Source organism: Leclercia sp. UBA5958 (assembly GCF_002430365.1).
Classification (GTDB): domain Bacteria; phylum Pseudomonadota; class Gammaproteobacteria; order Enterobacterales; family Enterobacteriaceae; genus Enterobacter; species Enterobacter pneumoniae.
The window spans coordinates 397689-620773 of sequence record NZ_DJCE01000012.1 but is presented as its reverse complement, the minus strand read 5'-3'; the positions used below and the strand labels follow the sequence as shown (position 1 = coordinate 620773).

The 223085-nt window shown below is 54.9% G+C and carries 197 protein-coding genes, 1 pseudogene, 1 riboswitch and 1 other annotated feature (1 of these 200 only partly in view); of the genes and pseudogenes, 78 read left to right on the top strand and 120 right to left on the bottom strand.

The features are described 5' to 3' along the window. Nucleotides 1–92 precede the first annotated feature (92 nt). Entirely contained in the window at nucleotides 93–653 is a 561-nt protein-coding gene (gene gmhB, locus B2Q93_RS21215; RefSeq protein ID WP_040077065.1) for a D-glycero-beta-D-manno-heptose 1,7-bisphosphate 7-phosphatase, read from the bottom strand. A gap of 188 nt (nucleotides 654–841) precedes the next feature. Between gmhB and metN the strand changes: the two genes are divergently transcribed. The 6 genes from metN (at nucleotide 842) to proS (ending at nucleotide 6420) form a co-directional block, all read left to right on the top strand. After that, a complete protein-coding gene (gene metN, locus B2Q93_RS21210) occupies nucleotides 842–1873 on the top strand; it encodes a methionine ABC transporter ATP-binding protein MetN (protein ID WP_286934419.1) in 1032 nt (343 codons plus the stop codon). Beyond that, nucleotides 1866–2519: a methionine ABC transporter permease MetI gene (locus tag B2Q93_RS21205; protein ID WP_040077067.1), complete on the top strand. Its 654-nt coding sequence runs from the start codon at nucleotides 1866–1868 to the stop codon at nucleotides 2517–2519. Before metN ends, B2Q93_RS21205 begins: the two co-directional genes overlap by 8 nt. A gap of 38 nt (nucleotides 2520–2557) precedes the next feature. Next, entirely contained in the window at nucleotides 2558–3373 is an 816-nt protein-coding gene (gene metQ, locus B2Q93_RS21200) for a methionine ABC transporter substrate-binding lipoprotein MetQ (RefSeq protein ID WP_040077068.1), read from the top strand. A 107-nt stretch (nucleotides 3374–3480) separates the two neighbouring features. After that, nucleotides 3481–3885 (top strand): Rcs stress response system protein RcsF, encoded by a 405-nt coding sequence (gene rcsF, locus B2Q93_RS21195; protein ID WP_040077069.1) that lies wholly within the window; start codon nucleotides 3481–3483, stop codon nucleotides 3883–3885. Continuing rightward, on the top strand, nucleotides 3882–4589 hold the full coding sequence (gene tsaA, locus B2Q93_RS21190) for a tRNA (N6-threonylcarbamoyladenosine(37)-N6)-methyltransferase TrmO (protein ID WP_286934418.1): 708 nt from the start codon (nucleotides 3882–3884) through the stop codon (nucleotides 4587–4589). Before rcsF ends, tsaA begins: the two co-directional genes overlap by 4 nt. 112 nt (nucleotides 4590–4701) lie before the next feature. Next, the gene (gene proS / locus B2Q93_RS21185; RefSeq protein ID WP_207293034.1) at nucleotides 4702–6420 is read left to right on the top strand and encodes a proline--tRNA ligase; all 1719 of its coding nucleotides are present in this window, start codon (nucleotides 4702–4704) and stop codon (nucleotides 6418–6420) included. A gap of 37 nt (nucleotides 6421–6457) precedes the next feature. Here the strand turns inward: proS and nlpE are convergent, their stop codons facing one another. Genes nlpE through B2Q93_RS21170 form a run of 3 tightly spaced genes read right to left on the bottom strand, consistent with a single transcriptional unit; the run spans nucleotide 6458 to nucleotide 8154 of the window. Beyond that, the gene (gene nlpE, locus B2Q93_RS21180) at nucleotides 6458–7156 is read right to left on the bottom strand and encodes an envelope stress response activation lipoprotein NlpE (protein ID WP_286934417.1); all 699 of its coding nucleotides are present in this window, start codon (nucleotides 7154–7156) and stop codon (nucleotides 6458–6460) included. A gap of 33 nt (nucleotides 7157–7189) precedes the next feature. Continuing rightward, complete coding sequence (gene arfB / locus B2Q93_RS21175) at nucleotides 7190–7612, bottom strand: alternative ribosome rescue aminoacyl-tRNA hydrolase ArfB (protein WP_040077073.1); 423 nt, start codon at nucleotides 7610–7612, stop codon at nucleotides 7190–7192. After that, complete coding sequence (locus B2Q93_RS21170) at nucleotides 7609–8154, bottom strand: YaeQ family protein (protein ID WP_040077074.1); 546 nt, start codon at nucleotides 8152–8154, stop codon at nucleotides 7609–7611. Before B2Q93_RS21170 ends, arfB begins: the two co-directional genes overlap by 4 nt. Nucleotides 8155–8352: 198 nt before the next feature. Between B2Q93_RS21170 and B2Q93_RS21165 the strand changes: the two genes are divergently transcribed. Together B2Q93_RS21165 and rof are read left to right on the top strand one after the other, a co-directional pair. Continuing rightward, nucleotides 8353–8553 carry a YaeP family protein gene (locus tag B2Q93_RS21165; protein ID WP_040077076.1) on the top strand — a complete coding sequence of 67 codons (201 nt, stop codon included), beginning with the start codon at nucleotides 8353–8355 and terminating at the stop codon, nucleotides 8551–8553. Beyond that, nucleotides 8540–8800, top strand: coding sequence for a Rho-binding antiterminator (rof, locus tag B2Q93_RS21160; protein WP_040077077.1), 261 nt, complete (start codon nucleotides 8540–8542; stop codon nucleotides 8798–8800). The genes B2Q93_RS21165 and rof overlap by 14 nt, the downstream gene beginning before the upstream one ends. 28 nt (nucleotides 8801–8828) lie before the next feature. Here rof and tilS read toward each other — a convergent pair whose 3' ends face one another. The 20 genes from tilS to rpsB form a co-directional block, all read right to left on the bottom strand. Further along, nucleotides 8829–10121: a tRNA lysidine(34) synthetase TilS gene (tilS, locus tag B2Q93_RS21155; protein WP_286934416.1), complete on the bottom strand. Its 1293-nt coding sequence runs from the start codon at nucleotides 10119–10121 to the stop codon at nucleotides 8829–8831. Between the two features lie 62 nt (nucleotides 10122–10183). Continuing rightward, nucleotides 10184–10573 carry a VOC family protein gene (locus B2Q93_RS21150; protein WP_040077080.1) on the bottom strand — a complete coding sequence of 130 codons (390 nt, stop codon included), beginning with the start codon at nucleotides 10571–10573 and terminating at the stop codon, nucleotides 10184–10186. A 59-nt stretch (nucleotides 10574–10632) separates the two neighbouring features. After that, nucleotides 10633–12771: a lysine decarboxylase LdcC gene (locus B2Q93_RS21145; protein WP_040077081.1), complete on the bottom strand. Its 2139-nt coding sequence runs from the start codon at nucleotides 12769–12771 to the stop codon at nucleotides 10633–10635. Between the two features lie 102 nt (nucleotides 12772–12873). After that, nucleotides 12874–13833, bottom strand: coding sequence for an acetyl-CoA carboxylase carboxyl transferase subunit alpha (accA, locus tag B2Q93_RS21140; RefSeq protein WP_040077082.1), 960 nt, complete (start codon nucleotides 13831–13833; stop codon nucleotides 12874–12876). 12 nt (nucleotides 13834–13845) lie between these two features. Continuing rightward, nucleotides 13846–17328 carry a DNA polymerase III subunit alpha gene (dnaE, locus tag B2Q93_RS21135; RefSeq protein ID WP_040077083.1) on the bottom strand — a complete coding sequence of 1161 codons (3483 nt, stop codon included), beginning with the start codon at nucleotides 17326–17328 and terminating at the stop codon, nucleotides 13846–13848. A gap of 38 nt (nucleotides 17329–17366) precedes the next feature. Then, nucleotides 17367–17963: a ribonuclease HII gene (rnhB, locus tag B2Q93_RS21130; RefSeq protein WP_286934415.1), complete on the bottom strand. Its 597-nt coding sequence runs from the start codon at nucleotides 17961–17963 to the stop codon at nucleotides 17367–17369. Beyond that, a complete protein-coding gene (gene lpxB, locus B2Q93_RS21125; RefSeq protein ID WP_046884951.1) occupies nucleotides 17960–19108 on the bottom strand; it encodes a lipid-A-disaccharide synthase in 1149 nt (382 codons plus the stop codon). Before lpxB ends, rnhB begins: the two co-directional genes overlap by 4 nt. Next, a complete protein-coding gene (gene lpxA, locus B2Q93_RS21120) occupies nucleotides 19108–19896 on the bottom strand; it encodes an acyl-ACP--UDP-N-acetylglucosamine O-acyltransferase (RefSeq protein ID WP_286934414.1) in 789 nt (262 codons plus the stop codon). Before lpxA ends, lpxB begins: the two co-directional genes overlap by 1 nt. A 3-nt stretch (nucleotides 19897–19899) precedes the next feature. Next, nucleotides 19900–20355: a 3-hydroxyacyl-ACP dehydratase FabZ gene (gene fabZ, locus B2Q93_RS21115; protein ID WP_007373234.1), complete on the bottom strand. Its 456-nt coding sequence runs from the start codon at nucleotides 20353–20355 to the stop codon at nucleotides 19900–19902. A 103-nt stretch (nucleotides 20356–20458) separates the two neighbouring features. Further along, entirely contained in the window at nucleotides 20459–21484 is a 1026-nt protein-coding gene (gene lpxD, locus B2Q93_RS21110; protein ID WP_286934411.1) for a UDP-3-O-(3-hydroxymyristoyl)glucosamine N-acyltransferase, read from the bottom strand. 3 nt (nucleotides 21485–21487) lie between these two features. Then, nucleotides 21488–21982 carry a molecular chaperone Skp gene (gene skp / locus B2Q93_RS21105; protein WP_040077088.1) on the bottom strand — a complete coding sequence of 165 codons (495 nt, stop codon included), beginning with the start codon at nucleotides 21980–21982 and terminating at the stop codon, nucleotides 21488–21490. Nucleotides 21983–22100: 118 nt separating this feature from the next. Then, complete coding sequence (gene bamA / locus B2Q93_RS21100) at nucleotides 22101–24518, bottom strand: outer membrane protein assembly factor BamA (RefSeq protein WP_040077089.1); 2418 nt, start codon at nucleotides 24516–24518, stop codon at nucleotides 22101–22103. 31 nt (nucleotides 24519–24549) lie between these two features. Then, the gene (rseP, locus tag B2Q93_RS21095) at nucleotides 24550–25902 is read right to left on the bottom strand and encodes a sigma E protease regulator RseP (RefSeq protein ID WP_212477337.1); all 1353 of its coding nucleotides are present in this window, start codon (nucleotides 25900–25902) and stop codon (nucleotides 24550–24552) included. Nucleotides 25903–25913: 11 nt separating this feature from the next. After that, nucleotides 25914–26771, bottom strand: coding sequence for a phosphatidate cytidylyltransferase (gene cdsA, locus B2Q93_RS21090; RefSeq protein WP_040077091.1), 858 nt, complete (start codon nucleotides 26769–26771; stop codon nucleotides 25914–25916). 12 nt (nucleotides 26772–26783) lie between these two features. Next, complete coding sequence (gene ispU / locus B2Q93_RS21085) at nucleotides 26784–27542, bottom strand: (2E,6E)-farnesyl-diphosphate-specific ditrans,polycis-undecaprenyl-diphosphate synthase (RefSeq protein WP_040077092.1); 759 nt, start codon at nucleotides 27540–27542, stop codon at nucleotides 26784–26786. Nucleotides 27543–27727: 185 nt separating this feature from the next. Next, on the bottom strand, nucleotides 27728–28927 hold the full coding sequence (gene ispC, locus B2Q93_RS21080; protein ID WP_286934407.1) for a 1-deoxy-D-xylulose-5-phosphate reductoisomerase: 1200 nt from the start codon (nucleotides 28925–28927) through the stop codon (nucleotides 27728–27730). A gap of 95 nt (nucleotides 28928–29022) precedes the next feature. Next, entirely contained in the window at nucleotides 29023–29580 is a 558-nt protein-coding gene (frr, locus tag B2Q93_RS21075; RefSeq protein WP_040077093.1) for a ribosome recycling factor, read from the bottom strand. A gap of 168 nt (nucleotides 29581–29748) precedes the next feature. Further along, on the bottom strand, nucleotides 29749–30474 hold the full coding sequence (gene pyrH, locus B2Q93_RS21070) for a UMP kinase (protein ID WP_004098747.1): 726 nt from the start codon (nucleotides 30472–30474) through the stop codon (nucleotides 29749–29751). Between the two features lie 150 nt (nucleotides 30475–30624). Then, nucleotides 30625–31476, bottom strand: coding sequence for a translation elongation factor Ts (gene tsf / locus B2Q93_RS21065; RefSeq protein WP_028015579.1), 852 nt, complete (start codon nucleotides 31474–31476; stop codon nucleotides 30625–30627). A 117-nt stretch (nucleotides 31477–31593) separates the two neighbouring features. Next, nucleotides 31594–32319 (bottom strand): 30S ribosomal protein S2, encoded by a 726-nt coding sequence (gene rpsB, locus B2Q93_RS21060; protein ID WP_040077096.1) that lies wholly within the window; start codon nucleotides 32317–32319, stop codon nucleotides 31594–31596. Nucleotides 32320–32640: 321 nt separating this feature from the next. Between rpsB and map the strand changes: the two genes are divergently transcribed. From map to B2Q93_RS21040, 4 genes are all read left to right on the top strand, one after another. Continuing rightward, nucleotides 32641–33435: a type I methionyl aminopeptidase gene (gene map / locus B2Q93_RS21055; protein ID WP_040077097.1), complete on the top strand. Its 795-nt coding sequence runs from the start codon at nucleotides 32641–32643 to the stop codon at nucleotides 33433–33435. Nucleotides 33436–33497: 62 nt separating this feature from the next. Then, nucleotides 33498–36173: a bifunctional uridylyltransferase/uridylyl-removing protein GlnD gene (gene glnD / locus B2Q93_RS21050; RefSeq protein ID WP_207293027.1), complete on the top strand. Its 2676-nt coding sequence runs from the start codon at nucleotides 33498–33500 to the stop codon at nucleotides 36171–36173. Between the two features lie 32 nt (nucleotides 36174–36205). Next, a complete protein-coding gene (dapD, locus tag B2Q93_RS21045; protein ID WP_008501915.1) occupies nucleotides 36206–37030 on the top strand; it encodes a 2,3,4,5-tetrahydropyridine-2,6-dicarboxylate N-succinyltransferase in 825 nt (274 codons plus the stop codon). Between the two features lie 111 nt (nucleotides 37031–37141). Then, on the top strand, nucleotides 37142–37531 hold the full coding sequence (locus tag B2Q93_RS21040) for a DUF3461 family protein (protein ID WP_008501916.1): 390 nt from the start codon (nucleotides 37142–37144) through the stop codon (nucleotides 37529–37531). Nucleotides 37532–37586: 55 nt separating this feature from the next. On the opposite strand, the gene cdaR is transcribed toward B2Q93_RS21040, so the two are convergent. The 3 genes from cdaR to dgt form a co-directional block, all read right to left on the bottom strand. Next, nucleotides 37587–38744, bottom strand: a complete 1158-nt coding sequence (cdaR, locus tag B2Q93_RS21035; RefSeq protein ID WP_040077098.1) for a DNA-binding transcriptional regulator CdaR — start codon at nucleotides 38742–38744, stop codon at nucleotides 37587–37589. A 154-nt stretch (nucleotides 38745–38898) separates the two neighbouring features. Continuing rightward, nucleotides 38899–40326 (bottom strand): serine endoprotease DegP, encoded by a 1428-nt coding sequence (degP, locus tag B2Q93_RS21030; RefSeq protein WP_040077099.1) that lies wholly within the window; start codon nucleotides 40324–40326, stop codon nucleotides 38899–38901. Between the two features lie 131 nt (nucleotides 40327–40457). Continuing rightward, a complete protein-coding gene (dgt, locus tag B2Q93_RS21025; RefSeq protein WP_286934402.1) occupies nucleotides 40458–41972 on the bottom strand; it encodes a dGTPase in 1515 nt (504 codons plus the stop codon). A gap of 83 nt (nucleotides 41973–42055) precedes the next feature. On the opposite strand from dgt, the gene mtnN reads away from it, so the two are divergent. From mtnN to B2Q93_RS21010, 3 genes are read left to right on the top strand one after another with little or no spacing between them, the layout of a single operon-like run. Beyond that, nucleotides 42056–42754: a 5'-methylthioadenosine/S-adenosylhomocysteine nucleosidase gene (gene mtnN / locus B2Q93_RS21020; RefSeq protein WP_286808558.1), complete on the top strand. Its 699-nt coding sequence runs from the start codon at nucleotides 42056–42058 to the stop codon at nucleotides 42752–42754. Then, nucleotides 42747–43547: a vitamin B12 ABC transporter substrate-binding protein BtuF gene (gene btuF / locus B2Q93_RS21015; RefSeq protein ID WP_286934401.1), complete on the top strand. Its 801-nt coding sequence runs from the start codon at nucleotides 42747–42749 to the stop codon at nucleotides 43545–43547. Before mtnN ends, btuF begins: the two co-directional genes overlap by 8 nt. 20 nt (nucleotides 43548–43567) lie before the next feature. Further along, nucleotides 43568–44191: a TRIC cation channel family protein gene (locus B2Q93_RS21010; protein WP_040077103.1), complete on the top strand. Its 624-nt coding sequence runs from the start codon at nucleotides 43568–43570 to the stop codon at nucleotides 44189–44191. A 54-nt stretch (nucleotides 44192–44245) separates the two neighbouring features. On the opposite strand, the gene erpA is transcribed toward B2Q93_RS21010, so the two are convergent. Further along, the gene (gene erpA, locus B2Q93_RS21005) at nucleotides 44246–44590 is read right to left on the bottom strand and encodes an iron-sulfur cluster insertion protein ErpA (RefSeq protein ID WP_040077104.1); all 345 of its coding nucleotides are present in this window, start codon (nucleotides 44588–44590) and stop codon (nucleotides 44246–44248) included. Between the two features lie 80 nt (nucleotides 44591–44670). Continuing rightward, nucleotides 44671–46059, bottom strand: a complete 1389-nt coding sequence (gene clcA / locus B2Q93_RS21000; protein ID WP_046884956.1) for a H(+)/Cl(-) exchange transporter ClcA — start codon at nucleotides 46057–46059, stop codon at nucleotides 44671–44673. 265 nt (nucleotides 46060–46324) lie between these two features. Between clcA and hemL the strand changes: the two genes are divergently transcribed. After that, on the top strand, nucleotides 46325–47605 hold the full coding sequence (gene hemL / locus B2Q93_RS20995; protein ID WP_040077106.1) for a glutamate-1-semialdehyde 2,1-aminomutase: 1281 nt from the start codon (nucleotides 46325–46327) through the stop codon (nucleotides 47603–47605). A gap of 278 nt (nucleotides 47606–47883) precedes the next feature. Here the strand turns inward: hemL and fhuB are convergent, their stop codons facing one another. The 6 genes from fhuB to hrpB all read right to left on the bottom strand — a co-directional run bounded on the left by fhuB (nucleotide 47884) and on the right by hrpB (nucleotide 59057). Further along, nucleotides 47884–49866, bottom strand: coding sequence for a Fe(3+)-hydroxamate ABC transporter permease FhuB (gene fhuB / locus B2Q93_RS20990; protein ID WP_286934400.1), 1983 nt, complete (start codon nucleotides 49864–49866; stop codon nucleotides 47884–47886). Then, nucleotides 49863–50753 (bottom strand): Fe(3+)-hydroxamate ABC transporter substrate-binding protein FhuD, encoded by an 891-nt coding sequence (gene fhuD / locus B2Q93_RS20985; RefSeq protein WP_412098725.1) that lies wholly within the window; start codon nucleotides 50751–50753, stop codon nucleotides 49863–49865. The genes fhuB and fhuD overlap by 4 nt, the downstream gene beginning before the upstream one ends. After that, the gene (gene fhuC, locus B2Q93_RS20980) at nucleotides 50753–51550 is read right to left on the bottom strand and encodes a Fe3+-hydroxamate ABC transporter ATP-binding protein FhuC (RefSeq protein WP_040077109.1); all 798 of its coding nucleotides are present in this window, start codon (nucleotides 51548–51550) and stop codon (nucleotides 50753–50755) included. The genes fhuD and fhuC overlap by 1 nt, the downstream gene beginning before the upstream one ends. A 48-nt stretch (nucleotides 51551–51598) precedes the next feature. Next, entirely contained in the window at nucleotides 51599–53779 is a 2181-nt protein-coding gene (gene fhuA, locus B2Q93_RS20975; protein WP_212477178.1) for a ferrichrome porin FhuA, read from the bottom strand. Nucleotides 53780–54013: 234 nt separating this feature from the next. Then, a complete protein-coding gene (gene mrcB / locus B2Q93_RS20970) occupies nucleotides 54014–56539 on the bottom strand; it encodes a bifunctional glycosyl transferase/transpeptidase (RefSeq protein WP_046884959.1) in 2526 nt (841 codons plus the stop codon). 88 nt (nucleotides 56540–56627) lie between these two features. After that, on the bottom strand, nucleotides 56628–59057 hold the full coding sequence (gene hrpB / locus B2Q93_RS20965; RefSeq protein WP_286934398.1) for an ATP-dependent helicase HrpB: 2430 nt from the start codon (nucleotides 59055–59057) through the stop codon (nucleotides 56628–56630). Nucleotides 59058–59130: 73 nt separating this feature from the next. On the opposite strand from hrpB, the gene thpR reads away from it, so the two are divergent. The 9 genes from thpR to panD all read left to right on the top strand — a co-directional run bounded on the left by thpR (nucleotide 59131) and on the right by panD (nucleotide 66146). After that, nucleotides 59131–59661, top strand: coding sequence for an RNA 2',3'-cyclic phosphodiesterase (gene thpR / locus B2Q93_RS20960; protein ID WP_040077114.1), 531 nt, complete (start codon nucleotides 59131–59133; stop codon nucleotides 59659–59661). Between the two features lie 12 nt (nucleotides 59662–59673). Continuing rightward, complete coding sequence (gene sfsA / locus B2Q93_RS20955; protein WP_286808548.1) at nucleotides 59674–60378, top strand: DNA/RNA nuclease SfsA; 705 nt, start codon at nucleotides 59674–59676, stop codon at nucleotides 60376–60378. A 175-nt stretch (nucleotides 60379–60553) separates the two neighbouring features. Then, nucleotides 60554–61009, top strand: coding sequence for an RNA polymerase-binding protein DksA (gene dksA / locus B2Q93_RS20950; RefSeq protein WP_012016093.1), 456 nt, complete (start codon nucleotides 60554–60556; stop codon nucleotides 61007–61009). 71 nt (nucleotides 61010–61080) lie between these two features. Continuing rightward, nucleotides 61081–61971: a tRNA glutamyl-Q(34) synthetase GluQRS gene (gene gluQRS / locus B2Q93_RS20945; RefSeq protein WP_286934395.1), complete on the top strand. Its 891-nt coding sequence runs from the start codon at nucleotides 61081–61083 to the stop codon at nucleotides 61969–61971. Nucleotides 61972–62025: 54 nt separating this feature from the next. Continuing rightward, nucleotides 62026–63423: a polynucleotide adenylyltransferase PcnB gene (pcnB, locus tag B2Q93_RS20940; RefSeq protein ID WP_207293808.1), complete on the top strand. Its 1398-nt coding sequence runs from the start codon at nucleotides 62026–62028 to the stop codon at nucleotides 63421–63423. Then, complete coding sequence (gene folK, locus B2Q93_RS20935) at nucleotides 63420–63899, top strand: 2-amino-4-hydroxy-6-hydroxymethyldihydropteridine diphosphokinase (RefSeq protein WP_046884963.1); 480 nt, start codon at nucleotides 63420–63422, stop codon at nucleotides 63897–63899. The genes pcnB and folK overlap by 4 nt, the downstream gene beginning before the upstream one ends. Before the next feature lie 122 nt (nucleotides 63900–64021). Further along, nucleotides 64022–64813: a 3-methyl-2-oxobutanoate hydroxymethyltransferase gene (gene panB, locus B2Q93_RS20930; RefSeq protein WP_040077119.1), complete on the top strand. Its 792-nt coding sequence runs from the start codon at nucleotides 64022–64024 to the stop codon at nucleotides 64811–64813. Nucleotides 64814–64824: 11 nt separating this feature from the next. Next, complete coding sequence (gene panC / locus B2Q93_RS20925; RefSeq protein ID WP_040077120.1) at nucleotides 64825–65679, top strand: pantoate--beta-alanine ligase; 855 nt, start codon at nucleotides 64825–64827, stop codon at nucleotides 65677–65679. An 86-nt stretch (nucleotides 65680–65765) separates the two neighbouring features. Then, nucleotides 65766–66146 carry an aspartate 1-decarboxylase gene (gene panD / locus B2Q93_RS20920; RefSeq protein WP_039030334.1) on the top strand — a complete coding sequence of 127 codons (381 nt, stop codon included), beginning with the start codon at nucleotides 65766–65768 and terminating at the stop codon, nucleotides 66144–66146. Between the two features lie 3 nt (nucleotides 66147–66149). Here panD and B2Q93_RS20915 read toward each other — a convergent pair whose 3' ends face one another. The 4 genes from B2Q93_RS20915 to B2Q93_RS20900 form a co-directional block, all read right to left on the bottom strand. Continuing rightward, nucleotides 66150–67397: a polysaccharide deacetylase family protein gene (locus B2Q93_RS20915; RefSeq protein ID WP_286934392.1), complete on the bottom strand. Its 1248-nt coding sequence runs from the start codon at nucleotides 67395–67397 to the stop codon at nucleotides 66150–66152. A gap of 63 nt (nucleotides 67398–67460) precedes the next feature. Continuing rightward, the gene (locus B2Q93_RS20910; RefSeq protein WP_207293012.1) at nucleotides 67461–67901 is read right to left on the bottom strand and encodes a PTS sugar transporter subunit IIA; all 441 of its coding nucleotides are present in this window, start codon (nucleotides 67899–67901) and stop codon (nucleotides 67461–67463) included. Nucleotides 67902–68014: 113 nt separating this feature from the next. Next, a complete protein-coding gene (locus B2Q93_RS20905) occupies nucleotides 68015–68785 on the bottom strand; it encodes an ABC transporter permease (protein ID WP_040077124.1) in 771 nt (256 codons plus the stop codon). After that, nucleotides 68782–69708: an ABC transporter ATP-binding protein gene (locus B2Q93_RS20900; RefSeq protein ID WP_040077125.1), complete on the bottom strand. Its 927-nt coding sequence runs from the start codon at nucleotides 69706–69708 to the stop codon at nucleotides 68782–68784. The genes B2Q93_RS20905 and B2Q93_RS20900 overlap by 4 nt, the downstream gene beginning before the upstream one ends. A 107-nt stretch (nucleotides 69709–69815) precedes the next feature. Here B2Q93_RS20900 and can point away from each other — a divergent pair, with 107 nt between their 5' ends. Continuing rightward, a complete protein-coding gene (gene can, locus B2Q93_RS20895) occupies nucleotides 69816–70478 on the top strand; it encodes a carbonate dehydratase (RefSeq protein WP_040077126.1) in 663 nt (220 codons plus the stop codon). Between the two features lie 66 nt (nucleotides 70479–70544). Here can and hpt read toward each other — a convergent pair whose 3' ends face one another. After that, nucleotides 70545–71081: a hypoxanthine phosphoribosyltransferase gene (hpt, locus tag B2Q93_RS20890; RefSeq protein WP_046884965.1), complete on the bottom strand. Its 537-nt coding sequence runs from the start codon at nucleotides 71079–71081 to the stop codon at nucleotides 70545–70547. Between the two features lie 207 nt (nucleotides 71082–71288). On the opposite strand from hpt, the gene B2Q93_RS20885 reads away from it, so the two are divergent. Continuing rightward, nucleotides 71289–73679 (top strand): glucose/quinate/shikimate family membrane-bound PQQ-dependent dehydrogenase, encoded by a 2391-nt coding sequence (locus B2Q93_RS20885; RefSeq protein ID WP_286934387.1) that lies wholly within the window; start codon nucleotides 71289–71291, stop codon nucleotides 73677–73679. 279 nt (nucleotides 73680–73958) lie between these two features. Here B2Q93_RS20885 and cueO read toward each other — a convergent pair whose 3' ends face one another. Further along, nucleotides 73959–75518 carry a multicopper oxidase CueO gene (cueO, locus tag B2Q93_RS20880; RefSeq protein ID WP_286934384.1) on the bottom strand — a complete coding sequence of 520 codons (1560 nt, stop codon included), beginning with the start codon at nucleotides 75516–75518 and terminating at the stop codon, nucleotides 73959–73961. Nucleotides 75519–75663: 145 nt separating this feature from the next. Between cueO and B2Q93_RS20875 the strand changes: the two genes are divergently transcribed. From B2Q93_RS20875 to speD, 3 genes are all read left to right on the top strand, one after another. Beyond that, nucleotides 75664–76011: a YacC family pilotin-like protein gene (locus B2Q93_RS20875; RefSeq protein WP_040078596.1), complete on the top strand. Its 348-nt coding sequence runs from the start codon at nucleotides 75664–75666 to the stop codon at nucleotides 76009–76011. Between the two features lie 106 nt (nucleotides 76012–76117). After that, nucleotides 76118–76987 carry a polyamine aminopropyltransferase gene (gene speE, locus B2Q93_RS20870; RefSeq protein ID WP_286934382.1) on the top strand — a complete coding sequence of 290 codons (870 nt, stop codon included), beginning with the start codon at nucleotides 76118–76120 and terminating at the stop codon, nucleotides 76985–76987. 1 nt (nucleotide 76988) lies between these two features. Continuing rightward, nucleotides 76989–77783 (top strand): adenosylmethionine decarboxylase, encoded by a 795-nt coding sequence (gene speD / locus B2Q93_RS20865; RefSeq protein WP_040077131.1) that lies wholly within the window; start codon nucleotides 76989–76991, stop codon nucleotides 77781–77783. Nucleotides 77784–77814: 31 nt separating this feature from the next. On the opposite strand, the gene yacL is transcribed toward speD, so the two are convergent. After that, nucleotides 77815–78177: a protein YacL gene (gene yacL, locus B2Q93_RS20860; protein WP_040077132.1), complete on the bottom strand. Its 363-nt coding sequence runs from the start codon at nucleotides 78175–78177 to the stop codon at nucleotides 77815–77817. A 190-nt stretch (nucleotides 78178–78367) separates the two neighbouring features. Continuing rightward, nucleotides 78368–80965 carry a bifunctional aconitate hydratase 2/2-methylisocitrate dehydratase gene (gene acnB, locus B2Q93_RS20855; protein WP_286783704.1) on the bottom strand — a complete coding sequence of 866 codons (2598 nt, stop codon included), beginning with the start codon at nucleotides 80963–80965 and terminating at the stop codon, nucleotides 78368–78370. A gap of 525 nt (nucleotides 80966–81490) precedes the next feature. Here acnB and B2Q93_RS20850 point away from each other — a divergent pair. Both B2Q93_RS20850 and B2Q93_RS20845 read left to right on the top strand, forming a co-directional pair. Continuing rightward, nucleotides 81491–82966, top strand: a complete 1476-nt coding sequence (locus B2Q93_RS20850) for a DUF3300 domain-containing protein (protein ID WP_286934378.1) — start codon at nucleotides 81491–81493, stop codon at nucleotides 82964–82966. Nucleotides 82967–82976: 10 nt separating this feature from the next. Then, the gene (locus B2Q93_RS20845; protein WP_286934376.1) at nucleotides 82977–83768 is read left to right on the top strand and encodes a DUF2950 family protein; all 792 of its coding nucleotides are present in this window, start codon (nucleotides 82977–82979) and stop codon (nucleotides 83766–83768) included. 49 nt (nucleotides 83769–83817) lie between these two features. Here the strand turns inward: B2Q93_RS20845 and traT are convergent, their stop codons facing one another. From traT to pdhR, 5 genes are all read right to left on the bottom strand, one after another. Further along, complete coding sequence (gene traT, locus B2Q93_RS20840; protein ID WP_046884972.1) at nucleotides 83818–84549, bottom strand: conjugal transfer complement resistance protein TraT; 732 nt, start codon at nucleotides 84547–84549, stop codon at nucleotides 83818–83820. A gap of 193 nt (nucleotides 84550–84742) precedes the next feature. Further along, nucleotides 84743–86167 (bottom strand): dihydrolipoyl dehydrogenase, encoded by a 1425-nt coding sequence (lpdA, locus tag B2Q93_RS20835; RefSeq protein ID WP_046884973.1) that lies wholly within the window; start codon nucleotides 86165–86167, stop codon nucleotides 84743–84745. 174 nt (nucleotides 86168–86341) lie between these two features. Further along, nucleotides 86342–88240 carry a pyruvate dehydrogenase complex dihydrolipoyllysine-residue acetyltransferase gene (gene aceF / locus B2Q93_RS20830; RefSeq protein WP_046884974.1) on the bottom strand — a complete coding sequence of 633 codons (1899 nt, stop codon included), beginning with the start codon at nucleotides 88238–88240 and terminating at the stop codon, nucleotides 86342–86344. 14 nt (nucleotides 88241–88254) lie between these two features. After that, a complete protein-coding gene (gene aceE / locus B2Q93_RS20825; RefSeq protein ID WP_040077140.1) occupies nucleotides 88255–90918 on the bottom strand; it encodes a pyruvate dehydrogenase (acetyl-transferring), homodimeric type in 2664 nt (887 codons plus the stop codon). 121 nt (nucleotides 90919–91039) lie between these two features. Further along, on the bottom strand, nucleotides 91040–91804 hold the full coding sequence (gene pdhR / locus B2Q93_RS20820; protein WP_040077141.1) for a pyruvate dehydrogenase complex transcriptional repressor PdhR: 765 nt from the start codon (nucleotides 91802–91804) through the stop codon (nucleotides 91040–91042). 533 nt (nucleotides 91805–92337) lie between these two features. Between pdhR and aroP the strand changes: the two genes are divergently transcribed. The 3 genes from aroP to B2Q93_RS20805 all read left to right on the top strand — a co-directional run bounded on the left by aroP (nucleotide 92338) and on the right by B2Q93_RS20805 (nucleotide 96232). Beyond that, a complete protein-coding gene (gene aroP, locus B2Q93_RS20815) occupies nucleotides 92338–93711 on the top strand; it encodes an aromatic amino acid transporter AroP (protein WP_154298787.1) in 1374 nt (457 codons plus the stop codon). Between the two features lie 162 nt (nucleotides 93712–93873). Next, on the top strand, nucleotides 93874–95271 hold the full coding sequence (locus tag B2Q93_RS20810; protein ID WP_046884975.1) for a glycoside-pentoside-hexuronide (GPH):cation symporter: 1398 nt from the start codon (nucleotides 93874–93876) through the stop codon (nucleotides 95269–95271). Nucleotides 95272–95281: 10 nt separating this feature from the next. Continuing rightward, nucleotides 95282–96232 (top strand): family 43 glycosylhydrolase, encoded by a 951-nt coding sequence (locus B2Q93_RS20805; RefSeq protein WP_286808533.1) that lies wholly within the window; start codon nucleotides 95282–95284, stop codon nucleotides 96230–96232. An 18-nt stretch (nucleotides 96233–96250) separates the two neighbouring features. Here B2Q93_RS20805 and ampE read toward each other — a convergent pair whose 3' ends face one another. Together ampE and ampD are read right to left on the bottom strand one after the other, a co-directional pair. Then, nucleotides 96251–97105 (bottom strand): beta-lactamase regulator AmpE, encoded by an 855-nt coding sequence (ampE, locus tag B2Q93_RS20800; protein ID WP_040077145.1) that lies wholly within the window; start codon nucleotides 97103–97105, stop codon nucleotides 96251–96253. Next, nucleotides 97102–97665, bottom strand: a complete 564-nt coding sequence (gene ampD / locus B2Q93_RS20795; protein WP_040077146.1) for a 1,6-anhydro-N-acetylmuramyl-L-alanine amidase AmpD — start codon at nucleotides 97663–97665, stop codon at nucleotides 97102–97104. Before ampD ends, ampE begins: the two co-directional genes overlap by 4 nt. 87 nt (nucleotides 97666–97752) lie before the next feature. Here ampD and nadC point away from each other — a divergent pair, with 87 nt between their 5' ends. From nadC to hofC, 4 genes are all read left to right on the top strand, one after another. Continuing rightward, entirely contained in the window at nucleotides 97753–98646 is an 894-nt protein-coding gene (gene nadC, locus B2Q93_RS20790) for a carboxylating nicotinate-nucleotide diphosphorylase (protein WP_046884976.1), read from the top strand. A 192-nt stretch (nucleotides 98647–98838) separates the two neighbouring features. Then, nucleotides 98839–99297 (top strand): prepilin peptidase-dependent pilin, encoded by a 459-nt coding sequence (gene ppdD / locus B2Q93_RS20785; RefSeq protein WP_286934368.1) that lies wholly within the window; start codon nucleotides 98839–98841, stop codon nucleotides 99295–99297. Further along, nucleotides 99287–100672, top strand: a complete 1386-nt coding sequence (gene gspE, locus B2Q93_RS20780; RefSeq protein ID WP_286808531.1) for a type II secretion system protein GspE — start codon at nucleotides 99287–99289, stop codon at nucleotides 100670–100672. Before ppdD ends, gspE begins: the two co-directional genes overlap by 11 nt. Further along, on the top strand, nucleotides 100662–101861 hold the full coding sequence (gene hofC, locus B2Q93_RS20775) for a protein transport protein HofC (protein WP_286934367.1): 1200 nt from the start codon (nucleotides 100662–100664) through the stop codon (nucleotides 101859–101861). Before gspE ends, hofC begins: the two co-directional genes overlap by 11 nt. Nucleotides 101862–101892: 31 nt before the next feature. Here the strand turns inward: hofC and B2Q93_RS20770 are convergent, their stop codons facing one another. Beyond that, complete coding sequence (locus tag B2Q93_RS20770; protein WP_040077152.1) at nucleotides 101893–102936, bottom strand: GMP reductase; 1044 nt, start codon at nucleotides 102934–102936, stop codon at nucleotides 101893–101895. 227 nt (nucleotides 102937–103163) lie between these two features. Here B2Q93_RS20770 and coaE point away from each other — a divergent pair, with 227 nt between their 5' ends. Genes coaE through yacG form a run of 3 tightly spaced genes read left to right on the top strand, consistent with a single transcriptional unit; the run spans nucleotide 103164 to nucleotide 104731 of the window. After that, nucleotides 103164–103784 carry a dephospho-CoA kinase gene (gene coaE / locus B2Q93_RS20765; protein ID WP_040077154.1) on the top strand — a complete coding sequence of 207 codons (621 nt, stop codon included), beginning with the start codon at nucleotides 103164–103166 and terminating at the stop codon, nucleotides 103782–103784. Next, on the top strand, nucleotides 103784–104527 hold the full coding sequence (zapD, locus tag B2Q93_RS20760; protein WP_040077155.1) for a cell division protein ZapD: 744 nt from the start codon (nucleotides 103784–103786) through the stop codon (nucleotides 104525–104527). Before coaE ends, zapD begins: the two co-directional genes overlap by 1 nt. A 9-nt stretch (nucleotides 104528–104536) precedes the next feature. After that, the gene (yacG, locus tag B2Q93_RS20755; protein WP_040077156.1) at nucleotides 104537–104731 is read left to right on the top strand and encodes a DNA gyrase inhibitor YacG; all 195 of its coding nucleotides are present in this window, start codon (nucleotides 104537–104539) and stop codon (nucleotides 104729–104731) included. A gap of 34 nt (nucleotides 104732–104765) precedes the next feature. Here the strand turns inward: yacG and mutT are convergent, their stop codons facing one another. The 23 genes from mutT to leuO form a co-directional block, all read right to left on the bottom strand. Then, on the bottom strand, nucleotides 104766–105158 hold the full coding sequence (gene mutT / locus B2Q93_RS20750) for an 8-oxo-dGTP diphosphatase MutT (protein ID WP_286934362.1): 393 nt from the start codon (nucleotides 105156–105158) through the stop codon (nucleotides 104766–104768). 57 nt (nucleotides 105159–105215) lie between these two features. Beyond that, nucleotides 105216–107921, bottom strand: coding sequence for a preprotein translocase subunit SecA (secA, locus tag B2Q93_RS20745; RefSeq protein WP_040077158.1), 2706 nt, complete (start codon nucleotides 107919–107921; stop codon nucleotides 105216–105218). A gap of 60 nt (nucleotides 107922–107981) precedes the next feature. Continuing rightward, nucleotides 107982–108482 carry a secA translation cis-regulator SecM gene (secM, locus tag B2Q93_RS20740; RefSeq protein WP_046884981.1) on the bottom strand — a complete coding sequence of 167 codons (501 nt, stop codon included), beginning with the start codon at nucleotides 108480–108482 and terminating at the stop codon, nucleotides 107982–107984. A 250-nt stretch (nucleotides 108483–108732) separates the two neighbouring features. Beyond that, nucleotides 108733–109650: a UDP-3-O-acyl-N-acetylglucosamine deacetylase gene (gene lpxC / locus B2Q93_RS20735; protein ID WP_040077161.1), complete on the bottom strand. Its 918-nt coding sequence runs from the start codon at nucleotides 109648–109650 to the stop codon at nucleotides 108733–108735. Nucleotides 109651–109751: 101 nt separating this feature from the next. Further along, nucleotides 109752–110903: a cell division protein FtsZ gene (gene ftsZ, locus B2Q93_RS20730; RefSeq protein WP_040077163.1), complete on the bottom strand. Its 1152-nt coding sequence runs from the start codon at nucleotides 110901–110903 to the stop codon at nucleotides 109752–109754. 63 nt (nucleotides 110904–110966) lie between these two features. Continuing rightward, nucleotides 110967–112223 carry a cell division protein FtsA gene (ftsA, locus tag B2Q93_RS20725; RefSeq protein ID WP_046884982.1) on the bottom strand — a complete coding sequence of 419 codons (1257 nt, stop codon included), beginning with the start codon at nucleotides 112221–112223 and terminating at the stop codon, nucleotides 110967–110969. After that, on the bottom strand, nucleotides 112220–113059 hold the full coding sequence (ftsQ, locus tag B2Q93_RS20720; RefSeq protein WP_046884983.1) for a cell division protein FtsQ: 840 nt from the start codon (nucleotides 113057–113059) through the stop codon (nucleotides 112220–112222). Before ftsQ ends, ftsA begins: the two co-directional genes overlap by 4 nt. Nucleotide 113060: 1 nt before the next feature. Then, nucleotides 113061–113981 carry a D-alanine--D-alanine ligase gene (locus B2Q93_RS20715; RefSeq protein WP_046884984.1) on the bottom strand — a complete coding sequence of 307 codons (921 nt, stop codon included), beginning with the start codon at nucleotides 113979–113981 and terminating at the stop codon, nucleotides 113061–113063. After that, nucleotides 113974–115449 carry a UDP-N-acetylmuramate--L-alanine ligase gene (murC, locus tag B2Q93_RS20710; protein ID WP_286934357.1) on the bottom strand — a complete coding sequence of 492 codons (1476 nt, stop codon included), beginning with the start codon at nucleotides 115447–115449 and terminating at the stop codon, nucleotides 113974–113976. Before murC ends, B2Q93_RS20715 begins: the two co-directional genes overlap by 8 nt. 56 nt (nucleotides 115450–115505) lie before the next feature. Next, a complete protein-coding gene (gene murG / locus B2Q93_RS20705) occupies nucleotides 115506–116570 on the bottom strand; it encodes an undecaprenyldiphospho-muramoylpentapeptide beta-N-acetylglucosaminyltransferase (protein ID WP_286934354.1) in 1065 nt (354 codons plus the stop codon). Further along, on the bottom strand, nucleotides 116567–117811 hold the full coding sequence (gene ftsW / locus B2Q93_RS20700; RefSeq protein WP_286934352.1) for a cell division protein FtsW: 1245 nt from the start codon (nucleotides 117809–117811) through the stop codon (nucleotides 116567–116569). Before ftsW ends, murG begins: the two co-directional genes overlap by 4 nt. Further along, nucleotides 117811–119127 carry a UDP-N-acetylmuramoyl-L-alanine--D-glutamate ligase gene (gene murD, locus B2Q93_RS20695; RefSeq protein WP_286808524.1) on the bottom strand — a complete coding sequence of 439 codons (1317 nt, stop codon included), beginning with the start codon at nucleotides 119125–119127 and terminating at the stop codon, nucleotides 117811–117813. Before murD ends, ftsW begins: the two co-directional genes overlap by 1 nt. Before the next feature lie 2 nt (nucleotides 119128–119129). Further along, nucleotides 119130–120212: a phospho-N-acetylmuramoyl-pentapeptide-transferase gene (gene mraY, locus B2Q93_RS20690; protein ID WP_040077172.1), complete on the bottom strand. Its 1083-nt coding sequence runs from the start codon at nucleotides 120210–120212 to the stop codon at nucleotides 119130–119132. Further along, nucleotides 120206–121564 (bottom strand): UDP-N-acetylmuramoyl-tripeptide--D-alanyl-D-alanine ligase, encoded by a 1359-nt coding sequence (gene murF, locus B2Q93_RS20685; RefSeq protein WP_286934349.1) that lies wholly within the window; start codon nucleotides 121562–121564, stop codon nucleotides 120206–120208. Before murF ends, mraY begins: the two co-directional genes overlap by 7 nt. Continuing rightward, the gene (gene murE / locus B2Q93_RS20680) at nucleotides 121561–123048 is read right to left on the bottom strand and encodes a UDP-N-acetylmuramoyl-L-alanyl-D-glutamate--2,6-diaminopimelate ligase (RefSeq protein ID WP_212477220.1); all 1488 of its coding nucleotides are present in this window, start codon (nucleotides 123046–123048) and stop codon (nucleotides 121561–121563) included. The genes murF and murE overlap by 4 nt, the downstream gene beginning before the upstream one ends. After that, the gene (locus tag B2Q93_RS20675; RefSeq protein ID WP_040077175.1) at nucleotides 123035–124801 is read right to left on the bottom strand and encodes a peptidoglycan glycosyltransferase FtsI; all 1767 of its coding nucleotides are present in this window, start codon (nucleotides 124799–124801) and stop codon (nucleotides 123035–123037) included. Before B2Q93_RS20675 ends, murE begins: the two co-directional genes overlap by 14 nt. 15 nt (nucleotides 124802–124816) lie before the next feature. Continuing rightward, nucleotides 124817–125182 carry a cell division protein FtsL gene (ftsL, locus tag B2Q93_RS20670; RefSeq protein WP_040077176.1) on the bottom strand — a complete coding sequence of 122 codons (366 nt, stop codon included), beginning with the start codon at nucleotides 125180–125182 and terminating at the stop codon, nucleotides 124817–124819. Further along, nucleotides 125179–126120: a 16S rRNA (cytosine(1402)-N(4))-methyltransferase RsmH gene (gene rsmH / locus B2Q93_RS20665; protein WP_040077177.1), complete on the bottom strand. Its 942-nt coding sequence runs from the start codon at nucleotides 126118–126120 to the stop codon at nucleotides 125179–125181. The genes ftsL and rsmH overlap by 4 nt, the downstream gene beginning before the upstream one ends. Nucleotides 126121–126122: 2 nt before the next feature. Next, on the bottom strand, nucleotides 126123–126581 hold the full coding sequence (mraZ, locus tag B2Q93_RS20660) for a division/cell wall cluster transcriptional repressor MraZ (protein ID WP_040077178.1): 459 nt from the start codon (nucleotides 126579–126581) through the stop codon (nucleotides 126123–126125). A gap of 598 nt (nucleotides 126582–127179) precedes the next feature. Continuing rightward, nucleotides 127180–128184 (bottom strand): catabolite repressor/activator, encoded by a 1005-nt coding sequence (cra, locus tag B2Q93_RS20655; RefSeq protein WP_040077179.1) that lies wholly within the window; start codon nucleotides 128182–128184, stop codon nucleotides 127180–127182. A gap of 179 nt (nucleotides 128185–128363) precedes the next feature. Beyond that, complete coding sequence (gene ilvN, locus B2Q93_RS20650) at nucleotides 128364–128855, bottom strand: acetolactate synthase small subunit (protein ID WP_040077180.1); 492 nt, start codon at nucleotides 128853–128855, stop codon at nucleotides 128364–128366. Between the two features lies 1 nt (nucleotide 128856). Next, entirely contained in the window at nucleotides 128857–130581 is a 1725-nt protein-coding gene (ilvI, locus tag B2Q93_RS20645; protein ID WP_286934343.1) for an acetolactate synthase 3 large subunit, read from the bottom strand. 382 nt (nucleotides 130582–130963) lie between these two features. Further along, on the bottom strand, nucleotides 130964–131926 hold the full coding sequence (gene leuO, locus B2Q93_RS20640) for a transcriptional regulator LeuO (protein WP_046884991.1): 963 nt from the start codon (nucleotides 131924–131926) through the stop codon (nucleotides 130964–130966). 561 nt (nucleotides 131927–132487) lie between these two features. Here leuO and leuL point away from each other — a divergent pair. The 6 genes from leuL (at nucleotide 132488) to B2Q93_RS20615 (ending at nucleotide 138025) form a co-directional block, all read left to right on the top strand. Next, nucleotides 132488–132628 (top strand): leu operon leader peptide, encoded by a 141-nt coding sequence (leuL, locus tag B2Q93_RS21300; RefSeq protein WP_207292991.1) that lies wholly within the window; start codon nucleotides 132488–132490, stop codon nucleotides 132626–132628. Nucleotides 132629–132718: 90 nt separating this feature from the next. After that, the gene (gene leuA, locus B2Q93_RS20635) at nucleotides 132719–134290 is read left to right on the top strand and encodes a 2-isopropylmalate synthase (RefSeq protein WP_040077183.1); all 1572 of its coding nucleotides are present in this window, start codon (nucleotides 132719–132721) and stop codon (nucleotides 134288–134290) included. After that, a complete protein-coding gene (gene leuB, locus B2Q93_RS20630; RefSeq protein ID WP_207292990.1) occupies nucleotides 134290–135381 on the top strand; it encodes a 3-isopropylmalate dehydrogenase in 1092 nt (363 codons plus the stop codon). The genes leuA and leuB overlap by 1 nt, the downstream gene beginning before the upstream one ends. A gap of 2 nt (nucleotides 135382–135383) precedes the next feature. Further along, complete coding sequence (leuC, locus tag B2Q93_RS20625) at nucleotides 135384–136784, top strand: 3-isopropylmalate dehydratase large subunit (protein ID WP_207292989.1); 1401 nt, start codon at nucleotides 135384–135386, stop codon at nucleotides 136782–136784. Between the two features lie 11 nt (nucleotides 136785–136795). Further along, complete coding sequence (gene leuD / locus B2Q93_RS20620; protein ID WP_046884994.1) at nucleotides 136796–137401, top strand: 3-isopropylmalate dehydratase small subunit; 606 nt, start codon at nucleotides 136796–136798, stop codon at nucleotides 137399–137401. A 351-nt stretch (nucleotides 137402–137752) separates the two neighbouring features. After that, entirely contained in the window at nucleotides 137753–138025 is a 273-nt protein-coding gene (locus B2Q93_RS20615; RefSeq protein ID WP_349679672.1) for a hypothetical protein, read from the top strand. A gap of 187 nt (nucleotides 138026–138212) precedes the next feature. On the opposite strand, the gene B2Q93_RS20610 is transcribed toward B2Q93_RS20615, so the two are convergent. Together B2Q93_RS20610 and sgrT are read right to left on the bottom strand one after the other, a co-directional pair. Beyond that, nucleotides 138213–139391: a sugar efflux transporter gene (locus B2Q93_RS20610; protein WP_040077189.1), complete on the bottom strand. Its 1179-nt coding sequence runs from the start codon at nucleotides 139389–139391 to the stop codon at nucleotides 138213–138215. A gap of 101 nt (nucleotides 139392–139492) precedes the next feature. After that, on the bottom strand, nucleotides 139493–139645 hold the full coding sequence (sgrT, locus tag B2Q93_RS20605) for a glucose uptake inhibitor SgrT (protein ID WP_046884995.1): 153 nt from the start codon (nucleotides 139643–139645) through the stop codon (nucleotides 139493–139495). An 87-nt stretch (nucleotides 139646–139732) separates the two neighbouring features. Between sgrT and sgrR the strand changes: the two genes are divergently transcribed. The 4 genes from sgrR to thiQ all read left to right on the top strand — a co-directional run bounded on the left by sgrR (nucleotide 139733) and on the right by thiQ (nucleotide 144810). After that, nucleotides 139733–141388, top strand: a complete 1656-nt coding sequence (sgrR, locus tag B2Q93_RS20600; protein WP_286783725.1) for an HTH-type transcriptional regulator SgrR — start codon at nucleotides 139733–139735, stop codon at nucleotides 141386–141388. 36 nt (nucleotides 141389–141424) lie between these two features. Beyond that, nucleotides 141425–141524: riboswitch (TPP riboswitch) on the top strand. Between the two features lie 31 nt (nucleotides 141525–141555). Continuing rightward, complete coding sequence (gene thiB, locus B2Q93_RS20595) at nucleotides 141556–142539, top strand: thiamine ABC transporter substrate binding subunit (RefSeq protein ID WP_046884997.1); 984 nt, start codon at nucleotides 141556–141558, stop codon at nucleotides 142537–142539. After that, nucleotides 142515–144125, top strand: a complete 1611-nt coding sequence (thiP, locus tag B2Q93_RS20590) for a thiamine/thiamine pyrophosphate ABC transporter permease ThiP (protein WP_046884998.1) — start codon at nucleotides 142515–142517, stop codon at nucleotides 144123–144125. Before thiB ends, thiP begins: the two co-directional genes overlap by 25 nt. Further along, the gene (thiQ, locus tag B2Q93_RS20585; RefSeq protein ID WP_046884999.1) at nucleotides 144109–144810 is read left to right on the top strand and encodes a thiamine ABC transporter ATP-binding protein ThiQ; all 702 of its coding nucleotides are present in this window, start codon (nucleotides 144109–144111) and stop codon (nucleotides 144808–144810) included. Before thiP ends, thiQ begins: the two co-directional genes overlap by 17 nt. Here the strand turns inward: thiQ and B2Q93_RS20580 are convergent. Then, nucleotides 144807–145574 (bottom strand): DedA family protein, encoded by a 768-nt coding sequence (locus B2Q93_RS20580; RefSeq protein ID WP_046885000.1) that lies wholly within the window; start codon nucleotides 145572–145574, stop codon nucleotides 144807–144809. The genes thiQ and B2Q93_RS20580 overlap by 4 nt on opposite strands. A 129-nt stretch (nucleotides 145575–145703) precedes the next feature. Then, on the bottom strand, nucleotides 145704–146549 hold the full coding sequence (gene araC, locus B2Q93_RS20575) for an arabinose operon transcriptional regulator AraC (RefSeq protein WP_046885001.1): 846 nt from the start codon (nucleotides 146547–146549) through the stop codon (nucleotides 145704–145706). Nucleotides 146550–146884: 335 nt separating this feature from the next. On the opposite strand from araC, the gene araB reads away from it, so the two are divergent. From araB to rluA, 6 genes are all read left to right on the top strand, one after another. Beyond that, nucleotides 146885–148594 (top strand): ribulokinase, encoded by a 1710-nt coding sequence (araB, locus tag B2Q93_RS20570; RefSeq protein ID WP_212477239.1) that lies wholly within the window; start codon nucleotides 146885–146887, stop codon nucleotides 148592–148594. A gap of 10 nt (nucleotides 148595–148604) precedes the next feature. Continuing rightward, nucleotides 148605–150107: an L-arabinose isomerase gene (gene araA / locus B2Q93_RS20565; protein WP_046885003.1), complete on the top strand. Its 1503-nt coding sequence runs from the start codon at nucleotides 148605–148607 to the stop codon at nucleotides 150105–150107. A gap of 53 nt (nucleotides 150108–150160) precedes the next feature. Next, the gene (gene araD / locus B2Q93_RS20560; RefSeq protein ID WP_046885004.1) at nucleotides 150161–150856 is read left to right on the top strand and encodes an L-ribulose-5-phosphate 4-epimerase; all 696 of its coding nucleotides are present in this window, start codon (nucleotides 150161–150163) and stop codon (nucleotides 150854–150856) included. A gap of 131 nt (nucleotides 150857–150987) precedes the next feature. Beyond that, entirely contained in the window at nucleotides 150988–153345 is a 2358-nt protein-coding gene (gene polB / locus B2Q93_RS20555; protein ID WP_286934333.1) for a DNA polymerase II, read from the top strand. Nucleotides 153346–153475: 130 nt separating this feature from the next. Then, entirely contained in the window at nucleotides 153476–156382 is a 2907-nt protein-coding gene (gene rapA / locus B2Q93_RS20550; protein ID WP_040077203.1) for an RNA polymerase-associated protein RapA, read from the top strand. 12 nt (nucleotides 156383–156394) lie between these two features. Further along, a complete protein-coding gene (gene rluA, locus B2Q93_RS20545) occupies nucleotides 156395–157054 on the top strand; it encodes a bifunctional tRNA pseudouridine(32) synthase/23S rRNA pseudouridine(746) synthase RluA (protein WP_040077204.1) in 660 nt (219 codons plus the stop codon). A 28-nt stretch (nucleotides 157055–157082) separates the two neighbouring features. Here rluA and djlA read toward each other — a convergent pair whose 3' ends face one another. Beyond that, nucleotides 157083–157901, bottom strand: coding sequence for a co-chaperone DjlA (gene djlA / locus B2Q93_RS20540; RefSeq protein WP_040077205.1), 819 nt, complete (start codon nucleotides 157899–157901; stop codon nucleotides 157083–157085). A 240-nt stretch (nucleotides 157902–158141) separates the two neighbouring features. Between djlA and lptD the strand changes: the two genes are divergently transcribed. Genes lptD through apaH form a run of 6 tightly spaced genes read left to right on the top strand, consistent with a single transcriptional unit; the run spans nucleotide 158142 to nucleotide 164868 of the window. Next, nucleotides 158142–160490 carry an LPS assembly protein LptD gene (gene lptD, locus B2Q93_RS20535; protein ID WP_286934331.1) on the top strand — a complete coding sequence of 783 codons (2349 nt, stop codon included), beginning with the start codon at nucleotides 158142–158144 and terminating at the stop codon, nucleotides 160488–160490. 54 nt (nucleotides 160491–160544) lie between these two features. After that, the gene (gene surA, locus B2Q93_RS20530; protein WP_040077208.1) at nucleotides 160545–161831 is read left to right on the top strand and encodes a peptidylprolyl isomerase SurA; all 1287 of its coding nucleotides are present in this window, start codon (nucleotides 160545–160547) and stop codon (nucleotides 161829–161831) included. Next, nucleotides 161831–162817: a 4-hydroxythreonine-4-phosphate dehydrogenase PdxA gene (pdxA, locus tag B2Q93_RS20525; RefSeq protein ID WP_286934328.1), complete on the top strand. Its 987-nt coding sequence runs from the start codon at nucleotides 161831–161833 to the stop codon at nucleotides 162815–162817. The genes surA and pdxA overlap by 1 nt, the downstream gene beginning before the upstream one ends. After that, nucleotides 162814–163635 (top strand): 16S rRNA (adenine(1518)-N(6)/adenine(1519)-N(6))-dimethyltransferase RsmA, encoded by an 822-nt coding sequence (gene rsmA, locus B2Q93_RS20520; protein ID WP_286934326.1) that lies wholly within the window; start codon nucleotides 162814–162816, stop codon nucleotides 163633–163635. The genes pdxA and rsmA overlap by 4 nt, the downstream gene beginning before the upstream one ends. 3 nt (nucleotides 163636–163638) lie before the next feature. After that, nucleotides 163639–164016, top strand: coding sequence for a Co2+/Mg2+ efflux protein ApaG (apaG, locus tag B2Q93_RS20515; protein WP_040077213.1), 378 nt, complete (start codon nucleotides 163639–163641; stop codon nucleotides 164014–164016). A 3-nt stretch (nucleotides 164017–164019) separates the two neighbouring features. Then, nucleotides 164020–164868 (top strand): bis(5'-nucleosyl)-tetraphosphatase (symmetrical) ApaH, encoded by an 849-nt coding sequence (gene apaH / locus B2Q93_RS20510; RefSeq protein WP_046885010.1) that lies wholly within the window; start codon nucleotides 164020–164022, stop codon nucleotides 164866–164868. Between the two features lie 42 nt (nucleotides 164869–164910). On the opposite strand, the gene folA is transcribed toward apaH, so the two are convergent. The 14 genes and pseudogenes from folA to B2Q93_RS20440 all read right to left on the bottom strand — a co-directional run bounded on the left by folA (nucleotide 164911) and on the right by B2Q93_RS20440 (nucleotide 180711). Then, a complete protein-coding gene (gene folA, locus B2Q93_RS20505; protein ID WP_006173915.1) occupies nucleotides 164911–165390 on the bottom strand; it encodes a type 3 dihydrofolate reductase in 480 nt (159 codons plus the stop codon). 114 nt (nucleotides 165391–165504) lie between these two features. Continuing rightward, entirely contained in the window at nucleotides 165505–167370 is a 1866-nt protein-coding gene (gene kefC, locus B2Q93_RS20500; RefSeq protein ID WP_207292977.1) for a glutathione-regulated potassium-efflux system protein KefC, read from the bottom strand. Further along, the gene (gene kefF / locus B2Q93_RS20495; RefSeq protein WP_207292976.1) at nucleotides 167363–167893 is read right to left on the bottom strand and encodes a glutathione-regulated potassium-efflux system oxidoreductase KefF; all 531 of its coding nucleotides are present in this window, start codon (nucleotides 167891–167893) and stop codon (nucleotides 167363–167365) included. Before kefF ends, kefC begins: the two co-directional genes overlap by 8 nt. 105 nt (nucleotides 167894–167998) lie before the next feature. Beyond that, entirely contained in the window at nucleotides 167999–168232 is a 234-nt protein-coding gene (locus B2Q93_RS20490; protein ID WP_046885013.1) for a YgdI/YgdR family lipoprotein, read from the bottom strand. An 88-nt stretch (nucleotides 168233–168320) separates the two neighbouring features. Next, nucleotides 168321–168809, bottom strand: coding sequence for a toxin-antitoxin system YwqK family antitoxin (locus tag B2Q93_RS20485; protein WP_233801930.1), 489 nt, complete (start codon nucleotides 168807–168809; stop codon nucleotides 168321–168323). A gap of 124 nt (nucleotides 168810–168933) precedes the next feature. Beyond that, nucleotides 168934–172158 carry a carbamoyl-phosphate synthase large subunit gene (gene carB / locus B2Q93_RS20480; protein WP_040077219.1) on the bottom strand — a complete coding sequence of 1075 codons (3225 nt, stop codon included), beginning with the start codon at nucleotides 172156–172158 and terminating at the stop codon, nucleotides 168934–168936. Nucleotides 172159–172176: 18 nt separating this feature from the next. Next, nucleotides 172177–173325 (bottom strand): glutamine-hydrolyzing carbamoyl-phosphate synthase small subunit, encoded by a 1149-nt coding sequence (gene carA, locus B2Q93_RS20475; protein WP_040077221.1) that lies wholly within the window; start codon nucleotides 173323–173325, stop codon nucleotides 172177–172179. 454 nt (nucleotides 173326–173779) lie between these two features. Next, nucleotides 173780–174601, bottom strand: a complete 822-nt coding sequence (gene dapB / locus B2Q93_RS20470) for a 4-hydroxy-tetrahydrodipicolinate reductase (protein WP_286934321.1) — start codon at nucleotides 174599–174601, stop codon at nucleotides 173780–173782. A gap of 189 nt (nucleotides 174602–174790) precedes the next feature. Next, a complete protein-coding gene (gene ispH / locus B2Q93_RS20465) occupies nucleotides 174791–175741 on the bottom strand; it encodes a 4-hydroxy-3-methylbut-2-enyl diphosphate reductase (RefSeq protein ID WP_286934318.1) in 951 nt (316 codons plus the stop codon). A 1-nt stretch (nucleotide 175742) separates the two neighbouring features. Then, complete coding sequence (gene fkpB, locus B2Q93_RS20460; protein ID WP_040077225.1) at nucleotides 175743–176192, bottom strand: FKBP-type peptidyl-prolyl cis-trans isomerase; 450 nt, start codon at nucleotides 176190–176192, stop codon at nucleotides 175743–175745. Between the two features lie 52 nt (nucleotides 176193–176244). Continuing rightward, nucleotides 176245–176745: a signal peptidase II gene (gene lspA / locus B2Q93_RS20455; RefSeq protein ID WP_046885016.1), complete on the bottom strand. Its 501-nt coding sequence runs from the start codon at nucleotides 176743–176745 to the stop codon at nucleotides 176245–176247. Further along, nucleotides 176745–179561, bottom strand: a complete 2817-nt coding sequence (ileS, locus tag B2Q93_RS20450; protein ID WP_212477258.1) for an isoleucine--tRNA ligase — start codon at nucleotides 179559–179561, stop codon at nucleotides 176745–176747. Before ileS ends, lspA begins: the two co-directional genes overlap by 1 nt. A 33-nt stretch (nucleotides 179562–179594) precedes the next feature. After that, nucleotides 179595–180533 (bottom strand): bifunctional riboflavin kinase/FAD synthetase, encoded by a 939-nt coding sequence (ribF, locus tag B2Q93_RS20445; RefSeq protein WP_046885018.1) that lies wholly within the window; start codon nucleotides 180531–180533, stop codon nucleotides 179595–179597. A gap of 7 nt (nucleotides 180534–180540) precedes the next feature. Beyond that, nucleotides 180541–180711: pseudogene (locus B2Q93_RS20440) on the bottom strand (DUF2575 domain-containing protein). A gap of 150 nt (nucleotides 180712–180861) precedes the next feature. Here B2Q93_RS20440 and rpsT point away from each other — a divergent pair. After that, nucleotides 180862–181125 carry a 30S ribosomal protein S20 gene (gene rpsT / locus B2Q93_RS20435; RefSeq protein WP_001518655.1) on the top strand — a complete coding sequence of 88 codons (264 nt, stop codon included), beginning with the start codon at nucleotides 180862–180864 and terminating at the stop codon, nucleotides 181123–181125. Nucleotides 181126–181184: 59 nt separating this feature from the next. On the opposite strand, the gene nhaR is transcribed toward rpsT, so the two are convergent. From nhaR to dnaK, 4 genes are all read right to left on the bottom strand, one after another. Next, the gene (gene nhaR / locus B2Q93_RS20430; protein ID WP_040077230.1) at nucleotides 181185–182084 is read right to left on the bottom strand and encodes a transcriptional activator NhaR; all 900 of its coding nucleotides are present in this window, start codon (nucleotides 182082–182084) and stop codon (nucleotides 181185–181187) included. Nucleotides 182085–182144: 60 nt separating this feature from the next. Continuing rightward, nucleotides 182145–183320, bottom strand: coding sequence for a Na+/H+ antiporter NhaA (gene nhaA, locus B2Q93_RS20425; RefSeq protein ID WP_046885020.1), 1176 nt, complete (start codon nucleotides 183318–183320; stop codon nucleotides 182145–182147). A 170-nt stretch (nucleotides 183321–183490) separates the two neighbouring features. Continuing rightward, nucleotides 183491–184630, bottom strand: a complete 1140-nt coding sequence (gene dnaJ, locus B2Q93_RS20420) for a molecular chaperone DnaJ (RefSeq protein WP_046885021.1) — start codon at nucleotides 184628–184630, stop codon at nucleotides 183491–183493. 87 nt (nucleotides 184631–184717) lie between these two features. Beyond that, nucleotides 184718–186637, bottom strand: coding sequence for a molecular chaperone DnaK (gene dnaK, locus B2Q93_RS20415; protein WP_040077235.1), 1920 nt, complete (start codon nucleotides 186635–186637; stop codon nucleotides 184718–184720). 296 nt (nucleotides 186638–186933) lie between these two features. Between dnaK and satP the strand changes: the two genes are divergently transcribed. The 4 genes from satP (at nucleotide 186934) to B2Q93_RS20395 (ending at nucleotide 190727) form a co-directional block, all read left to right on the top strand. After that, nucleotides 186934–187500, top strand: coding sequence for an acetate uptake transporter (gene satP / locus B2Q93_RS20410; RefSeq protein ID WP_046885022.1), 567 nt, complete (start codon nucleotides 186934–186936; stop codon nucleotides 187498–187500). A gap of 230 nt (nucleotides 187501–187730) precedes the next feature. Further along, nucleotides 187731–188804, top strand: coding sequence for a FecCD family ABC transporter permease (locus tag B2Q93_RS20405; protein WP_286934309.1), 1074 nt, complete (start codon nucleotides 187731–187733; stop codon nucleotides 188802–188804). Beyond that, on the top strand, nucleotides 188801–189577 hold the full coding sequence (locus B2Q93_RS20400) for an ABC transporter ATP-binding protein (RefSeq protein WP_414671880.1): 777 nt from the start codon (nucleotides 188801–188803) through the stop codon (nucleotides 189575–189577). Before B2Q93_RS20405 ends, B2Q93_RS20400 begins: the two co-directional genes overlap by 4 nt. A 25-nt stretch (nucleotides 189578–189602) precedes the next feature. Further along, nucleotides 189603–190727 (top strand): ABC transporter substrate-binding protein, encoded by a 1125-nt coding sequence (locus B2Q93_RS20395; protein WP_286934307.1) that lies wholly within the window; start codon nucleotides 189603–189605, stop codon nucleotides 190725–190727. Here B2Q93_RS20395 and B2Q93_RS20390 read toward each other — a convergent pair. The 3 genes from B2Q93_RS20390 to tal form a co-directional block, all read right to left on the bottom strand. Next, complete coding sequence (locus B2Q93_RS20390) at nucleotides 190702–192015, bottom strand: MFS transporter (RefSeq protein WP_286934305.1); 1314 nt, start codon at nucleotides 192013–192015, stop codon at nucleotides 190702–190704. The two genes, B2Q93_RS20395 and B2Q93_RS20390, sit on opposite strands and share 26 nt — an antisense overlap. A 122-nt stretch (nucleotides 192016–192137) precedes the next feature. Next, nucleotides 192138–192725, bottom strand: a complete 588-nt coding sequence (gene mog / locus B2Q93_RS20385; RefSeq protein ID WP_040077241.1) for a molybdopterin adenylyltransferase — start codon at nucleotides 192723–192725, stop codon at nucleotides 192138–192140. A gap of 110 nt (nucleotides 192726–192835) precedes the next feature. Continuing rightward, nucleotides 192836–193789, bottom strand: a complete 954-nt coding sequence (tal, locus tag B2Q93_RS20380) for a transaldolase (RefSeq protein WP_040077242.1) — start codon at nucleotides 193787–193789, stop codon at nucleotides 192836–192838. Nucleotides 193790–194049: 260 nt separating this feature from the next. On the opposite strand from tal, the gene B2Q93_RS20375 reads away from it, so the two are divergent. Both B2Q93_RS20375 and yaaA read left to right on the top strand, forming a co-directional pair. Then, entirely contained in the window at nucleotides 194050–195480 is a 1431-nt protein-coding gene (locus B2Q93_RS20375) for an alanine/glycine:cation symporter family protein (protein ID WP_286934303.1), read from the top strand. A gap of 66 nt (nucleotides 195481–195546) precedes the next feature. Next, nucleotides 195547–196320: a peroxide stress protein YaaA gene (yaaA, locus tag B2Q93_RS20370; RefSeq protein ID WP_046885061.1), complete on the top strand. Its 774-nt coding sequence runs from the start codon at nucleotides 195547–195549 to the stop codon at nucleotides 196318–196320. A gap of 31 nt (nucleotides 196321–196351) precedes the next feature. On the opposite strand, the gene B2Q93_RS20365 is transcribed toward yaaA, so the two are convergent. The 7 genes from B2Q93_RS20365 to yjjY form a co-directional block, all read right to left on the bottom strand. After that, complete coding sequence (locus tag B2Q93_RS20365; RefSeq protein ID WP_286934300.1) at nucleotides 196352–196651, bottom strand: DUF2502 domain-containing protein; 300 nt, start codon at nucleotides 196649–196651, stop codon at nucleotides 196352–196354. A 215-nt stretch (nucleotides 196652–196866) separates the two neighbouring features. After that, complete coding sequence (gene thrC / locus B2Q93_RS20360) at nucleotides 196867–198153, bottom strand: threonine synthase (RefSeq protein WP_040077245.1); 1287 nt, start codon at nucleotides 198151–198153, stop codon at nucleotides 196867–196869. A 3-nt stretch (nucleotides 198154–198156) separates the two neighbouring features. Beyond that, nucleotides 198157–199086, bottom strand: coding sequence for a homoserine kinase (gene thrB, locus B2Q93_RS20355; RefSeq protein ID WP_046885028.1), 930 nt, complete (start codon nucleotides 199084–199086; stop codon nucleotides 198157–198159). 1 nt (nucleotide 199087) lies between these two features. Continuing rightward, a complete protein-coding gene (gene thrA, locus B2Q93_RS20350; RefSeq protein ID WP_286934297.1) occupies nucleotides 199088–201550 on the bottom strand; it encodes a bifunctional aspartate kinase/homoserine dehydrogenase I in 2463 nt (820 codons plus the stop codon). Between the two features lie 24 nt (nucleotides 201551–201574). Then, nucleotides 201575–201692, bottom strand: a sequence feature (Thr leader region). Then, nucleotides 201631–201699: a thr operon leader peptide gene (thrL, locus tag B2Q93_RS20345; RefSeq protein ID WP_072039575.1), complete on the bottom strand. Its 69-nt coding sequence runs from the start codon at nucleotides 201697–201699 to the stop codon at nucleotides 201631–201633. Its footprint overlaps the feature before it by 62 nt. A 212-nt stretch (nucleotides 201700–201911) precedes the next feature. Then, the gene (locus B2Q93_RS20340; RefSeq protein ID WP_207292965.1) at nucleotides 201912–202598 is read right to left on the bottom strand and encodes a tRNA/rRNA methyltransferase; all 687 of its coding nucleotides are present in this window, start codon (nucleotides 202596–202598) and stop codon (nucleotides 201912–201914) included. A 398-nt stretch (nucleotides 202599–202996) separates the two neighbouring features. Next, nucleotides 202997–203137: a protein YjjY gene (gene yjjY / locus B2Q93_RS20335; RefSeq protein ID WP_085938930.1), complete on the bottom strand. Its 141-nt coding sequence runs from the start codon at nucleotides 203135–203137 to the stop codon at nucleotides 202997–202999. Nucleotides 203138–203232: 95 nt separating this feature from the next. Between yjjY and arcA the strand changes: the two genes are divergently transcribed. Continuing rightward, nucleotides 203233–203949: a two-component system response regulator ArcA gene (arcA, locus tag B2Q93_RS20330; protein ID WP_040077250.1), complete on the top strand. Its 717-nt coding sequence runs from the start codon at nucleotides 203233–203235 to the stop codon at nucleotides 203947–203949. A gap of 43 nt (nucleotides 203950–203992) precedes the next feature. Here the strand turns inward: arcA and creD are convergent, their stop codons facing one another. The 4 genes from creD to creA are packed head-to-tail and all read right to left on the bottom strand — an operon-like array spanning nucleotide 203993 to nucleotide 207989. Beyond that, nucleotides 203993–205333 carry a cell envelope integrity protein CreD gene (creD, locus tag B2Q93_RS20325; protein WP_286934294.1) on the bottom strand — a complete coding sequence of 447 codons (1341 nt, stop codon included), beginning with the start codon at nucleotides 205331–205333 and terminating at the stop codon, nucleotides 203993–203995. A 57-nt stretch (nucleotides 205334–205390) separates the two neighbouring features. After that, entirely contained in the window at nucleotides 205391–206815 is a 1425-nt protein-coding gene (gene creC, locus B2Q93_RS20320) for a two-component system sensor histidine kinase CreC (protein WP_286934292.1), read from the bottom strand. Then, the gene (gene creB / locus B2Q93_RS20315; protein ID WP_046885033.1) at nucleotides 206815–207504 is read right to left on the bottom strand and encodes a two-component system response regulator CreB; all 690 of its coding nucleotides are present in this window, start codon (nucleotides 207502–207504) and stop codon (nucleotides 206815–206817) included. Before creB ends, creC begins: the two co-directional genes overlap by 1 nt. Nucleotides 207505–207518: 14 nt before the next feature. Beyond that, nucleotides 207519–207989: a protein CreA gene (gene creA, locus B2Q93_RS20310; RefSeq protein WP_046885034.1), complete on the bottom strand. Its 471-nt coding sequence runs from the start codon at nucleotides 207987–207989 to the stop codon at nucleotides 207519–207521. A 213-nt stretch (nucleotides 207990–208202) separates the two neighbouring features. Between creA and robA the strand changes: the two genes are divergently transcribed. After that, nucleotides 208203–209072 (top strand): MDR efflux pump AcrAB transcriptional activator RobA, encoded by an 870-nt coding sequence (robA, locus tag B2Q93_RS20305; RefSeq protein WP_040077258.1) that lies wholly within the window; start codon nucleotides 208203–208205, stop codon nucleotides 209070–209072. On the opposite strand, the gene gpmB is transcribed toward robA, so the two are convergent. Next, the gene (gpmB, locus tag B2Q93_RS20300) at nucleotides 209069–209716 is read right to left on the bottom strand and encodes a 2,3-diphosphoglycerate-dependent phosphoglycerate mutase GpmB (protein WP_207292961.1); all 648 of its coding nucleotides are present in this window, start codon (nucleotides 209714–209716) and stop codon (nucleotides 209069–209071) included. The two genes, robA and gpmB, sit on opposite strands and share 4 nt — an antisense overlap. Before the next feature lie 49 nt (nucleotides 209717–209765). Between gpmB and yjjX the strand changes: the two genes are divergently transcribed. Next, a complete protein-coding gene (gene yjjX / locus B2Q93_RS20295; protein ID WP_046885036.1) occupies nucleotides 209766–210281 on the top strand; it encodes an inosine/xanthosine triphosphatase in 516 nt (171 codons plus the stop codon). Here yjjX and trpR read toward each other — a convergent pair. Together trpR and sltY are read right to left on the bottom strand one after the other, a co-directional pair. Further along, a complete protein-coding gene (gene trpR / locus B2Q93_RS20290) occupies nucleotides 210272–210601 on the bottom strand; it encodes a trp operon repressor (RefSeq protein ID WP_040077262.1) in 330 nt (109 codons plus the stop codon). The two genes, yjjX and trpR, sit on opposite strands and share 10 nt — an antisense overlap. A gap of 56 nt (nucleotides 210602–210657) precedes the next feature. Further along, a complete protein-coding gene (gene sltY / locus B2Q93_RS20285) occupies nucleotides 210658–212595 on the bottom strand; it encodes a murein transglycosylase (RefSeq protein WP_286934287.1) in 1938 nt (645 codons plus the stop codon). Nucleotides 212596–212814: 219 nt separating this feature from the next. On the opposite strand from sltY, the gene ettA reads away from it, so the two are divergent. Beyond that, nucleotides 212815–214482 carry an energy-dependent translational throttle protein EttA gene (gene ettA, locus B2Q93_RS20280; protein WP_040077264.1) on the top strand — a complete coding sequence of 556 codons (1668 nt, stop codon included), beginning with the start codon at nucleotides 212815–212817 and terminating at the stop codon, nucleotides 214480–214482. A gap of 76 nt (nucleotides 214483–214558) precedes the next feature. Here ettA and B2Q93_RS20275 read toward each other — a convergent pair whose 3' ends face one another. Continuing rightward, a complete protein-coding gene (locus B2Q93_RS20275; protein ID WP_040077265.1) occupies nucleotides 214559–215458 on the bottom strand; it encodes a LysR family transcriptional regulator in 900 nt (299 codons plus the stop codon). A 108-nt stretch (nucleotides 215459–215566) separates the two neighbouring features. Between B2Q93_RS20275 and B2Q93_RS20270 the strand changes: the two genes are divergently transcribed. Next, nucleotides 215567–216568: a zinc-binding alcohol dehydrogenase family protein gene (locus B2Q93_RS20270; RefSeq protein WP_286934284.1), complete on the top strand. Its 1002-nt coding sequence runs from the start codon at nucleotides 215567–215569 to the stop codon at nucleotides 216566–216568. A 90-nt stretch (nucleotides 216569–216658) separates the two neighbouring features. On the opposite strand, the gene nadR is transcribed toward B2Q93_RS20270, so the two are convergent. Genes nadR through serB form a run of 3 tightly spaced genes read right to left on the bottom strand, consistent with a single transcriptional unit; the run spans nucleotide 216659 to nucleotide 220289 of the window. Continuing rightward, nucleotides 216659–217891, bottom strand: coding sequence for a multifunctional transcriptional regulator/nicotinamide-nucleotide adenylyltransferase/ribosylnicotinamide kinase NadR (gene nadR / locus B2Q93_RS20265; RefSeq protein WP_286934282.1), 1233 nt, complete (start codon nucleotides 217889–217891; stop codon nucleotides 216659–216661). 35 nt (nucleotides 217892–217926) lie between these two features. Then, nucleotides 217927–219309, bottom strand: coding sequence for a DNA repair protein RadA (radA, locus tag B2Q93_RS20260; protein ID WP_040077268.1), 1383 nt, complete (start codon nucleotides 219307–219309; stop codon nucleotides 217927–217929). Nucleotides 219310–219320: 11 nt separating this feature from the next. Next, nucleotides 219321–220289, bottom strand: coding sequence for a phosphoserine phosphatase (gene serB / locus B2Q93_RS20255; protein WP_207292957.1), 969 nt, complete (start codon nucleotides 220287–220289; stop codon nucleotides 219321–219323). Between the two features lie 118 nt (nucleotides 220290–220407). Here serB and B2Q93_RS20250 point away from each other — a divergent pair, with 118 nt between their 5' ends. Continuing rightward, nucleotides 220408–221052, top strand: a complete 645-nt coding sequence (locus tag B2Q93_RS20250; protein WP_040077271.1) for a YtjB family periplasmic protein — start codon at nucleotides 220408–220410, stop codon at nucleotides 221050–221052. 38 nt (nucleotides 221053–221090) lie between these two features. After that, nucleotides 221091–222107 carry a lipoate--protein ligase LplA gene (gene lplA, locus B2Q93_RS20245; protein WP_040077273.1) on the top strand — a complete coding sequence of 339 codons (1017 nt, stop codon included), beginning with the start codon at nucleotides 221091–221093 and terminating at the stop codon, nucleotides 222105–222107. A gap of 59 nt (nucleotides 222108–222166) precedes the next feature. On the opposite strand, the gene deoD is transcribed toward lplA, so the two are convergent. Together deoD and deoB are read right to left on the bottom strand one after the other, a co-directional pair. Next, the gene (deoD, locus tag B2Q93_RS20240; RefSeq protein WP_040077274.1) at nucleotides 222167–222886 is read right to left on the bottom strand and encodes a purine-nucleoside phosphorylase; all 720 of its coding nucleotides are present in this window, start codon (nucleotides 222884–222886) and stop codon (nucleotides 222167–222169) included. 130 nt (nucleotides 222887–223016) lie between these two features. Further along, on the bottom strand, nucleotides 223017–223085 hold the end of the coding sequence (gene deoB / locus B2Q93_RS20235; RefSeq protein ID WP_040077275.1) for a phosphopentomutase. Its footprint extends 1155 nt past the window's final position; the window shows 69 of its 1224 coding nt (coding positions 1156–1224); its start codon lies off the right edge, out of view; it ends in the stop codon at nucleotides 223017–223019.

The following is a 223085-nucleotide window of genomic DNA, read 5'->3' as shown; positions in this document are numbered from 1 at the left end:
TGGAGGCGCATTATAGGGAGCTCCCGAGGAATGACAAGCGGAAAAATACAATTTTATTTCGACCGCTCACCTTTTCACCAAAACGACCGTTTTTAGCGCTTTTTGATGGCCTGAGGCAGCTCCGCAAGGCTATTAATCACCCAGTCTGCGGCATTCTCAGCTTCTGGCGTCACAGGTTTACCGGTACGTACCAGCACTTTATTACCTACACCCGCCGCTGCAGCTGCCTGCATATCTTCCAGTTTATCGCCCACCATATAAGAAGAAGCCATATCGATGTTCAGGAACTCTTGCGCTGAAAGCAGCATTCCCGGATGCGGCTTACGGCAGTCACAAGTCTGACGAAACTCTTCAACGGTACCTTGAGGGTGGTGAGGACAGAAATAGATACCGTCCAGATCAACACCGCGATCGGCCAGAGACCAGTCCATCCACTCAGTTAATGTTTCAAACTGCGCCTCGGTAAATTTGCCACGCGCGATCCCAGACTGGTTGGTCACGACCACCAGCGCATAACCCATCTCTTTAAGTTCGCGCATGGCATCAATGACGCCTTCGATAAATTCGAATTCATCGATCTCATGTACGTAACCGTGATCGACATTAATAGTGCCGTCACGATCGAGAAAAATTGCTGGTACTGATTTTGCCACCGCTTTGCTCCTGAAAAAGGCATGTTCGCTTAGTATCTCATGAATCCGGAGACAAGAAAGTGCTCATCGAACAGAGTTACATTGATTTAGACGTCTGGATGCCTTAACATCCATTTCGTTGACGGTTAACGCCCGTATCAGGCAGAAGAAAATGCCACGGCAAACTCACATATGATTAAAAAAGTCTAATGATCAAACTTTCAAACATTACTAAAGTGTTCCAGCAAGGAACCCGAACGATTCAGGCGCTGAACAACGTTAGCCTGCACGTTCCGGCTGGACAGATTTATGGCGTTATTGGCGCCTCTGGCGCAGGTAAAAGTACGCTGATTCGTTGCGTCAACCTGCTTGAGCGTCCAACCGAAGGCAGCGTCCAGGTTGGCGGTCAGGAGTTGACCAAACTCTCTGAATCAGAATTAACCAAAGCACGCCGTCAGATTGGCATGATCTTCCAGCATTTTAACTTGCTGGCTTCCCGCACCGTTTTTGGAAACGTTGCGCTGCCTTTAGAACTGGATAACACGTCTAAAGATGAGATCAAACGTCGCGTTATTGAACTGCTAGACCTTGTCGGTTTGGGTGATAAGCATGATAGCTATCCCGCCAACCTGTCCGGCGGTCAAAAGCAGCGTGTCGCGATTGCCCGAGCGCTGGCAAGCAACCCAAAGGTGCTGTTATGCGATGAAGCCACCAGTGCGCTCGACCCGGCAACAACACGCTCTATCCTGGAATTACTGAAAGATATTAACCGTCGCCTGGGACTGACCATTCTTCTTATTACTCACGAGATGGATGTCGTTAAACGTATCTGCGACTGTGTCGCCGTTATCAGTAATGGTGAACTGATCGAGCAGGACACCGTCAGTGAAGTCTTCTCGCATCCGAAAACACCGTTAGCACAGCAGTTTATTCAGTCCACGCTGCATCTGGATATTCCGGAAGATTATCTTGAACGTTTAAAAGCGCAGCCTGAAGCCAGTAGTGTGCCGATGCTGCGTATGGAATTTACCGGCCAGTCCGTCGATGCACCGCTGCTGTCGGAAACGGCGCGTCGTTTCAATGTGAATAACAACATTATTAGCGCGCAGATGGATTATGCCGGCGGCGTGAAGTTCGGCATTATGTTGACCGAGATGCACGGCACGCAAGAAGAGACGCAAGCGGCCATTGCCTGGCTGCAAGAACACCATGTAAAAGTAGAGGTACTGGGTTATGTCTGAACCGATGATGTGGCTGCTGGTTCGCGGCGTATGGGAAACGCTGGCAATGACCTTTGTATCCGGCTTTTTCGGCTTTGTGATTGGTCTGCCGGTTGGCGTGCTGCTGTACGTTACGCGCCCGGGCCAAATTGTTGAGAACGCAAAGCTCTACCGCGCTCTTTCCGCCGTGGTGAATATCTTCCGTTCCATTCCTTTTATTATCCTGCTGGTGTGGATGATTCCCTTTACTCGCGTCATCGTCGGGACGTCTATCGGCTTACAGGCCGCTATTGTTCCGCTGACCGTAGGGGCTGCCCCCTTTATTGCCCGTATGGTGGAAAACGCCCTGCTGGAAATCCCGACCGGTTTGATTGAAGCCTCCCGCGCAATGGGCGCCACGCCGATGCAGATCGTACGCAAAGTGCTGCTGCCTGAAGCGCTGCCCGGACTGGTGAATGCCGCAACCATCACCCTGATTACCCTGGTCGGTTATTCCGCGATGGGCGGTGCCGTCGGCGCTGGCGGTCTGGGTCAGATTGGTTACCAGTACGGTTATATTGGTTATAACGCTACCGTAATGAACACCGTTCTGGTATTGCTGGTAGTACTGGTCTATCTCATTCAGTTCTCGGGCGATCGCATCGTTCGTACTGTGACGCACAAATAACGTTAAACATTATAAACACGACGAATTAAGGAAATATCATGACGTTTAAATTTAAGACCTTTGCAGCGGTAGGCGCGCTGATCGGCTCTCTGGCACTGGTGGGTTGCGGTCAGGACGAGAAAGACCCGAACCACATCAAAGTGGGCGTTATCGTAGGTGCAGAACAGCAGGTTGCTGAAACAGCAGTGAAAGTCGCTAAAGAGAAGTATGGCCTGGACGTCGAGCTGGTTACATTCAATGATTACGTACTGCCTAACGAAGCGCTGAGCAAAGGCGATATCGATGCCAACGCCTTCCAGCACAAACCGTATCTGGATCAGCAGATCAAAGATCGCGGTTATAAACTGGTTCCAGCGGGTAACACCTTCGTTTATCCGATTGCCGGTTACTCTAAGAAAATTAAATCTCTGGACGAACTGCAGGATGGCTCTCAGGTCGCGGTACCAAATGACCCAACCAACCTGGGCCGCTCTTTACTGCTGCTGCAGAAACAGGGTTTGATCAAACTGAAAGACGGTGTTGGCCTGCTGCCGACCGTTCTGGACGTGACCGAAAATCCAAAAAATCTGAAAATTGTTGAGCTGGAAGCGCCACAGCTGCCACGCTCTCTGGACGATGCACAGATCGCGCTGGCCGTTATCAATACCACCTATGCTAGCCAGATCGGCCTGACGCCGGCGAAAGACGGTATTTTCGTAGAAGATAAAGATTCCCCTTATGTGAACCTGATCGTGACTCGTGAAGACAACAAAGACGCAGAGAACGTGAAGAAGTTCGTTCAGGCTTACCAGTCTGATGAAGTTTACGAAGAGGCGAACAAAGTCTTTAACGGTGGTGCAGTTAAAGGCTGGTAATCTTCTCTTTGTGTAATATCATTCAGGACGGGCGAAAGCCCGTCTTGTCATTTATGCGGGCAACTGATTCAATAACTGACGTTTTGATTATTCATTGAGGAAAGAATATGCGTGCTTTACCGATCTGTCTCTTAGCATTGATGCTGAGCGGATGTTCTATGCTAAGCAGATCTCCTGTTGAACCTGTTCAAAGCACTGCAACCCCGCCAAAAGCGGAGCCAGCAAAACCGAAAGCGCCACGCGCTGCGCCGGTACGCATTTACACCAACGCGGAAGCTCTGATTGGCAAACCGTTCCGCGATCTGGGTGAAGTTTCAGGCGACTCCTGTCAGGCAACAAATCAGGACTCCCCACCAAACATCCCAACGGCGCGTAAGCGTATGCAGATCAACGCCTCCAAAATGAAAGCGAACGCCGTGCTGCTGCACAGCTGCGAAGTAACCAGCGGTACGCCGGGTTGTTATCGTCAGGCTGTGTGCGTAGGTTCTGCCCTTAACGTTTCGGCGAAATGAGTACATTCCAGTTCGAGCAGATAGGTCTTATCCGCTCACCCTATAAAGAGAAGTTTGCCGTACCTCGTCAGCCTGGGCTGGTGAAAAGCGGTGGCGGCGAACTTCACTTAATCGCTCCGTATAACCAGGCTGATGCTGTGCGCGGACTGGAAGCTTTTAGCCATCTCTGGGTGCTGTTTATCTTCCATCAAACGATGGAAGGCGGCTGGCGCCCAACGGTACGCCCTCCCCGGCTTGGCGGCAACGCCAGAATGGGGGTGTTTGCCACGCGTTCTACCTTCCGCCCTAACCCGGTGGGGATGTCGCTCGTCGAACTAAAAGGCATTCGCTGCCAGAAGGATCAGGTCATCCTGGAGCTCGGCGGGCTGGACCTGGTGGATGGCACCCCCGTCGTCGATATCAAACCTTATCTGCCGTTTGCCGAAGCCCTGCCCGATGCCCGCGCCAGCTATGCCCAACAGGCGCCGCAGGCCGATATGCCGGTTTACTTTACCGACGCGCTAGCTGCCGAACTGGTTCACCTTGAAAAACGCTACCCACGTCTGCGTGAGTTTATCGTCGATGTGCTGGCGCAGGATCCTCGCCCCGCCTATCGTAAAGAGGAAGACGCCGGGAAAGCGTATGCCGTCTGGTTGCTTGATTTTAACGTCCGCTGGCGCGTAACGGACTCAGGCTTCGAAGTGTTTGCGCTTGAGCCGCAGTAATTTTATTGTCCTCTCTTTTGGCATCTTTGCCACACTGGTAAACTAAACCACTTTTTTTGTGTCAGGCTGGCGTTTCAGCCTGTTCCAATAGTCGAAATGGAACCGTAACAACATGCGTACTAGCCAATATCTGCTCTCCACTCTGAAGGAGACACCTGCCGACGCCGAAGTGATCAGCCACCAGCTGATGCTGCGCGCCGGGATGATCCGCAAGCTGGCCTCCGGGTTATATACCTGGCTGCCGACCGGCGTGCGCGTCCTGAAAAAAGTCGAAAACATCGTGCGTGAAGAGATGAACAACGCCGGTGCAATCGAGGTGTTAATGCCTGTGGTTCAGCCCTCTGAACTGTGGCAGGAGAGTGGTCGCTGGGAGCAGTACGGTCCTGAACTGCTGCGTATTGCCGATCGCGGCGATCGTCCGTTTGTTCTTGGTCCAACGCATGAAGAGGTTATTACAGATCTGATCCGCAACGAACTGAGCTCTTACAAGCAGCTGCCGCTGAACTTCTTCCAGATCCAGACCAAGTTCCGTGACGAAGTGCGTCCACGTTTTGGCGTTATGCGTTCCCGCGAATTCCTGATGAAAGATGCTTACTCTTTCCATACCTCTCAGGAGTCTCTGCAGGAGACCTACGACAAAATGTATGAGGCTTACAGCAAAATCTTCTCCCGCATGGGTCTGGATTTCCGTGCTGTACAGGCTGATACCGGTTCAATCGGCGGTAGCGCATCCCACGAGTTCCAGGTTCTGGCGCAGAGCGGCGAAGACGATGTAATCTTCTCTGACTCCTCTGATTACGCCGCTAACATCGAGTTTGCAGAAGCCCTGGCACCAAAAGCGCCACGCGCCGCCGCAACCGAAGAGATGACCCTGGTTGATACCCCGAACGCAAAAACCATCGCCGAACTGGTTGAGCAATACAACCTGCCCATCGAGAAGACGGTAAAAACTCTGCTGGTCAAAGCGGTAGAAGACAGTGCCTACCCGCTGGTCGCTCTGCTGGTGCGTGGCGATCACGAACTGAATGAAGTGAAGGCAGAAAAGCTGCCGCAGGTTGCCAGCCCGCTGACCTTCGCTACCGAAGCAGAAATCCGCGCGGTTGTTAACGCGGGTCCTGGCTCTCTTGGCCCGGTGAACATGCCTATCCCGGTCGTTATCGACCGTACCGTTGCCGCGATGAGCGATTTCTCTGCGGGTGCCAACATTGATGGCAAACACTACTTCGGCATCAACTGGGATCGCGACGTCGCCACGCCAGAAGTGGCAGATATCCGTAACGTGGTTGCCGGCGATCCGAGCCCGGATGGTCAAGGCACACTGATGATTAAGCGCGGCATCGAAGTGGGTCACATCTTCCAGTTGGGTAACAAGTACTCTCAGGCGATGAACGCGGCTGTGCAGGGTGAAGATGGTCGTAACCAGATCCTGACGATGGGCTGCTATGGCATCGGTGTCACCCGTGTGGTTGCCGCTGCTATTGAGCAGAATTACGATGACCGCGGTATCGTCTGGCCGGATAATATCGCGCCGTTCCAGGTTGCGATTTTGCCGATGAACATGCACAAATCCTACCGTGTGCAGGAGCTGGCTGAGAAATTCTATAACGAACTGCGCGCACAGGGCATTGAAGTGCTGATGGACGACCGTAAAGAGCGTCCGGGCGTGATGTTTGCTGATATGGAATTGATCGGTATCCCGCACACCATCGTTATTGGTGACCGTAACCTCGACAGCGATGATATTGAATACAAATATCGTCGCAACGGCGAGAAGCAAATGATTAAGACCGGTGACGTTGTGGATTACCTTGTTAAAGCCATCAAAGGCTAATTAAAAAACCCCGCCGCGGCGGGGTTTTTTATCGCTGTTATTGGCTGTTGCAGTCTTTACCCTGCTCAAACCTGGCGTTGCGATCCGCCACCAGCGTTTTCACGCTCTCACCGCTATCCGGGTTCGCTTCCAGCGTGAAGTGACCGTCTACCGTCAGCAGCACCGGCTTGGTATCGCCTCCGCGTGCCGCGGCGTAATCCCGTTCCAGTTGTGCGTTATTGGCCACGCTCACCTTCTTACCGGTGACGCAGTCCGTAAAGATCGCCGCATCCGCCATATAGAAATACATGCCGCGCATCGCCATCGGTGTCGTCGGCAGCGCCGCTTTTACTGGCTGAAGCGTATAGTTAAATTGCGATTCAATGGGGTTTCCCTCGGTATCGAGCATTTCCAGCCCTTCGCCTTTAGCCCGGAAGTAGTGCTTTTCCCCTTCATTATCGGTCAGCACCAGCTTCTCTGCGGTACGCGCCCAGTTGCCGTAACTGGCGAATGTGGCAGGTTCTTTAGCGCCCTGATAGCGCTGGTTCATTACCCAGGTACCATCTTTTTCAAGGAACAACGAGGTTTCAATGCCTTCACAATCGGCACAAGGCAACACGCCGCGCCAGCTTTGCTGCATGGGGGCCAGCGCTTCAGATTGCGTAGGCTGAAGCGTCTGCGTTTCCGAACGGTGGTTACAGCCCAGTAATACAAACAGTGTGCTTGCGGCCATCACTGAAAAAATCGCTGTTTTCACGCTACTTTCCTTCTGAAATATGTGTGTCACGCCCTACTCCTGGGGTCGACGAATTTTACCGCGCAAAGATTTAACGGTCGATTTTTGCGATTTTGCAGACAAGCGACGCTCTTTCGACGCACGCGTCGGCCGGGTGGCTCTTCGGCTTTTCTGCTCGGTCGTTAATTCCTGTATGACCGTCACCAGCCGCGAAAGTGCCGCTTCACGGTTCAACTCCTGGCTACGATACTCCTGAGCCTTTATCACGATCATGCCATCGCTGGTTAACAGATGATGGCTGGCGGCGAGTAACCGCTCCTTATAATACTCTGGCAGGCTGGAGGCCCGAATGTCAAAGCGCAGATGAATTGCCGTAGAAGCCTTGTTCACATGCTGCCCACCGGCCCCCTGAGCACGGATTGCAGTGATCTCCACCTCGCTATCCGCCAGCGAGACATTGCGCGAGATGACAATCATGAGCGCTGCTGCCACGCAGTCAGATGAATTTCAAGATTATTCTGGTTATCTGACAGCCAAATGGCGCCGTCCTGAATCGTCGCCTGTAAGTTCATGGTGCGCTCTGCAAAGGCGCTAAGCTGCGCCAGTTGCTCATCGTCCAGATACCAGACGGAGAGATTGCTGTATTGCGCACATTTACTTTTATTCTGCTGCCACCAAATCTCTGCGGCACGGCTGTTATAGGCAAATAACGCCACTTCTGCTGCCTGGGTGCAGGCTTTCTTAATCCGGCGCTCGTCTGGAAGCCCCATTTCAATCCACAAATCGATACCCAGATGATCATTGCGCAGCCAGGCGTCCGGCTCCTCCTCTGCACTCAGGCCACGGGTGAACTGCAAACGCTCATGCGCATGTTTGATCCATGCCAGCAGGCGCAGCATCAGGCGCTCCTGAGTTTCAGAAGGGTGACGCGCCAGCGTCAGGGTGGCATCGAGAAACTGGTTACGATCAAGGTCAGCTACATTGACCATCGCTTTATAAATTGTCGCTTTAAGCGCCATGGGCGAACTCCTTTCTAATCAGGTTCGCATTGTAGCGAAATAATGGCCAAATGGCTGTTAATGGCGCTTAAAAGCTCCACCTGGCAACCTGCTGATATTGCTTAAATGAGTATGGTATAGTCACCTTGCTAAACAGAGCTAATCTTCGTAGGCTTAGTGTTATCTCACAGTAACGTCAGCGCGCTGGCAGGAGGGGATGTGAATAATTATTGTGAGCTGATCCGCAAACGGTATGCGGAAATCGCCAGCGGAGACCTGGGGTATATCCCGGATGCGTTGGGCTGTGTGTTGAAAGTTCTGAATGACATCGCGTCGGACGACACGCTTTCAGAATCGGTCAGAGAAAAGGCGGCGTATGCCGCTGCGAATTTACTGGTGAGCGATTATGTCAATGAATGAAATCTATCAACCCATCAACTGTGATGACTATGACAATCTGGAACTCGCCTGCCAGCATCATCTATTGCTGACGCTGACGCTTAAAGATGGCGAAGTTTTGAAGGCTAAAGCCAACGATCTGGTTTCGCGTAAAAACGTTGAGTATCTGGTGGTGGAAGATGGCGGCGCAACGCGCGAGCTCCGTCTCGATAAAATTGCCAGCTTCAGTCATCCAGAAATCGGCACCGTCGTGGTGAGCGAGTCCTGATACTTCATAACGGGCAGTCCCCTGCCCGTTATCTTTCCCACTTTAGTTGTAAACCTTTTCCTGCCTCTGCTTCCCCTTCGCGCGTCACGAATTGCCCGGCTGCAGCAATCAGCGTTTCGCCATAAAAGAGAAGCGGCGTCGCCTCGCGAAGCCATGGCGGGACATTGAGTTCTTGCCAGATTTTTTTAATCTTACGTCCGCCGTTGCGCCCCACGATGTGTACCGTTCCACTGGCTTTAAAACGCACCGTTACCGGCTCGTCCTTGCGCGGCGGGCGAATATTGCCACAGGGGCTCAATGATACCGTTCCCCAGCCCTTCGGCAGCAACAGCGGGGCGTTCAGTTCCAGCCAGGGAATGACCTCTTGCGCCAGCGATGGCTGTGGTCGTACCCACCAGAGCGCCTGGCGAAATCGTCGAATTTCTCCACCCGCCAGTTTCAGTACCGGGCTGGCATCTTCTCTGGCCTGCACCACCTCGTCCCAGATACGATTCACCATCGCACGGGACGGCATTAGCGCGCCGTTTGCCGCCAGCCAACGCCGTATTAACGCGGCCCGGCGCACGGCGCTCATCGTCAGGAGCGGGATTATCTGCATCCCGCCCGCGTCATCTGTCACTGTTGCCAAATCATCGGCCAGCAACTCATCAAGCAGTTGTTCCTGCTCAGCACACAGCGCCGCACTGCGCGCGGTCGCCTCGGTAAAGTGTGGCCAACGCTGCATGAGTTGCGGTACGACCCGCAAACGCAGGAAGTTACGGTCGTAAGCATCGTCCTGATTGCTTTCGTCATCTATCCAGCGCAGATCGTGCTGTTGCGCCCAGCTTAGCAACGTAGCGCGGGGCTCCCCAAGCAGCGGACGCAACTGAAAAGTATCGGCAAAACGCGCCCGTTCGGGCATGGCAGATAACCCCGCCGGGCCGCTGCCGCGTTTCAGCGCCAGCAAGAATGTTTCGCACTGATCGTCCAGATGCTGCGCAGTGACCAGCGCCTCCCCCGGCAGCAGAGCGCATTTAAAGGCAGCATAGCGCGCCTTACGCGCCTGCGCTTCGGTTCCCAGACCTTCATCCTGCAGCGTGACACGTTCAACGCGCAAAGGAATGTTCCACGCCCGGCAGAGCGCTTCGCAATGCGTCACCCAGCTATCAGCGTGCGAACTCAGCCCGTGGTGAATATGGATGGCGCGCAGTTCGACGTCGGGCTCTTGTTCGCGCCAGAGCATCAGCCGATGCAGTAGCACCGTCGAGTCCAGCCCACCGCTGAATCCCACCAGCAATCGGCGGAACGGAAAAACGGCTTGTTCAAGGGCGGGAATGGTCATAGTCATTATCTGAATGATGGTTTGCCCGGCACGTTACCGGGCAAAGCGTGCGGAGGCAAGCGTTACTGCTGATAGAGCTCCAGCGGCAAGCCATCCGGATCGTTGAAGAAGGTAAAGCGCTTATCGGTGAAGGGATCGACACGTATGGCTTCACACTTCACCCCCTTCGCTTCCAGATGCGCGACGGCCTGGTCAATGTTATCGACACTGAAGGCCAGATGGCGCAAACCGCAGGCTTCTGGACGTGACGGGCGCGCGGGCGGGAACGGGAACGAAAACAGTTCAATCACATACTGGCCGTTTAGCGCCAGGTCACCTTTCCACGAGTCGCGCTCTTCACGATAAGCCTCGCTCTGCAGCGTGAATCCGAGCGTATCGCAGTAAAATGCCTTACTGACCGCGTAGTCAGAAGCAATGATGGCAATATGATGAACCTGTTTTAAACCCAGCATAGCGTCTCCTTGTTGTTGTGCCTGCACGTTATAACTGAAACTCCTTGCCAGGCAAGGGGTCAAGGCGTTTTTAAGACTCGTACCCTGTAGACGCCGTTTTCATCACGTTTTGCGCCGTGAATGTCGGTGTCGAAGCCGGGGTAGTGGCGTCCAATAGAACAGAGCATCAGCAGGAAATCGAGAACTGGCCGGCTCTGTTCGGTAATCATTTCGCCGGGCATCAATAGCGGTACGCCTGGCGGATAAGGCAGGATCATATTTGCCGAGATCCGGCCGATCAGATTCTCCAGCTCCACCGTTTCAACCTCGCCTTTCACCTGCCGCTGCCAGGCGTGATGCGGCGTGAGTTTCATCTCCGGCAATACGTCGAACGCCTGCAACATCAGACGCGGCAGATCGTGCTGGCGGATCAGTTTGTGGATCCCTTGCGCCAGATCCTGGATACGCATATTGCGGTAGAAATCCGGATCTTCGGCATACAGATCCGGCAGCATATTCTTCACCCGCAAATTAAGATCGTAAGCGCGCTTAAACTCCATCAACCCACGTAAAAGCCCCATCGCCCGGGTCTTATCGATCCCGATACTGAATAAGAACAGCAGATTGTAAGGGCCGGTTTTTTCAACCACGACGCCGCGTTCATCGAGGAATTTCGCTACCAGCGCCGCCGGAATACCGGTGTCGCTCATGATGCCCTGCTCATCCATGCCGGGAGTCAGGATGGTGACTTTAACCGGATCGAGGAACATATGGTCGTCGTCGGCGTCGCGGAATCCGTGCCAGTTTTCACCCGGGGCGATCGGCCAACACTCCGCTTCGTCGATCTCCTCAGGCTGCCAGATATCAAAGAACCAGCCATCTGCCTCTTCCCTCAGCCGCTGCACCTCTTTGCGGAAGTGCAGCGCGCGCTCTACCGAACGGTTGATCAGCCGTTTTCCCGGGTTACCCCGTAGCATGGCGGCAGCCGTTTCGATAGAGGCCACCAGCGGGTAGCTTGGCGAGGTGGTGGTATGCATCATAAAGGCTTCATTAAAGGTCTCTTCGTCATACTCGCCTTTGATATGAATAAGCGATGCCTGCGAAAACGCGGCCAACATTTTGTGCGTCGACTGGGTTTCATAGAAGACTTTGCCCGGCATGCGTTCACCGCTCATACCGCTCTTACCCGCATAGATAGGGTGAAAATTGGTATAGGGTACCCAGGCCGAGTCAAAATGAATCGAGGGGACATCCAGCGTCTGTTTTACCCAGTTGGTGTTGTAAAGCAGCCCATCATAGGTGGAGTTGGTGATCACCGCATGGACCGGCCAACTGGCCTGCACGACATTCGCCACTTTGCGTTCGATTGCCGCGTGGGTAAATTCCCGTCTCGGGATCCCGCCCAGGATCCCCAACGCATTGCGGGTGGGGGTGAGCCACAACGGCACCACGTCGCTCATCATCAACAGATGCGCCAGCGATTTATGACAGTTACGGTCAATCAACAAGGTGCTGCCTGCCGGTGCGGCATACATCCCTACGATCTTGTTCGAGGTAGAGGTGCCGTTGGTTACCATATAGCTCTGCTCAGCGCCAAAGGTGCGGGCGATGTACTCCTCCGCCTCCAGGTGCGGTCCGGTATGGTCCAGTAAGGATCCCAGCTCGGTAACCGAAATCGATACGTCGGCTTTCAGTGTATTGCCGCCGAAAAAATCATAGAACAGACAGCCGACAGGGCTTTTCTGATATGCCGTTCCGGCCATATGGCCAGGCGTACAGAAGGTGTATTTACCCTCTTTGACGTAGGTGAAAAGCGCGCGGGTAAACGGCGGGGTGATATTATCGAGGTATTCTTCGGTGTATTGCTGAATGCGTGTCGCGATGTCGTCGGCCACGCCCAGCGCGTATTCGAAAAACCACAGCGCCATACGCATATCGTGTGCGCTAACATCCATCGTCGAGTGAGTATTGATAAAGGCATACAGCGGCAGGTATTCATTGAGCTGATTGATATCACTGCACAGTTCCAGGTCGTACTCGTCCCAGTCGAAAATCACGCCGCAAATCCGCGGATTGTGCTCGATAAACTTCAGCAGGTCGGCGCTGTTTTGCGGCCAGATAAGTTGATATCCGCGTTTTTGTAACGCGTTTTCCAGCTCCTTGATGGGTTCATCTTTATAAAAGACGCCGTGCGGCCCCATGATGGCAATGATATTCACGGTCTACCTCCTTGAAAAAACATCCACTAAGGATAGCCAGGGTAGACCGCAGACATAAAAAAAGCCGCAACATTGTGCGGCTTTTAGGATTAATGAAACGCCTTAGGCGTAACCGTAGCTCATCAGTCGCTGATAACGACGGTTGAGCAGGTCTTCTTTGCTCAGCACATCGAGATCGGCCAGATCGGCCAGCAGCTGTGCTTTCAACGATGCGGCCATCGCTTCCGGATTGCGGTGCGCGCCACCCAGCGGCTCCGGGATCACGGTGTCGATCAGCTTCAGCTCTTTCAGACGCGGGGCGATAATACCCATCGCTTCTGCCGCCAGCGGCGCCTTATCAGCGCTCTTCCACAGAATAGAGGCGCAACCTTCTGGTGAGATAACGGAATAGGTGCTGTACTGCAGCATATTCACTTTATCACCCACACCAATCGCCAGCGCACCGCCGGAGCCACCTTCACCGATAACGGTGCAGATAACCGGCACGTTCAGGCGAGACATTTCACGCAGGTTACGGGCAATGGCTTCAGACTGGCCGCGCTCTTCGGCGCCCACACCCGGATACGCGCCCGGGGTGTCGATAAAGGTGATGATGGGCATGTTGAAACGCTCAGCCATCTCCATCAGACGCAGGGCTTTACGGTAGCCTTCTGGTGCAGGCATACCGAAGTTACGACGGATCTTCTCTTTCGTTTCACGGCCTTTCTGATGACCAATGATCATCACCGGGCGACCATCGAGACGTGCGATACCGCCCACAATGGCTTTATCGTCCGCGTAGGCGCGATCGCCTGCCAGCTCGTCAAACTCATCAAACGCCAGGCGGAGATAATCCAGGGTGTACGGACGCTGAGGATGGCGTGCCAGCTGGGCAACCTGCCATGCGCCGAGATCGGCAAAGATTTTGCGCGTCAGTTCTACGCTTTTTTCACGCAGACGATGCACTTCTTCGTCGATGTTAATATCCAGTTTTTCATCCTGACGGCTAACCGCGGTCAGAGAATCGATTTTCGCTTCCAGCTCTGCAATCGGCTGTTCGAAATCAAGGAAATTCAGACTCATAGTATTCCTGTATTAGTCAAACTCTAGTTCCACCTGCTCCGAACCAATGAGGCCGCGGAGATCGTTTAATAAACGATCGCTCGGAGAGACACGCCACGTTGCGCCAAAGCGCAGTCGTGCGCGCGCATCCGCCCTCTGATAGTAGAGATGTACTGGAATTGTCCCCGAGCGGTGGGGTTCCAGAGACTGACGGAGTCGGTTTAAAAGCTGGTCATCAATTTGCCTGTCCGTCAGCGAGATAGCAAGCCCGCGAGCATATTTTTCCCGGGCTTCGTCAATGTCCATCACTTCGCGGGCGGTCATTTTAAGCCCCCCACTGAAGTCATCAAAGCTGACCTGTCCGCTGACGATAAGTATGCGGTCTTTTTCCAGCAATTGCTGGTATTTATCCAGCGCGTCGGTGAATAACATCACCTCCAGTCGCCCGGAACGGTCATCCAGCGTACAGATGCCAATACGATTGCCGCGCTTGGTGACCATTACCCTTGCAGCAATCACGAGCCCCGCAGCCGTGGTAATTTTACCACGTTCTGTCGGATGCATGTCTTTCAGGCGGTAGCCTCCGACATAGCGCTCAATTTCTTTAATGTACTGGTTGATCGGGTGTCCCGTCAGGTACAAGCCTAACGTTTCACGTTCCCCATCCAGCACCACCTGCTCTGGCCACGGCTGGCAGTTGGCGTAAGACTGCTCAATCTGTTCTGGCTCTTCGGCCAGCACGCCGAACATATCTGCCTGTCCAATAGCTTCCGCTTTTGCATGCTGATCGGCGGCCTTCAGAGCATCGCCTAGCGAGTTCATCAGTGCGGCGCGGTGCGGCCCCAGTCTGTCAAACGCGCCGGACATGATCAATTTTTCAAGCACGCGACGGTTAAGCTTTTTCGTATCAGTTCGGGCGCACAGATCAAACAGCTCGCGGAAATAACCGCCCTCGTTGCGGGCGTCGATGATCGCTTCGATAGGACCTTCACCTACCCCTTTGATCGCGCCAATGCCGTACACAATCTCCCCGTCGTCGTTAACGTGGAAATGGTACAGGCCCGAGTTGATATCCGGCGGCAGGATCTTTAACCCCATACGCCAGCATTCGTCTACCAGGCCAACCACCTTCTCGGTGTTGTCCATATCGGCCGTCATGACCGCAGCCATAAACTCAGCGGGATAGTGCGCCTTTAGCCACAGCGTTTGATACGAGACCAAAGCATAGGCCGCAGAGTGCGATTTGTTAAATCCATAACCGGCGAATTTCTCTACCAGGTCGAAGATTTTCATCGCCAGTTCGCCGTCGATGCCGTTCTTTTTCGCGCCGTCTTCAAAGATAGAACGCTGCTTGGCCATCTCTTCCGGCTTTTTCTTACCCATCGCACGACGCAGCATGTCCGCGCCGCCGAGGGTGTACCCGGAGAGAACCTGGGCTATCTGCATCACCTGTTCCTGATACAGGATGATGCCGTAGGTCGGCTCCAGTACCGGCTTCAGGCTCTCATGCTGCCACTGAACGTCCGGATACGAGAGCTCTTCACGGCCGTGTTTACGGTCTATAAAGTTATCTACCATGCCGGACTGTAGCGGCCCCGGACGGAACAGAGCCACCAGTGCGATCATATCTTCGAAGCAGTCAGGCTGCAGACGTTTGATCAGATCTTTCATGCCGCGGGATTCAAGCTGGAAGACCGCGGTGGTCTCCGAGCGCTGCAGCATATCGAAACTTTTCTTGTCGTCGAGCGGGATGGCGGCGATGTCAATCGGCTCCAGTCCCTGCTTTGCCCGACGTGGGTTGATCATTTTCAACGCCCAGTCGATGATAGTGAGCGTTCGCAGACCCAGGAAGTCAAACTTCACCAGGCCCGCGTATTCTACGTCGTTCTTATCGAACTGCGTGACCGGGTGTGAGCCCGTTTCATCGCAATACAGCGGCGCAAAATCGGTAATTTTAGTTGGTGCGATAACCACGCCACCGGCGTGCTTACCGGCGTTACGTGTTACGCCTTCAAGCTTACGCGCCATGTCGATCAGCGCTTTAACCTCTTCGTCGGCCTCGTAAATTTCCGGCAGCTGCGGCTCGGCTTCAAAGGCTTTCGCCAGGGTCATACCGGGATCAGGCGGCACCAGTTTTGAGATGCGGTCGACGAAGCCATAAGGGTGCCCCAGCACGCGGCCAACGTCGCGGATAACCGCTTTCGCCGCCATGGTACCGAAGGTAATGATCTGGGATACCGCATCACGGCCATACATATCCGCAACGTGTTCAATGACCTGGTCGCGCTTCTCCATACAGAAGTCGACGTCGAAGTCAGGCATCGAGACACGTTCCGGGTTAAGGAAACGTTCGAACAGCAGGTCAAATTCCAGCGGGTCGAGATCGGTAATTTTTAGCGCGTAGGCGACTAATGAGCCCGCACCAGAGCCACGGCCCGGCCCAACCGGCACGCCGTTATCCTTCGACCACTGGATAAACTCCATTACGATAAGGAAGTACCCAGGGAAGCCCATCTGGTTGATAACCTGAAGCTCGATATCCAGGCGTTCGTCATATTCAGGACGCTTTTCTGCCCGAACCGCCGGATCGGGGAAGAGGAATTCGAGACGCTCTTCCAGCCCCTCTTTCGATTTCATGACCAGGAAATCTTCGGTGGTCATATCCCCGGTCGGGAACTGCGGCAGGAAATACTCGCCCAGGCGTACCGTGACGTTACAACGTTTTGCAATCTCAACGCTGTTTTCTAGCGCTTCGGGGATATCAGAGAAGAGTTCACACATCTCCTCTTCGCTGCGCATGTACTGTTGCGCAGAGTAGTTGCGCGGGCGCTTGGGGTCGTCGAGCGTAAAACCGTCGTGAATGGCGACGCGAATTTCATGCGCATCAAAGTCGTCAGCGTTAATAAAGCGAACGTCATTGGTTGCGACCACCGGCAAACCGTGCGCTTCAGCAAGCGCAACTGCCGCATGAAGGTAGCTCTCTTCATCAGGACGACCGGTACGAATCAGCTCCAGGTAAAAACGGTCCGGGAAATGCGTCTGATAAAAGTCGACACACTGCTCGACCAGCGCGCTGTTACCACGCATCAGGCATTTACCTAAGTCACCCATGCGTCCGCCGGAGATCAGCAGTAGCCCTTCATTCAGTTCGGCCAGCCACTCTCTGTCGATCCAGGGGCCCAGCGCGCCGTAGCCACGCTGATAGGCGCGGGAAATTAACAACGTCAGGTTCTGATAACCGGTATTGTTCATCGCCAGGACGGAGATTTGGGTCATCTCATCAGCGAGCAGTTCGCTCTGAACGTGGAAATCAGCCCCGATGATCGGTTTCATCCCGGCGCCGTGCGCTGCCCCGTAGAACTTCACCAGACCACACAGGTTAGTAAAATCGGTGATCGCCAGCGCAGGCATGCCGAGTGCAGCCGCCTTTTTTACCAGCGGCCCGGTTTTCGCCAGCCCATCAATCATGGAGTAGTCGCTGTGCACCCGCAGGTGTACGAAACGTGGTTCAGCCATCTTCAGATTCCGCGTTACTTAATTGCTTGCGTCTTGATTCAGGACACCTGTCCCATCGCGCGTTTCACCGGCCCAAAACTGCGGCGGTGATGTTCCGTTGCGCCATGTTCTGCCAGCCTTTCCAGATGGAAAGCGGTAGGATACCCCTTGTGCTGGCCGAAGCCGTACTGGGGAAATGTGAGATCCAGCGCGGCCATCTCGGCATCGCGAGTGACCTTAGCAAGAATGGAGGCCGCACTGATTTCCGCGACACGGCTGTCGCCTTTCACCACCGCCAGGGAGGGCATTGGCAATGCCGGACAGCGATTACCATCAACCAGCACATATTCCGGCACAATTGCCAGCCCCGCCACCGAGCGCTGCATCGCCAGCATGGTGGCATGGAGAATATTCAGCTCGTCAATTTCATGCGGCTCTGCGCGCCCGAGGCTCCAGGCCAGCGCCTTCTCTTTGATCTCATCGTATAACGCCAGACGACGTTTTTCTGAGAGCTTTTTTGAATCGTTTAGCCCGACGATGGGGCGAGCCGGATCGAGAATAACGGCAGCAGTCACCACCGCCCCTACCAGCGGCCCACGACCGACTTCATCCACACCCGCCACCAGGTGCGTGTGTGGATAGATAAATTCCATCATTTTGCTAACTCCAGCACCGCATCTGCCGCTTGCTCATCGGCATTACAGCGGATCTGCTGATGCAGTTCGCGGAAGGTATCGTGCATCTCATGACTGGTTTTGCCATTGGCCAGCAACGGCAGTAGCGCCTCGGCAAGCTGCTGCGGTTGACACTCATCCTGCAGCAACTCTTTAACCAGCTCGCGCCTGGCGAGCAGGTTTGGCAACGAAACATAGTCCGTCTTCACCAGACGTTTCGCCAGCCAGAAGGTGAACGGTTTCATGCGATAGCCAACCACCATCGGGCATTTGGCCAGCATGCACTCCAGCGCTGCCGTTCCTGAAGCGAGCAGCGCGGCATCGCTTGCCACCATTGCTTCCCGCCCTTTACCGTCCAGCAGGCGGACATGCAGTTCTGGCGCAACTTCCGCTTTGATGCGTTCAAATTGCTCGCGCCGTTTCGCATTGACCAGCGGCACGACCACTTCCAGATCGGGGTAGGTTTGGCGGAGGATCTGCGCCGTTTTCAGAAAATCGGCGCTGAGCATCTCCACTTCCGCACCACGACTGCCGGGCAGCAGAGCCAGGCAGTGTACGTCGTGTGGAATACCTAATACATCACGTGCTGCGTTTTTATCGGGATCCAGCGGCATGGCATCGGCCATGGTGTGGCCGATAAAGCGGCACGGAACATTGAATTTGTCGTAAAACGCTTTTTCGAAAGGCAGGAAGGCCAGTACCAGATTGGTCGATCTGCCTATTTTGAAAACGCGTTTCTGTCGCCACGCCCAGACGGACGGACTGACATAATGAATGGTTTTAATGCCCGTCTTTTTCAAATTCCCTTCAAGGGTAATATTGAAATCGGGCGCGTCGATACCGACAAACACATCGGGCTCGAGTTCAGTAAAACGACGGGTAAGATCGGCACGAATGTGCAGCAGACGACGCAGGCGACCCAGCACTTCAACAATGCCCATCACCGCGAGCTCTTCCATTTCGTACCAGGCTTCACAGCCTTCGGCCTGCATCAGCGGACCAGCCACCCCCACAAAGCGGGCGTTGGGAACGCGGGCTTTGAGCGCGCGAATAAGACCGGCACCAAGAATATCGCCGGAGGTTTCTCCGGCGACCAGGGCTATCGTAAGCGGGCGGTTATCAACCATTAACGAATCAGGCCGCGGGTTGAGCGTTCAAAGAAATCGGTGAACGCCTTCACCTCAGGGTGCTGTTCCGCCAGGGCAGAAACTTCCGGCTTAGCCTCTTCCAGCGTTTTACCGCTACGGTACATAATTTTGTACGCATTGCGGATCGCGGTAATGGCTTCGCGCGTAAAGCCACGACGCTTCAGACCTTCGATATTGACGCCAAACGGCGTTGCGTGGTTGCCCTGCGCAATCACATACGGCGGAACATCTTGCGCCACACCGGAGCAGCCGCCGACCATCACGTGTGCACCAATGATGCAGAACTGATGGACTGCGGTCATGCCACCAATGATTGCGAAATCGTCAACCGATACGTGTCCCGCCAGCGTTGCATTGTTGGCGAGGATGCAGCGGTTGCCTACCGTACAGTCGTGCGCAATATGCGCATTGACCATAAAGAGGTTATCGCTGCCCACCTTCGTCAATCCACCACCCTGAGTTGTGCCACGATGAATGGTGACGCTTTCGCGAATGCGGTTACGATCGCCGATTTCCACACGGGTCGGCTCACCAGCATATTTAAGATCCTGGTTAGCTTCACCGATGGAGGCGAACTGATAAATCTCATTATCGCGTCCAATGATCGTCTGACCATTAACGACAATGTGAGATTTCAGTACGGTACCCTCACCAATTTCGACATGGGGTCCAACAATACAGAACGGGCCAATATGGACATTGGCACCAATAATGGCACCCTCTTCCACAATGGCGGTTGGATGAATAAAGGCGGATTTATCAATCACGTATCAGGCCTCCCGGCTACGCGCGCACATCATGGTAGCTTCGCAAACAACTTTGCCGTCAACCAGAGCAACACCTTTGAAGCGAGTCAGGCCGCGACGCGTTTTCTCAAAAGTCACTTCCATGATCATCTGATCACCTGGTACGACTGGGCGCTTAAAGCGCGCTTCATCGATACCAGCGAAGTAATACAATTCACCCGGCTCCAGTTTACCCACGCTTTTAAACGCCAGAATACCGGTTGCCTGAGCCATTGCTTCCAGGATCAATACACCCGGAAAGATAGGCTTACCAGGGAAATGCCCCTGGAAGAATGGCTCATTTACGGAGACATTTTTCACTGCGCGCAGAAAACGACCTTCTTCAAAATCCAGCACACGATCTACCAGTAAGAACGGGTAGCGGTGAGGCAGAAGCTCTAAAATCTCTTCAATATGCAGAGTATGAGTGTCAGTAGTCAAAATACTCTTCCTGTCTAAAAATTCTGAATAGCAATAATAACACGGCCTGCCGGTTTAAAAGAAAGCCGACAGGCCGGGAAGTTTGCGTTACATGAATGAACGCTTAGTCTTGTTGATCGAATTTGCGCTCAATAGCCTTGAGGCGCTTGCTCATATCATCAATATTCATCACCAGAGCAGCTGTTTTACGCCACACCTTATTAGGTTGCAGCGGAATGCCCGAGGAATATACGCCCGGCTCGGTGATAGGACGCATAACCATACCCATCCCGGTCACCGTCACTTTGTCGCATATTTCCATATGCCCGTTAATGACGCTGGCACCGCCAATCATACAGTAACGGCCAATCTTCAGGCTGCCAGCCATAATCACGCCACCAGCAACGGCAGTATTGTCGCCAATCACTACATTATGTGCAATCTGGCATTGATTATCGATGATAACACCATTACCGATTATCGTGTCATCCAGCGCGCCACGGTCGATTGTGGTGCATGCGCCGATTTCAACGCGATCGCCGATGATCACGCGCCCCAACTGCGGGATCTTCACCCAGTTGCCGCGATCGTTGGCATAACCGAACCCATCCGAACCGATAACGGTGCTGGACTGGATCAGGCAGTTTTCGCCAATTTCAATCTCATGGTAAACCGAGACGTTGGCCCACAAGCGAGAACCTGCGCCAATTCTGGTTTTTTTACCTACGAAGCAACCCGCGCCGATGACCACGTTATCGCCCAGCACAACGTCTGATTCAATAACCGCATTCGGGCCGATAGAAACGTTATTACCCAGCTGCGCCGTCGGGTCAATCACCGCACTGGGTGCGATGTTATGCGCTGGCTGCGGCGTGGTATCAAGAATTTGTGCCATACGGGCATACGTCAGGTAGGGGTTTTTTACTACCAGCGCGCTTCCGGAGGCAAAAGGCAGATCGTCCATCGTCAGCACGACAGCAGACGCCTGGCATTGAGCCAGATGTTCACGGTATTTAGGACTTACCATGAAAGTGATATTGCCTGCTTTAGCGGATTGCATGGACGCAACAGCGGTGATGACGATATCGCCATCACCGTGTAATTCTGCATCCAACTGCTGAGCTAAATCAGCCAGTCGAATTGAAGGCATTACTTATTTAACCTGTTTCAGTACATCAGCGGTGATGTCTTTTACATCGCTGCTGTTGAAGGCAACGGCGTTAGCATCTACAACCAGATCGATGCTCTGATCGGCAGCAACGCTTTTCACAGCTGACTGGATACGGGTAACCAGTTTGCCACGTTCTTCGTTAGAGCGACGTTGACGATCTTGCTCGAAAGCCTGTGCTTTCTGAGAGAAGGTCTGGCGCTGAGCCATTACGTCTTTCTCCAGCTTGCTGCGCTCGCTTGCTTTCATGGTAGAACCATCACGCTGCAGACGCTGCATTTTAGATTGCAGATCGTTTTCCATGCGCTGAAGTTCGCCAGCACGGCCTTTGAACTCGTTCTCCAGTGTTGCAGAAACACCGGTTTTCTGCGCAACCTGCTGGAACAGGTTACCCATGTTCACGATTGCAATTTTGTCCGCTGCCTGAGCAGAGGTAGCCATCGCTAAACCGAGGCCTGCAGCTAATAACCACTTTTTCACAATTAACTCCTTACCATCCCATTGGCACCCGAAGGTACCGTTCTTTGCGTGGCAAGGCGATCATGCGATCGCCAGTTGTCAGCGCTACACTGCCATCACATTCCTTTGCTGCGGATAATTACCAGGTTTTACCAATGTTAAACTGGAATTGTTCCGCTTTGTCTCCATCGTATTTCTTAAACGGCTGGGCGTAGGAGAAGACCAACGGCCCCAGCGGTGACATCCATTGTAATGCGATACCTGCAGACATGCGAATGTTGCCTGGATCGCTATAGTCTGGAACACCTGCCGCACGCATCTGAGCCGTGTTATCCCAGTTGGTATCCCATACGGTACCCGCATCCCAGAAGAAGGAAGTACGTACGGAGTTAGCATACTTGTCGCTGATAAACGGTGTAGGTGTGATGAACTCCAGGCTGGCGACAGCCATTGCGTTACCGCCCACTGCGTCATCGGAACTACAGACTTCGCTTGAGGAGCTCTTCGCGCAGTTATCTTCGTCATTACCGCCGTAGTAGACCGCTTTCGGACCAATGTTATTGGACTGGAAGCCACGTACGGTGCTGGAACCACCTGCATAGAAGTTTTCGTAGAATGGCAGCTCTTTGCCACTCAACCCATCACCGTAACCCCAGCGGGTACGACCCAGGACAACCCATTTATGATCGTCGTCGATTGGGAAGTAGGACGCGGTATCCAGCGTTACTTTGTAGAACTCGTTATCGGAACCTGGGATAGTTACTTTACCGTTCAGGTTGACACGTGAACCTTCCGTCGGGAAGAAACCACGGTCAAGGCGGTTATATGTCCACCCGTAGTTGAAGGTGAAGTCATCCGCAGCAAAGCCATTGTCATCGCTGGAAGTGCTAGCTGATTGCCCGATAGAGTCCAGATAACGCCACATCGCCACCTGCGGCTGCATGTTGGACAGGTCGTTATGTACGTAACCTAAACCTGCACGCAGGGTGTTGTATTCGTTAATCGGGAAGCCAAGTGTTCCATCCAGACCATAACTTTTGTTGGTATAGGAGGACAGATCGGCATCGTCAGCTTTAAAGTCGTTATAGAAAATACGACCACCGAGACTCACACCGTCAACGGTGAAGTACGGGTTAGTGACGGAGAACTCTGAATAGGTCTGATAGTCATTCTTGGTACCGTTGATACCGACGGAATAACCCGTGCCCAGCCAGTTATCCTGCTGAACGCCCACCTGGAAGCTCACGCCACTTTCCGTACCGTAGCCAACACCGAAGTTGAAGCTACCGGTGTTACGCTCTTTAACCTTATAAACCACGTCGACCTGATCCGGACGGCCAGGCACGCGTTGGGTATCGGTATCGACCGTTTCAAAGTAGCCCAGACGGTTCAGACGCTCTTTACCCTGGTCAACCAAATCGCTGCCAAGCCAGGCCCCTTCCATCTGACGCATTTCGCGACGCAGAACGGCATCTTTGGAGGTGTCGTTCCCTTCAAAACGGATCTTACGCACGTAGAAACGGTTACCTGCATCGACATTCACGTGCAGCTTAACGGTTTTATCCGTGTCGTTGATTTCTGGCTGGGTCTGAACGCGTGGGTAAGCGTAACCATAACGGCCGAGCAGCTTTTTAATGCCGTCTTCCATTTTGGTGACTTTCGCACCGCTATACAGTTCACCCGGCTGCAGTTTGGTCAGGCTCTCGATCTCAGCAGAATGGCCGGCGAGGTTACCGCTCACTTCAACACCAGAAAGCGTATATTTATCGCCTTCAGTAATGTTAACGGTAATGTAGATGCCTTTCTTGTCCGGAGTCAGACTCACTTGCGTTGAGTCGATATTGAAACGGGCATAGCCGCGGTCCAGATAGTAACTACGCAGGGTTTCAAGGTCGCCCGCCAGTTTCTGTTTCTGGTATTTGCGATCGCCTACCACGTTCCACCACGGCACTTCGTCGCGCAGCTGGAAAGTGGAGATCAGTTCATCGGTGCTGAACGCATGGTTGCCCACGATGTTGATCTGCTGGATTTTCGCGGACACCCCTTCCTGGAAGACAAGCTTCAGGTCAACGCGGTTACGCGGCAGCGGGGTCACAACGGCTTTTACGCTCGCGCTGTATTTACCCACGCTGTAGTAGAAATCTTCCAGCCCTTTTTCGATATCGGAGAGGGTAGTTCGGTCCAGGGATTCACCGACACGCACGCCAGACGCTTCAAGGTTCTGCTTGAGCATATCGTCTTTCACCGACTTGTTGCCGGAGAAGGTGATGCTGGCAATCGTCGGGCGTTCCTTCACCTGAACCAGTAAAGTATCACCATCGCGCAGGACGCGGACGTCCTCGAAGTTGCCAGTGGCAAACAACGCGCGAATGGTGTTACTGATGTCTTCATCATTAACCGTGTCGCCTTGGCGCACTGGCATACTGAGGAGGGCCGCACCAACGGCGACACGCTGAAGACCTTCGAAATGAATATCCTTCACTACGAACCCTTCAGCACCGTATACGGTGGCGCTGCTAAACAGCAGCGACGCTATGAGCAACTTTTTCATCGCCATCGTTATTATGCGTTCTTCCTAACTATCTCTATTACAACCGAGAAAAATCATTGAAAAGTGCAAGCCCCATTAACAGCACCAGCAAAATCGAGCCAATGCGATAACTAAAGTCTTGAACTCGCTCGGACACCGGCCCGCCTTTTAGCTTCTCAATCGCTAAAAACAGCAGATGCCCCCCGTCTAACACCGGAAGTGGGAACAGGTTGATTATCCCGAGGTTCACGCTAATGAGCGCAAGAAACATCAGGTAGTAAATCACCCCGAACTCTGCTGACATCCCAGCCCCCTGAGCGATCGAAATCGGCCCACTGAGGTTGTTCAGTTTTACGTCACCAGTAATCAATTTCCCCAGCATTTGAACCGTCAGCTTCATCATTTGCCATGTTTTATCCGTGGCTTCAAGAATGGCGCTGAACGGCCCATACTGGCGTATTGTCTTGTACTCATCAGGCAGCGGGATCACTTTTGGCACCACGCCAGCAAACCCCTCAGCCTTTCCGCCACCCGATTTAGTATCCGGGATAAGCGTTAAGGAGAGCGGACTCCCCTGCCTTTCAACCTCCAGCGCCAACGGCGTACCTGGATTATCGCGCACCAGATTAACAAAGGTCATCCACTGCGTTAATGGCTGACCATCGACTTTAACGATCCTATCGCCCGCTTGCAAACCTGCTTTGCTTGCGGCGGACCCATCCTGTACTTCTGCAAGCACGGATTCAATCTGCGCACCGCGCGGACGGATACCCAATGCAGCAACGGGATCTTCTTTATCTGGTTCGAATGCCCAGTGGCGTAAATCCAGAACCTTATTCTGACGCTGGTTATCGCCAAAGTTTGCAACGCTTAGCGTGGTCTGCTCATCACCAATTTTGGCAACCAGCTGCAACCGCACCGCATCCCAATCAGGGGTTTCGATACCATCAATCGCTTTAAGTTCCATGCCTGGGGCAATTTGCGCGCTCGCCGCGATGGAGTTGGGAGTTATTTCACCAACAACCGGACGAACACCAGGGACTCCGATGATAAACACCAGCCAGTAGGCGAAAGCGGCGAAGATAAAGTTTGCTACCGGACCGGCAGCGATGATGGCGGCGCGCTGGCCGACAGATTTGGTATTGAACGCGTAGTGGCGCATTTCGGGTGCGACCGGCTCTACGCGCTCATCAAGCATTTTAACGTAACCCCCGAGCGGAATAAGGGCGATTACATATTCTGTTCCCTGGCGATCGGTACGGCGCCAGAGAGCCTTACCAAAGCCGATAGAGAAACGCTCTACCCGCACGCCACAGCGCCGAGCAACCCAGAAATGGCCAAATTCATGCACGGTAATTAACACACCCAGTGCAACGATGAATGCCGCCAGATTCCAGAGAATGCTAAGCATAAAACCTTCCGTTAAATCGTTCCAAATACCAGCAAAAACAGGCAAGCAAACACCGGAACGGCTGCTGTCAGGCTGTCTATACGATCCAGGATACCACCGTGCCCCGGAATCAGATGGCCACTGTCTTTAATCCCTGCTTCACGCTTGAACATGCTCTCGGTTAAATCGCCCAGCACGGAGGCCAGAGCCGCAATAATAGAGCAAACCAGCAATGTTAGCGGAGCCACCTCGAGGTTGGCCCAAACGCCATATCCCCAGGAGATAATCGCTGCGGTAAACAGCCCGCCGATGAACCCCTGCCAGGTCTTACCCGGTGACACTTTTGGTGCCAGTTTATGTTTGCCAAACAGTTTACCAAACATATAGGCACCGGAGTCAGCCCCCCAGACGAGAATCATCACATAAAGCAACCAGATTGCGCCGCTGTAGTGGTTATCGTCATAGTGCCAGGCTCGCAGCGCGAGCATTCCCCAAAAGAAGGGAACGATGGTGAAGAGCCCGAAAATCAGGCGCAGCGTTTTAGAGTTACGCCATAGCGCTGCCGACCCCGGATAGAAGAGCACCAGCAATAGCGCAGCCAGCCACCAGACCAGCGATAGCCACAGCGATCCCGCGACCAGAGGTTGATGGATATTATGATGATACTCCGGCAGCATAAACAGCATCAGCGCCAGAATCAGGCCGCAGAGTACCGCCAGCCATACCCGCTGTGAGCGCGAAGTAAAACCACTAAGTTGCCCCCATTCCCACGCTGCCAGCATACAGACAACCAGCGTAACAATGGCAAATCCCACCGGAGGCAATAGAAACAGCGCCGCGATGACAATGGGTATTAAAACAAAAGCAGAAATCAGGCGATACTTCAGCAAAAGCTACCCCCATCAGGCGTCGTCGCCACCAGGCTCGGTGCCACCGAAGCGACGCTCTCGATTGGCAAAGGCATGCAGCGCACCTTCAAAGTCTTGTTCGTCAAAATCGGGCCAAAGAACATCTGTAAAGTAAAGTTCGGCATAGGCAATTTGCCAAAGCAAAAAGTTACTAATGCGATGTTCTCCCCCTGTCCTAATTACTAAATCCACGGGAGAAAGTTCACTCATGCAGATTTGCTTGCTCAGCGCCTCTTCATCAATCTGGTCCGGCCGTAACAGCCCTTCCTGAACTTGTTCAGCCAAATGCTGAACGCCCTGGATAATATCCCACCGTCCACCGTAATTCGCCGCGATATTCAGCGTCAGGCCGGTGTTTTGTCCGGTTAGCGCTTCCGCTTTACGAATGCGTTCTTGCAGACGTGCATTAAAACGACTGGTATCACCAATGACGCGCAGGCGAACGTTGTGGCGGTGCAGGCTTTTTACTTCGCTGTCTAGCGCCCACACAAACAATTCCATCAACGCGCTTACTTCCTGCGCCGGTCGATTCCAGTTTTCACTGCTGAAAGCATAGAGCGTTAACGCATCAATGCCGTTATTGGCGGCAAAAGAAACGGCACGGCGCACAGATTTCGCCCCAGCTTTATGCCCAAAGGCTCGGATCTTCCCTTGTCTTTTCGCCCAGCGGCCATTGCCATCCATGATGATTGCTACATGGCGACAGCCATGTGCTGGCAAGTTTTCGCTCATTGGTTGATTCGCAGACAACATAACGCGTTTTTAGTCCCTGAAAGGATTTAACGGTACTCAGGAATACTGAAGCCTTTACGTAAAAAAGCCGTGTTCAACCACGGCTGCCCCAATCACGATAAGCCAAATACGTGCGATTGGGTGGCGCAGACTATATCACTGAAGCCCAACGCTAACAAATAGCATGACCACTAGTGGCTGGTTTATCACCAGCTTGCGAGGTGGGTCACCGCTTTTTGCGCCACTCCCCTTGCTTGCATATCTACGGCCAGCACATCATCGACACTTTGCGGTTCGCGTAAATCCATCGTTTCAAGCACCCGCTGATTTAATTCGGCAATATCCGTGAAGCGGATCTGTTGCGCTAAAAACGCGGCCACCGCGATTTCATTGGCGGCATTAAGCGCCGTCGTTGCGGCCTGGCCTTGATCAAAAGCCTCCATTGCCAGTTTAAGGCAAGGGTAGCGTTGGTAATCAGGCGCATTAAACGTTAACGAACTTAATTTGCAAAAATCGAGCGGCTTCACACCAGAGACTACGCGGTTTGGCCACGCCATCGTATGTGCGATAGGCGTACGCATATCCGGTTCGCCTAATTGCGCTAACACGCTGCCGTCCAGATAACGCACCATCGAGTGAATCACCGATTGCGGATGAATCAATACCTCCATCTGCTTTGCAGAGGCATTAAACAACCATCGGGCTTCAATGTATTCCAGACCTTTATTCATCATGGTGGCGGAATCGACGGAAATTTTACGTCCCATCGACCAGTTCGGATGACGGCAAGCCTGATCGGGCGTCATTGCGCTCAGATCGGACAAAGGCGTGTCGCGAAAAGGGCCACCAGACCCGGTAAGCAATATGGAGGAGACCCCATTTTGCTCCAGATCAGCGTACCCCAGGTTCTGTTGAAAAGGTTGCGGTAAACTCTGAAAAATCGCGTTATGTTCGCTATCCACCGGCAACAAGCTGGCACCGTTCTGTTTTACCGCCTCCATGAACAACCGCCCACAGGTGACTAACGACTCTTTATTCGCCAGTAAAACTGTTTTACCGGCGTCAATTGCCGCAAGCGTAGGCAACAAGCCCGCCGCGCCCACAATCGCCGCCATAACCTGATCGACGTCATCCAGCGCTGCCATTTCGCACGCCGCCTGCTGGCCACTCAACACCTCAGTGCGGCTCCCCTGCTCTGACAGCAGCCGTTTCACTTGACGTGCGCTCTCGTCATCATCCATCACCGCATAGCGGGGTGTGAATTCCAGACACTGTTCCACCATGCGCGAGACATTCTTCCCCGCCACCAGCGCAGTAACGCGGTAGTGTTCAGGATTATGGCGAACGACGTCGAGGGTGCTGCAACCAATGGAGCCGGTTGAGCCGAGAAGAGTTAATTGCTTCATGAGATGTCCGGAAATAGTGAAACCAGCAAAGCAAAACGCCGTCAGCAAAGCCATAAAGGCCTTCTGGACGGCGTTTTATCAGATTACGTCAGAAATCAGAACTGCATCAGTTCCGCTTCTTTGTCTGCCAGCGCCGCATCGACTTTTTTGATAGCAGCGTCAGTCAGCTTCTGAACATCGTCCTGAGAACGACGATCATCATCTTCACTGATCTCTTTTTCTTTCAGCAGGGCTTTCACTTTGTCGTTCGCATCACGACGTACGTTACGTACGGCGACACGCGCGCCTTCAGCTTCACCACGAACAACTTTGATCAGCTCTTTACGACGCTCTTCCGTCAGCGGAGGCAGCGGAACGCGGATATCAGTACCCGCAGAGCTTGGGTTCAGACCCAGGTCGGAGGCCATGATCGCTTTCTCAACGGCTGGACCCATAGAACGATCGAAGACGTTGATTTTCAGCGTACGGGTATCTTCTACCGTGACGCTCGCCAGCTGGCGCAGCGGAGTTGGCGTACCGTAGTATTCAACAACAATGCCATCCAGCAGGCTTGGGGAAGCACGACCGGTGCGCACTTTGCTGATTTGGTTTTTGAACGCTTCTACGCATTTGTCCATGCGCACTTCAGCATCTTTTCTGATATCGCTAATCACGTTACGGATCCTTGAAAACTTGTCTCAGGCAGACTATCCGCCAGCACGGCCTCACGGGCTGTGCTAAGTATAGTCGCGTTTAAATCATGACAGCGCCAAAGGCGCGTCCAGGTGAGAATTCACTACAAAGTAAAGCGGAATCTTACCTGTATTTGTCGCCGACGGAAATTATTCCGTGATCAAAGTGCCTTCTTTTTCGCCCATCACGACGCGACGCAGCGCGCCAGGCTTGTTCATGTTGAAGACACGAATCGGCAGTTTGTGGTCACGAGCCAGCGTGAAGGCGGCAAGATCCATTACTTTCAGCTCTTTATCCAGCACTTCGCTGTAAGTCAGCTGATCGTACATGGTGGCTGAAGGATCTTTTGCCGGATCGGCAGTAAACACGCCATCCACTTTGGTGGCTTTCAGCACCACATCGGCTTCGATTTCGATACCGCGCAGGCAGGCCGCGGAATCGGTAGTAAAGAACGGATTACCGGTACCGGCGGAGAGGATCACCACACGGTTGTTACGCAGCAGGCTAATCGCTTCTGCCCAGCTGTAATTGTCGCACACGCCATTCAGCGGAATCGCGGACATCAGGCGCGCGTTCACATAGGCACGGTGCAGAGCGTCACGCATGGCCAGACCATTCATCACGGTAGCCAGCATTCCCATATGGTCGCCCACAACGCGGTTCATCCCCGCTTTCGCCAGACCAGCACCACGGAAAAGGTTACCACCGCCAATGACCACGCCAACCTGGATACCCAGTTCGACCAGTTCTTTGATTTCCTGTGCCATGCGGTCAAGGATGCTTGCGTCAATACCGAAGCCTTCTGATCCCTGCAGCGCTTCGCCACTCAGCTTAAGCAGAATGCGTTTGTACACGGGTTTTGCATTGGTAGCCATGTTTCTTTCCTGAGACTGTCAACGATTAAGATGGGGGTTAATTCTGGCGACATGTTAAGCCGCAAACCAGAACAGCGATACTAGAGCCAGTCTGATTTTATATGACGGGTGACAAAAAGAAGCCGCCCTCAGGCGGCTTCTTTTCGCTGATTAAGACTGCTTGGACATTGCAGCAACTTCTGCTGCGAAGTCAGTCTCAACTTTCTCAATGCCTTCGCCCACTTCGAAGCGGATGAAGCCAGTTACGTCAGCGTTGTGCTCTTTCAGCAGCTGAGCAACAGACTTGCTTGGGTCCATTACGAAAGGCTGACCAGTCAGAGAAACTTCGCCGGTGAATTTCTTCATGCGGCCTTCAACCATTTTCTCTGCGATCTCTTTTGGCTTACCAGACTGCATCGCGATGTCCAGCTGAACCTGGTACTCTTTCTCTACCACTTCAGCAGACACGTCTTCTGGCTTAACGAATTCTGGTTTGCTTGCAGCGATGTGCATTGCCAGCTGTTTAACCAGCTCTTCGTCAGCGCCTTTAGCCGCAACCAGAACACCGATACGTGCGCCGTGCTGGTAAGAACCCAGTACTTCGCCTTCCAGAGAAGAAACGCGACGGATGTTGATGTTCTCACCGATTTTAGCAACCAGCGCAACACGCTCTTCTTCGAACTGAGCTTTCAGCACTTCAACGTCAGTGATTTTGCCAGCAACAGCTGCGTCCAGTACTTTGTTCGCAAATGCCTGGAAACCGCCATCTTTAGCAACGAAGTCAGTCTGGCAGTTAACTTCCAGAATGATGCCGTAGGTGCCGTCGATTTTGGTGATGATCACGCCGTCAGCAGCAACGTTGCCTGCTTTTTTAGCTGCTTTGATCGCACCGGATTTACGCATGTTTTCGATTGCCAGCTCGATGTCGCCGTTCGCTTCAGTCAGCGCTTTTTTGCAATCCATCATGCCTGCGCCAGTACGCTCACGCAGCTCTTTTACCAGGGATGCGGTAATTTCAGCCATTCTTAAATCCTCGGGAGATGTGAACTGCCCGGCCAGAGGCCAAACAGTATAAATTGAAAAAAGGGGCCGGTAATGGGCCCCTATTCATACACGGTACTAATAAGGGGTAAAACCTTATTATTCAGCTTCTACGAAGCTTTCTTCCGCCTGAGAAGCCAGATCCTGGGAACGGCCTTCACGAACGGTAGTAGCTACAGCGCTCAGGTACAGGCTAACAGCACGGATTGCGTCGTCGTTACCCGGGATAACGAAGTCAACACCGTCCGGATCGGAGTTGGTATCAACGATAGCGAATACCGGGATACCCAGGTTGTTAGCTTCTTTGATTGCGATGTGCTCGTGGTCTGCATCGATTACGAACAGCGCGTCTGGCAGGCCGCCCATATCTTTGATACCGCCCAGGCTGTTTTCCAGCTTGTCCAGTTCACGAGTGCGCATCAGCGCTTCTTTCTTAGTCAGCTTGTCGAAAGTACCGTCCTGAGACTGAGTTTCCAGATCTTTCAGGCGTTTGATTGACTGACGAACGGTTTTCCAGTTGGTCAGCATGCCGCCCAACCAGCGATGGTTCACGAAGAACTGGTCGCAGCTGTTAGCAGCATCTTTCACAGCTTCGCTTGCAGCGCGCTTAGTACCAACGAACAGAATCTTACCTTTACGGGAAGCAATCTTGTTCAGCTCAGCCAGGGCTTCGTTGAACATTGGTACAGTTTTCTCAAGGTTGATGATGTGAACTTTGTTACGTGCGCCGAAGATGAAAGGCTTCATTTTCGGGTTCCAGTAACGGGTCTGGTGACCGAAGTGAACACCAGCCTTGAGCATGTCGCGCATGGAAACAGTTGCCATGTTTAAAACCTCTATATTAAAAGTTGGGGTTATGCCTCCACGTATCCCATATTACCGACCCCAAAGGGCACCCCGGAATATGTGCCGATACGTGTGTGTTATTACACAAAGTGAGATTTGTCGCTTCCGTCCACCCTGTGTATCTGAGATGGATCGGAAGTCCGGCGCGCTTTATACCACAAAACGCCACCAGAAACCAACTGTTGTTGGCCGTGCGTGCTGCTTCTGATTCTCAATTTGGCAGGCAGTACGCCTGACTGATACCATTGTCAGCACTCAGACTAGTATTGTCGAAAAAATCGACACCGATGGACAGATTACATGGCTATCTCTATTAAGACACCTGAAGAAATTGAAAAGATGCGCGTTGCCGGTCGTCTGGCCGCCGAAGTGCTGGAAATGATCGAGCCGTTCGTCAAACCGGGCGTGAGCACCGGCGAACTGGACCGTATCTGTAATGATTATATCGTGAACGAGCAGCACGCGGTCTCCGCCTGCCTCGGCTATCACGGTTTCCCGAAATCCGTCTGCATCTCTATTAATGAAGTGGTGTGTCACGGTATTCCGGACGACGAAAAACTGCTGAAAGATGGCGACATCGTCAATATCGATGTGACCGTGATTAAAGACGAGTACCACGGCGACACCTCAAAAATGTTCATCGTCGGTAAGCCGACGATTCAGGGCGAACGCCTGTGCCGTATTACCCAGGAGAGCCTGTACCTGGCGCTGAAAATGGTGAAGCCTGGCATTCGCCTGCGCACTATCGGTGCAGCCATTCAGAAATTCGTTGAAGCGGAAGGTTTTTCTGTGGTTCGCGAGTATTGCGGTCACGGTATTGGCCGCGTCTTCCACGAAGAGCCGCAGGTGCTGCATTACGATGCTGACGACGGCGGCGTGGTGCTGCAAAAAGGGATGACGTTTACCATTGAACCGATGGTTAACGCCGGTGACTACCGTATCCGCACCATGAAAGATGGCTGGACGGTGAAAACCAAAGACAGAAGCTTGTCTGCGCAGTACGAGCATACTATTGTGGTGACAGATAACGGCTGCGAAATAATGACGTTACGCAAGGATGACACCATCCCGGCGATACTCTCGCACAACGAATGATAAGAAGCCGGCAAATGCCGGCTTTTTTAATGGCTATCATATTTTCTTATGGGTGGCGCGCTATGAGTAACCTTTTACCCGAACAGTATGCCAACACGGCACTCCCCACCCTGCCCGGCCAGCCGGATAACCCCGGCGTCTGGCCGAAGACAGATCTCACCTGTGCCGACATTAAAGCGCATATCGACACATTCCAGCACTGGCTGGGTGAAGCATTCGACAGCGGGATCTCTGCCGAATCACTCATCGAAGCGCGCACTGAATTTATTGATCAGCTGTTACAGCGCCTGTGGATTGATTATGGCTTTGGCCAAATTAGCGACGTGGCGCTGGTTGCGGTGGGCGGTTATGGCCGCGGCGAACTGCACCCCCTGTCGGATATCGACCTGTTAATCCTGAGCCGTAAAAAGCTGCCCGACGATCAGGCGCAAAAAATTGGTGAGCTGTTGACGCTGCTGTGGGACGTGAAGCTGGAAGTGGGCCACAGCGTGCGCACCCTGGAAGAGTGTCTGCTCGAGGGCTTAGCGGATCTTACCGTCGCTACCAACCTGATTGAGACTCGCCTCCTGATCGGCGACGTCGCGCTATTTCTGGAGCTGCAAAAGCACATTTTCAGCGACGGATTCTGGCCTTCAGAAAAATTCTTTGCCGCCAAGGTCGACGAACAGCAGGTACGTCACCAGCGTTATCACGGCACCAGTTATAACCTGGAGCCGGATATTAAAAGTAGCCCCGGCGGCCTGCGCGATATCCACACCCTGCAATGGGTCGCTCGTCGCCATTTCGGGGCCACCTCGCTCGATGAGATGGTCGGCTTTGGTTTTTTAACCCCCGCCGAACGTATTGAGCTGAATGAGTGTCTGCACCTGCTTTGGCGTATCCGCTTCGCGCTGCATCTGGAAATCACACGCTACGATAACCGCCTGCTGTTCGACAGGCAGCTTAGCGTCGCGCAGCGCCTGAACTATAGCGGCGAAGGGAACGAGCCGGTAGAACAGATGATGAAAGACTTCTACCGCGTCACCCGTCGCGTCACCGAGCTGAATCAAATGCTGCTCCAGCTGTTTGATGAAGCCATTCTGGCGCTCACCGCCGATGAAAAACCGCGCCCCATTGACGACGATTTCCAGTTGCGCGGCACGCTTATCGACCTGCGCGACGAAACGCTTTTTATCCGTGAGCCAGAAGCGATCCTGCGGATGTTTTATACCATGGTGCGTAACAGCACGATTACCGGGATCTACTCTACGACTCTGCGCCATCTGCGCCACGCTCGGCGTCACCTTCGCCAGCCGCTGTGCTACATCCCGGAAGCCCGCTCGCTGTTTCTTAGCATGCTTCGCCATCCGGGTGCCGTGAAACGCGGGCTACTGCCCATGCACCGCCACAGCGTGCTCTGGGCCTATATGCCCCAGTGGTCACATATTGTCGGACAGATGCAGTTCGATCTTTTCCATGCCTACACCGTGGATGAACACACCATTCGCGTATTGCTGAAGCTGGAAAGCTTCGCCCGGGAAGAGACCCGGAGCCAGCATCCGCTCTGCGTAGAGCTCTGGCCGCGCCTGAACCATCCGGAGCTGATCCTTATTGCTGCCCTGTTCCACGATATTGCTAAAGGCCGGGGCGGAGACCACTCCGTGCTGGGTGCGCAAGACATACTGAAATTCGCCGAGCTTCACGGACTGAATTCACGCGAAACGCAGCTGGTCGCCTGGCTGGTTCGTCATCACCTGTTGATGTCGGTCACCGCGCAACGGCGAGATATCCAGGATCCGGAGGTGATCAAGCAGTTTGCCGAAGAGGTACAGACTGAGAATCGTCTGCGCTTCCTGGTGTGCCTGACGGTAGCTGATATCTGCGCTACCAACGAATCCTTATGGAATAGCTGGAAGCAGAGTTTGCTCCGCGAGCTCTACTTTGCCACGGAGAAACAGCTACGACGCGGGATGCAGAATACGCCAGACATGCGTGAACGCGTGCGCCACCATCAGCTACAGGCGTTAGCATTATTGCGCATGGAGAGTATTAATGAAGAGGCGCTGCACCAGATCTGGGCGCGCTGTCGCGCTAATTACTTTGTGCGTCATACGCCAAATCAGCTGGCATGGCACGCGCGACATCTGTTGAAGCACGACCTCACCAAACCGCTCATTCTGCTTAGCCCACAGGCCACGCGCGGCGGAACGGAGATCTTTATCTGGAGCCCGGACAGACCATATCTGTTCGCTGCGGTCTGTGCCGAGCTGGATAGACGTAATTTGAGCGTGCACGACGCACAGATTTTTACCACCCGCGACGGTATGGCGATGGACACCTTTATCGTGCTGGAGCCGGACGGCAGCCCGCTGGCGTCAGACCGCCACGAGCCGATCCGCTTCGGACTGGAGCAGGCGATCACCCAGAGCAGTTGGCAGCCGCCGCAGCCGCGTCGCCAGCCGGCAAAACTGCGTCACTTTACCGTGGACACCGAGGTTAATTTCCTGCCAACCCATACCGATCGCAAATCCTTTATGGAGCTCATTGCGCTGGATCAGCCAGGGCTGTTGGCACGGGTCGGGCAGATCTTTGCCGACCTCGGTATTTCGCTCCACGGTGCCAGAATTACGACAATCGGTGAGCGAGTAGAAGATTTATTTATAATCGCCACCGCCGACCGGCGTGGCCTTAATAATGACCTGCAACTTGAAGTGCAACAACGGTTGACAGCAGCCCTCAATCCAAACGATAAAGGGTGACGTGTTTTTTAGTGAAATGGAAAGAGTAAACAATGCAGCAGTTACAGAACGTTATTGAGTCCGCCTTTGAGCGTCGCGCCGAGATCACTCCGGCAAATGTGGATACCGTAACCCGCGAAGCGGTTAACCAGGTGATTTCTTTGCTGGATTCCGGCGCGCTGCGTGTGGCAGAAAAAATCGACGGTCAGTGGGTCACTCACCAGTGGCTGAAGAAAGCCGTGCTGCTCTCTTTCCGTATCAACGACAACCAGGTTATTGACGGCGCAGAAAGCCGCTACTTCGATAAAGTCCCGATGAAATTCGCCGATTACGACGAAGCGCGCTTCCAGAAAGAGGGTTTCCGCGTAGTGCCGCCAGCCGCTGTTCGCCAGGGCGCCTTTATCGCACGTAACACCGTGCTGATGCCGTCCTATGTGAACATCGGTGCGTACGTTGACGAAGGCACCATGGTTGATACCTGGGCGACCGTTGGCTCTTGCGCCCAGATCGGTAAAAACGTTCACCTTTCTGGTGGCGTAGGCATCGGTGGCGTTCTGGAGCCACTGCAGGCTAACCCAACCATCATCGAAGATAACTGCTTCATCGGCGCACGCTCCGAAGTGGTTGAAGGCGTGATCGTTGAAGAAGGCTCGGTGATCTCCATGGGCGTTTACATCGGCCAGAGCACCCGTATTTACGATCGTGAAACCGGCGAAGTGCACTACGGCCGTGTACCAGCGGGCTCCGTAGTGGTCTCCGGCAACCTGCCTTCGAAAGATGGCAAATACAGCCTGTACTGCGCGGTGATCGTGAAGAAAGTCGATGCGAAAACCCGTGGCAAAGTCGGCATTAACGAACTGCTGCGTACCATCGATTAATCAGGTATAACAAAAAGCGGGGGCTACCCCGCTTTTTTTGTATCTGCTGGTGGCGAGAATAGATTTTTTCGTTAATTATTCATAGGTTATGTTGAGATCAAGGGTACCGCTATGTACGATAATCTAAAAAGTCTGGGCATTACCAATCCTGATGAAATTGATCGTTACAGCCTCCGGCAGGAAGCCAACAACGATATCCTGAAAATCTATTTCCACAAGGATAAGGGCGAGTTCTTCGCCAAAAGCGTGAAGTTCAAATACCCACGTCAACGTAAAACCGTTGTGGCGGATGGCGTTGGTCAGGGTTACAAAGAAGTGCAGGAGATCAGCCCGAATCTGCGCTATGTGATCGATGAACTCGATCAGATTTGCCAGCGCGATCGCACCGAAGTCGATCTCAAGCGTAAGATCCTCGACGATCTTCGCCATCTGGAGAGCGTGGTCACCAACAAGATCAGTGAAATCGAAGCGGATCTTGAGAAGCTGACCCGTAATAAATAATACCGGGTGCGGTCAAACCTTCAAAACGGCAACCTGGTTGCCGTTTTGCTTTGCGTTATCTCTGCTCATCCAGCTGCAAAGCCACATACAGCAACAGTCTGTCGTCAAAATTCCCCAGGTCCAGCCCCGTCAGCTCCGAGATACGGTTAAGACGATACTCCAGCGTATTACGGTGAATAAACAACGCCCGCGAAGTCGCCAGCGGTTGCACGTTGTGACGGAACCATGCCTGTAACGTACGGCGCAAAAGCCCATTGTTGTCCATCGCCTTCAGACGCGTCAGCGGGCGGGCCAGTTCATTTGCCTGCCAGCCCCCGCGCAGACTGTCGAGCAGTACTGGTAGCATCAAATCCTGATAGAAATAGCTGCGGCTCTCGGGCATCCGCTGTTTCCCAACCATCATGGTAGTCCGTGCAGTGCGCCAGGAGCGGGCAATGCTGCCCGGGCCGGTGAAGTAGTTTCCCAGCGCCACGCGAAAACGCAGTTGCCCGTTCTCTTTCATACGGGCAATAAGCTGCTCCACCCGACGGCGATGATCTTCGGCATCCCAGCGTCCAAACTGATTGAGCGCCGGTTTTAGCACCACCATCTCCGTTAACGAAACAATCGCGACGAGGTTGTTGCGCTCTGGCGTCGCCAGCGCGTTTTGCAGTTGCTGCAGTTCAACCATGGCACTGTCTACGCCCAGCTGACCGCTGTCGACCTCAATCACCGCGACCACGCGCGGTTGATTCAGATCGATACCCAGACGCTGGGCCCATTCGGTTAGCGCCGGGGTGTGTTCTTCAGCCTGAATCAGGTTCATCACCAGCTCTTCACGCAGACGACTATCCTGAGCCAACAGGTGCATCAGGCGGGATTGTTCCAGCATCATCTCGGCGGTCATGCACACCAGCTCGCCATACTTGCGCAATGACTCTGGCTCGCCGGTCAGCCCGATAACGCCAACAATTTCGCCTTCCAGACGCAGCGGCAGGTTAATACCCTGTCGCACGCCGTGCAGATGGCGGGCCACCGCATCGTCGATGTCCACCACGCGCCCCTGAGAAAGCACCAGCAGTGCGCCTTCGTGCAATTCCCCAATACGCTCACGATCGCCGCTGCCTATGATCCGCCCGCGGGCATCCATAACGTTGATGTTCGTATCAATAATGCGCATCGTTCGTGCCACGATATCCTGCGCCATTTTGGTATCAAGATGCCAGCCAGCCATGTCGTCCTCCTCTGAGCAGAGCTCAAGCATAGGGAAGTTCAACCGGGGCTGCATTGTGCGAATGCACAAAAACGGGGGGAGATGTATGGACTTGTGGAAAGGGTCACAGAAAGAGGAAAAGCCCCTGCATCACCGGACGCAGGGGCTTTGGAGATTACTGCATTAACAAATAGAGAGAAGTGTCGCCACGCTGGATATTCAGCGCCAGCACCGAAGGCTTGCTGTCGAGAATTTTGCGCAACTCAGCGATGTTTTTCACAGGCTGCTGATTAGCGCCCATAATCACGTCACCTTTCTTCAGGCCAATGCGCGCAGCCGGAGAGTTGGCTTTCACGTTACTCACCACCACGCCTTTATCTTGCCCTTTATTGCTCATCTCAGCGCCTTCGATGCCGCTGAAGATAGAGCTGGAATCGACCTGGCTCTGGCTGCTCTGCTGCAGTTCCAGGGTCACGTTGACTGGCTTACCTTCACGCAGCAGGCCCAGCGAGACTTTGCTGCCAACTGGCATAGAGCCCACTTCCGCACGCAGCGCGGCAAAGCTGCTTACTGGCTTGCCGTTCAGGGTGGTAATAACGTCACCCGCTTTAATACCGGCTTTCGCAGCGGAAGAGTTCGGCATCACCTGGCTGACAAAGGCACCGCGCTGAGCATCGACTTTCATCGCTTTCGCCAGTTCCGAGTTCAGCTCAGTCCCCATAATCCCCAGTTCGCCGCGTTTCACCTGGCCAAACTCAACCATCTGACTGGTCAGGTTTTTAACCATGTTGCTCGGAATAGCAAAGCCGATACCGATATTGCCGCCGTCCGGGGCCAGAATCGCGGTGTTGATACCGATCAGTTCACCATTCAGATTGACCAGCGCACCGCCGGAGTTACCGCGGTTAATCGCCGCATCGGTCTGGATGAAGTTTTCATAGTTTTCTGCATTGAGGCCGCTACGACCCAGCGCGGAGACAATACCGGAGGTGACTGTCTCGCCAAGGCCGAACGGGTTACCGATGGCTACCGTATAGTCACCCACCCGCAGAGCATCGGAATCGGCAAGCTTAATCGCGGTCAGGTTTTTCGGATCCTGAATCTGGATCAGGGCGATATCGGAGCGCGGATCTTTACCCACCACTTTGGCGTCAAACTTACGGCCATCGCTCATCTGCACTTTAATGCTGTTGGCGTTATCCACCACGTGGTTGTTCGTCACGACGTAGCCTTTAGCCGCATCGATGATGACACCGGAACCCAGTGCCATGAATTTTTGCTGCGGCGCTGCGCCGTCACCGCCGCCCTGACCGCCCTGGCAGAATGGCGAACTCTGGAACGGCGAACCGTCCTGACAGAACGGCGAGTTGTCGCCGAAGAATTGCTGGAAGTTACGCGGCATACGCGGGGTGTTTACCGCGGTGCTGCCTTCAACATTAATGCTCACCACCGATGGCATCACCTTTTCCAGCATCGGTGCCAGGCTTGGCATCTGCTGGGCGGTGGTTGCCGAAGCGGTCTCTGCAGCTGATGCAGAAAGTGGAGACAACGCCAATCCTAAACTCAACGCTAATGCACTCATTGCTAATGTGGTTTTTTTCATCTTTCTCAATCTCGATTTGCCAGTAACGCACAATTGCTGTGTACATGAGATTCGTTTTATAGCGCGAAGTTCCAGTATTACGATCTCAGGAAAAGTAAAAATTTATTGTCCATCTTTACAAAACTCACGCTTTATTCAACCGCCATTAAACGGCGGTACTCATCCCAGGCATATAGGTCTGTCATGCCGCTGATATAATCCTGAATCAGGCGACAACGATAATAGTATTCATATACTGGCCAGTCTAACGCCTGTCGATCATATTTCCCGACGGCCTCAATGTAGGCCAGCCGATGGCGGGTGGAGAGTTTCTGAAATAAACGTGATTCAATAGGTAAACGTCGCACCCGCTCTTTTTCTACCAGCTCGCTAAACTCATCGGTCGATAATTGCAATAAGGGACGATAGATCTCCAGCAAACCGCTGATAACGCGGTATCCCTGTAATTCGAGCTGTTCAACATCCGGGTGACTAAAAACGTGGCGAAGCGCAACATTCTTATATAAATCAAGCAACTGACTAAAATCACTGCCATCTTCAAGTAGAGCCTGATTAAAGTCACCGCGATAAATCATCGGCAAATTATCAATAAAGCGGTTTGCCGCATAGGGCACCAGCTTATTAAGTGTATTGACGCGCAAATACATAAAGAACTGATCTTCAGCGCTGCGCCGCAGGGAATTCGCGCGCGATTTCTCCCAGGCGTTTTCTACAACCTGAGAAAATAGCGATCCTTTTTCATGCGTCCCCCAGGCGTCATAAAGATGCTGATAAAGCTCCTCTACGCTAAAGATTCTTTTTTCAACCGCATCCTCCAGGTCGGCCACGCAGTAGGAGATATCGTCCGCAGCCTCCATAATCCAGGTCAATGGAAAACGGCCATGAGGCGTCAGCGACAACTCTTTACGCAACCGTTCGATATAGGCCTCTTCCGAGAGGTAATAGCCAGGCTTTTTCATCAAATAATGATGGCTGGCACGAGGTTCCCCTTGCCACCAGGCCGGACGCGTATATTTTAAAATACAGCCCACCTGGGCCCAGGTGAGGTTCATGCGCATCAGAGAGTGCACCAGGCGTATCCCCTGCGCGTTACCCTCAAAATGACAGAGATCCTGGCGTACCTTGCGCCGCAGTTCATTCAGCGCCTCTTCGCCCTCCCGCAGGCGCAGGTCGCGCACAATACAGCGATCCTCGCTCAGCGGTTGGCTGGCGGCATCCGACGGGAACAAACGCTGGCGGAACCAGTCGTTGATAGCGGCCTCACCAAAATGGCCAAACGGCGGGTTACCGATATCGTGCATCAGACAGGCCATCTCAACGATGCTTTCGAACGGCCCCGTCAGTTCATCCAGACCGTAGGCCTCCAGCAGACGCTGCTCTTTGAGGCGGCTTAACACCTCTTTCGCGATGTAGCGGCCAACCTGCTGGACCTCCATCGAATGGGTGAGACGCGTACGCACGGCAGCGTTACGTTCGAGGGGAAAAACCTGCGTTTTTTGTTGCAGTCGGCGGATTGCCGCTGAGTTGATAATGCGCCCGCGATCGCTTTCGAAGATCCGCAGGATCTCATGTTCGCTTTTATGACCTTGCGGCGAGCGGTAACGCCGATGCCAGTTAATTTTGTTGCGAAAATCGATATGTGACATGTGCTCTCCCGCGCGGAAAATGCGTTTCCCCTGAAGCGCATGATAGACTATGCCTCTAATCATGGCACATCGCGAGTAAATCTATGAAAATCGGTATTATTGGAGCAATGGAAGAAGAAGTTACGCTGCTGCGTGACAAAATTGAGAACCGTCAGACCCTCACCCTGGGCGGCTGCGAGATCTATACCGGCCTGCTGAACGGAACTGAAGTTGCTCTGCTGAAATCCGGTATTGGTAAAGTGGCGGCCGCGCTGGGCACAACGCTGCTGTTAGAGTGCTGCAAGCCGGACGTGATTATCAATACTGGCTCCGCTGGCGGCCTGGCGCCGACTCTGAAAGTGGGCGATATCGTCGTCTCTGATGAAGCGCGTTATCACGATGCCGACGTCACCGCCTTTGGTTACGAGCTGGGTCAACTCCCTGGCTGCCCGGCAGGCTTCAAGGCCGATGAGAAGCTGGTTACCGCAGCAGAAAACTGCATCGCTGAGCTGAACCTGAACGCGGTACGTGGCCTGATTGTCAGCGGCGATGCCTTCATCAACGGCTCCGTCTCACTGGCGAAGATCCGCCATAACTTCCCACAGGCGATTGCCGTGGAGATGGAAGCGACCGCTATTGCCCATGTTTGTCATAACTTTAAAATGCCGTTTGTGGTGGTTCGCGCCATCTCCGACGTGGCCGATCAGCAATCTCACCTGAGTTTCGATGAGTTCCTCGTCGTGGCGGCTAAGCAGTCCAGCCTGATGGTTGAGACCCTGGTGCAGAAACTGGCGCGTGGTTAAGTCGCTTTACAGGGCGCTGTTCACCCTGCTTCTGCTCACACCGGCGTGGCTGAATGCTGCGCCGCGTGTTATTACCCTCTCCCCTGCCAATACCGAGCTGGCCTTTGCCGCTGGCATCACGCCGGTTGGCGTGAGTAGCTATTCCGACTATCCGCCCGCCGCGAAAACTATCGAGCAGGTTGCCACCTGGCAGGGGATGAACGTCGAACGCATTGTGGCGCTAAAACCGGATCTGGTGCTGGCCTGGCGCGGAGGGAATGCCGAGAGGCAGATCAATCAACTCTCCTCCCTGGGCATTAAGGTCGTCTGGGTTGACGCCATCAATATCGAACAGGTCGCGCAAGCGATTCGCGATCTCGCCCCCTACAGTCCAGCGCCGCAAAAAGCGGAACGCGCAGCCCAACAACTGCTGGATGACTATCAGGCGTTAAAAGCGAAATACAACACGCCATCGCGCAAACGCGTCTTCTTACAGTTCGGCAGCCAGCCCCTGTTTACCACGGGTGCCGGATCACTGCAGCACCAGGTTCTGGAGCTGTGTGGCGGGGAGAATATCTTCGCTGAAAGCCGGGTGCCCTGGCCGCAGGTGAGCCGCGAACAGGTGTTGATGCGCCATCCTCAGGCGATTGTCGTTGCCGGTGGGGCAGGCGAAATTCCCAAAATCGAGCAATACTGGCATAGCCAGCTAAAAATACCCGTGATTCCACTCACCAGCGACTGGTTTGAGCGTGCAGGCCCGCGTATTATCCTCGCCGCAAAACAACTCTGTTCTGCGCTGGCGCAGAGTCATTAATCACTTTCGGGGATTTAACGATGCTCGTTTACTGGCTGGATATTCTCGGTACAGCCGTTTTTGCGATTTCCGGCGTTCTGCTGGCCGGTAAATTACGCATGGACCCGTTTGGCGTTCTGGTGTTAGGGGTGGTTACAGCCGTGGGTGGTGGCACTATCCGCGATATGGCGCTCGATCATGGTCCGGTATTCTGGGTGAAAGATCCTACCGACCTGGTGGTGGCAATGGTTACCTGCCTGCTTACCATCGTACTGGTGCGTCAGCCGCGACGTCTACCGAAGTGGATTCTGCCCGTGCTGGATGCCGTGGGGCTGGCGGTCTTCGTCGGCATTGGCGTGAACAAAGCCTTTATGGCAGGAACCGGTCCGATGGTCGCTATCTGCATGGGTGTATTGACCGGAGTCGGTGGCGGGATTATTCGCGATATTCTGGCCCGCGAGGTGCCCATGATTTTGCGCACTGAAATTTACGCCACAGCCTGTATCGTTGGCGGCATCGTTCACGCCACCGCCTGGTATACCTTCGGCATGCCGCTTGAAAGCGCTGCCATGCTAGGGATGGTGGTCACCTTGACCATTCGTCTGGCGGCTATTCGCTGGCACCTGAAGCTACCTACTTTTGCGCTGGACGAAAACGGGCGCTGAAAAGCAAAACGGCAACCCAGAGGTTGCCGTTTTTGTCTTCTGCACCCTGCAATTTTAGATGCTGAAAGAGGAGCCGCACCCGCAGGTGCTCTTGGCGTTCGGGTTAGTTACCACGAAACGGGAGCCTTCCAGGCCTTCGGTGTAGTCCACCGCACCACCCACCAGATATTGCAGGCTCATCGGGTCGACCACCAGGGCCACGCCCTGCTTCTCAATGGTCATATCGCCATCGTTAATCTGATCGTCAAAGGTAAATCCATACTGGAAGCCGCTACAACCGCCACCGGTAATATAAACACGCAATTTCAGCGCCGGGTTATCTTCGTCGGCGATCAGGTCTTTTACTTTTTTAGCTGCTGCTTCAGTAAATTGCAGCGGCAGCGCGATGTCATCACTCATTTTATGCTCCCATGAATACTGCTATCGGGTTAAAAATCACCCAATTCTTGTTGTCATTATCTAATACCCTGGTATAGCAATCAAGTATTCTGCTCTGCCTCTTGCTTCGCCAGTGTGCGCGCAAGAATGGTGGAGTATAGCGGTTTACCGCCCAGGAATTGGGCTAATAGTGTCGCGCCGAGGCAGGTAATGATCATTGGCAAAATGAGCTGATAGTTGTCGGTCATCTCCAGCACCAGCACAATGCCGGTCAGAGGTGCGCGTAAAGAGGCCGCCAGCAACGCCCCCATTCCGGCAATGGCAAAGGTCCCGGCATCAAGATGATACGCCGGAAATCCAGCCGCAGCGGCCATGCCAAAGGCGGTACCCAACAGCGTGCCCAGCGCCAGCATGGGCGCAAAAATTCCGCCAGGCGCGCCTGACGAAAAACATAACACCGTGGTAACGACGCGGGAGAGAAACATAAACAGCAGCAGGCCGATGCTGAAATTACCGGCGGCCGCAATCGGGATTAAGCCAAAACCGCCACCTGCAGCATTCGGTTCGATAAACCCCAGGATACCGCATATCCCCCCGAGCAGGCCGCCAACCAGCACCCATTTGGTAGTGTTTCCGCCATGGATACGCTGGAACATATCCTGCGCCCGCAATATCAGCGTATTAAAAAGCGGCCCGACGATGCCAAAAATCATCCCCAACACCAGATAGAGCCACAGCGTATTCACCGGCGCGTTGGTCAGCTTGCCCACCTCTATCACCGCCCCTTCGCCATTGAAGATACGAAAGACGATGCTCGACATAATCACGCCGGTAAATACTGCCTTAATGGAGATCAGGTTGTAACGAAACTGGGCGCGCATCTCTTCAATGATAAATAAGATGCCTGCCAGCGGCGCATTAAACGCGGCGCTAAGGCCTGCCGCAGCCCCGGTAGCCAACAGGGTATGACGTGCTTCCGGGCTACGCATGCGAAAAATATCACCCACCATGCGCCCCACGTTCCCGCCCAGTTGAACCGTGGGCCCTTCTCGCCCAAGCACCATACCGGCACCGAGCGTTCCCATACCGCCGATAAACTTGACGGGCAGTACGCGCCACCAGCGCACCGGGCGCAGCTCTTCGAGCGCGCCTTCAATCTCCGGAATGCCCGATCCCCCCGCTTCAGGGGCAAACTTACGCACCAGGAAATAGCCTGTCGCCGCCAGGAGCGCGGACAGCCCAAAGGCCAGGCCCCACACCAGCCAACTGCGATCGGCATAGCTTGCAACGGTGCCAATACGCCAGTTCAGCACTATGTTGACCGCTTTTTCGAAAGCGACGCCAACGAACCCTGCCAGGGTACCCACCACCGCAGCGGCAAGCAGGATCGCCAAAGGCGTTTTATCACGGTTAAGCAAGCGGCGTATGCTGATACGCTGCCGGGCACGTGCCAGCTGCTGTTGTTCAAAAGAGGGAGTATCTGTTTTCATGGTCTGTTCTTATTGATCATACAAATATCCGGAGGGATTCTACCAGACGTATCCCGTCTGGCCTGCAAAAGTGCTGAATAAAATCGCAAATGAATGTGGCTAAAATGTTTACCCCAATCATTCGGGCGGCCGGGCAAAAAATGCAGGGACGAGCCGGGTAGTCAGGCCAACACACAAGCAACTTGAGGTATCACGGGTATATAACCTTCTGCGAATCACTTAGAATAGTGTGCTTAATCATTTTATACGAACCAGGAACGACGCCATGAGCAAGTCAGAAACGCTTTACAGCGCTGCCCGCGAACTTATCCCGGGTGGTGTTAACTCCCCAGTACGCGCTTTTACCGGCGTAGGCGGTACGCCGCTGTTTATTGAACGTGCGGACGGCGCATACCTGTACGATGTGGATGGTAAAGCCTATATCGACTACGTCGGTTCGTGGGGCCCGATGGTGCTGGGACACAACCACCCGACCATTCGCAACGCGGTGATCGAAGCCGCGCAGCGCGGCTTAAGCTTCGGCGCACCGACCGAAATGGAGGTCAAAATGGCCGCCCTGGTCACCGAGTTGGTTCCGACCATGGATATGGTGCGTATGGTGAACTCTGGTACCGAAGCGACCATGAGCGCAATCCGCCTGGCGCGTGGCTTTACTGGTCGCGACAAGATCATCAAATTTGAAGGTTGTTACCACGGCCACGCTGACTGCCTGCTGGTCAAAGCCGGTTCCGGTGCCCTGACTCTCGGTCAGCCGAACTCGCCGGGCGTTCCGGCGGATTTCGCGAAGCATACCCTGACCTGCACCTATAACGATCTCGACTCCGTGCGCGCGGCCTTTGAGCAATACCCGCAGGAGATCGCCTGTATCATCGTAGAGCCTGTTGCCGGCAATATGAACTGCATTCCACCGCAGCCTGAATTCCTGCCTGGCCTGCGTGCCCTGTGCGACGAGTTTAATGCCCTGCTGATCATCGATGAAGTCATGACCGGTTTCCGTGTCGCATTAGCGGGTGCCCAGTCTTACTACAACGTGGTGCCAGACCTGACCTGCCTCGGTAAAATCATCGGCGGCGGTATGCCGGTAGGGGCCTTTGGTGGCCGTAAAGAGGTGATGGATGCGCTGGCGCCTACCGGGCCGGTCTACCAGGCGGGCACGCTTTCCGGCAACCCGATTGCGATGGCGGCGGGCTTTGCCTGCCTGACCGAAGTGGCCCAGCCGGGTGTTCATGAGACCCTGAGCGACCTGACCACGCAGTTAGCAAACGGCCTGCTGGAAGCGGCACAAGAAGCCGGTATTCCGCTGGTGGTAAACCATGTGGGCGGCATGTTTGGCCTCTTCTTTACCGATGCCGCAACCGTGACCTGCTATCAGGATGTTGTGAAGTGCGACGTGGAGCGTTTCAAACGTTTCTTCCACCTGATGCTAGAAGAGGGTGTCTACCTGGCGCCGTCGGCGTTTGAGGCGGGCTTTATGTCAGTTGCGCATAGCGTTGAGGATATCAATAACACCATTGATGCCGCGCGCAGAGTGTTCGCGAAGCTCTAAGGGCCTGATGCCCTCACCCTGGCCCTCTCCCACAGGGAGAGGGTACAAATACTAAAAACGGCAACCAGAGGTTGCCGTTTTGCTTTGACCCGGTGCAGTCTGGTGCCCTCACCCTGGCCCTATCCCACGGGGAGAGGGTACAAATACTAAAAACGGCAACCAGAGGTTGCCGTTTTGCTTTGACCCGGTGCGGTCTGGTGCCCTCACCCTGACCCTCTCCCACGGGGAGAGGGTACAAACACTAAAAACGGCAACCTGAGGTTGCCGTTTTGCTTTTATTATCTGCTCTGCTTTCTCAGCAGCCAGATAAAGTACGGCGCGCCGATAAAGGTCGACAGCAGACCCGCCGGGATCTGATAAGGGAAAAGCACCATTCGCCCGCACCAGTCCGCGAACACCAGCAAAATACCCCCCGTCAGCGCCGACATCACAATGTGCGGCATCGTACGACGAAAACCCAGCATACGGGCAATGTGCGGCGCCATCAGGCCGATAAAGCTCAACGGGCCGATGGTCATGGTCGCTGTGGCGGTCAGGCACGCCGCCAGTAAGAGTAAGCCCACGCGAGACGGCGTCAGCGCTATGCCTACCGCCCGGGCGGTGTCGCCCCCCAGCGGCAGCACCGTCAGCCAGCGACGACAAAGTGGCACGATAGCCATAAGCACCACCAGCGCGATGCCCGTGCTCACCACCTGCGCGGTAGAGGCGTTATAGGTAGACCCCGCAAGCCAGGTGAGGATCTGCGCCATACGCGGGTCACCACTGGCCTGCAGCATCATTAACAGCATGGTAAAGGCAGTGCTGAGCGCCATCCCGGCCAGCAGCATACGGTGAGGCGAAAAGCCCCCGCGCCCGGCCGAGACCATAATGATCAGCAGGGTTACCGCCGCACCCAAGCTGCCCGCCGGCATCAGCCAGCCGAAGGCATTGCCAGGGACGAAGAAAAGCATTAAGACGACGCCGAAGGCCGCGCCAGAGCTGATACCCAGCACTTCCGGGCTCGCCATCGGGTTGCCGGTCAGGCGCTGAATAATACAGCCCGCGACCGCCAGCATTACCCCGGCAATCAGCGCCGCCATGACCCGCGACCAGCGCCACGGCATCAGCTCATCCAGCAGCGCCCCGCTCGCCCAGTGCCAGCCTGCGGCATCACGCCCAAAGGCCAGCGCGGCCATCACCGCCAGTAACAGCAGCAGGCCGCCCCCCAGGGCATACCACAGCACGTGATGACGTTCGGCAGCAACATGGTTCCCGGCGTTCATCGCGGGCGCGCTCATGCTTCGCAGGCGCGGCAGGAGCCACAGCAGCAGCGGTGCCCCCACGATCGCCGTCACGGAGCCGGTCGAGACCTCCATCCATACGCGGGTTAGCCACAAAATAATCTGATCTGACAGCCAGAGGATAAGGGCCCCAATCAGGGGAGCGACCAGCAGCCGGGTTAGCAGGCGACGGGCACCGACCATTTTCGCCAGCAATGGCGCAAACAGGCCGATAAAACCAATGATCCCGACGGCATTGACCAACAGGGCGCTGATCACAATCGCTAGCGTCAGCGCGGCCAGACGCGCCAGCGACAGCGCCAGCCCGAGATTACGCGCCACGCCGTCATCCAGCCCCATCAACGTCAGCGGACGCAGCAGTAACAGCGTGAGCAAGACGCCGCCCAGCAGTTGCGGCCACAGCCGCTGCACAATGCTCCAGTCGGTCTGCGTTAGCGTACCGGTACTCCAGAGGAACATGCTTTGCAATTCATCGTGATGGAAGATCACCAGCAGCTGGTTGATCGCACCGCAGTAAAGACTGACGACCAGACCGGCAAGGATCAGCGTCACCGGTGATAACCGCTTGCCCCAGGCCACGCCAAAGACCAGCGCACCGACCACGCAGGCGCCAATCAGCGCCGCGAACTGCGGTGCCAGTGCGCCCGGCAGCGCCCACAGGGTGGCGATAGTCATCCCCAACTGCGCGCCGGTCGCCACCCCCAGGGTGGTGGGTTCCGCCAGGGGATTGCGTAGCACTTGCTGGAACAGTACCCCCACCAGGCCCAGGCCTGCCCCCACCAGCAGCGAGATCACCAGACGCGGCAACAGGCTGTAGTGGAAGATCATCTGTTCGATCTTATCAATATTTGGCGCAACAACCGCTTCGCCCCACTGGGCTCGCGGCAACGCGGTCGTCAGGTTGCTCCAGGTTAAACCCAGCGCCAGCACAAACAGCGCGACCAGCAGTAGCCCCGGCAGCAATGTTATCCGTGATTTCATGCTTTGCCTCCCAGTGCGCTATCCAGTACCCGGGCAAAGTGCATCGCCGACAGGGTCGCGCCGTAGAACCACACGGCCGGTACGCGCTGGAAACGCTGCTGGCGGACAAAGGGCATCGCCTGCCATAGCGGGGTTTTCATCAATGTCTGCATTTCACGCTCATTGCCATGATCAAAACAGAGCACATCGACATCACGAAACGCCGCCAGCCTGTCAATGCCTATCGCGGTGCTGCCCCAGAAGGTCATCTCCCCTTCCCAGGCATTATTTATCCCGTAGCGATCCATCACCTCCTGGAAGAGGCAGTTTTTGCCGAACACCAGTACGTGGCGGGCGTCCAGCAGCGTAATCATTAGCAGAGGCCGATCGCCGCGCCCGGCAAAGCGCGGTTTGTAGCTATCAATGACGCTGTCGAAGTGATCAAGATGCTGACGGGCAGCGGCCTCCAGGTTTAACAGCTGGGCCATCTCGTTAAGCGAGTGACGCGCTTGCGTTAGCGGAGCTTTCCCGTCGCTAAACGAGAACCCCCGGCCTGGCGCAATCCGCGCCAGCTTCTCCTCTGAGGGGCCATACCCTGCCGACCATACCAGATAGGAGGGTTTCATTTGCGTCAGCAATTCGAGATTGGGCTCGGTGCGCAAACCGATGTCGATGACCGAGTCAGGGAGGCTGGGCTCGTTTACCCACAGCCGATAGTTGGGGATATCCGCAACGCCATAAGGCGTGACGCCGAGCGCGAGCAACAGCTCAACGGGCAGCCACTCCAGGGCGACAATACGGTCGTTATTGATGGCGGCTGCGGCATGCGCGGTGCCCATTTTCCAGAGCAACGGCGAAAGGGCCATCGCCGTCAACAACCGACGGCGGCTAATCGTTAAATCAGACATCAATAGACAAAGCTCACCGGTGCCGCCCCGGCAGGGTGCGGCAGAATGCCCATCGGAATACCGTAAATGGTTTCCAGCGTCTCACTGCGCATCAGCTCTGAAGGCGTGCCCTGGGCAATCATTTCCCCCCCGCGCAGCGCCACCAGATAATCACAGTAGCGGGCGGCCATGTTGATATCATGCAGCACCGCAATGACCGTTAGCCCACGCTGCTGGCTTAAACGATGCACCAACGCCAGCACATCGACCTGATGGGCGATATCCAGTGCGGAGGTAGGTTCATCCAGCAGCAGACAACGGCTATCTTGCGCCACCAGCATCGCGATCCACGCCCGCTGCCGTTCACCGCCAGAGAGGCTATCAACCAGGCGATGTGCCAGTGGTTTTAATCCCACCAGGGCGATGGCTTCTTCCACTTTTTCACGGTCGGCTACGCCAAAACGTCCCAACGCCCCATGCCACGGATAACGCCCAATCGCGACCAGCTCGCGCACGGTCATCCCTTCGGCCTGCGGCAGTTGCTGCGGCAGATAGGCCACCTTGCGGGCAAAGGCCTTACTGCTCCAGCTTTCCAGTGGCTGTCCATCCAGCAAAATATCGCCTTCTGATGGCGGCTGATGACGACCAAGCATTTTCAGTAAGGTGGATTTGCCGGAGCCGTTATGACCGATCAGACCGGTGACCTGGCCTGCAGGAAAGGTCAGCGAAAGGGGGTGCAGCAGCGTGCGCCCAGGCACGCGAAAGGAGGTGGCATTTAGCGAAAAGGTTGTATCGGATTGCGTTGTTTTGTCCTGCATCGTAGCCAACTTAGTAAAAGGGCACGGCGAACCGTGCCCGAAGAAAGATTAGAAGCGGAAGGTCGCGGTGGCGACAACCTGGCGTTCAGCACCCCAGAAGCAGCCGTAGGTATTGAAGCAGCTTGCGACGTATTCACGATCGAACAGGTTGTTGACGTTAACCGCAACGCTGGATCCAGCAAGCCCCAGACGTGCAAGATCATATTTCACGACAGCATCCATGACCGTTGAACTCCCCACTTTGAAGGTGTTATCAGGATCGCCGTAACTGCTACCCACATAACGACCACCGGTACCTAAGGTTAACCCTGAAAGCGCGCCTTCATAGAAGGTGTAATCGCCCCACAGAGACGCCATATTTTTAGGAACCTGAACAGGGGTCAAACCTTTGTACGTTGTGTCATCGGTGTACTCTGCATCCGTATAGGTATAAGAAGCCGTCAGGTTAATGTTGGCATTCACCGCTGCTTTTGCTTCTAACTCTACGCCACGAGAACGCACTTCACCTGCAGCAACTTGTGCAAACGGATTCGTGGGATCGGTGGTTAAGTTATTCGTTTTGGTGAGTTCATATACCGCAGCAGTCACGACGACCGGCAGCTCTTTTGGAATGTATTTTACACCGGCCTCGTATTGCTTACCTTTAGACGGAGCATACGCGACGTTGTCAGCAGGCGTAGCAGCCCAAGCTTTTGACGGGTTTGGTTCGAACGATTCGCTGTAGCTGAAGTACGGGGTAATACCGTTGTCAAAGAGATAGTTAATCCCTGCACGCCAGGTAAACTGCTCATCGTTACGTTCAACTTTTTGACCGCTTGAACGGATGGTAGTTGCCTGCTTAGACCAGTCGTAACGACCGCCCAGCGTGGCAACCCATTTCTCCCACTCCAGTTGATCCTGGACATACAGACCGGTTTGGTGTTGGGTATTGAGCTGGAATGGTTGTGCATCCGGGAAATCTACATCGGTATACACTGGATTATTCATATCCAGCGTAGGCGCTGTGCCGTAGGCATTATCGATATCATTATGCAGACGTGAATAGTCGATACCTGTCAGCAAAGTATGCGCAACTTCACCCGTACCGAATTTACTCTCCAGCTGCGTGTCTACGCCAAAATCGTTGTAACGCTCATCAGAAACAATAATTGAACGCGTAAGTTGATTACCCGTTGCGCCGAAACCGTACACGCTCTGTTGAGATGTTTTGATTTGGCTATAACGTAAGTTTTGACGCACGGTGAAAGTGTCATCAAAACTATGTTCAAAGCTATATCCGACCATGCGCTGGTAACGAGAATAGGTGTTGTTGGGCGCATAATCGGTGAAGTTCACGGGAACACGAGAACCATCAGGTAACGGCTCAACAGTACCTTCTTTCGGTAACCAGCCGTAATAGCCCATTGAAGGATCGTTCTGAATATTTGCGCGCAGCGTCAGATTAGTTTTGTCATCAGGCTTCCAGCTAAATACCGGTGCGATGGCATAACGTTTTTGCTTTGAGAAATCCTGCTGTTGGTCATTAGAGCGGGCAAGACCGGTGAGACGATAAGAATAGATACCGTCGTCATCAAGAGAGTCACTGAAATCGAAACCGGTCTGGAACAGGTTATCCGTCCCCATCTTGAACTGAATTTCTTTTAATGGTTCCGATGTTGGGCTTTTGCTCACCATTGAGATCAACCCACCTGGGTTGCTTTTTCCATACAGCACTGAGGTTGGGCCGCGCATCATTTCTACGCGTTCCAGCATATAGGGATCAACTACAGCAGCACTGTAGTAATCACCCTGCAACTTGATGCCATCCAGGTAGTTGTTAGGCGTCGGGCCAGGTGTATAGAAACCACGAATAATAACGAAATCGTAAGAGGTTGAAGAACCACGCGTAGAAACCGCAGCACCCGGAGTATAGGCTAAGGCCTCTTTTACCGAACTCGGTTGACGGGTATCCATTTCTGCACGCGTCACGACTGAAACCGACTGCGGGGTTTTCTCAATCGGGGTATCGGTTTTCGTTGCGGTGGCCGAGTGTTTCGCCGCGATGGTCGCAGCGGGTCCCCATGCGCTCTCCTGTGGAGCTGGCGCTGCGGTAACGGTAATCGTCTCTTCTTTTTTCGGGGTTTCAGCGGCCTGTGCATAGGCAGACATGCCGCTAACCGCTGTGGCTACAACCACTGCGATTTTACGCAGTGAGTAATTGATTGGCTGAGCAGTTTTTGAAAGCGCCATTGGTATCTCTCTGAGCAAGAGTGAATGATAACGTAAACGAGAATTATTATTATGACCGCAGCATATTATGCGAAACGCTGGCGGCATAGCAAGCGAATAGCGGCCCTACGGAAATTGAGGGGATAAGAAATAAACAAGAGAAAAATGGGGGTTATAAAGAGGGAATAAACCGGTTAGAGAAATGTTTGTTTTAAGTGAAATCCCCCTCTCCTCTCGAAGAGGGGGTCTGGCACGTTAATTACCGCCGAACATATCCTTAATCCAGCCAGCGACACCGTCGCTCTCTTTCTTCTCATTCTGCTGCTGCGGCTGCTGTTGTTGCAGCTGCTGTTGCGGCTGAGAAGATTGCTCGAACGGGTTACCCGTGGGTTCCGGAGCGGCCTGCTGACACAGCGAATCTGGATTGCTGGTCCAGACCGGCAGGCTTCGCATCCCGCCGCCACAGACGAAGGTACCCGACTCATCCACGCCCATATCCACGATATCTTCCGGTGGCGTCAGAACTAACGGCACTGGCGACTGGTTAGTCAGATAGCGCTGATAGATAGACATCGCACCGCTGGCACCGTACAGCTTAGTGGGCTGGTTGTTATCACGACCCACCCAGGTAATCACCACTTCACGTCCATCAATACCGGCAAACCAGGTGTCGACGTTGTTATTGGTGGTACCGGTTTTACCCGCCAGATGCAGGCCCGGATACTTCGCGCCCAGCTGGCGCCCCGTACCACGCTGCACAACCTGCTGCATGGTCCACAACGTCATGTATGCCGCCTGCGCCGGAACGGCACGCTCCGCCTGCGGGAAGCTCTGATACAGCACCGTACCATCTTCGGCAATGACCGAACGCAGCGCGGAGAGAGGAGCGCGATTACCGCCGCTGGCGATGGTCTGGAACGCCTGCGCCACTTCGATTGGCGTCAGGTTCAGTGCGCCGAGGATCATCGCCGGAACCGGATGCAGCTGGTTTTTAGGCACACCCAGTTTTACCCAGGTATCGGTAATCGCCGGCAGGCCAAGCGCCATACCCAGGTTTACCGTCGGTACGTTCATGGAACGCGTCAACGCATCCACCAACATCACCTGTCCGCTGAACTGACGATCGTCGTTCTGCGGCGACCAGACCTGGCCATTCGGCTGGCGCAGAGAGATCGGCGCATCCGCAATCCAGGTGTTCAGGCGATACTGGTTCGGCTGGCTCAGCGCCGTCAGATAGGTGGCCGGTTTCGCCAGAGAACCAATCGAACGACGCGCCTGCATGGCACGGTTATAACCGGCATACTGCGGCTCTGCACCGCCTACCATGGCGCGCACTTCCCCGCTGTAGCGGTCAACCACCACCATCGCGGTTTCCAGGTCGCTCAGCTTACGCTGTTTCTTCAGGACCGGAATACCTTCCACGGCCGCTTTTTCCGCAGCATCCTGCGCCACGGAGTCGAACGTGGTGAAGATCTTCACGCCGGAGAGATCTTTCACTTTATCGCCAAGCTTCGCCTGCAACTCCTGACGAACCATCTGCATAAACGCAGGCTGCGGGGAGATAACGCCACCGCGCGGTTGTACGCCCAGCGGACGTGCGCTCAGCATTTCATACAGCTCCTGGTCGATCACTTGCTGCTGTTGCAGCAGGCGCAGCACCAGGTTACGACGCTCCAGCGCCAGTTTCGGGTTGCGCCATGGGTTGTAGATCGACGCCCCTTTCACCATGCCCACCAGCAGCGCCTGTTGGTCAAGGCTCAGCTCTTCGACCGGACGGCCAAAGTAGTACAGGCTCGCCAGCGGGAAACCACGGATCTCGTTATCGCCGCTCTGACCGAGGTACACCTCGTTCATATACAGTTCAAGGATACGATCCTTGCTGTAGCGGGCATCCATCAGGACTGCCATGTAGGCTTCGTTAGCCTTACGCCAGTACGAGCGCTCGCTGGAGAGGAACAGGTTTTTCACCAGCTGCTGGGTCAGGGTACTCGCCCCCTGCACCGTGCGGCCGGCCGTCAGGTTGGCCAGTACCGCACGGCCAATAGAGTAAAGACTCACCCCGTCATGCTCGTAGAAATGACGGTCTTCGGTTGCCAGCAGAGTATCGACCAGCAGATCCGGGAAGCCATTTCGCGCCACAAACAGGCGCTGCTCGCCGTTCGGCGAAGAGAGCATGGTGATCAGGCGCGGATCGAGACGGAAGAAACCGAACTGGCGGTTATTATCCATGTTCTCGATGGTATCCAGATGATCGCCATCGAAGGTCAGACGCGCGCGCACCTGCCCCTCTTTGCTGTCCGGGAAATCGAACGGACGGCGGATCATCTCAATGCTCTTCGCCTGCACGGTAAATTCGCCAGGACGCGTCATTTTCGTCACCTGACGATACTGCGTCGCCTCCAGCAGTTTGACCATCTCGTTCTTGCTGATGGACATGTCCGGCTCAAGGTTCACCATCCGCCCGTAAACGGCCGCAGGCAGTTGCCATACTTTACCGTCGATACGGCTACGGATTTTTTGATCCAGATAGACGCCATAGATCGCCATCAGGGCGATAAACACAATAAAGAGCTTCAGTAACAGCCAGAACCAGCCGCGTTTTCCACGAGGCTTACGCCCTTTGCCTTTTCCTTTGCGCGGCATCGGTTCTTCATCCTCATAATCGTCTTCATAGTCATCGTCGCGCTCTTCATTTCTGAGTCGACGACGGCTTACTTTCTCTTTTGCCGGACGCGTCGGTTTCCCTTTACGTCCAATAGGCTCGCGGTCATTCCCCGCCATGCTTTTTCTCCGCAACTATCAGGCGCAAAGGCCCGATTCTCTGTTCTTAATCCCGTAGGAGAAAGAAGAAATCTCTCAAATATAATGACTACGAATATTTCTTCGTCCGTCGTGTCGGTGCCGCGTTCGCCGGATCGTCCGGCCAGACATGTTTAGGGTAACGCCCCTTCATCTCTTTTTGCACCTCACGGTAGCTTCCTGCCCAGAATGCGCTCAGATCGCGGGTGATCTGCAGCGGACGCTGCGCCGGTGAAAGCAGCTCCAGTACCAGCGGGACACGCCCCTGCGCAATAGCCGGGGTAGTGGCTTCACCGAACATCTCCTGCATCCGCACGGCCAGCACGGGTGGATTATCTTCATGATAACGAATGGCTATCCGGCTTCCGGTTGGCACAGTGTAATGCTCTGGCAGCTCAGTATCCAGCCGTTGACGTAATGACCAGTCGGTCAGATTCTGTAACGCTGCCTTAACATCCAACGCTTTCAGGGCGCGCAAAGAGTGTACGCCACCCATTTGCGGCAGTAACCAGTTTTCGAGGTTGGCCAGCAGCGAGGCATCATCTACGGCAGGCCAGTCATATTCCGGCAACCAGCGAGCCGCACACAGCAGACGAAGACGAAATTGTTCGGCCTGCGGACTCCAGGTCAATACCTCCAGCCCCTTATCGCGGATGCCGTTCAGCATCGCCTGGTGCAACTCCTCTTCAGAAGGTTTAGCCAGCGGCTTCACGCTCAGGGTCAGGCGGCCGATTTGCGCCCGACGCAGCGCTTTTAGCGTGCCCTGTGTCTCGTCCCACTCAATGATATCGGACTGCTCAACCAGCTGCGGGCAGCGGCTGACCAGCGCCTCGATATCTACGGCAACGGCCTGCAGGATGCGGGCGTCTGGCGACTGGCTGCCCTGTAATAAGAGTGGCGCAATGAGCCACTCATGCCGCGTTAACCCGTCATCACGATCCAGCATCGCCCCCATGCCGTTCGCCAGCTGGTAACGGCCTTCCAGCCCGCGACGACGCGCCAGGCGATCCGGAAAGGCCCTGGCCAGCAGCGCCGGGATCCTGGCAGCATCGGGCGATCCGCCGTTACTGTTCAAACGCTTCATCAGCGTTTTAGCGCGCTGCTGCCAGCCTGGCTGATGGCGCGAAAATGCCAGCGCCAGATCGCTATTCCCTCCGCGTGGTGGCTCCTCAAGAATAGCCGCCAGTTTCGCCGCCGTGGCGATTTCATCGTCGCCCTTTGCCCCAGCCAGCATTGCAGCCAGCCGCGGGTCATTGCCCAGCGCCGCCATTTTCTGGCCAAAGGCGGTGAGCCGCTCGCCTGCCAGCGCCCCAAGCAGGGTAAGCAAGCGCCGTGCGGCAAGCAGGTTGACGGCTGGGGGGTGATCCAGCCAGCAGAGCTGGGTCGGATCCTGACACCCCCACTGCAATAGCTCCAGCAGCAGGCCACTCAGATCGCTTTGCAGGATCTCCGGCGTGGCTTGCGCCGCCGCGCGTTCTGCCTGCTCAAATGGGATCAGATGCAGACAGATGCCCGGCTCCAGACGACCGGCGCGGCCTGCGCGCTGGGTCATCGACGCCTGACTGACACGCTGGGTGATAAGCTTCGTTAGCCCGGTGCGCGGATCGAACTGAGCTACGCGCTCCTGGGCGGTGTCGACCACCAGACGGATCCCTTCAATGGTCAGACTGGTTTCGGCAATATTGGTGGCCAGCACCACTTTACGCATCCCCTGCGCAGGCGGCAGGATCGCTTTACGCTGCTCGGCGAGCGTTAAGGCGCCGTAGAGTGGACAAAGCAGCACATCGCTTCCCACCCGGGAGGCGAGATGTTCCTGCACGCGCTGAATCTCTCGGGTGCCGGGCAAAAATAGCAACACGGATCCGCTCTCCTGACGCAGCAGCTCCGCGGTGGCAACGGCGACGGCCTCGTCGAAGCGCAGTTGCGCGGAAAGCGCCTGATAGCGGCGTTCCACCGGAAAGGTGCGTCCTTCAGAAGTGATAACTGGCGCATCCGGTAATAGCCGTTGCAGACGATCGTTATCCAGCGTCGCCGACATGATCAACAATTTCAGATCGTCGCGCAGCCCCTGCTGCACATCAAGCAGCAGTGCCAGCGCCAGATCGGCCTGCAGGCTGCGTTCGTGATACTCGTCAAGGATCACCAGACCGATGCCCGTCAGCTCAGGATCCTGCTGCAGCATCCGGGTGAGGATCCCTTCGGTCACCACCTCCAGCCGGGTGGCGTCACTGACGCAACTTTCGGCGCGCATTCGATAACCTACCGTCTCGCCCGGCTTCTCGCCCAAAAGTTCGGCCAGACGTTGCGCCACGTTTCGGGCAGCGAGCCGTCTTGGCTCCAGCAGTATGATTTTGCCCGGAATGAGGCCCTGGTTGAGGATTTGCAGCGGTAGCCACGTCGACTTACCTGCGCCAGTAGGGGCATTGAGCAATATCTGCGGCGCGTGTTGTAAGGCGGTGAGAAGTTCAGGAAGGACTGCGGCGACCGGCAACGAGGACACGTTTGGCTCCAGAGGGTTAACATTAGCGGGCGTACATTGTAGCATCGCCTCAAACCATAACCGAGCACCCCGAATGTCTGAGACGAAAAGGCTTTTTTTCGCCATTGAACTGCCCGCCCCGCTGCAGCGTAAGATTGTGCGCTGGCGCGCCGAGAACTTCGTACCTGAGGCAGGACGTCCGGTGCAGGCAGCGAATCTGCACTTGACGCTGGCTTTCCTCGGCGAGGTGAGCGATGAAAAGCGGCAGGCGCTGGCAGCCATGGCGGGTCGTATTCGCCAGCCGGGGTTTACCCTGCAGCTTGACGATGCCGGACAGTGGCTGCGTTCCCGCGTCGTCTGGCTGGGCACTCGCCAGCCGCCGCGCGGTTTATTGCAACTCGCCAGTATGCTGCGGGCGCAGGCTGCACGCAGCGGCTGTTATCAAAGCCCCCAGCCATTTCATCCGCATATCACTCTGCTGCGCGATGCCAGCCACGCGGTAGCCATTCCGCCTCCGGGGTTTTCCTGGCACTTTCCGGTCACAGATTTCGTACTTTATGAGAGCGTGTTCGCCCGCGGGCGCACCCGCTATACGCCGCTTCAGCGCTGGACGCTGAACGAGTAATAAGGAATTTACATGCAGTTTATCCCGGCCTTACAACCCGCTACCCTGGTTCAGCGCTACAAACGCTTTCTTGCCGATGTGGTCACGCCTGAGGGGGAGACCCTCACCCTGCACTGCCCGAATACCGGCGCGATGACCGGTTGCGCCACGCCGGGCGATACCGTCTGGTACTCCACCTCGCTTAATGCCAAACGCAAATATCCGCATACCTGGGAAATTACCCAAACCACGCAGGGGGCGTTTATATGCGTCAATACGCTACGGGCAAACCAGCTGGTAAAAGAGGCGATCGCCCTTGATATGGTTGCCGAACTGCGTGGCTACAGCAGTATCAAAAGTGAAGTGAAGTATGGCGCAGAGGGCAGCAGAATTGACTTTATGTTACAGGCAGAGGATCGCCCCGAGTGCTATATTGAAGTGAAATCAGTGACGTTAGCTGACCAAGATAACGGCTATTTTCCGGACGCGGTGACCCTGCGCGGTCAAAAGCATCTCCGGGAGTTGATAAGTGTAGCGGCGGCGGGCAAACGCGCCGTGTTGCTGTTTGCGGTTTTACACTCAGCAATTGAACGATTTTCACCTGCCCGCCATATTGACCCCAAATACGCGCAACTGTTGAATGAGGCACAAAAGCAGGGGGTGGAGGTTTTCGCTTATAAAGCGGAACTTTCTGCCGATAATATGACTCTGAGATCGGCTCTTCCCGTTACGTTTTAAGGGGCTAGTCGATTGACTATTAAGTATTCTGGTCGTGTGCGCAAATACGCTTTTCCTCACAGGCTTGTCAAGTGTTACGTTTAGATAATTGCCATCCGGAAAAGCATCTGCTATTTATAGCGGCCTGATTTTTCCCCCAACCGGGGATCGATAGTGCGTGTTAAGGAGAAGCAACATGCAAGAAGGGCAAAACCGTAAAACATCGTCCCTGAGTATTCTCGCCATCGCTGGGGTGGAGCCGTATCAAGAGAAGCCGGGCGAAGAGTATATGAACGAAGCCCAGCTGTCGCACTTCAAGCGAATCCTTGAAGCATGGCGTAATCAACTTAGGGATGAAGTGGATCGCACCGTTACACATATGCAGGACGAAGCTGCAAACTTCCCGGATCCGGTAGACCGTGCCGCTCAGGAAGAAGAGTTCAGCCTCGAACTGCGTAACCGTGACCGCGAACGCAAACTGATTAAAAAGATCGAGAAAACGCTGAAAAAAGTCGAAGACGAAGATTTCGGCTTTTGCGAATCCTGTGGTGTCGAAATCGGCATTCGTCGTCTGGAAGCGCGTCCTACAGCCGACCTGTGCATCGACTGCAAAACACTGGCAGAGATCCGCGAAAAACAGATGGCGGGTTAATCCCCGCTCTGTCAGCACGTTCACACAGGCGGGAGTCTCTCCCGCCTTGTTACTTTTAGTCTCCCGGTACCATGCCTGAATCTGACGATATTGGCCGCTTTGCCCCCTCGCCTTCGGGTGAGCTGCATTTCGGTTCCCTTATTGCTGCCCTCGGCAGCTATCTGCAAGCGCGAGCCCGCCGCGGTATCTGGCGTGTGCGGATTGAAGATATCGACCCCCCGCGTGAAGTTCCCGGTGCGGCAGAGACCATTCTGCGTCAGCTGGAACATTACGGCCTGCACTGGGATGGCGACATCCTTTGGCAATCTCAGCGCCATGAAGCCTACCGTGAACGCCTGGCCTGGCTACGCGAGCAAGGTTTTTCATACTATTGCACCTGCACCCGCGCCCGTATTCAGAGCGTGGGCGGCGTGTATGATGGCCATTGTCGTACCCTGAATAATGGCCCCGAAAACGCTGCCGTTCGATTAATGCAGCACCACCCTGTGACCCAGTTTCATGATGGTCTGCTTGGCGAAATCCACGCAGACGCGCGGTTGGCGTGCGAAGATTTTATCGTCCATCGTCGTGACGGGTTGTTTGCTTATAACCTGGCGGTGGTGGTCGATGATCATTTCCAGGGCGTGACGGAAATTGTGCGCGGTGCCGATCTGATTGAACCCACCGTGCGCCAGATTTCGCTCTATCAGCAGTTCGGCTGGGCGATCCCTGATTATGTCCATCTGCCGTTAGCATTGAATCGCGAAGGGTTAAAGTTATCAAAGCAGAACCATGCCCCGGCATTGCCGAAAGGCGATCCTCGCCCTGTGCTTATCAATGCTTTACAATTTCTAAACCAGGATGTAACACATGAGTGGCAGGATTTGCGAACCGAAGAATTGCTGCAAAAAGCCATTGAAGGCTGGACGCTAAATAGCGTGCCGAAAATCCAGCATTCTCAAACGCGTCTCGCTGAGCTATGATTAGCCGCTATTTTTTTGTCCTGAAGCCTGACACACACACTACCGAGGTGCACTATTTTTACCCGAGTCGCTAATTTTTGCCGTAAGGTGCTAAGCCGCGATGAGAGCATGGCGGACGACGTCATTGCTCAACACTCTATGTCGGTTATTCCGCGCGAGCAGCATGCTATTTCCCGCAAAGATATCAGTGAAAATGCCCTCAAGGTACTTTATCGCCTGAATAAAGCGGGTTACGAAGCTTATCTCGTAGGGGGTGGCGTGCGCGATCTGCTGCTTGGCAAAAAACCAAAAGATTTCGACGTGACCACCAGTGCCACGCCGGAGCAGGTGCGTAAATTATTCCGCAACTGCCGGCTGGTTGGTCGTCGCTTCCGTCTCGCCCACGTCATGTTTGGGCCTGAAATCATTGAAGTCGCCACTTTCCGTGGGCACCACGAAGGCACGCCAACTGACCGCACAACCTCCCAGCGCGGCCAGAACGGTATGCTGCTGCGTGACAATATCTTCGGCAATATCGAAGAAGATGCCCAGCGCCGCGACTTTACCATCAACAGCCTTTACTACAGCGTGGCGGACTTTACCGTTCGCGATTACGTCGGCGGTATGCAGGATCTGAAAGAGGGAATGATTCGCCTGATCGGCAATCCTGAAACCCGCTATCGAGAAGATCCGGTGCGCATGCTGCGCGCGGTACGTTTCGCCGCTAAGCTCGGAATGCGTATCAGCCCGGAAACTGCCGAGCCGATCCCACGTCTGGCAACGCTTATCAACGATGTGCCGCCGGCACGTCTGTTTGAAGAGGCATTGAAACTGCTGCAGGCAGGCTACGGCTTCGAAACCTATAAGCTTCTGCGTGAATACAGCCTGTTCCAGCCGCTGTTCCCAATCATTACCCGCAACTTCACCGAGCAGGGTGATAGCGCCATGGAGCGCATCATCAATCAGGTGCTGAAGAATACCGACACCCGCATTCACAGCGATATGCGCGTTAACCCGGCCTTCCTCTTTGCGGCGATGTTCTGGTATCCGCTGCTGGAAACGGCGCAGAAAATTGCGCAGGAGAGCGGTCTCGCCTATTACGACGCCTTTGCGCTGGCAACGAACGACGTGCTGGACGAAGCCTGCCGTTCGCTGGCCATTCCAAAACGCATTACCACCCTTATCCGTGATATCTGGCAGCTCCAGCTGCGTATGTCACGCCGTCAGGGTAAACGCGCCTGGAAGCTGATGGAACATCCAAAATTCCGCGCGGCTTACGATCTGCTGGCCCTGCGTGCCGAGGCTGAGAATAACCACGAGCTGCAGCGTCTGGCGCAGTGGTGGGGTGAGTTCCAGGTCTCTGCGCCGCCGGAGCAGAAAGATATGTTGACCGACCTGGGTGACGATCCGGAACCCCGCCGCCGTCATCGCCGTCCGCGTAAGCGTGCTCCGCGTCGCGAAGGGGCAGCATGACCCTCGCGTATATCGCCATCGGCAGCAATCTGGCCTCTCCGCTGGAGCAGGTTAATGCTGCCGTTCAGGCGCTGGGCGACATCCCGCAAAGTCGTATTGTCGCCCTTTCCGCTTTCTACCGTACACCTCCGCTTGGCCCGCAGGATCAGCCCGATTACCTCAATGCCGCTGTTGCGCTGGAGACCGCGCTCAGCCCCGACGCGTTGCTCGACCACACCCAGCGCATTGAGTTACAGCAAGGCCGCGTGCGTAAAGCCGAGCGCTGGGGACCCCGCACCCTGGATCTTGATATCATGCTGTTTGGGGATGCGGTGATCGCCACCGAACGTCTGACCGTGCCGCATTACGATATGAAAAATCGCGGGTTTATGCTCTGGCCGCTGGCTGAAATCGCCCCGCAGTTAACCTTTCCGGACGGTGAGTCCCTTACCGCCCTGCTGCAACGGCTGAACGCCGAAAAACCCGCACGCTGGTAGCCGTCTTTCTTTGTCGATTAACCATGAATAATTTATGGTTAATCGCTTAGCTAAAATCATTGTTCCCCCGAATCTTACTGTTAGAATGCGCAAAGATTTGCTTTGGGCTATCAGGAAACAGTATGAAACCAACCACCATCTCCGCATTGCAGAAATGCAAACAGGAAAAGCAGCGCTTCGCGACCATCACCGCCTATGACTACAGCTTCGCCAAACTCTTCGCCGAAGAGGGCATCAACGTCATGCTGGTGGGCGATTCGTTAGGGATGACGGTCCAGGGACATGACTCAACTCTGCCGGTAACGGTTGAAGATATTGCTTATCACACTCGCGCCGTGCGCCGTGGTGCTCCGGCTTGCTTGCTGCTCTCTGACCTGCCGTTTATGGCTTATGCGACGCCGGAGCAGGCCTTTGAAAACGCAGCAACCGTGATGCGTGCCGGGGCGAATATGGTCAAAATTGAAGGTGGTGCCTGGCTTATCGATACCATCAAAATGCTCACCGACCGTGCCGTACCCGTCTGTGGTCATCTGGGGCTTACGCCGCAGTCGGTCAATATCTTTGGCGGCTATAAAGTGCAGGGGCGCGGCGACGCAGCCCAGACGTTGTTCGACGACGCGAAAGCCATCGAAGCCGCGGGCGCACAGCTGCTGGTACTTGAATGCGTGCCGGTTGAACTGGCGAAACGTATTACCGATGCGCTCTCTATCCCCGTTATCGGGATTGGCGCGGGCAATGTGACCGACGGCCAGATCCTGGTGATGCACGACGCCTTCGGTATTACCGGCGGCCACATTCCAAAATTTGCAAAGAATTTCCTCAGTGAAGCGGGCGACATGCGCGCCGCAGTCAGGCAGTATATTACCGAGGTTGAATCCGGTGTTTACCCGGCTGAAGAACACAGTTTCCATTAAGGAGTCTCGTTGTGCTAATCATTGAAACCCTGCCGCTGCTCCGTCAGCACATCCGTCGTCTGCGTCAGGAAGGTAAACGTATCGCGCTGGTGCCTACAATGGGCAACCTGCACGACGGGCATATGAAGCTGGTAGACGAAGCTAAAGCCCGCGCCGATGTGGTGGTGGTGAGTATCTTCGTGAACCCGATGCAGTTCGACCGCGTCGACGACCTGGCGCGGTATCCGCGTACGTTGCAGGAGGATTGCGAGAAGCTGAATAAGCGTCACGTTGATTTGGTCTTCGCCCCGGCACCGAACGAAGTCTGGCCGAAAGGGACCGAGGAGACCACCTACGTCGACGTCCCTGGCATCTCCACAATGCTCGAAGGTGCCAGCCGCCCTGGCCACTTCCGCGGGGTCTCTACCGTCGTCAGTAAGCTTTTTAATCTGGTGCAGCCGGATATCGCCTGCTTTGGTGAGAAAGATTTCCAGCAGTTGGCACTGATTCGCAAGATGGTTGACGATCTGGGTTACGACATCGAGATTGTCGGCGTGCCAATTGTGCGCGCGAAAGATGGCCTGGCCCTGAGTTCACGCAATGGTTACCTCACCGCAGACCAGCGTAAACTGGCACCGGGTCTGTATAAAGTTATGAGCGACATGGTCGAGCAGCTGCAGCAAAAAGCATTGAGCAGCGAAGAGATTATTGCCATCGCTGAGCAGGCATTGAATGACAAGGGCTTTCGCGCGGATGATATCCAGATTCGGGACGCCGATACGCTGTTGGCGCTTTCGACAACCAGCAAACGCGCAGTCATTCTGGTTGCCGCCTGGCTGGGTCAGGCGCGGCTGATTGATAACACAGTAGTTGAACTGGCTCAGTAATGGCTGAGCCGATAGAGAGCTAACGGATTAGTTACCCCTCCCGCTTATTGATCGGCGGGTTACGACAGAGAGTAAAGGTAAACGTAATGATTCGCAAAATGCTGCAAGGTAAGCTGCACCGTGTCAAAGTCACCCAGGCCGACCTGCACTATGAAGGCTCCTGCGCGATCGATCAGGATTTTCTCGATGCGGCGGGTATTCTTGAAAACGAAGCCATTGATATCTGGAACGTGAGCAACGGCAACCGTTTCTCCACCTATGCCATTGCGGCTGAACGGGGTTCTAAAATCATCTCCGTTAACGGTGCCGCTGCGCACTGCGCTAACGTCGGTGATATTGTCATTATCGCCAGCTTTGTCATGATGTCCGATGAAGAAGCGCGCCGCTGGCAGCCAAAAGTCGCCTATTTCGAAGGCGACAACGAAATGAAACGTACCGCAAAAGCTATTCCGGTCCAGGTTGCCTGAGTATTACCCCTGCGGCTGATTACTGATCAGCCGCGACATCGTCTCCAGGGAGTCCGTCCTGAGAATATATAACCGTTTGAGTAAAAACGGATTATCCCCCGGCTTCACCTTTCCTTTCACCGTTGTCACTGCCAGATGAAAACCGGCGTCGTTCGCTGCTTTCACCGCTTTATCGTTATAACCACCAAACGGATACGAGAGGTACAACACGTGCGGGTTGAACTGCGCCAACGCCCGCCGTGAGTGTTTAAAGTCCATCACAATATTATGGTAACTGCGGCTCAGCAGAATCGGATGATGATAGCTATCTACCCGATGCAGAAAATGGGTATGTGACTGGAAATCAAACACCGACTGAATTTCACGTAGCTCGGAGAGGCTCATAAACTGCAGCGCTTTGGGATCCCACTTCTGCGGATGGCGTTTAATACGCGACGAGATAATAAACGCGGTGGCGTTGAACCCGTACGCTTTCAGAATGGGGTAAGCATAGCGACTCACCGATTTTAAACCGTCGTCAAACGTAATCACTACCGCCTTCGCGGGCAGGTTAATCTTGTTACGGACATACCCTTCCAGCTGATAGAGGTTCAGCGTGGTGTAGCCCTGATCGCGCAGCCACGCCATCTGGTTATTAAACGCACGTACGCTGGTCGTGGTGGAGGTATGGCGAAAACGGGTGTTCTCTTCATCACGCAAAATGTGGTGATAAGTGAGTACCGGCAGGCCGTTATCTTCCTGCGCATCCAGGCTACTGACCCACGCGAGGCGATTACCGATACGAATCTGGAACCAGGTCTGGTTTAAACGATCTTTCAGCTTGCTCTGAATGGGATAACGCAGGTTATTTGCCAGAGTGCCAAAGGGGGCGCTGCCGGCATTTGGCGCGTTATAAACCGGGGTGTCTTTCCAGGTGATCAGATTCTGATTACTGAGGGGTTTATTCAGATCGCCGAGGCTGTCTTCTACGCGCTGCTTCCCCTGCACCTCTTCCAGATGGCCTTTATCAATAAAACCGGTGCCGAAGCCAAAGCTGAATTCAAAGTAATCGGCCGCGGTAGGCACGACGGCCAGAATCTGTCCGGCGCGAATATTGCCGACGTTAATCACCCCGTTGCCGACCTGCGCCCAAATCGCCGCATCTTCGGTGGTTTGCATATAGCGGGTGGGAAGCCCTTGCTGGCTTAACAGGCTGGCGGTCGCGCCACCTGAGAGCAGCAGCAATAACAGAAGAACAATTCGCGAGAACATAAGAGCTTAATCGGGAGCTAAAAACTGGCGTCATTGTAACAAAAGCGACGCTGATACCAATGATTAATGTTTGTACGGGTCGTTTAGCAGGACAAAGGGGGGATTTTTTTGCTGCTGATGCCAGAGGCTGCTAACAAGCGGCGCACCCTGGGCCACGATGCGATCGCGAAAGGTCGCACTGTCCAGGGATTCACGCAGTGGATACATCGCCTCCAGAAGCGGATAGCTGATCCCGGTGATCACTTCACAGTTGCGGTGTTTATGGCTGAGCAGTGCCGCTGCGCGATACGGCGCGGCGCCGGTGATATCGGTCAGGAAGATGACACCCTCTCCGCTGTCGGTATGGTGTAGCGCATCGCACATCATGCGGCTCAGCATGTTAGTGCTCAGACCACGCCAGAAGTTGACCACCTGGCACTGTACCAGCGGTCCAAAGCTGGCCGTCAGCTGATCCAATAGCGCCTGCCCTTGTTCATCATGGCATGTGATTACCCAACCCAGCATACAATTCTCCTTTTGCAGAGGCGTAGTGTAGCGGCAGCCGGGATTTGCGGGGGTGATGACCGTCAAAAAACCGTATCTCATGACCCGGCGGCGGGCGCCGCCGGGCAGGAAGGTTAGGTACGCAGGCCGCGTCCCCGTTGAATCAGGGTGTAGCAGAGAAGATAAAACGCCACGATAAAGATCGCCAGCACGCCCACTGTCGTCACCAACGGCACATCAGAGATGCCAAGGAAACCGAAACGGAAACCGCTAATCATGTAGACGATGGGGTTCAGGTGTGACAGCGCCTGCCAGAACGGCGGCAGCAGCGTCAGCGAGTAGAACACCCCGCCGAGGTAGGTCAGCGGCGTCAGCACGAACGTGGGGATCAGGCTGATATCATCAAAGGTTTTCGCAAAGACAGCATTGAGCAGGCCTGCCAGCGAGAAGAGTACTGCCGTTAACAGCAGCGTCAGCCCGACAAACAGCCAGGAGTGTACCTGGAACGGCACAAAGAACAGTGAAATTGCCGTTACCAGTACCCCTACGCATAAGCCACGCGCTACCCCGCCTCCTACGTAACCGGCGATGATCACATGCGTCGGTACCGGTGCCACCAGCAACTCTTCAATGTTGCGCTGGAACTTGGCGCTGAAGAACGACGATGCCACGTTGGCGTAGGCGTTGGTGATCACCGCCATCATAATCAGACCAGGCACGATGAACTGCATGTAAGTAAAGCCGTGCATCTCACCAATTCGCGACCCAATCAGATTGCCGAAGATGATGAAATAGAGGGTCATGGTGATCACCGGCGGCACCAGCGTCTGGATCCAGATACGCATAAAGCGATTGATCTCTTTGGCCCAGATACTCTTCAGCGCCACCCAGTAAAGCTGCATCATGCGCTTTCTCCTTGTTTCTGATGGACCAGCGAGACGAACAGCTCTTCCAGTCGGTTGGCTTTGTTACGCATACTCAACACCTGAATTCCCTGGGCACTCAGCTGACTAAATACGCTATTAATTCCCTGCTCACGCAGAACTTCCACTTCAAGCGTGGACGTATCCACCAGCCGGTATTGATAGCCTTCCAGCTTCGGCAGCGCGCTTTTCGCCGCCAGATCGAGAATAAAGGTCTCTGACTTCAGCTTTGAGAGCAGATTTTTCATGGAGGTGTTTTCCACCAGCTCGCCATGCTGAATGATGCCGATATTACGGCACAGCATCTCCGCCTCTTCGAGGTAGTGAGTTGTCAGAATAATGGTGGTGCCTTTGTCGTTCAGATCTTTCAGGAACCCCCACATGGAACGACGCAGCTCGATATCGACACCCGCGGTCGGTTCATCAAGTATCAGCAGCTTTGGCTCGTGCATCAGCGCACGGGCAATCATCAGACGGCGCTTCATACCGCCGGAGAGCATCCGTGCACGCTCATTGCGCTTTTCCCACAGGTCGAGCTGTTTCAGGTATTTTTCGCTACGCTCAACGGCATCTTTGCGCTCAACCCCGTAATAGCCCGCCTGGTTTACGACGATCTGCTGTACGGTCTCGAACGGGTTGAAGTTGAACTCCTGCGGCACCAACCCCAGTTGACGCTTGGCATTGACGACATCTTTTTCCAGGTCGTAGCCGAAGACGCTGACCCGGCCAGAGGTTTTATTAACCAGTGAGCTGATAATGCCGATAGTGGTGGATTTTCCTGCCCCGTTAGGCCCCAGAAGCGCGTAAAAATCACCGGCCTCCACCTTCAGATCTATACCACGGAGCGCCTGAACGCCGCCGGGATAGGTTTTCTTAAGCTGTTCAAGCTCCAGTGCAATCGTCATGGATTAGACTTACCTTAAGTTCTTTCACATCGAGTGTGGTTTTAAAAAAAATCACGTTGCCCTATATTAGCGCAACGCACTCACTTGGTTACAGGCCGTTAACCGCCATGAAAGACATAGATACACTCATCAGCAATAATGCACTATGGTCAAAAATGCTGGTGGAAGAGGATCCCGGCTTTTTCGAAACGCTGGCGCAGGCGCAGAAACCGCGCTTTTTATGGATAGGGTGTTCTGACAGCCGCGTTCCTGCTGAGCGGCTCACCGGCCTTGAACCCGGCGAACTTTTTGTCCACCGTAACGTCGCCAACCTGGTCATCCATACCGACCTTAACTGTCTCTCTGTCGTGCAATATGCCGTCGATGTTCTGGAAGTCGAACATATCATTATCTGTGGCCACTACGGCTGCGGCGGCGTTCAGGCGGCGGTTGAAAACACGGAACTGGGGCTGATTGACAACTGGCTGCTGCACATCCGCGATATCTGGTTCAAACATAGCTCACTGCTGGGAGAAATGCCGCAGGAGCGCCGCCTCGATACCCTGTGTGAACTCAACGTCATGGAGCAGGTGTACAACCTGGGCCACTCAACAATCATGCAGTCAGCGTGGAAGCGCGGGCAAAAGGTGACCATTCACGGCCTGGCGTACGGAATTCATGATGGCTTGCTGCGCAATCTGGAAGTGACCGCCACCAACCGCGAGACGCTGGAGCAACGCTATCGTTCCGGGATTGCCAACCTGAGACAGAAGCACGTTAATCACAAGTAAGCGCCCGAAAAACAAAACGGCAACCTCAGTGTTGCCGTTTGTCTCTTACGGATCTCATCCAGCCGATCACTCGTCCAGCAGCACCACTTTGCCGATGTAAGGCAGATGGCGATAACGCTGAGCGTAGTCGATACCGTAGCCCACAACGAACTCATCCGGGATAGAGAAACCGATATACTCTACCGGCACGTCTACTTCACGACGGGTCGGTTTATCCAGCAGGGTACAGATGGCGAGGGATTTCGGCCCACGCAGGCTCAGGATTTCGCGCACTTTGGAGAGCGTGTTGCCAGAGTCGATGATGTCCTCAACGATCAGTACATCTTTACCGCGAATATCCTCATCCAGATCTTTGAGGATTTTCACATCGCGGGTTGTCGACATGCCGCTGCCATAGCTGGAGGCGGTCATAAAATCGACTTCATGGGATACCTGGACTTCACGGCACAGGTCGGCCATAAACATGAAGGAACCGCGTAACAGTCCCACCAGCACCATATCAGAACCGCTGTCTTTATAATGCGCGGTAATTTCACGGCCCAGCTCGGCGATACGCGCTTTGATCTCCGCTTCCGGGATCATCACTTCAACAGTATGTTTCATATTACTAACCGTTTGATTGTAAAACACATCTCTCAATGCGGATGAACCTGCGTCCGTCATCGATTCACAAGCGGGCCATTATAACAGCAAATGGATAGCCCTGGCGCATGAGATATAAAAAGCAAAATTTGTGATTCCGATCACACTTGTTAATACCTATAATTAATTGCTAGCAAATAATTAACAAAACTGACGAGTACATCTTCTATGGCTGAAACAAAATCTCAACAGCCCCGTCTACTGGTGACATTAACGGCGGTGTTCGCAGCTTTCTGCGCGCTGTATCTGTTAATCGGTGGCGTCTGGCTGGTCGCAATTGGCGGCTCCTGGTACTACCCGATCGCGGGTCTGGTGATGGTTGGCGTCACCGTCCTGCTGTGGCGTAGAAAGCAATCAGCACTGTGGCTGTATGCCGCCCTGCTCCTTGCAACAATGATTTGGGGCGTCTGGGAAGTCGGTTTCGATTTCTGGGCACTGACGCCGCGCAGTGACATCCTGGTCTTCTTTGGCATCTGGCTGATCCTGCCATTCGTATGGCGTCGTCTTTGGGTGCCGTCCAGCGGTGCCGTTGCGGCGCTGGTCGTGGCGCTGTTAATCAGCGGTGGCATTCTGACATGGGCGGGTTTTAACGATCCGCAGGAAGTCAAAGGCACCCTGAGCAACGAATCGACGCCTGCCGCAGCGATTTCGCAGGTGGCTGATGGCGACTGGCCGGCTTACGGGCGTAACCAGGAAGGTCAGCGTTACTCTCCGCTAAAACAGATCAACGCCGATAACGTTAAAGATCTGAAAGAAGCCTGGGTCTTCCGTACTGGCGACCTGAAAATGCCTAACGATCCGGGCGAGCTGACCAACGAAGTGACGCCAATCAAAGTGGGCAACATGCTTTACCTGTGTACGGCGCACCAGCGTCTGTTCGCGCTCGACGCGGCCACCGGTAAAGAGAAATGGCACTTCGATCCGCAGCTGAACTCCAACCCGTCGTTCCAGCACGTTACCTGCCGCGGTGTCTCTTACCACGAAGCGCGTGCCGATAATGCCAGCCCGGAAGTCATTGCCGACTGTCCGCGCCGTATTATGCTGCCGGTCAACGATGGTCGTCTGTTTGCCATCAACGCCGAAACGGGCAAGCTGTGTGAAACCTTCGCTAACAAGGGTATCCTGAATCTACAGACCAACATGCCGGACACCACGCCGGGTCTGTATGAACCGACCTCTCCGCCAATCATCACCGATAAAACCATCGTGATTGCCGGTTCGGTAACGGATAACTTCTCTACCCGCGAAACCTCGGGCGTTATCCGTGGTTTTGACGTGAATACTGGTAAACTGCTGTGGGCCTTCGACCCGGGCGCGAAAGATCCAAACGCGATCCCGTCAGACGAACACACCTTTACCTTTAACTCGCCAAACTCCTGGGCCCCTGCCGCGTATGACGCGAAGCTGGACCTGGTCTACCTGCCGATGGGCGTGTCCACGCCGGATATCTGGGGCGGTAACCGTACGCCGGAGCAGGAGCGCTACGCGAGCGCCATCGTGGCGCTGAACGCGACCACCGGTAAGCTGGCATGGAGCTATCAGACCGTTCACCACGATTTGTGGGATATGGATATGCCGTCCCAGCCGACGCTGGCGGACATTACCGTTAACGGTAAAACCGTTCCGGTGATCTATGCTCCGGCGAAAACCGGCAACATCTTCGTGCTGGATCGCAGCAACGGTAAGCTGGTCGTCCCTGCTCCGGAAAAACCGGTTCCACAGGGCGCAGCCAAAGGCGACTACGTCAGCAAAACGCAGCCGTTCTCTAACCTGAGCTTCCGTCCGAAGAAAGACCTCAGCGGTGCAGACATGTGGGGTGCCACCATGTTTGACCAGCTGGTGTGCCGCGTGATGTTCCATCAGCTGCGCTATGAAGGTATCTTCACACCACCGTCTGAACAGGGCACGCTGGTCTTCCCGGGTAACCTGGGGATGTTCGAATGGGGCGGGATCTCCGTTGACCCTAACCGTCAGGTGGCAATTGCTAACCCGATGGCCCTGCCGTTTGTCTCGAAACTGATTCCGCGCGGCCCGGGCAACCCAATGGAGCAGCCGAAAGATGCGAAAGGCAGCGGTACCGAAGCCGGTATTCAGCCGCAGTATGGCGTGCCGTATGGCGTGACGCTGAACCCGTTCCTCTCTCCGTTTGGCCTGCCGTGTAAACAGCCTGCCTGGGGTTACATCTCTGCGCTGGATCTGAAAACCAATCAGGTTGTCTGGAAAAAACGTATTGGTACGCCGCAGGACAGCATGCCGTTCCCGATGCCGGTTCCTGTGCCGTTCAATATGGGTATGCCAATGCTGGGTGGCCCAATCTCTACCGCCGGTAACGTGCTGTTCATTGCCGCAACCGCAGATAACTACCTGCGTGCGTACAACATGACCAACGGTGAGAAGCTGTGGCAAGGCCGTCTGCCAGCGGGTGGACAAGCCACGCCGATGACCTATGAAGTGAATGGCAAGCAGTATGTTGTCATCTCTGCAGGTGGTCACGGTTCGTTTGGTACGAAGATGGGCGACTACATTGTTGCTTATGCCCTGCCGGACGACACAAAGTAAAAGCAAAACGGCAACTTCGGTTGCCGTTTTTAGTGTTTGTCCCCTCTCCCCGTGGGAGAGGGTCAGGGTGAGGGCATCAGGCCGCACCGAATAAAAGCAAAACGGCAACCTCGGTTGCCGTTTTTAGTGTTTGTCCCCTCTCCCCGTGGGAGAGGGCCAGGGTGAGGGCATCAGGCCGCACCGGGTCAAAGCAAAACGGCAACCTCGGTTGCCGTTTTTAGTGTTTGTCCCCTCTCCCCATGGGAGAGGGCCAGGGTGAGGGCTTTAGTCAGCTCAGAGCTAAACCGTGAACCCCAGCATCATTCCCGTATCTTCATGTTCCAGCAGATGACAGTGCGCCATATAAGCAAACGCCTTCGGTGCATCGTGATCAAACTTCACCAGCACCTCGCTCACGCCCCCTTCTACCTTCACGGTATCTTTCCAGCCTGAACGATGCGCGGCAGGCGCGTTGCCGTTTTCCGAGAGAATGCGGAACTGGGTACCGTGGATGTGGAACGGGTGCAGCATCATGTCCCCCTCGCCGGAGATGAACCAGCGTTCATACTGCCCTTTGGTCGCCGCGAACATCGGGGTGTTCATAACGAAAGCTTTGCCGTTGATCATATTGGCATTGTGCAAATCGAATCCATGCCCGCCGTGGTTCATGCCGCCCATCTTGCCGTGATCCATATTCATATGGCCTTCCATCTGCCCGTGCTGCATACCGGACATTGCCTGATGGCCATAGCGCTTCATCAGGGCCTGCATGCCCATCATATCGAGCATCGGGTCCATCGAAAGCTGCAGCTTACGCTCTGCAAGCCCCTCCAGCGCGGGTAACGCCGGCAGGCTGGCCAGTTTATCGGGTAGCGTGCCGGAGGCCGCCACCAGGAGCGGCTGGACGCGCAATACCGGATGCGGCTTATCAAATGGCGCAACGGCCATCCCCATCTGGCTGACCGGCAGGGTCACCAGGTCAAATGCCTTACCGTCGCTGATATCCACCAACACCTCAAAGCGTTCGCCCATCAGCATCGGCAGCTCGCTTACCTTAACCGGCTCCGGCAGCAGACCGCCGTCGCTCGCCACCACATACAGCGGGCGCTTGTCGCTGGTAGCAAAGTTGAGGGAGCGGGCGTTACACCCGTTGAGCAGGCGCAGACGCAGCCAGCCTTTGGGTGCGCTGTGCTGAGGATAAATCGCACCGTTGGTTAACAGCGTGTCGCCAAACCAGCCTACGGCTGCGCTCATCACGTCGAGCTGATAATCGATCTGCCCGTCGGCGGTAAACTTCTTGTCCTGCACAATCACTGGCACATCATCGATGCCCCACTGCTTCGGCAGACGCAGCAATCGGCTTTCATCGTCTTCAATCAGCACCAGGCCGGCTAATCCCATCGCCACCTGATGGCCGGTTTTGCCGTGCTGATGGGGGTGAAACCAGCAGGTTGCCGCACGCTGTTGCGGCGTAAAAGAGACCGTGCGCTGACCGCCTGGTTTGATAACCCCCTGCGGCCCACCATCCACCTCGCCGGGCACTTCCAGCCCGTGCCAGTGAAGCGTGGTCTCCTGAGCGAGGGTATTGTGAATATTAACGGTAACAGCTTTACCCTGGCGCAGCTGGAGAGCCGGGCCGAGCAGATTACCGTTATAGCCCCATGTGGTGGCCTGATGTGGGCCAAAGGTGGTTTTCCCCTGCTGGACGACCAGACGGATTTGATTTCGTGCATCGGGAGCGATTAAGTCAGGGATAGGCAAAGCGGGCCTGTCGGCGGCAAATACCGCACGACTCCAGAGCGGAAGCGCGCTGGCGACACCCAGCGCAGCAGAATATTTTAAAAAATCACGGCGTTGCATGTTCATTTCCTTAATTCCAGCAGACGGGTATCAGAGCATAAACCCTCCCCTTAGCGGAAGGTCAATAAGTGCAGACAGAATAAAGATCGTCGCACCGGCGGGAAGTGTGCTAACGTTGAATTTCCGTGACGTATTGGTAGAAGCAATGAAGACGTTTTTCCGCACAATTCTGTTCAGCAGCCTTATGATTAGTTGCGCAAATAGCTATGCGCTGAGTGAAAATGAAGCCGAAGATATGGCGGATCTGACGGCAGTGTTTGTGTTTCTGAAAAACGATTGCGGCTACCAGAATTTACCCAACGGACAGATTCGTCGTGCTTTAGTCTTTTTTGCCCAGCAAAACCAGTGGGATCTCAGCAACTACGATAGCTTTGACATGAAGGCGCTCGGTGAAGATAGCTACCGCGATCTTAGCGGCATCGGCATTCCTACCGCAAAAAAATGCAAAGCGCTGGCCCGCGACTCGTTGAGTCTTCTTGCCTACGTAAAGTAACCTTTCTGACGCCTCCTTGTTGAAATTATGGCCGTGCAACCCCCGGGGTTGTTAGCTATGATGTTGCGCCTGGTTTTCTCGGGTGTTAACAAAGGAGGTATCACCAATGACCAAAAATGCGCTGTGGCATGAAACGCTGCACGATCACTTTGGGCAGTACTTTGCCGTTGATAACGTGCTGTATCATGAAAAGACCGATCATCAGGATCTGATTATCTTCGAGAACACGGCTTTTGGCCGCGTGATGGCGCTGGATGGCGTTGTACAAACCACCGAACGTGATGAATTCATCTATCACGAAATGATGACCCACGTCCCGCTGTTGGCTCACGGCCACGCCAAACATGTTCTGATCATCGGCGGCGGCGATGGCGCGATGCTGCGCGAAGTCTCGCGTCATAAGTCGATTGAAAGCATCACCATGGTGGAAATTGATGCCGGCGTGGTCTCCTTCTGTCGCCAGTATTTACCCAACCACAACGCGGGCAGCTACGACGATCCGCGCTTTAGCCTGGTCATCGATGATGGGATTAACTTTGTTAATCAGACCACGCAGACCTTTGACGTAATCATCTCCGACTGTACCGACCCTATCGGCCCCGGTGAGAGCCTGTTTACCTCAGCATTTTATGAGGGCTGCAAGCGCTGCCTGAAACCTGGCGGCATCTTTGTTGCCCAGAATGGCGTCTGCTTCCTGCAGCAGGACGAAGCCCTCGATAGCCACCGCAAATTGAGCAATTACTTTGCCGATGTGAGCTTCTACCAGGCGGCGATTCCGACCTACTACGGCGGCGTGATGACGTTTGCCTGGGCCACGGATAACGAAGCCCTGCGCCACCTCTCCACTGAAATTATCCAGGCGCGCTTCCATCAGGCTAATCTGACCTGCCGCTACTATAATCCCGCGGTTCATACCGCAGCATTCGCACTACCACAATATCTGAAAGACGCACTGACATCTAAGGGGGTGAGCTAAATTGAAAAAGCTTAAACTGCATGGCTTTAACAACCTGACCAAAAGCCTGAGTTTTTGTATCTACGATATCTGCTATGCAAAGACAGCGGAAGAGCGCGATGGTTATATCGCCTATATCGATGAACTCTACAACGCCAACCGCCTGACTGAAATCTTGTCAGAAACCTGCTCAATTATCGGCGCCAATATCCTGAACGTTGCACGCCAGGATTATGAACCGCAAGGCGCCAGCGTGACCATTCTGGTCAGTGAAGAGCCGATCGATCCCAAGCTTATTGACCAGACTGAACACCCAGGTCCGCTACCTGAAACGGTGGTGGCTCACCTCGATAAAAGCCATATCTGCGTACATACCTATCCGGAAAGCCACCCTGAAGGCGGCCTTTGCACGTTCCGCGCCGATATTGAAGTCTCGACCTGCGGGGTGATTTCACCATTAAAAGCGCTGAATTACCTGATTCATCAACTTGAATCCGATATTGTGACCGTCGACTATCGCGTACGTGGTTTTACACGTGATATCAACGGGATGAAGCACTTTATCGATCATGAAATAAACTCGATTCAGAACTTCATGTCCGAAGATATGAAAGCGCTGTACGACATGGTGGACGTGAATGTTTACCAGGAAAATATCTTCCATACCAAAATGTTGCTAAAGGATTTCGACCTTAAGCACTACATGTTCCATACCAAACCGGAAGATTTAAGCGAAGAAGAGCGTAAGGTCATTACCGACCTGCTCTGGAAAGAGATGCGCGAGATTTATTACGGCCGCAATATTCCGGCCGTATAAAAGGTACCGGGAGCAGGGATGCTCCGGTCCATTATTTCTGTTTCATAAAGTCGCGGTAAGCGGCCACCACCTGCAGGAAATCCTCTACGCCGCACAGCGACAGGCTCTCTTCGTCGTAGTAGTTCATCCCCTCTTCCATTTCGTCGCCGGAAAACTCCAGTTGATTAGCGCGAACCATCACCTCTTCGCCGTCCATCCACAGAGTGTATTCATGCCCGGCGCGTTGCCATGAGCGCTCACTGCCTTTCACGGTGCGTGCCGCCTGTTCCACTTCATCCAGCAGGGCAAGGTTCTCTTTCACTTCTTCATTGAACCAGTGCCCGACCACTTCGTGGCCCATCGACATGCGCACTTTCACCACACCGGTGATATCGCGCAGAAATTCGTAATCCATGGTGTTTTCCTCTGCAAAGCCATTAGGGTAATTATCGCAGCAGAGAGGAAGAAAAAAAGCGTGGAGGGGGGAAGGAATGAAAATAAAAAGGTGAGAGCAAAACCCTGCGGCCTGATGCCCTCACCCCGTCCCTCTCCCACGGGAGAGGGTGCAAACACTAAAAACCGTCTCGTGGAGACGGTTTTGCTGTTTATACTGCCGTCTGGAAGATAACCCCGTCCGCTTTCTCGGTGTACTGAGAGAGCTGATCGAAGTTCAGATAGCGATAGGTATCAACAGCCGTCTTATCAACCTGAGCCACAAAGGTCTGGTACTCTTCCGGCGTTGGCAGCTTGCCAATCAGCGCCGCAACCGCCGCCAGCTCCGCAGAGGCCAGGAAGACGTTTGCACCGGTACCTAAACGGTTCGGGAAGTTACGGGTAGAGGTGGAGACCACCGTCGCACCGTCCGCCACGCGCGCCTGGTTACCCATGCACAGGGAGCAGCCAGGGATTTCGATACGCGCACCGCTCTTACCAAACACGCTGTAGTAGCCCTCTTCGGTCAGCTGAGCCGCGTCCATACGGGTTGGCGGTGCCACCCATAGGCGGGTTGGCAGCTGGCCTTTATGGGTATCCAGCAGCTTACCGGCAGCACGGAAGTGGCCGATGTTGGTCATACAGGAACCGATGAACACTTCGTCGATCTTCTCGCCCTGCACTGCAGAGAGTGGACGCGCATCGTCCGGATCGTTCGGTGCACAGAGGATCGGCTCTTTGATATCAGCCAGATCGATGTCGATCACGGCCGCGTATTCTGCATCAGCATCAGCTTCCAGCAGCTGCGGATCTGCCAGCCATTTTTCCATGCCCTGAATACGACGCTCAAGGGTACGACGATCGCCATAGCCTTCGGCAATCATCCACTTCAGCAGGACGATGTTGGAGGTCAGATACTCTTCAATCGGCGCCTGGTTCAGCTTGATGGTACAGCCTGCAGCAGAACGCTCAGCGGAGGCATCGGTCAGTTCGAACGCCTGCTCCACTTTCAGATCCGGCAGACCTTCGATCTCCAGGATACGGCCAGAGAAGATGTTTTTCTTGCCCTTCTTCTCAACGGTCAGCAGACCCTGTTTGATAGCGTACAGCGGGATGGCGTGAACCAGGTCTCGCAGCGTGATACCCGGCTGCATTTTGCCTTTGAAGCGCACCAGCACGGACTCCGGCATATCCAGTGGCATAACGCCGGTCGCAGCGGCGAAGGCCACCAGACCGGAGCCCGCCGGGAAGGAGATCCCGATTGGGAAACGGGTGTGGGAGTCACCGCCGGTACCCACGGTATCTGGCAACAGCATGCGGTTCAGCCAGGAGTGGATAACGCCATCGCCCGGACGCAGGGAGACACCGCCACGGTTCATGATGAAGTCTGGCAGCGTGTGGTGCGTGGTCACATCAACCGGCTTCGGATAGGCCGCCGTGTGGCAGAAGGACTGCATCACCAGATCGGAAGAGAAGCCCAGGCACGCCAGGTCTTTCAGTTCGTCACGGGTCATTGGGCCGGTGGTATCCTGAGAACCGACAGAGGTCATCTTCGGTTCGCAGTACGCGCCCGGACGGACGCCCGCGACGCCGCACGCGCGGCCAACCATTTTCTGTGCCAGAGAGAAACCACGGCTGCTTTCAGCCACGTCTTTCGCCTGACGGAACACATCGCTGTGCGGCAGACCGAGCGCTTCACGCGCTTTGGTGGTCAGGCCACGGCCAATGATCAGCGGAATACGGCCACCGGCGCGGACTTCGTCAATCAGCACGTCGGTTTTCAGCGCGAAGCTGGCCAGCAGTTCGTTGGTTTCGTGGTTACGCACTTCGCCTTTGAACGGGTAAACGTCAATCACGTCGCCCATGTTCAGGTTAGAGACATCCACTTCGATCGGCAGCGCGCCCGCATCTTCCATGGTGTTAAAGAAGATAGGTGCAATTTTGCCGCCGAGGCACAGACCGCCGCCGCGTTTGTTCGGCACATGAGGGATATCATCGCCCATGAACCACAGCACGGAGTTGGTTGCAGATTTACGGGAAGAGCCGGTACCCACAACGTCACCAACGTAGGCCAGCGGGAAACCTTTCTGCTGCAGGGCTTCGATCTGCTTGATCGGGCCCACGCTGCCAGGTTGATCCGGCTCGATACCTTCACGGGCGTTTTTCAGCATCGCCAGGGCGTGCAGAGGGATATCCGGGCGAGACCACGCATCCGGTGCCGGAGAGAGGTCATCGGTGTTGGTTTCACCGGTCACTTTGAAGACGGTAACGGTGATTTTTTCAGCCAGCGCAGGACGGTTCAGGAACCATTCGGCATCGGCCCAGGACTGCATCACCTGCTTCGCGTAGACGTTGCCCGCTTTCGCTTTCTCTTCCACATCGTAGAAGTTATCGAACATCAGCAGCGTTGAAGAGAGCGCTTTCGCGGCAATCGGTGCCAGCTTGTCGTTATCCAGCGCATCAATCAGCGGATGAATGTTATAGCCGCCCTGCATGGTGCCGAGCAGTTCAATCGCTTTTTCAGGAGTAACCAGGGGGGAGGTCGCATCGCCTTTAGCAATGGCGGCAAGGAATCCGGCTTTGACATAGGCAGCTTCATCTACGCCAGGCGGTACACGGTTGATCAACAGATCTAACAGGAATTCTTCTTCGCCCTTAGGCGGATTCTTCAGCAGCTCGACGAGCGCGGCCATTTGGGTTGCATCTAAAGGTTTGGGTACAATTCCCTCGGCGGCACGTTCTGCTACGTGCTTACGGTATTCTTCTAGCACGACGGTTCTCCTCGCTCTCATTGTCATATGCGGCCGGCGTTCTCTTCACGCTCCTGTGAGACAGCAGTTTGTAGGGTAAATGCCCGATACCGCGTCGGGCAGCATAGCAGGATTTCTGCACAGTGTTAATCTGTTTACAAAAAAGCAACATTAAATACTTTGCTGAATCGTTAAGAATGGTATAGCAGGGAAAGAGAGCGTGTTCAGGGCACAAAAAAACCGCCTAAAAGCGGTTAATTTGTTGCCTTAGGGTGGTAGCACACCGGGCTGGCAGATTTGCGGCAAAACCCGAATTGCCGGGCTCTGCATGTCCCGGTGGCTGCTGGCCGCTCGCCAAAGCGGTCATCTGATTTACCCAATGCCTTTTCAGCCATCCGATATAATTGCGTAATAAATACTCACACTCTTTGTCCGGATGTACCGGGCCATTACCAATAAAAGTCAAAAAGTAAAAAGGCGGGTGAATAATACTCGCGCCAACCGTAACGCCGCGCGACACAGCGCTGGTTTCGTTGGAGTCATATTATGAAGATGCCCTTTAAGCCCCCTCTGCTTGTCCTTCTGTGCAGTGCCGGGCTGTTCGCCGCCTCGGGCGTGATGTTCGTCAAAAGCCGCGCAACCGAAACGCCCGCGCCAGTTTCTCAGCAGCAGCCTGCCCCACCGGCCGCGCCGCCTGCACCGGTTATCGCCCCGACCTACACGGCGGCACAGCTGGACCAGTGGACGGCGCCGATTGCGCTCTACCCGGACGCGCTCCTGTCACAGCTCCTGATGGCCTCAACCTATCCGTCAAACGTGATTCAGGCCGCGCAGTGGTCGCAGGACAATCCAAAACTGCAGGGCGATGCGGCGATTCAGGCGGTTTCCAGCCAGCCGTGGGATGCCAGCGTGAAGTCGCTGGTCGCTTTCCCGCAGTTGATGTCGCTGCTGGGCGGTAACCCTGAATGGGTGCAGAACCTCGGCAACGCGTTTCTTGCCCAGCCAAAAGACGTGATGGGCTCCGTGCAGCGGCTGCGCGCGCTGGCGCAGCAGACCGGCGCGCTTAAATCGTCGCCACAGCAGACGGTGAGCGTGGAGAAAAAATCGGCGCCAGTCCAAAGCACAACAGCCGCTGCGATAGCACCTGCCAGCCCGACGATTATAAAAATCGAACCTGCCGATCCTCAGGTTGTTTACGTACCGACCTATAATCCGTCCACTGTCTACGGAGCATGGCCAAACGCCAGCTACCCTCCGGTGTACCTGCCGCCCTCTCCCGGCGAGCAGTTCAGCAATAGCTTTGTGAACGGGCTGGGCTTCAGCCTCGGGGTTGCCACCACGTACGCGCTGTTTAGCAATATCGACTGGGACGACGACGATCATCACCATGATGATGACCACCACCATGACGACTATCACCACGATGGTTACACCCATAACGGCGATAACATCAATATCAATGTGAATAATTTCAATAAGATTACGGGCGAGCACCGCACGGACAACAATATGCTCTGGCAGCACAACCCTGGCTACCGTAACGGCGTACCTTACCCCAACGGTAAGATCGCCAGCCAGTTTCATCCAACGAGCACGCCCACGGGGCTGAGCGTCACGCCGCATCAGGCTGCCAGTCGCGACACCCAGCGGCAGGCGGCGATGGCGCAGGTGCAAAAGTCGACGAGGAAATCGCTTTCACAGCTCCAGGCTACCCGACCTTTGCAGCATCAGCCGTCCAGTCAGCAGCTTAAGCAGATTTCGCAGCGAAATAACTTCCGCGGCTACGACGCTGCGAAACCGCACGCGCTCTCCGGCGAAACGCACGGACAGCATGCCCTTCAGCCCTCCTCGCTGCAGCACCAGACGTTCAGGGCCAATGCCCTCAGCGGGAACGAAAGCCGCGCGGCAAGCTGGCGTGCCCAGCAGCAGCGCGGCCTGCAAAGCCGGCAGCTCGCTACGCATATATCGCAGCATCCGTTACCGGCCGCGCGACCTTTACCTCATGATATTCGCCATCGTTAAGAGAGCTAACATGAAGATGACTTTACTCAGCGGTGTGGCGCTGTTCATGGCATCCACCGTCGCCGTGGCGCAACAGCAGTTCAGCACGCCTGAACAAGCTACCGATGCCTTAACGCAGGCCATCAGCGAGCAGAATGAAGGTGCGATGGGAAATCTGCTTGGTGAAAACTGGCGCAACGTTCTGCCGCCGGAGGGCGTTGACCGCGAAGCCGTCGCTCGCTTCCTGCGCGACTGGAAGGTGAAACACACCACGATTGTTAGCGGCGATACGGCGCACCTGATTGTGGGAGAGAACGCCTGGCTGCTGCCGATCCCCGTCGTGAAAACGTCAAACGGCTGGCAGTTTGATATTCAGCAGGCCGCGGACGAAATTTTGACGCGCGAAATCGGGCGCAACGAGCTTGCCGCCATCGAAGAGCTGCATGCCTACGTGGACGCCCAGCAAAGCTATTTCGCCCTCAACCAGACCTACGCGGCGAAAATCGTCAGCTCTAAGGGGAAAAAAGATGGCCTTTACTGGCCCGTATTGCCCGGCGAAGCGCCCAGCCCGCTGGGGCCTGCGTTTAGCCCGGCAGAACCCGGCGCAGGCTATCACGGTTATCGATTCAAGATCCTGCCCGATAAGCAAGGCTTTGCAATGGTCGCCTGGCCGGTCAGCTACGGACAGACGGGGGTGATGAGCTTTGTGGTTAATCAGAGCGACAGGGTATACGAGACGAATTTGGGCAGCGATACCGCGCTAAAAGCACAGGCATTAACCGCATTCAGCCCTGATAGTGCCTGGCTGCCCGTCGCGCCGTAAAGCATTAACGTGAAGGCCGGATAAGGCTTCCCTCTATCCGGCCATCTTATTACAGAATATTGGCAACCGATTTTGCCAGCTGCGCTTCAAGCACCGGCTTCGCCTCTTCAAACTTCAGGTTCACCTTGTTGGCATTCGACACCACGCGGGTCTGGTACTTCGCGCGATCGCCCTGCTCGCTGCTGGTCTGCAGCTTCACGCCGGACGTCCCCTGACGCAGCGCCGCGATGTTGTCAGTGGTCACTTTCGCCTTGCTGCGCTCGGAGATCTGCAGATCGGTGACCATGGTGTAGTTCACATCTTCTACCATCGCATCCGCCGCCATGCCGATCAGGCCTGCCGCCAGGCCCACGCCCAGCGCGGCACCGGAGGAGTTGCTGTTATACGCAGTGATACCGGCACCCAGCGCGGCACCTACGGCGGCACCTTCATAGCCAGTTTTCAGGAAGCCCTGCGCTTCGCGAAGGTCCATTTTGTCCGCTTTCAGCACGTTCGCCTGCACCCAGTAGTAGGCGCTGTCGGGAGAACTGGTCACCTTATAGCCCTTCGCCGTCAGCTCGTTCGCCAGCTGAGCCTGCAGGTTGCTCATGTCTTTATCAGATGTATTTTTCACCTGAATGTAGACCGTTTTTTCGCTGGAAGGCTCCAGCCAGACGGTTTCGCTCATCTGGGTTTTAACTTCCAGATTACGTTTCTTCACCGCGGTGGTCATTGCCCCGCATCCGGCCAGCGTCATCGTCGCTGCCAGTAAGCCAACTACCGCTACTTTCTTAAAAGACATATGTTTTCCTTTACCTGGTAATAATAATCCGGCGCATCATAACGATGAGCCGATCAACCAACAATGTAAGAAAATGTTATCGGCAGCGGTGAGGGGATTTTTAGGAAAATATCAAGGATATAGCAACCAAATCAGGTAGTTTACACGAAAAAAAACGCCTCCGAAGAGGCGTTTAACATCAGGCTGAAGAAACTTACTTCTTCTTCGCTTTAGCGTTTGGCAGGTCGGTGATGCTACCTTCAAACACTTCTGCCGCCAGGCCCACGGACTCGTGCAGAGTTGGGTGAGCGTGGATGGTCAGCGCGATGTCTTCAGCGTCACAGCCCATTTCGATCGCCAGGCCGATTTCGCCCAGCAGCTCGCCGCCGTTGGTGCCGACAATCGCACCACCGATCACACGGTGAGATTCTTTGTCGAAGATCAGCTTGGTCATACCGTCTGCGCAGTCGGAAGCGATAGCACGGCCAGAAGCAGCCCACGGGAAGGTGGCGGTTTCGTAGCTGATGCCTTTCTCTTTCGCTTCTTTCTCAGTCAGACCAACCCAGGCAACTTCTGGCTCAGTGTAGGCGATAGATGGGATCACTTTTGGATCGAAGTAGTGCTTCATGCCAGCGATAACTTCCGCGGCAACGTGACCTTCGTGAACACCTTTGTGCGCCAGCATTGGCTGACCGACGATGTCGCCGATAGCAAAGATGTGCGGCACGTTGGTACGCAGCTGCTTGTCAACGCGGATGAAGCCACGGTCGTCCACTTCCACGCCAGCTTTGCCCGCGTCGAGGTTTTTACCGTTCGGCACACGGCCGATTGCCACCAGCACGGCGTCGTAACGCTGTGGTTCAGCAGGGGCTTTTTTGCCTTCCATGGAAACGTAAATACCGTCTTCTTTCGCTTCAACGGCAGTCACTTTGGTTTCCAGCATCAGGTTGAACTTCTTGCTGATGCGCTTGGTGAAGACTTTAACGATGTCTTTATCTGCAGCCGGGATAACCTGGTCGAACATTTCAACCACGTCAATCTCTGAACCCAGCGCGTGGTACACAGTACCCATTTCCAGACCGATGATACCGCCACCCATAACCAGCAGGCGCTTAGGCACTTCTTTCAGCTCCAGCGCATCGGTAGAGTCCCACACGCGTGGATCTTCATGTGGAATGAACGGCAGTTCGATTGGACGAGAACCCGCGGCGATGATCGCGTTGTCGAAGTTGATCACGGTTTTACCGTTCTCGCCTTCCACTTCCAGGGTATTCGCGCCGGTGAATTTACCCAGACCGTTTACCACTTTCACTTTACGGCCTTTGGCCATACCCGCCAGACCGCCGGTCAGCTGAGTGATAACTTTCTCTTTCCAGGTACGAATTTTGTCGATGTCAGTTTTCGGCTCACCGAAGACGATACCGTGTTCAGCCAGTGCTTTGGCTTCTTCGATAACTTTCGCTACGTGCAGCAGCGCTTTAGAAGGGATACAGCCGACGTTCAGACAAACACCGCCAAGGGTGTTGTAACGTTCTACGATGACGGTTTCCAGACCTAAATCCGCCGCGCGGAATGCTGCGGAATAACCTGCCGGGCCTGCCCCAAGTACTACGACCTGAGTTTTGATTTCTGTGCTCATCATGACCTCTTAATTTATACCCGTCGTCCACCGGGTCGTTCTATCCGCCCGTATTTTACAAAATTGTTAACAATTTTGAAACAACAAACGGCTCATGAATTCTCGCTTTCGCAGTAACCTTGCTGACGCGCCGAGGTTACCAGAAAAAAGCCGGCCGACTGGCCGGCTTTTCGATTACATCACCAGGCGGCGAATGTCGCTCAGGGTGTTGTTGATGATGGTGATGAAACGCGCACCATCAGCACCGTCGATCACGCGGTGGTCGAAGGAGAGAGAGATTGGCATCATCAGACGCGGCACAAACTCTTTACCATTCCACACCGGCTCCATCGCGGACTTGGACACACCGAGGATCGCCACTTCCGGCGCGTTCACAATCGGCGCGAAGTGGGTAGTACCCAGGCCGCCGATGCTGGAGATAGTGAAGCAGCCGCCCTGCATTTCGCCGGCAGTCAGCTTACCATCACGCGCTTTTTTGGAGATGGTGGTCAGTTCACGGGACAGCTCGGTAATGCTCTTCTTGTTCACGTCTTTGAAGACCGGAACAACCAGACCATTTGGCGTATCAACCGCAACACCGATGTTGATGTATTTCTTCAGCGTCAGCTTCTGGCCATCTTCAGACAGGGAGCTGTTGAAGCGAGGCATCTGTTCCAGCGCCGCAGCAACCGCTTTCATGATGAAGACCACTGGGGTGAATTTCACATCCAGTTTACGCTTCTCAGCTTCGGCGTTCTGCTGTTTACGGAACGCTTCCAGATCGGTGATATCGGTCTTGTCGAAGTGAGTAACGTGCGGGATCATCACCCAGTTACGGCTCAGGTTAGCACCAGAGATTTTCTGGATACGGCCCAGTTCCACTTCTTCGATTTCGCCGAACTTGCTGAAGTCCACTTTTGGCCATGGCAGCATGCCCGGGATACCGCCGCCAGCGGCTGCAGCAGGTGCAGCTTCGGCGCGTTTCACCGCGTCTTTCACGTAGCTCTGAACGTCTTCGCGCAGGATACGACCTTTACGACCGGTCCCTTTCACTTTCGCCAGGTTCACACCGAACTCGCGCGCCAGGCGACGAATCAGCGGTGTTGCGTGGACGTAAGCGTCGTTTTCAGCGAACTCAGATTTGCCTTCCGCTTTTGCAGCAGGGGCCGCAGCAGGTTTAGCAGCCTGAGCCGGTGCAGCAGCCGGAGCTGGAGCAGCAGCGGCAGCCGGAGCGGCCGCAGGTGCAGCGCCTTCTACTTCGAAGACCATAATCAGAGAACCGGTAGAGACTTTGTCGCCGGTGCTGATTTTGATCTCTTTAACGGTACCGGCGAACGGCGCAGGGACTTCCATAGAAGCCTTGTCGCCTTCAACGGTGATCAGTGACTGTTCAGCGGCAACTTTGTCGCCCACTTTTACCATCACTTCGGTCACTTCAACTTCGTCACCGCCGATGTCCGGTACGTTAACATCTTTCGCACCGCCAGCCGCTGCTGGTGCAGCCGCCTGTGCCGGAGCCGCTTCGGCTTTCGCCGGAGCCGCGCCTTCAGCGCCAGCCACTTCAAAGACCATGATCAGGGAGCCGGTAGAGACTTTGTCACCGGTGTTGATCTTGATCTCTTTAACGGTACCCGCGAACGGCGCCGGGACTTCCATAGAGGCTTTGTCGCCTTCTACGGTGATCAGGGACTGTTCAGCTTCAACTTTGTCGCCTACTTTCACCAGGATTTCAGTGACTTCAACTTCGTCACCGCCGATGTCAGGCACATTAACGTCTTTCGCTGCCGCAGCAGCAGGTGCTGCAGCCGGAGCGGCTTCTTTCTTCTCTTCTGCCTTAGCAGGTGCAGCATCAGCTGCACCGTCGGCGGAATCGAAAATCATGATCAGTTTACCGGTCTCGGTTTTATCGCCAACAGAGACTTTGATCTCTTTAACGATGCCAGCCTGAGGAGACGGGACTTCCATAGAGGCTTTGTCACCCTCTACGGTGATCAGCGACTGTTCAGCTTCAACTTTGTCGCCTACTTTGACCAGGATCTCGGTGATTTCAACTTCATCAGCCCCGATGTCCGGTACATTGATTTCGATAGCCATTATTCTTTTACCTCTTACGCCAGACGCGGGTTAACTTTTTCTGCATCGATGTTGAATTTGGTAATTGCATCCGCAACCACTTTCTTATCGATTTCGCCACGTTTAGCCAGTTCGCCCAGGGCTGCTACAACCACGTAAGAAGCATCAACTTCGAAGTGGTGACGCAGGTTTTCGCGGCTGTCAGAACGACCGAAGCCGTCAGTACCCAGAACGCGATAATCATCCGCTGGTACGTAAGTACGAACCTGCTCAGCGAACAGTTTCATATAGTCAGTAGATGCCACCGCTGGTGCATCGTTCATCACCTGAGCGATGTACGGAACGCGCGGAGTTTCCATTGGGTGCAGCATGTTCCAGCGTTCACAATCCTGGCCATCACGCGCCAGTTCAGTGAAGGAGGTCACACTGTAGACATCGGAACCCACACCGTAGTCTTTCGCCAGGATCTGAGCCGCTTCACGAACGTGACGCAGGATAGAACCGGAGCCCAGCAGCTGAACTTTACCTTTGCTACCTTCGAGGGTTTCGAGTTTGTAGATACCTTTACGGATACCTTCCTCGGCACCTTCCGGCATAGCCGGCATGTGGTAGTTTTCGTTCAGCGTGGTGATGTAGTAGTAAATGTTCTCTTGCGCTTCACCGTACATACGGGTCAGACCGTCGTGCATGATGACTGCCACTTCGTACGCGTAAGACGGGTCGTAAGAGATACAGTTAGGGATAGTCAGAGACTGAATGTGGCTGTGACCATCTTCGTGCTGCAGACCTTCACCGTTCAGAGTCGTACGACCGGAAGTACCACCGACCAGGAAGCCGCGAGCCTGTTGGTCGCCAGCCTGCCAGCACAGGTCACCGATACGCTGGAAACCGAACATGGAGTAGTAGATGTAGAACGGAATCATCGGCAGGTTGTTGGTGCTGTAAGAGGTCGCAGCAGCCAGCCAGGACGCGCCTGCACCCAGCTCGTTGATACCTTCCTGCAGGATCTGGCCTTTCTCGTCTTCTTTGTAGTATGCAACCTGCTCACGGTCCTGCGGGGTGTACTGCTGGCCGTTCGGGCTGTAGATACCGATCTGACGGAACAGACCTTCCATACCGAAAGTACGCGCTTCGTCGGCGATGATTGGAACCAGACGATCTTTGATCGACTTGTTCTTCAGCATCACGTTCAGGGCACGCACGAAAGCGATGGTGGTAGAGATCTCTTTGTTCTGCTCTTCCAGCAGCTGAGAGAAGTCTTCCAGCGCAGGCAGTTCGAGTTTCTCGGTGAAGTTAGGCTGACGAGCAGGCAGGTAGCCTTTCAGCGCCTGACGACGTTCGTGCAGGTACTTGTGCTCTTCAGAACCTTCCGGGAAGGTGATGTAAGAGAGGTTTTCAACCTGCTCATCGGTTACTGGAACGTTGAAACGGTCGCGGATATAACGCACGCCGTCCATGTTCATTTTCTTAACCTGGTGAGCGATGTTTTTACCTTCAGCGGTATCACCCATGCCGTAGCCTTTAACGGTGTGGGCCAGGATGACGGTCGCTTTACCTTTGGTTTCCTGCGCTTTTTTCAGTGCAGCGTAGACTTTCTTCGGATCGTGACCACCACGGTTCAGCGCCCAGATCTGCTCATCAGTCCAGTCTGCAACCAGTGCGGCGGTTTCAGGGTATTTGCCGAAGAAGTGCTCACGCACGTAGGCACCGTCTTTGGATTTGAAGGTCTGGTAGTCGCCGTCAACGGTTTCGTTCATCAGCTGGATCAGTTTACCGCTGGTGTCTTTACGCAGCAGCTCATCCCAACGACCGCCCCACATGACTTTAATCACGTTCCAGCCAGCACCTGCGAAGATGCCTTCCAGTTCGTTGATGATCTTGCCGTTGCCGGTTACCGGACCATCCAGACGCTGCAGGTTACAGTTGATGATGAAGCACAGGTTGTCCAGCTTCTCACGGGTTGCGATGGTGATCGCACCTTTAGATTCTGGCTCATCCATCTCGCCGTCGCCCAGGAAGGCGTAAACGGTTTGCTCAGAGGTGTCTTTCAGACCACGGTGTTCCAGATACTTCAGGAATTTAGCCTGATAGATCGCACCGATTGGACCCAGACCCATGGATACGGTCGGGAACTGCCAGAATTCAGGCATCAGTTTAGGGTGCGGGTAAGAAGACAGACCTTTACCGTGAACTTCCTGACGGAAGTTGTTCATCTGCTCTTCAGTCAGACGACCTTCCAGGAAGGCACGTGCATAGATGCCCGGAGAGATGTGGCCCTGGAAGTACACCAGGTCGCCGCCGTCTTTCTCGTTGGCCGCACGGAAGAAGTGGTTAAAGCACACTTCGTAAACGGTGGCAGAAGACTGGAAGGATGCCATGTGGCCACCCAGTTCCAGGTCTTTCTTGGATGCGCGCAGAACGGTCATGATGGCGTTCCAGCGGATTGCAGAACGGATACGACGTTCCAGATCCAGATTGCCCGGGTATTCCGGTTCGTCTTCGACGGCAATCGTGTTTACGTAGTTGTTAGCCCCTGCACCTGCAGCCACTTTCACGCCGCCTTTGCGAGCTTCAGAAAGCAGCTGATCAATCAGATACTGAGCGCGCTCAACACCTTCTTCACGGATGACCGATTCGATCGCCTGTAGCCAGTCGCGAGTTTCGATCGGATCCACGTCATTTTGGAGACGTTCTGACATGGGGGTATTCCTTATCTATCTAATACGTTGATTTGTCTGGAACCTGTCCCATTGTATTTTCGCCAGAAAACACAATAAGACAGGTTCTGCGTTTAGTTGCCGCGCTCTAAAAAACTGGCGCTTAATCCTTTCGTTGCTGTATGCGGCGTAATGAACGTTCGCGACGCGACTGTTCACGGCTGCGGTCCAGCAAGATTTCCTCAATGAAAGCCAGGTGACGGTGCGACGCTTCACGCGCCTGCTCCGGCTCCCCGGCCATTATCGCCTCGAATACTCGGGTGCGATGGTTGCTTACCAGTGGGAGCATTTCCCGACGGGCATACAACAATTCAAAATTCTGACGAACGTTCTGGGCCAGCATCGGCTCCATGCAGCGTAGCAGATGGAGGAGCACAACATTGTGGGCTGCTTCGGTAACAGCGATTTGATACTGGACAACGGCATCGGACTCGGCGTCTAAATCGCCGGACTGCTGTGCCCGTTCAATGGCTTGATGCAGTTCGCGAATACGGTCGCGATCGGCATCATTGCTGCGCAGGGCCGCGTAATAAGCCGCGATGCCTTCAAGCGCGTGACGGGTCTCAAGCAAGTCAAACTGGGATTCTGGGTGGTCAGAGAGAAGTTCTACCAGCGGATCGCTGAAGCTCTGCCACAGGCTGTTTTGCACAAAAGTTCCGCCGCCCTGGCGACGAAGCAGCAGGCCCTTGGCTTCGAGACGTTGGATCGCCTCACGCAGCGAGGGGCGGGAAACGTCGAACTGTTTTGCCAGCTCGCGTTCAGGCGGGAGTTTTTCGCCGGGGCGCAGTGTCCCCTCGAGGATTAAAAACTCCAGCTGCTGCTCTATCACATCAGAAAGTTTAGGTTGGCGAATTTTGCTGTAGGCCATATTCCCTGTCTTACGCCTTTTGCCCGGAGTAAATTGGTCTTACCAATTTCATGTTCGTATCGCTAAAGTAACAAAGTATTCACCTTGTGTCCATATTGGTTTTGATTGAAATCATTAAACCCGGCACATTTTAACAACCTTACAGAAATAACGTTTCAGAAATGTAACTTTGCCCAAATGAAATTATTACCCATAAAGAGGCAGTTTTAACTTTAATGAAACGCAAAATACTCAATCTGAACCGATTCACCTCGCCAAATTATGAAATATGCGCCACTTAGAGAGCATTTTTATTCTATACACAGATAAAAGGGGTTAAACGAGTCGATTAACAACTGGTTTCTTTTTATTCAACTCGTCATCTTCCTTTCATAAAGCAGGTGCATTCGCGGGCGCTTAACACTATTCTGGCGTTAACGGAAGTCATGGCCTGTATTTTAGGCCAATTCCACCGTAAAGAAATAAATACATGAAATGGAATTTCATAATTACACACGCCTGAGCGTGAACATAACAAACACACACGAGGTTTCATGATGGAAGGTCAACAGCACGGCGATCAGCTAAAGCGCGGCCTTAAAAACCGCCATATTCAGCTTATCGCGCTGGGCGGCGCTATTGGCACGGGTCTGTTCCTGGGCAGCGCGTCCGTTATTCAGTCTGCGGGTCCTGGCATTATTCTGGGTTATGCCATTGCCGGCTTTATTGCATTTCTGATTATGCGCCAGCTGGGGGAAATGGTCGTGGAGGAGCCTGTAGCGGGTTCATTCAGCCACTTCGCCTATAAATACTGGGGAAGCTTCGCCGGGTTTGCATCTGGCTGGAACTACTGGGTGCTGTACGTCCTGGTGGCGATGGCTGAGCTGACCGCGGTGGGTAAATACATTCAGTTCTGGTACCCGGAAGTCCCGACCTGGATTTCCGCTGCAGCCTTCTTTGTCATTATTAACGCCATCAACCTGACCAACGTAAAAGTGTTTGGCGAGATGGAGTTCTGGTTTGCCATTATTAAAGTCATTGCCGTCGTCGCCATGATCCTGTTCGGCGGCTGGCTCCTGTTCAGCGGTAACGGTGGTCCGCAGGCCACCGTGCGTAACCTCTGGGAACAGGGCGGGTTCCTGCCGCACGGCATGACCGGTCTGGTGATGATGATGGCGATTATTATGTTCTCCTTCGGCGGCCTGGAACTGGTGGGCATTACCGCCGCCGAAGCCGACAACCCGGAGCAGAGCATCCCGAAAGCGACCAATCAGGTTATCTACCGTATTCTGATCTTCTATGTGGGTTCACTGGCCGTGCTGCTCTCGCTGCTGCCGTGGACGCGCGTTACCGCTGACACCAGCCCGTTCGTACTGATCTTCCACGAGCTGGGTGACACCTTTGTGGCAAACGCGCTGAACGTTGTTGTCTTGACCGCTGCGCTCTCCGTTTACAACAGCTGCGTTTACTGCAACAGCCGTATGCTGTTCGGCCTGGCCCAGCAGGGCAATGCCCCGAAAGCGTTGCTTAACGTCGACAAGCGTGGCGTACCGGTGAACACCATTATTGTTTCAGCCGTGGTCACTGCATTGTGCGTGCTGATCAACTACCTGGCACCGGAATCGGCCTTTGGCCTGCTGATGGCGCTGGTGGTTTCTGCCCTGGTCATCAACTGGGCCATGATCAGCCTGGCACACATCAAGTTCCGCCGTGCCAAGCAGCAGCAGGGCGTCAAAACGCGCTTCCCTGCCCTGCTCTATCCGCTGGGTAACTATGTCTGTCTGCTGTTTATGGCAGCGGTGCTGGTGATTATGCTGATGACGCCGGGTATGGCTATCTCTGTGTATCTCATCCCGGTCTGGATCGTGATCCTCGGCGTGGGCTACCTGTTTAAGCAAAAGAACGCCAAAACGGTAAAAGTACAGTAATCCTGCCTCTCTCTGTGCCCATCTGCGGGCACAGAGCCTGTTACCTTCCTCACACTTTCTTATCCATAGCACATTCTTCCATATCAGCGCCTTTATACTGCAACGCATAAATTGCTTTGGCAGCAAATAATTCTCTCCATATCGTAACGCGGAGAAATGTCGATGGATAACAATAAACTTTCAGTGAAAGAAAAGATCGGCTATGGGATGGGTGACGCGGGATGTAACATCATCTTCGGCGCCATAATGTTGTTTGTTAACTATTTTTATACGGATATTTTCGGGCTGGCGCCTGCGCTGGTCGGTGTATTACTGCTGTCGGTGCGCGTCATCGATGCAATAACCGATCCGATTATGGGGGCTATCGCCGACCGAACCCGCAGCAAATATGGTCGTTTTCGTCCATGGTTGTTGTGGATTGCCTTCCCTTACGCGCTGTTTAGCATTCTGATGTTCACCACCCCGGAGTGGAGCTATAACAGCAAAGTTATCTATGCGTTTGTCACTTATTTCCTGCTGTCACTGACCTATACGGCCATCAATATTCCGTACTGCTCCCTCGGGGGCGTGATCACCAATGATCCTAAAGAGCGCGTGGCCTGCCAGTCTTACCGTTTTGTCATGGTCGGTATTGCCACGCTACTGCTGTCGCTGACATTGCTGCCGATGGCTGACTGGTTCGGCGGAGAAAACAAAGCGAAAGGCTACCAGATGGCAATGACGGTGCTGGCGCTCATTGGTACCTGTATGTTCCTGTTCAGCTTCTCTACCGTGCGCGAACGAGTACGCCCTGCGGTACAGACCAACGATGAACTCAAAAACGACCTTAAAGACGTATGGAAAAACGACCAGTGGGTGCGCATCCTGCTGTTGACTATCTGCAACGTCTGCCCGGGCTTTATCCGCATGGCCGCCACCATGTATTACGTCACCTGGGTTATGGGTGAAAGCACTCATTTCGCCACCCTGTTTATCAGCCTGGGCGTGGTGGGCATGATGATCGGCAGCATGCTGGCGAAAGTGCTGACTGACCGCTGGTGCAAACTGAAAGTCTTCTTCTGGACCAATATCGTGCTGGCGATATTCTCTTGCGCCTTCTACTTCTTTGACCCTAAAGCCACGATGACCATTATCGTGCTCTACTTCCTGCTGAACATCCTGCACCAGATCCCGTCTCCACTGCACTGGTCGCTGATGGCGGATGTGGATGATTACGGCGAGTGGAAAACCGGCAAACGTATTACGGGTATCAGCTTCTCCGGCAACATCTTCTTCCTGAAGCTGGGGCTGGCGATTGCCGGGGCGATGGTCGGTTTCCTGCTCTCCTGGTATGGCTACGATGCGGGTGCCAAAGCGCAAAGCGCAGACGCCATCAACGGGATCGTCCTGCTCTTTACCGTCATTCCGGGCGTAGGGTATCTGATTACCGCAGGTGTGGTTCGTCTGCTGAAAGTCGACCGTGAAACCATGAAGCAGATTCAGGCGGACCTGGAAAAACGCCGTACCAACTATCGAGAGCTGAGCGACTATCAGGATTTGAAAGCCGCAGAGACCAAATAAGGAGCGCGAAATGCGTCACTGGCCAAACCCGTTTATTGAGCAACGTGCCGATCCCTATATTCTCCGGCATGAGGAACAGTATTACTTTATCGCCTCGGTGCCGGAGTACAACCGGCTGGCGATTCGCCGCGCCGATACCCTGGAAGGCCTGCGTGATGCGCAAGAGGTGGTGGTCTGGCATAAACCGGACAGCGGCCCGATGGGTAATCTCATCTGGGCGCCCGAGCTGCATGCGATAGACGGCAAGTGGTATATCTACTTTGCCGCCGCCCATACTCAGGCGCTGGATGAGCTCGGGATGTTCCAGCATCGAATGTACGCGCTGGAGTGTAGCGACAGCGATCCGCTCACCGGTACGTGGGTGGAAAAAGGGCAGATTAAGACGCAGTACGATACGTTTGCCCTGGATGCCACCACCTTTATTCATCAGGGCAAACGCTGGTATTTATGGGCGCAGAAAGCGCCGGATATTGCCGGAAACTCCAATCTTTATCTGTGCGAAATGGAGAATCCCTGGACGCTGAAAGGCGAACCCGTTCTGCTAAGCAAACCGGAATTCGACTGGGAGTGCCGGGGCTTTTTGGTGAACGAAGGGCCGGCTATCTTAAGCCATGGTAATCGTCTGTTTATCAGTTACTCCGCCAGCGCGACCGATGAAAATTACTGTATGGGCCTGCTGTGGATCGAGAAAGATGCCGACCCGCGTAATCCGGCGAACTGGCACAAATCGCCGCAGCCGGTCTTCACCACCAGCTATGAAAACCGTCAGTACGGCCCGGGGCATAATAGCTTCACGCAGACGGCTGATGGGGAAGATGTGCTGGTCTATCATGCGCGCAACTATACCGAGATAGAAGGCGACCCGCTTTACGATCCCAACCGCCATACCCGCCTTAAGTTAGTTCACTGGAACGAAAACGGGATGCCAGATTTCGGCATCCCGCCTGCAGATAGCGAGTAACTGTTACGGCACGCGGATTTAGATCAGCGTGCCGTAAATCGTTAGCAGCGCCACAATCACCACGATAACAAACGAGGTTTTCTTGGCCATCGACACGGCAGCTTTTGGCGTGGCGATTTTGTCGGTATGCGGCTCGCGCGCCAGCGAGAACTGCGCAAGTCGGGTCAGAACCTGATATTGCGAGGTGCGGCGATCCCCGAGCGACGCAAACCAGGCAGGTAACGCTTTTTCACCATGACCAATCAAGGCATAGACTACACCGACCAGGCGCACCGGCAGCCAGTCCAGCACATGCAGAATGGCATCAATGCCTGATTGCAGTCGTTCGTGTGGTGTCAGGTAGCGCGCCAGCCAGCTCTGCCAGGCGCGTAAAAACGCATAGCCCATCAGCAGCACCGGGCCCCACGGGCCGCCAACCACAAACCAGAACAGCGGCGCCAGATAGAAACGGTAGTTAATCCACAGCAAGGCATTTTGCAGCTCGCGCAGAAACTCCCGCTCGTCGCAGTCAGGCGGCACACCGTGAATAAGAGTTAACTCGCTGGCCATGGCACCCCGGGCGTGGCTGTCGTTGCGCGCAGCCGCTTTCAGGTAAGCGTGGTAGTGCAAACGCACTTTCCCGGCACCAATACAGAGCACGCCGAGCAAAATCCAGACCACCAGCAAAGGGACGTTAAAAAAGAGGCCGTGTAAGGCGCGTAACAGCAAGAAGACCACCAACATGACGCCGGCGGTCATTATTAACGTACGCAGTAACGAGAAATGTTTAATCCGACGGAAAAAGATCTCCGACCGGTGATCCAGTTGCCAGTGTTCGCCGAGCTTAAATAAGCGCTCAGCGATCATAACCAGCAGTATGGTGAACAACGTCATGTCATCTCCTTGTCTGACGAAGCGTTAAGCATGGCGTGGAATCGGCTCCAGTCAAAGGCCGGGCCGGGATCGGTTTTTCTTACCGGTGCGATATCACTATGCCCGGTAATGTGGTTAGCCATTTCCGGATAGCACGCGATCAACAGGCGGGTTATCGCAACCAGCGCATGATATTGCGCATCGGTATAGGGCAGCACATCTGTGCCTTCCAGCTCTATTCCGATGGAGAAATCATTACAGCGTTCTCGCCCTTGATAAGTCGATACGCCCGCATGCCAGGCTCGCTTGTCAAAAGGAACATACTGGACGATTTCGCCATCACGGCGAATCAGGCAGTGGGCAGAAACCCGCAAATGCGCGATTTCCGCAAAGAAGGGGTGCGCGTTGGGATCTATCGTTCCGGTAAAGAGCGCGTCAATCCATGGGCCCCCGAACTCCCCCGGTGGCAGACTGATGTTATGCACCACCAACAGCGAGGGGGTGACCTCTTCAGGGCGGCAATCGTGGTGTGGCGAGGGCACACGCCGTGCATCCACCAGCCATCCATGTTCCAACTGCATGCGGGCTCTCCTTATTTATGGTGCTGATACCCGGTTCAGAGTAGCATGTTTCAATCTTATGATTCGTTACCAATTTGGAGTTTTATCATGCCGCCTCGCCGCTACAACCCCGACCAGAGACGTGACGCACTTCTGGAACGTATTAATCTGGATATACCGGCAAGTGTCGCGCACGCCCTGCGCGAAGATCTGGGAGGCGATGTTAACGCCGACAACGACATCACTGCTCTGCTTTTGCCAAAAGAAGCGCACTCTCACGCGGTGGTGATCACCCGTGAAGCGGGGATCTTCTGTGGTAAACGCTGGGTAGAAGAGGTCTTTACCCAGCTGGCGGGAGATGAGGTGCAGGTTACCTGGCATGTTGCGGATGGCGATAGCGTGACCGAAAATCAGCCGCTGTTTGAACTCAATGGCCCTTCCCGCGTATTGCTGACGGGTGAACGCACCGCACTCAATTTTGTGCAAACCCTGTCAGGCGTGGCCAGCGAAGTCCACCGTTACGTGGCCTTACTGGAAGGTACGCATACTCAGCTACTGGACACCCGTAAAACCCTACCAGGCCTGCGCACGGCGCTGAAATACGCCGTCATCTGCGGTGGCGGGGCGAACCATCGCTTAGGGTTATCCGATGCGTTTCTGATTAAAGAAAACCACATTATCGCCTCTGGCTCCGTACGCCAGGCGGTAGAGAAAGCTTTCTGGCTGCATCCGGATGTGCCGGTAGAAGTGGAGGTAGAAAGCCTGGATGAACTGGAAGAGGCGCTGAAAGCCGGGGCCGATATCATCATGCTGGATAACTTCACGACCGATCAGATGCGTGAAGCGGTGAAGCGTACCCAGGGCCAGGCTCGCCTGGAGGTCTCTGGCAACGTCACGCATGAAACAATCCGTGAGTTCGCCCAGACAGGCGTTGACTATATCTCCGTCGGAGCGCTGACCAAGCACGTACGCGCGCTCGACCTGTCGATGCGTTTTAAATAGTTCCCGCTCACCCGGCCGGCGCTCCGGTCGGGCTTTTCTCCGCCCCTTTTTACGATCCTTCTCGCAGCGTTGTATCTCCTCTCTGCAAGCGCGTCATAACCTTCTGAAGCCGCCTCCACGAAACCATTTTTGTCGCTCGCCCTGACGATAACAGGCTGACACAGTGTCGCCAGTCAACCACAGGAGCGACACATGAACAGACAACAAGGATTTACGCTAATTGAACTGATGGTGGTCATAGGGATCATCGCGATACTGAGCGCCATTGGCATACCCGCTTATCAAAACTATCTGCGAAAAGCGGCCCTCACCGACATGCTACAAACCTTTATTCCTTACCGCACCGCAGTCGAACTCTGCGCGCTGGAGCATGGCGGAACGGATAGCTGCGACGCGGGTGCGAATGGTATCCCCTCTCCGGCGACGTCCCGCTACGTCTCTGCGATGTCTGTCGCCAATGGTGCTGTGACCCTGACGGGTCAGGAGAGTCTGAATGGCCTGAGCGTAGCCCTGACCCCGGTCTGGGATAATGGCAACGGCATTACGGGCTGGACTCGCACTTGCACGATCAGCGATGACAGCGCCCTGAAGCAGGCCTGCGAAGATGTGTTCCGCTTTACGGATCCAGCAGGAGAGGCAGATGAATCCTGAGAAACTGATGGCGCTGTGTCAGCGCCATAACGCGCTACTCCTCAACAGCACCGAGGCACGGTTGAGCATTGCCGTGCTGGGCCAGCCGGCGCCAGAGATGCTGGATGCACTGCGCTTCGCAACGCAAAAAAACGTCGATATTGAATGCTGGAGTGCCGAACGCATGGAGAAATACCGACAGGCGGCCTCGCAATCCCATCTTCCCGTCCAGGCCGATACCGGGCGTTCGGCGGTGGAGATCCTCAACCGTACGCTGAGTCACGCCCTTGAACAGCGCGCTTCAGATATTCATATCGAACCTGCAGATGAGAGCTGGCAAATTCGGCTACGCATTGATGGCGTGCTCTATTCCCAGCAGCCCCTCTCCGTGGCGCTGGGTACTAGCCTGACGGCACGACTTAAGGTGCTTGGCAATCTCGATATCGCCGAACGTCGGCTGCCGCAGGATGGGCAATTCACGGTTGAACTCTCGGGCGCACCGGTGTCATTTCGCATCGCCACCCTGCCCTGCCGTCGCGGCGAAAAAATCGTACTCCGCCTGCTTCAACAGGTACAACAAGCCCATCAGCTTGACCAGTTGGGGATGGCCTCTTCTCAGTTGCACTGTTTTCGTGAGGCGTTGATGAAACCACAAGGGCTAATCCTGGTGACCGGCCCCACCGGCAGTGGGAAAACAGTCTCCCTATACAGTGCCCTTCAGGCGCGCAATGCGCCTGAAGTGAACATCTGCAGCGTTGAGGATCCCATCGAAATCCCCCTGGAGGGGCTGAATCAGACGCAAATCAATCCCCGGGCAGGATTGACGTTCCAGAGCGTACTGCGCGCTTTTCTTAGGCAAGACCCGGATATCATTATGGTGGGCGAAATCCGTGACGGTGAAACAGCGGAAATTGCTATGAATGCGGCACAAACCGGACATCTGGTGCTTTCCACCCTGCACACCAACTCAACGGCGGAGACGCTGGTGCGTTTGCAGCAGATGGGGGTGGCGCGCTGGATGATCTCATCGGCGTTATCGCTGGTTATCGCGCAACGCCTGGTACGCCGACTCTGCCCTCATTGCCGCCAACAAACAGAACGCGAGGTGCCGCTGCCCGGCACATTGTGGCCAGGGCCGCTGCCGCACTGGCTGCCCGCTGGCTGTGACCGTTGTTATCATGGTTTTTATGGCCGGGTGGCGATATTTGAAGTGATGGCGATCAGTAGCGATCTTCGCCTGGCCATTGCGCGTGGTGCGCCAGTTGAAGAGATTGAAGCGCATGCACGTCAGGCAGGCATGATGACGCTGTTCGAACATGGCTGTATGGCCGTGGAAGAAGGGAAAACCACGCTGGAGGAGCTGGTGCGCGTGTTAGGAATACCTCATGGCCAGTGAACAGCTGTGGCGATGGCGCGCCCTTAATCAGCAGGGCGTAAGCACAGAGGGGGCCATCCTGGCCCCTGACCGTGAAAGTGCATGGCAAAAGCTGCAAGATAAGGCGCTTTTCCCGCTGTCATTGCGTCGCGGCACGCTGCGTCAGGCGCACTGGCAGCCCCAGCATCGCTATGAGGTCATCCATCAGTTGGCTACGTTGCTACAGGCAGGTTTAACGCTATCGGCCTCTCTGGAGCTACTTGCACAGCAACATCCGGTTAAACACTGGCAGGCGCTATTGCAGAGCGTCGCCGAGGATCTCAGCGCGGGTAACCCCTTTTCCGACACGCTCAAGAAATGGCCTGCCGTGTTCCCGCCGCTCTACATCTCAATGATGAAAACCGGAGAACTGACCGGTAAGCTCGATGAGTGTTGCCGTCAGCTCGCTATTCAGCAAAAAACGCAACAGCAGCTCAGCGCAAAGGTTAAAAAGGCACTCCGCTACCCGATTATCATCCTTTCGCTGGCCATCGCCGTCGTACTGGCGATGGTGACGATGGTCTTACCCGAATTTGCTGCTATCTACAAAACCTTTAATACACCTTTACCCGCACTCACGCAGGGCGTGATGGCCGCAGCCGCGTTTTTACAACGCTGGGGTTGGGTCTTTTTGGTTCTGCTGGTTGCTGCTGGTTTAGGCCTGATGGGCCTGCGTCGCCACCCGCCATGGCAAAGCGTGACGATGCGCCTGCTCCTTAGGTGCCCCCTGATCGGTACGCTTGTGCGGGGTCAAAAGCTTAGCCAAATATTTACCGTGCTGTCACTCACCCAACAGGCAGGCATCACCTTTCTGCAGGGGCTGGAGAGCACCGAAGAGACAATGGAGTGCCCATTCTGGCGCGACAAACTGCAGGCGATTCGCCACCGCGTGATGCAGGGCTCGCCCATCTGGTCAGCATTCAACACTGCCGGCCTGTTCACGCCACTCTGCATTCAACTGGTTCGCACCGGCGAAGTTTCTGGCGCACTGGATACCATGCTCTATAACCTGGCGCAGCATCATAATGCGCAGACCTTTCAACACGCGGATGACCTCGCGTCTCTGCTGGAACCGCTCCTGTTGATTGTGACGGGCGTCATTATTGGCACGTTGGTGGTGGCGATGTACTTGCCTATATTTCATTTGGGGGATGCGATGAGCGGGGGATAACGCTGGCGCGTTGAGGCGCCAGCGAGAAGGATTACAGGCTATTGAAAACGCGGTTTTCCTGTTCCTGAACGCGGATAAAGGTCGTGCGCTTAGTCAGCTCTTTCAGGCGAGATGCACCCACGTAGGTACAAGCTGAACGCAGGCCGCCCAGAATGTCGCGTGCGGTGTGATCCACCGGGCCACGCAGAGGCAGCTTCACGGTTTTTCCTTCAGCGGCGCGGTATTTCGCTACACCCCCGACGTGTCGGGTCATGGCGGATTCGGAACTCATGCCGTAGAAGAGCATGAATTTCTCGCCATTCTCTTCAACGATGTTGCCACCGCTCTCTTCATGCCCTGCCAGCATCCCACCCAGCATCACGAAATCTGCGCCGCCGCCGAACGCTTTAGCCACGTCACCGGGTGTGGTGCAGCCGCCATCGCTGATGATTTGCCCACCCAGGCCATGCGCCGCATCGGCACACTCAATGACTGCAGAGAGTTGGGGATAGCCGACACCGGTTTTGACGCGAGTGGTGCAGACGGAGCCCGGACCGATACCAACTTTTACGATATCAGCGCCAGAAAGAATCAGCTCTTCACACATTTCGCCGGTTACCACGTTGCCCGCGATAATGGTCTTCGTTGGCCAGGCTTCGCGCGCCTTGCTAACGAACTGTACGAAGTGTTCGGAGTAACCGTTAGCCACATCGATACAGACAAAGTTCAGGGCCGGGTTAGCGGTAAGGATCTGTTTGGTTTTCTCGAAATCGGCATCAGAGGTGCCGGTAGAAACCATGACGTGCTTCAGCACGTTCTCGGAAGCGGCGCTGGCGAACGCACTCCACTCTTCCACGCTGTAATGCTTATGCACCGCGGTCAGAATGTCGAAGCTTGCCAGTGCAGTCGCCATTGCAAAAGTACCCACGGTATCCATGTTGGCGGCGATAATTGGCACACCAGACCAGGTCTGACCGGAATGTTTGAAGGTGAATTGACGTTCGAGTTCAACGTCTGAGCGGCTCTTGAGGGTAGAGCGTTTAGGGCGGATAAGAACGTCTTTAAAACCTAACTTCAGATCTTCTTCGATACGCATTAGCGGATTCCTGGGGTCAATGGCGAAAAACGAAACTCACAACTCCAGTGACGCTATCATACGCACTAATACTGGCTGCGCAAGACTGCGAAATTCTCTTTTTTTACGCTACAATCCTATAAATTTACCTGCTCAAAAGTAAGTAAACAGGGCTAAACCTTGATTGCTGAATGATTAAATTTTAAGCAATTGATTTTAATAATGAATAATTCCCAGGATTTTGTTTAATGGGGTACATCGTTGCGTTAACTGGGGGCATTGGCAGTGGCAAAAGCACTGTTGCTGACGCCTTCTCTCATCTGGGTGTCACGATAATTGACGCCGATATTATTGCCCGTCAGGTGGTAGAGCCCAATACACCCGCACTTCAGGCCATTGCCGAACATTTTGGTAGCCAGCTTATTGCGCCGGATGGCACGTTAAATCGTCGCATGCTGCGCGAGCGTATCTTCTCTCATCCCGACGAAAAAGCCTGGCTCAACGCCCTCCTCCACCCCTTAATTCAGCAAGAGACTCAACGGCAGATTGCTGCAGCAACCTCACCTTACGTGATGTGGGTAGTCCCCCTGCTGGTGGAGAATCGTCTGCACGATAAAGCCGATCGGATTCTGGTGGTCGACGTCTCTCAGGAGACCCAAATTCAGCGCACCATGGCACGCGATAATGTTGCGCGCCATCATGCGGAAACTATTCTGGCCGCGCAGGCCACGCGTGAAGCACGCCTTGCCGTCGCGGATGATGTTATTAATAATGACGGCGCACCGGATGCCATTGCATCCGCTGTTGCCCGCCTGCATGCACAATACCTGCAACTTGCAGCGCAGGCCGATTCACAGGAAAAGCCATAATGCACACCCACATTCTGTTTGAGCATCCGCTCAATGAAAAAATGCGTACCTGGTTGCGCATCGAGTTTTTAGTCCAACAGCTGTCAAATTCTCTTCCGGTTAATAACCACACCTCAGCCCTGCACTTCTTTCGCAATGTTGGCGATCTGCTGGATGTGTTAGAGCGCGGTGAAGTCCGTACGGAGCTGTTAAAAGAGCTGGAGCGCCAGCATCGTAAACTGCAGGCATGGGCTGAAGTCCCTGGAGTAGATAACAGTCGTATCGACGCGCTGCGTCAGCAGCTAAAAAACAGCAGCGGAATACTGATGAGTGCGCCGCGTATTGGCCAGTTCTTGCGTGAAGATCGCCTGATTGCGCTGGTACGTCAGCGTTTGAGCATCCCGGGTGGCTGCTGTAGTTTTGATTTACCCACCCTGCACATTTGGCTGCATATGCCCCAGGCGCAACGTGATGCGCAGGTCCAGAGTTGGCTTCAGAGCCTGGAGCCGCTTATTCAGGCCTTATCCTTAATTCTGGATTTGATTCGCAACTCGGCGCAGTTCCGTAAACAGACCAGTCTGAATGGTTTTTACCAGGATAATGGAGAAGATGCCGACCTGCTGCGTCTGAATCTGGCGCTGGACGAGCAGCTCTACCCGCAGATTTCAGGCCATAAAAGCCGTTTTGCGATCCGTTTTATGCCGTTAGATAGCGAACATGGCGTGGTGCCAGAACGTCTCGATTTCGAGCTGGCGTGTTGTTAAGGAGTAAAGATGTCTGATGTTACGACAGTAAACTGCCCGACCTGCGGTAAAGCCGTGGTCTGGAGCGAGCAAAGTCCGTTTCGCCCATTTTGTTGCAAGCGTTGTCAGCTTATTGATCTGGGTGAATGGGCTGCCGAAGAGAAACGTATTCCCAGCGCGGGCGATCTCTCAGACAGCGATGACTGGAGCGAAGAACAGCGCTAAGACGCAAAGCCTGCCGGCGCATAGACCGGCAGACTCACTGGCCCCGTTTCAGGCGTGAAATCACCGGCTCGTTCGCAGGTGGGAAATTCTCCGCATCCAGCTCACTTTGCGCAACCCAGCTCCCTGGCTGCCCCTCCTTGCCCCACGGCTCACCGTCCCAGCTCTCCACCAGCCAGAACCACAGAGTGATATGGCGATCGGGAAACTGGTACTCCAGTTTTTCATAAAGCGTCGCACCCTGAGGAGTGATGCCAACCTCTTCCTGTAATTCACGCACCAGCGCCTGCTCTGCACTTTCGCCCGCTTCAATTTTACCGCCCGGAAATTCCCACTTGTTGGCCATATGGGCATCGGCGGCACGCTGAGTGATAAAAATTTGCTGTTTCGCGTTACGGATAATACCGGTCGAGATATTCAATACTTTCATCGAATTACACCTATAAAAAAGGCGCAGAACGCTGCGCCTTTTTAGTCAGTTCATCACTTAGCTCAGGCGACCGTGGCACGCCTTATATTTTTTACCCGAACCACATGGGCAAGGATCATTACGACCCACTTTGCGATCCCCACTCTGCGCGGCAATGGCGGCTGCAGCCTCGCTGTCATCCGTCTGGTGGCTCAGCTGCTGCATCTGAGCCAGACGCTCGGCTTCTTCACGACGCTGCTGCTCCATTGCTTCCACCTCTTCCGGCATACGGACCTGAACTTTGCTCAGGGTGCTGATCACTTCATATTTGAGTGACTCCAGCATGGCGGCGAACATCGCAAAGGATTCACGCTTGTACTCCTGCTTAGGATCTTTCTGCGCATAGCCACGCAGGTGGATACCCTGACGCAGATAATCCATCGCAGCCAGGTGCTCTTTCCACAGAGAGTCCAGCGTCTGCAGCATTACGCCTTTTTCGAAGTGGCGCATCATCTCTGCACCCACAACCTCTTCTTTGCGTTTATAGACTTCTACCGCAGAAGCGAAGATGCGTTCACGCAGCGTCTCTTCATGCAGCTCTGGCTCTTTATCCAGCCACTCTTTAATCGGCAGGTCGAGATCGAAGTCGTTTTTCAGGCGCTCCTGCAGCCCTTCCACGTCCCACATCTCTTCCAGGGACTGCGGAGGAATATGTCCGTCGATAGTCGCTTTGAAGACGTCTTCGCGGATGCTGTCGATGGTTTCGCTCACATCAGACACGTCCAGCAGTTCGTTACGCTGGGTGTAGATCGCACGACGCTGGTCGTTCGCTACATCATCGTATTCCAGCAGCTGTTTACGAATGTCGAAGTTGCGGCTTTCTACTTTACGCTGTGCGTTGGCAATCGCTTTGGTCACCCATGGGTGCTCGATGGCTTCGCCCGGCTTCATCCCCAGCTTACGCATCATGCCGGAAACGCGGTCGGAGGCGAAGATACGCATCAGGGCATCTTCCATAGACAGGTAGAAGCGAGAAGAACCGGCATCACCCTGACGACCCGCACGGCCACGCAGCTGGTTATCGATACGACGTGATTCGTGACGTTCCGTGCCGATAATATGCAAGCCGCCTGCGGCCAGCACTGCATCGTGACGCACCTGCCACTCGGCTTTGATCTGAGCAATCTGCTCCGGAGTTGGGTTTTCCAGCTCGGCCACTTCAGCCTGCCAGCTACCACCCAGCATGATATCGGTACCACGGCCTGCCATGTTAGTGGCGATGGTCACGGCAGAGGGATAACCCGCCTGTGCAACGATATCTGCCTCTTTCGCGTGGAATTTGGCGTTCAGTACGTTGTGCTTGATACCCGCTTTCGTCAGTTCATTCGAGACCACTTCCGATTTTTCGATGGAAATCGTACCTACCAGCACCGGTTGACCGGCAGCGGTACGATCGCGAATATCTTCAATGATGGCCTGAATTTTTTCTGCTTCGGTCATATAGACCAGATCCGGCATGTCCTTACGGATCATCGGACGGTTGGTCGGCACCACAACGGTATCCAGCTTATAGATAGAGCTGAATTCGAAGGCTTCAGTATCTGCCGTACCGGTCATGCCTGCCAGCTTCTCGTACAGACGGAAGTAGTTCTGGAAGGTAATAGACGCCAGCGTCTGGTTTTCATTCTGGATGTCGACGCCCTCTTTGGCTTCGACAGCCTGATGCAAACCGTCGGACCAGCGGCGGCCCTGCATGGTACGGCCAGTGTGCTCATCAACGATGATCACTTCGCCGTCTTTCACAATGTAATCAACGTCGCGGGTAAACAGGACGTGTGCACGCAGCGCAGCGGTGACGTGGTGCATGAGCATGATATTGGTCGGGGAGTAGAGTGACTCACCCTCGTCCATAATGCCCTGCGCAACCAGCAGCTCTTCAATTTGCACCAGGCCGCGTTCGGTCAGGTTAACCTGACGCGCTTTTTCATCCACAGAGAAGTGGCCTTCACCCTGGAAGGTATCCGAGTCCTCTTTTTCCTGACGAATCAGATGTGGGATGATTTTGTCGACCTTGCGGTACATTTCAGAGCTATCTTCCGCCGGACCGGAGATGATCAGCGGCGTACGTGCTTCATCGATGAGAATGGAGTCAACTTCATCCACCAGCGCATAGTGCAGTTTACGCTGTACGCGCTCTTCCGGGCTAAACGCCATGTTGTCACGCAGGTAGTCGAAGCCGTATTCGTTGTTGGTCCCGTAAGTGATGTCGGCGTTATACGCTTCACGCTTGGCGGGTGCTGGCAGACCAGACATGTTGATGCCTACGGTCATGCCTAAGAATTCGAACAGGGGACGGTTGTTTTCGGCGTCACGCTGCGCCAGATAGTCGTTGACGGTTACTACGTGAACGCCTTTACCGGAGAGCGCGTTCAGGTACGCCGGCAGCGTTGCGGTCAGGGTTTTACCTTCACCGGTACGCATCTCTGCGATGCAGCGATCGTTCAGGACCATACCACCCAACAGCTGCACGTCGAAGTGACGCATCCCAAATACGCGCTTACTCGCCTCACGTACCACAGCAAATGCTTCAGGAATCAGGCTTTCTACGGTCTCGCCTTTTTCAAGACGCGCGCGGAATTCAGCGGTCTTCGCTTTCAGCTCGTCATCGGACAGTTTTTCCATTTCTGGCTCAAGGCCATTGATGACGGTGACAGCTTTACGCATGCGGCGCAGGGTACGATCGTTACGACTACCAAAAACTTTAGTTAATAATTTGATTAGCATAATAAAATCTCAAACATCCCGGTCAGGATAGATAAATTAAGTGATTAAAAAACGATTAATTTAACTGAGATGTTGAGGCCCGGCGCGGATACCCTGCACCTGGCTTATCCAGGCGGATACAAAGAAGGTCGATTCCGGGGCTAACGAGATAACCGCAGGCTGAGGCAGGGTAGCCAGCGGTTTACTCTGCTGCGTTAGCAGCGTGTTGAGCGTATCAAGCAGCGCAAGATGGTGCGCCTGTACTGGCAGCGACTCTTCGATGGCAGGCAGCGCCTGCGGCGCCATCGCAAATGAGAGATGACGAATGACGGTACGAATCGCATGCTGGTGCCAGTAATCCACCGTGAAATTGGTACGGCGGTTCGCTTCCAGCAGCGCAAGATTGGTGAAATTAACGTGGGTGGTGAAATCATGGGTGGCGGACGTCTTCGCCGGCGTCGATGCCTCAGCGCTGTTGCTGAGCGCAGGCAAACCGAGACTCGCCGCGACCATCCCCAACAGGAGATGCGGCCAGAAGTAACGTCTGCCAAATTGTCGCCAGCGCGTCAGAATTCCGCTCAATTGCCCCACCACAATAAGAGAGCCACAAGGCTCACAATTTGATTTTGTTTATTTTCGCGTCCAGATATTACCACTAAAGGCCATACACAGCAGCAGTAATGAGGCACAGAGAGAGTTAAAAATGGTCATGAAACCAGCAAACGCGCCGTTGACCGCAAAATTCCGGAAAGACAAAAACAAAAAAGACTGGTATCCCTGGCCGGAGAGAGTGCCAGGTTAACCAGTCTATTTTAGTTAACGGGTGTAACCGTTAGGCCAGAACAGTGCTTGGTGCTTTGAACGCCAGCGGCAGTTCTGCTTCGTCCTGGAAGGTCACATATTCCCATGCTTCCTGTTTCGCCAGTACAGCCTGCAACAGTTTATTGTTCAGCGCATGACCGGATTTATACGCGGTAAATGCACCAATAATGTTGTGACCACACATAAACAGGTCGCCAATCGCATCCAGCATTTTGTGACGAACAAATTCATCTTCAAAACGCAGGCCGTCTTCATTCAGTACGCGATAATCGTCAACAACGATGGCACAATCGAAGCTGCCGCCCAGGCACAGGCCACGGGACTGCAGATATTCGATATCACGCATGAACCCGAAAGTACGGGCGCGACTGATTTGACGCATAAACGCATCAGCAGAGAAGTTCATCGCATAGCGTTGGGTGCTGGAATCAATCGCCGGATGGTTAAAGTCGATGGTAAAGTCCAACGAAAAACCATTAAACGGTCTGAATTCAGCCCATTTGTCGCCATCTTCAACGCGAACGGTCTCTTTGATACGAACAAATTTCTTCGCACTGTTCAGCTCTTCGATGCCGGCATCCAGCAACAGATAGACAAACGGTGCAGCACTGCCGTCCATAATCGGGATTTCTGGCGCATCGACTTCAACAATAATGTTGTCGATACCCAGACCCGCCAGCGCGGCGTTAAGGTGCTCTACGGTAGAAATCCGCACGTCATGCTCGTTCACCAGGCAAGTACAGAGCATAGTATCACGCACAGATTTGGCATCGGCCGGGAAATCTACCGGTGGATTCAAGTCGGTGCGACGATAGATGACCCCGGTGTTTGCCGGCGCAGGGCGCAGCGTCAGCGTGACTTTCTTGCCGGTATGTAAACCGACACCCGTCGCCTGAACGATACGTTTTAATGTCCTTTGTTTGATCATCGTATAATCTCGCCAAATTACTTATCCAACCGAGAGTGTATATCACTATCGGCAGGGCAGTTTAGCACAAAGAGCGCAAATCCCCAAATTCCAGCCTAATCCTAGTCAGCTTGCTTACGCAGGAACGCTGGGATGTCCAGATAATCCGGTTCTTTCTGGGTTTGCGGTGTATTGTCATTAACCACTTTCGCGGCCGGTTTCTGCTCCTGCGTCAGCGGGGTCATACCGTGCTGCGGGTAGCGATCCATAACTGGCTGCTGAGTCTGTTTGTTAGTGACAAGCGTGATCTCAGGGCGCTTGTCCATGCCGATGCCAGTTGCAACAACGGTAACGCGCAGTTCGTCGTTCATCTCTGGATCCAGAGAGGTACCGATAACCACGGTCGCGTTGTCAGAAGCGAACGCACGAATGGTGTTACCCACCGTTTCGAACTCATCCAGACGCAGGTCGAAGCCGGCGGTGATGTTAACCAGCACGCCGCGCGCGCCAGAGAGGTCGATATCTTCCAGCAGCGGAGAAGAGATCGCCATTTCAGCGGCTTCTTCAGCACGGTCTTCACCGCTTGCCACGCCGGAGCCCATCATCGCGTAGCCCATTTCGGACATCACGGTGCGAACGTCTGCAAAGTCGACGTTCATCAGACCCGGACGGGTAATCAGCTCAGCGATACCCTGAACGGCGCCTTTCAGCACGTCGTTCGCAGCACCGAAGGCATCCAGCAGGGAGATACCGCGACCCAGCACTTTCAGCAGCTTGTCGTTCGGGATAGTAATCAGCGAGTCCACATGTTTGGACAGCTCAGTAATACCCTGCTCCGCAAACGCCATACGTTTTTTGCCTTCAAAGTTGAAAGGCTTAGTGACGACAGCAACGGTCAGAATACCTAAATCTTTTGCAACTTCAGCCACCACTGGCGCAGCACCCGTGCCGGTACCACCACCCATGCCAGCTGCGATGAACACCATGTCTGCACCATCCAGCGCAGCACGCAGTGCTTCACGGTCTTCTTCTGCTGCGTTACGGCCGACTTCCGGGTTAGCCCCAGCGCCCAGACCTTTCGTGATGCCGCCACCGATCTGAATCGTCTGGCCGACAGCCGTCTTTCGCAGGGCCTGAGCGTCGGTGTTAACTGCAAAGAATTCCACGCCTTCGATGCGTTCACGCACCATGTGCTCTACGGCGTTACCGCCGCCGCCACCGACGCCGATGACTTTAATCACCGCGTCGTTGGTTAATTCCATAGGTTCAAACATAGTTTCTCTCTCCGTTGTGCCTGTCGCCCGAAACCGTTAATTCTCTCCGGTCTCTTAAAAAAATTAAAACTCTTTTCGTAGCCAGGTGTTGATTCGTTTGATCCACGACCCCACCGACGCACGTTTTTCCACTTCTGCTTCACCGCTGAGATGGGTTTCTTTCCCGTAGTGAAGCAGGCCCACGGCCGTAGAGTAATAGGGCTCCTGGGCATAATCTGTCAGACCGGTGATATTCAGCGGGGCCCCGATACGCACCTGCGTATGGAACACGCGCTGTGCGCAGGCCGCAAGACCTTCAATTTGCGCCGCACCGCCGGTTAATACAATCCCCGCCGCAAGATGATGTTTCACTCCCTGCTGGCGAAGCTGTTCCTGTAATTGCAAAATCTCTTCGTTAACAAGGTTCAGCAGCTCGGTGTAACGCGGCTCAATAACCTCTGCCAGAGTCTGACGCTGCAGACTGCGAGGAGGACGTCCCCCTACGCTTGGCACTTCAACGCTCTCGTCTTTACCGACGATAGAGCCGAGCGCACAGCCATGGCGCACTTTAATCGCCTCTGCATCGCTCGGTGGCGTGCCGAAGGCGTAAGCGATATCGCTGGTTACCACGTTACCCGCATACGGGATCACTTTGGTATGACGCAACGCACCACCGGTATACACCGCCATGTCCATTGTACCACCGCCAATATCCACGACACAGACGCCCAGTTCACGTTCGTCTTCAGTCAACACCGAATAACTGGCTGCCAGACCGGCGAAAATAAGTTGGTCAACTTTGAGGCCACAACGTTCAACGGCTTTGACGATGTTCTTCGCCATATCGTTGTGACATGTGATCAAGTGCACTTTTGCCTGCATACGTACGCCTGAAAGCCCGACCGGATTTTTAATGCCTTCCTGATAGTCGATGGCATATTCCTGCGGGATCACATGCAGGACGCGATGCTCATCACGCACGCGCACGGATTTCGCCGTATGGACCACGTTCTCAACGTCTTCCTGTGTCACTTCTTCTTCTGAAATCGGCACCATACCGATTTCATTCTGGCAGCTGATATGCTTGCCAGAGAGCGCCAGATACACAGAGGAAATCTGGCAGTCTGCCATTAATTCTGCCTGATCGATGGCGCGCTGTACGCACTTCACCACCGACTCGAGGTCGTTTACCCCACCTTTATCCATACCACGAGACGGGCAACTGCCTACGCCAATGATATTGACCATACCGTCGGGCAGAACTTCCCCTACTAAAGCGGCTACCTTCGCGGTGCCTATCTCCAGTCCAACTACCAGTTTTCTGTCCGTCGCCTTGATCATTGTTGTTCTGCCTGTACCTGTGCCTGATTTTGTTGCTGCCTGGTTTCCTCATCCGGCGCCGGGATCCACCCCACCGACGCGCCTGAGTCATAGCGCAAATCAACGTAGCTTATCCGTTTGCCATCGGCCTGCGCCTGTTGTTGCAGAACCGGATAGAGTTCTACAAATCGCGCCAGACGCTTCATGGTGTCGCCGCGGCCAAGGTTAAGCTTGATGTCATTCGTCAGCGTTAACTGCCATGAACGTCGCGCTGTCATCGCCGCATTCTTTAACGTAAACCGATCCTTAGCCAACACCTGCCCCATGTTACGAAAACCTTCCAGCACCTCATTTTCGCTGCCTTCCGGCCCATATAACATGGGTAAATTTTGCTTGCTGACGCGATCGGCAGGGACGCTGAAGGAATTTCCGTCTGCGTCAACCATATGCTGATCATTCCACCGCGCAATGGGCACAAATTCAACCAGATGAATCTTCAATTCATCGGGCCACTGCTTGCGTACGCTTGCCTGTTTTATCCACGGCAGACGTTCAATCTGGCTCTGGATGATGTTGACGTCCTGAGTCATAAAGGTTCCCGGCGATCCCAACGCCAGGATTGACTGGCGTATATCATCGTTACGGGTGTAATGACGATCGCCGGTCACCACCAGTTTCGACAGGGGTAACCGCTGCGCATCTTCCATCCAGCCCAGCACCATCCAGCCGCTGACAAACACGGTACATAGCACGGCAAGCAGGAAGATAATCCCTGCAAGACGCGTTCCATTATTGCGACGAGACGAATACTCTTCCTCTTCGTCACGATTTCGCGTGTTCAGCGCAGCCTGAGACATATCAGCGCGCCTGATCCAGAATACGTACAACAAGCTGGGAGAAACTCATGCCCGCCTGACGCGCCGCCATGGGCACCAGGCTGTGGCTGGTCATTCCTGGAGAGGTGTTCGCCTCCAGCAGGTAAAACTGCCCATCACTATCCTGCATCACATCAATACGCCCCCAACCGCAACAACCTAAAACAGTCCACGCTTTAAGGACCAGAGACTGTAATTGCGCCTCATCCTTCTCTTCCAGACCTGCTGGGCAGAAATATTGCGTCTCATCAGAGAGATACTTCGCCTCATAATCATAGAAGGTTCCGGCTGGTTGGATACGAATCGACGGTAAAATTTCTTCACCAAGCATGGCGACGGTAAATTCCGGCCCGCTGAGCCATTTTTCAATCAGAACTTCTTCATCATGTTGAAATGCCAGCGCTAATGCCGAAGATATATCGCCTGCATTGTCCACTTTAGACATGCCAACGCTGGAGCCTTCGCGGCTGGGCTTAACAATAACCGGCAAACCCAGCGCGGCAATTCGCGAAATAACGCTGTCTGGCAGGCCTAATTCAAATTCGCGGCGCGTAACAGCAACCCATGGCGCGACCGGTAAGCCCGCACCCTGCCACAACAATTTGCTGCGCAACTTATCCATAGAAATGGCCGACGCCATGACGCCACTGCCGGTATAGGGCAAGCCAATCAAATCCAGTAACCCCTGCAGGGTGCCATCTTCACCGCCACGACCGTGGAGGGCGATGAAAACCTTATCAAATCCCATCTCTTTCAGGCGCGTGACATCCGTCTCCTTTGGATCGACCGGGTGCGCATCAATGCCACCTTCGCGAAGACCCGCCAGTACTGCTGCGCCAGAGTTCAGAGAAACGTCGCGTTCAGCGGAAGTCCCGCCAAGCAGGACGGCGATCTTATCAGCCATGGCGTTCTTCCTCCGAATTTTGCGGCTTCAGTTTGATTTCAGCTAAGTTACGGGCGATCTTGCCGATATTTCCCGCACCCTGAACCAGAATCAAATCATTACCGGTCAGCATGGGGGCGAGCATCGCCGCTACCTGTGCGTGGTCGGGGACCAGAATCGGGTCAATCTTACCGCGCCCACGAATGGTACGACACAGCGAACGGCTGTCCGCGCCCGGAATTGCCGCTTCACCCGCAGAGTAAACATCCAGCATCAGCAGGGCATCCACCTGTGACAGGACGTTAGCGAAGTCATCATAGAGATCGCGGGTACGGGTATAGCGATGAGGCTGGAATACCATCACCAGATTTTTATCTGGCCAGCCGGCACGCGCCGCCTTAATGGTGGCATCCACTTCCGTAGGGTGATGACCATAGTCATCTACCAGCATAGCGGTACCGGTTTTGCCGTTAACCTCTGCCAGCGGGAACTCCCCAAGGAAATCAAAACGACGGCCAGTGCCCTGGAAGCTCTCCAGCGCGCGCAAAATTGCCTCGTCTTCAATGCCCTCTTCCGTTGCTACGGCAACCGCCGCCGCGGCGTTTAGCGCGTTGTGGCGACCCGGCGCGTTCAGCGTGACCTGCACCAGCTCTTTATCCTGGCGGGCCAGTGTAAAGTGCCCCTGAGCACCAATCTGCTGATAGTTCTCAACGCGCACATCGGCATCTTCACTGAAGCCGTAAGTAGTTATCTGACGCCCCACTCGCGGCAGCAGCTCGCGGATGACCGGATCGTCCACGCACATTACTGCACGTCCATAAAACGGCAGATTGTGCAAAAAGTTGATGAATGTTTGCTTTAAATTTTCGAAATCGCCCTGGTAAGTATCCATGTGGTCGGCTTCGATGTTGGTAACAATCGCCACCATCGGTTGCAAATGCAGGAATGAGGCATCACTTTCATCCGCTTCAGCAATCAGGTAACGGCTGTGACCCAGGCGTGCATGCACGCCTGCCGCTTTCACCAGCCCGCCGTTCACGAACGTTGGATCGAGTCCCGCTTCGGCATAAATACTGGAGACCATCGCCGTCGTCGTGGTCTTACCGTGAGTTCCGGCAACAGCGATGCCGTGACGGAAACGCATCAACTCAGCCAGCATTTCGGCGCGGCGGATTACCGGGATACGCGCTTCGTGCGCAGCCACAATCTCCGGGTTATCGGCAGAAATCGCGCTGGATACCACCACCACGCTCGCGTCACTGACATTTTCCGGGCGATGGTTGAAATAGATTGTTGCGCCAAGCGACGCCAACTGTTGCGTAACAGGGTTCGGCGCCAGATCAGAACCGCTGATCTGGTAACCTTCATTCGCCAGCACTTCGGCAATACCGCCCATACCGGCGCCGCCGATGCCAACGAAGTGAATGTGCCGGACGCGACGCATCTCGGGCACGATTGAACGCAGTTTCGCCAGTTGTTGTGTATTCATTCTCTAAACGCCATCGACTACTTAAAATTCGTGCAGCGCAACACGCGCTGCGAGGGTTAAGCCTGGGCTGCCAGGCTCACTTCTTTTGCTACCCGCTCGGTGGCATCCGGGATCGCGGCCGCGCGTGCGTGCTGCGCCATCTCCAGTAATGTCTCCCGGTTCCAGCCCGCCAGGGTGGTGGCGACCGCATCTGCGGTAAACTGCGGCTGTTCAAAGATTTTTGCGGCGCCCGCTTTTTCAAGTGGCAACGCATTCCAGTACTGCTGACGGTCTTTATGCTGGAACGGCACAAACAGCGCCGGCAAACCGGCGGCAGCGATTTCGCTTACCGTCAATGCACCAGAGCGGCAAACTACCACATCGGCCCAGGCGTAAGCGGCGGCCATGTCGTCGATAAATTCGGTGACCTTATGCTGCGACTGACCGGCCTCTGCATAAGCTTGCTCAACGGTCTGCTGAGCGCCTTTACCGCTTTGATGCCAAATTGTCACAGCCTCACCCAGCTTCGCGGCCACCTGCGGCATCGTCTGGTTCAACACGCGCGCGCCCTGCGAGCCTCCGACGACCAGCACACGCACCGGCCCTTCACGCCCGGTGAGTCGCGCCTGGGGTAGCGGCAGCGCCAGCACATCAACGCGCACCGGGTTACCCACGACATCGGCTTTCGGAAACGCCCCCGGGAAAGCCTGCATCACTTTGCTGGCAATTTTCGCCAGCCATTTATTAGTGAGGCCCGCGATACCGTTCTGCTCATGCAGCACAACGGGGATACCCAACGACCATGCCGCCAGGCCACCCGGGCCAGAGACATAACCGCCCATGCCCAGCACCACGTCCGGCTTAAAGCGTTTCATGATGGCGCGCGCCTGACGCCAGGCATTGAAAATGCGTACCGGTGCGAGCAGCAGAGCTTTCAGTCCCTTGCCGCGAAGACCGGAAATACGAATAAAGTCGATCTCGATACCGTGTTTCGGCACCAGATCGGCTTCCATGCGGTCTGCGGTTCCTAGCCAGCGTACTTGCCAGCCCTGATCCATCAAATGGTGCGCAACCGCCAGCCCCGGAAAAACATGTCCGCCGGTACCGCCTGCCATCACCATTAACCGCTTCGGTTGATTCATCGTGAACCTCGTGTAAACGCCTGGGCATTCTCCAGACGCGTTTCATAATCTATACGTAGCAAAAACATAATGGCGGTCGACATAATCAACAGACTCGAGCCACCATAACTGATCAACGGCAACGTCAGCCCCTTTGTGGGCAGCATGCCGGCCGCCGCGCCGACGTTCACCAGAGCCTGGAAACTGAACCAGATCCCGATCGAGCACGCCAGAAAGCCAGAGAAGCGATGGTCAATCACCAGCGCTTTTCGGCCAATCGACATGGCGCGGAAAGCGACGAAGAATACCATTAAAAGTGCTAATACCACACCGATATAACCCAGTTCTTCCCCAATGATGGAGAAGATGAAGTCGGTATGTGCCTCCGGTAAATACTCAAGTTTTTGGACGGAATTCCCCAGCCCCTGCCCCCAGAATTCACCTCGTCCAAACGCCATCAATGACTGGGTGAGCTGATAACCGCTGCCGAAGGGATCTTCCCACGGATTCCAGAACGAGGTGACGCGGCGGATACGGTAGGGTTCAGCCAGAATCAACAGCACGACGGCAGAGATGCCCATCCCGATAATGGCGATGAACTGCCACAATTTGGCGCCAGCGAGAAACAGCATGGCCAGCGTGGTGACAAACAGCACGACCACGGTACCCAGGTCAGGCTGCGCAAGCAGTAATACCGCCAGCACCAGAATCACGCCCATCGGTTTTAAAAAGCCGCGCAGGTTGTTACGCACCTCATCGACTTTACGCACCAGGTAGTTGGCCAGATAGCAGAAGAGCGACAGTTTGGTAAACTCCGCAGGCTGAATACGCAGCGGGCCAAAGGCAATCCAGCGCGATGCCCCGTTAACAGAACTGCCCACCACCAGTACAATCAGCAGCATGACGATAGAGGCGATAAGCATTGCGGTGCTGTGCCGCTGCCAGAACTCCATCGGCAGACGCAGTGTCACCATCGCCAGACAGAATGCGAGAATAATGTACAAACCATCACGCTTGGCAAACAGGAAAGGATCGTTCGCCAGACGCTGCCCCACGGGCATCGAGGCGGAGGTCACCATAATAAAGCCAATAGCGGCCAGCCCCAGCGTAAGCCAGAGCAGCACACGGTCATACATGATAAGGCTATCGGAATCTTTATCCCGTGAGCCCATGACCCAGCCTTTCAGCGCCGCGAAGATCCACGCCAGGATACCGAATCCCGGCAGGCGCGGCAGGCGAAGGTGAGGGAAAGATAAACGCATCAGCCTAACTCCTGCGCCAGGCGGGTGAAGAGATCGCCACGCTGTTCAAAGTTTTTAAACTGATCAAGGCTGGCGCAGGCAGGAGAGAGCAACACCATATCGCCCGGCTTCAGTGTGGGGGCGAGCAGGCGCATCGCCTGTTCCATGGTTTCTGTCTGCTGTGCGACCTCCGGACGTAATGCCGCCAGCTCTGCGCCATCCCGGCCGAAGCAGTAAAGGCGCACGTTGTCGCCTTTCAGATACGGTTTCAGAGAAGAGAAGTCAGCCGATTTGCCATCACCGCCAAGCAACAGATGCAGCGTACCCTCTACGTGCAGGCCATTCAGCGCCGCCTCGGTGCTACCCACGTTGGTGGCTTTCGAGTCGTTGATCCAGCGCACGCCGTTGTGTTCCAGCGCCAGCTGGAATCGGTGAGCAAGACCGGTAAAGGTGGTGAGGGCTTTCAGACTGGACGCACGCGGTAACCCGGCGGCATCCGCCAGTGCCAGTGCGGCCAGCGCATTGGTGTAGTTATGCTGTCCGGAAAGCTTCATCTCTTTCACGTTCAGCACTTTTTCACCCTGCACGCGCAGCCAGGTTTCTCCCTGCTGACGATTCAGATGATAGTCACCCATGTTGATGCCAAAGCTGATGCAGCGCTCATCGGCGCCGCGAACCGGCATGGTCAGCGCATCATCGGCGTTAACCACACAAACTTCTGCATTCTCGTAAACCCGCAGTTTGGCTGCACGGTATTGCTGCAGACCAAACGGGTAACGGTCCATATGATCTTCGGTTACGTTGAGGATCGTGGCGGCCACGGCCTTCAGGCTGGAGGTGGTTTCCAGCTGGAAGCTGGAAAGCTCCAGTACATACAACTCGCGTCCCTGATCGAGCAGCATTAAGGCGGGCAATCCAATGTTTCCGCCGACACCGACGCTCACGCCTGCCGCTTTTGCCATCTCACCCACAAGGGTCGTGACGGTGCTTTTACCGTTAGAGCCGGTAATGGCGACGATTGGCGCCTGTGCTTCACGGCAGAACAGTTCAATATCACCCACAATTTCAACGCCCGCATCGGCTGCGGCGCTTAACGAAGGGTGCGCCAGCGCCATACCGGGGCTGGCAACGATCAGATCGGCTGCCAGCAGCCAGTCATCATTAAGACCACCAAGGTGGCGTTCAACCTGTTCCGGCAGTTTGTCCAGCCCAGGCGGAGAGATACGCGTATCCATTACGCGCGGCGTGACGCCGCGCGCAAGGAAAAAGTCCACGCAGGAGAGCCCGGTAAGGCCCAGCCCGATGATAACGACTTTTTTACCCTGGTAATCTGCCATGATTAACGTACCTTCAGCGTTGCCAGGCCAATCAGCACCAGCATCAGCGAAATAATCCAGAAGCGCACAATCACGCGCGGCTCCGGCCAGCCTTTCAATTCATAGTGATGGTGAATCGGCGCCATACGGAAGATGCGCTGACCGCGCAGCTTGAAGGAGCCCACCTGCAAAATCACTGACAGGGTTTCAACCACGAACACCCCTCCCATGATCACCAGCAAGAACTCCTGACGCAGCAGCACGGCGATAATGCCCAGTGCACCACCCAGCGCCAGCGAACCGACGTCACCCATAAAGACCTGCGCCGGATAGGTGTTGAACCACAAGAATCCGAGCCCCGCGCCCACAATCGCCGTACAGACAATCACCAGCTCGCCGGCATGACGCAGATAAGGAATGTGCAGGTAGTTCGCGAAGTTCATATTCCCGGTTGCCCAGGCCACCAGCGCAAACCCGCCAGCCACGAAGACAGTCGGCATAATAGCCAGGCCGTCCAGACCATCGGTCAGGTTCACCGCATTACCGGTACCCACAATGACGAAGTAAGCCAGCAGGATGTAGAAGATCCCCAGCTGTGGCATCACATCCTTGAAGAACGGCACCACCAACTCGGTGGCCGGGGTATCTTTGCCGGCCAGGTAGAGCGCGAATGCCACGCCCAGCGCAATCACCGACATCCAGAAGTATTTCCAGCGGGCTATCAGCCCTTTGGTATCTTTGCGTACCACTTTGCGGTAATCATCGACAAAACCAATAATCCCGTAGCCCACCAGCACAACCAGCACACACCAGACATAGGGGTTAGACGGGTAGGCCCACAACAGCACGGAAACGACGATCGCCGTCAGAATCATGATGCCGCCCATGGTTGGCGTACCACGTTTGCTGAAGTGTGATTCCGGACCATCGTTACGGACAACCTGGCCGAAAGAGAGCTTTTGCAGATGGGCAATCATGCGCGGGCCCATCCATAAAGAGATGAACAACGCAGTCAGCAGGCTGACAATGGCGCGAAACGTCAGATAGGAAAAGACGTTAAAGCCTGAATAATATTTGACCAAATGTTCGGCCAGCCAAACTAACATGTCCCATTCTCCTGTAATACGCGCACAACGTCTTCCATGGCTGCGCTACGTGAACCCTTCACCAAAACGGTGATGATTTGTTTTTCCTGAATCAACGCCTTCAGGCGGGTGATCAGGGCGGCTTTGTCAGCAAAGTGCTCACCTGCGCCGCTTGCCTCACTAAGTGTCTGGCTTAATGCTCCGGTGCTTAACACGCGATCAATACCTGAAGCTTTCGCTGCTTCCCCCACCTGGCGGTGACACGCTACGCTTTCATCACCCAGCTCTGCCATATCACCGACCACTAGCACGCGGTAGCCCGGCATTTCGGACAGCACCTGAACCGCAGCGGTCATCGACCCGACATTGGCGTTATAGGAGTCGTCCAGCAGCAGTTTGTTTTCACCCAGTGGGACCGGGAACAGACGACCTGGTACCGCGGTCAAATTTGCCAGTCCGGTTTTGATAGCGCTCAGGGGAGCACCGACCGCCATGGCCAGCGCCGTCGCGGCCAGCGCGTTGGCGATGTTATGGCGCCCCGGCAACGGCAGCAGAACGTCCGTGCTGCCGGTTGGCGTTTGTAAGGTGAACTCTGTACCGTGCGAGGTCACATGGATATTGGTTGCCGTAAAGTCGCTGTTGGCGGCATTCGGTGAAAATCGCCAGGTTTTGCGATCGCCAATCACGCTCTTCCAGTTCAACTGGTCGTTATTATCGGCGTTCATGATGGCGATACCGTTCTGCGGCAGACCGGTATAGATTTCGCCCTTCGCTTTCGCCACGCCTTCGAGCGAGCCAAACCCTTCGAGGTGAGCGGCCGCCAGATTATTGACTAACGCCGCTTCTGGTTTAGTCAGGCTGACGGTCCAGGCGATTTCTCCCTGGTGGTTAGCGCCAAGCTCAATCACGGCATACTCATGCTCTGGCGTCAGACGCAGCAGAGTCATCGGCACACCGATGTCATTATTCAGGTTCCCGGCCGTGTAGAGGGTATTACCGCATTGGCTCAAAATGGCCGCGGTCATCTCTTTAACCGAAGTTTTACCGGATGAACCGGTCAGCGCCACGATCCGCGTAGGGACCTGTTGGCGCACCCATGCAGCCAGTTCACCAAACGCCTGGCGGATATCTTTCACCACCACCTGGGGCAAATCGACATTCAGCTTACGACTCACTAACAGTGCGCCAGCGCCGGCCTCTTTGGCTTGATCGGCAAAATCATGAGCGTCAAAACGCTCGCCCTTCAGTGCCACAAACAGGCACCCTGGGGTGATTTTACGGGTGTCCGTTGTTACCGCATCACAGGTCAGATCCTGTCCCTGCAATTCACCGTGCAAAATGCCGGCGAGTTGGCTTAGCGATACGCTAATCATGCTACGACCCCCAGCAGACGCGCTGCGGTCACACGATCGGAGTAGTCCAGACGGTTGGTCCCCACGATCTGATAATCTTCGTGCCCTTTACCCGCCAACAAGACCACATCGTTTTCACCGGCCTGCATAATGGCGTTAGTGACCGCTTCGGCGCGCCCTTCAACAACGCGAGCACGTCCGGCGTCCAGCATCCCGGCCAGGATATCGTTAATGATGGCGCGCGGCTCTTCGGTACGTGGGTTGTCATCCGTCACGACCGGAATGTCTGCAAACTCTTCCGCGATGGCGCCCATCAACGGACGTTTGCCTTTATCACGATCGCCGCCACAGCCAAACACGCACCAGAGTTTGCCGGCACAGTGCAGACGAGCTGCCTGCAGCGCCTTCTCCAGTGCGTCCGGAGTGTGGGCATAATCAACCACTACGGTCGGTTTACCCGGTGCGCTGAAGACTTCCATGCGGCCACATACCGGCTGCAGGCGAGCAGAGGTTTTAAGCAGTTCTGCGAGTGGATAACCCAGTGCCAGCAGCGTTGCCAGCGCCAGTAGCAGATTGCTAACGTTAAACGCGCCCATCAGACGGCTTTCAATTTCGCCTTCGCCCCAGGAGGAGGCGAAACGGATGGTTGCACCGCTGTCGTGGTAGTTCACTTCCGTGGCTTTTAGCCAGCGGCCATGACAGTTCGGGTTGATATGGTCTTCCATCGACACGGCAACGGCGTCCGGCAGCTTAGCCAGCCAGCGGCGGCCGACTTCATCGTCGGCATTAATGATCGCCTGACCGCAGTGGTGAGTGGAATAGAGCAGCCATTTCGCGGCCTCGTAATTTTCCATATCACCGTGATAATCGAGGTGATCGCGGCTCAGGTTGGTGAACACCGAGGCGGCAAACTTCAGCGCCGCCACACGATGTTGAACCAGCCCGTGAGAAGAGACTTCCATCGCAGCGAAGGTTGCCCCCTGCCCTGCCAGACCCGCCAGCACGTGCTGGACGTCAACCGCAGAGCCGGTGGTGTTTTCTGTTGGGATCACTTTGCCCAGCAAACCATTGCCAACGGTGCCCATCACCGCACCGGTTTCGCCCAGCAGCTGCGCCCACTGCGCCATAAGCTGCGTGGTGGTGGTTTTGCCGTTCGTACCGGTTACGCCAATTAGACGCAGTTGTTCAGACGGTTCATGATAAAAACGCCCTGCCAGTGCAGAGAGACGCTCATTCAGCTGGCTGAGAAAGATTACCGGCACGCCGTGCATTTCACGGATTTCACCGTCGGTCGCCTCATCTTTTGCCTCAGCAATAATGGCAGCTACACCTTGCGCAATCGCCTGCGGGATATACCGACGCCCGTCCGCCTGATGACCGACCACCGCTACAAAGAGATCGCCCGATGCAGCCACACGGCTGTCGAGTACCATCTCCCGCAGTGCTCGCTCCGGTGCGTTTGGCACCCATGGAGCAAGAAGGTCGCGCAAATTACGATCTGCCACCTGTTCCCTCACCTTGATTAATTACAAATTCACTTTTCTCGCCCGTTGCCAGCGCATCCGGTTCGATGTTCATGGTACGTAAAACGCCGCCCATGATGGCACCAAACACCGGCGCGGAAACGGCGCCACCGTAGTATTTACCCGCCTGTGGATCGTTAATTACTACCACCAGCGCAAAACGCGGATTGCTTGCAGGCGCTACGCCTGCGGTATAGGCAATGTATTTATTAATGTAGCGACCATCCGGCCCTACTTTTTTCGCTGTACCGGTCTTAATCGCGATACGATAGCCTTTAATTGCGGCTTTGACCCCGCCGCCGCCTGGCAGCGCCACGCTCTCCATCATATGCACAACCGTACGTACGATAGACTCCGGGAAGACACGCTCGCCGGGGACCGGGGGATCAACTTTGGTAATCGACAGCGGACGATAGATGCCATAGCTGCCAATCGTTGCGTAGACTCGCGCTAACTGTAACGGGGTTACCATTAGCCCGTAGCCGAAAGAGAAGGTGGCCCTCTCTATGTCAGACCACCGTTGTTTTTGAGGATATAAGCCACTGCGTTCTCCGACCAACCCCAAATTGGTCGCCTTTCCTAGCCCAAAACGTGAGTAAGTTTCTACTAACGCTGAGGACGGCATCGCTAACGCCAGCTTAGAAACACCGACGTTACTCGACTTCTGCAGAACCCCGGTCAGGGTCAATTCGCTGTAGCGCGCCACGTCTTTGATTTCGTGGCCGTTAATTCGATAAGGAACGGTGTTCAGCACCGTGTTTTCATTGACGATACCGCGTTGCAGGGCGGTCATGACGACCATAGGCTTCACGGTTGAACCCGGTTCAAACACGTCGGTAATGGACCGGTTACGCATGGCGTCTTTGGCGGTACCGGCGAAATTGTTCGGGTTATAGGAAGGACTGCTGGCCATCGCCAGCACTTCGCCGGTGCTGACGTCGACCAGCACAGCGCTACCTGATTCAGCTTTGTTGAAAGCGACGGCGTTATTCAGCTCACGGTAAACCAGCGCCTGCAGACGCTCATCGATGCTAAGGGCGAGGTTGTGTGCCGCCTGGCTATCGGTAGAGGAGATATCTTCAATGACGCGGCCATAGCGGTCTTTACGCACGATACGCTCGCCAGGCTGGCCGGTGAGCCATTTATCGAAACTCTTCTCGACGCCTTCAATACCCTGGCTATCCACGTTGGTAAAGCCAATGAGGTGAGCGGTAACTTCCCCTGACGGATAGTAACGGCGTGACTCTTCACGCAGATGGATCCCCGGCAGTTTCAGCTTTTTAATGTAATCAGCCATATCAGGATTGACCTGGCGCGCCAGATAGATGAATCGCCCTTTCGGGTTGGCATTCACCCGCGCGGCGAGCTGATCCAGCGGCATTTTGAGCGCGTCAGAGAGTGCTTTCCAGCGGTTATCCAGGGAGATCCCGCCTGCGTCATGCAGCTCCTTCGGATCGGCCCAGATCGCTTTTACCGGCACGCTGACGGCCAGCGGACGACCAGAACGATCGGTGATCAACCCTCGTGATGTCGAGACCTCTTGTACGCGAAGGGAGCGCATGTCCCCCTGACGTACCAGCATGTCCGGTGCGATGATCTGTAGCCACGCCACTCGTCCCAGCAGAAAGCCCAGCGCCAGTAAGATACAGCCGCATAACAACGCAAAACGCCAGCTGATAAAGCTGGCCTGTTCTTCCTGACGTTTTGGTTTTAGCGCTTTTGCCGCTGCTCTCATGCGTCGCGTTTTCCCTTATTTTTGTACTACGATATTTTCCTGAGAAGGATCAACATGCTGCATCTGCAGCTTTTCCGTTGCGATCCGTTCAACCCGGCTATGATCGCCGAGCGCATTTTCTTCAAGAATCAAATTTCGCCACTCAATGTCCAGCGCATCACGTTCCAGTACCAGCTGTTCACGTTGCGCCGTTAACAAACGGGTGTGGTGTGCGGTGGTGACCACCGTTACGGCCGTTACGATAATGCAGATGAACAGGCAGAGTGGCAGTTTCCCAAATCGCAAAAGATCGTCACCGATCACGCCAGGCAAGGCATGGCGCTCGTTGCTTCCTAACGATCCCGTCACTTTGCTGAGGGTCTCTGTCACTCTGCTGATCATGCGTTCGTCCTTTCTGCAATGCGCAGTACTGAACTACGGGCACGTGGATTTTCAGCCACTTCTTCTTCGCCCGGCATTAACTTGCCTAGTGCACGCAACTGACGGCCGCCCAGTTTCCTGAGTTGCTCTTCAGTCATCGGTAACCCTGCCGGAACCTGCGGACCGCGGCTCTGTTCGCGCATAAAACGCTTCACAATGCGGTCTTCCAGCGAATGGAAACTGATGATTGAGAGCCGCCCTCCCGGGGCCAGCACGCCGAGCGAGCTTTTTAGCGCCTGCTCTATCTCTTCCAGTTCACTGTTTACCCAGATGCGCACCGCCTGGAATGTACGGGTCGCGGGGTGTTTGTATTTATCCTTCACCGGCATCGCCGCTGCGATAACTTCCGCCAGCTCTTTGGTACGGGTCATCGGCTCAATACGGTTACGCTCAACGATGGCGCGGGCAATGCGCTTACCAAAACGTTCTTCACCAAAGGTTTTGATCACCCAGGCGATATCCGCCTCTTCGGCCGTCAGCAACCATTCGGCGGCAGACTGTCCGCGCGTAGGATCCATACGCATGTCCAGCGGGCCATCGCGCATAAAGGAGAAGCCGCGCTCCGCGTCATCAAGCTGTGGTGAAGAGACGCCAAGATCGAGAAGAATACCGTCGATCTTACCGGTCAGATCGCGTTCAGCGACATAGTCAGCCAACGCAGAGAAAGGGCCATGTACGATGGAAAAGCGCGGATCATCGATGGTCTTCGCCACGGCAATAGCCTGCGGATCGCGATCGATTGCCAGTAAGCGACCTTCTGCTCCCAGTTGGGAGAGAATCAGACGCGAGTGACCGCCGCGACCAAATGTCCCATCAATATAAATGCCGTCAGGACGAATATTCAGGCCGTTTACGGCCTCGTCCAACAGCACCGTCGTATGTTTATAATTTTCCATCATTTTTATAGAGACAAATCCTGCAATCGATCCGTTAACATCGCGGAATCGGACTGCTCAGCGTCGATATCATCCTTGACCTGTTGATACCAGGTCGTTTCGTCCCACAGTTCAAACTTGTTGAACTGTCCGACCAGCATCACTTCTTTCGTCAGACCAGCATGTTGCCGCAGTACCGGGGCGATCAATAATCGGCCCGCACTGTCCATCTGACATTCACTCGCATGCCCCAACAACAAACGCTGCACGCGGCGTTCCTGTGGATTCATGCTCGACAGTCGAGACAGCTTTTGCTCAATGATTTCCCATTCAGGCAAGGGGTAAAGCAGCAGGCAGGAGTGGTTGATGTCAATGGTGCACACCATTTGACCAGAAGCGCTCTCGTTCAGCTCATCACGATATCGGGTTGGTACCGATAAACGCCCTTTGCTGTCGAGATTGACTAACGTCGCTCCACGGAACATGCCAGCCTCACCCCCTCAATACCACTTTAACCCACAAAATCCCACCCGAAGGAGTTTACGGAGCGAGGGAAAACCTTGTCAAGCCAGGACTTCCGCCATACCAGACTAAATACGCCAAGTTTACGGACGTAACCTGACCCGGCTAATAACTGAACAACCGGCGAGGCAAATTAACGTTATGAATATTTGTAAGAAAAAATCGAATAAACATAGTGGCGTTAAAGATCACTTCTCTCATCGCAAGGAAATATAAAGTGTCAGTTTGCGACGCGGGCAGCATTTTAAGACATATTGCAGGGGGATAACAGCGCCAGTTACACGGCTATGTGTCGCAGCTTGCCGCGGTACTGCGCCGGGGAGGTTCGGATGGGAAAAAATGGCTGATAATTCAGCACCGCGCTTCAGGAATGTTACAAAATAATACAACCTGGTAAACGAATAACATTGAAATAAGCAGGAAACTGACAAATTTAAATGTTCGAGTAATTGAAGAAGGGAGCTGGCCTTTTTTTAAAGAATTATCCTAAAAAAAATATGGCCATTATTTTTAGAGTATTTAAGCAAAATAACAGGGCAGCCCACCTGCCCTGTCAGGCTATTACACGCGGCTGAGTACACCACGGCGATAAAGATTACGCCGAATACGGGTTAATCCCGGTTTAGGTTTGCGCGGCTCATCCAGGCTTGCCAGCACGATTTCCAGTACTCGTTCCGCCACATCACGGTGGCGCTGGGCAACGGCCAGTACCGGGCACTGCAGGAAATCGAGCAGTTCATTATCCCCAAAGGTGGCGATAGCCAGATCCGAGGGTAATTTGCCTTCACGACGCAGCGTCACGTCCATCACCCCCTGCAACAGAGCAAAAGAGGTGGTAAAGAGCGCCTGCGGCATCTCGTGCGTCTCTAGCCACTTCTCAAAAAGCTGCGCAGAGGCTTCACGTTCATAGCTATTGGCATAGAGGAACTCCACTTTGCGCGGATCGTCTTTCCATGCGGTCCGGAAGCCCTGTTCACGCAGGTAGCTGACGGATAGCTCTGGCAACGCACCCAGATAGAGGACTTTTTCCGCCGGGAAGGTACGCAGCTCTGCCGCCAGCATTTCGGCGTCGTCCTGATCCGCTCCCACAACGCTGGTGAAATGTTCGCGATCCAGCGCACGGTCCAGAGCGACAATCGGCAACGGATCGTTAGCCCAACGCTGATAAAAAGGGTGCTCCGGCGGAAGAGAGGTTGAAACAATGATCGCATCAACCTGACGCTGCAGCAGATGATCGATACAGCGCATTTCGTTATCAGGCTGATCTTCCGAGCAGGCGATAAGCAGCTGATAGCCACGCTGGCGCGCCTGACGTTCCAGATAATTTGCAATACGGGTGTAGCTGGTGTTTTCCAGATCCGGAATGACCAGACCTATTGAACGGGTGCGTCCGGCGCGCAAACCCGCCGCTACGGCATTCGGATGGTAGTTATGTTCACGAACCACTGCCATGACTTTCTCAACGGTCTTATCGCTCACACGATACTGCTTCGCTTTACCGTTAATCACATAGCTTGCCGTAGTTCGTGACACGCCGGCGAGCCGGGCGATTTCATCCAGTTTCACAATTGCCCCTCAAAAAAAATAAAAGAGTCCATGACCTCAACAGGGTTATGGCTAAATCTTTTAACATCTAAGCGCAGAAAAGAGTGTGCGGCAACCGCTTTTGTCTGCACAAAGGTGCAGGCCACAAAAAAAAGCCCGGTTATGAAGACCGGGCATGTTCGAGAGAGGCTCGTTGAGACTTAGCGCATCACTTTATCGCCGCGGGATAACCCTACGACGCCAGAGCGAGCCACTTCAACGATTTTTGCCACATCCCTTACCGACGCGAGGAAAGCATCAAGCTTGTCGCTGGTACCCGCAAGCTGCACGGTATAAATAGACGGAGTAACATCAATGATCTGCCCGCGGAAAATCTCCGCGTTACGTTTCACCTCTTCACGCCCGTAACCGGTGGCCTGAACTTTTACCAGCATGATTTCCCGTTCAACATGGGCCCCCTGCCCCAGCTCGCTCACGCGCAGTACATCCACCAGCTTATGCAATTGCTTTTCGATCTGCTCCAGCACTTTGGCATCGCCTACGGTCTGAATGGTCATCCGCGAGAGGGTAGGATCGTCGGTGGGCGCCACGGTAAGGCTTTCAATATTGTAGCCGCGCTGTGCGAAAAGCCCGATGACTCGCGATAAGGCCCCAGACTCGTTTTCCAGTAAGACAGATAATATCCGGCGCATATCAGGTTCTCTCCGTTTTGCTTAACCACATTTCATCCATTCCGCCTCCGCGAATGTGCATCGGATAGACGTGTTCAGTGCCGTCTACGATCACATCGACAAACACCAGGCGATTGTTTTTCACCTGTTCAAGCGCTTGCGCGAGCTTCGCTTCCAGCTCTGCCGGATCGGAAACCCGGATCCCAACGTGGCCATAGGCTTCTGCCAGACGAACGAAATCAGGCAGTGACTTCATATATGAATGAGAGTGGCGGCCCGAGTAGATCATGTCCTGCCACTGCTTCACCATCCCCAGATAGCCATTGTTAAGGTTTAACACCAGCACCGGAAGGTCATATTGCAGCGCCGTGGAGAGCTCCTGAATATTCATCTGGATACTGCCATCACCCGTCACGCAAACGACGGTTTCCGCTGGCAGCGCCATCTTCACACCCAGCGCGGCGGGCAGGCCAAAGCCCATGGTTCCCAGACCGCCAGAGTTAATCCAGCGGCGAGGTTTATCAAACGGATAGTAGAGTGCCGCAAACATCTGGTGCTGACCCACGTCTGAGGTGACATAAGCATCGCCGTTTGTCAGACGCCAGATCGTTTCGATTACCGCCTGCGGTTTGATGTGCTCGCTTTGCGTGTCGTATTTCAGACACTGACGCGTACGCCACTGTTCGATCTGCAGCCACCAGTCACGTATGTCGTCGAGCGGCTGCGTGGTTGTCTCCTGCGGCAGTAGCTCCAGCATCTGCAGCAGCACCTGGCGCGCATCGCCCACAATCGGAACGTCCGCCGCGACGGTTTTAGAGATCGAGGTGGGATCGATATCGATATGCAGTACGGTCGCGTTCGGACAATATTTCGCGAGGTTATTGGTGGTGCGATCATCAAAGCGAACCCCGACGGCGAAAATCACATCGGAGTTGTGCATCGTCATGTTGGCTTCATAGGTGCCGTGCATGCCAAGCATCCCCAACGCCTGACGATGGGTGGCCGGAAATGCCCCTAATCCCATCAGTGAAGAGGCTATCGGCAGGTTGAGCTTTTCAATCAGCTCACGCAACGGCTCTTCACAATGGGCATTAATGGCCCCGCCACCGACATAGACAACCGGTTTTTTCGCCGCCAGCAGCGTTTGCAGGGCGCGCTTAATCTGCCCTTTGTGTCCCTGGGTTGTCGGATTATAAGAGCGCATACTGACCGAATCAGGCCAGACGTACGGCAGCTTATTCGCCGGGTTGAGGATATCTTTTGGCAGATCCACCACGACCGGGCCAGGACGGCCGCTGGCCGCCAGCCAGAATGCCTTTTTCAGCACGCCCGGAATGTCTTCCGTCTGTTTCACCAGGAAGCTGTGCTTGACCACCGGCCGGGAGATCCCAACCATGTCACACTCCTGAAAGGCGTCATAACCTATCAGCGATGTCGCGACCTGACCGGAGAGGATCACCAGCGGGATAGAGTCCATATAGGCGGTAGCAATCCCGGTAATGGCATTGGTTGCCCCAGGGCCAGAAGTGACAAGCACCACGCCCACTTCGCCGGTCGCGCGCGCCAGTCCATCAGCCATATGCACCGCCGCCTGCTCGTGGCGCACCAGCACGTGGTCAATACCGCCAACGGTATGTAGTGCATCGTAAATATCGAGGACTGCGCCCCCAGGATAACCGAACACTTGCTTTACGCCCTGATCGATTAACGACCGGACGACCATTTCGGCGCCAGACAACATCTCCATGCTTTGCCTCCAGGCATCACGTTACAGACGGACAGCAGAGATCATTTCTGCTCCATCTTTATTGACCAGGGTGACCCCAGTCATTTTTATTGTGCAGAGTGACAGTTAACATAACCGCTTGCCCTCAGGCAGGCAATTCGCGCTCCCCCGAAGGGGATAGCCTAAGAAAGTAGAATCAAGGGGTATAAGGTTGAGTTATGGATAAATATACTGCCAGCAGGAAATGCACCGACCAATAATCACATAAACTGGAAGCGTCACAGAAATTCATCCATTTTTGTGACAAAGAAGGCGAGGTAAAAAAATGGCTGACAGTATAAAATTTCATAACGATTAAAAAATGCAGGATAAACAACAAATATGGTGCTTATCCTGTGATGTTTTAGCGATGACAGACATTCACTAATAACTCTTCCATCCACTGATGACCTTTATCGCGCCCCGCCGCTTCATGCCAGGAGAGATAACAGGTCCGCGTATTCAACTGCAGAGGCAACGCCTGAATACGTAAGCTCAGCGGTTCGGCAAATTTCTCAGCCAGCCAGCGCGGAGCGATAGCGACCAGATGTGTTTGCGACACAATATTTAATACACTAACCATTGCCATGCCCTGATAAGCAACGCTGGCTTGTTTATCCGGCGTGTCATACCACGGCTGACTGAAGGAGGCATATCTGTCCAGGGCAACAACGGCGTGCTGCTCATTATAAATATCGCTTTCATGCAGCGTGCCATGCAGACGCGGATGTTTTTTACTGGATACCAGAACCATTTCATCTTTGAATAAAGGCACGCAGGAGAATTCCGGGCGACGAAACTCTTCATAACCAATAACAAACTCCGTCTCCTGATAACGCAGTTGATGTTCCGTGTTTTGATTGAGAGAGGATTTGAAGACAAGTTGAATATTGGGGGCGATCTCACCCACTTTATTATAAATAATCGAGGTTAAATAATTATCCAGCGGGCTGCATACACAGAGATGGAAAATACGCTCGCTAACTAACGGCTCAAAACCGGAACCCGGTAGTTCATTTTGCACCAGTTGCAGCGCTTGTCGCACCGAAGCGAACAGCTGGTACGCGCGGGCGGTGGGCTGAATCCCTCTGCCATACCTTACAAATAATTCATCATTAAACATGACCTTAAGTCTTGCAACCGCATTACTTACTGCCGGTTGCGACATCCCCAGGGCGTGTGCCGCCCGGGTAATATTTTGCTCCTGCATTACCGCATCAAAGACGGTAAGCAGATTAAGATCCACGGTACGCAACTGAGGTTTAGTATTCTCATTCTGCGGTGCTTTTTCACTATTTTCGTCACACATATCCATCTTCACTGTCATGCTAAGCTCCTTTTACTTGTGCGCAATAATAAGCTGACAAAATATGATTTATCACGCATATAAAACAAGCAAAAGAGAAATATATAAATTTCAGAAAACATCAAGCTCTGTCACAAGCGATAAAAAGGAGCTCTATACCTTAAAAAGGGAGTTACCTCGTCAAAACATACTAAATAGTTTAGTAATCCAATGAAATCATAATCCCTATAAATATACAATATGGCATCTAATTAAGGATTATTTAAGCCACTATTAATTGTTAACAACTTTCTAGAGGTAATCATTAACAATGAATTATCAACCTTATCACTTTATTCTTCATCACAAAAAAAGAGCCTAAACAACCTTCTGATTCAAAAGGCAATAAAGAATATTACCGATATGTCGCAAAATCTGTACAAATGCAAACAAACATCTTCTTTTAATTCCAGCGATGAATATGCAAATTAATCGCAGAGCATTTAAATTGTCTTCAACGAAAAAAGCAGCACAATTAGCTCATTTCATCTTTGGCTGTCTGCCCCCTCGTCCGCCCTTTTCACCCTTGCGGGGTTGACATCAATGCGCGTATCCAGTACCACTAAAAGCATATCGCATTTAACCGAGGCTAGATTCATGATCCGCAGCATTCGTTTCACCGGTCTACTACTACTAAACGCATCCATTGTGCGCGGTAGACTGGCGGACGAAATTCAGCGTTGAATCGTCTCTGGTAAACAAAAAACCCGCGCCACTGCGCGGGTTTTTTTATGCTCGTAGCAAGGCGCCCAAATACAGACAAGGACCTAACCCATGAGCCAGCAAGTCATTATTTTCGATACGACCTTACGTGATGGTGAACAGGCATTACAGGCCAGCCTGAGTGTTAAAGAAAAACTGCAGATTGCTCTGGCCCTCGAACGTATGGGCGTAGATGTTATGGAAGTGGGTTTCCCGGTCTCCTCACCGGGTGATTTTGAATCTGTACAGACCATCGCCCGCACGATCAAAAACAGCCGGGTTTGTGGTCTGGCGCGCTGTGTCGAAAAGGATATCGACGTCGCTGCCGAGTCGCTGAAAGTGGCCGAAGCTTTCCGTATCCATACCTTTATCGCCACCTCGCCAATGCACATTGCGACCAAATTGCGTAGTACGCTGGACGAAGTGATTGAGCGCTCCATCTATATGGTAAAACGCGCCCGTAATTACACTGATGACGTGGAATTCTCATGCGAAGACGCGGGCCGCACCCCAATTGCTGACCTGGCGCGCGTCGTCGAAGCCGCCATCAGCGCAGGCGCAACCACCATCAATATCCCGGATACCGTCGGCTATACCATGCCGTTCGAGTTCTCCAATATCATCACCGGGCTGTATGAGCGTGTGCCTAACATCGACAAAGCCATCATCTCTGTGCATACCCACGACGACCTGGGCCTGGCCGTAGGTAACGCCATTGCCGCCGTCCACGCGGGTGCCCGCCAGGTTGAAGGCGCGATGAACGGTATCGGCGAGCGTGCCGGTAACTGTTCACTGGAAGAGGTCATCATGGCCATCAAGGTGCGCAAAGACATCATGAATGTGCACACCCGCATCAATCACAACGAAATCTGGCGTACCAGCCAGACGGTCAGCCAGATCTGCAACATGCCGATCCCGGCGAACAAAGCCATCGTCGGCACCGGCGCCTTTGCCCACTCATCGGGCATTCACCAGGATGGCGTGCTGAAAAATCGCGAAAACTACGAAATCATGACCCCGGAATCCATCGGGCTGAATCAAGTGCAGTTGAACCTGACCTCCCGTTCCGGCCGTGCGGCGGTGAAACACCGTATGGAAGAGATGGGTTACAAAGAGGCCGACTACAACATGGATCAGCTGTATGACGCGTTCCTGAAGCTGGCGGATAAAAAAGGTCAGGTATTCGATTACGATCTGGAAGCTTTGGCGTTTATTAATAAGCAGCAAGAGGAACCAGAGCACTTCCGTCTGGATTACTTCAGCGTGCAGTCGGGCTCCAGCGATATTGCCACCGCCTCCGTCAAACTGGCCTGTGGTGAAGAAGTGAAAGCCGAAGCGGCTAACGGAAACGGCCCGGTCGATGCGATCTATCAGGCCATCAACCGCATCACCGACTATGACATTGAGCTGGTGAAATACGGTTTAAGCGCCAAAGGTCACGGCAAAGATGCGCTGGGTCAGGTAGACATCGTGGTCAACTACAACGGCCGTCGCTTCCACGGCGTAGGTCTGGCGACCGATATCGTCGAATCCTCCGCGAAGGCGATGGTGCATGTCCTGAACAACATCTGGCGCGCCGCTGAGGTCGAGAAAGAGTTACAACGCAAAGCTCAGAATAAAGAGAACAATAAGGAAACCGTGTAATGTCGAAGAATTACCATATTGCTGTGTTACCGGGTGATGGAATTGGCCCCGAAGTTATGGCACAGGCGCTGAAAGTACTGGAAGCGATTCGCACCCGTTTTGCGATGAAAATTACCACCAGCCACTATGATGTGGGCGGTATCGCCATTGATAATCACGGTACGCCGTTGCCACAGGCCACGGTCACCGGCTGTGAAAACGCCGATGCCGTTCTGTTCGGCTCCGTGGGCGGCCCAAAATGGGAGCATCTCCCTCCTGCCGGGCAGCCTGAGCGTGGTGCTCTGCTGCCGCTGCGTAAGCATTTCAAATTATTCAGTAACCTGCGTCCGGCCAAACTCTATCAGGGCCTGGAAGAGTTCTGCCCACTGCGCGCCGACATCGCCGCCAACGGTTTCGATATCCTTTGCGTACGTGAATTGACGGGCGGGATCTACTTCGGCCAGCCGAAAGGCCGCGAAGGCAGCGGTCAGCATGAAAAAGCCTTTGATACCGAGGTCTATCATCGCTTTGAGATCGAGCGTATTGCCCGCATCGCCTTTGAATCTGCACGCAAGCGCCGCCACAAAGTGACCTCAATTGATAAAGCTAACGTCCTGCAATCCTCCATTCTGTGGCGTGAAATCGTGAACGAAATCGCTCAGGAATATCCGGACGTTGAGCTGTCACATATGTACATCGACAACGCGACCATGCAGTTGATCAAAGACCCGTCTCAGTTTGACGTACTGCTCTGTTCGAATCTGTTCGGCGATATTTTGTCTGACGAGTGCGCCATGATCACCGGCTCGATGGGTATGCTGCCCTCTGCCAGCCTGAACGAAGAAGGTTTTGGCCTGTATGAGCCTGCTGGTGGCTCGGCGCCGGATATCGCGGGTAAAAACATCGCTAACCCTATTGCGCAGATCCTCTCCCTGGCGCTGCTGTTACGCTACAGCCTGGATGCTAACGATGCGGCAACCGCCATTGAAAATGCCATTAACCGCGCCTTAGAAGAGGGGGTGCGGACAGGCGATTTAGCCCGCGGTAACGCGGCAGTCAGTACCGAAGAAATGGGCGATATCATTGCCCGCTATGTCGCTGAAGGGGTGTAATCATGGCGAAGACGTTGTACGAAAAAATTTATGATGCTCACGTGGTTTACGAAGCGCAGAACGAAACCCCGCTGCTCTATATCGATCGCCATCTGGTACATGAAGTGACCTCACCACAGGCGTTTGACGGTCTGCGTGCTCATCATCGTCCAGTGCGCCAGCCGGGTAAAACCTTCGCGACCATGGATCATAACGTTTCCACCCAGACGAAAGACATCAACGCGTCCGGTGAGATGGCGCGGATTCAGATGCAGGAGCTGATCAAAAACTGCAACGAGTTTGGCGTAGAGCTCTATGACCTGAACCACCCTTACCAGGGTATCGTGCACGTGATGGGCCCTGAACAGGGCATCACCCTGCCGGGGATGACCATTGTCTGCGGCGATTCCCACACCGCCACCCACGGCGCATTTGGCGCGTTAGCATTCGGTATCGGCACCTCTGAGGTCGAACATGTTCTGGCGACCCAGACCCTGAAGCAAGGGCGCGCGAAGACCATGAAGATTGAGGTAAAAGGTCAGGCCGCCCCAGGTATTACCGCAAAAGATATTGTCCTTGCGATCATCGGTAAAACCGGCAGCGCTGGCGGCACCGGTCACGTGGTGGAGTTCTGCGGCGATGCCATCCAGGCGTTGAGCATGGAAGGACGTATGACCCTGTGCAACATGGCTATCGAAATGGGTGCCAAAGCGGGCCTGGTCGCACCGGATCAAACCACCTTTGACTATGTGAAAGGGCGTCTGCATGCGCCAAAAGGCCAGCATTATGACGAGGCGGTTGCCTACTGGAAGACGCTGAAGACTGATGACGGCGCCACCTTCGATACCGTGGTAACTCTGCAGGCCGAAGAGATCGCGCCGCAGGTCACCTGGGGGACTAACCCGGGGCAAGTTATCTCCGTGAACGACGCGGTTCCGGATCCCACCTCCTTTGCCGATCCGGTTGAACGCGCTAGCGCCGAGAAAGCGCTGGCCTATATGGGCTTACAGCCGGGCGTACCCTTAACTGAGGTGACGATCGATAAGGTGTTTATCGGCTCCTGCACCAACTCGCGCATCGAAGATTTACGCGCCGCGGCAGAGATCGCCAAAGGCCGCAAAGTGGCACCGGGCGTTCAGGCGCTGGTCGTCCCTGGCTCTGGCCCGGTGAAAGCGCAGGCGGAGGAAGAGGGTCTGGATAAGATCTTTATCGACGCCGGCTTTGAATGGCGTCTGCCTGGCTGCTCTATGTGTCTGGCCATGAACAACGACCGTCTTAACCCAGGTGAACGCTGCGCCTCTACCAGCAACCGTAATTTCGAAGGCCGTCAGGGTCGCGGTGGACGCACGCACCTGGTCAGCCCGGCCATGGCAGCGGCCGCCGCCGTTACCGGCCATTTCGCCGACATCCGCAACCTGAAATAAGGAAGACAATCATGGCAGAGAAATTTACCCAGCATACGGGCCTGGTTGTCCCTCTGGACGCGGCCAACGTCGACACCGACGCCATCATTCCAAAGCAGTTTTTACAGAAGGTGACCCGCACCGGCTTTGGCGCGCACCTGTTTAACGACTGGCGTTTCCTCGATGACAAAGGCGAAGTACCGAACCCGGAATTTGTGCTGAACTTTCCGGAGTTCAAAGGGGCTTCCATCCTGCTGGCTCGCGAAAACTTTGGCTGCGGCTCCTCGCGTGAGCACGCGCCATGGGCATTGACCGATTACGGTTTCAAAGTGGTTATCGCCCCCAGCTTTGCCGACATCTTTTATGGCAACAGTTTTAACAACCAGCTGTTGCCGGTGACCCTGAGCGATGCGCAGGTAGACGAGATGTTTGCGCTGGTGAAAGCGCAGCCGGGGATCACCTTTGAGGTGGACCTGGAAGCTCAGGTGGTGAAGGCGGGCGAAAAGTCTTACAGCTTTAAGATTGATGATTTCCGCCGCCACTGCATGCTCAATGGCCTGGACAGCATCGGCCTGACGTTACAGCATGAAGAGGCAATCTCCGCCTACGAGAACAAACAGCCTGCGTTTATGGGCTAAAAAACAGGCCCGCGTCTGGCGGGCCTGTTTTCCCTTACCTGTTTTTCCTTCCCTGTATTACCTTTCCCTTTAATAAAATATAAATAAATAATAATTATCAAAATAAAATAATCATTATTTCCGCATATAAATAACGCCATTCCGACCTCATAATAAATAATAAAACCAAATTCAAAGCGCCTTATTTAATGATCAAAATCAACAGGGTCCAATATTAATAACACTTATACTTGGCGGACATGATAATTTGCAAGGAGCACTACCATGAATAAACGTCGTTTTGTCGCCATCGTATTATCGACTCTGCTTTTAGCCGGTTGCGGAATGAGTCCGGCCGTAACAGAGAAAGAGATGAAAGATGCCGCGTCATTTGCCCTGAATGTCGACGCCAGCAAGGTACCCATCTCAAATGTGGACAAAAAAGGGGTTAAAACCAATTTCGTCGCCACCGTCAATAACACGGCCCACCGTTGCTACGTAACCAAAGTCGGCGCGGCAAAATTATATGGCGTGATTCCATTAGGCGCTGAGGATACGGTATCCGATGCGATTTGTGCCGGCACTAATAACGGCACCAGTAATACCACATGTGATGCGCTTTCCAGGAAAGCCGGTCGTTGTTAATAAAAGAGTCAAGGCTAGTGGAGATATTTCCCCCCTCCGCTAGCCTCACACCCTGCATAGGTTTCAACAATAATAACGGCTCGTCGTTTTTTACCGTTAAATACTCTACTTACTCACGGTTCTTCATTATTCCCTTAATAAGAACCGCCATCCTGTTTTTATTCTTTCCCGAACCGCTTAATCACGGTCAGACATCTTTCACCCGGGAGGTGATCGCTAAGGTCACCACCGAGATAGCCGCAATCGTCCAGTAAACCGCTGCATGTCCGTAGCTCTGGGCCAGAGCGCCCTGAATCATCCCCGCCAGAATCACCCCCGTAGAGATGCTGTTTGTGAACAGGGTGGTGGCCGAGCCCGCCCGGCCGGGCATCAAATCCTGGAACCAAAGCATCCCTATCCCGGCAACGATCCCGATAAAAATGGCATTAAACAGCTGGAGCGCCAGCAGCGCCTCACGGCTATGAAACAGAATTAACCCCACGTAAAACATCACCCCCGCCGCCACGGCAAGGGTCATCATTCGGCGTTTACCGAAGCGTTTTACGTAATATCCCGCCAGGATCATGGCCGGGATCTCAAGCCCCGCGGCCGTGCCCATCAAAATACCCGCCAGCTTATCCGGCAACCCCAGATCGCTGCTGATCCACAAAGGCATATCAATGATATACATGGTGTTACAGGTCCACATCAGCGTCGAGGCGATAAACAGCAGGCGGACATTTTTGTTATGCCAGCCGCTCACCTGGGTCACCGGGGTATCCACTGTCTGCTCTACCCGTGCGACAGAGGGCAGCGCAAAGGCGATAAGCCCCAGACTGATGGCGAAGATTGCCGCCGCGATGGAAAACATGGCGGTAAAGCCGTAATTGAGGGCCAGCATAAAGGCCAGCGGCGGGCCGATTACCCACGCCAGCGAGAGCTGAGCACGCATCACCGAGCTGAACATCACCACTTCCCGCGCGGAGTTGTCGGCGTATTCACGGGCCAGGGCAAAGAGCTGTGGCATGGCGGTGTTCGCCAGCGCCGCCAGCAGAACCCCGCAGGTAAGCAAAGTCATGTAATGGCGGTTAAATGCAAACAGCAGTGCGTTAGCAATGGCCATGGCGCAGCAGAAGAGGATCAATTTACGCCGGTCGCCCTGGCTGTCGGAGCGCTTCGCCAGCCACAGGCTGACCAGAATCCCGGCGATGGCATTGACCGTGTAGAACAACCCTACCCAGAAAGGTTGCGCCCCGACTTCACGACTCAGGAACAGGCTTAAGGTCGGAGCCTGCAGCGCGCCGGCAACGCCCATCATAAACGCCACTATCATAAACGCGGCATAGACACCGTTGAGGCGGCGACCCATCGTCATTAACCAGAGCATGACCCTATCCTTAAGCGCAAAAGAAATGAAAAAAGCCAGCAGATAATAACTGCTGGCGTGGTGATTAGCACCAATACTCAGTCACACATGATCGAGGCGAGTCAGCGTTCAGAAGTCGGCGTTGTAACGTCCCACTGCATCAACTCTTCCAGTATTTTGAACCGTTGTGCTTCACACTGGCGGGCCAGCCAGGACACTCCCTTTGTCGCGGCAAAGTACTGTTGGAAAAACTGACGTGCGGTCGACTTCCTCATATTCACCTCCTCGCTTCATCGAAGAGAATTATTGGCTTAATATAGGGATTAATAAATTGCTGATTTTTTGTCAGGAGTTCCTCTTTTATGGCCTCTGGTCGCCTGCAACAACAATTCATCCGCCTGTGGCAATGCTGTGAAGGCCAGACCCAGGACACTACCCTCAGTGAACTCGCCGCGCTGCTTAACTGTTCGCGCCGCCATATGCGTACCCTGCTCAATACGATGCAGCAGCAGGGCTGGCTGAACTGGGAGGCCGAAGCCGGACGCGGTAAACGCTCGCGCCTCACTTTTTTGTATACCGGCCTGGCGCTGCAGCAACAGCGGGCCGAAGACCTGCTGGAGCAGGATCGGATCGATCAACTGGTGCAGTTAGTCGGCGATAAAGCCGCGGTGCGACAGATGCTGGTTTCTCATCTGGGCCGCAGTTTCCGCCAGGGGAAGCATATCCTGCGCGTCCTCTACTATCGGCCAATGAAAAACCTGTTGCCGGGTAGCGCATTACGTCGATCCGAGACCCATATGGCGCGGCAAATCTTCAGCGGGCTAACCCGCATAAATGAGGAAAACGGGGAACTGGAAGCCGATATCGCGCATCACTGGCAGCAGATTGCCCCCCTTCACTGGCGCTTTTTTTTACGGCCCGGCATCCATTTTCATCATGGCCGTGAACTGGAGATGAGCGACGTGATTGCCTCGCTCGAGCGCGCCAGAATGTTGCCGCTCTATTCCCACATCGTTAGCGTTCAGTCTCCTACCGCGTGGACGCTGGATATTCACCTCTCTGAACCAGACCGCTGGCTGCCGTGGCTGCTGGGTTACGTCCCCTCAATGATTCTGCCGCGTGAATGGGAATCGATGCCTAAGTTTGCCAGCCAACCCGTGGGGACAGGCCCCTATGCGGTGGTGCGCAATAACAATAATCAGTTAAAGATTCAGGCCTTTGACGATTACTTTGGCTATCGCGCGCTGATCGATGAAGTAAACGTCTGGGTATTACCCGATATCAGTGAAGAGCTGAGTCCAGGGCTGACGCTTGAGGGGCCGACCGAAGGGGAGAAAGCGGTAGAGAGCCGTCTGGAAGAGGGGTGCTATTACCTGCTCTTCGACGCGCGATCCCGACGCGGTGCCAGCCAGGAGGTCCGTCAGTGGATCAGCCAGATCCTCTCTCCCGCTAAATTGATCTATCAGGCGGAAGCGCAGTACCAGACTTACTGGTTCCCCGCCTGGGGCTTGCTGCCTCGCTGGCACCATGCCCGGCCGGGATGTGGCGAAAAACCTGCAGGTCTTGAGAGCATTACCCTGACCTACTACCGTGAACACGTTGAACACCGGGTCATCGGCAGAATGATGAGCGCTATGCTGGCCGCCGAAGGGGTAAAACTGGAAATAGTGGAAGTGGATTATGACGAGTGGCATCGCGGCGATATCGTCAGCGATATCTGGCTAAATAGCGTGAACTTTACTCTGCCGCTCGATTTCTCGCTCTTCTCACACCTGTATGAGGTCCCGCTGCTGCAAAACTGCATTCCCCGAGACTGGCAGCAAGACGCCGCCGAGTGGCGGGCGGGTGAGATGAACCTCGCGGTGTGGTGCCAGCAACTATTGGCACAGCAAGCGATGGTACCGCTTATTCACCACTGGCTGATGATTCAGGGTCAGCGCAGTATGCGTGGTCTGCGGATGAACACGCTCGGCTGGTTTGACTTTAAATCGGCGTGGTTTGCGCCGCCGGAGCCATAACACTTTCGTAATATTCACCAAATCATTACAATACTGCCGTTCTCAACGGGGTGCTGCGCGAAAGCGTGTGCTGAGAAAATACCCGTCGAACCTGATCCGGATAACGCCGGCGAAGGGATTTGAGGCTGTCACTCAAAATCCTTTGCCACTCAACATTGAGGTGCAAAGTGTTAAAAAAAGCTCTTCCCCTGCTGGCCCTGCTGGCCCTGCCTGCTTTCGCGAAACCCGTGCTGACGGTCTATACCTACGACTCCTTCGCCGCTGACTGGGGCCCTGGCCCGGTGGTCAAAAAAGCCTTTGAAGCCGATTGCAATTGTGAACTGAAGTTCGTGGCGCTGGAGGATGGGGTTTCCCTGCTCAACCGGCTGCGCATGGAAGGTAAAAATAGCAAAGCCGACGTCGTGCTGGGGCTGGATAACAACCTGCTCAATGCGGCCACCCAGACCGAATTGTTTGCCAAAAGTAATGTCCCGAACGATGCAGTAACTGTGCCGGGTGGCTGGAAAAATGACACCTTTGTGCCTTTCGATTATGGTTACTTCGCCTTCGTTTACGACAAAACCAAACTGCAAAACCCACCGAAGAGCCTGAAAGAGCTGGTTGAAAGCGATCAAAAATGGCGCGTGATCTATGAAGATCCCCGCACCAGCACGCCGGGTCTCGGCCTGCTGCTGTGGATGCAGAAAGTCTATGGCGATAAAACCCCGGAAGCCTGGCAAAAACTGGCTGCCAAAACGGTGACCGTCACTAAAGGCTGGAGCGAAGCGTACGGGCTCTTCCTGAAAGGAGAAGGGGACCTGGTGCTGAGCTATACCACCTCCCCGGCCTATCACATCATCGAAGAGAAAAAAGAGAACTATGCTGCCGCTGACTTTGCAGAAGGACACTACCTGCAGGTGGAAGTGGCTGCCCGCACCGCAGCCAGCAAACAGCCAGAACTGGCAGAGCAGTTCCTGAAGTTTATGGTCTCGCCGGCCTTCCAGAAGGCAATCCCGACCGGTAACTGGATGTACCCGGTGACCGATGTTGCGCTGCCTGAGGGCTTTAATAGCCTGGTCAAACCGAAAAATACGCTGGAGTTCACCCCGCAACAGGTTGCGGATAAGCGTGCTGGCTGGGTAAGTGAATGGCAACGCGCCGTCAGCCGTTAATCGCGGGCTGGCTCATACCGGGGCTGACGGCCGCCACGCTGTTGGTGGCTGTCGCTCTGGGCGCCTTTCTGTCGCTGTGGTTCAGTGCGCCCGACGCCGACGTCTCTGCGCTGTGGCACGACAGTTATTTATGGCACGTCGTACGCTTCTCATTCTGGCAGGCCTTTTTGTCAGCCCTGCTCTCCGTCGCGCCCGCCATTTTGCTGGCGCGTGCGCTGTATCGCCGTCGTTTTCCCGGCAGGCAAGCCCTGCTGCGCCTGTGCGCCATGACGCTGATACTGCCCGTGCTGGTCGCCGTGTTTGGCATACTCAGCGTCTATGGCCGTCAGGGCTGGCTGGCCCAAATTTGTGCAGCGATCGGGCTGAACTGGCGCTTCTCTCCCTATGGCCTGCAGGGGATCTTACTGGCCCACGTCTTCTTTAATTTGCCTATGGCCACCCGCCTGCTCTTACAGGCGCTGGAGAACATTCCTGGCGAGCAACGCCAGCTCGCCGCGCAGCTCAATATGCGCGGCTGGTCCTTCTTCCGCTTTGTTGAATGGCCATGGCTACGCCGCCAGATCCTCCCTACTGCCGCGCTAATCTTTATGCTCTGCTTCGCCAGTTTTGCCACTGTGCTCTCACTCGGCGGCGGGCCGCAGGCTACCACCATTGAGCTGGCTATCTACCAGGCCCTGAGCTATGACTATGATCCTGGCCGGGCGGCGCTGCTGGCAATCATTCAGATGGTCTGTTGTCTGGCTCTGGTCTTACTGAGCCAGCGTCTGGGCAAAGCCCTCGCCGTAGGCACAAGTCAGATCAGCGGCTGGCGCGATCCCCAGGACAGCCTGCGTAGCCGTCTGACAGACGCTATGCTGATTACGCTGGCACTGCTGCTGCTGTTGCCGCCGCTACTGGCGGTCGTGGTGGATGGTCTTAACGGGAATCTTTTGAGCGTGCTGCAACAGCCGGTACTCTGGCAGGCGTTAACGACCTCGCTACGCATTGCCGCAGGCGCCGGCCTGCTCTGCGTGATCCTGACCATGATGCTCCTCTGGAGCAGCCGTGAGCTCTATGCCCGGCAGGCCACTGCCGCAGGACAGCTGCTGGATTTGAGCGGCATGCTGATTCTGGCGATGCCCGGCATCGTTCTGGCGACCGGCTTTTTCCTGCTGTTTACCCGCACCGTCGGGCTGCCCGCTTTGGCGGACGGCATTGTCATTTTTACCAATGCGCTGATGGCCATCCCTTATGCCCTTAAGGTTCTGGAAAACCCGATGCGCGACCTCAGCGCCCGCTATACGCTGCTTTGCGGATCATTAGGGATGCAGGGGTGGCAACGGCTAAAGGTGGTGGAACTGCGCGCCCTGAAACGCCCACTGGCGCAGGCGCTGGCCTTTGCCTGCGTACTCTCGATTGGTGATTTTGGGGTGGTGGCGCTGTTTGGCAATGACGATTTCCGCACCCTGCCGTTCTGGCTCTATCAGCAGATTGGCTCCTATCGCAGCCAGGACGGAGCCGTTACGGCGCTTCTGCTCCTGATGCTCTGCTTTGCCTTGTTTACCGTTATTGAAAAACTTCCGGGGCGTGATGCTAAAACTGACTGATGTGACCTGGCTTTACCAGCACCTGCCGATGCGTTTTACTCTTTCTGTGCCGCAGGGAGAGTCGGTTGCCATCCTAGGCCCAAGCGGTGCGGGGAAAAGCACCCTGCTCAATCTGATCGCCGGTTTTCTGCAGCCCGCCAGCGGGACAATCTTGATAGAAAACCGGGATCACACATGGACGCCCCCTTCCCGGCGCCCGGTGTCGATGCTGTTCCAGGAAAACAACCTTTTTACCCACCTGAGCGTTCGGCAGAACATCGGGCTGGGGATGCACCCTGGCCTGAAGCTCAATGGCGATCAACAGCGCAAGCTCGCGGCCATCGCCGGCCAGATGGGCATCAGCGATCTGTTGGACAGGTTGCCAGGAGAGCTCTCCGGGGGCCAGCGCCAGCGTGCCGCGCTGGCGCGCTGCCTGGTGCGAGAACAGCCGATATTACTGCTGGACGAACCCTTTTCCGCCCTCGATCCTGCTCTGCGTCAGGAGATGCTATTGCTGGTCAAAGAGGTCTGCGAGCGTCAGCAGCTCACCATGTTGATGGTGTCGCATAGCGTGGAAGATGCGGCCCGCATCGCCAGACGTTCGGTAGTCGTGGCTGACGGGCGTATCGCCTGGGACGGTGAGACCCGCGTGCTGCTTAGCGGCGACGCCAGCGCCTCGCATCTGCTGGGCATTGCGCGCGGTTAACGGCTCACGACCTTCAACAGAATCTCACCATAGACGGGCATCAGCGGGTGGCGAATAAGCGCCACCAGCGCCACCACCGCCACGCCCAGCAGCAGGGGTGCCAGCCACAGTAATCGCGATCGCGGCAGCCAGGCGCTCAGCTTATCGACGTTAGCCCGGGTGCTGCGCCAAAGACGCCAACAGAGCCAGGCCGCCAGCCAAAGCAGCAATGCCGTTGCCAGCAGTAACCACTTAAAGCCGCCGCTATCCTGACCTGCAGGAATATCGATAGCCGCTCCGGCCAGAATGCCAGGCAAGAAGTAGAATGGCGGCCAGAAGAGGCAGCCAATGATATTTGGCACAATGAATTTTTTGATCGGCAGATCGAGCATGCCAGCCACCATGGGCACCAGCGGACGCGTCGGGCCAACAAAACGTCCCACCAGAATCGTAAACATGCTGTGTTGATGCAGGGCATGCTCGGTTTTATCCAGCAGCGCTTTGTTCTTTTTCATGAAAGACCAGCGATGCAGCGGCTTTTTGAAACGCCAGCCCAGCCAGAACGAGATCCAGTCGCCCAGCAGACAACCGATAATGCCCGCCAGCCAGGCCTGCCAGAAATTAACCTCGCCGCTACCTATCAGAGCGCCAAGACCAGCCATCATCACCGTACCGGGGAGGATCAGCCCGACCAGCGCCAGCGATTCCAGAAAAGCCACCAGCGCAACGGCAATGAGGGAGTAAGTAACGGACTGGGTGATGAAGTGTTCCAGCAATGCCTGCATAACTTTTCCGGTCAGATAACGAAGCAGGGATTCTGCGAAGAGCCGCCTGCTGCGTCAAGACATCAATTGTCTGAATAGTTTACCGGGTGTGAACAGACTTGCGCCATGTCGTTTATCTTTTTTTACGCTTTATTCACAACCTGCCCGGAATTCGCTGGGGCTGGCGCCGGTGCATTTCTTAAAGACGCGAGAAAAATAGAGCTGATCCTCAAACCCGACATTGCGCCCGACGCTGGCGATCGGCATGCGGGTGGTGCTGAGCAGCAGCTTGGCCTGGCTGATACGCTGATCTTCGCGCCAGCTCAACACGCTCACCCCCAACTGCTGGCGGAACAGATGCGAGAGGCGTGACGGCGACAGGCAGACATGCTGGGCTACGCTGGCAATATCAAACTGGCTGTCCGCCAGATGATCGCTAATGTACTGGCAGGCATCGCGCACCCGGTGATCCAGCGGCGGGTTAAGGGATTCATTGATGGCTTCCATACGTCTGAGCAGCAGTTGCTCCAGCAGGTTAATTGCCAGCAGCTCGGCATAACGCCCTCCCGCCTGCCCTGCCTCGATGATCTGCGCAAACAGTTCACGAAACAGCGGTTGATGCACCTCGTCCGGGCGATAGAAACCGGTGTGGGCAAACATGGATGGCCAGCTCAGCCACTCTTGCCAGTAAGCGCGCGGACGGAAGTAGACCCACTGGTGATACCACTCGCTGGCATCCGGATGACGACCATAGTGGTGAACCTCCCCGGGAGGAAAGAGGAGGATGTCGCCCGGACGGCAGACAAAGGTCTGATCCTGATTTTTAATCACGCCTTCGCCACGCACCGTCAGGTTCAGGATATAGCCCTTCATACCCAGCGGGCGATCGATATAAAAATCGAGATATCCCTCTGCCTCAATAGGGGTCAGCCCCGCCACCAAATGCGCGTTGAACGAATAGCCTGGCAGTAAGGGATCGTTTTGCGTTTCAGCCATAAATTCAATACTCCTGGCAGAGGGTAAGGAAACCAATTGTCCATATCTACAGAGCCGACCTGAAAAAAGGCGTCTGAAAGCCGTGAACGGGATGACTTCTCGTTAAGGTACGGCGCTTTAGCGTACTGCGTCACATTTTCGCCGTATCAGAGGCCGATAATCAGTAACAAAAGTGTCTATAACTACGGCAGAAATGTCCACATTGAATATTTGCACAGCGTCACACTTTCCACAGGCATAGCAAAATTATCCATAAGATTAGCGAATCCTGCCTGACGATTTTTCCCCCCACTCTCTAATGTTCTTCCATACCTGTATTTTGATGGAGCAGCACCATGGCAATTGCAATTGGCCTCGATTTTGGCAGTGACTCGGTACGCGCCCTGGCAGTGGAGTGCACAACCGGTCAGGAGATAGCGACAAGCGTGGAGTGGTATCCGCGCTGGCAAGAGGGGCGTTATTGCGATGCGCCGAACAACCAGTTTCGTCATCACCCCCGTGACTACATCGAGTCGATGGAAGCGGCGATCAAAACCGTACTCGCCGGGCTGAGTGCGGACCAGCGTAGCCAGATTGTGGGCATTGGCGTGGACAGCACCGGCTCGACCCCCGCCCCCATTGATGCCGACGGCCACGTTCTGGCGCTGCGCCCTGAATTTGCCGATAACCCGAATGCTATGTTCGTGCTCTGGAAAGACCATACCGCAGTTGAAGAAGCCGAGGCCATCACCCGTTTGTGCCATCAGCCGGGTAAGAGCGATTACTCACGTTATATCGGCGGTATTTATTCCAGCGAGTGGTTCTGGGCCAAAATCCTGCACGTGACCCGCCAGGATCCCCGCGTTGCCCAGACAGCAGTGTCGTGGATCGAGTTATGCGACTGGGTTCCGGCCCTGCTGTCTGGCACCACCCGCCCGCAGGATATTCGCCGCGGCCGCTGTAGCGCCGGGCACAAATCCTTGTGGCACGAAAGCTGGGGCGGTCTGCCACCCGCGACCTTCTTTGACGAGCTCGATCCCATCATCAATCAGCATCTCGACTACCCGCTGTTTACCGATACCTGGACCGCAGACGTGCCAGTAGGCAACCTCTGCGCCGAGTGGGCTGAACGTCTTGGTCTGCCAGAAACCGTAGCGATCGCCGGCGGCGCGTTTGACTGCCATATGGGTGCCGTGGGCGCAGGTGCGCAGCCAAACACCCTGGTGAAAGTCATCGGCACTTCGACCTGCGACATCCTGACCGCCGATAAAGCCAGCGTCGGCGAGCGTGCGGTAAAAGGTATTTGCGGCCAGGTTGATGGCAGCGTCGTCCCCGATTTTATCGGCCTGGAAGCAGGTCAGTCGGCGTTTGGCGATATCTATGCCTGGTTTGGCCGCGTGCTGGGCTGGCCGCTGGATCAACTGGCAGCGACCCATCCGGAACTGAAAACGCAGATTGCCGAGAGTAAAAAACAGCTGCTGGTGCAGCTCACCGATGCCTGGGCGAAAAATCCCTCCCTGGAGCATCTGCCGGTGGTGCTCGACTGGTTTAACGGCCGCCGTACCCCCTTCGCTAACCAGCGCCTGAAAGGGGTGATTACCGATCTTAACCTGGCGACAGATGCGCCGGCGCTGTTTGGCGGTCTGATTGCCGCTACCGCCTTTGGCGCACGCGCCATTATGGAGTGTTTCACGGAGCAAGGAATTGCCGTCAACAACGTGATGGCGCTGGGCGGTATTGCCCGTAAGAATCCGGTGATCATGCAGGCCTGCTGCGACGTGCTGAATCGCCCGCTGCAGATTGTCGCCTCCGATCAGTGCTGCGCGCTCGGTGCCGCCATCTTTGCCGCCGTGGCCGCTGGGGTCCATGCCGATATTCCTGCTGCGCAGCAGCATATGGCCAGCGCCGTGGAAAACACCCTTCAGCCGCGTACCGCCCAGGCGCAACGCTTTGAACAACTTTATCAGCGCTACCAGCAGTGGGCGAAAAGCGCTGAGCTTCACTATCTCCCTGTCGCCGCACCGGCAAAAAACAGCCCGGAATCCACGGCAACCCTGACACATTAAGGACACGATAATGACGATTTTTAATAATTATGAAGTGTGGTTTGTGATTGGTAGCCAACACCTCTACGGGCCGGAAGCCCTGCGCCAGGTGACGCAACACGCTGAACATGTGGTCAATGCCCTGAATGCCGAGGCCAAACTGCCGTGCAAACTGGTGTTGAAACCGCTGGGCACCTCCCCGGACGAGATCACCCATATCTGCCGCGACGCAAACTACGACGATAAATGCGCAGGCATGGTGGTGTGGCTGCACACCTTCTCCCCGGCAAAAATGTGGATCAACGGCCTGTCCATTCTCAATAAGCCGCTGCTTCAGTTCCATACCCAGTTCAACGCGGCCCTGCCGTGGGACAGCATCGACATGGACTTTATGAACCTGAACCAGACCGCTCACGGCGGCCGCGAGTTCGGCTTCATTGGCGCGCGTATGCGTCAGCAGCATGCCGTGGTCACGGGCCACTGGCAGGATGCTCAGGCACACAAACGCATTGGCGCCTGGATGCGTCAGGCGGTCTCTAAACAAGATACCCGTCAGCTGAAAGTAGTGCGCTTCGGCGACAACATGCGCGAAGTGGCCGTTACCGACGGCGACAAAGTGGCTGCGCAGATTAAATTTGGTTTCTCCGTGAACACCTGGGCCGTGGGCGACCTGGTACAGGTGGTGAATGAAGTTGCCGACGGCGACGTTAGCGCGCTGGTGGACGAGTATGAGAGCAGCTACCGCCTGACGGCCGCCGCGCAGATTAACGGCGACAAACGTCAGAACGTGCTGGATGCCGCGCGAATCGAACTGGGGATGAAACGCTTCCTTGAACAAGGCGGCTTCCATGCCTTTACCACCACCTTCGAAGATCTTCACGGCCTGAAACAGTTACCAGGCCTGGCGGTTCAACGTCTGATGCAGCAGGGTTACGGCTTTGCGGGCGAAGGCGACTGGAAAACTGCCGCTCTGCTTCGCATCATGAAAGTGATGTCAACCGGTCTGCAGGGCGGCACCTCCTTTATGGAGGATTACACCTACCACTTCGAAAACGGCAACGATCTGGTGCTGGGCTCACACATGCTGGAAGTATGCCCAACCATCGCCGTGGAAGAGAAACCGACCCTCGACGTGCAGTATCTGGGCATTGGCGGTAAAGCAGATCCGGCACGCCTGATCTTCAATACCCGTACCGGCCCGGCCATCAACGCCAGCCTGATCGACCTGGGCGATCGTTTCCGTCTGCTGGTGAACTGCGTGGATGCGGTCGAAACCCCACACGCCCTGCCGAAGCTGCCGGTAGCCAACGCCCTGTGGAAAGCACAGCCAGACCTGGCGACCGCCTCCGAAGCCTGGATCGTGGCGGGCGGTGCCCACCATACCGTCTTTAGCCATGCGCTGGATCTGAGCGACATGCGTCAGTTCGCTGAACTGCACGACATTGAAATTGCCGTCATTGATAACGACACCCGCCTGCCAGCCTTTAAAGACGCGCTGCGCTGGAACGAAGTCTACTACGGCTCAAAACGTTAACAGGGGAACCTTTGGCCTGCCGCAGGGCGGGCCTCTTTTTCCTGGAGGAATGCATGTTAGAAGATCTGAAACGTCAGGTGCTGGAAGCGAATCTGGCGCTGCCGAAGCACAACCTCGTTACCCTCACATGGGGTAACGTCAGCGCTGTAGACCGTGAGCAAGGTGTCTTTATCATCAAACCCTCAGGGGTGGATTACAGCGTCATGACCGCTGAAGACATGGTGGTGGTCAGCATTGCCACCGGCGAAGTGGTGGAAGGAACCAAAAAGCCCTCTTCCGATACGCCAACCCACCGCCTGCTTTATCAATCATTCCCGTCGATTGGCGGCATTGTGCACACCCACTCACGTCATGCCACCATCTGGGCTCAGGCTGGTCAGTCTATTCCCGCCACCGGAACCACCCATGCGGACTACTTTTACGGCACCATCCCCTGCACCCGTCTGATGACCGATGCCGAAATTAACGGCGAATACGAATGGGAAACAGGTAACGTCATTGTCGAAACCTTCGAGAAACAGGGGATCGACGCGGCGCAGATGCCGGGGGTGTTGGTTCACTCCCACGGCCCGTTTGCCTGGGGTAAAAACGCCGAGGATGCGGTTCATAACGCCATCGTGCTGGAAGAGGTGGCTTATATGGGCATCTTCTGCCGCCAGCTGGCGCCGCAATTACCCGATATGCAGCAAACATTGCTGGATAAGCACTACCTGCGTAAGCACGGCGCAAAAGCCTATTACGGGCAGTGAGCACCGCCTCTCCCCTGTCGGGGGGAGGGGTAAGCCAGGGCCTTCCGGCCGAACACACCTGTATAAAACCCCAGCAAAAGCCCTTCAACCAGGCTATAATCACGCCTGGTTTTGTTTGATGGGATAATGGCGTGACGCAGGCGCGAGAAGGCTTTTTACTGACCCGACACTGGCGAGACACGCCGCAAGGTACCGAGGTGGCGTTCTGGCTGGCTACGGACGAGGGTCCGCTGCATGTTACGCTGCCGCCGCAGGAATCGGTGGCCTTTATTCCCGAACCTCATGTTGAAAAGACCCGAACGTTGCTGCGCGACGAAAACGGCTGGCGCCTTACGCCGCTTGCATTAAAAGATTTCCAGCGCCGCACGGTGTATGGCCTTTACTGTCGCGGTCACCGCCAGCTTATGCGCTTTGAGAAAGTGCTGCGCGAGGCGGGCGTTACCCTCTATGAGGCCGATATCCGTCCGCCTGAGCGTTTTTTAATGGAGCGCTTTATCACCGCCCCCGTCTGGGTCGATGGCACCCCACAGGGCAACCGGCTGGTTAATGCCCGTCTTAAACCAAACCCCCACTATCGCCCGTCACTAAAATGGGCCTCGCTGGATATCGAAACCACCCGTCACGGTGAGCTCTACTGCATTGGCATTGAGGGTTGTGGCCAGCGGGTTGTCTATATGCTGGGGCCGCCGAATGGTGAGGCTTCTGGCCTCGATTTCCAGCTGGAATATGTTTCAAGCCGCCCCCAGCTTCTCGAGAAACTCAACGCCTGGTTTGCGCAGCACGATCCCGATGTGCTCATCGGCTGGAATGTGGTGCAGTTCGATCTGCGCGTTTTGCAAAAGCATGCGGAACGCTATCGTATCCCCCTGCTTCTGGGGCGCGACAACAGCGAGCTGGAGTGGCGCGAGCACGGCTTCAAGAATGGGGTCTTCTTTGCGCAGGCCAATGGACGCCTGATTATCGACGGCATCGAAGCGCTGAAATCCGCCTTCTGGAATTTCTCGTCATTTTCCCTCGAATCGGTGGCCCAGGAGCTGCTCGGCGAAGGAAAAGCGATCGATAACCCCTGGGACAGGATGGACGAAATTGACCGCCGTTTCGCCGAAAACAAACCGGCGCTCGCTACCTATAACCTGAAAGATTGCGAGCTGGTGACCCAGATTTTCCATAAAACAGAGATCATGCCCTTTTTGCTGGAGCGCGCCACGGTCAACGGCCTGGCGGTGGATCGTCACGGAGGCTCGGTAGCGGCCTTTAGCCATCTCTATTTTCCTCGCATGCACCGGGCAGGCTATGTGGCCCCGAATCTCGGCGATGTGCCGCCGCAGGCAAGCCCTGGAGGCTACGTGATGGACTCCAGGCCAGGGCTGTATGACTCGGTGCTGGTGCTGGATTACAAAAGCCTTTATCCCTCTATCATCCGCACCTTTTTAATTGATCCTGTGGGTCTGGTAGAGGGGATGGCGCAGCCAGATGACACCCACAGCACTGAAGGCTTTCTCGGTGCCCATTTTTCTCGTCAGAAACACTGCCTGCCCGAGATCGTCAGCCAGATCTGGCATGGCCGCGACGAAGCAAAGCGTCACGGCAATTCGCCTCTCTCTCAGGCACTGAAGATCATCATGAACGCCTTCTATGGCGTGCTCGGCACCAGCGCCTGCCGCTTTTTCGATCCCAGACTGGCCTCGTCGATCACCATGCGTGGACATGAGATCATGCGCCAGACGAAGGCGTTAATCGAATCCCAGGGCTATGAGGTGATTTACGGCGATACGGACTCGACCTTTGTCTGGCTAAAAGGCCAGCAGAGCGAAGACCAGGCCATGGCCATTGGCAAACGGCTGGTCGCCTACGTCAATGACTGGTGGCAAAACCATTTGCAAAAAGAGCGGTTAACCAGCGCGCTGGAGCTGGAGTATGAAACCCATTTCTGCCGTTTCTTAATGCCCACTATTCGGGGTACCGATCAGGGCAGCAAAAAGCGCTACGCCGGGCTGATTCAGCAGGGCGATGACCAGCGCATGGTGTTTAAAGGGCTGGAGACGGTGCGTACCGACTGGACGCCGCTGGCCCAGCGTTTCCAGCAAGAGCTGTACCTGAAAATTTTCCGCAATGAGCCCTACCAGGACTATGTCCGGGAGACCATTGCCAGCCTGATGGCGGGCGAACTGGATACACAGCTGGTCTACCGTAAGCGGCTGCGTCGGCCGCTGGCGGAATACCAGCGCAATGTGCCGCCGCACGTGCGTGCTGCAAGGCTTGCCGATGAAGAGAATGTCCGTCTGGGGCGTGCGCAGCAGTATCAGAACCGCGGCACAATCAAATACGTCTGGACCACCAGCGGGCCTGAGCCGGTGGACTATCAGCGCTCGCCGCTTGACTATGATCACTACCTCACAAAACAACTTCAGCCCGTGGCGGACGGAATTTTACCCTTCCTGGACGACGATTTTGCTACACTGATGACTGGGCAGATGGGGCTATTTTGACAGGTGACGAAATCGCTGCCATCCAGTACCATAGCGCCCTTTCCATTCCCGGACCCATATTTTAATGACTGTCGATCTTCGACGGTGGTTGAACTATTGCCTGCAATTTAAAGAGTAGAGCCGAACATATATGCCTTTTACACTTGGTCAACGCTGGATCAGCGATACAGAAAGCGAACTTGGATTAGGAACGGTTGTGGCGCTGGATGCGCGAATGGTGACTCTCCTCTTCCCCGCTACCGGTGAAAACCGTCTGTACGCTCGCAATGACTCCCCTGTTACCCGCGTCATGTTCAACCCGGGCGACACCGTGACCAGCCATGAAGGCTGGCAGCTGAAGATTGAAGACGTAAAAGAAGAGAATGGACTGCTTGCCTATATTGGCACGCGCCTCGACACGGACGAGAGCGATGTGATGCTGCGCGAGGTGCTGCTTGATAGCAAACTGGTCTTCAGCAAACCTCAGGATCGTCTGTTCGCCGGTCAGATTGACCGTATGGACCGTTTCGCCCTGCGTTACCGCGCGCGTAAATTCCAGAGCGAACAGTACCGCATGCCCTGGAGCGGCCTGCGTGGCCAGCGCACCAGCCTGATTCCGCATCAGCTCAACATTGCCCATGACGTAGGCCGTCGCCACGCACCGCGCGTACTGCTGGCAGATGAGGTTGGCCTGGGTAAAACCATCGAAGCGGGCATGATCCTGCATCAACAGCTGCTCTCCGGCGCCGCCGAGCGCGTGCTGATTATCGTCCCGGAAACCCTGCAACACCAGTGGTTGGTGGAGATGCTGCGTCGCTTCAATCTGCGTTTTGCGCTGTTTGACGACGAGCGTTACGCCGAAGCCCAGCACGATGCAGATAACCCCTTCGAAACCGAACAGCTGGTGATCTGCTCGCTGGACTTCGTCCGCCGGAGCAAACAGCGCCTCGAACACCTCTGCGACGCGGAATGGGATCTGATGGTGGTGGATGAAGCGCACCATCTGGTCTGGAGCGTCGATGCGCCAAGCCGCGAATATATGGCTATCGAACAGCTGGCCGAGCGCGTGCCGGGCGTATTGCTGCTGACCGCTACGCCAGAACAGCTGGGGCTGGAAAGCCACTTTGCCCGCCTGCGCCTGCTCGATCCGAGCCGTTTCCACGATTTCGAGCAGTTCGTCGAAGAGCAAAAAAATTATCGTCCGGTTGCCGATGCGGTAGCGCTACTGCTGGCAGGCAAACATCTTTCTAATGATGAGCTTAATACTCTGAGCGATCTGATTGGCGAGCAGGATATCGAGCCGCTGCTGCAGACGGCCAACAGCGGGCATGACGGTGCAGAAGCTGCCCGCCAGGAGCTGGTCTCTATGCTAATGGACCGCCACGGCACCAGCCGCGTACTGTTCCGTAATACTCGCCATGGTGTGAAAGGCTTCCCGAAACGCGAGCTGCACACCATCAAGCTGCCGCTGCCGACCCAGTATCAGACGGCCATTAAGGTCTCCGGCATTATGGGCGCGCGTAAAAGCGCTGAAGATCGCGCCCGTGACATGCTCTATCCCGAGCAGATCTATCAGGAATTCGAAGGGGATACCGGTACCTGGTGGAACTTCGACCCGCGCGTTGAGTGGCTGATGGGCTACCTGACCGCGCATCGCTCCCAGAAGGTGCTGGTGATTTGCGCCAAAGCCGCCACTGCGCTGCAGCTGGAGCAGGTGCTGCGCGAGCGCGAAGGTATCCGCGCCGCCGTGTTCCACGAAGGGATGTCCATTATCGAGCGCGACCGCGCTGCCGCCTGGTTTGGCGAAGAGGATAGCGGCGCTCAGGTACTGCTCTGTTCCGAAATCGGTTCTGAAGGGCGTAACTTCCAGTTCGCCAGCAACCTGGTGATGTTTGACCTGCCGTTTAACCCGGACCTGCTGGAGCAGCGTATTGGCCGTCTGGACCGTATTGGGCAGGCGCACGATATTCAGATCCATGTGCCTTACCTGGAAAAAACGGCTCAGAGCGTGCTGGTGCGCTGGTTCCACGAGGGTCTGGACGCGTTTGAACATACCTGCCCGACCGGTCGCACTATTTACGATCAGGTGCATGGCGATCTGATTGGTTACCTGGCCGCGCCGGAAGAGACCGAAGGCTTTGACGAGCTGATTAAATCTTGCCGTGAAAAACATGATGCGCTTAAAGCGCAGCTGGAACAGGGCCGCGATCGCCTGCTGGAGATCCACTCCAATGGCGGCGAAAAAGCACAGCGCCTGGCCGAAAGCATTGAAGAGCAGGATGACGATACCAGTCTGATCAGCTTCTCTATGAATCTGTTCGATATCGTGGGCATTAACCAGGACGATCGTGGCGAAAACCTGATTGTGCTGACGCCTTCCGATCATATGCTGGTGCCGGATTTCCCGGGCCTGCCGGAAGACGGGTGCACCATCACCTTTGAACGTGATGTGGCCCTCTCACGCGAGGATGCGCAGTTTATCACCTGGGAACATCCGCTGATCCGCAACGGTCTGGATCTCATTCTCTCCGGCGATACCGGCAGCAGTACCATCTCGCTGCTGAAAAACAAGGCCCTGCCGGTGGGTACCCTGCTGGTAGAACTTATCTACGTGGTTGAGGCCCAGGCGCCAAAACAGCTGCAGCTTAACCGCTTCCTGCCCGCGACGCCGGTACGCCTGCTGCTGGATAAAAACGGCACCAATCTTGCCGCGCAGGTCGAGTTCGAAAGCTTTAACCGTCAGCTCAGCGCGGTAAACCGCCATACCGGCAGCAAACTGGTGAATGCGGTACAACAGGACGTTCATGCCATCCTGCAACTGGGTGAAACGCAGATTGAGAAAGCGGCTCAGGCATTGATTGACGCGGCGCGCAGCGAAGCGGATGAAAAACTCTCTGCCGAGCTCTCTCGCCTCGAAGCCTTGCGTGCAGTGAACCCGAACATCCGTGATGATGAGCTGGCAGCGATTGAGAGCAACCGTCAGCAGGTGCTGGAAAGCTTGCAGCAGGCTGGCTGGCGTCTGGATGCGCTGCGCCTTATCGTCGTGACGCATCAGTAATCGGAGCGCAGCATGCAAATGGAGCCCTACAATCCGCCGCAGGATCCCTGGCTGGTTATCCTGTATCAGGATGAACATATCATGGTGGTCAACAAGCCGAGCGGTCTGTTATCCGTACCGGGCCGTCTGGATGAACACAAAGACAGCGTGATGACGCGCATTCAGCGCGATTATCCGCTGGCAGAGTCGGTTCATCGTCTGGATATGGCCACCAGCGGCGTGATTGTGGTGGCGCTGACCAAAGCGGCGGAGCGGGAGCTTAAACGCCAGTTCCGCGAGCGTGAGCCCAAAAAAGAATATGTTGCCCGCGTCTGGGGGCACCCGGAAAAAGCCGAAGGTCTGGTGGATCTGCCCCTGATTTGCGACTGGCCTAACCGTCCGAAGCAGATGGTCTGCTATGAGACAGGCAAACCGGCGCAGACTGAGTATGAAGTGCTGGAGTACGCGCCGGATAATACGGCACGGGTCCTGCTAAAACCGATTACCGGCCGCTCACACCAGCTGCGCGTGCATATGCTGGCATTGGGGCATCCGATTCTTGGGGATCGCTTCTATGCGCCACCGGAGGCGCGCGCGCTGGCGCCTCGCCTGCAGCTGCATGCCCGGATGCTGACCATCACCCATCCCGCTTTCGGGAATGCGATGACCTTTAAAGCCCCGGTCGACTTCTAAAATAACGCCCGGCTATACCGGGCGTATCTTATTTAAAGCCTTTCTGCTCTTTTATGAGCTCATACGCTTTCTGAATCTCCTGCGCTTTCTGCTTCGCCATCTCCATCATTTCTGGCGGTAACCCCTTCGCCACCAGCTTATCCGGATGATGTTCGCTCATCAGTCGACGATAGGCGCGCTTAATGGTTGGGCCATCGTCCGTTGGCTTCACGCCCAGCACGTTACAGGCATCTTCCAGCGTCGGGCCACGTTGCGCCTGCTGCCAGCCGCCGCCAGAAGATTGCTGCTGTTGGTAACCGCCACCGAACTGCGCTCCGCCCTGCATCATGCGCAGGAACTGGTCAAACTGCATTCGTGAGATACCGAGCTCTTCCGCAATGACATACAGCACGTCGCGTTCGTTCGGATGAAGCGAACCATCGGCAAAGGCTGCCTGAATCTGGATCTCAAGGAACATACGAATCAAATCAAAACGACCGAAACAGACGCTACGGAACTGACGCATCTTTTCGCGCAGGGGATAGTTATCCGCCTTACCTACGCGAAATGCATGTTGCGCCGCCGCACGCGAATCCCCGTGCAGGTTCATTCGGTCCATAAACTGGCTGGCGACGTGAATGTCCGCCTCCGTCACGCGCCCTTTTGATTTAGTCAGATGCCCCATCACTTCGAAGGTCGTCGCAAAAAAGAGAGCCTGACGCTGTTGCTGATTGGCGAACCAGGCCATCTTACGACTGCGAGCTTTATCAAACATATGGCCGATAATCAGCCCCAGAATGATGCCCCAGAAGCCTGCGCCCATCATTAATGCGAACGCCACGCCGATAATTTTTCCCCAATACTGCATATACTCCCCAAATGGTGATGGATCTGATCCTGTGCAATGCCCTCATTCCTGTGGTCTCGCCACGGTCAATTGAAGGACATCGCCTATAATTTGCATTATCATACTCGTCATTCAATAGCGAGCCTATCACCACGGCTCGCAAACGGGCAGGATTAACGCTGGCACTGCGATGATGAGTAAGATAGTCTCTGACCGTTTGCCAGCGTATAGCCACTGATGACGGAACAACAAATAAAACGTATGAAAAAACGTATCCCCACCCTTCTGGCCACAATGATTGGTACTGCCCTCTATACTCAACAGGGACTGGCAGCCGATCTCGCCTCGCAATGTATGCTGGGTGTTCCCAGCTATAATCGCCCGTTGGTTCAGGGTGATACGAACGACTTACCGGTCACCATCACTGCGGATAACGCAAAAGGTAATTACCCTGACAATGCCGTTTTCCACGGCAATGTCGATATTGCACAGGGTAATAGCCGTCTGCAGGCCGATGAGGTTCAGCTTCATCAAAAGCAGCCTGACGGTGCCGCCGAACCGGTGCGAACTGTTGATGCGCTGGGTAATGTGCACTATGACGATAATCAGGTCATTCTGAAAGGTCCGAAAGGTTGGGCAAATCTTAATACCAAAGATACCAACGTCTGGGAAGGCGATTACCAGATGGTGGGTCGTCAGGGTCGCGGTAACGCCGATCTGATGAAACAGCGCGGTGAAAACCGCTATACCATTCTGGAAAACGGCACCTTCACCTCCTGTCTGCCCGGCTCTAATACCTGGAGCGTCGTGGGAAGCGAAGTGATCCATGACCGCGAAGAGCAAGTTGCAGAGATCTGGAACGCCCGCTTTAAGCTCGGCCCGGTGCCGATCTTCTACAGCCCTTACCTGCAGCTGCCGGTTGGCGATAAGCGCCGTTCAGGTTTCCTGATCCCGAATGCGAAATACAGCACCAGTAACTACTTCGAGTTTTACCTGCCGTACTACTGGAACATCGCGCCGAACATGGATGCCACGATTACGCCGCACTATATCCATAAGCGCGGCAATATCATGTGGGAGAATGAGTTCCGCTATCTGTCGCAGGCGGGCGCGGGTGTCATGGAGCTGGATTATCTGCCTTCAGATAAAGTCTATGAAGATGAGCATCCTACCGAAGGCGATCGCCATCGCTGGTTGTACTACTGGCAACACTCCGGGGTAATGGATCAGGTGTGGCGTTTTAACGTCAACTACACCAAGGTCAGCGACTCGAACTACTTTAACGATTTCGATTCCAAATACGGTTCCAGTACCGATGGCTACGCGACGCAGATTTTCAGCGCCGGCTATGCGGTACAAAACTTCAACGCGACGGTCTCTACCAAGCAGTTCCAGGTCTTCAGCAACCAGACCCGCAGCACCTATGCTGCCGAGCCACAGCTTGATGTTAACTGGTATCAAAATGATGTCGGTCCGTTCGATACCCGCGTTTATGCGCAGGCGGTGCACTTCGTTAACACCAATGACGATATGCCAGAATCCACGCGTGTGCACATTGAACCGACTATCAACCTGCCGTGGTCGAATAACTGGGCGAGCCTGGATACCGAAGCCAAGCTGATGGCAACCCACTATCAGCAGGAGAACCTGGACTGGTATAACAATCGTTATGGCACCGATCTGAAAGATTCTGTTAACCGTACCCTTCCGCAATTTAAGATGGACGGTAAGCTGATTCTTGAACGCGACATGAACCTGGCGAACGGCTACACCCAGACGCTTGAGCCGCGTATGCAGTATCTTTACGTCCCCTATCGCGATCAGAGCAACATCCAGAACTACGACTCGTCCTTCCTGCAGTCTGACTACAGCGGCCTGTTCCGTGACCGTACCTACGGCGGTCTGGACCGCATTGCTTCTGCTAACCAGCTGACGACCGGGGTAACAACCCGCATCTTTGATGATGCTCAGGTTGAACGTTTTAACGTTTCTGTTGGTCAAATCTACTATTTCACCGAGTCACGTACCGGTGATGACGATATCAACTGGGAAGAAGACAACAAAACGGGCTCCCTGGTCTGGGCCGGAGATACTTACTGGCGCATGACCGATCGTTGGGGCCTGCGCGGCGGCGTACAGTACGATACCCGTCTGAACAACGTCTCCACCGGCAGCGGCTCCATCGAGTATCGTCGTGATGAAGACCGTCTGGTGCAGTTGAGCTACCGTTATGCCAGCCCGGAATATATCCAGGCGACATTGCCGAACTTCGCCACGGCGCAGCAGTACAAAGAGGGCATTTCGCAGGTGGGTGGCACAGCAAGCTGGCCGATCGCCGATCGCTGGTCCGTCGTGGGTGCGTACTACTTTGACACCAACACCAGCAAGCCGGCCGATCAGATGGTGGGGCTGCAGTATAACTCCTGCTGCTACGCTATCACTGTCGGCTACGAACGTAAGCTGAACGGCTGGGATAGCACTCGCCAGCAGAGCGAATACGATAAAGTTATCGGCTTTAACATCGAACTGCGTGGCCTGAGTTCGAATTACGGCCTGGGTACTCAGCAGATGCTGCGTTCTAACATTCTGCCGTACCAAAATTCTCTGTGATGTACTTGAATGACAACGTAATCCGCATTTGCGGTTAATTGAAATGGAAAAAGTATGAAGAACTGGAAAACGCTGCTGCTCGGTATCGCCATGGTTGCGAATACCAGCTTCGCGGCCCCACAGGTTGTCGATAAAGTCGCAGCCGTTGTGAACAACGGTGTAGTACTTGAGAGCGACGTTGATGGTTTAATGCAGTCTGTGAAGCTCAACGCGGGTCAGGCAGGTCAGCAACTTCCGGATGATGCCACGCTGCGTCATCAGATCCTTGAACGCCTGATCATGGATCAGATCGTTCTGCAGATGGGTCAAAAAATGGGTGTGAAGATCTCTGACGAACAGCTCGATCAGGCGATCGCGAACATCGCTAAACAGAACAACATGTCTGCAGATCAGATGCGCAGCCGTCTGGCCTATGACGGTATTAGCTACTCAACCTATCGTAATCAGATTCGCAAAGAGATGCTGATTTCTGAGGTGCGTAACAACGAAGTCCGTCGTCGTGTCACCATCCTGCCTCAGGAAGTGGATCAGTTGGCGAAACAGGTGGGTAACCAGAACGATGCCAGTACAGAGCTGAACCTGAGCCACATTTTGATCCCACTGCCGGAAAATCCTTCCTCCGATCAGGTTGCTGATGCGGAAAACCAGGCGCGTTCCATCGTCGATCAGGCGAAAAACGGCGGTGATTTTGGCAAACTGGCAATCACTTACTCTGCCGACCAGCAGGCGCTGAAAGGCGGCCAGATGGGTTGGGGCCGTATCCAGGAGCTGCCGTCTATCTTCGCTCAGGCTTTGAGCACCGCGAAGAAAGGTGACGTCATTGGTCCGATCCGCTCGGGCGTTGGCTTCCACATCCTGAAAGTGAACGACCTGCGCGGCCAGAGCCAGAGCATCTCTGTCACGGAAGTGCATGCCCGTCATATCTTGCTGAAGCCATCACCGATCATGAACGACGATCAGGCACGCGTGAAGCTGGAGCAGATTGCGGCAGATATTCGTAGCGGAAAAACCTCTTTCGCCAATGCGGCAAAAGAGTTCTCTCAGGATCCAGGCTCTGCTAACCAGGGCGGCGATCTGGGCTGGGCGGCAGCCGATATCTACGATCCGGCCTTCCGTGATGCGCTGATGAAGCTGAACAAGGGCCAGATGAGCGCGCCGGTTCACTCCACCTTTGGCTGGCACCTGATCGAACTGATGGATACCCGCAGCGTAGATAAGACCGATGCGGCGCAGAAAGATCGCGCGTATCGCATGCTGTTCAATCGTAAATTCTCGGAAGAAGCGGCGACCTGGATGCAGGAGCAACGCGCCAGCGCTTACGTGAAAGTATTGAGCAACTAATGAAACACCACCGTGTTGTCATCACTCCCGGCGAGCCCGCCGGGATTGGTCCGGACCTCGTTGTCCAGCTCGCGCAACGCAGTTGGCCGGTAGAGCTGGTCATCTGTGCTGACGCCACACTGTTACAAGACCGGGCGGCACAGCTCGGTCTGCCTTTATCTCTCCTCCCCTATGATGCCGCCCTGCAGCCGGTTCCACAGCAAGCGGGGACCTTAACCCTGCTCAATGTCCCGCTGCGGACACCCGTGATTCCCGGTCAGCTCAGCACCGAAAATGGTCACTACGTGGTAGAGACCCTGGCGCGTGCCTGCGATGGCTGTCTGAACGGCGAATTTGCGGCGCTGATTACCGGTCCGGTGCACAAGGGGGTGATCAACGACGCAGGTATTGCCTTTACAGGGCATACCGAATTCTTTGAAGAGCGCTCGCATAGCCCGAAAGTGGTGATGATGTTGGCCACTGAAGAGATGCGCGTGGCGCTAGTCACCACCCACCTGCCCATTAAGGCGATTCCTGATGCCATTACCCCGGCACTTTTGCGGGAAATTATCGGGATTCTGCATCACGATTTGCAGACTAAATTCGGTATTGAGCAACCGCACGTACTGGTCTGCGGCCTGAATCCCCATGCCGGGGAAGGCGGGCACATGGGTACAGAAGAGATCGACACCATTATCCCGGTCCTCAACGAGATGCGTGCGAAAGGGATGAATCTCAGCGGGCCACTGCCTGCCGATACCCTTTTCCAGCCCAAATATCTTGAGAATGCCGATGCCGTGCTGGCGATGTACCACGATCAGGGCCTTCCCGTGCTAAAATACCAGGGATTTGGCCGCGGCGTGAACATCACCCTCGGTTTACCCTTTATTCGAACGTCCGTTGACCACGGTACTGCACTTGATTTAGCAGGCCTGGGCCAGGCAGATGTCGGCAGTTTTATTACGGCGCTTAATCTCGCCATCAAAATGATTGTTAATACTCAATGAATAATCGCGTCCATCAGGGCCACTTAGCCCGTAAACGTTTCGGGCAAAACTTCCTCAACGATCAGTTTGTGATCGAAAGTATTGTTTCGGCTATCAATCCACAGAAAGGCCAGGCGATGGTCGAGATCGGCCCAGGTCTTGCTGCGTTGACTGAACCGGTCGGTGAGCGTCTCGACGCGCTGACGGTTATCGAGCTGGACCGCGATCTGGCGGCGCGCCTGCAAACACACCCCTTCCTCGGGCCGAAGCTGACTATCTATCAGCAGGATGCGATGACCATGAACTTTGGCGAATTGTCAGAGAAAATGGGCCAGCCGCTGCGCGTGTTTGGTAACCTGCCGTACAACATCTCGACGCCGCTGATGTTCCACCTGTTTAGCTATACTGATGCCATCGCCGACATGCACTTTATGTTGCAGAAAGAGGTGGTGAATCGACTGGTTGCAGGGCCGAACAGTAAAGCGTATGGTCGACTGAGTGTAATGGCGCAATATTATTGCAACGTCATCCCGGTACTTGAAGTGCCGCCGACGGCCTTTACGCCACCGCCAAAGGTGGACTCTGCGGTGGTGCGTCTGGTTCCTCATACCAAGATGCCTTATCCAGTAAAAGATCTGCGCGTACTGAGCCGCATTACGACGGAAGCCTTTAATCAGCGCCGGAAAACGATCCGCAACAGCCTGAGTAACTCGTTTACCGTTGAGGTGTTATCTGAGCTGGGCATCGATCCGGCAATGCGTGCGGAAAATATTTCTGTCGAGCAGTACTGCAAGCTGGCTAATTACATCAGCGAAAATACGCCGCCGAAGGAGAGCTAAGCCATGATTGATTCGCCCCGCGTATGTGTTCAGGTGCAAAGTCTCTATATCGAATCGCAATCCACGCCGGATGAAGAGCGTTATGTCTTTGCCTATACCGTCACCATCCGTAACCTGGGGCGAACGCCTGTGCAACTGCTTGGGCGCTACTGGCTGATCACCAATGGCAACGGCCGTGAAATCGAGGTCCAGGGGGAAGGCGTCGTTGGTGAACAACCGCATATCGCCCCTGGCGAAGAGTATCAATACACCAGCGGTGCGGTCATCGAAACGCCGCTGGGCACCATGCAGGGCCATTACGAAATGGTCGATGCCGACGGCAATACCTTCCGTATTGCCATTCCTGTTTTCCGTCTGGCTGTCCCAACACTCATTCACTAAAACATGTCTACATACCTTATTGGCGACGTTCACGGTTGCTACGATGAACTGATCGCGTTGTTAAAGCAGGTGGAGTTTACACCGGGCAAAGACACGCTGTGGCTGACGGGCGATCTGGTCGCGCGCGGCCCAGGCTCGCTGGAAGTGTTACGCTACGTTAAATCACTCGGCGATAGCGTTCGCGTCGTGCTGGGCAACCACGATCTCCATCTGCTGGCGGTCTATGCCGGCATCAGCCGTAACAAGCCAAAAGATCGTATCACTCCGCTGCTGGATGCGCCGGATGCCGATGAACTCATCAACTGGTTACGCCGTCAGCCGCTGCTGCAAATCGATGAAGAGAAGAAGCTGGTGATGGCCCACGCGGGGATTACGCCGCAGTGGGATCTGCAAACCGCTAAAGAGTGCGCGCGTGATGTAGAAGCGGTGCTGACCAGCGACTCTTACCCCTTCTTCCTCGATGCCATGTACGGCGACATGCCGAATAACTGGAGCCTTGAGCTGAGCGGTCTGGCACGCCTGCGGTTTATCTCCAACGCCTTTACCCGCATGCGTTACTGCTTCCCGAACGGTCAGCTGGATATGTACTGCAAGGATGTTCCCGAAAGTGCGCCTGCGCCGCTCAAACCCTGGTTTGCTATCCCCGGGCCGGTGACGGAAAGCTATAGCGTGGCCTTTGGTCACTGGGCATCACTGGAGGGGAAAGGCACGCCAGAGGGCATTTATGCTCTGGATACCGGCTGTTGCTGGGGAGGTGACCTCACCTGCTTGCGCTGGGAAGATAAAGCCTGGTTTATTCAACCATCGAATCGTCAGCCGGATTTAGGCGACGACGAGGCGGTAGCCTCTTAAGAAAAGTACGCACCTCTCGTCAAAAAGAGGTGCGTAACGCAGTTAGCGACGCTCAAGGATCTCAAAGCAGTAGCTGTGCGAGTTTTGTGCGTCCGCATCGTGAAACTCACTGAAGACCGACTCCCATTCATCCGGATCGTAATCCGGGAAATGGGTATCGCCTTCCACTTCCGCATCGATATGGGTCAGGTAGAGTTTCTGGGCTTTTGGCAGGAACTGCTCGTAAACACGGCCGCCGCCAATCACCATAATTTCTTCCGCGTCGCCACAGGCGGCGATAGCTTCATCGACAGATTTAACCCACTCAACGCGATCATCGGTGCCTGGCTGGCTACTGATGACAATGTTCTTACGGCCAGGTAAAGGGCGACCAATTGACTCCCAGGTCAGGCGGCCCATCACTACTGGCTTGTTCAGCGTCGTACGTTTAAACCATGCGAGATCGGCAGGCAGGTTCCATGGCATGGCGTTTTCCATACCGATAACGCGATCTACCGCCAGCGCTGCAATCAGACTGATCATTGAAAAATTTCCCGGATATAAAAATTGCCGCCACTATACGTAAAGCTTAATCTTTCGTCGACGGGCGGCAGAGTAAAGAAGCGGAAATATTTAAATATTGCTGTCGAGGCCTCTTCAGGTCATAGGTTTACTCTCTGGCTCATCCGCAGGGTTGCCCGTATGCTTACCCTCTTCGGTCCCTTGCCATCCATGACGCTGAATCAGTGAGAGATGATTACGATCTTCGCTGATGATTTCGGTCAGCATCGCGCTGGTACGTTTGACGACCGCGGCACGCGACGACGCGTCACTTTCGGTCATTGCGGCCATCTCTTCCACCATCTCAATGTTAAAGCGGCGGAACAGATCGGCACGCTCCCGCGCCTCGTAGGCACCCAGCCCCAGCTTTTCCAGCGCCAGACGCCCTGATTTCAGCGCCCCTTCGAAGGTTTCACGCTCGGGAGCTTCAACACCGGCCTGCCGTAGCTGGATGTAATGATCCACATCGCGCGCACGAGAGATGATCTTCAGGTGTGGGAAATGTTCCTGCGCCAGCTTCGCCAGCTGCAGGCTGGTTTCAGGATCGTCGATGGCGTTGATCAGCACCTCAGCCTTACTGGCACCCGCCGACTCCAGCAGATCGACCCGGGTGGCATCGCCATAGAACACCTTCATATCAAATTTACGCAGCGTTTCGATATGGTCCGGATCGTGATCAAGTATGACCATCTTTACGCCGCTCGACAGCAGTAAGCGGCCAGTAATCTGACCAAAGCGGCCAAACCCGGCGATAATCACGCGAGGTTGTTCTTCATCAATCTCATCAGCCTCACGCTCGTGGCCGCTGCCCGCATTTTCCAGGCGAGTTAAGAGCACCAGCAAGAGTGGCGTAACCGCCATCGAGAGCGCCACCGCCAGGGTTAAGGCTTTTGCCCATTCAGGATCCAGTACGTTCGCCATCTGCGCCGCGCCAAAAACCACGAAGGCAAATTCACTCCCCTGCCCCAGCAATACGGCAAACCAGCGACGCTGTTGATTAGGCACGTTCAGCGGACGGGCAATCAGCCATAACACCGCCATCTTGATGACCAGGAAACCGACCAGTAGCACCAGGATCCGCAGCGGATGCGTCACCAGCGTACCAAAGTCGACCGACATCCCAACGCCAATAAAGAACAGCCCAAGCAACAAGCCTTTAAATGGCTCAATATCGCTTTCCAGCGCATGACGATATTCCGAGCTGGCCAGCAGTACTCCGGCCAGGAATGCCCCCATCGCCATCGATAATCCGGCCTCTTCCAGCAGCAAACCGAAGCCAAAGACCAGGAACAATGCCACGGCGCTGAAGACTTCACGCAGGCCAGAGCGCGCGACAAAGCGCAGCAACGGCCGGGTAACATAGCGTCCCAGCAGGATCACCAGCGCCAGCGCGCCCGCGACTTTCAGTGCCGAGAGCGCAAACGCCCCCAGCGTTGTCGAGGCACCAGAGGCTGCCAGGAGGGGGATCATTGCAACCAAAGGAATGGCGGCAATATCCTGGAACAGCAGCACCGAGAACGTGCTGCGCCCCATTTGCGAAACAGTCAGATTACGTTCGTTCATCGCCTGCATAGCAATGGCGGTAGAGGAGAGCGCCAGCGTCATGCCGATCAACTCTGCCACTTTCCACTCCATACCCAGCAGCATACAGAACCCACCCAGCAGCAGGCCGCAGGCAATCATCTGTAGCGCCCCGCCGCCAAATACCGATGCCCGTAGCGTCCATAAACGACGCGGATCCAGCTCCAGACCGATAACAAACAGCATCAGCACCACGCCGATTTCCGCAAAATGCAGGATCGACTCGGCATCTGTTACTAAGCGCAATCCCCAGGGGCCAATGACACAGCCAGCGATGAGATAACCGAGAACCGATCCCAGCCCCAGCCGTACAGCAACCGGCACGATCAGTGCCGCCGCGCCTAAATAGATCAGCGCCTGAATCAGCGTATGGCTATCCATGGTGCTTCTCCTGCCAGTCGAGTAAACGTTGTTTATAGTGACGCGCCTGCGCTTGCAGCGTTTCATCGTCGCAAACGAAGGTGCAGTGCATCGCGAAAGGCGGGAGCCAATGTAATCCACAATAGAGCGCGGTCGCCTGAAGTGGCTGCGCCAGCACATCAAAGCCCGGGAAATCGCCGATATCGAAGTGGCTCTCCCCCCCGCCGGTGGTCACCGCCCAGAGCAGACTTTTGCCCTGCAGCGCTTGACCGTTGTGACCATACGCCCAGCCGTGCGAGAAGACTTTATCGATCCAGAGTTTTAACAGAGGTGGCGTGCTGTACCACTGCATAGGATGTTGCCAGACGATGAGATCGGCACGAGACAGCGCTTCCTGTTCGGCGGCGATATCGATATTGAAATCGGGATAGAGTTGATAGAGCGAGCGTACTTCTACGCCGTCGAGATTCCTTACCTGCTCCAGCATCCGCTTATTCGCATGCGAGTGCTGCGGATAAGGGTGAGCATAAATAATTAAGATCATGTATTAGCCTGCTGATTTACTGCTCTCTTTTAAGGAAAGAGTGTAGTCAGTAATCTAACAGGCTAATAGTGAATAATATTGACGAGCTAAATGGGTAAATCTGAACTAGTTATCCAGTTCGCCCATTGATTTTACCTGATCGCGGTTAATCTGCTCTGTCTGCCCGGTTTCAGCATTTTTGTAAGAAACCAGACCCGTATCATCATCCACCTGCGGTTTGCCGTCGGTGACAATAGTTTTACCGTCAGTCGTTTTTACTGACTGGTTAGAAGAGCAGCCGGCAACGGTAAACAGAGCAGCGGCAGCAAAAATGGAGGTCATCAGCAGTTTGTTGTTCATTGTATTCTCCCTGGGTCAGTCAAGACGTGTCGTTTAGCGTAATACTATAGTGGAATATTCCGCCTGCAGGGGTAAATACAGAACACTCTTAGCTTTTTACCGGCAGACCCTCTTTATAGATCACCGTCTTCACCACTTTGCCGTTGGCATCGTAGGTCTTCGCCTCTCCGTTAGCCTCACTCTCTTTAAAGGTGATGGTCGAATGCAGTTTGCCGTCCTGGGTGTAGCCCTGAGAAACCCCGTTGGCTTTGCAATTGACCAGCGGCGTATGGCTTCTTAACACGCCATTGGGATAGTAGACATCGATGTACTCATCAAAGCAGCGGTTTTTGACCACGGTTTCAAACTTTTTGCTGCCATTGTCGTACTTCTCCACCAGCTTGCCTTCCGGCACGTTGTCCGCCACCTTCACCTCAGGTGTCGTGAGCTTTTTCTGTCCCTCCAGATCCTCTTTCAACCCTTTAGCATAGTCGGGTGTCATACCCATGCTATCGATGGTATTGGTAACAGAGGAGGCGAAATCCGCGCATCCAGAGAGCAACGCCACCAGCGAGATCAGCGCAATTGTACGATTCACAAGAAACTCCTTTTAAGATGAGTGCGCTAACCATGCGGCCACTATTCTGTAAGCGCAACCGCCAATATTGGTCGTAAAGGCAATAAAAAACCCGCCGAAGCGGGTTTTAAGAGCATTCTGATGCTTACTTCGCGATTTGCGCGTGCATTTCCTGCACTGAAATCACCTTCTCTGTAGCGTCTGCATTCAGCGCCATCGCGGTGGCGAAACCGCCATTGAGCGTGGTGTCATAATGCACTTTATACTGCAGCGCACTGCGGCGAATCAGCTTGGAGTCTTCAATCGCCTGACGGCCCGCAGTGGTGTTGATGATGTAGGTATATTCGCCATTCTTGATACGGTCCTGAATGTGCGGACGACCTTCATGCACCTTGTTCACCAGACGTGGGTTGATGCCCGCTTCACCCAGTACAATCGCCGTACCGTGAGTTGCATCCAGCTCGAAGCCGTACTTCAGCAGCTTAGCGGCCAGGTCGACCACACGCTCTTTGTCGCCTTCGCGTACGGAGAGCAACGCACGACCCTGTTTCTTCATGGTGGAGTTGCTGCCCAGCTGTGCTTTGGCGAACGCTTCCGCGAAGGTGCGGCCCACGCCCATCACTTCCCCGGTAGAGCGCATTTCAGGCCCTAACAGCGGGTCAACGCCCGGGAATTTATTGAACGGCAGCACCACTTCTTTCACCGAGTAGTACGGCGGGATGATCTCTTTGGTCACGCCCTGCTGCGCCAGCGTCTGACCGGCCATCACGCGCGCCGCTACTTTCGCCAGCGGTACACCGGTGGCTTTAGAGACGAACGGTACTGTACGTGCCGCACGCGGGTTCACCTCAATCAGGTAAACTTCGTTGTCTTTCACCGCGAACTGGACGTTCATCAGGCCGCGAACCTGCAGCTCAAAGGCCAGCTTCTGCACCTGCTGACGCATCACGTCCTGAATTTCCTGGCTCAGGGTGTAGGCTGGCAGAGAACAGGCGGAGTCACCGGAGTGCACGCCCGCCTGCTCGATGTGCTCCATGATGCCGCCAATCAGCACCATTTCGCCATCGCAGATAGCATCCACATCGACCTCTACCGCGTCATCCAGGAAGCGGTCGAGCAGAACCGGCGCATCGTTAGAGACGCTCACCGCCGTCTGGAAGTAACGGCGCAAGTCGGCTTCGTCGTAGACGATCTCCATCGCGCGGCCGCCCAGTACGTAGGATGGACGCACCACCAGTGGGTAACCAATCTCTTTCGCCTTCTCCACCGCCATTTCAATCGCGGTCACGGTGGCGTTCGCCGGCTGCTTCAACTTCAGACGGTCAACCGCCTGCTGGAAACGCTCGCGGTCTTCGGCGCGGTCAATCGCATCCGGGCTGGTGCCGATAACCGGTACGCCTGCTGCTTCCAGCGCGCGCGCCAGCTTCAGCGGGGTCTGGCCGCCGTACTGCACGATGACGCCCTTCGGCTTCTCGATGCGCACGATTTCCAGCACGTCTTCCAGGGTAACCGGCTCGAAGTAGAGGCGGTCAGAGGTGTCGTAGTCGGTCGAGACAGTTTCCGGGTTACAGTTGACCATGATGGTCTCGTAACCGTCTTCGCGCAGAGCCAGCGAGGCGTGGACGCAGCAGTAGTCAAACTCAATGCCCTGGCCGATACGGTTAGGACCGCCGCCCAGTACCATGATTTTGTCGCGGTCGACAGACGGATTCGCTTCGCACTCATCTTCATAGGTGGAGTACATGTAGGCGGTGTCGGTGGAGAATTCCGCCGCGCAGGTATCCACGCGCTTGTAGACCGGGTGCAGGTCATACTGGTCGCGCAGCTTGCGGATTTCCGCTTCGCGCACGCCAGCCAGCTTAGCCAGACGCGCATCGGCGAAGCCTTTACGCTTCAGGACGCGCAGGAAGTCGGCGTCCAGGCCGTTAATGCCCAGCTCTGCCACTTTCTCTTCCAGACGCACCAGCTCTTCAATCTGCACCAGGAACCAGCGGTCAATGTTGGTCAGGTTGAACACGCCGTCAACGGAGAGGCCAGCACGGAAGGCATCGGCGATGTACCAGATACGCTCAGCGCCCGCGTCTTTCAGCTCGCGGCGAATTTTGGTCAGCGCTTCCGGATCATCCAGGCTCACTTTCGGGTCAAAGCCGGTGGCGCCCACTTCGAGGCCACGCAGCGCTTTCTGCAGGGATTCCTGCTGGGTGCGGCCAATCGCCATCACTTCACCGACAGATTTCATCTGGGTAGTCAGACGGTCGTTCGCGCCGGCAAATTTCTCGAAGTTGAAGCGTGGGATTTTGGTCACAACGTAGTCGATAGAGGGTTCGAAAGACGCTGGCGTGCGGCCGCCGGTGATGTCATTCATCAGCTCGTCGAGGGTGTAACCTACCGCCAGTTTCGCCGCCACTTTCGCAATCGGGAAGCCGGTGGCCTTAGAGGCCAGCGCAGAGGAACGGGAAACACGCGGGTTCATTTCAATAACAATCAGACGACCGTTTTTCGGGTTGACCGAGAACTGGACGTTAGAGCCGCCGGTTTCTACGCCAATCTCACGCAGTACCGCCATCGAGGCGTTACGCATGATTTGGTACTCTTTGTCGGTCAGGGTCTGGGCCGGGGCCACGGTGATGGAGTCACCGGTGTGGATGCCCATCGCATCGAAGTTTTCGATAGAGCAGACGATGATGCAGTTGTCGTTTTTATCACGCACCACCTCCATCTCGTACTCTTTCCAGCCAATCAACGATTCGTCAATCAGCAGTTCGTTGGTTGGAGAGAGATCCAGGCCACGCGCACAAATCTCTTCAAACTCTTCCCGGTTGTAAGCGATACCGCCGCCAGTGCCGCCCATGGTAAAGGAAGGACGGATAATGCACGGATAACCCACATCAGCCGCGACGGCCAGCGCCTCTTCCATATTGTGCGCAATACCGGAACGCGCAGTATCGAGGCCGATTTTCTTCATGGCAACGTCGAAGCGACGGCGATCTTCCGCTTTATCAATCGCATCGGCGGTGGCGCCAATCATGGTTACGCCGAACTCTTCCAGTACGCCCTGACGCTCCAGCTCCAGCGCACAGTTCAGCGCGGTCTGGCCGCCCATGGTTGGCAGAACCGCGTCCGGGCGCTCTTTCTCAATAATTTTGCGTACGACTTCCCAGTGAATCGGCTCGATGTAAGTCGCATCGGCCATTTCCGGGTCGGTCATGATGGTGGCCGGGTTGGAGTTCACCAGGATAACGCGGTAACCCTCTTCACGCAGGGCTTTACACGCCTGCGCACCGGAGTAGTCGAATTCACAGGCCTGACCGATAACAATCGGGCCAGCGCCAAGGATCAGGATGCTTTTTATGTCTGTACGTTTTGGCATGGTCTTCTCGGCTCCTGATTATTTAGCGGTCTTACGGTATTGCTCGATGAGTTCGATAAAGTGATCGAACAGCGGTGCGGCATCGTGCGGGCCAGGGCTGGCTTCCGGATGTCCCTGGAAGCTGAACGCGGGCTTATCGGTGCGATGAATACCCTGCAAGGTGCCATCGAACAGCGATTTGTGCGTCACACGCAGGTTCGCAGGCATAGAAGCTTCATCGACGGCAAAGCCGTGGTTCTGAGCGGTAATCATCACCGTGTTGTTGTCGATATCTTTTACCGGGTGGTTACCACCGTGGTGCCCGAACTTCATCTTCACGGTTTTGGCACCGCTCGCCAGCGCCAGGAGCTGATGGCCCAGGCAGATGCCGAAGACCGGGATATCGGTTTCGAGGAAAGCTTTGATCGCGTCGATAGCGTAATCGCACGGCGCCGGGTCACCGGGACCGTTTGAGAGGAAGATGCCGTCCGGGTTCATTTTCAAGACTTCATCAGCCGGGGTTTTCGCCGGAACAACCGTCAGGCGACAGCCGCGATCCACCAGCATGCGCAGGATATTGCGCTTGGCGCCGTAATCGTAGGCCACCACGTGGAAAGGCAGTTCACTCTCTTTTTTGGCTTCTGGCAGGTCGCCAGCCAGCGTCCAGCTACCCTGCGTCCAGCTATAAGCTTCTGCGGTAGTCACTTCTTTCGCCAGGTCCATGCCGTTGAGGCCGGGGAAGGCTTTTGCTTTTTCCAGCGCCAGCGCCGCATCGAGGTTGTCCCCTGCGATAATGCAGCCGTTCTGTGCGCCTTTTTCGCGCAGAATCCGGGTCAGCTTACGGGTATCGATATCGGCGATTGCCACAATGTTATGGCGCTTCAGGTATGAAGAGAGGTCTTCAGTGTTGCGGTAGTTGCTGGCAATCAGCGGCAGGTCACGAATGACGAGGCCTTGTGCATGTACCTGGGAAGATTCTTCATCGGCGGCATTGGTGCCGACATTGCCGATATGGGGATAAGTAAGGGTGACGATTTGGCGGGAATAGGAAGGATCAGTGAGGATTTCTTGATAACCGGTCATTGAAGTATTGAAAACGACTTCCCCAACCGCCGAACCTGTTGCCCCTATGGCCCGACCGATAAACTGGGTTCCGTCTTCCAGAACCAATAGCGCTGACTTAATCAAAACACCCTCCAGAGAATATTCACTCACTTTATCTGCATATTAATTCACAACCATGTTGCGGATCAATGCAAATTTGTTGCCTGTGGATTTTCGGCAAACGGCGGCATTCTGGAGATTTCGGGGGGGAAAGTCAACTTAAAACGCGTATTTTATTTGTTGTTTTGCGTCACTGGTGGCGAAGAGAGGTTTTAAGCGCTGAAAAGATCAAATAAATCACACAGGAAATCGCTTGCGGAGCGGTTTAACCAACAATTTTCAATGAGGAGGGTCTAAAAATGGACCAGATGGTCAAATTTTACAAAAACGCAACGATAAATACGCAGATAATTATTAATAATAACAGCCTCAAATAAATAACTGGGCATAACACCTAAAATAAAGGGGCAATAAAATATTGCCCCGTGCAATCAAGTGCTTATGACTGCCATAACCACATCACGAAGGGTAATAATCATCATAAATTGTTGAGATCGAGTACATCTCTCATATCAAAAAGACCTTTTTCCTTATCTTTTAACCACAAACCCGAACGAATCGCCCCGTTGGCGAATGTCATACGACTCGAAGCCTTATGGGTAATCTCTACGCGCTCGCCGATATCGGCAAACATAGCAGTATGCTCGCCTACAATGTCGCCTGCGCGAACGGTAGCAAAACCGATAGTACCTGGCACACGCTCGCCAGTATGTCCTTCACGAGAGTACACCGCGCAGGACTTCAGATCTTTATCCATGGCCTGAGCAATGGCTTCGCCCATTGCCAGCGCTGTCCCGGATGGGGCATCCACTTTGTAACGGTGATGCGCTTCGATAATTTCGATATCGGTGTAATCACCCATGACTTTTGCCGCCTTCTCCAGCAGCTTGAGCATCACATTGACGCCGACGCTGAAGTTGGCCGCAAAAACGATAGCGATCTCTCCAGACGCGTCCTGAATGGCCTGCTTACCCGCGTCATCAAACCCGGTAGTCCCAATGACCATTCCCTTGCCGTGCTGACGGCAAAACGCCAGGTGATGCAGTGTGCCCTCCGGACGAGTGAAGTCGATGAAGACATCGAAATCCTCTTTTACCGCCTCAAGGCTGCTCTGAACGGTGACGCCAGTTTTCGCGGTTCCTGCCAGTTCACCGGCATCAGCCCCCAGCAGAGAAGAGCCTTCGCGCTCCAGTGCGGCACCCAGCGCAACGCCATCCATCTGGAGCGTAGCCTGAATCAACTGACGGCCCATACGGCCGCCTGCGCCCGCGATTGCGACACGGACCTGTGCATCATGCATAGTTATTCTCTTACGTTAAAATGATGTAAATCGTTTTCAGATTAACCAGCCTCCGCCGAAGCCGCCATCTGAAAACGTCGATAATTAGAATTTAATGATAAACAGCAGGAACTATCAGTAAAAGACATGATTTACCGCACTGGGCGGTAAAACAAAAAAGCCAGCAATGAATTGCTGGCTTTGGAAGGATTACTCCACTTCTCGTGCGTCGATTCGCAGCTCTTTGGGGACTTCGAAGACAATGTTCTCTTCGCGCCCTTCCAGCGGTACCGCCTCGCCGCCGCCCAGTACCTGCAGACGGGAAATGACGTTCTGCACCAGGATATCCGGCGCGGAAGCTCCGGCCGTTACGCCAACGCAGGCTGCGTTTTTCACCCACGCTTCCTGAATATCCGTAGCGTCGTCGATCAGAAACGCCGCTTTCCCCATACGCTGGGCCAGCTCGGCCAGGCGATTGGAGTTTGAGGAGTTTTTCGATCCGACCACCAGCACCACATCCGCCTGTTCAGCCAGCGCACGCACGGCTTCCTGACGATTGGTGGTGGCGTAGCAGATGTCGTCTTTACGCGGCCCGACGATTTTCGGGAAGCGCTGACGCAATGCGTCGATTACATCAGAGGTGTCATCAACGGAGAGCGTGGTCTGGGTCATAAACGACAGCTTCGCTTCGTTTTTCACGTTCAGCGTTATTACATCTTCCGGCGACTCAACCAGATACATCCCCCCTTCCGGGTTACTGTACTGGCCCATCGTGCCTTCGACTTCCGGGTGGCCTGCGTGACCAATCAGAATAGATTCTTCACCACGACGGCTGGCACGCGCGACTTCCATATGTACTTTTGTCACCAGCGGACAGGTGGCATCAAACACAGTCAGATCGCGGCTTTTCGCCTCGTTACGTACCGCCTGGGAGACGCCGTGGGCGGAGAATATGAGGATCGCCCCGTCCGGCACTTCACTGAGCTGTTCAATGAAAATGGCGCCGCGCTCGCGCAGGCTGTCGACCACGTAGCGGTTATGCACCACTTCATGACGCACGTAAATAGGGGCGCCGTAAATTTCCAGCGCATTTTCAACAATGCTGATAGCGCGGTCTACACCGGCGCAGAAACCGCGCGGGTTAGCCAACAGGATCTGCATTTCAGGCCTCCAGTGCCGGATCGATCTCCAGCACTTCGATATCAAAATGGACCGTACGCCCGGCAAGGGGATGGTTGAAATCGACGGTAATAGAGTCACCGTTAATTTCGCGGATCACGCCAGGCATTTCGCTGCCATCCATTGCGGTAAAGAGCATAATTGCCCCAATCTCAGGTTCACCCGCATCCATAAATTCACGGCGCGAGAAATACTGGATCAGGTCCGGGGTCGGCACGCCAAATGCCGCGTCCGGCTCCAGAGAAAAGGCTTTTGTCTCACCCTCTTTCAACCCCAGAAGCTGCTGCTCCAGGCCTTCAGAAAGCGAGGTATCACCAAGACGAAACAGCGCAGGCTTACCATTATTGCGGGTAGACTCAGCCGTGGAACCGTCATCAAGTTTCAGGGTGAAGTGAACGAGGATCGCGCTGTTGCTCTGTACGGATTTAGACATGCAAGTTGCTCGCTGGTTTTGCCCGGTGACGCTACACCACCGGGCGAGTATGTTACGCCTGCTCTTTTGCGGCCGGTTTCGGCAAAAAGCCTTCCAGCACGATTAACACCGCGCCTACGCAAATTGCGCTATCGGCCAGGTTAAAGGTGGCGAAGTGCCAGTTGCCGACATAGAAGTCGATCATATCGACCACAAAGCCGTGCCACAGACGGTCAAACAGGTTGCCCAGCGCGCCGCCAATGATCAGCGCGTAAGCGATATTGTTAAGCTTCTGCGTCGCCTTAGCGCGGTACATCAGCACTGCCAGCACCACACAGATACCGAAAGCGATACCCGCAAAGAACCAGCGCTGCCAGCCGCCGCTGTCGGCGAGGAAGCTAAAAGCCGCACCGTAGTTGCGCGCATAATGCAGATTAAGAGACGGGAACAGCGGGACCGTATCCCCCAGAGCGAAATTCTGGAGGATCAGGAACTTGCTACCCAAATCGATAATCAGCACGACCACGACCAGCCACAGCCAACGCAGTCCCGTTGAACTCAGAGATTTACTCATCAGGCAAACTTACGTTTTTCGCCATCACCGGCGACGTTGCTGACACAGCGTCCGCAGATATCTGCGTGTTCCGCCACCTGGCCAACATCGGTGGTGTAGTGCCAGCAGCGCGGGCACTTCTCACCGTCGGCTTTGCTCAGCGCGACTTTCAGTCCTTTGAGCAGTTCACTCTGCTGAGCATCAGCAGAAGCGTCAGCATAATCCGCAACTTTCGCACCGGAGGTCAACAGGACAAATCGCAATTCATCGCCCAGCGCCGTCAGTTTTGCCGCCAGCTCAGGTTCCGCGTACAGGGTGACTGCCGCTTCCAGTGAACCGCCAACTTTCTTGTCAGCACGCGCCTGCTCAATCACCTTGTTCACTTCGCCACGCACTTTCAGCAGCGCGTCCCAGTAAGTATGGTTCATCGCTTCAGTGCTGGAGAGATCAAACAGACCTTCATACCACTCACCGGTGAAGACATACTTCTCGCGATCGCCCGGCAGGTAGCCCCAGATTTCATCTGCGGTGAAGGACATGATCGGTGCCATCCAGCGTACCAGCGCTTCTGCAATGTGGTAGAGCGCGGTCTGGCAGCTACGACGCGCCACGCTGTCCGCTTTCGCGGTGTACTGACGGTCTTTGATGATGTCGAGGTAGAACGAGCCCATTTCGATGGAGCAGAAGCGCATCAGGCGCTGCACCACTTCGTGGAAGTCGTAAGACTCGTAAGCTTTTACGATGTCTTCCTGCGCCGCTTTGGCACAGCCTACCGCCCAACGGTCCAGCACAACCATCTCTTCCGGTTTCACCATGTCTTTTGCCGGATCAAACCCGTTAAGGTTCGCCAGCAGGAAGCGCGCGGTGTTACGGATACGACGATAGCTGTCGGCGGCACGTTTCAGGATTTCATCAGAAACGGCCATTTCGCCGGTGTAGTCGGTAGAGGCAACCCACAGACGCAGAATGTCCGCGCCCAGTTTGTTCATCACGTCCTGCGGAGAGACGGTGTTGCCGATAGATTTGGACATCTTACGGCCCTGACCATCGACGGTGAAACCGTGGGTCAGTACCTGACGGTATGGCGCTTTACCTTTCATGGCGGTGGAGATCATCAGCGATGACATGAACCAGCCGCGGTGTTGGTCAGACCCTTCCAGATACATATCGGCGGCGTGACCGGCAAACTCAGGGCGCACATCCACGACGGAAGAGTGGGTAGAACCGGAGTCAAACCACACGTCCAGAGTGTCTGGCACTTTCTCGTAGTTGTCTGCGTCCGCGCCCAGGATGTCGCGGGCGTCGAGATCCCACCACGCCTGAATGCCGTCAACTTCGACGCGCTTCGCCACTTCTTCCATCAGCTCCAGCGAGTTCGGATGCAGCTCTTGCGTCTCTTTATGGACGAACAGAGACATCGGCACGCCCCAGGTACGCTGACGGGAGATACACCAGTCAGGACGGTTAGCCACCATAGATTCGATACGCGCCTGGCCCCAGTCCGGGATCCACTGCACGCCTTTGATCTCTTTCAGCGACTGCGCGCGCAGACCTTTCTGATCCATGCTGATGAACCACTGCGGGGTCGCACGGAAAATGATCGGTGATTTGTGACGCCAGCAGCACGGATAGCTGTGCTGCATTTTCTCAACGTGCAGCAGCGCGCCGCTGTCGCGCAGCATGTTGACGATAATGTCATTCGCTTTAAAGACGTTGATACCGTCCAGCGCCGGGTAAGTGCCTGGCAGGTAAGAGCCGTCCGGACCCACTGGGTTCGCGATTTCCAGACCGTATTTCAGGCTGATGTTGTAGTCGTCAGGACCGTGGCCACCGGCGGTGTGAACCGCACCGGTACCCGCGTCCAGCGTCACGTGGTCACCCAGGATGGCCGGAACGTCGAAGTCCAGGAACGGGTGTTTAAAGCGCATCAGCTCCAGGGCGTCACCTTTGACGGTGCCCAGAATGCTGTAGTCGGTGATGTTCGCGCGTTTCAGTACGCTCTCGACCAGATCTTTCGCCAGGATAACCGCGCGGCCTTCAATCTGCACCAGCGCGTATTCAAACTCGCTGGAGAGGGAGATTGCACGGTTGGCTGGCAGGGTCCACGGGGTGGTGGTCCAGATCACCAGAGAGATCGGGCCATTTACGCCAGGCAGACCGAATTTACCTTTGATGGCATCCTGATCGACCGCTTCGAAAGCAACGTCGATAGATGGCGAGGTTTTGTCGTAATACTCAACTTCCGCTTCTGCCAGCGCAGAACGGCAGTCCACGCACCAGTGCACCGGCTTCGCGCCTTTATGCAGGTGGCCGTTACCGATGATTTTGCCCAGCGCACGGATGATGTTGGCTTCGGTTTTGAAATCCATGGTCAGGTACGGGTGCGACCAGTCGCCCAGCACGCCCAGACGGATAAAGTCTTTACGCTGACCATCAACCTGCTGTGCTGCGTATTCGCGGCATTTTGCACGGAACTCGGCCGCGGTGAACTTCTCACCCGGTTTGCCGTATTCCTGCTCTACTTTCAGCTCGATTGGCAGACCATGGCAGTCCCAGCCCGGAACATAAGGCGAGTCATATCCCGCAAGTCCTTTGGACTTCACGATAATGTCTTTCAGAATCTTGTTTACAGAGTGACCAATATGAATGCTGCCATTCGCATATGGAGGGCCATCATGCAGAATGAAGGTTTTTTTGCCTTTCTTGGCTGCACGGATGATGCCGTACAGGTCATCATCGGTCCAACGCGCCAGCATTCCCGGTTCGCGCTTGGCGAGATCGCCGCGCATTGGGAACCCTGTTTCCGGCAAATTCAGGGTTGATTTATAGTCACTCATCAGATTCTCGGTTCCGTATTTATCACTCAGGCGTTACGCCGGGTTTGAAAGCCCAAAAAATTCCCGGGCCGTTAACTCATCTCTCGCGATTTGCGCTTTCAACTCATCAAGCGAAGCAAATCGCTGCTCATTGCGTATTTTTTTACGCAGGATTACATCTATATGGCGACCGTAGAGGTCCATTACAACGTCCAGCAGATGCACTTCCAGTTGCTGACGTACGCCAGCAACTGTCGGACGGGTGCCAATATTGGCCACGCCCGGCAAGGGCTTATCGCCCAGTCCTGTCACTTCTACCGCATAGACCCCTTTTACCGGGGAGACCTGACGACGCAGCGGTAAGTTCGCCGTCGGAAAACCAATGGTGCGGCCCAGCTCATCACCATGCACGACGCGTCCCGAAATAGTAAACGGACGCCCTAGCAGGTTCTCTGCCGCGTCGAGTTTATCTTCCGCCAGCGCTTGCCGCACAGCCGTGCTGCTGACGCGCACTCCGCCTTCACAGAAAGTTTGCGTGCTGGTCACGTCAAAGCCGTACTCGAGGCCAGCCTTCTGTAATAGCAAGAAATCCCCCTGACGACCAGCGCCAAAGCGGAAATCATCACCCACGGCGAGAAACTGTACGCCAAGTCGCTTCACCAACAGGTCGCCAACAAAATTTTGCGCCGTCAGTGCGGCAAAACGTCTGTCAAAACGCACGCACAGCACGTAGTCGACGCCGCATTGCGCCAGATAGCGCAATTTCTCGCGCAGGCGAGTCAGACGCGCAGGGGCTTTTTCGCTGGCAAACAGCTCCAGCGGTTGTGGTTCAAATATCATGACCACTACCGGCAGGCCACGCGCCCGCCCCTCTTCGCGTAATCCTTGCAACAGCGCCTGATGCCCACGATGCACGCCGTCGAAATTACCAATAGTCAGCACACACCCGTGCGGGGCCTGACTGAGATTATGTATGCCGCGTATCAGCTTCATGACTGGCTCAAAACAGTGAAAATCGCCCGAGTATACCTTGTACAGCGATTAAGGTTAACCGGCGATTGTCGCCGTAAAAGAGAAAGCCGTAATGATTTCATCACGCTTGCCTTTCAAAGCGAAAAAATCTGCCTGCGTTAGACGTTTTTTGTGCCGAAAAGCTGTATTCAGCCCTCACAAGCTGGTAGAATCCTGCGCCATCACTACGTAACGAGCGTTGTCACACTAACGGCGCTTATTTGCACAAATCCATTGACAAAAGAAGGCTAAGAGGTCATATTCCTCGGCCTTTGAATTGTCCACATAGATCATATTTGGGAGTTGGACCTTGGCTAATATCAAATCAGCTAAGAAACGTGCCGTTCAGTCTGAAAAGGCTCGTAAGCACAATGCAAGCCGTCGCTCTATGATGCGTACTTTCATCAAGAAAGTATACGCAGCTATCGAAGCAGGCGACAAAGCTGCTGCACTGAAAGCATTTAACGAAATGCAACCAATCGTGGATCGTCAGGCTGCTAAAGGTCTGATCCACAAAAACAAAGCAGCGCGTCATAAAGCAAACCTGACCGCGCAGATCAACAAACTGGCTTAATCGCCGCTTGTTGTTGCTTGTTTTAAAAGAACCCGCTTAACGCGGGTTTTTTTATGCCCTTAGCGCACAGGTGGCGTAAACAGCGACGCGTAGTTCTGATTACAGATGCGCTGCACCGCCGGGTGCTGGATCATCCGTTCAGCAAAAATGGCGTGATACTCTTCCATCACATTATCCACTCTGCCAATTTCGGTCACTCTGTCGTCGGTATAGAGATCGTGCGCATAAAGCGTCGGTGCCACGAAGATAGCGTTGTGCGCCTCGCCGAAGGCTTTCATTAGTGCGGCATCATCAAACTCACCCAGAATCTCAACGTTAAGCCCCTGTGAGGTAAACCAGTTCAGCAGCTTGCGTCCTAACATAGAACGGCGGCCTGGCACCAGCAGGCGACGCTCTTCAAGACAGGCGGGGAAGGGTTTTTCCGGCGGAGGGTTGATGCACCAGAAACTGACACCGCATTCGCCGATTTTTACCGAGAACAGCCCCTCCTGCTGCGTGGAATCAATGGGGCAGTCGGAGATAATAATATCCAGCTTATGCTGGCTCAGTTGCTCCAGCAGCATCTCGTGTGTCGATTCAAAACAGCGCAAGTGAATTTGCTCGTCTGCCACCACCGCCGCATCGAGCACGCCGCTCACCAACCGTTTTGAGAGCGCATCCGCCACCCCCACATCGAAGAGCAAATTCGACTCTTTGCGGTAGTTAACGATATCCAGCATCTCCTGGCTCAGGGTGAACATTTTATCGGCGTAGCGGAACACCAGCTCGCCCAGTTCGCTTGGTTCAATGCCCCGCCCTTTACGCTTAAAGAGTTTGCCCTGCAGGCGTTCTTCAAGCGCTTTGATCTGCCCGGTAATCGTCTGGGGCGTGAGATAGAGCGCCTCAGCAGCCCCTACCACCGAGCCCTCTTTATAGACGTGCCAGAAGTAGTACAGATGGTTGTAATTAATATGAGACATGCGTGCTTCTCTCCCTGCTAATTTTGACGGGAGGGCACCCTTGCCCTCCCCCGATTCTCTTTAGGCCGGATGCTGCTGCTCCGGTAGTTTCATCTTCAGTAAGGTGTAGCCCACAAACGCGGCCAACAACGAGCCTGTTAAAATGCCCAGCTTAGCCCAGACGATAAGCTCCGGGGCATGCGAGCCAAACGCCAGCGTCGAAATGAAAATCGACATTGTAAAACCGATACCACATAGCACGCCGACCGCCATAATTTGTCGACCGGTGGTGCCGTGCGGCAGCGATGCCAGCTTCAGTTTCAGCGCCAGCCAGCAGAACAGGCTAATCCCCAGCGGCTTACCAATAAACAGCCCGGCGATAATCCCCAGCGGCAACATGGAGGTCAGGCCCGCCAGCGTTACACCGTCCAGCGATACCCCCGCGTTCGCAAAAGCAAACAGCGGCAGGATCAAAAAGGCGACCCACGGGTGTAAAACATGCTCGAGCTGTTTCGCCGGAGATTTACCCTCCTGCTGCTTCAGGGGGACGAAGAAACCGACGATGACCCCGGCCAGGGTCGCATGGACCCCCGATTTCAGTACCGCCGTCCATAAGACCATGCCCACCAGCACATAGATGCCCACCCGGCGCACGTTACAGATATTCAAAAGTGCCAGTACCGCAATCGCGGCCGCCGCGACGCCCAGAGAGAGCATCGACAGATCGCTGGTGTAGAACAGTGCGATGATTATAATCGCGCCCAGATCATCGATGATCGCCAGCGCCATCAGGAAGATTTTAAGCGCCATGGGCACGCGATTGCCGAGCAGTGCCAGCACCCCAAGGGCAAACGCAATATCGGTCGCAGCCGGTATCGCCCAGCCGTGACGCGCAACAGGATCCTGGTAGTTAAACGCCAGGTAAATCAGCGCTGGCACCACCATACCGCCAAGGGCGGCAATCACCGGAAAGGCTGCACGCTGCCGGCTGGCCAACGATCCCAGTACCAGTTCGCGCTTCACCTCCAGGCCCACCAGCAGGAAGAATACCGCCATCAACGCGTCGTTAATCCACAGCAGCATGTTTTTATTGATCTCCAGAACCCCGACTTTTAACTCGACGGGGGTTTCCAGAAAAGCGTGATACATGCTCTGAGTGACATTCAGGTTCGCCAGCATCATTGCCAGCGCCGCGGCAATAATCAGAATGATGCCGCTGGACGCTTCGCTATTAAAGAAACGCTGTAATAATTTCATTTAAGTTCTCTCTTACCACAATACCTCGATAAAACCATAATACCAAGCCACACATATCGGTAAAAACAGATATATATTGCCAATACATTCAGTTTTACCGAGCAATCCCTGCAAAAACAAAAAGCCCGGAATCGCTTCCGGGCTTTCAGAGACAGGCTTCTGCTAAGTGATTAGCGAGTCAGGTCATCAAAGAATTTTTTGACGCCATCGAAGAAGCTTTTAGAACGCGGGCTATTCTTTTCACCCGTCGGACCGCCGAAGCTCTCCTGCAACTCTTTCAGCAGCTGTTTCTGTTTATCGTTCAGGCCGACCGGGGTCTCTACCACCACGCGGCACAGCAGGTCACCCTGCGCACCACCGCGGACAGATTTCACGCCTTTACCGCGCATACGGAACAGCTTGCCGGTCTGAGTTTCACCTGGCACTTTCAGGTTCACGCGCCCATCCAGCGTCGGCACTTCGATTTCACCACCCAGCGCAGCCATGGCGAAGTTGATCGGCACTTCGCAGTAAAGGTTATTGCCCTCACGCTCAAAGATAGCGTGCTGCTTCACCTGAACCTGAACGTACAGATCGCCTGCCGGTGCACCGTGCTCGCCCGCTTCGCCTTCGCCAGCCAGACGGATACGATCGCCCGTATCCACACCTGCCGGGATTTTAACCGACAGCGTTTTGGTTTTCTCGACGCGACCGTGGCCATGACACTTGTTGCAAGGGTCTTTAATCAGCGTACCGCGACCATGACAGTGTGGACACGCCTGCTGTACCGCGAAGAAGCCCTGACGCATCTGTACCTGGCCGGAACCGTGACAGGTCGGACAGGTTTGCGGCTGCGTACCCGCTTTGGCACCGCTACCGTGGCAGATGTCGCACTCTTCCAGAGTCGGAATGCGGATCTCTTTAGTCACACCGCGAACGGCTTCCTCAAGAGACAGCTCCATGTTGTAGCGCAGATCGGCGCCACGCGCCGCGCGCTGACGACCACGGCCGCCGCCAAAGATATCGCCAAATACGTCGCCAAAGATATCGCTGAAGTCCGCACCGCCGCCGCCGAAGCCACCGCCGTATCCGCCCCCACCGCCTTGTTCAAACGCGGCATGGCCATACTGATCGTAGGCAGCACGTTTTTGGGCGTCGGTCAGGATCTCATACGCTTCTTTAATCTCTTTAAATTTCGCTTCGGCCTCTTTATCACCCTGGTTACGGTCCGGGTGAAACTTCATGGCCAGGCGCTTGTAGGCCTTTTTGATTTCACGCTCTTCCGCACTTTTCGGAACGCCTAAAATCTCGTAATAGTCTTGCTTTGCCATTGTTTTTTTTAAGCCCCTTAACATGCAAGCACGGGCGGAGAGGAAACCTCTTCGCCCGTGCCGGTTAATTACCCTGCATCAGGGCGATTATTTTTTGTCTTTAACTTCTTCGAACTCAGCATCGACAACGTCGTCGTCTTTTGCGTTGTTCTGGGAAGCGTCAGCACCCGCGCCAGCCTGCTGCTGAGCGTGTTGCTGCTGAGCGATTTCCATCAGTTTCTGGGAAACCTGCGCCAGCTCCTGCATCTTCGCTTCGATATCTGCTTTATCTTCGCCTTTCAGAGACGTTTGCAGTGCAGTCAGCGCCGCTTCGATTGCAGTTTTGTCGTCAGCTGGCAGCTGTTCGCCTGCTTCTTCAACCTGCTTACGGGTGCTGTGCAGCAGATGGTCGCCCTGGTTACGGGTCTGTACCAGCTCTTCAAACTTACGGTCGGATTCGGCGTTTGCTTCCGCTTCCTGAACCATTTTCTGGATCTCTTCTTCATTCAGACCGGAAGAGGCCTTGATGGTGATCTTCTGCTCTTTACCGCTGTTTTTGTCTTTCGCGGAAACGTGCAGGATACCATCAGCATCGATATCGAAGGTCACTTCGATCTGCGGCATGCCGCGCGGTGCCGGGTTGATACCATCGAGGTTAAATTGACCCAGAGATTTGTTATCGCCGGCACGTTTACGCTCACCCTGCAGCACATGGATGGTTACCGCAGACTGGTTGTCTTCAGCGGTAGAGAACACCTGGCTGTGCTTGGTCGGGATGGTAGTGTTTTTGTTGATCAGCGCAGTCATCACGCCGCCCATGGTTTCGATACCCAGAGAGAGCGGGGTAACGTCCAGCAGCAGTACGTCTTTCACTTCACCAGTCAATACACCACCCTGAACGGCAGCACCGATAGCAACGGCTTCGTCCGGGTTAACGTCTTTACGCGGCTCTTTACCAAAGAATTCAGCGACTTTCTTCTGAACCATTGGCATACGAGTCTGACCACCGACCAGGATAACGTCCTGGATGTCAGACACGGACAGGCCAGCGTCCTGCAGTGCAACTTTCAGCGGCTCGATAGAACGGTTAACCAGATCTTCTACCAGGCTTTCCAGTTTCGCACGGGTCACTTTGATGTTCATGTGTTTAGGACCGGTCGCGTCTGCAGTGATGTACGGCAGGTTCACGTCGGTCTGCTGAGCGGAAGAAAGTTCAATCTTCGCTTTCTCAGCGGCTTCTTTCAGGCGCTGCATCGCCAGCGGATCGTTACGCAGGTCGATGCCCTGATCTTTCTTGAATTCGTCAACGAGGTAGTTGATCAGACGGGTATCGAAGTCTTCACCACCCAGGTGGGTATCACCGTTGGTTGCCAGAACTTCGAAGGTTTTTTCGCCATCAACTTCGTCGATTTCGATAACAGAGATATCGAAGGTACCACCACCCAGGTCGTAAACCGCGATAGTACGGTTGCCAACTTCTTTATCCAGACCGTAAGCCAGTGCAGCCGCGGTTGGTTCGTTGATGATACGCTTAACTTCCAGACCTGCGATACGGCCAGCATCTTTGGTTGCCTGACGCTGAGCATCGTTGAAGTATGCAGGAACGGTAATAACTGCTTCAGTTACCGGTTCGCCCAGGTAATCTTCCGCCGTTTTCTTCATTTTCTTCAGCACTTCTGCAGAGATCTGCGGTGGTGCGGTTTTGGTGCCTTTCACATCAAGCCATGCGTCGCCGTTATCGGCAGCAATGATTTTGTACGGCATGATAGAAACGTCACGCTGCACTTCTTCGTCCTGGAAGCGGCGGCCAATCAGGCGTTTGATCGCAAACAGGGTGTTTTGCGGGTTTGTCACTGCCTGACGTTTAGCCGGCTGACCAACCAGAGTTTCACCATCCTGGGTATAAGCAATGATAGAAGGCGTGGTGCGATCGCCCTCGGCGTTCTCCAGCACACGTGCAGTAGTGCCGTCCATAATCGCTACACAAGAGTTGGTAGTACCCAGGTCGATACCAATAATTTTACCCATCTAAACGTCTCCACTAAAAATTCGATCAACATGTGGTTGTGTACCTGTAATAAGGGCAGAAGGTGCTTTTTCAACTGCCCAGATCTGTTTTTTTTCAGGTCCACTCACTGCGGTTGACTACAAGATGGGGTCGCCACGGCATCCATCAAGGGGGAAGGATAAAAAATATTTTAATTTCACCCTGATCAGATCATAGACGGCATCGATAGCGCCCATTATGATGCCGCGCCCCGTCAGGGAGAATTGACGCGGGATTCACCATTTCACCATATTAATGATGATTTTTTTGAGGACTTATGGGCAACACTAAGTTGGCTAATCCGGCTCCGCTGGGCCTGATGGGTTTTGGCATGACCACCATCCTGCTGAACCTGCATAACATCGGGCTCTTCCCGATGGATGGCATTATCCTGGCGATGGGCATTTTTTACGGCGGTATCGCGCAAATCTTCGCGGGCCTGCTGGAATATAAGAAAGGCAATACCTTCGGTTTAACGGCATTTACCTCCTACGGTTCGTTCTGGCTGACGCTGGTCGCAATTCTGCTGATGCCTAAAATGGGTCTGACAGAAGCGGCGAACGGCCACTTCCTGGGTGTCTACCTGGGCCTGTGGGGCGTCTTCACCCTGTTCATGTTCTTCGGTACGCTGACCGGCAACCGCGCGTTGCAGTTTGTGTTCCTGAGCCTGACCGTCCTGTTTGCCCTGCTGGCAATCGGCCATCTCGTGGATAACGAAGGCATCGTTCATTTCGCGGGCTGGATTGGCCTGGTTTGCGGCGCAAGCGCTATCTACCTGGCAATGGGTGAAGTGCTGAATGAGCAGTTTGGTCGTACCGTGCTGCCTATTGGTGAAAAACACTAATCCGCTCCTTAACGTGCCTGCCCTCGCAGGCACGTCTCCTCTCCCGCTTACTTTTCCAGCAAAACCCAAACAATTAATCAATGAAAGAGCAATAACTCCATCATTGAATTGATAAGCATTATCACTTTGCATACCCTCCCCCGGTATCTCCCGGATAATGGATATCAGGCAGCACGACCAACAGGAAGGTGGGAGACAGACGATTTTGTTGTGTTGCTTAAGGTTATCCAATGAATTCCAGCCTTGCCGCCGCCGTAAAGCCTGACGAAACGACCGTTGCCGCCCACTATCGCCGGGTGGTACTACGCCGCTACGCACTCGCGGGCGTGCTTCTGCTATTTATACTCTGCTCGCTGCTGCTTGATTTCACCCTTGGCCCTTCGGGCATGTCGGTATCAACGCTCTGGCATACGCTATTCCATGCCGAGGCCGCCGATGCAGGTACGCGCGTTATCGTCTGGGATATCCGTCTTCCTTTCGCCCTGATGGCGATCGTCGTCGGGATGGCGCTGGGACTGGCGGGCGCAGAGATGCAAACCATCCTGAATAACCCCCTTGCCAGCCCCTTTACGCTGGGCGTTTCGTCGGCCGCCTCGTTTGGCGCCGCGCTGGCAATCGTGCTTGGTCTTGGCATCCCCGGCGTACCGGATCAATGGTTTATCTCAGTCAACGCCTTCGTCTTTGCCCTGATGGCCTGTTTTATTCTCGATGGTATTAGCCGTTGGACGCGCGTGGCGACCTCCGGGGTGGTGCTCTTCGGCATCGCCCTCGTCTTTACCTTCAATGCGCTGATCTCAATTTTGCAATTTGTTGCCAGCGAAGACACGTTACAAGGGCTGGTTTTCTGGACCATGGGCAGCCTCGCCCGCGCTTCATGGGATAAGCTCGGCATCCTGACACTGGTCCTGCTTGTCGTCGCGCCGATGTCATTGAAAAACGCCTGGAAGCTCACCGCCCTGCGCCTTGGTGAAGATCGCGCCGTGAGCTTTGGCATTAACGTTCGTCAGCTACGCCTGACAACCTTGCTGCGCATCAGCATCATTTCAGCGTTGACCGTGGCCTTCGTCGGCCCGGTAGGCTTTATCGGCCTGGTGGCCCCTCATATTTCACGCATGATGTTTGGCGAGGATCACCGTTTCTATCTGCCGGGCAGCATGTTTATTGGTGCGCTGGTGTTGTCGCTGGCGTCGGTGATGTCTAAAAATATCGTCCCTGGCGTCATCATTCCTGTGGGCATTGTCACCTCGCTGGTCGGCGTACCCTTCTTCCTGAGCATTATCATTCGCCACCGGGGTACGCTGTGATGGACGGCCTGCTGATTCGCGATCTTCATACGGGCTACCGTAAAAAGAACATTATCGAGGGGCTCACTACCCCACTTCTGCCGCGTGGCAAAATCACTGCCCTGCTGGGGCCCAATGGCTCAGGCAAATCCACGCTGTTGCGCGCACTGGCCGATCTTAATCCGGCCGAAGGCAGCATTGAACTCAACGGCGAAAACCTGATGCACTTGTCGGGCGCTGAGCGCGCGCAAAAAGTCGTTTATCTGCCCCAGTCGCTGCCTGCAGGAGTGCATTTGCACGCGCTGGAGTCGGTGATGGTGGCGCGCCGCGCCAGCGGATATCAGCAGCAGGGTAATGCCGAGCAAGAGGCCTTTGCGATCCTCGACAAGCTGGGGGTTGCTCACCTGGCCATGAGCTTCCTCGACCAACTCTCCGGCGGACAGAAACAGCTGATTGGTCTGGCGCAGTCGCTTATCCGCCAGCCCGATCTGCTGCTGCTGGATGAACCCTTAAGCGCTCTCGATCTCAATTATCAGTTCCACGTCATGGATATCGTCGCACGGGAAACGCGCCTGCGAAATATCGTCACCCTGGTGGTTATCCATGACATCAACATCGCGCTGCGCCACGCCGAGTACGCCACGATGTTAAAAAACGGCGCGCTCATAGCCAGCGGCAGGCCCGACGAGGTCGTTACGCCCGCCAATCTGGCGACGGTATATGGCGTAGAAGGCCGGGTGGAATATTGTTCGCAAGGGCTGCCACACGTGGTAGTGGATGGTTTAACGATATAACTAGAATCTGCAGACAGAGGAAATCATGGCAATAAAGAAAGCACTTCTTGGCGTAGCGCTGCTGCTCTCGCCATTACTGGCGCTGGCACAAACCTGGCCCGTTACCGTAAAAGATATTGATAACCGCACGGTGACCATTCCCCAGGAGCCGCAGCGCATCATATTGCAGGATGGTCGGGATATCCTCACCCTGGCAATGCTGGAACCTAAAGACCCCTTCGCCAAAGTTGTGGCCTGGAACAATCTGCCTAAAAAACAGGACACCGAAACCTGGAACGTTTTGAAGCGCAAATGGCCGGAGGCTGAGCGCATCCTCGACATGAAATTCTCCGACCAGGGCAATGTGGATCTGGAAACTGTCATATCGCGTAAGCCGGATCTGATGATTGCTCAACTGCGGGCTAAACCCGCTCTGACCCAGAGCGGAGTCTTAACACAGCTTGAGGCCCTGCATGTGCCCGTGGTGTTTGTGGATTACGAGTTACATCCCGTTGAAAACACTCGACCCAGCATTTCTCTGTTAGGCAAGGTGCTGGGCCAGCCCGAACGGGCGCAGGCTTATGTCGACTTCTATCAACAGCGCCTGGACCAGATCCATCAACGCCTGGCCAAAGCCGGGAAAAAACCGCTGGTATTTATTGAGCCCATAGCTGGTGTTGCGGGGCTCGACAACGGCTGCTGCTTTACCCATGCGCGAAACGGCTGGGGCGGCCTGGTAGAGGCTGCGGGTGGGGAAAATATCGGTTCTGCCCTGCTGCCGGGCGCGACGGGGACAGTCTCGGTAGAAAAGATCATTTCAATGAACCCTGACTATTACCTGATGACCGGCTCCAAACGCCCGGGCAAAGGCACCGCCATCATTCCGTTTGGCTACAACGTACAGGCGAATGCGGTGCAATCGTCCTTCACGGCGTTACTGGCGCGACAGGGGGTTAGCAGTATCCCGGCGGTAGAGAAAGGCCATACCGGGGCGCTGTATCATCATTTCTACAACAACCCCTACAACATCATTGCCATCGAAGCGTTGAGTAAAATTTTCTACCCAACGCTGTTTGCCGACGTGGATCCGCTGGCGGATTATCATCTGCTTATCACGCGCTTCACTCAGATTCCGGATGACAACATTATTTTGAGCTATACCCCTCATTAACCGGCGCAGGCGCCATCAACTGATGGCGCTCACCGCGTAACCAGAGACCAATTCCCAATCCCATCAATGAGAGCGCCAGCACGTACCAGGCGGGTGCCATCGGCGATACCCCCATTAGCAGCGTAACGGCGATGGGGGTTAAGCCACCGAAGATGGCGTACGAGACGTTATAAGAGAATGAGATGCCGGTGAAACGTACCTCTGGCGGGAAGGCGCGAACCATCACGTAGGGCACAGCCCCCACGACACCCACGCAAAGCCCCACCGTGCCATACAACAGGAACAGCTGTTCAGGATGAGCTCCCGCCAGATGATAGAAAGTCCAACTGGAGCCGGCCAGCAAAAGGCTTCCGATAATAAAGGTCACGCTGGAGCCAAAACGATCCACCACCAGGCCGGCAATCAGGCAACCAAAGCAGAGCATAATCGTGGCGATGCTGTTGGCCTGCAGGGTTACCGCCGGCGCGAAGCCATACTGTTTTTGCAGCCAGAGGGGCGACATCAGGATCACGACCACGATACCGGCGGAGAGCAGCCAGGTCAGCAGCATGGAGACCACGACGGCTCGCTTATGACGTACCACTACCGCCTTCACCGGCAACTCTTGCGCCAGCGCTTTACGCTGCTGCATCTCCAGGAAGATGGGGGTTTCTTGCAGCCAGCGGCGAAGATACATCGCCACCAGGCCAAATGCGCCGCCCAGCAGGAACGGGATACGCCAACCCCAGTCATGCACAGCCTGTTGCGTCATGCTGGTATTGATAAGGGTAGCGACCACTGAGCCGAGCAGGATCCCTATGGTTAACCCGGCGGTTAAGGTTCCGCAGGCGATACCAATGCGGCGTGCCGGAACATGTTCCGCCACAAACACCCAGGCGCCGGGGACTTCGCCACCGATGGCCGCACCCTGCAGCAGGCGCATCAGCAGCAGCAACAGCGGAGCAACGATACCCATTGAGGCATAGGTTGGCAGCAGACCGATCGCCAGCGTCGGTACTGCCATCAACAGAATACTGAGCGTAAACATCTTCTTACGCCCCACCAGATCGCCAAAATGCGCCATAATAATGCCGCCCAACGGACGCGCCAGATAGCCTGCAGCAAAAATGCCGAAGGTCTGAACCTGACGCAGCCATTCCGGGATATCAGCCGGGAAGAAGAGCTCTCCTACCACGGCCGCAAAAAAGACGAAGATAATGAAGTCGTAAAACTCCAGCGCGCCACCTAAAGCAGCGAGCGTAAGCGTTTTATAATCCTGACGATTCAGAGGCCGGGTGTAATGTGACATAGCGAACCTGTTTATCTGTGTTGTTGATTTATTTTTACAGCGATCGTAAAGTAAAAATTACTATACCGAAAAACCAACCGCACGCTATCAGCGCTGCAGCTTATGTCACAAAAGCACTAATTTCAGGAGATTGTTTCGCGTCGCGCGCTTTTAGGACGAAAAGCTGCTATCACCTGCGGATCGGTTTCGACGTAAGGACCGTCCAGCAGCTGTATACAATACGGTACACTTGCAAAAATACCGGCGACGACCACTTTTCCATCTTCCTCTTTTACCCCTTCCAGCGTCTCTTTAATCGACTTTGGCTGGCCTGGAAGGTTAAGGATCAGTGCTTGCTTACGAATCACTCCAACCTGTCGAGAGAGAATAGCCGTCGGCACAAAGTGCAGGCTAATTTGTCTCATCTGCTCGCCGAAGCCCGGCATTTCGCGATCGGCGATGGCGAGGGTGGCATCCGGTGTCACGTCGCGCCGTGCAGGGCCGGTGCCGCCGGTGGTTAATACCAGGTGGCAGCTCATCTCATCCACCAGCTCGCACAGTGTCTGTTCGATGATGGCCTGTTCGTCGGGGATCAGCCGGGTCTCTATTTCAAATGGGGTTGTCAGTGCGCTGCCCAGCCACGCTTCTAGCGCAGGCAGGCCTTTATCCTGATAAACACCGCTGGAGGCGCGGTCAGAAATCGAGACTAAGCCGATGCGTAAGGTATTCATATTCATTCCATTCAAACAATACTAATTGAAGTGAATGATACACGCAGAGGAGGAATTCAGACAGGAGACAAAAGAAGACGCGTGACCGGGAGCCCGGTCACGCAGAGTGATTACAGCAGATCGCCGATCATTTTTTCCAGTTTTTCCTGGTCGATAGCAAACTTACGGATACCATCCGCCAGCTTGTCTACAGCCATTGGATCCTGGTTGTGCTGCCACAGGAACTCAGACTCGGTAATGCGCTCTGGACGCGCTTTCACTTCGCCGGTGTAAGAGAGTTTACGCTCAATGGCACCTTCGCTCTCTGCCAGCTCTTTCAGCAGCGCAGGGGCGATGGTCAGGCGGTCACAGCCAGCCAGTTCGATAATCTCACCAACGTTACGGAAGCTTGCGCCCATAACGACGGTCTCGTAACCGTGCTGTTTGTAGTATTCGTAGATCTCAGAAACAGAAACCACGCCCGGATCTTCAGCAGCGGCATACTCTTTCTTGTCGGTGTTGGCTTTGTACCAGTCCAGAATACGGCCCACGAACGGAGAGATCAGGTACACGCCCGCTTCCGCACATGCACGCGCCTGCGCGAAGGAGAACAGCAGAGTCAGGTTACAGTTGATACCGTCTTTTTCCAGCTGCTCGGCAGCACGGATACCCTGCCAGGTAGAAGCCAGTTTGATCAGGATACGGTCATTGCTGATACCCGCATCGTTGTACAGTTTGATTAGACGTTTTGCTTTGGTAATTGACGCTTCGGTGTCGTAGGACAGGCGGGCATCAACTTCAGTAGAGATACGACCTGGAACCAGTTTCAGGATTTCCAGACCGATGTTAACAGCCAGTTTATCAGTGGCATCCACAACCTGCTGCGCACGGTCGTTGCTCTGTGCTTTCGCCCAGGTTACAGCGTCGTCGATCAGCTTGCGGTATTCAGGGATCTGGGCGGCGTTAAGGATCAGAGAAGGGTTGGTGGTGGCATCCTGCGGCTGATACAACTTCATTGCCGCGATATCTCCGGTGTCAGCTACGACAGTGGTGAACTGACGAAGGGAGGTCAATTTATCCGTCATGATAGTGTTTCTCTTTACTTGCCCTGGATAATTCACGTAACCGGCAGGATGCCAGAAACGGAAAAATGACAGGTTTACTTGTTAGGGGGATGTAACCGGTCTGCCCTGATGATAACACGACGGAATGACAGCGCAACCGCAGACAATGCGCTTACGGAGAGTATGATAAACTCAAGAGATTATCTGCTCGCCAATGGCCTGGTTGTTCAATCAGTCATAGCCCTTATCTATGCACTTCGGCATCAACAAGAGGGACGTTAATGCCTGATTTCTTATCCTTTATTAATGAAATTCTCTGGGGTTCGGTGATGATCTACCTGCTTTCTGCGGCAGGTATCTGGTTCACCTTTCGATGCGGTTTTATTCAATTTCGCGCCTTTCGCTACCTCGGAAAAAGTCTGAAAAACAGCCTTTCCCCGCAGCCGGGGGGATTAACCTCATTTCAGGCGCTCTGTACGAGCCTGGCGGCGCGCGTCGGCAGCGGTAATCTTACCGGCGTGGCGCTGGCCATCAGCATCGGTGGCCCTGGCGCCGTTTTCTGGATGTGGGTCACCGCGCTCTTCGGGATGGCCACCGCCTTTGCCGAATGCTCGCTGGCTCAGTTGTATAAAGAGCCGGACAAGCAGGGACAGTTTCGCGGCGGCCCGGCCTGGTATATGGCACGCGGCCTGGGCATGCGCTGGATGGGCGTGCTGTTCTCCATCTTGCTTCTCATCGCCTATGGGCTAATTTTTAACACCGTTCAAGCTAACTCGGTCTCTCACGCCCTGCGTTTTGCCTTTGATTGCCCGGAAATTCTCACCGGCAGCGTGATGGCAATGGCGACGTTGCTGGTGATTGTCACCGGTATTAAAGGGGTTGGCCGCATCATGCAGTGGATGGTGCCGGTCATGGCGCTGCTGTGGGTGGCGGCCAGCCTGGTGGTGAGCGCGCTCAATATTGCGCAACTACCCGATATCTTCACGCTTATCATGAACAGCGCCTTCGGCTGGCGCGAAGCGGGCGCCGGAGTAATGGGCTATACCCTGAGCCAGGCGCTGGCTGCGGGTTTCCAGCGCGGCATGTTTTCAAACGAGGCCGGGATGGGATCTACCCCCAATGCCGCTGCGGCTGCCGCCTCCTGGCCACCGCATCCGGCTGCGCAAGGGATCGTGCAGATGATTGGCGTTGTTGTGGATACCCTGGTTATCTGTACCGCCAGCGCAATGATTGTGTTGTTGGCCGGGCCTGTTGATGATGAGCAGAACGTGGCTGGCATCCAGTTGGTACAGCAGGCGCTCATGAACCTCGCCGGCGGCTGGGGCGCCGGTTTCGTGGCGCTGATTGTCATCCTCTTCGCCTTTAGCTCCATCGTGGTGAATTATATCTATGCGGAGAATAACTTAATCTTTCTCCACCCCACGGCCGGCAAATCGCGCTGGCTGCTGCGCGGCAGTGTAGTCGCCATGGTGGTGATGGGATCGTTACTGAGCCTGCCGCTGGTCTGGCAGCTGGCTGACGTGATCATGGCGCTGATGGCGATTACCAACCTGACCGCTATCCTCCTGCTCTCGCCGGTGGTGCTGCTCATCGCCCGGGATTATCTGCGCCAGCGGAAGCTTGGCATCCAGCCCGTCTTTGATGCAGCCCGCTACCCGGACATCGAGGCGCAAATCGCCCCCGGTGCCTGGGATGATTTGCCGCGTCAATAACAGCTATTGATCAACCGTAACGGTTTATTTGATAAAATCGCACCAAATTTCCCGCAAGGACTGGATATGCTGATTCTGATTTCACCTGCCAAAACGCTCGATTACCAGAGCCCGCTTGCCACCGAGCGCTATACCCAGCCTGAGCTGTTGGATTACTCACAACAACTGATTCGCGAAGCGCGCAAACTCAGTGCCCCGCAAATCGCGAAGCTGATGAGTATCAGCGATAAACTGGCGGATTTAAATGCTACCCGCTTCCACGACTGGCATCCCGATTTCACACCGGCTAACGCCCGCCAGGCGATTCTCGCCTTTAAAGGTGACGTTTACACCGGTCTGCAGGCGGAAACATTTAGCGAAGCTGACTTCGATTTTGCACAGAAGCACCTGCGCATGCTCTCGGGTCTGTATGGCGTGCTGCGCCCGTTGGATCTGATGCAGCCCTACCGTCTGGAGATGGGTATTCGTCTGGAGAATGCGAAAGGCAAAGATCTTTACCATTTCTGGGGCGAGACCATTACCCAGACGCTGAATGACGCGCTTAAAGAGCAAGGCGATAACGTCGTCATTAACCTGGCCTCTGACGAATACTATAAATCTGTGAAGCCAAAACTACTGAATGCCGGGATCATCAAACCGGTCTTCCTTGATGAGAAGAACGGCAAGTTTAAAGTTATTAGCTTCTACGCCAAAAAAGCCCGTGGGCTGATGACCCGTTACATCATTGAAAATCGCCTGACACAACCGGAACAGCTGACCGCGTTTAATAGCGAAGGGTACTTCTTCGATGAAGAGGCTTCAGAAAACGGTGAGTTAGTCTTTAAGCGTCACGAACAGTAATAACAAACCCCGCCATCAGGCGGGGTTCTTGTTAGTGGTGCTTCCAGCCCGGTCCCGGACGGCGATCGTCCCGGTGGTCATGGTGGTCATGGTGGTCATGGCGGTCACGATGCGCGTCATGGGCGCGCCAGCGGTTATCACGCCATTCGTAATGTGACTTCCACCAGCTATGGTCGCGCCAGTGGCCGCCATCCCAGTAATGTCCGTGATTATCCCGATCGCCAATCTGCAGTTTTACCGCAGGTAACAGCGTGATTTCCGATGCCTGTACCGCCATGGGAGCGACCAGCATCAGTGAAAGCGCGATGAGAGCAGGTTTCAGTGTAGACATGGGTGACTCCTTATTCAGCTTGCCCAGCGTGGGCCGATGTAAGGAGATTACGCGAGGAGTTAAGAGGACGTTATTCTCTGCAATCCTATTCTGTAAGTTACCGCATTTATTGGGAATTTCTGCTTTTTTACTGCTATTTTTCTCCATAATTTCTTCACAAAAAAGCCCGAAAAGGCGATCTCGCCTTTCCGGGCCTGTGTCACTGCTAAGGGCTTTTACGCGCGCGTCATCATCAACTTACGCAGCTCGGCAAAGTCTGCCGGCAGCGTATGGGAGAGCAGCGGTAAATCGGCACGATCCGCCAGCTCTTTTGGCAACGGCAGCGATTCACCCAGAATTTCATCCACGCTCTCCTTAAACTTCGCCGGATGCGCCGTGCCAAGGAACAGACCATATTCACCCGGGTTCAGTTGATCGCGCAGGGCGCGATACGCCACCGCCGCGTGCGGCTCGGAGGTGTATCCCAGTTGCTTCAGTTCGCGCATGGTCTCTTTAGTGGTTTCATCGGTGACAGAGGCGTAGCCCAGGTCGCCCAGACGCCAGATCTTGCGACGGAACAGCTCTTCCACGCGTGGCCAGTTGTTAGGCTGGGAAACGTCCATCGCATTCGAGAGCGTCGCCTGCGTCGCGTTTGGCGTCCATTTGCCCTCTTTCAGGAAGCGCGGCACCGTATCGTTCGCGTTGGTGGCGGCGATAAAGCGCTTCACCGGCAGCCCGAGCGATTTTGCCAGCAGGCCTGCCGTCAGGTCGCCGAAGTTACCGCTCGGAACAGAGACCACCAGCTGATTACGCGCTTCCTGCGGCAGCTGCGCCACGGCTTCGAAGTAGTAACAGATCTGCGCCAGCAGACGGCTGATGTTGATGGAGTTTGCCGAGTTCAGGCCCAGCGCCGTTTTCAGCTCTTCGTCATCGAAGGCCTGTTTTACCAGCGCCTGGCAGGCATCGAAATCCCCGTCGATAGCGACGGTTTCAATATTGCCGCCGAGGGTGCAGAACAGTTTTTCCTGCAGTGGGCTGATTTTGCCCTGCGGATAGAGAATGACTACGCGGACGTTTTTCAGACCATAAAACGCATGCGCCACGGCCGCACCGGTATCACCGGAGGTCGCGGTCAGAATGGTTACCGGCTTGTCGCCGCTGATGTGCGTCAGCATCTGGGCCATAAAACGGCCGCCGAAATCTTTGAATGCCAGGGTCGGGCCGTGGAACAGCTCCAGGCACCCTACGTCCGGCTCCACCTGGCTCACCGGCGCCGGGAAGGCAAACGCCGCGCGAACGCGCTCTTCCAGCAGCTCCTGCGGAATTTCGTCGCCAATAAACGCGGAGAGAATTTTGGTGCTGCGGCTGACAAAATCCATCTCCAGCATCGCATCAATATCGGTCAGGCTAAATTCAGGCAGCTCGTGCGGAAAGAAGAGCCCCTGGTTTTTACCCAGCCCCTGAGTCACCGCCTGCGCGAAGCTGACCTGCTCATTGTGATCTTTAAGATTGTAGAGTTTCATCGATTATCCCAGTACTCGTGCGCCCGCCGTGTCCAGACGGCAAATATGAACAAAGCCTTCCTGATTTTGCAGGTAATTTTTACCCAGCCACTCCGCGACGCGCTGCGCGGTATCCGGCTTATCGCACAGTGCGAACAGCGTCGGACCGGAGCCGGAAATACCGCAGGCGACCGCGCCGATCTCCAGGGCGGCGCTACGCGCCTCGTTAAACCCTGGCAGCAGCCTGGTGCGGTACGGCTCGGCTATTACGTCTTTCATCAATTTCGCCGCCAGTTGAGGCTGACGGGTATAACAGGCATGAATGAAGCCTGCCAGGTGACGACCATGCGCGATACAGTCCTGGCGACGATACTGCGCCGGCAGAATGGCACGCGCTTCGGCGGTCGAAACTTTAATGCCCGGATAGGCCAGCACCCATAGCCACTCATCAAAGCCGGGGACCTGCTGACTGATGATGCCATTCTCTTCAATCATCAATTGCATGCCGCCCAGGAAGCAAGGGGCCACATTGTCGTAATGAATGCTGCCAGAGATGCGTCCTTCCAGCTCGCCCATCAGCGCCAGCAGACGGGTATTGTTCAGCGGTTTGCCGCAGTGTTCGTTCATCGCGACCAGGGCCGCAACGACGGAGCAGGCGCTGGAGCCCAGGCCTGAGCCAATCGGCATCCCCTTTTCAAGGGTCATGGCCACCGGAACGGTTTTCCCTATCTCCTGACAAAAACGTTCCCAGCACTGGTAAACAATGTTTTCACGCGGTTCCGTTGGCAGCTTGCTGGCGAAACGCCCTACATTTTGCAGGCTAAACGTCTGAGCCGCTTCGACAGTGACGATATCGCCCAACAGAGAGCCCTCGGTTGGCGTAACAGCCGCCCCCAGAACATCAAACCCGACGCTCATATTGGCGCTGGAAGCCGGGGCATAAACTTTAACCATCTTAAACTCCTAACTTCCATGACAGGGTACGCAACAGATCGGCAAATACCCCCGCCGCTGTCACATCATTTCCTGCACCATAACCGCGAAGCACTAACGGCAATGGCTGATAATAGTGACTGTAAAATGCCAGCGCATTCTCGCCGTTTTTAACTTTGAACAGCGGATCGTTACCGTCCACTTCTGCAATCTTCACGCGACAAACGCCGTCCTCTTCGATATTGCCAACATAGCGCAATACGCAACCTTCATCACGGGCTTTCGCTACGCGAGCAGCAAAGAGGTCGTCCAGCTGCGACAACCGGCTCATAAAGTCAGCCACGTCGCCCTTGTCATCGAAGGATGCGGGTAGCACAGGTTCGATCACTATGTCGCTCAACTCCAGTTCGCGCCCGGTTTCACGGGCGAGGATCAGCAGCTTACGCGCCACATCCATACCAGAAAGATCATCACGCGGATCCGGCTCGGTGTAGCCCATCTCACGGGCTAATCGGGTGGCTTCAGAGAGGCTCATGCCCTCGTCGAGTTTACCGAAAATGAACGAGAGCGAGCCTGAGAGGATCCCGGAGAAACGTTGCAGTTCATCGCCGGCATTCAGCAAGTTTTGCAGGTTTTCGATAACCGGCAGCCCTGCCCCGACGTTGGTATCGTAAAGGAATTTGCGTCGCGATTTTGCCGCTGCGTGGCGCAGTTGATGGTAATAGGCCATCGACGAAGTGTTGGCTTTTTTGTTCGGGGTGACCACGTGGAAGCCTTCCCGCAGGAAGTCGGCGTACTGATCGGCAACAACCTGGTTCGACGTACAGTCGACAATGACCGGGTTGAGCAGATGGTACTCTTTCACCAGGCGGATCAGGCGCCCAAGGTTAAAGGGCTCTTTGGCTTCGGCCAGTTCAGCCTGCCAGTTTTCCAGATTCAGGCCATGCACGTTGGTCAGCAGCGCTTTTGAGTTCGCCACGCCACAGATGCGCAGATCGATATGTTTGTTCTTCAGCCACGTCTGCTGGCGCTTGACCTGCTCCAACAGCGCGCTGCCAACGCCGCCTACGCCGATAAGGAACACTTCGATCACCTGATCGGTGTTGAACAGCATCTGGTGGGTAACGCGCACACCGGTCGTCGCATCGTCATTATCCACCACCACGGAGATTGAACGCTCAGAAGAGCCCTGCGCAATGGCCACGATGTTGATATTGGCGCGAGCCAGTGCGGCAAAGAACTTCGCGGAGATGCCGCGCAGGGTGCGCATGCCATCCCCTACAACCGAGATAACGGCCAGACGCTCCTGAATGGAGAGCGGCTCAAGCAACTCCTCTTTCAGCTCCAGATAGAACTCCTCTTCCAGCGCCCGGCGTGCACGCAGACAGTCGCTCTGAGGGACGCAAAAACTGATGCTGTACTCAGAAGAGGATTGGGTGATCAGTACCACCGAGATGCCATTGCGCGACATGGCGGCAAACACGCGGGCCGCCATACCGACCATGCCTTTCATTCCGGGACCAGAGACGCTGAACATCGCCATGTTGTTCAGGTTAGAAATGCCTTTCACCGGCAGGCCATCTGCATCGCTGCTGGCCCCGATCAGCGTGCCAGGTGCCTGCGGATTACCCGTATTTTTAATCAGGCAGGGGATCTGGAATTGGGCAATCGGAGAGATGGTACGCGGGTGGAGCACTTTGGCGCCGAAGTAGGAGAGCTCCATCGCCTCCTGGTAAGACATCGACTTCAGCAGGCGCGCATCCGGCACCTGGCGCGGATCGCAAGTATAGACCCCATCGACGTCAGTCCAGATCTCACAACAGTCGGCGCGCAGGCAAGCGGCCAGTACCGCGGCAGAGTAGTCAGAGCCATTCCGCCCCAGCACGACGAGCTCGCCTTTTTCATTTCCGGCGGTGAAGCCCGCCATCAGGATCATGTGGTCGGCAGGAATTTTCCCTGCAGCGATACGACGGGTCGATTCGGCAATATCAACGGTAGATTCGAGGTAGTGACCTACGGCGAGAAGCTTTTCCACCGGATCGATCACGGTGACGTTATGGCCACGCGCTTCCAGTACGCCTGCCATGATAGCGATAGAGAGTTTTTCACCACGGCAGATGAGCGCCGCATTGATGCTGTCCGGGCATTGCCCTAACAGGCTGATACCATGCAGTACGTGTTTGATCTGCGCGAACTCTTGCTCAACAAACGCTTTCAGTTGCGCGAGGGGAAAACCGGGCTGGGCATCGGCCAGGCCCTGCAACAGCTCGGCGAAAATGCGTTCGGCGTCGCTGATATTCACCAGCGCGTCCTGGCCACCGATGGTTTTTTCAATCATCGCCACCAGATGGTTAGTAATTTTGGCCGGGGCAGAGAGCACCGTTGCTACCTGCCCCTGCCTGGCATTGCTTTCCAGGATGTCGGCAACCCGCAGAAAACGTTCTGCATTTGCCACTGATGTACCGCCGAACTTCAACACTCGCATGGTATTACCTCATGATCTTTGGCCGAAAAAAAAGCCCGCACTGTTCAGGTGCGGGCTTTTTTCTGTTTTTCCTGTACGCGTCAGCCCGCATCGTTACCTGTGGTAATGATGGTGGTTGTAGTAATGGTGGTGATGCTGATGCGTTTCATGGATGTTGTGTACTCTGTAATTATTATCTGTCTGTGCTGTATCCCTATATTGGTTAAAGTATCCGGGCGGCTAAGTCAACGAATTTCTATTTTAAGCCCCTGACAGGGAGCTTTTACGTCTCGCTGCTGAGGGGTTTATTTCATTCCGGATCGGACCGAAATAGCTCCCCAAACCCGGAGCTTTATCCATAACAAAAAGTGATAACAGAATTTTACTCTGCCAGTTTTTTTTCAATATCGTGCAGCAATCGGTGCAACATTGCCGTGTCTCGTTGCTCAAGTAAGCCAATGCGCTGGGCTATCCAGTCAGCCATTTTTTGATCATCTGCCACATTCAGCGTCGATAAAAGACGTTCTACCCTGGCACGCAATGCCTGAAGCTGATTTTCATCTGCCTGGTCGACAGGCGCTGCGGGAATTTGCATTAGGGAAGCTAATTGATAACAGTAAACCATCACCGCCTGACCCAAATTGAGTGAAGGATAATCGGCCACCATAGGCACCCCTGTCAGCACATCGGCGAGCGCCAGTTCTTCATTAGTGAGACCCGAATCCTCCCTTCCAAAGACCAGCGCCGCCCGATTTATCCATTGGCTTTTTTCCTGCATCAGCGGCACCAGTTCGGCGGGCGTCGCATAGTAATGGAATTTTGAACGACTGCGTGCGGTGGTCGCGACGGTAAAGGAAACATCGTGCAGCGCGGCTTCAAGCGTTTCGTAAGTAGTTATATTATCGAGTATTTCCCCCGAACCATGGGCAACGCGACGGGCACCCTCTGCCAGGTGCGCTTCGCTGGCTACGATGCGCAGATCGGTAAACCCCATGGTCTTCATAGCGCGTGCGGCAGCGCCGATATTTTCCGCTCTTGCCGGGGCTACCAGCACGATAGACAAATGCATTAATGCTCTCTTTTTAGGCAGTTAGCGCGTAAAATTGTGATGTCCATCAACATATTACGCAGCACGAATTTACAAAATTGCAACACGAATCACCGAAATAGCGTTTCATAACAAATTAAAATCGCTAAACTATTTATGAACGAAACTTCAGCGATAATGTTAAAAAAAGCTGGTTATCCTCATGTTTATTAATGATAATATCATTACAAGATGTTGCAGGACATTGGATTCGCCTCGTTTATCAATCAATCAGCGCAACTAGTTGGTTTATTGAAAATTTGTGACAAAGGCTAGCAATCCGCTACGAGGATTTCATCAAACTGTTAACGTGCTACAATTGAACTTGATATATGTCAACGAAGCGTAGTTTTATTGGGTGTCCGGTGTCACTTAGCCTGTTATGTTGCTGTTAAAATGGTTAGGATGACAGCCGTTTTTGACACTGTCGGGTCCAGAGGGAAAGCACCCACGACCAAGCTAATGATGTTGTTGACGTTGATGGAAAGTGCATCAAGAACGCAATTACGTACTTTAGTCACGTTACGCCGGTCATGTTAATTTGCGACATGTATCAGGCAGGTCAGGGACTTTTGTACTTCCTGTTTCGATTTAGTTGGCAATTTAGGTAGCAAACATGCAGACCCCGCACATTCTTATCGTTGAAGACGAGTTGGTAACACGCAACACGTTAAAGAGCATTTTCGAAGCAGAAGGCTACGATGTCTTTGAAGCGACCGATGGCGCAGAGATGCATCAGATCCTTTCTGAAAATGATATCAACCTGGTTATTATGGACATCAATCTGCCCGGGAAAAACGGCCTTCTGCTGGCGCGCGAATTGCGTGAGCAGGCGAACGTGGCGCTGATGTTCCTGACAGGCCGCGACAATGAAGTGGATAAAATCCTCGGCCTGGAGATCGGTGCGGATGACTACATCACCAAACCTTTCAACCCTCGCGAGCTGACCATTCGTGCGCGCAACCTGCTGTCCCGTACCATGAACCTGGGCACAATCAGCGAAGAGCGCCGCAGCGTAGACAGCTACAAGTTCAACGGTTGGGAATTAGATATCAATAGCCGCTCCCTGGTTAGCCCGAATGGCGATCAGTATAAACTGCCACGCAGTGAGTTCCGCGCTATGCTGCACTTCTGCGAAAATCCGGGCAAAATTCAGTCTCGTGCAGAACTGCTGAAGAAAATGACCGGCCGTGAGCTGAAGCCGCACGACCGTACCGTCGATGTCACTATTCGTCGCATTCGTAAACATTTCGAATCCACGCCGGATACCCCGGAAATCATCGCCACTATCCACGGTGAAGGTTACCGTTTCTGCGGTGATTTGCAGGAATAATCCAGCAAAAGACGTAAAAACGGCGCATCTCGCGCCGTTTTTTTTATTTCCATAGCCGCATTGAATCCTCATCTGGCTCACGCGGTTTTACGGTTGAAAACGCATACCAGTCCAGATGACGCGTCAGGTACATCACTGCAAACAGCGCCAGCACCAGTACGCCTGAACCCAGTAGCAGCGCGCTATCTTCAGAACGCAGCAGGAACCACATCACCGTATCCAGCATCAATAACGCGATGACGAAAACGACGCCGCGCTTCCAGCTTTTGAGCACCGCCTGTAAGTAAATGCCGTTCATCATTGCTCCCAGCAGGCTGGCAATGACCCATGCCGGCGTGAATCCTACATGCTCTGAGCAGGCCAGCAAAACCAGGTAAAAGAGCACTAGCGACAGGCCAACCAGCAGATACTGCATCGGATGCAGACGCAGCCTGGTCAGGGTTTCGTAGACGAAAAAGGCCATAAACGTCAGGGTAATAAGCAAAATCGCATATTTGATGGCACGGTCCGTCAGCTGATATTGATCCGCCGGCGTCGCCACCGTGACGCTAAACGCAGGGACGTTGTGCCATTCGGGGAGGGCTTTCTCGCTGAACAGGCTTTCAAGGTTATTCGCAAACCAGCTACTTTCCCAGTGTGCCTGGAACCCTGAGGCAGTGATGTCACGCTTTACGGGCAGATAGTCACCCATAAAGCCGGGATGCGGCCAGTTACTCGTCAGGTTAAGCTGGCTATTGCGCCCTACGGGCACCATCGAGAAGCTTCCTGTACCGTTCAGACTGAGTGACATCTCCAGGGCGATCGTTTTCTCTTCCAGAATTTTACCGCTCAAGGGAATATGAATGCCCGGCAGCTGCCCGGCCACACCCGAGCCGGGTTCAACGGTAAGCGTTTCGCCGTTGACGGGCGATACTTTCACCGCGCTAATACCTCGGGCATCCCCTACGCCGACCACAATAAACGGCTGCCCCAATGTCAGCGTTTCGCCTGTCAGTTGCGCCAGTTTTTCGGTGTTATACCGCGCCTGAAGCTTAAGATCGGTATGCCAAATCTGACCGTCATAAATGCCGATACTCCGGGACTCAACCTGTTGATTTCCGTCAACCACCAGGGATTCCGGCAGCAAAAAATGGAGGAAGCTGCGCTTATGCTCAACTTTTTTATCCTCCTCGAATTTGTAAAAGACCTCAGTAACCGGTATAGCGATCAACGGGCCGACCAGCTGCTGTGAACCACTGGTACTCTGGCGCAGCGCACTCTCCACCTCCTCGCGATAGCTGGCGCGCTCATCGGTCAGGTTACTGACCATCAGCAAGGGAACGAGCAGCAGCATAATGCAGCCGATAAGGGTAGTAACTTTCCAGAACAGGGGGGATTTTTTCATGACCTTCTCCTTTGTGATGGAGAAAGCGTACGGCAGCTCTGTGCGGGTAATTTGAAGTTATGTGAAGGGACGGTGAAGTTCCAGTACGGCCTCTACCCCACCCTCTTTGCGGTTGTGAAGATGGATCTCTCCCTGATGAAGGCGCGCCACTTCCTGCACAAAGGCCAGCCCCAGCCCACTGCTCTTAAGGCCGTTTTCCCGCGGTAAGGAGTAAAAGCGCTCGAATACGCGCTGCAGGGCGTAGTCAGGGATCCCACTGCCGCTGTCCGTCACGCACAGCATAACCCGCTGATGCGCTTCGCGGGCCGTAAGCGCAAGGGTTCCTTCTGGCGGCGAGAAATCCATCGCGTTATCCAGCAAATTCCCCAGCGCCTGCTCCAGCAACTCCTCATCACCCTGAACCATCAGCGATGATGTCGGGCAGATGACGTTAAGCTTTTTCGCCTGAATCTGTGCAGCACGGGCATCAAGGAGGCGGCGGAACAGTGCATCCACCGAAACAGCCGTAGCGCTGATTTCGATACGGTTTTCCAGCCGCGCCTGCGCCAGCAGCTTTTCGACCAGCGTCTGCATCCGCGCATTTTGCACCAGGATGTTATCCGTAAAGCGCGCAATGACATCCGGCGGGGGCAATTCCCGTAAGATTTCTGCCGCGCCGCGAATGGCGGCTAGGGGGCTCTTCAGCTCATGGGTCAGGGCGTGAACATACTGCTCTATGTAATTTTTACCTTCCAGACGCATACGCATATTCTCCAGCGCCTGCGCCAGTTTGCGAAGCTCGCTACTTCCGGGATCGGGCAGCGGTAGCGGGTTGTCGCCGCTGACGGAATCGGCATAGCGTGACAGCGCGCTTATCGAACGGTTAATCCACCAGGCCACCGCCAGGCCAATCATCAGGGCAATACCCAGCAAAGCGCCACCGGCCCACAGAATACGGCGCTCACTGCGCTTGATCACCGGTGCCATCGCGCTATTGGGTTTGCCAACGCTCAGTACGCCAATAATTTTGCCGTTCTCCGTTACCGGAGCGGCCACATACATTACTGTGCTTTCGGGATCTGCGGGATTGCTCTGCGTGCTCCGGGCGCCGTATTCACCGCGAAGCGTCAGCCAGACATCATTCCAACGCGAATAATCCTGCCCCACGGCTTTGCCAGCGGAGTCAAATACCACTCGCCCCTGGGCATCGGTCATGTAGACGTGATACTCGTTACGGACTTTATGAATCCCGCCAATATCGGCGCGAAACGGGCGCGCAGCGAGCCGGGAAAATGCCTGGGCCAGCTTGCCGTTTAGCGGGTCGCCCGACAGCAGGTCGTCGCGCCCGACTTCGGCCAGTAACGTGGCGGTGTCGATGAGCGTCCCTTCGGTGGCTCGGCGCACCCCGGGTTTGACCTCTTGTACGAAGATGGAGAGCACAAACCAGGCGGCGATCGCCACAATCAAAAAATAACCCAGTAACAGCCGCATTCCGATGCGCATTAATTCAGACCCAGACTGTAGCCGAGCCCACGATGGGTGCAAATGGGTGACAAATCGCCATTGATAGCCCGCAGCTTGGCGCGCAAGGTTTTGATGTGAGTATCTACGGTGCGGTCAAAACTGTCGCCCTCATCTCCCCAGACCATGTCCATCAGCTGCTGCCGTGAGTAGACGCGTCCTGGGGAACGCAGCAGCGTCTTCAAGAGTAAAAATTCATAGCGGGTCAGCTGCAGCGGTTTGCCGCACCAGCTGATGTGCGCCGCGGGCTCATTAAGCGCAAACTGTCCGATGTGTACGATCTCTGCAGGTGTGGAGGATTTCTGCAAGCGCCGCAGAATAGTCCGCACACGGGCGCACACTTCACGTGGTGAGAAAGGCTTCGCCACGTAGTCATCGGCCCCCATCTCCAGACCCAGCAGCTTATCCACCTCATCACTACGGGCAGTGAGAAATAACACCGGCAGCAGAGGATGCTGCGCCAGCAGCTGGCGGCACAGCTCAAAACCGCTGATATCAGGCAAACCAACGTCAAGGATTGCCAGCGCCGGAAGTTGATGCCGGGCTTCCTCCAGCGCAGGCAGACCCCTGGCAAACGCTTTGACCCTAAACCCCTCCTGCGAAAGCATGTAAATGAGGGTGTCGGCAATGCTGGCTTCATCCTCAACCAGCCATATCAACGGTTGCTGCATGCTGCGTCCTTATATTAATGCCACGGCATAATTGGCACCGCGCTGAGCGCGTTTTTCGGCGATCCTTCTACCACTTTATCGGAGTAGGCCAGGTAGGCCAGGGTGTTGCGCTTTGCATCGTAAAAACGCACGACCTGCAGTTTTTTGAAGACCAATGATGTGCGTTTCTGGAAGACCACATCCCCTTCTGTCTTACCCTTTTTGATCTTATCGCTGAGCTCAATAGGGCCCACCTGCTGGCAAGAAATAGCCGCATCGGAGGTATCTTCAGCCAGCCCCAGGCCGCCCTTGATGCCGCCCGTCTTTGCCCGACTGATGTAGCAAGTCACATTCTTCACATCAGGATCGTCGAAAGCTTCAACCACGATTTTGTGGTCAGGGCCAAAGACTTTAAAAACGGTGTCAACGGAACCAATTTGCTCGGCCAGCGCGGAATGAGCGCCAGCAAAAAGGAGCGTGAAAGCGATCAAACTCTTGTATTTCATATTGTTACCATATCAGAAAATTGCGTTGCGTAATTATTCAACACGTGAGCAGAAAAAGGTAGCAAGATCACAGGATTAGAAAATAGTTCTCATATCCACTGGTCAAAACGCATCAATGCGCAAAAAAAACACCGAATGCTTAAACATCAAAAAATGCTATTATCCGCTAACCTGTTAGCAGGGCTCTTGCTGTTTTAAGGATGAGGATAGTATATGGATCAGTCTGGAATTATTCGCGATCTGCTTACCTGGCTGGAAGGCCACCTGGACCAACCTTTGTCACTTGATAATGTGGCGGCAAAAGCGGGTTATTCCAAGTGGCATTTACAACGGATGTTCAAAGATGTCACCGGCCACGCTATCGGTGCCTATATCCGCGCTCGTCGGCTCTCTAAATCAGCCGTCGCGCTTCGCCTTACCGCGCGTCCGATTCTGGACATCGCGCTGCAATACCGTTTCGACTCGCAGCAAACCTTTACCCGAGCCTTTAAAAAGCAGTTCTCGCTCACGCCGGCGCTCTATCGCCGCTCGCCGGACTGGAACTCCTTTGGTATGCGACCGCCGCTGCGCATGGGTGAATTCACTATGCCTAAGCATGAATTCATTACCTTGCCTGAAACGCACCTTATCGGCACGACGCAGAGCTACTCCTGCTCACTGGAGCAGATTTCAGAGTTTCGTCATCAGATGCGCGTACAGTTCTGGCGTGACTTCCTGAGCCATGCCCCGGCCATCCCGCCGCTGCTGTATGGCCTGAACGAAACGCGTCCGAGCCAGGAAAAAGATGACGAACAAGAGGTGTTCTACACTACCGCGCTGACGCCAGAGATGGCCAACGGCCATGTCCATGATGCCAAACCGGTGGTAGTGGAAGGCGGTGAGTATGTGATGTTCACCTATGAAGGGCTGGGAACCGGGGTGCAGGATTTCATTCTGACGGTTTACGGCACCTGCATGCCTATGCTCAATCTGAACCGCCGTAAAGGGCAGGACATTGAGCGTTACTACCCGGCCACCGATGTGAAGCCGGACGAACGCCCAATCGACCTGCGCTGCGAATACCTGATTCCGATTCGTCGTTAACGCTGCAGTTCGTCCAGTGCAGGGGCATCCAGATGCGAAATGTCCCCTGCCATCTCCACCACCCATCCCGACGCCAGCCACGGGCTTTCCTGATAGTCGATACGGGAAAGCGAGCAGTTGCGCAGACGCAGGCGGCGCTCAGCGTAAGCCGGCAGTCCTAGAATAGTACTCACCAGGCAGCCCAGCGCCATACCATGGCTTACCAGCAAAGGACGACTCCCCTCCGGCAGCTTCAGGCACTCTGCCAGCGCCGCGTGCATACGCTGGCTCAGCTCAAGCATGGACTCACCTTCAGGAATACGTCCATCTTCCGTACCGTTAACCAGCGTTCGACGCCAGCTCTCCTCTTCGTCTGTCAGGGAGTCGACGTGACGCTGCTCCAGCACACCCATGTCCAGTTCGCGCAGGCGAGAGTCCAGGGTGATCTCGCATCCGCAGGCATCTGCGATAATGCGCGCCGTTTGTTGAGTGCGGCCCAGGTCGCTGGCAATGACGTGGGTGATCCCCAACGTTCTTGCACGCTCCGCTACTTGCCACGCTTGTTCCACCCCTTTGGAGGTGAGAGGACTGTCTGACTGGCCTTGAATACGTCGCTCGGCGTTCCACTGCGTTTCACCGTGGCGAACAAGGTAAACCTGTAACATGTTATTTTCCGTTATACTGCGATCAGTTTTTTTTGAATCGAGTTCAATTATGCACCATGTTGTCTCTGCTACCACTAATCCTGCCAAAATTCAGGCAATTCTAAAGGCTTTTGAAGAGATCTACGGCGAAAGATCGTGCCACATTGACGCCGTCAGCGTCGAGAGCGGCGTCCCGGAACAGCCTTTCGGCAGTGAAGAAACACGGGCTGGCGCACGTAATCGCATTGCCAATGCCAAAGCCGCGGTACCGGATGCCGATTTTTGGGTCGCCATTGAAGCCGGTATCGACGAAGGGGCGACATTCAGTTGGGTGGTGATCGAAAGCCGGGATCAGCGCGGCGAAGCCCGCTCGGCAACCCTGCCGTTACCCGAGAAGATTTTAAGAAAAGTGCAAGAAGGTGAAGCGCTCGGGCCGGTGATGTCGCACTACACCGGCATCGATGAGATTGGTCGTAAAGAGGGGGCGATCGGTGTCTTTACTGCCGGGGCACTCACGCGCGCGAGCGTCTATCACCAGGCGGTGATCCTGGCGTTGAGTCCGTTCCACAACGCTATCTATCGCTGATCGCCCAGTAGAACAGAGTCGAGCCAGTGACGAAGCTCTACGGGAGCCGATTTCAGGCTGTTTGAGCCTCGGGTGATGGTGGCAATACCGGCGCCAAGTTCGCTTTTCAGCTCGCGCTGGCTCATTTCACCGCGCAGAAGCTCTTCGATAATACGCACCCGCGTGCCCAGCGCTTCGCGCTCGTCGGGGGTGAGCATTAACTGCAGCAGCGGTAAGTGCAAGTCTTGCTCATAAGATTGACGAAGCAGCTCCACAAAACGAAGCCACTCCTGGTTGCGTTGTTCGGCCATTGCCGAGGAATACGGGGAATGCTGGGTCATGTTATGCCGCCTGTTGTACTCTTAAACGAGTACAAGCATAACATAACCCACCGCGATCAGTAACGTCGCTGCCACTCACTCTCACTCAACAGAGTATCTTTCTGCCCCATGAAGTGACGATAGTAGGCATCATAAGCCAGCACGTTTTTCACATAGCCGCGGGTTTCAGAGAACGGAATGCTTTCAACGAAGGCGACCGCGTCGATACGCCCTGCGCTGTTATTCAGCCAGGTGCGTACGCGTCCAGGACCGGCATTATAGGCCGCTGAGGCGAAGATACGGTTGTTACCAAACTGCTCATAAACATGCTGCAGATAGCTGGTGCCGATATTGATATTCATCTCCGGCTCCAACAGTTGCGCAGAGCTACTGTAACCCGGGATATTAAACATCTTCACCGTATGCGTCGCCGTGGCGGGCATCACCTGCATCAGGCCACTGGCACCTACCGGCGAACGTACTTTTGGATTCCAGGCGCTCTCCTGGCGGGCGATCGCCATCGCGTAGCTCTGTGGGATCGCTTTGCCAGTGACGTACTGCGCAAAGAGATCGTTATAGGCCAGCGGGAAACGCTCCTCGAGATGATCCCACAGCTTGCCGGCGATCGTGGCCTGCACGCTAAGATCCCACCAGTGATTGTTAAAGGCATAGCGGGCCAGCTGCGCTTTCTCATCCTGGGTACGGCTGGTCACCAGATTGGCCCACTCACTGCGCGCGGTATTATCCAGGTTCCAGTACATTAACTCGCGTACGCGCGCCATCTCTGGCCCCTGCACCAGCGCCGGGTCGATCGTTGTCGGCGCTTTATCGATCTTGTAGGTGTACTCTTCACCAAGACGCTGAGCGGAGATCATCGGATAGAAACCGCGCTGCTGCATCAGGGAATGCAGGATCGTCTTCGCCTCTTCCTCCCGGCCACGCTCCAGCAGCAGATCGGCCTGCCAATAACGCCACTCGTCTTTCTCTTTCGCATCCATTGGCAGACGCGCCAGCCAGGTATTCAGTCCCCGGCGATCGCCACTTCCCAGCGCCATACGGACACGGCGCTCCACCAGCGAGGTAGAGTTCGAACGCATGATGGCATCATCACGCCAGCGTGCCTGTTCATCGGTAACATCATTGCCCATCAAACGCCAGGCGACGATGTCCCGTAGCGCTTGCGTCTGCTCCTCGTTGAGCTGCTGCGCCTCTGCCAGCGACGGGATCATCAGGCGGGCGTTTTCCGCATCCTCCCGCGCCACGCTGGTAAAGGCCACCTCCGCCATCTGACGCGTGAAATCGGTCGCGCCGGTCGTGCGGGCAAAATCCATTACCGTGTCTGGATTGTTCGCTAACTGGATAACCGCAGAGGAGATAGTTTGATACTCCGACGGCATCTGCCCGGCAAGGGTGGTCACCAGACGGGTGTTGCCAGCTTTCATTGCCAGGCGAATGCGTTCGAGCCAGGCCAGCGGATCTTGTTTGCCGGAGGCACGCCAGGCGCCGAAGAGGGAATCACAGGCGTTTGGCTGGCTTTTTCCGGACAGCCACAGCGCTTTCGCCCCCGCCCAGGCCTCGTCCTGCTGACCGGTAACCCATTTGGCGTAGTAGTAGTTGCACTGTGCTTCTGTGGTGCCCGGTTTTTCCGGGCTGAAAGCCAACAATCCGCGCCAGTCTTCCCGGCGCGCCAGTTCATTCACAAAACGTGACTGCAGGGTACGCGCAGGCGGCAACGTTGGGTTGGCCTGGATGAAGTTGGCGACGGCGACGGTCGGCTGGTTCATCAAATCGTCAGTCAGCTGACGATATTCCAGGTAGGGGTACAGCGGATAGTCTTTGAGGCTGGGCATCAGCGCCTGGACGGTATCCATCTGGCGGCTGTCCCAGGCCTGCTTGATCTGCGCATAGCGGTTACGTTGTTCATCCAGTGAATCGGCGCGAGCCACGTGGTTTATCGTCATCACGCATACGCTGGCAGCCAGCAGACGCCAGACCACCTGTTTGGCTTTTTCCACAAGCTCTTCCTCTTGATTCATCATTAAATGCAGCATCTTGCCGCGTAAAAGCGTCACTCACTTATGCTAACCAGGCATCCGGCAGCGCGCCACGTTGCGGACACTTTTTTACCTTTTCTGCGCGTTTTAACACTCCAGGCGTCGGTGGCTGGGATTAGGGCGGGAAAAAGGCTACACTTCGCAGCTATTCTCATCACGATAAAAGAGGCGAAGTCCAACGTGGCTCAATTCGTTTATACCATGCATCGTGTCGGCAAAGTCGTACCGCCGAAACGTCATATTCTCAAAAATATCTCGCTGAGCTTCTTCCCGGGCGCGAAAATCGGGGTTCTGGGTCTCAACGGTGCCGGTAAGTCCACCCTGCTGCGCATCATGGCCGGCATCGATACAGACATCGAAGGCGAAGCCCGTCCGCAGCCTGGCATCAAGATCGGCTACCTGCCGCAGGAGCCGCAGCTAAACCCGGAACACACCGTACGTGAATCCGTGGAAGAGGCGGTTGCCGAAGTGGTTAACGCTCTCAAAGGGCTGGACGAGGTGTACGCAAAATACGCCGAGCCCGATGCGGACTTCGACAAGCTGGCTGCTCAGCAGGGCAAGTACGAAGAGATCATTCAGGCGCACGACGGCCATAACCTGAACGTGCAGCTGGAGCGCGCGGCAGATGCCCTGCGTCTGCCAGACTGGGATGCGAAGGTCGAGAAGCTTTCCGGTGGTGAACGCCGCCGCGTGGCGCTGTGCCGCCTGCTGCTGGAAAAACCAGACATGCTGCTGCTCGACGAACCAACTAACCACCTGGATGCAGAATCCGTGGCCTGGCTGGAACGCTTCCTGCACGACTTCGAAGGTACCGTCGTGGCCATTACCCACGACCGTTACTTCCTCGACAACGTGGCGGGCTGGATCCTGGAGCTGGACCGTGGCGAAGGTATTCCATGGGAAGGTAACTACTCCTCCTGGCTGGAGCAGAAAGACCAGCGTCTGGCGCAGGAAGCCTCTGCTGAAGCGGCGCGTCGCAAGTCTATCGAGAAAGAGCTGGAGTGGGTACGTCAGGGTGCGAAAGGCCGTCAGTCTAAGGGTAAAGCCCGTCTGGCACGCTTCGAAGAGCTGAACAACACCGAATACCAGAAACGTAACGAAACCAACGAACTGTTTATTCCGCCTGGAGCACGTCTGGGGGATAAAGTGGTGGAAGTCAGCAACCTGCGTAAATCCTACGGCGACCGCCTGCTGATTGACGATCTGAGCTTCTCCGTGCCGAAAGGGGCGATCGTCGGCATCATCGGTCCGAACGGCGCGGGTAAATCCACCCTGTTCCGCATGATGTCCGGTCAGGAACAGCCTGACAGCGGCTCTATCACCCTGGGTGAGACCGTGAAGCTGGCCTCCGTTGACCAGTTCCGTGACGCGATGGATAACAGTAAAACCGTGTGGGAAGAGGTCTCCGGCGGTCTGGATATCATGCGTATCGGCAACACCGAGATGCCAAGCCGCGCCTACGTTGGCCGCTTTAACTTCAAAGGCACCGACCAGGGTAAACGCGTGGGCGAGCTCTCCGGTGGTGAGCGTGGTCGTCTGCACCTGGCGAAACTGCTGCAGGTAGGCGGAAACGTGCTGCTGCTCGATGAACCGACCAACGACCTGGATATCGAAACCCTGCGCGCGCTGGAAAACGCCCTGCTGGAGTTCCCGGGCTGCGCGATGGTTATCTCGCACGACCGTTGGTTCCTCGACCGTATCGCGACCCACATTCTGGACTACCAGGACGAGGGTAAAGTGGAATTCTTCGAAGGTAACTTCACCGAATACGAAGAGTACAAGAAACGCACGCTGGGCGCTGATGCGCTGGAGCCAAAGCGTATCAAGTACAAGCGTATCGCGAAATAAAAGCAAAACGGCAACTTCGGTTGCCGTTTTTTATATTTGTTCCGGCTCTCCGTGGGAAGGGCATCAGGCCGTCTTTTCACACTCCCACGTAAAACCGCTTCACCTCATCAAACTGCATTGCAAACTCGATATAACTCATTAGCGCAGGCGAGTTCAGTTTGCGGCTCGGATAGGCCAGCCACAGGTCGTTCCCCTCGACGTTCCACTCCGGCAGCACCTTTACCAGCGCCCCTGTCTCAATCTTATCTTCCAGCAGGAACGCGGGGAGCAGCGTGATCCCGGCCCCGGCGATAGCACACTCCCGGGCGTAGACCAGGTTATCGGTCAGATGGGCATTATCCGGCAGATAGCGGTAATCTTCGCTCTCGCTTTGCAGCAACCACTCTGACCAGGCTTTATGAGTAATACAGCGGTGCTCTACAAGCAGGCTGGGATGGGTGAGCGGAGCCCGACTCGCCAGATAGTCCGGCGAGGCCAGCATGTAACGAGGACAGTGGCCAATCATGCGGCCAATCAGGGAGGAGTCCTGCGGCTTGCCGGTGCGCAACGCGACGTCAAAGCCCGACTCAACCAAATCCACCACGTCATCAGAGATGGACACATCCAGCGAAACGTCCGGATAGCGGCGCTGAAATTCGGCATTCAAATGGGCCAGCAACGTCGCGCCGAGACCCGCCGGGCAGGTGATGCGCAGCCGCCCGCTGGGGTTATCCCGTAGCCGCTGAATGGCATACTCGGCGCGTTCACTGGCGGCAAGCATCTCCCGACAGTGAATCAGGTAATGCTCCCCGGCAAACGTCAGATTGAGTTTGCGGGTCGTTCGGTTGAGCAGGCGGATCCCTACCTGCTGCTCAAGCTGGCTAATGCGCTGACTGACGCTCGACTTCGGCAGACCCGCCTTTAGCGCAGCCGAGGTAAAGCTGCCCAACTCCGCTACCAGCGCAAAGAGCGCCATATCCTGCAGCTGTTTAAACATGATTGTTCACCTTATGCGAACACTTCGTTCTTGATTGTCCATCTTATCACGCAACTGATGGCTTAATAGACTAGCCTCAACACAGCGCATTCCAATGAGGAGATCACCATGTCAGTTAAAGCCATTGCCGTTAACCCAGCGAACCCCGCCGCTTTTATTGAAATCACCCCGCCGATGCCGCAGCCTGGTGAGCACGATCTCCTGGTTGAAGTGAAGGCCGTCTCCATTAACCCGGTCGATACCAAAGTCCATGCCGGGATAGCTAAAAACGGCCTACAGGAACCGCGTATTCTCGGCTGGGATGCCAGCGGCATAGTCAAAGCCGCAGGAAGCGCCGTCACGGGTTTTAAAGAAGGTGATGAGGTCTGGTATGCCGGCGATATTACCCGTCCAGGCAGCAACACTACGCACCAGCTGATTGATGCACGCATTGTTGGCCATAAACCCACCCGCCTCGACTGGGCCGCTGCTGCCGCCCTGCCCCTGACGGCACTCACCGCCTGGGAGGGACTGTTTGAACGACTCAACGTACAGGATGCCGACGCGGATAAAACCCTGCTGATTATCGGTGGCGCGGGCGGGGTCGGCTCGCTGGCGATCCCGTTTGCGAAGCACAACAGCAAGTTGAAGGTGATTGCCACCGCATCGCGTGAGGATTCCGCGCAGTGGTGTCGGGATCGCGGTGCGGATATGGTCGTGAACTACCGCGATCTAAAAGGTGAGCTGGCGAAACAGGGGATTAACTTCGTCGATTACATCTTTATTCTTAATGATACCGATGGCCACTGGGATGCAGTCAGTGAGCTGATTGCGCCGCAGGGGCATATCTGTACCATCGTTGAGAACGCGCATCCGTTGAATCAGGACAAGCTGAAGTCCAAATCCGCCGCCCTGCACTGGGAGTTTATGTATACCCGCAGCATGTACCAGACCGCAGATATGGCACGTCAGGGCGAGATTTTAAACGCAGTGGCGAAGCTGGTGGATGAAGGTGTGGTGGAGAGTTCCCTCAGCGAGACGCTGCATGGTCTGAGCGTAGAGAGCATCACTGAGGCGCACCGTAAAGTGCTGGAAGGGCATATGCGCGGAAAAGTGGTTGTGGCGTATTGAGCGGTCTGCTGCCCTAACCCTCTCCCACGGGGAGAGGGGATTTCACGCTCCCTCTCCCCGTGGGAGGGGCGGGGATGAGGGAAAAGCAATCTACCCCTGCTCCCCCATCATCGCCTTCACCAGCTCTACGCAGCGCAGGAAACGGGTGTCGTAATCCGACGCTTCAACGTGCACAAACTCAACGTTATTCTCGTTAAGCATCTCCACCAGCATGGTCTGGAACTCTTTCCTGTCCACGGAGCTGCCGAGGCTACGCATACCGTCTGCAACCCACGGCGTGTTGTTCTCCAGCAGGATCACCAGGTCGAAGCGATACTCATCAATCAGCGCCTGCACGAACGGGTGCTCGCGCCCTTCGTACTTCTTACAAAACGCCTGAGTAGTAACGAAATCGGTATCGATGAAAGCGACCTTATTGGCATATTTCACCGCGAAATCAATGTACTGGGCATGCCCAAGCGCAATTTTATCGTAATCGGAATACTGCAGCGCCATCTCGTCACCGCCCAGATGTGAGAAGACGTAATCCCGCCCGTACTCCCATGCGCTGGTAGTGTTAAAGATGTTTGCCAGCTTGTTCACCAGCGTCGATTTACCGCTCGACTCACCGCCCAGAATCGCTACGGTACGCACGAAGAACGGCTTAACCTCGGTGGGAATGTACTCCCAGTAGCGGAACGGGTTTTCGCGGATCTGCGCGCCGCTGATGTTCATAAACGTCCGTTTAGGATCGATAAGCACCGTTTCGGTTCCCAGATGCTGCAGATACTGGGATGCGTCAGACTCTTCAGAGGTGTAGATCGAGTTCGGCTGAATCCCCTTCTCTTCCATAAACGCCTGGATGCCATTACTCCAGACGTCCCAGCCGTGGGGATACGGCTCCATCCCCTCTTCGTTGAAAGCGTGGATACGGATATTTTTTTGATACTTAAAGGTTTGCAGCAGCCAGCGCAGACGATCCGACACCGTCGGCTGCTGGGACATCGCACTCGCCTCAAACAGCTCACGGTCGCGTTTATCGTCGTAGCCCATGATGATGTGCAGCTCATCCACCTGGCTACAGGCGCGCTGAATCAGATAGATATGGCCCGTATGCAGGGGGTAAAACTTGCCGAACACCACTCCGATGTTCTTCTGAAGGCGCGGGAATTCGAGCCCCAGAAAACGGTGCAGCGCTTCAAGTTTTTGCGCACTGGGGCTTTTGATTTTGGCGTTAAGCAGTTGGCTTAGGTAGCCTTTGGTCATGCCGCTGGCTTCCGCCACCTGCTGTAACGTACAGCCCTTCTGGCGAATCGCGGTCTTGATATAGTCAAATGACGACATAAATTACGGTGCCTCCTGCAACATCGAATGCATAATTATAAGTCGTCAAAAACGCTTAACGCATCAGAGAGTTTTTTAACCGGGAAGACTTTCATCCCTTCAGGCAATTTTTTCGGTACGTTGGCTGCCGGCACAATGGCCCGACGGAAGCCATGTTTTGCGGCCTCGGAGATACGCTCCTGGCCGCTCGGTACGGGGCGAATCTCCCCGGCCAGCCCCACTTCACCAAAGACCACCAGATCCTGCGGCAGCGGCCTGTCACGCAGGCTCGAGACCATCGCCAGCAACAATGCCAGGTCAGCGCTGGTCTCAGTGACCTTCACGCCGCCCACGACGTTGACAAAGACATCCTGATCCGCCATCTGCAAGCCACCGTGACGGTGCAGCACCGCCAGCAGAATGGCCAGGCGGTTTTGCTCAAGCCCCACCGCCACGCGGCGCGGGTTGCCCATCATGGAGTGATCCACCAGCGCCTGAATCTCTACCAGCAGCGGACGGGTCCCTTCCCAGACCACCATCACCGAACTGCCAGAGGTTACTTCATCGCCGCGGCTTAAGAAGATGGCCGACGGGTTGCTCACTTCACGCAGCCCCTGTTCGGTCATGGCAAAGACCCCCAGCTCATTGACCGCGCCAAAGCGGTTTTTATGGCTGCGCAGAGTACGGAAACGGGAATCGGCGTCGCCATCCAGCAGTACCGAACAGTCGATACAGTGCTCAAGCACTTTTGGGCCGGCCAGCGAGCCATCTTTGGTCACGTGGCCCACCATTACAATGGCCACACCCCGCGTTTTGGCAAAGCGCGTCAGGTAGGCTGCAGTTTCACGCACCTGGGCCACGCTGCCCGGCGAGGACTGGACATCGGCCATGTGCATCACCTGAATGGAGTCGATCACCATCAGCTTAGGCTGCTCTTCATCAGCGATCATGCAGATCTGCTCGATGCTGGTTTCCGACAGCATGTTCAGGTTGCCGGTGGGCAGACCCAGGCGGTGGGCGCGCATTGCCACCTGCTGCAGCGACTCTTCCCCGGTGACGTACAGGGTTTTCATCTGTTCGCTCAGTTTGCACAGCGTCTGTAATAGCAGCGTGGATTTCCCGGCGCCCGGGCTCCCGCCAATCAGAATGGCGCTTCCCGGCACAACGCCGCCGCCCAGCACGCGGTCAAACTCTTTGAAACCGGTAGAGAAACGCGGCAGCGCTTCCAGGCTGATTTCAGACAGCTTCTGGACCTTCGAAACGCCCGCATTACCCGCATAGCCCGTCAGGCGCTCGTTGCGGGCAACGGTTGGCGAAGCGGCCACACGCACTTCGGTGATGGTGTTCCAGGCATGACAGGCGCTGCACTGCCCCTGCCAGCGCGGATAATCCGCACCACATTCATTACAGACAAATGCGCGTTTTGGAGCTTTCGCCACGGTTTACCTCGTTATTTCTGGTTCAGGCTACCGGAGAGGATGCAGAACACCCCCATCAGGTCAGCATGACGGATAGTCACTTCCGTCTTTTCATTAACTTTTGGCTTGGCATGGTATGCCACGCCCAGCCCTGCCGCTTTAATCATTGGCAGATCGTTCGCGCCGTCGCCGATAGCCACGGTTTGCTCGAAGGGTATGGCGTATTTCTCTGCCAGACTCAGCAAGGTGTTCGCTTTGTACTGGGCATCCACGATATCGCCGATCACCTGGCCGGTGAGTTTACCGTCCCGGATCTCCAGTTCGTTCGCCACCACCGCGTCAAGACGCAGTTTATCGCGCAGATAGTCAGCAAAGAAGGTAAAGCCGCCAGACGCGATAGCCACTTTCCAGCCGAGCGTCTCCAGCTTGAGCACTAACTGCGTCAACCCTGGCATCAGCGGCAGCGTTTCACGCACCTGCATCAGGATATTGGCATCGGCATCTTTCAGGGTGGCTACGCGCTGTTTCAGGCTGGCGGTAAAGTCCAGCTCACCGCGCATCGCGCGCTCAGTGACTTCTGCCACCATTTCGCCGGTCCCCGCCAGTTTGGCGATCTCGTCGATACACTCAATCTGGATAGCCGTTGAATCCATATCCATCACCAGCAGGCCCGGCGTTTTCAGATGCGGGATTTTCCCCAGCGGCGCAACGTCCATCCCGGCATCATGTGCCAGGCGCGTGGCGCGCTGCGTTAAGGAGCCCGCCAGACGGATGACCTGATAATCTTCTACGCACCAGGCCGCAACGATAACCATCGCCGCGCCCAGCTTGCGCTGATATTTCGTCAGTTGCTGTTTATCCAGGCCGCGTCCGTACAGCAGCCAGCCGCTACGGCCAGCGTGGTAATCCAGTGGCATTACCTCATCGCCACTGAGAGAGAGCGGCAATCCTGGCCAGAGAGAGACATCATTAGGCAGGTCGCACCAGGTAATGTTTGGCATTAAAGCTCCTGTAAAATCGTTCGCGCCGGGAATCATCCAGGGGGAAAATAACGCATGAGGCTACCTTGTAACCATCACTTCTGGCAACATTAAGCCGAAAATTTTCAGCAGGTGGAATATGGCTCGCGCAAAACTGAAATTCCGGCTTCACCGTGCCGTGATTGTCCTCTCCTGTCTCGCCCTGTTAGTGGCGTTGATGCAGGGAGCGTCGTGGTTCAGCCAGAACCATCAACGACAACGGAATCCCCAGCTTGAAGAGCTGGCCCGCACGCTGGCGCGACAGGTATCGCTGAATGTCGCCCCGATGATGCGTACCGAAACGCCCGATGAAAAACGTATCAGCCAGGTATTGCGGGTGTTAACCGAAGAGAGCCGCATCCTGGATGCCAGCATTTACGACGAATCTGGCGAACTGGTTGCCCGCTCCGGCGAGCACGTCGAGGTGCGTGACCGACTGGCGCTGGATGGCAAAAAAGCGGGCGGATATTTTAACCAGCAGATTGTTGAGCCGATCCAGGGGAAAAACGGTCCGCTGGGTTACCTGCGCCTGACCCTCGATACCCACACGCTGGCAACCGAGGCCAAGCAGGTGGATAACACCACTAACATTCTGCGCCTGATGTTGCTGCTGTCGCTGGCAATCGGCGTGGTGCTGACGCGAACCCTGTTGCAAGGGAAACGTACCCGCTGGCAACAATCGCCCTTCCTGCTGACCGCCAGTAAATCGGTGCCGGAAGAGGAAGAGAGCGAAAAGAAAGAGTAGTGGTACAGTTGACTCCCCTTTCAGAAAAGGAAATCTGCATGTCTACATTACGCCTGCTTATCTCAGATTCATACGATCCCTGGTTTAACCTTGCGGTGGAAGAGTGCATCTTCCGCCAGATGCCCGCCACCCAGCGCGTGCTGTTCCTGTGGCGTAACGCCGATACGGTGGTCATTGGTCGGGCGCAAAACCCCTGGAAGGAGTGCAACACCCGGCGCATGGAAGAGGACAACGTGCGCCTGGCGCGCCGGAGCAGCGGCGGCGGCGCGGTGTTTCACGACCTGGGTAACACCTGCTTTACCTTTATGGCGGGTAAACCGGAGTATGACAAAACGATCTCGACCGCCATCGTGCTCAATGCGCTCAATTCGCTGGGCGTGACAGCAGAAGCCTCGGGTCGTAACGATCTGGTGGTGAAAACCGCGGAGGGCGACCGCAAAGTGTCCGGATCTGCCTACCGGGAGACCAAAGATCGGGGCTTCCACCACGGCACGCTGCTATTGAATGCCGATCTGAGCCGTCTGGCAAATTACCTCAATCCGGACAAGAAAAAGCTACAGGCTAAGGGGATTACCTCGGTGCGTGGCCGCGTGGCGAATCTGGTGGAGCTGCTGCCGGGGATCACTCATCAGCAGATTTGCGACGCCGTGCGCGAGGCGTTTTTCGCCTATTACGGCGAGCGCGTGGAAGCAGAAGTGATCTCACCGGACAAAACGCCGGATCTGCCCAATTTCGCTGAGACTTTTGCCCGCCAGAGCAGCTGGGAGTGGAATTTCGGTCAGGCGCCGGCATTCTCCCATCTGCTGGATGAGCGCTTTACCTGGGGCGGCGTGGAGCTGCATTTCGATGTTGAAAAAGGGCATATTACCCGCACGCAGGTCTTTACCGATAGCCTGAATCCGGCCCCGCTGGAAGCATTGGCGGCGCGTTTACAGGGCTGTCTGTACCGAGCCGATATCCTGCAGCAGGCGTGCGATGCGTTGTTAGGGGATTTCCCGGAGCAAGAGAAAGAGTTGCGGGAGTTATCGACGTGGATTGCGCGGGCAGTACGGTAACGGGCGGTCTGATAACCGCATTCCAGCCCTCTCCCAAAGGGAGAGGGAGGACGAGATGATTAGGCTTTATCGCCCAGCAGAACGGATTCCAGCGCGATTTTAATCATGTCATTAAAGGTGGTCTGACGCTCAGCGGCAGTGGTCTGCTCGTGGGTACGGATGTGGTCAGACACGGTGCAGATGGTCAGCGCTTTGGCACCAAATTCCGCCGCGACGCCGTAGATGCCCGCCGCTTCCATTTCCACGCCCAGAATGCCGTACTTCTCCATCACGTCGAACATTTCACCGTCCGGAGAGTAGAACAGGTCTGCGGAGAAGATGTTGCCCACGCGCGCATCCACGCCCAGGTTTTTCGCCGCGTCTACCGCGTTACGCACCATATCGAAGTCCGCGATGGCGGCAAAGTCGTGATCTTTGAAACGCATACGGTTGACTTTGGAGTCGGTGCAGGCGCCCATACCGATGACGATATCGCGCAGCTTAACGTCCATACGCACGGCGCCGCAGGAGCCCACGCGGATAATCTTCTTCACGCCGAAATCGGTGATCAGCTCTTTGGTGTAGATGGAGCAGGATGGGATACCCATACCGTGACCCATAACAGAGATTTTGCGGCCCTTATAGGTACCGGTGAAGCCGAGCATGCCGCGAACGTTGTTCACTTCACGCACATCTTCCAGGAAAGTTTCAGCAATGTGCTTAGCGCGCAGCGGGTCGCCCGGCATCAATACGACGTCAGCGAAATCACCCATTTCTGCATTAATGTGAGGAGTTGCCATCTTTCAGTTCCTTTTCATTGAGATTTTCCCTCTCCCTGTAGGAGAGGGTTGGGGTGAGGGCATCAGACCGCACCCTTGTTTATTATGTGAGAGGGCCGGGGTGCCGGCATCAGGCCGCACCCCTGTCACATCAGAACATGGCCTTGCCATATTCCATGTCGGACGTACCAAAGTATTTCGCGATGGTCTGGCCAATATC

Excerpts from the sequence above, each read along its gene's own strand:
- ribF (WP_046885018.1), bottom strand. The coding sequence starts at position 180,533 with ATGAAGCTGATACGCGGCATACATAATCTCAGTCAGGCCCCGCACGGG.
- rapA (WP_040077203.1), top strand. The coding sequence starts at position 153,476 with ATGCCTTTTACACTTGGTCAACGCTGGATCAGCGATACAGAAAGCGAA.
- tilS (WP_286934416.1), bottom strand. The coding sequence starts at position 10,121 with ATGACCATTCCCGCCCTTGAACAAGCCGTTTTTCCGTTCCGCCGATTG.
- B2Q93_RS20770 (WP_040077152.1), bottom strand. The coding sequence starts at position 102,936 with ATGCGTATCGAAGAAGATCTGAAGTTAGGTTTTAAAGACGTTCTTATC.
- thrA (WP_286934297.1), bottom strand. The coding sequence starts at position 201,550 with ATGCGAGTGTTGAAGTTCGGCGGTACATCAGTGGCAAATGCAGAACGT.
- folK (WP_046884963.1), top strand. The coding sequence starts at position 63,420 with ATGACCCTCGCGTATATCGCCATCGGCAGCAATCTGGCCTCTCCGCTG.
- creD (WP_286934294.1), bottom strand. The coding sequence starts at position 205,333 with ATGAAAAAATCCCCCCTGTTCTGGAAAGTTACTACCCTTATCGGCTGC.
- lpdA (WP_046884973.1), bottom strand. The coding sequence starts at position 86,167 with ATGAGCACAGAAATCAAAACTCAGGTCGTAGTACTTGGGGCAGGCCCG.
- hpt (WP_046884965.1), bottom strand. The coding sequence starts at position 71,081 with ATGAAACATACTGTTGAAGTGATGATCCCGGAAGCGGAGATCAAAGCG.
- B2Q93_RS20905 (WP_040077124.1), bottom strand. The coding sequence starts at position 68,785 with ATGATGCAGCTTTACTGGGTGGCGCTGAAGAGTATCTGGGCCAAAGAG.
- carB (WP_040077219.1), bottom strand. The coding sequence starts at position 172,158 with ATGCCAAAACGTACAGACATAAAAAGCATCCTGATCCTTGGCGCTGGC.
- apaG (WP_040077213.1), top strand. The coding sequence starts at position 163,639 with ATGATTGATTCGCCCCGCGTATGTGTTCAGGTGCAAAGTCTCTATATC.
- proS (WP_207293034.1), top strand. The coding sequence starts at position 4,702 with ATGCGTACTAGCCAATATCTGCTCTCCACTCTGAAGGAGACACCTGCC.
- deoD (WP_040077274.1), bottom strand. The coding sequence starts at position 222,886 with ATGGCAACTCCTCACATTAATGCAGAAATGGGTGATTTCGCTGACGTC.
- satP (WP_046885022.1), top strand. The coding sequence starts at position 186,934 with ATGGGCAACACTAAGTTGGCTAATCCGGCTCCGCTGGGCCTGATGGGT.
- nadC (WP_046884976.1), top strand. The coding sequence starts at position 97,753 with ATGCCGCCTCGCCGCTACAACCCCGACCAGAGACGTGACGCACTTCTG.
- B2Q93_RS20850 (WP_286934378.1), top strand. The coding sequence starts at position 81,491 with ATGAAGATGCCCTTTAAGCCCCCTCTGCTTGTCCTTCTGTGCAGTGCC.
- panD (WP_039030334.1), top strand. The coding sequence starts at position 65,766 with ATGATTCGCAAAATGCTGCAAGGTAAGCTGCACCGTGTCAAAGTCACC.
- arfB (WP_040077073.1), bottom strand. The coding sequence starts at position 7,612 with ATGATTGTCATCTCGCGCAATGTCTCGCTGGCGGATAGCGAGGTGGAG.
- lpxD (WP_286934411.1), bottom strand. The coding sequence starts at position 21,484 with ATGCCTTCAATTCGACTGGCTGATTTAGCTCAGCAGTTGGATGCAGAA.
- B2Q93_RS20610 (WP_040077189.1), bottom strand. The coding sequence starts at position 139,391 with ATGCTCTGGTTAATGACGATGGGTCGCCGCCTCAACGGTGTCTATGCC.
- B2Q93_RS21040 (WP_008501916.1), top strand. The coding sequence starts at position 37,142 with ATGTACGATAATCTAAAAAGTCTGGGCATTACCAATCCTGATGAAATT.
- tsf (WP_028015579.1), bottom strand. The coding sequence starts at position 31,476 with ATGGCTGAAATTACCGCATCCCTGGTAAAAGAGCTGCGTGAGCGTACT.
- lpxC (WP_040077161.1), bottom strand. The coding sequence starts at position 109,650 with ATGATCAAACAAAGGACATTAAAACGTATCGTTCAGGCGACGGGTGTC.
- cueO (WP_286934384.1), bottom strand. The coding sequence starts at position 75,518 with ATGCAACGCCGTGATTTTTTAAAATATTCTGCTGCGCTGGGTGTCGCC.
- map (WP_040077097.1), top strand. The coding sequence starts at position 32,641 with ATGGCTATCTCTATTAAGACACCTGAAGAAATTGAAAAGATGCGCGTT.
- secA (WP_040077158.1), bottom strand. The coding sequence starts at position 107,921 with ATGCTAATCAAATTATTAACTAAAGTTTTTGGTAGTCGTAACGATCGT.
- bamA (WP_040077089.1), bottom strand. The coding sequence starts at position 24,518 with ATGGCGATGAAAAAGTTGCTCATAGCGTCGCTGCTGTTTAGCAGCGCC.
- arcA (WP_040077250.1), top strand. The coding sequence starts at position 203,233 with ATGCAGACCCCGCACATTCTTATCGTTGAAGACGAGTTGGTAACACGC.
- B2Q93_RS20340 (WP_207292965.1), bottom strand. The coding sequence starts at position 202,598 with ATGCATTTGTCTATCGTGCTGGTAGCCCCGGCAAGAGCGGAAAATATC.
- rluA (WP_040077204.1), top strand. The coding sequence starts at position 156,395 with ATGCAAATGGAGCCCTACAATCCGCCGCAGGATCCCTGGCTGGTTATC.
- B2Q93_RS21010 (WP_040077103.1), top strand. The coding sequence starts at position 43,568 with ATGCTCGTTTACTGGCTGGATATTCTCGGTACAGCCGTTTTTGCGATT.
- creA (WP_046885034.1), bottom strand. The coding sequence starts at position 207,989 with ATGAAATACAAGAGTTTGATCGCTTTCACGCTCCTTTTTGCTGGCGCT.
- pyrH (WP_004098747.1), bottom strand. The coding sequence starts at position 30,474 with ATGGCTACCAATGCAAAACCCGTGTACAAACGCATTCTGCTTAAGCTG.
- dnaK (WP_040077235.1), bottom strand. The coding sequence starts at position 186,637 with ATGGGTAAAATTATTGGTATCGACCTGGGTACTACCAACTCTTGTGTA.
- araA (WP_046885003.1), top strand. The coding sequence starts at position 148,605 with ATGACGATTTTTAATAATTATGAAGTGTGGTTTGTGATTGGTAGCCAA.
- B2Q93_RS20900 (WP_040077125.1), bottom strand. The coding sequence starts at position 69,708 with ATGACGATTGCACTGGAGCTTGAACAGCTTAAGAAAACCTATCCCGGC.
- ilvI (WP_286934343.1), bottom strand. The coding sequence starts at position 130,581 with ATGGAGATGTTGTCTGGCGCCGAAATGGTCGTCCGGTCGTTAATCGAT.
- panB (WP_040077119.1), top strand. The coding sequence starts at position 64,022 with ATGAAACCAACCACCATCTCCGCATTGCAGAAATGCAAACAGGAAAAG.
- mraZ (WP_040077178.1), bottom strand. The coding sequence starts at position 126,581 with ATGTTCCGTGGAGCGACGTTAGTCAATCTCGACAGCAAAGGGCGTTTA.
- ispC (WP_286934407.1), bottom strand. The coding sequence starts at position 28,927 with ATGAAGCAATTAACTCTTCTCGGCTCAACCGGCTCCATTGGTTGCAGC.
- sfsA (WP_286808548.1), top strand. The coding sequence starts at position 59,674 with ATGCAGTTTATCCCGGCCTTACAACCCGCTACCCTGGTTCAGCGCTAC.
- B2Q93_RS20885 (WP_286934387.1), top strand. The coding sequence starts at position 71,289 with ATGGCTGAAACAAAATCTCAACAGCCCCGTCTACTGGTGACATTAACG.
- pdxA (WP_286934328.1), top strand. The coding sequence starts at position 161,831 with ATGAAACACCACCGTGTTGTCATCACTCCCGGCGAGCCCGCCGGGATT.
- dapD (WP_008501915.1), top strand. The coding sequence starts at position 36,206 with ATGCAGCAGTTACAGAACGTTATTGAGTCCGCCTTTGAGCGTCGCGCC.
- mutT (WP_286934362.1), bottom strand. The coding sequence starts at position 105,158 with ATGAAAGTATTGAATATCTCGACCGGTATTATCCGTAACGCGAAACAG.
- aceF (WP_046884974.1), bottom strand. The coding sequence starts at position 88,240 with ATGGCTATCGAAATCAATGTACCGGACATCGGGGCTGATGAAGTTGAA.
- leuO (WP_046884991.1), bottom strand. The coding sequence starts at position 131,926 with ATGACAGTGAAGATGGATATGTGTGACGAAAATAGTGAAAAAGCACCG.
- yjjX (WP_046885036.1), top strand. The coding sequence starts at position 209,766 with ATGCACCATGTTGTCTCTGCTACCACTAATCCTGCCAAAATTCAGGCA.
- araC (WP_046885001.1), bottom strand. The coding sequence starts at position 146,549 with ATGGCTGAAACGCAAAACGATCCCTTACTGCCAGGCTATTCGTTCAAC.
- kefF (WP_207292976.1), bottom strand. The coding sequence starts at position 167,893 with ATGATCTTAATTATTTATGCTCACCCTTATCCGCAGCACTCGCATGCG.
- aroP (WP_154298787.1), top strand. The coding sequence starts at position 92,338 with ATGATGGAAGGTCAACAGCACGGCGATCAGCTAAAGCGCGGCCTTAAA.
- speE (WP_286934382.1), top strand. The coding sequence starts at position 76,118 with ATGACCAAAAATGCGCTGTGGCATGAAACGCTGCACGATCACTTTGGG.
- gspE (WP_286808531.1), top strand. The coding sequence starts at position 99,287 with ATGAATCCTGAGAAACTGATGGCGCTGTGTCAGCGCCATAACGCGCTA.
- B2Q93_RS20845 (WP_286934376.1), top strand. The coding sequence starts at position 82,977 with ATGAAGATGACTTTACTCAGCGGTGTGGCGCTGTTCATGGCATCCACC.
- robA (WP_040077258.1), top strand. The coding sequence starts at position 208,203 with ATGGATCAGTCTGGAATTATTCGCGATCTGCTTACCTGGCTGGAAGGC.
- dapB (WP_286934321.1), bottom strand. The coding sequence starts at position 174,601 with ATGCATGATGCACAGGTCCGTGTCGCAATCGCGGGCGCAGGCGGCCGT.
- murG (WP_286934354.1), bottom strand. The coding sequence starts at position 116,570 with ATGAATCAACCGAAGCGGTTAATGGTGATGGCAGGCGGTACCGGCGGA.
- cdaR (WP_040077098.1), bottom strand. The coding sequence starts at position 38,744 with ATGGCTGGCTGGCATCTTGATACCAAAATGGCGCAGGATATCGTGGCA.
- creB (WP_046885033.1), bottom strand. The coding sequence starts at position 207,504 with ATGCAGCAACCGTTGATATGGCTGGTTGAGGATGAAGCCAGCATTGCC.
- lpxB (WP_046884951.1), bottom strand. The coding sequence starts at position 19,108 with ATGGTTGATAACCGCCCGCTTACGATAGCCCTGGTCGCCGGAGAAACC.
- thpR (WP_040077114.1), top strand. The coding sequence starts at position 59,131 with ATGTCTGAGACGAAAAGGCTTTTTTTCGCCATTGAACTGCCCGCCCCG.
- dnaJ (WP_046885021.1), bottom strand. The coding sequence starts at position 184,630 with ATGGCAAAGCAAGACTATTACGAGATTTTAGGCGTTCCGAAAAGTGCG.
- fhuC (WP_040077109.1), bottom strand. The coding sequence starts at position 51,550 with ATGCAGGACAAAACAACGCAATCCGATACAACCTTTTCGCTAAATGCC.
- clcA (WP_046884956.1), bottom strand. The coding sequence starts at position 46,059 with ATGAAAACAGATACTCCCTCTTTTGAACAACAGCAGCTGGCACGTGCC.
- B2Q93_RS20275 (WP_040077265.1), bottom strand. The coding sequence starts at position 215,458 with ATGTTTAAACAGCTGCAGGATATGGCGCTCTTTGCGCTGGTAGCGGAG.
- metQ (WP_040077068.1), top strand. The coding sequence starts at position 2,558 with ATGACGTTTAAATTTAAGACCTTTGCAGCGGTAGGCGCGCTGATCGGC.
- lspA (WP_046885016.1), bottom strand. The coding sequence starts at position 176,745 with ATGAGTAAATCTCTGAGTTCAACGGGACTGCGTTGGCTGTGGCTGGTC.
- lptD (WP_286934331.1), top strand. The coding sequence starts at position 158,142 with ATGAAAAAACGTATCCCCACCCTTCTGGCCACAATGATTGGTACTGCC.
- zapD (WP_040077155.1), top strand. The coding sequence starts at position 103,784 with ATGCACACCCACATTCTGTTTGAGCATCCGCTCAATGAAAAAATGCGT.
- rsmH (WP_040077177.1), bottom strand. The coding sequence starts at position 126,120 with ATGATGGAAAATTATAAACATACGACGGTGCTGTTGGACGAGGCCGTA.
- nhaA (WP_046885020.1), bottom strand. The coding sequence starts at position 183,320 with ATGAAATTATTACAGCGTTTCTTTAATAGCGAAGCGTCCAGCGGCATC.
- ftsL (WP_040077176.1), bottom strand. The coding sequence starts at position 125,182 with ATGATCAGCAGAGTGACAGAGACCCTCAGCAAAGTGACGGGATCGTTA.
- glnD (WP_207293027.1), top strand. The coding sequence starts at position 33,498 with ATGAGTAACCTTTTACCCGAACAGTATGCCAACACGGCACTCCCCACC.
- apaH (WP_046885010.1), top strand. The coding sequence starts at position 164,020 with ATGTCTACATACCTTATTGGCGACGTTCACGGTTGCTACGATGAACTG.
- rseP (WP_212477337.1), bottom strand. The coding sequence starts at position 25,902 with ATGCTTAGCATTCTCTGGAATCTGGCGGCATTCATCGTTGCACTGGGT.
- trpR (WP_040077262.1), bottom strand. The coding sequence starts at position 210,601 with ATGACCCAGCATTCCCCGTATTCCTCGGCAATGGCCGAACAACGCAAC.
- B2Q93_RS20365 (WP_286934300.1), bottom strand. The coding sequence starts at position 196,651 with ATGTCTACACTGAAACCTGCTCTCATCGCGCTTTCACTGATGCTGGTC.
- rcsF (WP_040077069.1), top strand. The coding sequence starts at position 3,481 with ATGCGTGCTTTACCGATCTGTCTCTTAGCATTGATGCTGAGCGGATGT.
- rsmA (WP_286934326.1), top strand. The coding sequence starts at position 162,814 with ATGAATAATCGCGTCCATCAGGGCCACTTAGCCCGTAAACGTTTCGGG.
- B2Q93_RS20910 (WP_207293012.1), bottom strand. The coding sequence starts at position 67,901 with ATGCTGGGTTGGGTAATCACATGCCATGATGAACAAGGGCAGGCGCTA.
- rnhB (WP_286934415.1), bottom strand. The coding sequence starts at position 17,963 with ATGATGGAATTTATCTATCCACACACGCACCTGGTGGCGGGTGTGGAT.
- metN (WP_286934419.1), top strand. The coding sequence starts at position 842 with ATGATCAAACTTTCAAACATTACTAAAGTGTTCCAGCAAGGAACCCGA.
- gluQRS (WP_286934395.1), top strand. The coding sequence starts at position 61,081 with ATGCCTGAATCTGACGATATTGGCCGCTTTGCCCCCTCGCCTTCGGGT.
- ampE (WP_040077145.1), bottom strand. The coding sequence starts at position 97,105 with ATGACGTTGTTCACCATACTGCTGGTTATGATCGCTGAGCGCTTATTT.
- can (WP_040077126.1), top strand. The coding sequence starts at position 69,816 with ATGAAAGACATAGATACACTCATCAGCAATAATGCACTATGGTCAAAA.
- aceE (WP_040077140.1), bottom strand. The coding sequence starts at position 90,918 with ATGTCAGAACGTCTCCAAAATGACGTGGATCCGATCGAAACTCGCGAC.
- B2Q93_RS20250 (WP_040077271.1), top strand. The coding sequence starts at position 220,408 with ATGGCTCGCGCAAAACTGAAATTCCGGCTTCACCGTGCCGTGATTGTC.
- sgrR (WP_286783725.1), top strand. The coding sequence starts at position 139,733 with ATGGCCTCTGGTCGCCTGCAACAACAATTCATCCGCCTGTGGCAATGC.
- ileS (WP_212477258.1), bottom strand. The coding sequence starts at position 179,561 with ATGAGTGACTATAAATCAACCCTGAATTTGCCGGAAACAGGGTTCCCA.
- accA (WP_040077082.1), bottom strand. The coding sequence starts at position 13,833 with ATGAGTCTGAATTTCCTTGATTTCGAACAGCCGATTGCAGAGCTGGAA.
- serB (WP_207292957.1), bottom strand. The coding sequence starts at position 220,289 with ATGCCAAACATTACCTGGTGCGACCTGCCTAATGATGTCTCTCTCTGG.
- ispU (WP_040077092.1), bottom strand. The coding sequence starts at position 27,542 with ATGTTGTCTGCGAATCAACCAATGAGCGAAAACTTGCCAGCACATGGC.
- araD (WP_046885004.1), top strand. The coding sequence starts at position 150,161 with ATGTTAGAAGATCTGAAACGTCAGGTGCTGGAAGCGAATCTGGCGCTG.
- yaaA (WP_046885061.1), top strand. The coding sequence starts at position 195,547 with ATGCTGATTCTGATTTCACCTGCCAAAACGCTCGATTACCAGAGCCCG.
- B2Q93_RS20675 (WP_040077175.1), bottom strand. The coding sequence starts at position 124,801 with ATGAGAGCAGCGGCAAAAGCGCTAAAACCAAAACGTCAGGAAGAACAG.
- fkpB (WP_040077225.1), bottom strand. The coding sequence starts at position 176,192 with ATGTCTAAATCCGTACAGAGCAACAGCGCGATCCTCGTTCACTTCACC.
- coaE (WP_040077154.1), top strand. The coding sequence starts at position 103,164 with ATGGGGTACATCGTTGCGTTAACTGGGGGCATTGGCAGTGGCAAAAGC.
- B2Q93_RS20405 (WP_286934309.1), top strand. The coding sequence starts at position 187,731 with ATGAATTCCAGCCTTGCCGCCGCCGTAAAGCCTGACGAAACGACCGTT.
- thiQ (WP_046884999.1), top strand. The coding sequence starts at position 144,109 with ATGCTAAAACTGACTGATGTGACCTGGCTTTACCAGCACCTGCCGATG.
- B2Q93_RS20390 (WP_286934305.1), bottom strand. The coding sequence starts at position 192,015 with ATGTCACATTACACCCGGCCTCTGAATCGTCAGGATTATAAAACGCTT.
- ispH (WP_286934318.1), bottom strand. The coding sequence starts at position 175,741 with ATGCAGATCCTGTTGGCTAACCCGCGCGGTTTCTGCGCCGGTGTAGAC.
- hofC (WP_286934367.1), top strand. The coding sequence starts at position 100,662 with ATGGCCAGTGAACAGCTGTGGCGATGGCGCGCCCTTAATCAGCAGGGC.
- fhuB (WP_286934400.1), bottom strand. The coding sequence starts at position 49,866 with ATGAAATCACGGATAACATTGCTGCCGGGGCTACTGCTGGTCGCGCTG.
- ilvN (WP_040077180.1), bottom strand. The coding sequence starts at position 128,855 with ATGCGCCGGATATTATCTGTCTTACTGGAAAACGAGTCTGGGGCCTTA.
- B2Q93_RS20270 (WP_286934284.1), top strand. The coding sequence starts at position 215,567 with ATGTCAGTTAAAGCCATTGCCGTTAACCCAGCGAACCCCGCCGCTTTT.
- ampD (WP_040077146.1), bottom strand. The coding sequence starts at position 97,665 with ATGCAGTTGGAACATGGATGGCTGGTGGATGCACGGCGTGTGCCCTCG.
- yacG (WP_040077156.1), top strand. The coding sequence starts at position 104,537 with ATGTCTGATGTTACGACAGTAAACTGCCCGACCTGCGGTAAAGCCGTG.
- hemL (WP_040077106.1), top strand. The coding sequence starts at position 46,325 with ATGAGCAAGTCAGAAACGCTTTACAGCGCTGCCCGCGAACTTATCCCG.
- B2Q93_RS20915 (WP_286934392.1), bottom strand. The coding sequence starts at position 67,397 with ATGTTCTCGCGAATTGTTCTTCTGTTATTGCTGCTGCTCTCAGGTGGC.
- murD (WP_286808524.1), bottom strand. The coding sequence starts at position 119,127 with ATGGCAGATTACCAGGGTAAAAAAGTCGTTATCATCGGGCTGGGCCTT.
- thrB (WP_046885028.1), bottom strand. The coding sequence starts at position 199,086 with ATGGTTAAAGTTTATGCCCCGGCTTCCAGCGCCAATATGAGCGTCGGG.
- rpsB (WP_040077096.1), bottom strand. The coding sequence starts at position 32,319 with ATGGCAACTGTTTCCATGCGCGACATGCTCAAGGCTGGTGTTCACTTC.
- erpA (WP_040077104.1), bottom strand. The coding sequence starts at position 44,590 with ATGAGTGATGACATCGCGCTGCCGCTGCAATTTACTGAAGCAGCAGCT.
- leuB (WP_207292990.1), top strand. The coding sequence starts at position 134,290 with ATGTCGAAGAATTACCATATTGCTGTGTTACCGGGTGATGGAATTGGC.
- ppdD (WP_286934368.1), top strand. The coding sequence starts at position 98,839 with ATGAACAGACAACAAGGATTTACGCTAATTGAACTGATGGTGGTCATA.
- B2Q93_RS21205 (WP_040077067.1), top strand. The coding sequence starts at position 1,866 with ATGTCTGAACCGATGATGTGGCTGCTGGTTCGCGGCGTATGGGAAACG.
- B2Q93_RS20395 (WP_286934307.1), top strand. The coding sequence starts at position 189,603 with ATGGCAATAAAGAAAGCACTTCTTGGCGTAGCGCTGCTGCTCTCGCCA.
- B2Q93_RS21150 (WP_040077080.1), bottom strand. The coding sequence starts at position 10,573 with ATGCTGGGTTTAAAACAGGTTCATCATATTGCCATCATTGCTTCTGAC.
- B2Q93_RS20615 (WP_349679672.1), top strand. The coding sequence starts at position 137,753 with ATGAAAGATGCCGCGTCATTTGCCCTGAATGTCGACGCCAGCAAGGTA.
- leuA (WP_040077183.1), top strand. The coding sequence starts at position 132,719 with ATGAGCCAGCAAGTCATTATTTTCGATACGACCTTACGTGATGGTGAA.
- thiP (WP_046884998.1), top strand. The coding sequence starts at position 142,515 with ATGGCAACGCGCCGTCAGCCGTTAATCGCGGGCTGGCTCATACCGGGG.
- mraY (WP_040077172.1), bottom strand. The coding sequence starts at position 120,212 with ATGTTAGTTTGGCTGGCCGAACATTTGGTCAAATATTATTCAGGCTTT.
- B2Q93_RS20805 (WP_286808533.1), top strand. The coding sequence starts at position 95,282 with ATGCGTCACTGGCCAAACCCGTTTATTGAGCAACGTGCCGATCCCTAT.
- fhuA (WP_212477178.1), bottom strand. The coding sequence starts at position 53,779 with ATGGCGCTTTCAAAAACTGCTCAGCCAATCAATTACTCACTGCGTAAA.
- degP (WP_040077099.1), bottom strand. The coding sequence starts at position 40,326 with ATGAAAAAAACCACATTAGCAATGAGTGCATTAGCGTTGAGTTTAGGA.
- dksA (WP_012016093.1), top strand. The coding sequence starts at position 60,554 with ATGCAAGAAGGGCAAAACCGTAAAACATCGTCCCTGAGTATTCTCGCC.
- B2Q93_RS20875 (WP_040078596.1), top strand. The coding sequence starts at position 75,664 with ATGAAGACGTTTTTCCGCACAATTCTGTTCAGCAGCCTTATGATTAGT.
- mtnN (WP_286808558.1), top strand. The coding sequence starts at position 42,056 with ATGAAAATCGGTATTATTGGAGCAATGGAAGAAGAAGTTACGCTGCTG.
- lplA (WP_040077273.1), top strand. The coding sequence starts at position 221,091 with ATGTCTACATTACGCCTGCTTATCTCAGATTCATACGATCCCTGGTTT.
- dnaE (WP_040077083.1), bottom strand. The coding sequence starts at position 17,328 with ATGGCTGAACCACGTTTCGTACACCTGCGGGTGCACAGCGACTACTCC.
- creC (WP_286934292.1), bottom strand. The coding sequence starts at position 206,815 with ATGCGCATCGGAATGCGGCTGTTACTGGGTTATTTTTTGATTGTGGCG.
- leuD (WP_046884994.1), top strand. The coding sequence starts at position 136,796 with ATGGCAGAGAAATTTACCCAGCATACGGGCCTGGTTGTCCCTCTGGAC.
- traT (WP_046884972.1), bottom strand. The coding sequence starts at position 84,549 with ATGTCTTTTAAGAAAGTAGCGGTAGTTGGCTTACTGGCAGCGACGATG.
- murC (WP_286934357.1), bottom strand. The coding sequence starts at position 115,449 with ATGAATACACAACAACTGGCGAAACTGCGTTCAATCGTGCCCGAGATG.
- mrcB (WP_046884959.1), bottom strand. The coding sequence starts at position 56,539 with ATGGCGGGGAATGACCGCGAGCCTATTGGACGTAAAGGGAAACCGACG.
- B2Q93_RS20375 (WP_286934303.1), top strand. The coding sequence starts at position 194,050 with ATGCCTGATTTCTTATCCTTTATTAATGAAATTCTCTGGGGTTCGGTG.
- mog (WP_040077241.1), bottom strand. The coding sequence starts at position 192,725 with ATGAATACCTTACGCATCGGCTTAGTCTCGATTTCTGACCGCGCCTCC.
- murF (WP_286934349.1), bottom strand. The coding sequence starts at position 121,564 with ATGATTAGCGTATCGCTAAGCCAACTCGCCGGCATTTTGCACGGTGAA.
- fhuD (WP_412098725.1), bottom strand. The coding sequence starts at position 50,753 with ATGTCTGATTTAACGATTAGCCGCCGTCGGTTGTTGACGGCGATGGCC.
- pdhR (WP_040077141.1), bottom strand. The coding sequence starts at position 91,804 with ATGGCCTACAGCAAAATTCGCCAACCTAAACTTTCTGATGTGATAGAG.
- ftsW (WP_286934352.1), bottom strand. The coding sequence starts at position 117,811 with ATGCGTTTATCTTTCCCTCACCTTCGCCTGCCGCGCCTGCCGGGATTC.
- nhaR (WP_040077230.1), bottom strand. The coding sequence starts at position 182,084 with ATGTCTCATATTAATTACAACCATCTGTACTACTTCTGGCACGTCTAT.
- nadR (WP_286934282.1), bottom strand. The coding sequence starts at position 217,891 with ATGTCGTCATTTGACTATATCAAGACCGCGATTCGCCAGAAGGGCTGT.
- rof (WP_040077077.1), top strand. The coding sequence starts at position 8,540 with ATGTCAATGAATGAAATCTATCAACCCATCAACTGTGATGACTATGAC.
- folA (WP_006173915.1), bottom strand. The coding sequence starts at position 165,390 with ATGATCAGTCTGATTGCAGCGCTGGCGGTAGATCGCGTTATCGGTATG.
- leuC (WP_207292989.1), top strand. The coding sequence starts at position 135,384 with ATGGCGAAGACGTTGTACGAAAAAATTTATGATGCTCACGTGGTTTAC.
- kefC (WP_207292977.1), bottom strand. The coding sequence starts at position 167,370 with ATGGATAGCCATACGCTGATTCAGGCGCTGATCTATTTAGGCGCGGCG.
- sgrT (WP_046884995.1), bottom strand. The coding sequence starts at position 139,645 with ATGAGGAAGTCGACCGCACGTCAGTTTTTCCAACAGTACTTTGCCGCG.
- ftsA (WP_046884982.1), bottom strand. The coding sequence starts at position 112,223 with ATGATCAAGGCGACGGACAGAAAACTGGTAGTTGGACTGGAGATAGGC.
- B2Q93_RS20580 (WP_046885000.1), bottom strand. The coding sequence starts at position 145,574 with ATGCAGGCATTGCTGGAACACTTCATCACCCAGTCCGTTACTTACTCC.
- tsaA (WP_286934418.1), top strand. The coding sequence starts at position 3,882 with ATGAGTACATTCCAGTTCGAGCAGATAGGTCTTATCCGCTCACCCTAT.
- tal (WP_040077242.1), bottom strand. The coding sequence starts at position 193,789 with ATGACGGATAAATTGACCTCCCTTCGTCAGTTCACCACTGTCGTAGCT.
- djlA (WP_040077205.1), bottom strand. The coding sequence starts at position 157,901 with ATGCAGTATTGGGGAAAAATTATCGGCGTGGCGTTCGCATTAATGATG.
- thrC (WP_040077245.1), bottom strand. The coding sequence starts at position 198,153 with ATGAAACTCTACAATCTTAAAGATCACAATGAGCAGGTCAGCTTCGCG.
- B2Q93_RS20490 (WP_046885013.1), bottom strand. The coding sequence starts at position 168,232 with ATGAACAACAAACTGCTGATGACCTCCATTTTTGCTGCCGCTGCTCTG.
- yacL (WP_040077132.1), bottom strand. The coding sequence starts at position 78,177 with ATGGATTACGAATTTCTGCGCGATATCACCGGTGTGGTGAAAGTGCGC.
- ftsZ (WP_040077163.1), bottom strand. The coding sequence starts at position 110,903 with ATGTTTGAACCTATGGAATTAACCAACGACGCGGTGATTAAAGTCATC.
- dgt (WP_286934402.1), bottom strand. The coding sequence starts at position 41,972 with ATGTCACATATCGATTTTCGCAACAAAATTAACTGGCATCGGCGTTAC.
- B2Q93_RS21170 (WP_040077074.1), bottom strand. The coding sequence starts at position 8,154 with ATGGCGCTTAAAGCGACAATTTATAAAGCGATGGTCAATGTAGCTGAC.
- leuL (WP_207292991.1), top strand. The coding sequence starts at position 132,488 with ATGCGCGTATCCAGTACCACTAAAAGCATATCGCATTTAACCGAGGCT.
- ftsQ (WP_046884983.1), bottom strand. The coding sequence starts at position 113,059 with ATGTCTCAGGCTGCGCTGAACACGCGAAATCGTGACGAAGAGGAAGAG.
- gpmB (WP_207292961.1), bottom strand. The coding sequence starts at position 209,716 with ATGTTACAGGTTTACCTTGTTCGCCACGGTGAAACGCAGTGGAACGCC.
- B2Q93_RS20715 (WP_046884984.1), bottom strand. The coding sequence starts at position 113,981 with ATGGCTGATAAGATCGCCGTCCTGCTTGGCGGGACTTCCGCTGAACGC.
- surA (WP_040077208.1), top strand. The coding sequence starts at position 160,545 with ATGAAGAACTGGAAAACGCTGCTGCTCGGTATCGCCATGGTTGCGAAT.
- B2Q93_RS20810 (WP_046884975.1), top strand. The coding sequence starts at position 93,874 with ATGGATAACAATAAACTTTCAGTGAAAGAAAAGATCGGCTATGGGATG.
- araB (WP_212477239.1), top strand. The coding sequence starts at position 146,885 with ATGGCAATTGCAATTGGCCTCGATTTTGGCAGTGACTCGGTACGCGCC.